General features: G+C 69.3%; 217 protein-coding genes, 1 tRNA gene and 1 pseudogene (1 of these 219 only partly in view). 125 read left to right on the plus strand and 94 right to left on the minus strand.

From position 1 onward, the window contains the following. The first annotated feature begins 60 nt into the window (after nt 1-60). Nucleotides 61-873: a DUF72 domain-containing protein gene (locus OCS65_RS03205; RefSeq protein WP_231772325.1), complete on the plus strand. Its 813-nt coding sequence runs from the start codon at nt 61-63 to the stop codon at nt 871-873. 62 nt (nt 874-935) lie between these two features. Beyond that, nucleotides 936-1,409, plus strand: coding sequence for a hypothetical protein (locus tag OCS65_RS03210; protein ID WP_043803162.1), 474 nt, complete (start codon nt 936-938; stop codon nt 1,407-1,409). A 9-nt stretch (nt 1,410-1,418) separates the two neighbouring features. Here OCS65_RS03210 and OCS65_RS03215 read toward each other — a convergent pair whose 3' ends face one another. After that, nucleotides 1,419-1,931 carry a MarR family winged helix-turn-helix transcriptional regulator gene (locus tag OCS65_RS03215; RefSeq protein WP_006941674.1) on the minus strand — a complete coding sequence of 171 codons (513 nt, stop codon included), beginning with the start codon at nt 1,929-1,931 and terminating at the stop codon, nt 1,419-1,421. A gap of 72 nt (nt 1,932-2,003) precedes the next feature. Here OCS65_RS03215 and OCS65_RS03220 point away from each other — a divergent pair, with 72 nt between their 5' ends. Together OCS65_RS03220 and OCS65_RS03225 are read left to right on the plus strand one after the other, a co-directional pair. After that, nucleotides 2,004-3,428, plus strand: a complete 1,425-nt coding sequence (locus OCS65_RS03220; protein WP_029546572.1) for an FUSC family protein — start codon at nt 2,004-2,006, stop codon at nt 3,426-3,428. A gap of 64 nt (nt 3,429-3,492) precedes the next feature. Then, the gene (locus OCS65_RS03225) at nt 3,493-4,155 is read left to right on the plus strand and encodes a cyclase family protein (protein ID WP_231772326.1); all 663 of its coding nucleotides are present in this window, start codon (nt 3,493-3,495) and stop codon (nt 4,153-4,155) included. Here OCS65_RS03225 and OCS65_RS03230 read toward each other — a convergent pair whose 3' ends face one another. Then, nucleotides 4,156-4,914, minus strand: coding sequence for a M50 family metallopeptidase (locus OCS65_RS03230; protein WP_006941671.1), 759 nt, complete (start codon nt 4,912-4,914; stop codon nt 4,156-4,158). 117 nt (nt 4,915-5,031) lie between these two features. Here OCS65_RS03230 and OCS65_RS03235 point away from each other — a divergent pair, with 117 nt between their 5' ends. From OCS65_RS03235 to OCS65_RS03280, 10 genes are all read left to right on the plus strand, one after another. Then, nucleotides 5,032-6,240 (plus strand): MFS transporter, encoded by a 1,209-nt coding sequence (locus OCS65_RS03235; protein WP_006941669.1) that lies wholly within the window; start codon nt 5,032-5,034, stop codon nt 6,238-6,240. A gap of 66 nt (nt 6,241-6,306) precedes the next feature. Further along, nucleotides 6,307-6,624 carry a ferredoxin gene (gene fdxA / locus OCS65_RS03240; RefSeq protein ID WP_029546568.1) on the plus strand — a complete coding sequence of 106 codons (318 nt, stop codon included), beginning with the start codon at nt 6,307-6,309 and terminating at the stop codon, nt 6,622-6,624. Further along, the gene (locus OCS65_RS03245; RefSeq protein WP_231772327.1) at nt 6,621-7,871 is read left to right on the plus strand and encodes an MFS transporter; all 1,251 of its coding nucleotides are present in this window, start codon (nt 6,621-6,623) and stop codon (nt 7,869-7,871) included. Before fdxA ends, OCS65_RS03245 begins: the two co-directional genes overlap by 4 nt. 105 nt (nt 7,872-7,976) lie before the next feature. Next, nucleotides 7,977-9,161 carry an ABC transporter substrate-binding protein gene (locus OCS65_RS03250; RefSeq protein WP_029546566.1) on the plus strand — a complete coding sequence of 395 codons (1,185 nt, stop codon included), beginning with the start codon at nt 7,977-7,979 and terminating at the stop codon, nt 9,159-9,161. Between the two features lie 99 nt (nt 9,162-9,260). After that, entirely contained in the window at nt 9,261-10,151 is an 891-nt protein-coding gene (locus OCS65_RS03255) for a branched-chain amino acid ABC transporter permease (protein ID WP_006941660.1), read from the plus strand. Then, a complete protein-coding gene (locus OCS65_RS03260) occupies nt 10,148-11,134 on the plus strand; it encodes a branched-chain amino acid ABC transporter permease (RefSeq protein WP_006941659.1) in 987 nt (328 codons plus the stop codon). The genes OCS65_RS03255 and OCS65_RS03260 overlap by 4 nt, the downstream gene beginning before the upstream one ends. After that, the gene (locus OCS65_RS03265) at nt 11,131-11,946 is read left to right on the plus strand and encodes an ABC transporter ATP-binding protein (RefSeq protein ID WP_029546564.1); all 816 of its coding nucleotides are present in this window, start codon (nt 11,131-11,133) and stop codon (nt 11,944-11,946) included. Before OCS65_RS03260 ends, OCS65_RS03265 begins: the two co-directional genes overlap by 4 nt. Next, a complete protein-coding gene (locus tag OCS65_RS03270) occupies nt 11,930-12,655 on the plus strand; it encodes an ABC transporter ATP-binding protein (RefSeq protein WP_006941656.1) in 726 nt (241 codons plus the stop codon). The genes OCS65_RS03265 and OCS65_RS03270 overlap by 17 nt, the downstream gene beginning before the upstream one ends. 17 nt (nt 12,656-12,672) lie before the next feature. Then, complete coding sequence (locus tag OCS65_RS03275) at nt 12,673-13,836, plus strand: ABC transporter substrate-binding protein (protein WP_029546563.1); 1,164 nt, start codon at nt 12,673-12,675, stop codon at nt 13,834-13,836. 82 nt (nt 13,837-13,918) lie between these two features. Then, complete coding sequence (locus tag OCS65_RS03280) at nt 13,919-15,082, plus strand: IS30 family transposase (protein ID WP_029546562.1); 1,164 nt, start codon at nt 13,919-13,921, stop codon at nt 15,080-15,082. Between the two features lie 100 nt (nt 15,083-15,182). Here the strand turns inward: OCS65_RS03280 and OCS65_RS03285 are convergent, their stop codons facing one another. The 4 genes from OCS65_RS03285 to OCS65_RS03300 form a co-directional block, all read right to left on the minus strand. Beyond that, nucleotides 15,183-15,947, minus strand: coding sequence for a crotonase/enoyl-CoA hydratase family protein (locus OCS65_RS03285; RefSeq protein WP_006941653.1), 765 nt, complete (start codon nt 15,945-15,947; stop codon nt 15,183-15,185). A gap of 9 nt (nt 15,948-15,956) precedes the next feature. After that, nucleotides 15,957-16,721 carry an SDR family NAD(P)-dependent oxidoreductase gene (locus OCS65_RS03290; protein WP_043802011.1) on the minus strand — a complete coding sequence of 255 codons (765 nt, stop codon included), beginning with the start codon at nt 16,719-16,721 and terminating at the stop codon, nt 15,957-15,959. Between the two features lie 27 nt (nt 16,722-16,748). Continuing rightward, a complete protein-coding gene (locus OCS65_RS03295) occupies nt 16,749-17,924 on the minus strand; it encodes a thiolase family protein (RefSeq protein ID WP_050036072.1) in 1,176 nt (391 codons plus the stop codon). Between the two features lie 95 nt (nt 17,925-18,019). Then, on the minus strand, nt 18,020-18,574 hold the full coding sequence (locus OCS65_RS03300) for a nuclear transport factor 2 family protein (RefSeq protein ID WP_006941648.1): 555 nt from the start codon (nt 18,572-18,574) through the stop codon (nt 18,020-18,022). 258 nt (nt 18,575-18,832) lie between these two features. Between OCS65_RS03300 and OCS65_RS03305 the strand changes: the two genes are divergently transcribed. The 20 genes from OCS65_RS03305 to OCS65_RS03400 all read left to right on the plus strand — a co-directional run bounded on the left by OCS65_RS03305 (nt 18,833) and on the right by OCS65_RS03400 (nt 41,839). Continuing rightward, nucleotides 18,833-19,996 carry an acyl-CoA dehydrogenase family protein gene (locus OCS65_RS03305; RefSeq protein WP_029546558.1) on the plus strand — a complete coding sequence of 388 codons (1,164 nt, stop codon included), beginning with the start codon at nt 18,833-18,835 and terminating at the stop codon, nt 19,994-19,996. Nucleotides 19,997-20,040: 44 nt separating this feature from the next. Beyond that, nucleotides 20,041-20,814 carry an SDR family NAD(P)-dependent oxidoreductase gene (locus OCS65_RS03310; RefSeq protein WP_196813340.1) on the plus strand — a complete coding sequence of 258 codons (774 nt, stop codon included), beginning with the start codon at nt 20,041-20,043 and terminating at the stop codon, nt 20,812-20,814. A 28-nt stretch (nt 20,815-20,842) separates the two neighbouring features. After that, a complete protein-coding gene (locus OCS65_RS03315) occupies nt 20,843-21,868 on the plus strand; it encodes an LLM class flavin-dependent oxidoreductase (RefSeq protein WP_006941639.1) in 1,026 nt (341 codons plus the stop codon). After that, complete coding sequence (locus OCS65_RS03320; RefSeq protein ID WP_231772328.1) at nt 21,868-23,538, plus strand: AMP-binding protein; 1,671 nt, start codon at nt 21,868-21,870, stop codon at nt 23,536-23,538. Before OCS65_RS03315 ends, OCS65_RS03320 begins: the two co-directional genes overlap by 1 nt. Nucleotides 23,539-23,559: 21 nt before the next feature. Further along, nucleotides 23,560-24,726: an acyl-CoA dehydrogenase family protein gene (locus tag OCS65_RS03325; protein WP_006941637.1), complete on the plus strand. Its 1,167-nt coding sequence runs from the start codon at nt 23,560-23,562 to the stop codon at nt 24,724-24,726. A gap of 9 nt (nt 24,727-24,735) precedes the next feature. Beyond that, nucleotides 24,736-25,626 carry an HpcH/HpaI aldolase/citrate lyase family protein gene (locus OCS65_RS03330; RefSeq protein WP_006941636.1) on the plus strand — a complete coding sequence of 297 codons (891 nt, stop codon included), beginning with the start codon at nt 24,736-24,738 and terminating at the stop codon, nt 25,624-25,626. Then, entirely contained in the window at nt 25,626-26,093 is a 468-nt protein-coding gene (locus OCS65_RS03335) for a MaoC family dehydratase (protein WP_029546556.1), read from the plus strand. Before OCS65_RS03330 ends, OCS65_RS03335 begins: the two co-directional genes overlap by 1 nt. A 1-nt stretch (nt 26,094) precedes the next feature. Then, the gene (locus OCS65_RS03340; protein ID WP_006941634.1) at nt 26,095-27,576 is read left to right on the plus strand and encodes an aldehyde dehydrogenase family protein; all 1,482 of its coding nucleotides are present in this window, start codon (nt 26,095-26,097) and stop codon (nt 27,574-27,576) included. Between the two features lie 73 nt (nt 27,577-27,649). Next, on the plus strand, nt 27,650-28,861 hold the full coding sequence (locus OCS65_RS03345) for a CaiB/BaiF CoA transferase family protein (RefSeq protein WP_029546554.1): 1,212 nt from the start codon (nt 27,650-27,652) through the stop codon (nt 28,859-28,861). A 131-nt stretch (nt 28,862-28,992) separates the two neighbouring features. Beyond that, nucleotides 28,993-30,315 (plus strand): acyclic terpene utilization AtuA family protein, encoded by a 1,323-nt coding sequence (locus OCS65_RS03350; RefSeq protein ID WP_006941631.1) that lies wholly within the window; start codon nt 28,993-28,995, stop codon nt 30,313-30,315. Further along, nucleotides 30,312-30,632: an AtuA-related protein gene (locus tag OCS65_RS03355; protein ID WP_006941630.1), complete on the plus strand. Its 321-nt coding sequence runs from the start codon at nt 30,312-30,314 to the stop codon at nt 30,630-30,632. The genes OCS65_RS03350 and OCS65_RS03355 overlap by 4 nt, the downstream gene beginning before the upstream one ends. After that, nucleotides 30,629-32,110 carry an aldehyde dehydrogenase family protein gene (locus tag OCS65_RS03360; protein WP_231772329.1) on the plus strand — a complete coding sequence of 494 codons (1,482 nt, stop codon included), beginning with the start codon at nt 30,629-30,631 and terminating at the stop codon, nt 32,108-32,110. Before OCS65_RS03355 ends, OCS65_RS03360 begins: the two co-directional genes overlap by 4 nt. A 14-nt stretch (nt 32,111-32,124) precedes the next feature. Next, nucleotides 32,125-33,777: an AMP-binding protein gene (locus tag OCS65_RS03365; RefSeq protein WP_420833243.1), complete on the plus strand. Its 1,653-nt coding sequence runs from the start codon at nt 32,125-32,127 to the stop codon at nt 33,775-33,777. Then, on the plus strand, nt 33,762-34,838 hold the full coding sequence (locus OCS65_RS03370; RefSeq protein ID WP_102800552.1) for an LLM class flavin-dependent oxidoreductase: 1,077 nt from the start codon (nt 33,762-33,764) through the stop codon (nt 34,836-34,838). Before OCS65_RS03365 ends, OCS65_RS03370 begins: the two co-directional genes overlap by 16 nt. After that, on the plus strand, nt 34,835-36,109 hold the full coding sequence (locus tag OCS65_RS03375) for a cytochrome P450 (protein ID WP_006941618.1): 1,275 nt from the start codon (nt 34,835-34,837) through the stop codon (nt 36,107-36,109). Before OCS65_RS03370 ends, OCS65_RS03375 begins: the two co-directional genes overlap by 4 nt. 256 nt (nt 36,110-36,365) lie before the next feature. After that, nucleotides 36,366-37,193: a mycofactocin-coupled SDR family oxidoreductase gene (locus tag OCS65_RS03380; RefSeq protein ID WP_006941616.1), complete on the plus strand. Its 828-nt coding sequence runs from the start codon at nt 36,366-36,368 to the stop codon at nt 37,191-37,193. Nucleotides 37,194-37,219: 26 nt separating this feature from the next. Further along, the gene (locus tag OCS65_RS03385; RefSeq protein ID WP_263508788.1) at nt 37,220-37,762 is read left to right on the plus strand and encodes a nuclear transport factor 2 family protein; all 543 of its coding nucleotides are present in this window, start codon (nt 37,220-37,222) and stop codon (nt 37,760-37,762) included. Nucleotides 37,763-37,786: 24 nt separating this feature from the next. Next, entirely contained in the window at nt 37,787-39,478 is a 1,692-nt protein-coding gene (locus OCS65_RS03390; protein WP_231772332.1) for an FAD-binding protein, read from the plus strand. 237 nt (nt 39,479-39,715) lie between these two features. Further along, nucleotides 39,716-40,549 (plus strand): mycofactocin-coupled SDR family oxidoreductase, encoded by an 834-nt coding sequence (locus OCS65_RS03395; RefSeq protein ID WP_006941613.1) that lies wholly within the window; start codon nt 39,716-39,718, stop codon nt 40,547-40,549. 45 nt (nt 40,550-40,594) lie between these two features. After that, nucleotides 40,595-41,839, plus strand: coding sequence for a cytochrome P450 (locus OCS65_RS03400; protein ID WP_006941607.1), 1,245 nt, complete (start codon nt 40,595-40,597; stop codon nt 41,837-41,839). 195 nt (nt 41,840-42,034) lie between these two features. Here the strand turns inward: OCS65_RS03400 and OCS65_RS03405 are convergent, their stop codons facing one another. From OCS65_RS03405 to OCS65_RS03420, 4 genes are all read right to left on the minus strand, one after another. Next, entirely contained in the window at nt 42,035-43,303 is a 1,269-nt protein-coding gene (locus tag OCS65_RS03405; protein ID WP_263508790.1) for a cytochrome P450, read from the minus strand. Between the two features lie 154 nt (nt 43,304-43,457). Continuing rightward, nucleotides 43,458-44,033 carry a nuclear transport factor 2 family protein gene (locus OCS65_RS03410; protein WP_263508792.1) on the minus strand — a complete coding sequence of 192 codons (576 nt, stop codon included), beginning with the start codon at nt 44,031-44,033 and terminating at the stop codon, nt 43,458-43,460. Between the two features lie 359 nt (nt 44,034-44,392). Next, nucleotides 44,393-44,830: an acyl-CoA thioesterase gene (locus OCS65_RS03415; RefSeq protein WP_006934119.1), complete on the minus strand. Its 438-nt coding sequence runs from the start codon at nt 44,828-44,830 to the stop codon at nt 44,393-44,395. A 20-nt stretch (nt 44,831-44,850) separates the two neighbouring features. Then, nucleotides 44,851-45,645 carry an SDR family NAD(P)-dependent oxidoreductase gene (locus OCS65_RS03420; RefSeq protein WP_029546546.1) on the minus strand — a complete coding sequence of 265 codons (795 nt, stop codon included), beginning with the start codon at nt 45,643-45,645 and terminating at the stop codon, nt 44,851-44,853. A gap of 163 nt (nt 45,646-45,808) precedes the next feature. Here OCS65_RS03420 and OCS65_RS03425 point away from each other — a divergent pair, with 163 nt between their 5' ends. From OCS65_RS03425 to OCS65_RS03470, 10 genes are all read left to right on the plus strand, one after another. Further along, nucleotides 45,809-46,957, plus strand: coding sequence for an acyl-CoA dehydrogenase family protein (locus OCS65_RS03425; RefSeq protein ID WP_185713248.1), 1,149 nt, complete (start codon nt 45,809-45,811; stop codon nt 46,955-46,957). A gap of 30 nt (nt 46,958-46,987) precedes the next feature. Beyond that, nucleotides 46,988-48,925: a 2-oxoacid:acceptor oxidoreductase subunit alpha gene (locus tag OCS65_RS03430; protein ID WP_029546545.1), complete on the plus strand. Its 1,938-nt coding sequence runs from the start codon at nt 46,988-46,990 to the stop codon at nt 48,923-48,925. Further along, nucleotides 48,922-50,001, plus strand: coding sequence for a 2-oxoacid:ferredoxin oxidoreductase subunit beta (locus tag OCS65_RS03435; RefSeq protein ID WP_043802038.1), 1,080 nt, complete (start codon nt 48,922-48,924; stop codon nt 49,999-50,001). Before OCS65_RS03430 ends, OCS65_RS03435 begins: the two co-directional genes overlap by 4 nt. Before the next feature lie 141 nt (nt 50,002-50,142). Continuing rightward, complete coding sequence (locus OCS65_RS03440) at nt 50,143-50,550, plus strand: nuclear transport factor 2 family protein (RefSeq protein WP_006934104.1); 408 nt, start codon at nt 50,143-50,145, stop codon at nt 50,548-50,550. Between the two features lie 24 nt (nt 50,551-50,574). Next, on the plus strand, nt 50,575-52,131 hold the full coding sequence (locus OCS65_RS03445) for an AMP-binding protein (RefSeq protein WP_029546543.1): 1,557 nt from the start codon (nt 50,575-50,577) through the stop codon (nt 52,129-52,131). Further along, nucleotides 52,128-52,595: a hypothetical protein gene (locus OCS65_RS03450; protein ID WP_043802042.1), complete on the plus strand. Its 468-nt coding sequence runs from the start codon at nt 52,128-52,130 to the stop codon at nt 52,593-52,595. The genes OCS65_RS03445 and OCS65_RS03450 overlap by 4 nt, the downstream gene beginning before the upstream one ends. Beyond that, complete coding sequence (locus OCS65_RS03455) at nt 52,592-53,008, plus strand: MaoC family dehydratase (protein ID WP_006934099.1); 417 nt, start codon at nt 52,592-52,594, stop codon at nt 53,006-53,008. Before OCS65_RS03450 ends, OCS65_RS03455 begins: the two co-directional genes overlap by 4 nt. A 30-nt stretch (nt 53,009-53,038) precedes the next feature. Then, nucleotides 53,039-53,878, plus strand: a complete 840-nt coding sequence (locus OCS65_RS03460) for a mycofactocin-coupled SDR family oxidoreductase (RefSeq protein WP_006934097.1) — start codon at nt 53,039-53,041, stop codon at nt 53,876-53,878. Nucleotides 53,879-53,885: 7 nt separating this feature from the next. Then, nucleotides 53,886-54,401 (plus strand): pyridoxamine 5'-phosphate oxidase family protein, encoded by a 516-nt coding sequence (locus tag OCS65_RS03465; protein WP_006934096.1) that lies wholly within the window; start codon nt 53,886-53,888, stop codon nt 54,399-54,401. Nucleotides 54,402-54,406: 5 nt separating this feature from the next. Then, nucleotides 54,407-56,389 (plus strand): oxidoreductase, encoded by a 1,983-nt coding sequence (locus OCS65_RS03470; protein WP_185713244.1) that lies wholly within the window; start codon nt 54,407-54,409, stop codon nt 56,387-56,389. 228 nt (nt 56,390-56,617) lie between these two features. On the opposite strand, the gene OCS65_RS03475 is transcribed toward OCS65_RS03470, so the two are convergent. Continuing rightward, complete coding sequence (locus OCS65_RS03475) at nt 56,618-58,246, minus strand: flavin-containing monooxygenase (RefSeq protein ID WP_263508799.1); 1,629 nt, start codon at nt 58,244-58,246, stop codon at nt 56,618-56,620. Between the two features lie 289 nt (nt 58,247-58,535). Between OCS65_RS03475 and OCS65_RS03480 the strand changes: the two genes are divergently transcribed. Then, nucleotides 58,536-58,844: an EthD family reductase gene (locus OCS65_RS03480; protein ID WP_006934089.1), complete on the plus strand. Its 309-nt coding sequence runs from the start codon at nt 58,536-58,538 to the stop codon at nt 58,842-58,844. A gap of 70 nt (nt 58,845-58,914) precedes the next feature. Here OCS65_RS03480 and OCS65_RS03485 read toward each other — a convergent pair whose 3' ends face one another. The 7 genes from OCS65_RS03485 to OCS65_RS03515 all read right to left on the minus strand — a co-directional run bounded on the left by OCS65_RS03485 (nt 58,915) and on the right by OCS65_RS03515 (nt 65,846). After that, nucleotides 58,915-59,337 carry a nuclear transport factor 2 family protein gene (locus tag OCS65_RS03485; protein WP_006934087.1) on the minus strand — a complete coding sequence of 141 codons (423 nt, stop codon included), beginning with the start codon at nt 59,335-59,337 and terminating at the stop codon, nt 58,915-58,917. A 32-nt stretch (nt 59,338-59,369) separates the two neighbouring features. Next, nucleotides 59,370-61,166, minus strand: a complete 1,797-nt coding sequence (locus tag OCS65_RS03490; protein ID WP_043801205.1) for a flavin-containing monooxygenase — start codon at nt 61,164-61,166, stop codon at nt 59,370-59,372. Nucleotides 61,167-61,191: 25 nt separating this feature from the next. Next, a complete protein-coding gene (locus OCS65_RS03495) occupies nt 61,192-62,034 on the minus strand; it encodes a mycofactocin-coupled SDR family oxidoreductase (RefSeq protein ID WP_029546539.1) in 843 nt (280 codons plus the stop codon). Between the two features lie 40 nt (nt 62,035-62,074). After that, nucleotides 62,075-62,620, minus strand: a complete 546-nt coding sequence (locus OCS65_RS03500; RefSeq protein WP_006934081.1) for an SgcJ/EcaC family oxidoreductase — start codon at nt 62,618-62,620, stop codon at nt 62,075-62,077. A 109-nt stretch (nt 62,621-62,729) separates the two neighbouring features. Then, nucleotides 62,730-63,851, minus strand: a complete 1,122-nt coding sequence (locus tag OCS65_RS03505; RefSeq protein ID WP_006934078.1) for an NDMA-dependent alcohol dehydrogenase — start codon at nt 63,849-63,851, stop codon at nt 62,730-62,732. A 280-nt stretch (nt 63,852-64,131) separates the two neighbouring features. Then, the gene (locus OCS65_RS03510; RefSeq protein ID WP_029546538.1) at nt 64,132-64,872 is read right to left on the minus strand and encodes a FadR/GntR family transcriptional regulator; all 741 of its coding nucleotides are present in this window, start codon (nt 64,870-64,872) and stop codon (nt 64,132-64,134) included. Between the two features lie 188 nt (nt 64,873-65,060). Then, nucleotides 65,061-65,846 (minus strand): enoyl-CoA hydratase/isomerase family protein, encoded by a 786-nt coding sequence (locus OCS65_RS03515; protein WP_006934075.1) that lies wholly within the window; start codon nt 65,844-65,846, stop codon nt 65,061-65,063. 225 nt (nt 65,847-66,071) lie between these two features. Between OCS65_RS03515 and OCS65_RS03520 the strand changes: the two genes are divergently transcribed. Next, nucleotides 66,072-66,809 carry a FadR/GntR family transcriptional regulator gene (locus tag OCS65_RS03520; protein ID WP_029546537.1) on the plus strand — a complete coding sequence of 246 codons (738 nt, stop codon included), beginning with the start codon at nt 66,072-66,074 and terminating at the stop codon, nt 66,807-66,809. Nucleotides 66,810-66,896: 87 nt separating this feature from the next. On the opposite strand, the gene OCS65_RS03525 is transcribed toward OCS65_RS03520, so the two are convergent. Then, nucleotides 66,897-67,094, minus strand: a complete 198-nt coding sequence (locus tag OCS65_RS03525) for a ferredoxin (protein WP_003938422.1) — start codon at nt 67,092-67,094, stop codon at nt 66,897-66,899. Nucleotides 67,095-67,245: 151 nt separating this feature from the next. Here OCS65_RS03525 and OCS65_RS03530 point away from each other — a divergent pair, with 151 nt between their 5' ends. The 4 genes from OCS65_RS03530 (at nt 67,246) to OCS65_RS03545 (ending at nt 71,720) form a co-directional block, all read left to right on the plus strand. Beyond that, nucleotides 67,246-68,490 carry a cytochrome P450 gene (locus tag OCS65_RS03530; RefSeq protein WP_263508804.1) on the plus strand — a complete coding sequence of 415 codons (1,245 nt, stop codon included), beginning with the start codon at nt 67,246-67,248 and terminating at the stop codon, nt 68,488-68,490. A gap of 57 nt (nt 68,491-68,547) precedes the next feature. Next, complete coding sequence (locus tag OCS65_RS03535) at nt 68,548-69,738, plus strand: NAD(P)/FAD-dependent oxidoreductase (RefSeq protein ID WP_050036061.1); 1,191 nt, start codon at nt 68,548-68,550, stop codon at nt 69,736-69,738. Nucleotides 69,739-69,801: 63 nt separating this feature from the next. Further along, on the plus strand, nt 69,802-71,256 hold the full coding sequence (locus OCS65_RS03540; protein ID WP_029546536.1) for an aldehyde dehydrogenase: 1,455 nt from the start codon (nt 69,802-69,804) through the stop codon (nt 71,254-71,256). A 26-nt stretch (nt 71,257-71,282) separates the two neighbouring features. Beyond that, on the plus strand, nt 71,283-71,720 hold the full coding sequence (locus OCS65_RS03545) for a nuclear transport factor 2 family protein (protein ID WP_043801211.1): 438 nt from the start codon (nt 71,283-71,285) through the stop codon (nt 71,718-71,720). Between the two features lie 70 nt (nt 71,721-71,790). On the opposite strand, the gene OCS65_RS03550 is transcribed toward OCS65_RS03545, so the two are convergent. Beyond that, complete coding sequence (locus OCS65_RS03550) at nt 71,791-72,711, minus strand: SMP-30/gluconolactonase/LRE family protein (RefSeq protein ID WP_029546534.1); 921 nt, start codon at nt 72,709-72,711, stop codon at nt 71,791-71,793. Nucleotides 72,712-72,934: 223 nt separating this feature from the next. Between OCS65_RS03550 and OCS65_RS03555 the strand changes: the two genes are divergently transcribed. The 7 genes from OCS65_RS03555 (at nt 72,935) to OCS65_RS03585 (ending at nt 79,725) form a co-directional block, all read left to right on the plus strand. Beyond that, a complete protein-coding gene (locus OCS65_RS03555; RefSeq protein ID WP_029546533.1) occupies nt 72,935-73,882 on the plus strand; it encodes an alpha/beta hydrolase in 948 nt (315 codons plus the stop codon). 77 nt (nt 73,883-73,959) lie between these two features. Next, nucleotides 73,960-75,570: a flavin-containing monooxygenase gene (locus tag OCS65_RS03560; RefSeq protein ID WP_263510358.1), complete on the plus strand. Its 1,611-nt coding sequence runs from the start codon at nt 73,960-73,962 to the stop codon at nt 75,568-75,570. 94 nt (nt 75,571-75,664) lie between these two features. Then, entirely contained in the window at nt 75,665-76,678 is a 1,014-nt protein-coding gene (fgd, locus tag OCS65_RS03565) for a glucose-6-phosphate dehydrogenase (coenzyme-F420) (RefSeq protein ID WP_263508809.1), read from the plus strand. 15 nt (nt 76,679-76,693) lie between these two features. Beyond that, nucleotides 76,694-78,340 (plus strand): glucose-6-phosphate isomerase, encoded by a 1,647-nt coding sequence (gene pgi, locus OCS65_RS03570; RefSeq protein WP_263508811.1) that lies wholly within the window; start codon nt 76,694-76,696, stop codon nt 78,338-78,340. 65 nt (nt 78,341-78,405) lie between these two features. Continuing rightward, nucleotides 78,406-78,780: a WhiB family transcriptional regulator gene (locus tag OCS65_RS03575; RefSeq protein WP_037201217.1), complete on the plus strand. Its 375-nt coding sequence runs from the start codon at nt 78,406-78,408 to the stop codon at nt 78,778-78,780. Continuing rightward, on the plus strand, nt 78,711-79,403 hold the full coding sequence (locus tag OCS65_RS03580) for an AzlC family ABC transporter permease (RefSeq protein ID WP_185713237.1): 693 nt from the start codon (nt 78,711-78,713) through the stop codon (nt 79,401-79,403). Before OCS65_RS03575 ends, OCS65_RS03580 begins: the two co-directional genes overlap by 70 nt. Beyond that, a complete protein-coding gene (locus tag OCS65_RS03585; RefSeq protein WP_102800027.1) occupies nt 79,396-79,725 on the plus strand; it encodes a branched-chain amino acid transporter permease in 330 nt (109 codons plus the stop codon). The genes OCS65_RS03580 and OCS65_RS03585 overlap by 8 nt, the downstream gene beginning before the upstream one ends. On the opposite strand, the gene OCS65_RS03590 is transcribed toward OCS65_RS03585, so the two are convergent. Next, nucleotides 79,695-80,921, minus strand: a complete 1,227-nt coding sequence (locus OCS65_RS03590) for a glycosyltransferase 87 family protein (protein WP_050036060.1) — start codon at nt 80,919-80,921, stop codon at nt 79,695-79,697. The genes OCS65_RS03585 and OCS65_RS03590 overlap by 31 nt on opposite strands. A gap of 239 nt (nt 80,922-81,160) precedes the next feature. On the opposite strand from OCS65_RS03590, the gene OCS65_RS03595 reads away from it, so the two are divergent. The 3 genes from OCS65_RS03595 (at nt 81,161) to OCS65_RS03605 (ending at nt 83,665) form a co-directional block, all read left to right on the plus strand. Next, entirely contained in the window at nt 81,161-81,655 is a 495-nt protein-coding gene (locus OCS65_RS03595) for a helix-turn-helix transcriptional regulator (protein WP_050036059.1), read from the plus strand. Next, nucleotides 81,652-82,080: a VOC family protein gene (locus OCS65_RS03600; RefSeq protein ID WP_006940919.1), complete on the plus strand. Its 429-nt coding sequence runs from the start codon at nt 81,652-81,654 to the stop codon at nt 82,078-82,080. The genes OCS65_RS03595 and OCS65_RS03600 overlap by 4 nt, the downstream gene beginning before the upstream one ends. A gap of 145 nt (nt 82,081-82,225) precedes the next feature. Then, nucleotides 82,226-83,665 (plus strand): DUF4185 domain-containing protein, encoded by a 1,440-nt coding sequence (locus OCS65_RS03605; protein ID WP_050036058.1) that lies wholly within the window; start codon nt 82,226-82,228, stop codon nt 83,663-83,665. Nucleotides 83,666-83,779: 114 nt separating this feature from the next. Here OCS65_RS03605 and OCS65_RS03610 read toward each other — a convergent pair whose 3' ends face one another. The 3 genes from OCS65_RS03610 to OCS65_RS03620 form a co-directional block, all read right to left on the minus strand. Continuing rightward, nucleotides 83,780-85,378, minus strand: coding sequence for a long-chain fatty acid--CoA ligase (locus OCS65_RS03610; protein WP_263508815.1), 1,599 nt, complete (start codon nt 85,376-85,378; stop codon nt 83,780-83,782). A gap of 228 nt (nt 85,379-85,606) precedes the next feature. Further along, nucleotides 85,607-87,028: an MFS transporter gene (locus tag OCS65_RS03615; RefSeq protein ID WP_251549860.1), complete on the minus strand. Its 1,422-nt coding sequence runs from the start codon at nt 87,026-87,028 to the stop codon at nt 85,607-85,609. A gap of 383 nt (nt 87,029-87,411) precedes the next feature. Next, nucleotides 87,412-88,464 (minus strand): AraC family transcriptional regulator, encoded by a 1,053-nt coding sequence (locus tag OCS65_RS03620; protein WP_029546525.1) that lies wholly within the window; start codon nt 88,462-88,464, stop codon nt 87,412-87,414. Nucleotides 88,465-88,763: 299 nt separating this feature from the next. On the opposite strand from OCS65_RS03620, the gene OCS65_RS03625 reads away from it, so the two are divergent. The 4 genes from OCS65_RS03625 to OCS65_RS03640 all read left to right on the plus strand — a co-directional run bounded on the left by OCS65_RS03625 (nt 88,764) and on the right by OCS65_RS03640 (nt 92,351). Then, nucleotides 88,764-89,669: a TauD/TfdA dioxygenase family protein gene (locus OCS65_RS03625; RefSeq protein ID WP_006940943.1), complete on the plus strand. Its 906-nt coding sequence runs from the start codon at nt 88,764-88,766 to the stop codon at nt 89,667-89,669. A 46-nt stretch (nt 89,670-89,715) separates the two neighbouring features. Next, complete coding sequence (locus tag OCS65_RS03630) at nt 89,716-90,183, plus strand: 2,4'-dihydroxyacetophenone dioxygenase family protein (RefSeq protein ID WP_251549858.1); 468 nt, start codon at nt 89,716-89,718, stop codon at nt 90,181-90,183. Between the two features lie 412 nt (nt 90,184-90,595). Further along, nucleotides 90,596-91,126, plus strand: a complete 531-nt coding sequence (locus tag OCS65_RS03635; protein WP_263508818.1) for an RBBP9/YdeN family alpha/beta hydrolase — start codon at nt 90,596-90,598, stop codon at nt 91,124-91,126. Nucleotides 91,127-91,376: 250 nt separating this feature from the next. Next, complete coding sequence (locus tag OCS65_RS03640; RefSeq protein WP_231385965.1) at nt 91,377-92,351, plus strand: alpha/beta fold hydrolase; 975 nt, start codon at nt 91,377-91,379, stop codon at nt 92,349-92,351. A gap of 155 nt (nt 92,352-92,506) precedes the next feature. Here OCS65_RS03640 and aztD read toward each other — a convergent pair whose 3' ends face one another. After that, nucleotides 92,507-93,718: a zinc metallochaperone AztD gene (gene aztD / locus OCS65_RS03645; RefSeq protein WP_263508820.1), complete on the minus strand. Its 1,212-nt coding sequence runs from the start codon at nt 93,716-93,718 to the stop codon at nt 92,507-92,509. Nucleotides 93,719-93,846: 128 nt separating this feature from the next. Here aztD and OCS65_RS03650 point away from each other — a divergent pair, with 128 nt between their 5' ends. Next, nucleotides 93,847-95,034, plus strand: a complete 1,188-nt coding sequence (locus tag OCS65_RS03650; RefSeq protein ID WP_029546523.1) for an AAA family ATPase — start codon at nt 93,847-93,849, stop codon at nt 95,032-95,034. Here OCS65_RS03650 and OCS65_RS03655 read toward each other — a convergent pair. From OCS65_RS03655 to OCS65_RS03670, 4 genes are all read right to left on the minus strand, one after another. After that, entirely contained in the window at nt 94,988-95,572 is a 585-nt protein-coding gene (locus tag OCS65_RS03655; RefSeq protein WP_263508823.1) for a sigma-70 family RNA polymerase sigma factor, read from the minus strand. The genes OCS65_RS03650 and OCS65_RS03655 overlap by 47 nt on opposite strands. Before the next feature lie 81 nt (nt 95,573-95,653). After that, entirely contained in the window at nt 95,654-96,334 is a 681-nt protein-coding gene (locus OCS65_RS03660; protein WP_263508825.1) for a nitroreductase, read from the minus strand. 37 nt (nt 96,335-96,371) lie between these two features. Continuing rightward, the gene (locus OCS65_RS03665) at nt 96,372-97,802 is read right to left on the minus strand and encodes a flavin-containing monooxygenase (protein WP_263508827.1); all 1,431 of its coding nucleotides are present in this window, start codon (nt 97,800-97,802) and stop codon (nt 96,372-96,374) included. Between the two features lie 90 nt (nt 97,803-97,892). Beyond that, on the minus strand, nt 97,893-98,900 hold the full coding sequence (locus tag OCS65_RS03670) for an NAD(P)H-dependent glycerol-3-phosphate dehydrogenase (protein ID WP_263508829.1): 1,008 nt from the start codon (nt 98,898-98,900) through the stop codon (nt 97,893-97,895). Nucleotides 98,901-99,098: 198 nt separating this feature from the next. Here OCS65_RS03670 and OCS65_RS03675 point away from each other — a divergent pair, with 198 nt between their 5' ends. Continuing rightward, nucleotides 99,099-99,269 carry a hypothetical protein gene (locus tag OCS65_RS03675; RefSeq protein WP_167666173.1) on the plus strand — a complete coding sequence of 57 codons (171 nt, stop codon included), beginning with the start codon at nt 99,099-99,101 and terminating at the stop codon, nt 99,267-99,269. A gap of 55 nt (nt 99,270-99,324) precedes the next feature. Here OCS65_RS03675 and OCS65_RS03680 read toward each other — a convergent pair whose 3' ends face one another. The 9 genes from OCS65_RS03680 to OCS65_RS03720 all read right to left on the minus strand — a co-directional run bounded on the left by OCS65_RS03680 (nt 99,325) and on the right by OCS65_RS03720 (nt 111,533). Next, nucleotides 99,325-100,587 (minus strand): benzoate/H(+) symporter BenE family transporter, encoded by a 1,263-nt coding sequence (locus OCS65_RS03680; protein WP_006946220.1) that lies wholly within the window; start codon nt 100,585-100,587, stop codon nt 99,325-99,327. A 7-nt stretch (nt 100,588-100,594) separates the two neighbouring features. Beyond that, on the minus strand, nt 100,595-103,279 hold the full coding sequence (locus OCS65_RS03685; RefSeq protein WP_102800021.1) for a helix-turn-helix transcriptional regulator: 2,685 nt from the start codon (nt 103,277-103,279) through the stop codon (nt 100,595-100,597). 11 nt (nt 103,280-103,290) lie between these two features. After that, entirely contained in the window at nt 103,291-104,637 is a 1,347-nt protein-coding gene (locus OCS65_RS03690) for an MFS transporter (RefSeq protein ID WP_006946218.1), read from the minus strand. 108 nt (nt 104,638-104,745) lie between these two features. Continuing rightward, nucleotides 104,746-105,555: a 1,6-dihydroxycyclohexa-2,4-diene-1-carboxylate dehydrogenase gene (locus OCS65_RS03695; RefSeq protein WP_263508832.1), complete on the minus strand. Its 810-nt coding sequence runs from the start codon at nt 105,553-105,555 to the stop codon at nt 104,746-104,748. Beyond that, complete coding sequence (gene benC, locus OCS65_RS03700) at nt 105,552-107,162, minus strand: benzoate 1,2-dioxygenase electron transfer component BenC (protein WP_006946215.1); 1,611 nt, start codon at nt 107,160-107,162, stop codon at nt 105,552-105,554. Before benC ends, OCS65_RS03695 begins: the two co-directional genes overlap by 4 nt. A 33-nt stretch (nt 107,163-107,195) precedes the next feature. Further along, the gene (gene benB / locus OCS65_RS03705; RefSeq protein WP_043801243.1) at nt 107,196-107,699 is read right to left on the minus strand and encodes a benzoate 1,2-dioxygenase small subunit; all 504 of its coding nucleotides are present in this window, start codon (nt 107,697-107,699) and stop codon (nt 107,196-107,198) included. Between the two features lie 13 nt (nt 107,700-107,712). Further along, nucleotides 107,713-109,104 carry a benzoate 1,2-dioxygenase large subunit gene (gene benA / locus OCS65_RS03710; RefSeq protein WP_263508835.1) on the minus strand — a complete coding sequence of 464 codons (1,392 nt, stop codon included), beginning with the start codon at nt 109,102-109,104 and terminating at the stop codon, nt 107,713-107,715. A 209-nt stretch (nt 109,105-109,313) separates the two neighbouring features. Then, a complete protein-coding gene (locus OCS65_RS03715) occupies nt 109,314-110,318 on the minus strand; it encodes a 2Fe-2S iron-sulfur cluster-binding protein (protein WP_006946208.1) in 1,005 nt (334 codons plus the stop codon). A 3-nt stretch (nt 110,319-110,321) separates the two neighbouring features. Next, complete coding sequence (locus OCS65_RS03720) at nt 110,322-111,533, minus strand: cytochrome P450 (RefSeq protein ID WP_006946207.1); 1,212 nt, start codon at nt 111,531-111,533, stop codon at nt 110,322-110,324. Nucleotides 111,534-111,705: 172 nt separating this feature from the next. On the opposite strand from OCS65_RS03720, the gene OCS65_RS03725 reads away from it, so the two are divergent. Further along, nucleotides 111,706-112,638, plus strand: coding sequence for an AraC family transcriptional regulator (locus OCS65_RS03725; RefSeq protein ID WP_029546516.1), 933 nt, complete (start codon nt 111,706-111,708; stop codon nt 112,636-112,638). Between the two features lie 75 nt (nt 112,639-112,713). Here OCS65_RS03725 and OCS65_RS03730 read toward each other — a convergent pair whose 3' ends face one another. The 3 genes from OCS65_RS03730 to OCS65_RS03740 all read right to left on the minus strand — a co-directional run bounded on the left by OCS65_RS03730 (nt 112,714) and on the right by OCS65_RS03740 (nt 115,511). Continuing rightward, nucleotides 112,714-113,205 (minus strand): hypothetical protein, encoded by a 492-nt coding sequence (locus tag OCS65_RS03730; protein ID WP_072636498.1) that lies wholly within the window; start codon nt 113,203-113,205, stop codon nt 112,714-112,716. A gap of 72 nt (nt 113,206-113,277) precedes the next feature. After that, nucleotides 113,278-114,897 carry a 4-hydroxyphenylacetate 3-hydroxylase family protein gene (locus OCS65_RS03735; protein WP_263508839.1) on the minus strand — a complete coding sequence of 540 codons (1,620 nt, stop codon included), beginning with the start codon at nt 114,895-114,897 and terminating at the stop codon, nt 113,278-113,280. Between the two features lie 50 nt (nt 114,898-114,947). After that, on the minus strand, nt 114,948-115,511 hold the full coding sequence (locus OCS65_RS03740; RefSeq protein WP_043802490.1) for a flavin reductase family protein: 564 nt from the start codon (nt 115,509-115,511) through the stop codon (nt 114,948-114,950). 243 nt (nt 115,512-115,754) lie between these two features. Here OCS65_RS03740 and OCS65_RS03745 point away from each other — a divergent pair, with 243 nt between their 5' ends. Continuing rightward, complete coding sequence (locus OCS65_RS03745) at nt 115,755-116,684, plus strand: AraC family transcriptional regulator (protein WP_043802485.1); 930 nt, start codon at nt 115,755-115,757, stop codon at nt 116,682-116,684. Between the two features lie 6 nt (nt 116,685-116,690). On the opposite strand, the gene OCS65_RS03750 is transcribed toward OCS65_RS03745, so the two are convergent. Then, nucleotides 116,691-117,461, minus strand: coding sequence for an IclR family transcriptional regulator domain-containing protein (locus OCS65_RS03750; RefSeq protein WP_050036050.1), 771 nt, complete (start codon nt 117,459-117,461; stop codon nt 116,691-116,693). A 196-nt stretch (nt 117,462-117,657) separates the two neighbouring features. Between OCS65_RS03750 and catA the strand changes: the two genes are divergently transcribed. From catA to OCS65_RS03775, 5 genes are all read left to right on the plus strand, one after another. Beyond that, nucleotides 117,658-118,509, plus strand: coding sequence for a catechol 1,2-dioxygenase (gene catA, locus OCS65_RS03755; RefSeq protein ID WP_065921951.1), 852 nt, complete (start codon nt 117,658-117,660; stop codon nt 118,507-118,509). A 129-nt stretch (nt 118,510-118,638) separates the two neighbouring features. Beyond that, on the plus strand, nt 118,639-119,766 hold the full coding sequence (locus OCS65_RS03760) for a muconate/chloromuconate family cycloisomerase (RefSeq protein ID WP_029546510.1): 1,128 nt from the start codon (nt 118,639-118,641) through the stop codon (nt 119,764-119,766). 69 nt (nt 119,767-119,835) lie between these two features. Next, nucleotides 119,836-120,120, plus strand: coding sequence for a muconolactone Delta-isomerase (gene catC / locus OCS65_RS03765; protein WP_029546509.1), 285 nt, complete (start codon nt 119,836-119,838; stop codon nt 120,118-120,120). Between the two features lie 27 nt (nt 120,121-120,147). After that, nucleotides 120,148-121,281, plus strand: coding sequence for an alkaline phosphatase family protein (locus OCS65_RS03770; protein WP_029546508.1), 1,134 nt, complete (start codon nt 120,148-120,150; stop codon nt 121,279-121,281). Between the two features lie 75 nt (nt 121,282-121,356). Next, nucleotides 121,357-122,334, plus strand: coding sequence for an alpha/beta hydrolase (locus tag OCS65_RS03775; protein ID WP_029546507.1), 978 nt, complete (start codon nt 121,357-121,359; stop codon nt 122,332-122,334). 46 nt (nt 122,335-122,380) lie between these two features. Here the strand turns inward: OCS65_RS03775 and OCS65_RS03780 are convergent, their stop codons facing one another. The 4 genes from OCS65_RS03780 to OCS65_RS03795 form a co-directional block, all read right to left on the minus strand. Continuing rightward, nucleotides 122,381-123,544 carry an IS30 family transposase gene (locus tag OCS65_RS03780; RefSeq protein ID WP_029546562.1) on the minus strand — a complete coding sequence of 388 codons (1,164 nt, stop codon included), beginning with the start codon at nt 123,542-123,544 and terminating at the stop codon, nt 122,381-122,383. A gap of 86 nt (nt 123,545-123,630) precedes the next feature. Next, the gene (gene ygiD, locus OCS65_RS03785; RefSeq protein WP_029546506.1) at nt 123,631-124,473 is read right to left on the minus strand and encodes a 4,5-DOPA-extradiol-dioxygenase; all 843 of its coding nucleotides are present in this window, start codon (nt 124,471-124,473) and stop codon (nt 123,631-123,633) included. A 25-nt stretch (nt 124,474-124,498) separates the two neighbouring features. Next, on the minus strand, nt 124,499-125,335 hold the full coding sequence (locus tag OCS65_RS03790; protein WP_072636487.1) for an alpha/beta hydrolase: 837 nt from the start codon (nt 125,333-125,335) through the stop codon (nt 124,499-124,501). Between the two features lie 99 nt (nt 125,336-125,434). Then, nucleotides 125,435-126,337, minus strand: a complete 903-nt coding sequence (locus OCS65_RS03795) for a LysR family transcriptional regulator (RefSeq protein WP_029546504.1) — start codon at nt 126,335-126,337, stop codon at nt 125,435-125,437. A gap of 143 nt (nt 126,338-126,480) precedes the next feature. On the opposite strand from OCS65_RS03795, the gene OCS65_RS03800 reads away from it, so the two are divergent. Beyond that, nucleotides 126,481-127,848 (plus strand): NAD(P)/FAD-dependent oxidoreductase, encoded by a 1,368-nt coding sequence (locus tag OCS65_RS03800; protein WP_263510359.1) that lies wholly within the window; start codon nt 126,481-126,483, stop codon nt 127,846-127,848. A gap of 162 nt (nt 127,849-128,010) precedes the next feature. Next, nucleotides 128,011-128,763, plus strand: a complete 753-nt coding sequence (locus OCS65_RS03805; RefSeq protein ID WP_006938316.1) for an isocitrate lyase/PEP mutase family protein — start codon at nt 128,011-128,013, stop codon at nt 128,761-128,763. Between the two features lie 85 nt (nt 128,764-128,848). On the opposite strand, the gene OCS65_RS03810 is transcribed toward OCS65_RS03805, so the two are convergent. Next, entirely contained in the window at nt 128,849-129,265 is a 417-nt protein-coding gene (locus OCS65_RS03810) for a VOC family protein (protein ID WP_006938318.1), read from the minus strand. 90 nt (nt 129,266-129,355) lie between these two features. Here OCS65_RS03810 and OCS65_RS03815 point away from each other — a divergent pair, with 90 nt between their 5' ends. The 17 genes from OCS65_RS03815 (at nt 129,356) to OCS65_RS03895 (ending at nt 143,827) form a co-directional block, all read left to right on the plus strand. Further along, the gene (locus OCS65_RS03815; protein ID WP_263508845.1) at nt 129,356-130,339 is read left to right on the plus strand and encodes a helix-turn-helix transcriptional regulator; all 984 of its coding nucleotides are present in this window, start codon (nt 129,356-129,358) and stop codon (nt 130,337-130,339) included. 262 nt (nt 130,340-130,601) lie between these two features. After that, a complete protein-coding gene (locus OCS65_RS03820; protein WP_029546502.1) occupies nt 130,602-131,138 on the plus strand; it encodes a MarR family winged helix-turn-helix transcriptional regulator in 537 nt (178 codons plus the stop codon). 256 nt (nt 131,139-131,394) lie between these two features. Next, nucleotides 131,395-132,957, plus strand: coding sequence for an aldehyde dehydrogenase (locus tag OCS65_RS03825; protein ID WP_044476066.1), 1,563 nt, complete (start codon nt 131,395-131,397; stop codon nt 132,955-132,957). Next, nucleotides 132,954-133,325 carry a RidA family protein gene (locus tag OCS65_RS03830; RefSeq protein WP_006938326.1) on the plus strand — a complete coding sequence of 124 codons (372 nt, stop codon included), beginning with the start codon at nt 132,954-132,956 and terminating at the stop codon, nt 133,323-133,325. Before OCS65_RS03825 ends, OCS65_RS03830 begins: the two co-directional genes overlap by 4 nt. Nucleotides 133,326-133,354: 29 nt before the next feature. After that, complete coding sequence (locus OCS65_RS03835) at nt 133,355-133,873, plus strand: cupin domain-containing protein (protein WP_006938328.1); 519 nt, start codon at nt 133,355-133,357, stop codon at nt 133,871-133,873. Between the two features lie 108 nt (nt 133,874-133,981). Continuing rightward, a complete protein-coding gene (locus OCS65_RS03840; protein ID WP_044476068.1) occupies nt 133,982-134,869 on the plus strand; it encodes a PDR/VanB family oxidoreductase in 888 nt (295 codons plus the stop codon). Between the two features lie 17 nt (nt 134,870-134,886). Beyond that, on the plus strand, nt 134,887-135,888 hold the full coding sequence (locus OCS65_RS03845) for a VOC family protein (RefSeq protein WP_263508848.1): 1,002 nt from the start codon (nt 134,887-134,889) through the stop codon (nt 135,886-135,888). Continuing rightward, the gene (locus OCS65_RS03850; RefSeq protein WP_235431130.1) at nt 135,885-136,670 is read left to right on the plus strand and encodes an alpha/beta fold hydrolase; all 786 of its coding nucleotides are present in this window, start codon (nt 135,885-135,887) and stop codon (nt 136,668-136,670) included. Before OCS65_RS03845 ends, OCS65_RS03850 begins: the two co-directional genes overlap by 4 nt. Further along, a complete protein-coding gene (locus OCS65_RS03855) occupies nt 136,670-137,407 on the plus strand; it encodes an SDR family oxidoreductase (protein ID WP_029546497.1) in 738 nt (245 codons plus the stop codon). The genes OCS65_RS03850 and OCS65_RS03855 overlap by 1 nt, the downstream gene beginning before the upstream one ends. A gap of 40 nt (nt 137,408-137,447) precedes the next feature. Beyond that, entirely contained in the window at nt 137,448-138,233 is a 786-nt protein-coding gene (locus OCS65_RS03860; RefSeq protein WP_029546496.1) for an SDR family oxidoreductase, read from the plus strand. A 31-nt stretch (nt 138,234-138,264) separates the two neighbouring features. After that, nucleotides 138,265-139,950, plus strand: a complete 1,686-nt coding sequence (locus OCS65_RS03865) for a thiamine pyrophosphate-binding protein (protein ID WP_251549841.1) — start codon at nt 138,265-138,267, stop codon at nt 139,948-139,950. Then, nucleotides 139,947-140,417 carry an alpha/beta fold hydrolase gene (locus tag OCS65_RS03870; protein ID WP_050036047.1) on the plus strand — a complete coding sequence of 157 codons (471 nt, stop codon included), beginning with the start codon at nt 139,947-139,949 and terminating at the stop codon, nt 140,415-140,417. Before OCS65_RS03865 ends, OCS65_RS03870 begins: the two co-directional genes overlap by 4 nt. After that, nucleotides 140,414-140,656, plus strand: a complete 243-nt coding sequence (locus OCS65_RS03875; protein WP_029546493.1) for a recombinase-like helix-turn-helix domain-containing protein — start codon at nt 140,414-140,416, stop codon at nt 140,654-140,656. The genes OCS65_RS03870 and OCS65_RS03875 overlap by 4 nt, the downstream gene beginning before the upstream one ends. 1 nt (nt 140,657) lies before the next feature. After that, entirely contained in the window at nt 140,658-141,755 is a 1,098-nt protein-coding gene (locus tag OCS65_RS03880; protein WP_029546492.1) for a Rieske 2Fe-2S domain-containing protein, read from the plus strand. Between the two features lie 11 nt (nt 141,756-141,766). Further along, nucleotides 141,767-142,084 carry a hypothetical protein gene (locus OCS65_RS03885; RefSeq protein ID WP_043802519.1) on the plus strand — a complete coding sequence of 106 codons (318 nt, stop codon included), beginning with the start codon at nt 141,767-141,769 and terminating at the stop codon, nt 142,082-142,084. Next, nucleotides 142,081-142,485 carry a RidA family protein gene (locus OCS65_RS03890; protein WP_029546490.1) on the plus strand — a complete coding sequence of 135 codons (405 nt, stop codon included), beginning with the start codon at nt 142,081-142,083 and terminating at the stop codon, nt 142,483-142,485. Before OCS65_RS03885 ends, OCS65_RS03890 begins: the two co-directional genes overlap by 4 nt. Nucleotides 142,486-142,537: 52 nt before the next feature. Then, on the plus strand, nt 142,538-143,827 hold the full coding sequence (locus OCS65_RS03895; RefSeq protein ID WP_043802454.1) for an MFS transporter: 1,290 nt from the start codon (nt 142,538-142,540) through the stop codon (nt 143,825-143,827). A gap of 54 nt (nt 143,828-143,881) precedes the next feature. Here OCS65_RS03895 and OCS65_RS03900 read toward each other — a convergent pair whose 3' ends face one another. Genes OCS65_RS03900 through pcaH form a run of 6 tightly spaced genes read right to left on the minus strand, consistent with a single transcriptional unit; the run spans nt 143,882 to nt 149,757 of the window. After that, nucleotides 143,882-145,090, minus strand: a complete 1,209-nt coding sequence (locus OCS65_RS03900; RefSeq protein ID WP_050036045.1) for an acetyl-CoA C-acetyltransferase — start codon at nt 145,088-145,090, stop codon at nt 143,882-143,884. Between the two features lie 26 nt (nt 145,091-145,116). Continuing rightward, nucleotides 145,117-145,923: an IclR family transcriptional regulator gene (locus OCS65_RS03905; RefSeq protein WP_050036044.1), complete on the minus strand. Its 807-nt coding sequence runs from the start codon at nt 145,921-145,923 to the stop codon at nt 145,117-145,119. Continuing rightward, nucleotides 145,920-147,089: a bifunctional 3-oxoadipate enol-lactonase/4-carboxymuconolactone decarboxylase PcaDC gene (pcaDC, locus tag OCS65_RS03910; RefSeq protein WP_263508854.1), complete on the minus strand. Its 1,170-nt coding sequence runs from the start codon at nt 147,087-147,089 to the stop codon at nt 145,920-145,922. The genes OCS65_RS03905 and pcaDC overlap by 4 nt, the downstream gene beginning before the upstream one ends. Then, the gene (locus OCS65_RS03915) at nt 147,086-148,438 is read right to left on the minus strand and encodes a lyase family protein (RefSeq protein ID WP_168580233.1); all 1,353 of its coding nucleotides are present in this window, start codon (nt 148,436-148,438) and stop codon (nt 147,086-147,088) included. The genes pcaDC and OCS65_RS03915 overlap by 4 nt, the downstream gene beginning before the upstream one ends. Before the next feature lie 13 nt (nt 148,439-148,451). After that, on the minus strand, nt 148,452-149,045 hold the full coding sequence (gene pcaG / locus OCS65_RS03920) for a protocatechuate 3,4-dioxygenase subunit alpha (RefSeq protein WP_029546484.1): 594 nt from the start codon (nt 149,043-149,045) through the stop codon (nt 148,452-148,454). Further along, nucleotides 149,038-149,757 carry a protocatechuate 3,4-dioxygenase subunit beta gene (gene pcaH / locus OCS65_RS03925; protein WP_029546483.1) on the minus strand — a complete coding sequence of 240 codons (720 nt, stop codon included), beginning with the start codon at nt 149,755-149,757 and terminating at the stop codon, nt 149,038-149,040. The genes pcaG and pcaH overlap by 8 nt, the downstream gene beginning before the upstream one ends. 169 nt (nt 149,758-149,926) lie before the next feature. Between pcaH and OCS65_RS03930 the strand changes: the two genes are divergently transcribed. Further along, nucleotides 149,927-150,673: a CoA transferase subunit A gene (locus OCS65_RS03930; protein WP_029546482.1), complete on the plus strand. Its 747-nt coding sequence runs from the start codon at nt 149,927-149,929 to the stop codon at nt 150,671-150,673. After that, the gene (locus OCS65_RS03935; RefSeq protein WP_263508858.1) at nt 150,670-151,323 is read left to right on the plus strand and encodes a CoA transferase subunit B; all 654 of its coding nucleotides are present in this window, start codon (nt 150,670-150,672) and stop codon (nt 151,321-151,323) included. The genes OCS65_RS03930 and OCS65_RS03935 overlap by 4 nt, the downstream gene beginning before the upstream one ends. A gap of 77 nt (nt 151,324-151,400) precedes the next feature. Here the strand turns inward: OCS65_RS03935 and OCS65_RS03940 are convergent, their stop codons facing one another. Then, nucleotides 151,401-151,967 carry a carboxymuconolactone decarboxylase family protein gene (locus OCS65_RS03940; protein ID WP_239010538.1) on the minus strand — a complete coding sequence of 189 codons (567 nt, stop codon included), beginning with the start codon at nt 151,965-151,967 and terminating at the stop codon, nt 151,401-151,403. A gap of 28 nt (nt 151,968-151,995) precedes the next feature. Between OCS65_RS03940 and OCS65_RS03945 the strand changes: the two genes are divergently transcribed. Next, nucleotides 151,996-152,493: a MarR family winged helix-turn-helix transcriptional regulator gene (locus OCS65_RS03945; RefSeq protein WP_051446174.1), complete on the plus strand. Its 498-nt coding sequence runs from the start codon at nt 151,996-151,998 to the stop codon at nt 152,491-152,493. 104 nt (nt 152,494-152,597) lie between these two features. Beyond that, the gene (locus OCS65_RS03950) at nt 152,598-153,149 is read left to right on the plus strand and encodes a peroxidase-related enzyme (protein WP_037201207.1); all 552 of its coding nucleotides are present in this window, start codon (nt 152,598-152,600) and stop codon (nt 153,147-153,149) included. Nucleotides 153,150-153,152: 3 nt separating this feature from the next. On the opposite strand, the gene OCS65_RS03955 is transcribed toward OCS65_RS03950, so the two are convergent. The 3 genes from OCS65_RS03955 to OCS65_RS03965 form a co-directional block, all read right to left on the minus strand. Then, a complete protein-coding gene (locus tag OCS65_RS03955) occupies nt 153,153-154,292 on the minus strand; it encodes an AI-2E family transporter (RefSeq protein ID WP_029546477.1) in 1,140 nt (379 codons plus the stop codon). 183 nt (nt 154,293-154,475) lie between these two features. Continuing rightward, nucleotides 154,476-154,552: transfer RNA gene (locus tag OCS65_RS03960), tRNA-Met, on the minus strand. 12 nt (nt 154,553-154,564) lie between these two features. Further along, the gene (locus OCS65_RS03965) at nt 154,565-155,305 is read right to left on the minus strand and encodes a FadR/GntR family transcriptional regulator (RefSeq protein WP_029546476.1); all 741 of its coding nucleotides are present in this window, start codon (nt 155,303-155,305) and stop codon (nt 154,565-154,567) included. A 77-nt stretch (nt 155,306-155,382) separates the two neighbouring features. On the opposite strand from OCS65_RS03965, the gene OCS65_RS03970 reads away from it, so the two are divergent. Beyond that, on the plus strand, nt 155,383-155,784 hold the full coding sequence (locus OCS65_RS03970) for a PPOX class F420-dependent oxidoreductase (RefSeq protein WP_263508861.1): 402 nt from the start codon (nt 155,383-155,385) through the stop codon (nt 155,782-155,784). 7 nt (nt 155,785-155,791) lie between these two features. Here OCS65_RS03970 and OCS65_RS03975 read toward each other — a convergent pair whose 3' ends face one another. Further along, nucleotides 155,792-157,459, minus strand: coding sequence for an L-lactate permease (locus OCS65_RS03975; RefSeq protein WP_263508863.1), 1,668 nt, complete (start codon nt 157,457-157,459; stop codon nt 155,792-155,794). A 187-nt stretch (nt 157,460-157,646) separates the two neighbouring features. Between OCS65_RS03975 and OCS65_RS03980 the strand changes: the two genes are divergently transcribed. From OCS65_RS03980 to OCS65_RS03995, 4 genes are read left to right on the plus strand one after another with little or no spacing between them, the layout of a single operon-like run. Beyond that, nucleotides 157,647-158,411: a (Fe-S)-binding protein gene (locus tag OCS65_RS03980; protein WP_231772351.1), complete on the plus strand. Its 765-nt coding sequence runs from the start codon at nt 157,647-157,649 to the stop codon at nt 158,409-158,411. Next, nucleotides 158,408-159,910, plus strand: coding sequence for a LutB/LldF family L-lactate oxidation iron-sulfur protein (locus tag OCS65_RS03985; RefSeq protein WP_006940641.1), 1,503 nt, complete (start codon nt 158,408-158,410; stop codon nt 159,908-159,910). Before OCS65_RS03980 ends, OCS65_RS03985 begins: the two co-directional genes overlap by 4 nt. Then, nucleotides 159,907-160,530 (plus strand): LutC/YkgG family protein, encoded by a 624-nt coding sequence (locus OCS65_RS03990; protein ID WP_006940643.1) that lies wholly within the window; start codon nt 159,907-159,909, stop codon nt 160,528-160,530. Before OCS65_RS03985 ends, OCS65_RS03990 begins: the two co-directional genes overlap by 4 nt. Beyond that, a complete protein-coding gene (locus OCS65_RS03995) occupies nt 160,527-160,784 on the plus strand; it encodes a WhiB family transcriptional regulator (RefSeq protein ID WP_152103802.1) in 258 nt (85 codons plus the stop codon). The genes OCS65_RS03990 and OCS65_RS03995 overlap by 4 nt, the downstream gene beginning before the upstream one ends. A gap of 52 nt (nt 160,785-160,836) precedes the next feature. Here the strand turns inward: OCS65_RS03995 and OCS65_RS04000 are convergent, their stop codons facing one another. Both OCS65_RS04000 and OCS65_RS04005 read right to left on the minus strand, forming a co-directional pair. After that, nucleotides 160,837-162,468, minus strand: a complete 1,632-nt coding sequence (locus OCS65_RS04000) for an FAD-dependent monooxygenase (protein WP_072636465.1) — start codon at nt 162,466-162,468, stop codon at nt 160,837-160,839. A 28-nt stretch (nt 162,469-162,496) separates the two neighbouring features. Then, nucleotides 162,497-163,459 (minus strand): MBL fold metallo-hydrolase, encoded by a 963-nt coding sequence (locus tag OCS65_RS04005; protein ID WP_029546472.1) that lies wholly within the window; start codon nt 163,457-163,459, stop codon nt 162,497-162,499. Between the two features lie 100 nt (nt 163,460-163,559). Here OCS65_RS04005 and OCS65_RS04010 point away from each other — a divergent pair, with 100 nt between their 5' ends. From OCS65_RS04010 to OCS65_RS04020, 3 genes are all read left to right on the plus strand, one after another. Beyond that, the gene (locus OCS65_RS04010; protein ID WP_037201204.1) at nt 163,560-164,126 is read left to right on the plus strand and encodes a MarR family winged helix-turn-helix transcriptional regulator; all 567 of its coding nucleotides are present in this window, start codon (nt 163,560-163,562) and stop codon (nt 164,124-164,126) included. 109 nt (nt 164,127-164,235) lie between these two features. Beyond that, complete coding sequence (locus OCS65_RS04015; RefSeq protein ID WP_006940653.1) at nt 164,236-164,562, plus strand: DUF485 domain-containing protein; 327 nt, start codon at nt 164,236-164,238, stop codon at nt 164,560-164,562. Between the two features lie 5 nt (nt 164,563-164,567). Beyond that, complete coding sequence (locus OCS65_RS04020; RefSeq protein ID WP_065923364.1) at nt 164,568-166,076, plus strand: solute symporter family protein; 1,509 nt, start codon at nt 164,568-164,570, stop codon at nt 166,074-166,076. Nucleotides 166,077-166,150: 74 nt separating this feature from the next. Here the strand turns inward: OCS65_RS04020 and OCS65_RS04025 are convergent, their stop codons facing one another. The 10 genes from OCS65_RS04025 to OCS65_RS04070 all read right to left on the minus strand — a co-directional run bounded on the left by OCS65_RS04025 (nt 166,151) and on the right by OCS65_RS04070 (nt 173,852). Further along, nucleotides 166,151-166,468 (minus strand): hypothetical protein, encoded by a 318-nt coding sequence (locus tag OCS65_RS04025; RefSeq protein WP_263508867.1) that lies wholly within the window; start codon nt 166,466-166,468, stop codon nt 166,151-166,153. A gap of 50 nt (nt 166,469-166,518) precedes the next feature. Then, nucleotides 166,519-167,739: a WXG100 family type VII secretion target gene (locus OCS65_RS04030; protein WP_263508869.1), complete on the minus strand. Its 1,221-nt coding sequence runs from the start codon at nt 167,737-167,739 to the stop codon at nt 166,519-166,521. Then, nucleotides 167,739-168,527, minus strand: a complete 789-nt coding sequence (locus OCS65_RS04035; RefSeq protein WP_263508871.1) for a DUF8017 domain-containing protein — start codon at nt 168,525-168,527, stop codon at nt 167,739-167,741. The genes OCS65_RS04030 and OCS65_RS04035 overlap by 1 nt, the downstream gene beginning before the upstream one ends. Before the next feature lie 246 nt (nt 168,528-168,773). Further along, entirely contained in the window at nt 168,774-169,394 is a 621-nt protein-coding gene (locus OCS65_RS04040) for an LON peptidase substrate-binding domain-containing protein (protein WP_029546465.1), read from the minus strand. Then, nucleotides 169,394-169,867: a DUF309 domain-containing protein gene (locus tag OCS65_RS04045; RefSeq protein WP_006940659.1), complete on the minus strand. Its 474-nt coding sequence runs from the start codon at nt 169,865-169,867 to the stop codon at nt 169,394-169,396. The genes OCS65_RS04040 and OCS65_RS04045 overlap by 1 nt, the downstream gene beginning before the upstream one ends. Next, entirely contained in the window at nt 169,860-170,618 is a 759-nt protein-coding gene (locus OCS65_RS04050; protein ID WP_065921965.1) for an ESX secretion-associated protein EspG, read from the minus strand. Before OCS65_RS04050 ends, OCS65_RS04045 begins: the two co-directional genes overlap by 8 nt. Next, on the minus strand, nt 170,615-171,895 hold the full coding sequence (locus OCS65_RS04055) for a WXG100 family type VII secretion target (RefSeq protein ID WP_263508874.1): 1,281 nt from the start codon (nt 171,893-171,895) through the stop codon (nt 170,615-170,617). The genes OCS65_RS04050 and OCS65_RS04055 overlap by 4 nt, the downstream gene beginning before the upstream one ends. A 297-nt stretch (nt 171,896-172,192) precedes the next feature. Then, nucleotides 172,193-172,519 carry a hypothetical protein gene (locus OCS65_RS04060; protein ID WP_263508876.1) on the minus strand — a complete coding sequence of 109 codons (327 nt, stop codon included), beginning with the start codon at nt 172,517-172,519 and terminating at the stop codon, nt 172,193-172,195. Between the two features lie 14 nt (nt 172,520-172,533). Beyond that, the gene (locus OCS65_RS04065; protein WP_263508878.1) at nt 172,534-173,217 is read right to left on the minus strand and encodes a DUF3558 domain-containing protein; all 684 of its coding nucleotides are present in this window, start codon (nt 173,215-173,217) and stop codon (nt 172,534-172,536) included. 32 nt (nt 173,218-173,249) lie between these two features. After that, entirely contained in the window at nt 173,250-173,852 is a 603-nt protein-coding gene (locus OCS65_RS04070) for a TetR/AcrR family transcriptional regulator (protein WP_029546461.1), read from the minus strand. A gap of 110 nt (nt 173,853-173,962) precedes the next feature. Here OCS65_RS04070 and OCS65_RS04075 point away from each other — a divergent pair, with 110 nt between their 5' ends. The 4 genes from OCS65_RS04075 (at nt 173,963) to fabG (ending at nt 178,071) form a co-directional block, all read left to right on the plus strand. Beyond that, nucleotides 173,963-175,108: an acyl-CoA dehydrogenase family protein gene (locus OCS65_RS04075; RefSeq protein WP_006940667.1), complete on the plus strand. Its 1,146-nt coding sequence runs from the start codon at nt 173,963-173,965 to the stop codon at nt 175,106-175,108. Between the two features lie 36 nt (nt 175,109-175,144). Continuing rightward, nucleotides 175,145-176,362, plus strand: a complete 1,218-nt coding sequence (locus OCS65_RS04080) for an acetyl-CoA C-acetyltransferase (RefSeq protein ID WP_263508880.1) — start codon at nt 175,145-175,147, stop codon at nt 176,360-176,362. Between the two features lie 153 nt (nt 176,363-176,515). Further along, a complete protein-coding gene (locus OCS65_RS04085; protein WP_251549812.1) occupies nt 176,516-177,277 on the plus strand; it encodes an SDR family NAD(P)-dependent oxidoreductase in 762 nt (253 codons plus the stop codon). 32 nt (nt 177,278-177,309) lie between these two features. Further along, nucleotides 177,310-178,071, plus strand: a complete 762-nt coding sequence (gene fabG, locus OCS65_RS04090; protein WP_251549810.1) for a 3-oxoacyl-ACP reductase FabG — start codon at nt 177,310-177,312, stop codon at nt 178,069-178,071. 81 nt (nt 178,072-178,152) lie between these two features. On the opposite strand, the gene OCS65_RS04095 is transcribed toward fabG, so the two are convergent. From OCS65_RS04095 to OCS65_RS04105, 3 genes are all read right to left on the minus strand, one after another. Continuing rightward, the gene (locus OCS65_RS04095) at nt 178,153-179,562 is read right to left on the minus strand and encodes an amino acid permease (protein WP_263508886.1); all 1,410 of its coding nucleotides are present in this window, start codon (nt 179,560-179,562) and stop codon (nt 178,153-178,155) included. Next, nucleotides 179,555-180,820, minus strand: coding sequence for a Glu/Leu/Phe/Val dehydrogenase dimerization domain-containing protein (locus tag OCS65_RS04100; RefSeq protein ID WP_006940679.1), 1,266 nt, complete (start codon nt 180,818-180,820; stop codon nt 179,555-179,557). Before OCS65_RS04100 ends, OCS65_RS04095 begins: the two co-directional genes overlap by 8 nt. A gap of 210 nt (nt 180,821-181,030) precedes the next feature. After that, nucleotides 181,031-181,540, minus strand: a complete 510-nt coding sequence (locus OCS65_RS04105) for an Lrp/AsnC family transcriptional regulator (RefSeq protein ID WP_006940680.1) — start codon at nt 181,538-181,540, stop codon at nt 181,031-181,033. Between the two features lie 185 nt (nt 181,541-181,725). Here OCS65_RS04105 and hppD point away from each other — a divergent pair, with 185 nt between their 5' ends. Continuing rightward, nucleotides 181,726-182,931, plus strand: a complete 1,206-nt coding sequence (gene hppD, locus OCS65_RS04110; protein WP_006940681.1) for a 4-hydroxyphenylpyruvate dioxygenase — start codon at nt 181,726-181,728, stop codon at nt 182,929-182,931. 16 nt (nt 182,932-182,947) lie between these two features. Here the strand turns inward: hppD and OCS65_RS04115 are convergent, their stop codons facing one another. Both OCS65_RS04115 and OCS65_RS04120 read right to left on the minus strand, forming a co-directional pair. Next, complete coding sequence (locus OCS65_RS04115; protein ID WP_263510360.1) at nt 182,948-183,391, minus strand: SRPBCC family protein; 444 nt, start codon at nt 183,389-183,391, stop codon at nt 182,948-182,950. Nucleotides 183,392-183,551: 160 nt separating this feature from the next. Further along, nucleotides 183,552-184,244 carry a TetR/AcrR family transcriptional regulator gene (locus OCS65_RS04120; RefSeq protein WP_231385959.1) on the minus strand — a complete coding sequence of 231 codons (693 nt, stop codon included), beginning with the start codon at nt 184,242-184,244 and terminating at the stop codon, nt 183,552-183,554. A gap of 94 nt (nt 184,245-184,338) precedes the next feature. Here OCS65_RS04120 and OCS65_RS04125 point away from each other — a divergent pair, with 94 nt between their 5' ends. Together OCS65_RS04125 and OCS65_RS04130 are read left to right on the plus strand one after the other, a co-directional pair. After that, nucleotides 184,339-185,298: an ATP-binding cassette domain-containing protein gene (locus OCS65_RS04125; protein ID WP_263508894.1), complete on the plus strand. Its 960-nt coding sequence runs from the start codon at nt 184,339-184,341 to the stop codon at nt 185,296-185,298. Continuing rightward, a complete protein-coding gene (locus OCS65_RS04130; RefSeq protein WP_050036026.1) occupies nt 185,295-186,107 on the plus strand; it encodes an ABC transporter permease in 813 nt (270 codons plus the stop codon). Before OCS65_RS04125 ends, OCS65_RS04130 begins: the two co-directional genes overlap by 4 nt. A 28-nt stretch (nt 186,108-186,135) precedes the next feature. Here OCS65_RS04130 and OCS65_RS04135 read toward each other — a convergent pair whose 3' ends face one another. Beyond that, a complete protein-coding gene (locus OCS65_RS04135; RefSeq protein ID WP_006940694.1) occupies nt 186,136-186,579 on the minus strand; it encodes an SRPBCC family protein in 444 nt (147 codons plus the stop codon). Nucleotides 186,580-186,722: 143 nt separating this feature from the next. On the opposite strand from OCS65_RS04135, the gene OCS65_RS04140 reads away from it, so the two are divergent. The 5 genes from OCS65_RS04140 to OCS65_RS04160 all read left to right on the plus strand — a co-directional run bounded on the left by OCS65_RS04140 (nt 186,723) and on the right by OCS65_RS04160 (nt 191,767). Then, nucleotides 186,723-187,850: an NDMA-dependent alcohol dehydrogenase gene (locus tag OCS65_RS04140; protein ID WP_161994812.1), complete on the plus strand. Its 1,128-nt coding sequence runs from the start codon at nt 186,723-186,725 to the stop codon at nt 187,848-187,850. 138 nt (nt 187,851-187,988) lie between these two features. Next, the gene (locus OCS65_RS04145) at nt 187,989-188,609 is read left to right on the plus strand and encodes a TetR/AcrR family transcriptional regulator (RefSeq protein WP_006939960.1); all 621 of its coding nucleotides are present in this window, start codon (nt 187,989-187,991) and stop codon (nt 188,607-188,609) included. Between the two features lie 163 nt (nt 188,610-188,772). Further along, nucleotides 188,773-189,990 (plus strand): acyl-CoA dehydrogenase family protein, encoded by a 1,218-nt coding sequence (locus OCS65_RS04150; RefSeq protein ID WP_043798040.1) that lies wholly within the window; start codon nt 188,773-188,775, stop codon nt 189,988-189,990. After that, nucleotides 189,987-191,018 carry a phosphotransferase family protein gene (locus OCS65_RS04155; RefSeq protein WP_263508911.1) on the plus strand — a complete coding sequence of 344 codons (1,032 nt, stop codon included), beginning with the start codon at nt 189,987-189,989 and terminating at the stop codon, nt 191,016-191,018. The genes OCS65_RS04150 and OCS65_RS04155 overlap by 4 nt, the downstream gene beginning before the upstream one ends. Next, a complete protein-coding gene (locus OCS65_RS04160; RefSeq protein WP_420833229.1) occupies nt 191,015-191,767 on the plus strand; it encodes an SDR family NAD(P)-dependent oxidoreductase in 753 nt (250 codons plus the stop codon). The genes OCS65_RS04155 and OCS65_RS04160 overlap by 4 nt, the downstream gene beginning before the upstream one ends. A gap of 4 nt (nt 191,768-191,771) precedes the next feature. Here OCS65_RS04160 and OCS65_RS04165 read toward each other — a convergent pair whose 3' ends face one another. Next, entirely contained in the window at nt 191,772-193,037 is a 1,266-nt protein-coding gene (locus tag OCS65_RS04165; RefSeq protein ID WP_263508915.1) for a GAF domain-containing protein, read from the minus strand. A 230-nt stretch (nt 193,038-193,267) separates the two neighbouring features. Between OCS65_RS04165 and OCS65_RS04170 the strand changes: the two genes are divergently transcribed. Next, on the plus strand, nt 193,268-194,323 hold the full coding sequence (locus tag OCS65_RS04170) for a 2,3-butanediol dehydrogenase (protein WP_029546450.1): 1,056 nt from the start codon (nt 193,268-193,270) through the stop codon (nt 194,321-194,323). Nucleotides 194,324-194,326: 3 nt separating this feature from the next. On the opposite strand, the gene OCS65_RS04175 is transcribed toward OCS65_RS04170, so the two are convergent. Further along, entirely contained in the window at nt 194,327-194,959 is a 633-nt protein-coding gene (locus tag OCS65_RS04175) for a hypothetical protein (protein WP_006939950.1), read from the minus strand. Nucleotides 194,960-195,117: 158 nt separating this feature from the next. Between OCS65_RS04175 and OCS65_RS04180 the strand changes: the two genes are divergently transcribed. The 6 genes from OCS65_RS04180 (at nt 195,118) to OCS65_RS04205 (ending at nt 202,807) form a co-directional block, all read left to right on the plus strand. Continuing rightward, entirely contained in the window at nt 195,118-196,995 is a 1,878-nt protein-coding gene (locus OCS65_RS04180) for a DUF2075 domain-containing protein (protein ID WP_065921970.1), read from the plus strand. Between the two features lie 327 nt (nt 196,996-197,322). Beyond that, nucleotides 197,323-198,942 (plus strand): alpha/beta fold hydrolase, encoded by a 1,620-nt coding sequence (locus tag OCS65_RS04185; RefSeq protein WP_065921972.1) that lies wholly within the window; start codon nt 197,323-197,325, stop codon nt 198,940-198,942. 777 nt (nt 198,943-199,719) lie between these two features. After that, nucleotides 199,720-200,973 carry a hypothetical protein gene (locus OCS65_RS04190; protein ID WP_263508925.1) on the plus strand — a complete coding sequence of 418 codons (1,254 nt, stop codon included), beginning with the start codon at nt 199,720-199,722 and terminating at the stop codon, nt 200,971-200,973. 43 nt (nt 200,974-201,016) lie between these two features. Further along, nucleotides 201,017-201,823: an acyl-CoA thioesterase domain-containing protein gene (locus tag OCS65_RS04195; RefSeq protein WP_029546446.1), complete on the plus strand. Its 807-nt coding sequence runs from the start codon at nt 201,017-201,019 to the stop codon at nt 201,821-201,823. Nucleotides 201,824-201,978: 155 nt separating this feature from the next. After that, nucleotides 201,979-202,437: an XRE family transcriptional regulator gene (locus OCS65_RS04200; protein WP_263508932.1), complete on the plus strand. Its 459-nt coding sequence runs from the start codon at nt 201,979-201,981 to the stop codon at nt 202,435-202,437. 13 nt (nt 202,438-202,450) lie between these two features. Next, nucleotides 202,451-202,807, plus strand: a complete 357-nt coding sequence (locus tag OCS65_RS04205) for a HepT-like ribonuclease domain-containing protein (protein ID WP_006939933.1) — start codon at nt 202,451-202,453, stop codon at nt 202,805-202,807. Between the two features lie 151 nt (nt 202,808-202,958). Here OCS65_RS04205 and OCS65_RS04210 read toward each other — a convergent pair whose 3' ends face one another. Further along, nucleotides 202,959-203,405 (minus strand): DUF2510 domain-containing protein, encoded by a 447-nt coding sequence (locus OCS65_RS04210; protein WP_263508936.1) that lies wholly within the window; start codon nt 203,403-203,405, stop codon nt 202,959-202,961. Nucleotides 203,406-203,572: 167 nt separating this feature from the next. Here OCS65_RS04210 and OCS65_RS04215 point away from each other — a divergent pair. Continuing rightward, a pseudogene (locus tag OCS65_RS04215) lies at nt 203,573-205,660 on the plus strand (type I restriction endonuclease subunit R); the annotation flags it as partial. A 115-nt stretch (nt 205,661-205,775) separates the two neighbouring features. Here the strand turns inward: OCS65_RS04215 and OCS65_RS04220 are convergent. Together OCS65_RS04220 and OCS65_RS04225 are read right to left on the minus strand one after the other, a co-directional pair. Beyond that, nucleotides 205,776-206,264: a hypothetical protein gene (locus tag OCS65_RS04220; RefSeq protein ID WP_006939926.1), complete on the minus strand. Its 489-nt coding sequence runs from the start codon at nt 206,262-206,264 to the stop codon at nt 205,776-205,778. Between the two features lie 138 nt (nt 206,265-206,402). Beyond that, nucleotides 206,403-207,926 carry a serine hydrolase domain-containing protein gene (locus tag OCS65_RS04225; protein WP_263508939.1) on the minus strand — a complete coding sequence of 508 codons (1,524 nt, stop codon included), beginning with the start codon at nt 207,924-207,926 and terminating at the stop codon, nt 206,403-206,405. A 200-nt stretch (nt 207,927-208,126) separates the two neighbouring features. Here OCS65_RS04225 and OCS65_RS04230 point away from each other — a divergent pair, with 200 nt between their 5' ends. Next, the gene (locus OCS65_RS04230) at nt 208,127-209,863 is read left to right on the plus strand and encodes a SulP family inorganic anion transporter (protein ID WP_263508940.1); all 1,737 of its coding nucleotides are present in this window, start codon (nt 208,127-208,129) and stop codon (nt 209,861-209,863) included. A gap of 73 nt (nt 209,864-209,936) precedes the next feature. Here the strand turns inward: OCS65_RS04230 and OCS65_RS04235 are convergent, their stop codons facing one another. The 13 genes from OCS65_RS04235 to OCS65_RS04295 all read right to left on the minus strand — a co-directional run. Then, the gene (locus tag OCS65_RS04235) at nt 209,937-210,767 is read right to left on the minus strand and encodes an alpha/beta fold hydrolase (RefSeq protein WP_029546443.1); all 831 of its coding nucleotides are present in this window, start codon (nt 210,765-210,767) and stop codon (nt 209,937-209,939) included. Between the two features lie 172 nt (nt 210,768-210,939). Beyond that, nucleotides 210,940-211,347 (minus strand): carboxymuconolactone decarboxylase family protein, encoded by a 408-nt coding sequence (locus OCS65_RS04240; protein WP_029546442.1) that lies wholly within the window; start codon nt 211,345-211,347, stop codon nt 210,940-210,942. After that, on the minus strand, nt 211,344-212,924 hold the full coding sequence (locus OCS65_RS04245) for a long-chain-fatty-acid--CoA ligase (protein ID WP_029546441.1): 1,581 nt from the start codon (nt 212,922-212,924) through the stop codon (nt 211,344-211,346). The genes OCS65_RS04240 and OCS65_RS04245 overlap by 4 nt, the downstream gene beginning before the upstream one ends. A 40-nt stretch (nt 212,925-212,964) precedes the next feature. After that, nucleotides 212,965-213,612 carry a CoA transferase subunit B gene (locus OCS65_RS04250; protein ID WP_006939917.1) on the minus strand — a complete coding sequence of 216 codons (648 nt, stop codon included), beginning with the start codon at nt 213,610-213,612 and terminating at the stop codon, nt 212,965-212,967. Then, nucleotides 213,609-214,373, minus strand: coding sequence for a CoA transferase subunit A (locus OCS65_RS04255; RefSeq protein WP_263508943.1), 765 nt, complete (start codon nt 214,371-214,373; stop codon nt 213,609-213,611). Before OCS65_RS04255 ends, OCS65_RS04250 begins: the two co-directional genes overlap by 4 nt. A gap of 97 nt (nt 214,374-214,470) precedes the next feature. Continuing rightward, the gene (locus OCS65_RS04260) at nt 214,471-215,064 is read right to left on the minus strand and encodes an RBBP9/YdeN family alpha/beta hydrolase (RefSeq protein ID WP_029546440.1); all 594 of its coding nucleotides are present in this window, start codon (nt 215,062-215,064) and stop codon (nt 214,471-214,473) included. A gap of 51 nt (nt 215,065-215,115) precedes the next feature. Next, entirely contained in the window at nt 215,116-216,447 is a 1,332-nt protein-coding gene (locus OCS65_RS04265; protein WP_006939914.1) for an MFS transporter, read from the minus strand. 175 nt (nt 216,448-216,622) lie between these two features. Beyond that, nucleotides 216,623-217,675 (minus strand): beta-keto acid cleavage family enzyme, encoded by a 1,053-nt coding sequence (locus OCS65_RS04270; protein WP_006939913.1) that lies wholly within the window; start codon nt 217,673-217,675, stop codon nt 216,623-216,625. A gap of 42 nt (nt 217,676-217,717) precedes the next feature. Continuing rightward, nucleotides 217,718-218,617, minus strand: coding sequence for a TauD/TfdA dioxygenase family protein (locus OCS65_RS04275; RefSeq protein ID WP_029546439.1), 900 nt, complete (start codon nt 218,615-218,617; stop codon nt 217,718-217,720). A 64-nt stretch (nt 218,618-218,681) separates the two neighbouring features. Then, a complete protein-coding gene (locus tag OCS65_RS04280; protein ID WP_029546438.1) occupies nt 218,682-219,656 on the minus strand; it encodes a quinone oxidoreductase family protein in 975 nt (324 codons plus the stop codon). A gap of 481 nt (nt 219,657-220,137) precedes the next feature. Further along, on the minus strand, nt 220,138-222,927 hold the full coding sequence (locus OCS65_RS04285; protein WP_029546437.1) for a cation-translocating P-type ATPase: 2,790 nt from the start codon (nt 222,925-222,927) through the stop codon (nt 220,138-220,140). Nucleotides 222,928-222,955: 28 nt separating this feature from the next. Beyond that, nucleotides 222,956-223,756, minus strand: coding sequence for a polyphosphate kinase 2 (ppk2, locus tag OCS65_RS04290; protein ID WP_081705109.1), 801 nt, complete (start codon nt 223,754-223,756; stop codon nt 222,956-222,958). Nucleotides 223,757-224,200: 444 nt separating this feature from the next. Further along, on the minus strand, nt 224,201-225,209 hold the 3' portion of the coding sequence (locus OCS65_RS04295; RefSeq protein WP_029546435.1) for a YeiH family protein. It continues 35 nt past the right edge of the window; 1,009 of the gene's 1,044 nt are visible here — the last part of the coding sequence; its start codon lies beyond the right edge, outside the window; its stop codon occupies nt 224,201-224,203.

Consider the following 225,209-nt stretch of genomic DNA (forward strand, 5'->3'; position numbering starts at 1 on the left):
GCCCGGCGCCTGCCGAACGACGATCCGATTCCCAGTCGTGACGAGCGTTACCGTGGACCGATGGCTCGGGTGCGGATCGGGATCTCCGGCTGGCGGTATGCCGAATGGCGCGGTGACTTCTACCCGGCGGGGCTGGTGCAGCGCCGCGAACTCGAGTACGCCGCGGAGCGGTTCGGATCGATCGAGATCAACGGCACCTTCTATGCGCTGCAGCGACCGTCGAGCTTCCTGCGGTGGCGGGACGAGACACCGGACGGGTTCGTCTTCGCCGTCAAGGGCGGCCGGTACGTCACCCACATGAAGCGCCTCGTCGACGTGGACGACGCCCTCGCCAACTTCTTCGCCTCCGGTGTGCTCGCCCTCGGTCCCAAGCTCGGACCGGTGCTGTGGCAACTGCCCCCCACTCTGGCATTCGAGCCGGACCGCCTCGGCGCATTTCTCACGAGCCTGCCCGCGTCGACGCGCGAGGCCGCGGCGCTCGCGGCGCGGCACACGGACAAGGTGCGCGAGGACCGGGTGTGGACCGAGATCGACGCGGACCGGCCGATCCGGTACGCGCTCGAGGTGCGCCACCCCAGCTTCGCCGACGAGGAGGCGGCCGCCCTGCTCCGCCGGCTCGACGTCGCCCTCGTCGTCGCGGACACCGCGGGCCGCTTCCCGTTCCTCACCGAGGCCACCACCGATTTCGTCTACCTGCGGTTGCACGGCGACACCGAGCTGTACGCCAGCGGCTACACCCCCGAGGCGCTGGACGAGTGGGCGGCCCGGATCCGCGGTTGGCGCTCCGAGGGGCGCGACGTGTACGTGTACTTCGACAACGACATCAAGGGCTACGCGCCGTCGGACGCGCTCGAGCTACAACGCCGGGTGTGACACGGATGTCGGTGCCGGCTGGCAGGCTGGCGCCGACACGTCGGCAACCCCAGGAGGACATCGTGTGGCCAACGCAGTGGCCGGAGATCGCACGCGACGTTGCGGATCACACCGCGACCGCGCTCGCCGCGGCCCGGGCGCAGTCGGTGCCGGCGTGGGAGGACGCGGTGGCCGAGCTCGCCGCGTTGCCGTACGAGCAGGTCGCCGGGGTACACGCGACGATGATGCGGGAACTGCTCGAGGAGTTGCATCCGGACGGGCTGACCGGTGAGGACGTGCAGGCGGTGCTGGAGCGCAGCGCGCGCACGGCGTCGACGTGGCTGCCGTCGCTGCAGCCGGACACGCTGGTCGCGGTGCTCACCGGCACGCTCGGGGTGTCCGATCCCGACGCGCCGAAGGCTCGCCCCGACGAGTACCTGCGGGCGGGGCTGGTCGTGCTCGCGGATCTGCTCGCGGCACGCCGGGCGGGTCCCGAGCTCTACCTGCGCCGCGCGCTGGGCGAGATCGAACGCGCAGAGACGATCGAGCTGCCCTGACGTCCCGGATCAGGGCCGGGTCTGCGCCTCGACCTCGCGGGTGAGGCGCCGCAGCAGAGCGGTGAGGGTGTCGAGTTCGCCGTCGGTGAATCCGTCGAGCAGGTGGCGTTCCCGGGTGAGGCGGCGCGGGAACTCGGTGTCGACCACGGCTCGCCCCGCATCGGTGAGTGCGAGCAGGACCACGCGACCGTCCCGCTCGAAGCGCTGACGTTCGACGAGGCCGAGTCCGACGAGGCGGTCCGCGTGCTTGGTGGTGGAAGCGCCACTCAGTCCGGTGACGGAGGTGACTTCGCTGGCGCGCAGCGGTGATTCGCTGCGGGCGAGGGCGCACAGCACCTCGAATTCGGGGCGCGTGACGCCGCTGGGGACGAGTTCGCGGTCCAGTTGGGCGAGCACCAGGGAGCTGATCCGCGTGATGCGGCCGACGACGTCGATGGGTCGCGTGTCGATGTCGGGGTACGTCTCGGCCCAGCCGACCCGCACGCGGTCGACGAAGTCCTCGGGCTGGGTGGCGTCCGTCATGGGCCCATTCTAGCGATGAGTCTCACAATCGATTTATATTTAATTTATACGTGAAGTATCTACACTGGGGGAGTGCCCCTCGCTACCTCTGTCCCGGACCGCAGCCGCCTCCGTCACTCGCGGATCGCCCTCGCGCACTCCCTCTCGCCGACGGCGTGGCGCGAGTCGCTCGAGTTCCGCAGTGCGGACGCCACGCGCGCTCCGGCGCTGCGCGTCGGGGCGGCAGTTCTCGTAGTCCTCGTCGCGGGAGGGCTGCTGGATCTGCCGCATCCGGCCGGCTTCGCCGCCCTCGGTGCACTCGCCTCGGCGTTCGGCCGGCACGAGCCCTACTCGCAGCAGGCCGGCAAGATCGCGGTGGTCGGCCTCGGGGTGGTCGGGTACGCCGCACTCGGTGCCGCCGTGGGGACCACCGGTGCGGCCATGTGGACGCAGATCGCGGTGCTCTCCGTCGCGGCCGCGATCGCCTTCTGGATCCTCGGCGCCTTCCGGCTGTCCGGCCCCGGCCCGGTGATCCTCATCTTCGCCGCGGCCGGTGCCGCCGGATTCGCCCGCACCGCCGTAGACGTGCGCGACGTGGTCGTCGCGACGGCCCTCGGCGCGCTCGTCGGCTGGGCCGTCGCGATGCTGCCCGCGCTGCATCACCCGCACGGTCCCGCCCGGCTCGCCGTGGCCCGGGCCCTGGCGGCGGTCGCGGCGATCGAACGCGACGGCGAACGGGCCGTGCCGGGCGCCCGGGCGGCGATCGCCCGCGCCCACGAGGTTCTCGCGCTCGGATTCAGCCGGACCGACCGGCACACCCACGAACTGCTCGCGCTGCTCGACGCGGCCGAGACGGTCGTCGACGGGGCCGCATCCGGCGTCGCGGCCGATCGCGTCGCCGAATTCGCCCTGTTCGAGGCCGAGCTGCGAAAGGTGCGGCGCGACATCGCGATTCCTCGCGTCGATGCGGCTGGGGCGCCGGTCCTCGCGCGGCCCGCCGGGTTCGCGCGAGAGGGATTCGCCCGGTTGCGCGATCGCGCGCTTCTCGTCGGCGCGGGCCGGGTGCTGCTCGCCGCGCTGATCGCGGGTTGGTTCGCCGAGGCCGCCGGTCTACAGCACCCGCTGTGGGCGACGATGGGCGCGATGGCCGCGTTGCAGGGGGCCAACTACCGGAACACCGTGCAGCGCGCGATCCAGCGGTTGCTCGGCAACGTCGCAGGCGCGGTGCTCGCCGCCGCGCTGCTCGCGCTGTCCCTCGACTACTGGCCGTACGCGCTGGCCATCGTCGTCCTGCAGACGGTGGCGGAACTGTACGTGATGAAGAACTACGCAGCGACCTCCGTCGCGGTGACCGCGATGGCACTGCTCCTCACCGGTCTCGGGGCGTCCGTCGGGCCGGAGATCGCGCTGAGCCGGATCGCCGACACCCTCGTCGGTGTGGTGGTCGGCGTGCTCGTCGCGGCCGCGACGATCGACCGCGCCGACCGGCATCACCTCACGGCAGCGCCGGCGCGCTGAGTGAGCCCCGCGCGGCGGCGCTGCGTGACCCCGCGGATCGCGGGTCACCCGTTAGCATCGGCGCATGCGCGTGCGCCGGATCGTCGACCTGAGCCGCACCGTCTCCGGCGACACCCAGGTCTACCCGGGCGATCCCGTGCCGGTGCTGACGCCGCACGCGACGCTCGAGCGCGACGGGTACAACCTGCTGCGGGTGGAGATCGGCTCGCAGACCGGAACGCACGTCGACGCCCCGCTGCACATGCGCGCCGGGGCCGCGCCGATCGACCGGGTGCCGCTCGAACATTTCGTGGGTCGCGGGATCGTCCTGGACGTGCGGGGCCTGCCGCCGCGCACCGCGGTGACGCGGCGGCACGTCGTCGACGGAGTGGCCGGCGGACCGGACCCGGGCCCCGGCGACATCGTCCTCCTGCATACCGGGTGGGCCGAGCACTACGGCACCGATGCTTACTTCGAGCACCCCTGTCTGTCGGAGGACGCGTGCCGGTGGCTGCTCGGGCGGGGCGTGCGCACCATCGGCCTCGACGCCCCGAGCATCGATTCCGCCCTCGGCAGTGACTATCCCGCGCATCGCCTCGTCGCCGAGGCCGGCGGCATCGTGTGCGAGAACCTGTGCAACCTCGAACTCGTCGACTTTCCCGATCCGCTGATCAGTCTTCTTCCGCTGCGGCTGCGGGACGCGGACGGCGCCCCGGTGCGGGCCGTGGCGATCGCGCTCGAGCCGTGATCAGGGCACCTGCGTCGCGACGATGCGTGCGGTGCCGTACGCCGCGGTACCGAGCGTGACGACCGCGAACGCCACGATCCATACCGCCGTCGGCACCCGGGTGAGCCACCGCAGCTGATCCGCGTCGGAGCCGTGCCCGCGGCCGCGCCGGTGGGTGCGCGCCAGTTCGAGCACCGGCCGGGTGGCGCCGAACAGCAGCACCCAGGTGGTCAGGTACGCGACGGTGTAGCGCACCAGCTCGTCGCCGTAGTAGGCGGCGGTCCCGATCACCGCGCCGGCCGCCAGCACCGAGACGAATCCGAAGAAGTTGCGGATCAACAGGATCAGCAGGGCGAGCGCGGCCAGCACGGACCACAGCACCGCCGCGGGCCGGTCGACGGTGAGCAGGGTCGCGGCCACGAACCCGAGCACGGCCGGGCCGGTGTACCCGGCGAACGCGGTGGCGATCATGCCCGGCCCGCGTGGGTTGCCGGAGGACACGGTCACGCCCGAGGTGTCGCTGTGCAGGCGGATGCCCGCCAGCTGCCGGCCCACGAGCCGTGCGACGAGCGCGTGCGAGCCCTCGTGTGCCTGGGTGATCACATGCCGCGTCACCAGCCACAGCGGGCGCACCGTCACCAGCACCAGCGCGACGGTGGCGGTGAGGGCGACGAGCAGGGGCGGCGCGGGCTCGCTCACCGCGGAGACGGCGTGCCATCCGGCGCGGACCGCCGACCCGAAGGACTCGAGTGGCGTGGACGGATCGGCCTCAGGGTCCACGGTCGGCACCTTTCTCTCGGGAGTCCGCCATCGTACGGTCCGGCAATTCGCTCCACGGGCGCCGGGAATGTGCCACTCTCTATAGGGGCTAATCATTCATATCAATAGGGAGGCCGGGTGTCGGTCGAGGTTCTGGAAAGGCGCCGGGTGGCTCGGCCGTCGTGGATCGCACTGTCGGTGTTCCTCGTGTTCGCGGCGAGCAATGCCCCGGCTCCGCTGTATGTGGTCTGGCAGCGCGAGATGGGTTTTCCACCCAGCACGGTCAGCCTGATCTTCGTCAGTTACATAGTCGGGTCGGTCGTGGCGCTGGTGTTCGGTGGCCGCGCTTCGGACCGATTCGGACGTCGGGCCGTCCTGCTGCCCGCCCTGGGTCTCGCGATCGTGGCCTGCCTCGTGTTCGCGACGGCCCGCACGCCCCTGTGGCTGGAGGCGGGGCGGTTCTTCATCGGCCTCGCATCCGGGGCGTTCGGCGCGGCGGGGTCGGCGGCGATCGCCGACGCGTTCGGCCCCGGCCGCGGAGCGCGTGCCGCGCTGTACGCGAGCGCGGCACCCGTCGCCGGGTCGGCCGTGGGGCCGCTGCTCTCCGGGGTGCTGGCCGACGTCGCGCCGGCGCCCACACGGCTGGTCTTCCTGGTGCTGATCGTTCCGCTGGCGGCGGCCGCGATACCGCTGACCGCCGTCGGCGGTCGTCCGGCCGGGGTGGGCGGTCGCTGGGTGCAGCTGCCGAGCATCCCGCGCGAGATCGCGGGAACCGTGCTGCTGTCCATGGCTGTGGCCGGCAGCCCCTTCGCGCTGGCGGGGCTGTTCATCTCGCTCGGCCCGGCGTTGATCGCCGACCTGCTCGGCAACGACACGCGAACCCTGGCCGGCGCGGTGTCGTTCGTGGTCTTCGGGGCCGGGGCCGGGGCGCAGTTCCTCGTCCGCCGGATGAGCATCTACCGGGTCGCGGTGGTCGGGCTCTCGGTTTCCGCGCTGGCCGCGGTGCTCATCGCCGTCGCCGTCGGCGCCGCCTCGGTGCCCGTCATCGTCGTGGCCGCGATCGCGGCAGGCCTGGGTCAGAGCCTGGCACAGCTCGCCGGGCTCACCCTCGCGCGTGGGTATGCGCCGGAGGGGCGGACCGCCGAAGTGGTGTCCATGGTGTGGCTCGCCGGATACGCCACCGTCGGGTCGGGGATCCTCGGGCTGGGATTCCTGGCGGACGGAATCGGCTTGCGCCCGGCGACTTACGCCTTCTGCGGGTTCTTCCTGGCCTGCGTCTGCGGTGCCGAGGTCGCGGTGGTGCGTCGCCGGCCGGTCGTCGAGGCACTCGGAGCGGACACCCATTGACACCCGACAATCAATGAATATGATTATGACCTAAATCACGCGGTCATCGAATCGGAGGAGTGTGCAGTGACCTACACCATCACCGAGCCCTGTGTCGACGTCCTCGACAAGGCCTGCATCGAGGAGTGTCCGGTGGACTGCATCTACGAGGGCGGCCGGATGATGTACATCAACCCGGAGGAATGCGTCGACTGCGGCGCCTGCGAACCCGTCTGCCCCGTGGAGGCGATCTTCTTCGAGGACGACGTCCCCGAGGATCGCGCCGGGTACACGCAGATCAACGCCGACTTCTTCGCCGAGATCGGCTCACCGGGCGGCGCTTCCAAGATCGGAAAGACCGACTACGACCCACCGCTCGTGAAGAGTCTGCCCGTACGGGCATGATCGCGGTCCGGGCTCCGCGACCCGGCCGGGGACCGGTGCTCCTGGGCGCCGCGGTGGCGGCCGCATTCACGTTCGCCGTCGTCGGGTCCAACATTCCGGGCCCGATCCTGCCGTTGTACGAGGACCATCTGGGCCTGTCCCCGTTCGTGCTGGCCGCCCTGTTCGTGACGTACTTCGTCGCCCTGGTGTCGATGTTCCTGGTCGTGAGCAGGACCGCGCTCGGACGGTTCGCGTGGGCCGTCCTGCCGGGTGCGCTCGTCGTCGGGGTCCTCGGCGACGTCGCCCTGTGGTCCGGTGCCGACACCGCCGGGCTGCTCTTCGTCGGCCGTGCCCTGACCGGAACGTGTGTCGGGCTCGCCACCGGATCCGCCGCCACGCTCGCCGTGGCGGCGCGCGGCGACGCGGGCCGCACCCTTGCGGCGACCGGCGCGATCGCCGGCTCGTTCCTCGGCCTGATCGCCGCGGCCACCGTCGCCCAATTGCTGCCGGAGCCCACCGTTCTCATCTATCGGCTGCACGCCGTCTCCCTCGTGCTCTCGGGACTGCTGCTCGCCGCCGCGCTGTGGGGGAACAGGCGCCGGCTCTCCGCGCTCCGGCATGCCGAGCCCCCGCGCCCGGCGGGGCCCGTTCCGGCCGGCGCGGGCGCCGCGTTCGACCGGAACAGGTTGCCCGCCTACGGATTGGGTGCGGCCGGGTGGACGGTCGGCGGCATCGCCGTCGGCGTGCTGCCGTCGGCGTTGCGCGACGGGATCGGGTCCGAGCTGCTGGTGGTCGGCGTCCTCGCCGCCATCATCCTGCTCGTCACGGCCTGGTTGGGCCCCTACCTCGCCCGGGCCGCAGGCCGTTCCCCGGGGCCCCAGCTGTGTCTGCTCCTGCTCGCCGGTGGTGGCGTGTTCGTCGCCGCCGGCCTCGTCGCCCGCACGCTGTGGCCGGTACTGGCCGGCAGCTTCCTGTGGGGCATCGGGCAGGGCTTCGCATACGCGCAGGGCCTCATCCTGCTCACCGTCGGCATGACGCCGGTGGAGCAGGGGAGGAGCACGTCGCTGTACGCGTGTTCGTCGTACGGCTTCGCGGCGGTGATGATCCTGGTGGCCGGCGCCTTCTCGTCGGCGTGGGGATACTCCTACGGATCCGCCGGTGCGGTAACGATTTTTGTCCTCTTCTGTGTGGCCGTCGCGGGGGCGGGACGGGGTCGGTGGACACCGGCCGTCGCCGTGGACCCCGTACGCGTCCCCGCCCGCAAATAATTCCTGCGCATATCCGGATCGACCTCTGGACATTTCGTCGGCGTGGCTCTACTGTGACGGGCATCACGACTAATGATGCATATCATTCGACCGGAAGGTGCACACATGTCTCGAGTCGACCGGAAAGTCCGGCGTCGTCTGCTCGGAGCCGCGAGCGCGTTCGGCGTCCTGTTCACGGCCGCCTGCGGCTCCGGCGGAAACGGCACCGTCGCCGACGGTGACCTGCCGGCCGAGATCAAGGTCGTCTCCGTGACCGACCAGACCGGCACCACGGCGTACGTCGGCAACAGCCAGCTCAAGGGCATCGAACTCGCGATCCAGGAGATCAACGAGCAGAATTACCTGGGTGACTCGAAGATCGTTCTGCAGAAGCGTGATTCGGCGAGCGATACGCAGACCGCGGTCAGCCAGGCCACCGAGACGCTGACCGACAAGAGTGTCAGCGCCCTACTCGGACCGGTGCTCAGCGCCCATGCCGTCGCGATCGCCCCGCTCGTGGAACGGGCCGGGCTGCCGACGATCTTCACCCAGTCCGGCAGCGAGGGCGTCGTCATCGGCGACTACACCTACCGCGCGACGGCTCCGATGGAGACCTACTTCGTCAAGGCGCTCGAGCGGCTGCAGCAGCAGGGTGTGAAGACCGTGAGCGTGCTCTACAACGCGGGCAACGTCACCCTCGCCGGACTCGGTGAGAAGACCATCCCCGAGGGCCAGGAGAAGTACGGCTACCGGATCCTGTCGAGCACCTCCGTCCAGGCCACCACGCAGGACTTCGGCACCACCGCAACGAAGATCGCCGGTGAGAAGCCCGACGCGGTCATCGTCCTGCTCGTCGGCGCCGGCAACTCCACGGCCATGTCGCAGCTGCGCCAGGCCGGCTACACCGGCACCGTGGTGGGCAACCCCGCCGCCGGCGCGGGCAACCTCGCACCCGCCGGTGCCGCGGGCGCGGGCATGTACTGGGCCACCGACTTCAGCTTCCACCAGAAGGACGAGTCCTCGCAGCAGTTCGTCGAGGCGTACCGCGCCGAGTACAACGGGGAGAATCCGCTCAACTACGCGGCCGAGGGCTACGACGCGACCTGGATGCTCGCCCACGCTGCCAAGAACGCCGGCGGTGCGTCCCGCGACGACCTGCAGCGCGGCCTCGAGCAGGTCGTGGCCGAGGGCTTCGACGGCGCGCTCGGCCCGGTGCGCTTCGAAGGCAACGACATGCGCGTCAACGGCGTGCTCGTGGAATGGAACGGCACGGAAGAAGTGCTGATCGACGACCAGGAATCGGCGAAGTAGTGCGGATCGCTCCGCACCTGTGCACCAAGGAGTTCGACGAATGACCGGAAGAACATCGCACCGCCGCCGGGGAATCCCGGCCGGAGGAAGGCAGGCGTCATGTCACAGCTGGTGATCGACGCGCTCGTGCTCGGCTCCATCTACCTGCTCTTCTGCCTGGGAATGAGCATCTCCTGGGGAACGATCGACATCCTCAACTTCGCCCACGGCGGGATCTTCATGTTCTCCGCGTTCGTGGCCTCCCAGATCGTGTCCAACGTCGGTCTCGGGCTCGTCACGGTCTGCCTGATCTCCGTCGTGGTCGGGGCGGCGCTCTCGGCGGCCATCGACGTCTTCGCGTTCCAGCCGATCCTGCGACGGGCCAAGAACCAGCGGACCGCCGAACTGCAGATCCTCATCGGCGGCATCGGAATCGGCACCATCCCGGTCGCCGTCGTGCAGTTCCGCACGCTGAGCGAGCCGTTCGGCTTCGTGGGCAGCTCGTACGAGACGTCGGTCTACACCGTCGGCGACCTGCGACTGACGAGCACGGGCCTGATCGTGCTCGGCTGCGCGCTGATCCTCACGCTGGCGATCTCCTTCTGGCTCAAGAACACCAGCCACGGGCTCGCCCTGCGGGCCATCGGCGTGGACTCGGAGACCGCCGAACTGATGGGCGTCAAGCGGCGCCAGCTGTCGCTGCTGACGATGGCGGTGTCGGGCGGCCTCGCCGGCCTCGCCGGTGCCCTGCTCACGTACAACCTCGGCGCCATCACCGCCGAGAGCGGTGAGACCCTCCTCATCAAGGCGTTCGCCATCATCATCCTCGGCGGCGTGGGCAGCACCGGCGGCGCCGCGCTCGGCGCGATGGTGCTCGCGTTCTCCGAGGTCCTGGTGCTCCGCTACACCGGCGGCGGCTGGGTCGACGCCGTCGGCTTCGGCCTCATCCTCGTGGTTCTGCTGCTGCGGCCGCAGGGCATCTTCGGAAGGAAGGAGGTGCGACGGGTATGAGCGACTTCTACTTCTCCAACATCGTCCTCATCCAGAGCACGTTCACGGTGCTGCTCCTCGCCCTGAGCATCCAGATCCAGTTCCGGATGGGAGTGTTCTCCTTCGCCGGCGCCGCCTTCTACGGCATGGGCAGCTACGGCGCCGCAATCTTCGTGCTGCACTACGGATTCGACGCAATCTCCGCGACCGCCGCCATCGTCGTGATCTGCGCGGTCATCGGATACCTGCTCTCGCTGATCCTGCAGCGCCTCGCCGGCCTGTACCTGGCCATGGCCACCGTCGCGTTCGTCATGATCGTCACCGTCGTCGCCCACAACGGCGGCGAGCTCACCGGCGGCTCGGTCGGCCTGTTCGGCGTTCTCACCACCCCGGAGATCTCCGTCCCGCACCTGGCCGTCGTCTGTGCCGCCGTCGTCGCGGCGATGATCCTCAGCGAGCGCGGCCGCATGGGCCGGCGCATCGAGGCGGTCCGCGAAGACCCGGAACTCGCCTCGGCCATGGGCATCAACGTCGCCCGCTACCGCCGGATGTCCTTCGTGATCAGCGGTGTGCTCGGCGCGCTCGGAGGCGCCCTGAACATCCTGATGATGACGGCCATCGCCCCGGAGAACATCGGCTTCCCGTTGATCGTGCTCGCGCTGACGATCATCATCGTCGGTGGCTCCCGGTCCTGGCTCGGTGTGCTCATCGGCGCCCTCATCTTCACGTGGCTTCCGGTGATGCTGGAGCAGGTGGGCACCTACCAGAGCATCGTCTACGGCATCATCGTCGCCATCGCCGCGATCTTCATGCCCGGCGGCATCACCGGCGTCGTCACCGACCTGTACCGTCGCCGCCTCGCCCGTCGCGACAGCGCGGCCCTCGAGGACGCGGCTGCCGCGGAACGTCTCGCCGACGCGGCCGACGACGAGGCCGCCGCAGAACTCGGCGCCGAACTCGCGGGCACCGGTGCCCACTCCGCCTCGACAGGAGAAACGCGATGACCACCGAAGTCGCTCCCCAGGAGGGCGTTCCCGGCCGGGTTCCGGATCAGGTGCTACGCATCGAGGATCTCGCGGTCCACTTCGGCGGCATCAAGGCCGTCGACGGCATCACCCTGGGCCTCGAGCGCGGCCTGATCTCCGGCATCCTCGGACCCAACGGGTCGGGCAAGAGCACCCTGCTCGGCGCCGTCACCCGGCTCACGCCCCTGACCCGCGGATCGATGCACTTCGAGGGGCGGGACTTCTCCGGCGTCCAACCCGAGCAGGTGGCGCGGCTCGGCATCGGGCGCACCTTCCAGACCGTCCGTCTCCTCGACGATCTCACCGTGCACGAGAACGTCGAACTCGGGCACGACCTGATCGCGGGACCGCGACGGTGGTGGCGACGGGTCGACAGCACCGAACGCGACGCCGCCGAGGCGGCCGTGCGCACCGCCCTCGAGCGCACCGGGCTCGACGGCAAGGAGAAGCTGCGCCCCGGCCAGCTCTCGTACGGCCTGCAGCGCCGGGTGGAGATCGCCCGCGCCATCGTGATGTCCCCGAAGCTGCTGCTGCTCGACGAACCCACCGCCGGCATGAACCGCTTCGAACGCGAGGAGATCGGCGGGCTGATGTCCGACCTGCGCTCGGAAGGACTCACCCAGCTGATCGTCGAACACGACGTGCAGATGATGGTGGACGTCTGCGATCACCTCTTCGCCATGAACTCCGGACAGCTCATCGCCTCCGGTTCCCCCGCCGACGTGGTGCGTGATCCGGCGGTGCGCGAGGCCTATCTCGGAAAGCAGGACAACGATGATCGAGATTCGTGATCTGCACGTCGATTACGGCAAGGTCAGTGCCGTGCGCGGGGTGTCCGTCACCGCGCGGCCGGGCCGGGTGACGCTCGTCCTCGGCGCCAACGGCGCCGGCAAGACCACCACCCTCCGCACCGTCGCGGGGCTGACCACGCCCAGTTCCGGGGACGTGCTTCTGGACGGCGAGTCGATCAAGGGATGGCCCGCCCACAAGATCCTCAAGCGGGGCATCTCGCTGGTTCCCGAGGGCCGCAAGGTGTTCGGCTCGCTCACCGTCCACGAGAACCTCAAGATCGGGGGCCTGGTGGCGTCGAAGAAGGCCCGCGAGGAATCGATGCGGACCGTGTTCGAGATGTTCCCCATCCTCGAGGAGCGGCAGTCCGGCCCCGCCGGCCTGCTCAGCGGCGGCGAGCAGCAGATGCTCGCCTTCGGCCGCAGCCTCATGTCGCAGCCCGGGTACATCCTCATGGACGAGCCGTCGATGGGTCTGGCCCCCGCCGTGGTCGACCGGGTCATGGCCAGCGTGCGCAGCATCGCCGACCGTGGCATCGGCGTCCTCATGGTCGAACAGAACGCCGAGGCCGGCATGAAGATCGCGGACGACGTCGTCGTCGTCAACCGCGGCGAATCCGTGTACTCCGGACCGGTCGACGAGGCGCGGAACCACTCGTCCGTGGTGCTGGCCTTCCTCGGTGAAGCCGCGCTCACCGGAACCGACAACTGAACCGAGAACGGAAGAGAATGAAGAACAAGCGCATTGCCGTCGCCGCATTGGCCGGTGTCGCCGGGCTCGCCCTGACCACCGCGTGCGGCTCGGGCGGCGGCGGAACCGTGGGGTCCGGCGAGATGCCCGGCGAGATCAAGATCGTGTCCGTGACCGACAAGACCGGTCTGACCGCCTTCGGTGGCCTGCCCCAGTTCCGGGGTATCGAACTCGCCGTCGAACAGGTCAACAGCAGTGGGTTCCTCGGTGAGTCGAAGCTCGTGCTCGAGAGCCGCGATGCGGCCAGCGACACGCAGACCGCTGTGAGCCAGGCGACCGAAGCGACCGCGGACCGGTCGGTCAGCGCCCTGCTCGGCGGCATCTCCAGTGCCCAGGCGATCGCGATCTCGCCGCTCGTCGACCGGGCGAAGCTGCCGACCGTCTACACGCAGTCCGCCAGCGACGGTGTGCTCGGCGGCGACTACACCTTCCGGGCGACCCCGCCGCAGACCACGCACATCGGCACCTCCCTGGCTCATCTCGAGGACCTCGGCGTCGAGCGGGTCAGCGTGTTGTTCAACGCGGCCAACCCGGCCCTCGCGGAGATGGCGGAGAAGAACCTTCCCGAGGGGCAGGCCGAGCACGGCTACCAGATCGTCTCGACCACGTCCGTGCAGAACACCACCCAGGACTTCGCGTCCTCGGCGACGAAGATCGCCGGGGAACGGCCCGACGCCGTGGCGATGCTCCTCACCGGCGCCCAGAACGCCACGGCCATGCGGCAGTTGCGCCAGGCCGGATACACGGGACCGGTGCTCGGCCAGACCGGTGCAGGCGCGAAGAACCTCGTCCCGGCGGGGGCTGACGGCGCCGGCATGTTCTGGACCGCCAACTTCACACTCGACCAGCCGGCGGCGTCGTCCCAGGAGTTCGTCGCGGCGTATCGGGCGAAGTACAACGAGGACCCGCTGAACTACGCGGCCGAGGGATACGACGCCGCGTGGCTGCTGGCGCGCGCGATCAAGGCCTCCGGCGGTGCGTCCCGCGAGGACATCCAGCGTGGTCTCGAGCAGGTCACCGCCGAAGGATTCGACGGTGCACAGGGCGAGATCACGTTCGAGGGTCACGACATGCGTACCCCGGGCGTGCTCGTCGAATGGGACGGCAGCCGTGAGGTGGTCGTCGCCAAGCCGTCGGCCTGATTCATCCTGTGGCCGAATGTCACACCGCTTCGATCAGGGCTGACTCAGGTGGTCCATGCGACACGCTCCCTGACCAGGGGAGATGTCAGTGGGTCGAGCAGCACGAGAGGCGAAGAAGGCTAGGTTCTTCGCCATGCGCATGACGAAGGTGTCGATCGCCAAGGCCGCAGCCGCGGTCGGTGTCAGCCGACAAACCGGCTACCGGTGGGAGGACGAGGCCAACGGCACCGTCCGCCGTGCCCCGCACTGGGAGCACGGCGGACGGTCGTTGTCCCTGGGCGAGCGGGAGCTTGTCGCCCTCGGACTCGCCCGCAACGAGTCGGTCCAGACGATCGCCGCGCACCTGGGCCGGCACCGGTCGGTGATCTACCGGGAGATCGAACGCAACAGCAACCGCGACGGTAGCTACCGCGCCGTGTCGGCCCACGCGCGGGCCTGGACCCGAGCACTGCGACCGAAAGTCGCCAAGCTGATGGCCGCACCCGAGTTGCGCGCGTATGTCGTCGCCAAGCTGAAGCTGCGCTGGTCCCCGCAGCAGATCTCGGCCAGGCTGGTGGTCGACTTCCCCGACCGAGCGGAGATGCGGGTGTCCCACGAAACCATCTACCAGGCCGTGTATGTGCAACTGAAAGGCGAACTGCGAAAAGAGCTTTCGGAGTATCTGCGGCGCCGGCACACCCGTCGGGTGCCGCAGGGGCGAGTGCCGAGCAGTGCCCGCCATATTCCCGACAAGATCCTCATCTCCCAGCGGCCCGCCGAGGTCGAGGACCGGGCGGTGCCCGGGCACTGGGAGGGAGATCTGATCATGGGGGCGCGCAACCGCTCGGCGATCGGCACCCTGGTCGAGCGCACCACCCGGTACGTGGTGTTGCTGCACCTGCCGAAGGTCCGCGACGTGTCCGGCGTCCGCGATGCGATGATCGCCGCGATGCGGTCGTTGCCGGAGGTGATGCAGCGGTCGGTGACCTGGGATCAGGGCCACGAGATGCGTGCTCATGCCCAGATCACCATGGCCACCGACGTCGCTGTCTACTTCTGCGATCCGCACTCGCCGTGGCAGCGCGGCACCAACGAGAACACCAACGGTCTGCTCCGGCAGTACTTCCCCAAGGGCACCGACCTGTCGGTGTACACGCCCGAGGACCTGCAGCAGGTCCAGGACGAGTTCAACGGCCGCCCCCGGCAGACGCTACGCTGGCGCACGCCAACCGAAGCGTTCACCGAGCTTGTCGCATCGGCCGCCTGAAACCGCCCAGATCGAAGCGGTGTGACATTCGGTCCTTCGGCACACGAATGCGAGCGGGGCCCGGGAATTGATCCCGGGCCCCGCTCGTCGTTCCGCTGGGTCAGCGTCCCTGCCAGACGGGTTCGCGCTTCTCCTTGAACGCCAGCGCGCCTTCCTTCGCGTCGGCGGAGGAACGCACCGGCTCGTAGATCTCGCGCATGCGCTCGAACTCCTCCTCGTTGGACCAGTCCCGGGCCTGCGCGATGATCTGCTTGGTGGCGCGCAGTGCGAGCGGGCCGTTCTTCGCGATGGTCTTCGCCAGGGCGATCGCCTCGGTCAGCGCCTGCCCCTCGGGCACGAGGCGGTTGAGCAGCTTCGCCTCGTACGCGGTCTGCGCCGAGAAGTACTCACCGGTGAGGCACCATTCGACGGCGAGCTGGTGCGGGACGCGGCGTGGCAGCCGCAGGAGTCCGCCGCCACCGGCCAGCAGGCCGCGCTTGACCTCGGGCAGGCCGAAGACGGCTGTCTCGGAGGCGACGATGAGGTCGCAGGCGAGCACGATCTCGAACCCGCCGGCCACGGCGTGTCCCTCGACCGCCGCGACGAGCGGCTTGGCCGGGGACTTCTCGGTGATGCCCGCGAAGCCGCGACCCTCGACGGAGGGGCGTTCGCCGGCGAGGAAGGCCTTCAGATCCATCCCGGTGCAGAAGGTCTTGCCGGCGCCGGTGATCACGCCGGCGACGAGATCGTCGCGGGCGTCGAGTTCGTCGAGGGCGGCGGCGACGGCGACGGCGGTCTCGGTGTTGATCGCGTTACGCACCTCGGGCCGGTTGATCGTGATGATCTGCACGCCGTCGGACTGTTCGACGTGTACGGGGGTGTCCATGGCTGTCTCCTAGCGGGGCTGCATGCGGATCGCGCCGTCGATACGGATCGTCTCGCCGTTGATCATCGCGTTGTCCACGATCGACAGGGCGAGCTTCGCGTACTCGTCGGGCTGCCCGAGGCGGGCGGGGTGCGGGGTCTGGGCGGCGAGTCCGTCGCGGATCTCCTGCGAGAACCGGGACAGGATCGGTGTGTCGAAGGTGCCCGGCGCGATGCTGTTGACGCGCACGAGCTTCCGGGCCAGATCACGGGCGGCGACGAGGGTCATGCCGACGACACCGGCCTTGGCGGAGGCGTAGGGGATCTGGCCGATCTGGCCCTCCCACGCCGCGACCGACGCGGTGAGGACGATGACGCCGCGTTCGCCGTCGACGGGCTCGTTGTTCACCATGCGCGCGGCCGACAGGCGCAGCACGTTGAACGATCCGATCAGGTTGATCCGGATCAGGTTCTCGTACATGTCCAGCGAACCGGGGGTGCCGTCCTTCTCGACGACGCGGACGGTGCCACCGCGGCCGGCGCAGTGCACGACGGCCCGGAGCGGAGCGCGTTCCTCGGCCGCGTCGAGCGCGCGGTTCACCGCGTCGGGATCGGTGACGTCGGCCGGGGCGAACACGGCGAGCTCGCCGAGTTCCTTGGCGACGACCTCCCCGTCGGAGGTGGGCAGGTCGAGGATCACCGTCGGCACGCCGAGGCCGACGAAGCGCTTGACGGTGGCCAGGCCGAGGCCGGAGGCCCCGCCGGTCACTACCGCCGATCCCTGGGTGATGTCCATGATTTCTCCTGAGTCGGAAGTGGGTTTCTACAGTCGTTCCACGACGGTCGCGTTGGCCATTCCGCCGGCTTCGCACATGGTCTGCAGGCCGTAGCGCCCGCCGGTGCGTTCGAGGTGGTGGAGCAGTGTGGTCATCAGCCGGGCACCGGACGCGCCCAGCGGGTGTCCGAGGGCGACGGCGCCGCCGAGCGGGTTCAGGACGTCGTCGGACGCGCCGATCTCGCGCTGCCAGGCGAGGGGGACGGCGGCGAATGCCTCGTTGACCTCGAAGGCGGCGATGTCCCGGACGGACAGGCCGGCCCGGGCGAGGACCTTTTCGGTGGCGGGGATGGGGCCGGTGAGCATGAGGGTGGGATCGTCGCCCACGACGGCCGAGGCCACGATCGCGGCGCGCGGGCGCAGGCCGAGCGCGGCCGCCTTCTCCTCGGACATGATCAGCAGGGCGGCCGCGCCGTCGGAGATCTGCGAGGAGTTGCCCGCGGTGACCTTCCAGTCCAGCTCGGGGAAACGCTCGCGCCACGTGTCGGTGTCGAAGGCCGCGGGCAGACCGGCGAGCCTGCCGGCGGTGGTGCCCTCGCGGATGGTCTCGTCGGAGGTCACCACGCCGTCGGGGGTGGTGACGGGAACGATCTCGCCGTCGAACCAGCCCGCGGCGCGCGCGTGTGCCGCGCGTTCGTGCGAGCGGGCCGAGTACTCGTCCAGCTCGGCCCGGCTCAGTGCCCACTTCTGCGCGACGAGCTCCGCGGCGATGCCCTGCGGGACGAGATCGGGGAAGCGCTCGCGCACGGCGGGCCCGTGCGGGTCCTTGCCCATGGCCGCCGATCCCATCGGGACCCGGCTCATCGACTCGACGCCGCCGGCGACGACGATGTCGTACGCGCCGGCGGTGATGCCCTGGACCGCGAAGTCGACGGCCTGCTGGCCGGAGCCGCACTTGCGTTCGATGGTCACGGAGGGCACGTGCGTGGGAAATCCGGCCGCGAGCAGGGCCTGCCGCCCGGGGGTGGCGGACTGTTCGCCGGACTGGTTGACGCAGCCGATGAGGACGTCGTCGATCAGGCCGGGATCGAGGTCGTTGCGGGCGACGAGCCCGGCCAGGACCTGGGCGAGCAGATCGCTGGGGTGCACCCCGGCCAGCGCTCCCTGCGCTCTGCCCCGTCCGGTGGGGGATCGGACGGCGTCGACGATGACAGCGCGGGTCATGGGCGTTCCTCCAGTCGGGAAATCAATTCATGATGATGGTTACTATAAACCATTCTCCGACCGATCGTATGGCCCGCGTCACACCGGTAGGGCCCTCATCGGTAGGTCGACCAGGTCGGCAGGGATTCGGGGAAGTCGGCGCGCCGGTGCGGCGTGCCCGGCCACTGGATGCGCTCCGTCGTGCACAGGCCCGCATTCATCCGCTCGAACGGCACGGCGTACATGAACCGCAGGTCCCGGCGCCGGAACAGCCAGCGGCCGTCCACGCGGGCGTACTCGTCGGAGTATCGGTACGCCGCCATCATCAACGTCCCGTCGAGCGCCAGTTCTGCTCGGCCCGTGAGCAATCCGCGTGCGCGGTCCCCGTCGACGGAGATCTGGTCGCTCTGCGGCGAGTGCAGGGTCAGGCTGTAGCGGTCCATGGCGGCGACGTAGAACTCGCGGATCTCCTCGCGCCCGCGGGCGATGGAGCCGGCGCGCTCGAACTCGCCGTCCTCGGTGAACAGCGAGAGCAGGGTCTCGAGGTCGTGGTCGTCGACAGCGATGGCGTAGGCCGCGACGAGGTCCTGGATGCGCGCACGGTCCTCGAGCCGGGTGAGGCGCCGGGCCAGCTCCTCCAGCGCCGTCGGGGACGAGTCGAGTGTCGTCATGTGACCTCCATAGAAACTGATAACGATTGTGATGTATTGCACAATAGGCGGTGGAGGCGCGGGAAGGACAGGGCGGCGCCGGCGAGGCCGCGAATTCCGCAGGTGACGACCCTTCCGGGCCTGGGTGGCGACCATCGATCAAAGAAGCGATTGCCTCTTAATCATTATCATGGTTAGTATGTGAGTCATCGAACTGAGTGACCTTGACCACATCCGGTGGGCACTTTAGGTTAATGATGAACACAGAAAGGTGGGGACATGGCGACATCGCACGTCGACGACGAGCTCCGGGACATCCGTGCGGCCGCGGCGACCGTAGCCCGGGAACGCTACGCACCGAAGGCTGCGCAGTGGGATCTCGAACGCACCGCGTTCCCGCACGACGAGCGTCGCTTCCTCGGCGAGCTGGGCTATCTCGGCATCTCGCTGCCGGAGGAGTACGGAGGGTCCGGCGCCCCGCTGTCCCACGCCCTGGCGGTGATCGAGGAGTTCGCGAAGGTGTGCCGGCCGGCGGCCTTCCAGATCTTCGAATCCAACACCGGCCCGGCCCAGGCCATCGCCCGCCTGGGCACGGAACACCAGAAGAAGACGTTCCTGCCGCAGATCGTCGCCGGCGAGAAGACCATGGCCGTCGCGATCTCCGAGCCCGACGCCGGCTCCGCCGCCACCGACATGACCACCAAGGCCGTGCGCACCGACAAGGGTGTCGTCGTCAACGGCATGAAGCGGTGGATTTCCAACGGCAGCGAGGCCGACGTCTACCTCACCTACTGCCGCATGGGCGATGCCCCCGGCGCCAAGGGCATCGGAGCCGTCCTCGTCGAGGCCGACCGGCCCGGCATCAGCTACGGCGCACGCGAGAAGCTCATGGGCTTCCGGGGCATTCCGTCGGCCGACATCTTCTACGACGACGTGGTCGTTCCGGAGGAGAACATCGTCGCCGAGGCCGGCGGCTTCAGGAAGCTGTTCGGCGCGTTCACCATCGAGCGCCTGGGCAACACGACCATGAGCCTGGCCATCGGGCAGGAGGCGCTCGACCGCACCGTCACCTACGTGCAGGAACGCCACCAGTTCGGCAAGCCGCTCGTCGAGTTCCAGTCCGTCCAGATGACCCTGGCCGACATGGTCCTGCAGGTCGAGGCCGCTCGGCTGCTCCGCGATCGCGCCGTCGCGAACATCACCGACGGCCTGCCCGATCCGCTCGAGGTCTCCCTCGCCAAGTGCACCGCCAACGAGATGGCCAAGCGCGTCACCGACATGGCGATCCAGCTGCACGGCGGCAACGGGTACACCGAGGAGTTCGGAATCGAACGGCTGCACCGCGATTCGCACGGATGGGCGCTGGCGGGCGGCACGCCGACCATGCAGCGCACCCGGATCGTCTCCGAGCTCCTGGGCCGCACGTTCGATCAGCGCGCCTGACATTGCACATCAACGAAGAACTTCTCGAGAACGAGGTGAACGAAATGCTGGGTCGTTACGAGGGACGTATTGCCGCGATCATCGGCGGTGGTTCGGGAATGGGCCGCGCGATCAGCCATCGCATCGCCCAGGAGGGCGGCCACGTGTACGTCGCCGACCTGTCCGAGGACGGTGCGGTCACCGTCGCCGAGGAGATCCGGGCCGAGGGCGGTCAGGCCACTCCGATGCGGGTGGACGCGACGAACAACGACGATCTTCGCTCGCTCTTCGGCAAGATCGACGCCGACCACGGCGTCCTCCATGCGCTGCACGCGCAGGTCGGCATGCCCGGCCCGGGCGGCCTCGAGGTCGGCGACGCCGACTGGGAGAAGAACATCGCGGTCAACGTCAAGAGCGCCTACTACTCCACCACCCTCGGCTTCGACCTGCTGAAGAAGGCGGAGGGCAAGGGCTCGGTCACCCTCACGTCGTCGACGTCCGCGCTGATCGGTTCGCCGTTCAGCCCGATCTACTCGATGACCAAGGGCTCGCTCGTCCCGTTCGCCCGCTCCCTCGCGCTCGTCGGCGCCAAGGACGGTATCCGGGTCAACGTCATCTGCCCCGGCCAGGTCGTCACGCCGATGCTCTCGCAGTTCTTCGGGCGCGAGCCCGGCGCCGACGTCTCGGCCCTGACCAAGGACTTCGTCGCCACCATCCCGCTCGGCCGGGGTGCTCAGCCCGAGGAGATCGCGTCGGTGATCGCCTTCCTCAACAGCGACGATGCCAGCTACATCACCGGCGTGACCATTCCGGTCGACGGCGGACTCACCGCTCAGTAACGACCACTTCGACCGGAGGGACAGGACCATGGTTCAGGTCGGATTGCTGCTCAGCGACGTTCCGAAGTCGGTGAGCCCCGCACAGCAGTTCAAGGACGTACTGCGCATCGTCGACGCGGCGCAGGAGAACGGCTTCACCTACATCGCGATCGGCCAGCACTTCCTCTACGGGGAACTGCGGTGGCTGCAGCCCGTGCCGCTGCTCGCGCGCCTCGCCGCGCACGTCGAGCCGCACATCAAGCTCGTCACCCAGATCATGATCGCGCCGCTGTATCACCCCGTGATGCTGGCCGAGGAGATCGCCACGCTCGACGTGGTCACCGAGGGGCGGCTGATCTTCGGTGCCGGCCTGGGCTATCGACCCGAGGAGTTCGACTACCTCGGTATTCCGTTCAAGCAGCGGGCCGGACGGTTCGACGAGTCTCTGCAGATCATGAAGAAGCTGTGGACGGAGGAAGAGGTCACCTTCCACGGCAAGTACTTCCAGCTCGAGGGCGTCAAGCCGCACCTGTTCCCGGTGCAGGATCCGCACCCGCCGATCTGGATCGGCGCGCACGCGATGGGCGGTGTCCGCCGCGCCGGCAAGTACGGTGACGCGTACGCGACGCCGCCGGAGACCCCGAAAGAGGAAGTGCTCGAACGCTTCCGGGTCGTGCGGGATCTCTTCGCCGAGCGGGGCAAGGAATTCGGCCCGCAGCCGCTGCGCCGCAACGTGCTGGTCGCCGACACCCGCGAGCAGGCGATGCAGGAGTACGCCCGCGTGGCGCAGGGCCGCTACCTCACCTACGCGAACAAGGGCCTGGACGTCATGAAGGGCACCGACCTCGAGAACGAGTTCGCCAAGGCGGTGTCGAGCCACGCCGTCGTCGGCGATCCCGAGCAGGTCGTCGCCCAGCTGACCGACCTGGTGACCACCATGCCGGTCGACCCGCTGCTGATGCGTCCGCAGTGGCCGACGATGGACGCGGACGAGACCATCGCCGCCATCTCCCGGCTCGGCAAGGAAATCGTTCCGTCGATCACCGCGATCCCCGCAAACCGGGAGTTGTCCTGATGCAGACCTACACCGATCTGAAACCGACCTTCACCGACCCGCAGGACTGGACGCTGGGCCACGTGCTGCGCACGTACGCTGCGTCCCAGCCGGATTCGGAGTTCCTCGTCACGCCGGAGGAGGGTCGGCGCTTCACCTACGCCGAGATGCTCTCCTCCGCCGAACGGATCGCGAGCTCCTGGTACCGGGCCGGCGCGCAGCAGGGTGATCGGGTGATCATCATGGCGCAGAACTCGTCCCAGCTCGTGCGCTCCTGGTTCGGCACGGCGGTCGGCGCACTCGTCGAGGTGCCGATCAACACCAACTACGAGGGCGAGTTCCTCCGCCACCAGGTGGTGACCGTCGAGCCGCGGTGGGCCGTGATCGACGACACCTACGCCGAGCGGTTCGTGACGATTGCCGAGCATGCGCGTGGCATCGAGAAGTTCTGGGTGGTCGACTCGGGCGCCGGAAACCGCGACCTGGCACTCGAACTGCTGCGCGCCAACGGCTGGGACGCCGAGGCGTGGGAGGCGCTGGAGGCGGGCGAGGTGCAGGAGCTGCCGCAGGCACGGCCCCAGGACCTCGGTGCGATCTTCTTCACCTCCGGGACCACCGGCCCGTCCAAGGGCGTGGCGATGCCGAACTCGCAGCTGTACTTCTTCGCGCAGGAGGTGGTGTGCTTCACCCGGCTCACCCGCGAGGACACCTACCTCACCACCACGCCGCTGTTCCACGGCAACGCCCAGTTCATGGCGGTCTACCCCGCCCTGGTGGCCGGGGCGCGGGCCGTGGTGCGCTCGAAGTTCAGCGCGAGCCGCTGGATCGACCACGTGCGCGACGACGACGTCACCGTCACCAACTTCGTCGGGGTCATGATGGACTTCGCGTGGAAGCAGCCGCCGCGCGAGAACGACCTCGACAACCGCCTGCGCTGCGTGTACGCGGCGCCGACGGCCAGCTCCATCGTCGAGGACTTCAAGAAGCGCTACGGCATCGAGGCCTTCGTCGATGCGTTCGGGCTGACGGAGACCTGCGCGCCGATCGTCGCGCCCTACGGGGTGCCCCGGCCGGCCGGGGCCGCGGGGCTCGCGGCCTCCGAGTGGTTCGACATCCGCCTGGTCGACCCGGAGACGGACCGCGAGGTCGAGGTCGGCGAGGTCGGCGAGCTGGTCGTGCGTCCGGTGCAACCGTGGACGTGCAGCATGGGGTACTACAACATGCCGGAGAAGACGCTCGAGGCGTGGCGCAACCTGTGGTTCCACACCGGCGACGCCCTCAAGAAGGACGAGGACGGCTGGTTCTACTTCGTGGACCGGTACAAGGACGCGCTGCGCCGTCGCGGCGAGAACATCAGCTCCTACGAGATCGAGCAGGCGGTGCTCGGGCACCCGGCCGTCGTCGAGTGCGCGGTGATCGGTGTTCCCGCCGACGTGGAGGGCGGCGAGGACGAGGTGCTCGCGACCGTGGTCGGCACCGGCGACGTCGGTCCGGAGGAGATCCTGGCCTGGTGCGACGGCCGGATTCCGGCCTTCGCGATCCCGCGCTACCTTCGATTCGTCGGCGCGCTGCCCAAGACCCCGTCGGAGAAGGTCCGCAAGGCGGTCCTGCGCGAGGAGGGCATCACCCCCGACACCTACGACCGCACCGCGGTCTCCGACGCAGACCGCACCGCGGTCCCCGCGGTCTGACGGCCGGGAAAGGCAACCGAGATGGACTACAGCAAGAACGAGACCCACGAGGAAATCCGGCGGGGGATCCACGATCTGTGCAAGCGGTTCCCCGACGAGTACTGGGCCGAGCACGACGAGTCCCACGAGTTCCCGTGGGAGTTCTACAACGCCATGGCCGAGGGCGGCTGGATGGGTCTCACCGTCCCCGAGGAGTACGGCGGCGGCGGCCTCGGCGTCACCGAGGCCGCGATCGTCGAGCGGGAGATCGCCGCGTCCGGCGCCGGCATGGGCGGGTGCAGCGCGGTACACATCGGCATCTTCGGATTCGAGCCGATCATCCACCACGGTTCCGAGGAGATGAAGCGCAAGTACCTGCCGCGCGTCGTCACCGGCGAGCTGCACACCTCGTTCGCCGTCACCGAGCCGGACGCGGGCACGGACACCACCAACATCCGCACCTTCGCCAAGAAGGTCGACGGCGGCTGGCTGGTGTCCGGCAAGAAGGTGTGGATCACCAAGGCGCAGGAGGCCGAGCGCATGCTCCTGCTGTGCCGCACCAGCCCCCGCGACGAGAACGCCAAGCGCACCGCCGGCATGACGCTGATGTTCGCGGAGATGGACCGCAGCAAGGTGCAGATCCGGCCGATCCCCAAGATGGGCCGCAACGCCGTCGACACCAACGAGCTGTTCATCGACGAGCTGTTCGTCGCGGACGAGGACGTCGTCGGTGAGGTCGGGCACGGCTTCCGCACCATCCTCGGCGGCCTCAACGCCGAACGCGTCATCTCGGCGAACGCCGCCCTCGGCATCGGTGAGGCGGCGTTGCGCCGCGGCGTCGACTACGCCAAGCAGCGCGAGGTCTTCGGCCGTCCCATCGGGAAGAACCAGGGCATCGCGTTCCAGCTCGCCGAGGCCCGCATCCGCCTCGACGCCGCCGAGGCGGTCCTGGACAAGGCGACGTGGATGGTCGACCAGGGCCTGCCGTGCGGACGGGAGGCGAACGCGGCGAAGTTCCTGTGCGCCGAGGCCGGCTTCTACGCCGCCGACGTCGCCCTGCAGACCCACGGCGGCTTCGGTTACGGCAAGGAGTTCCACGTCGAGCGGTACTTCCGGGAGGCGCGGCTCATGCGGATCGCGCCGATCAGCCAGGAGATGGTCCTCAACTACACGGCCGAGCACGTGCTGGGCCTGCCGCGAAGCTACTAGGAGGACGACGTGCAGCCGTATCGTTCGATCCTGTTCGTCCCGGGGCACCGCCCGAAGTGGGTGGACAAGGCCGTCGCGGCCGGCGCCGACTGCGTCGTGCTCGACCTCGAGGACTCCGTGCCGGCCGCGGAGAAGGCGGCCGCCCGCGCGACCGTCGCCGAGTCCATCGCGCGGGTGCGCGAGTCCAACCGGGACGTCGGGCTGTTCGTGCGCGTCAACCCCCTCGCCACCCGGCTGACCGGGGCCGATCTCGAGGCGGTCGTGGTGCCGGGCCTGACCGGCATCTTCGCCCCGAAGATCGAGCAGGCCACCGACGTCCTGCGCTACGACGCGCTGCTCGACCACTTCGAGCTGCGCAACGGGGTGGCGGGGCTCGAGTACATCGTGCCCGTCGAGACGGTGAAGGCCATCCACAACTGTCTCGAGGTGGCCACGGCGTCGCCGCGCGTCGGCGCCATGATCGGCCCGTCGGCCGAGCACGCCGACATCGCCCGCGAGGTCGGCTACGAGTGGACCCCCGAGGGACACGAAACCCTCTACCTGCGCAGCCGGGTGCTGCTGGCCTGCCGGGAGGCCGGCATCCACGCCCTGACCGGCCTGTGGGAGGATCTCGAGAACCTGGACGGGCTTCGCGACTTCGCGGTGCGAGGCCGGCAGCTCGGGTTCCGCGGGATGATTGCGATCCACCCCTCCCACGTGGCCACCGTCAACGACGTGTTCAGCCCGTCGGAGCAGGACCTGGAGTTCTACCGCGGACTCGCCGAGGCCTACGAGAAGGCGGAGGCGGAGGGCGTCGGCGCGCTGCGGTATCGCGGCCTGCACATCGACAAGGCCCACTACGACAAGGCAATTCAATGGCTCGAACGAGCCGAGGCGATCCTACGGAGAGGTGAACGGTGATGCGCGGTCTGTACTTCGAGGAGTTCGAGGTCGGGAAGCACTACAAGCACTCGATGACCCGCACCGTCACCGAGATGGACAACGTGCTGTTCACCTCGCTGACGATGAACATCCAGCCGCTGCACCTCGACGAGGAGTTCTGCAAGACGACGATCCACAAGCAGCGGGTGGTCAACAGCCTGTTCACCGTCGCGCTCATCGGTGCGTTCCACGTACCCGAGCTGACCATGGGGACCACGCTCGGGAACCTCGGCTACGACAAGGTCAAGTTCCCGAATCCGGTCTTCCACGGCGACACCCTGCGCGCGGAGACCACCATCCTGAAGAAGCGTGAATCCGAGAGCCGCACCGACAGCGGCATCGTGTGGTTCGAACACCGCGGCTTCAACCAGCGCGACGAACTCGTCTGCCTGCTCGAGCGCGTCGGCCTGATGGCCAAGCGCCCCACCACCGAGGAAGGTGCCTGAGATGACTGCAGCGCCCGAAACCGAATTCCCGTTGAAGGACTGGGTTCCCGAAACCCGGACCCTGCTGATCGGCGACCGGGAGGTCGAGCCCGCCGGTGAGACGTGGGACGTCTACAACCCGGCCACCGAGGAGGTCATCGCCACCGTCGGCGGCGCCTCCACCGACCAGGTCGACGCCGCCGTCGCCGCCGCCCGCGCCGCCTTCCCGGCGTGGTCCGCCCTGAGCGGCGAGGAGCGCTCCCGCCACATCCACCGCTTCGCCGACGTGCTCGAGAAGGCCGCCGACCGGCTGCTGCCCTCGATCGTCAACGAGGTCGGCACGCCGGTCTCGCTCGCCGAGTACCTGCAGGTCAAGATGGCCGTCGACGAGCACCTGCGGTGGGCCGCCGAGGCCGCGAAGACCGACCGCACCGTCCATCTCGGCGAGTACGACAAGCCGGTGCCGACGATGAGCGACGTCGTGTACGAGCCGGTGGGCGTCGTCGCGGCGATCACCGGGTACAACTACCCGCTGAACCTGGCGATCTTCAAGTTCGGCGCCGCGCTCGCGGCCGGCTGCACCGTGGTGCTGCTCCCGTCCCCGCGCACCCCGCTGACCACCCTGTTCCTGGGCGATCTCATCCGCGAGGCGGGTCTGCCGCCGGGCGTGATGAACGTCGTCATCGGCGGCGCGGACGTCGGGCAGCGGCTGTCCTCGCATCCCGGCGTGGACCGGGTGTCCTTCACCGGTTCCGACGGGGTGGGCGCGAAGATCATGGAGCAGGCCGCGGCGAACCTGGCCGGCGTGACCCTCGAGCTCGGCGGCAAGTCGCCGAACATCGTGCTGCCCGGCGTGGACGTGCAGAAGATCGCCGTCGAGATGCACCTGCGCTGGTCCCGCAACGGCGGTCAGGGCTGCGCCGCCCTCGCCCGGCTGCTGGTGCACGACTCGGTCTACGACGAGTTCCTCGAGGCCGGCGCGTCGGCGTTCGACCAGATGGTCGTCGGCGACCCGTGGGACCGTGCGACGAACATCGGCCCGATGATCCGGCCCGACCACCAGAACCGCGTGCAGGGCTTCATCGACGGCGCGGCGGCCGAGGGCGGCAAGAAGCTGCTCGAGGTGACCAAGCCGCTGCCCGAGAAGGGCTGGTTCGTCAATCCGGTTCTGCTCGGCAATCTTCCGCCCAACGCGCGCGCGGTGCAGGAAGAGATCTTCGGTCCCGTCGCGGTGATCCTGCCGTTCAAGGACACCGAGGAGGCCATCCGCCTCGCCAACGACACCCCCTTCGGTCTCGCCGCGAACGTGTGGTGCGACGACCCGGTCGAGGCGCGCCGCGTCGCGGAGAAGATCCGCGCCGGAACGGTATGGATCAACGGCGGCGGTGCCATGCGGCCGGACGCGCCGTTCGGCGGCTACGGGCGCTCGGGAGTCGGCCGCGAGCTCGGTGAGTGGGGGATGCGCGAGTACCTCGAGGTCAAGCACATCCAGTGGCGGATCTGATTCGCCGGCAAGGTATTCGGCAACATCGCATTCGGCAGGGCCGAACCGGACGACAAGGCTAGGAGAGACGACGATGAACGCATCCGCTGCGGGTCCGCTCGCGGGAGTCAAGGTGCTCGAGCTCGGCACCATGTATGCCGCCCCCACCGCGGGGCGCATGCTCCGCGACTTCGGCGCCGAGGTGGTCAAGGTCGAGGACCCGACGACCGGAGACTTCGCACGCCAGTGGGTTCCGCAGAAGGAGGGGTTGTCGCTGGGCTTCTCCCGTCTCAACGCCGGGAAGAAGTCCCTCGGCATCGACCTGCGTTCGCCGGAAGGCCGCGACCTGGTGCGCCGGCTCGCGGCCGAGGTCGACGTCGTCGTCGAGTCGTTCCGTCCCGGCCGGCTCGAGGAGTGGGGCCTGGGCTACGACGTGCTGAGCGCGGACAACCCGGGGCTCGTGCTGGCCCGGGTGTCCGGGTTCGGGCAGACCGGACCCAATCGCAGCCTGCCGGGATTCGGCACCGTCGCCGAGACGGCCAGCGGTTTCGCGCACGTCAACGGCTGGCCGGACTCGCCGCCGACCTCCCCGCCGTTCGGGTTCGCCGATTCCATCGCCGGGCTGTCCGCCGCGATGGGCGTCGCGATGTCGTTGTACAAGCGGGAGCGGACGGGGCAGGGCGACGTCGTCGACGTCGCACTGTACGAGCCGCTGATGTTCATCATCGGTGACATGTTCCTGCGCTACACCGCGCTCGGCGAGATCCAGCAGCGCATCGGCAACGCCACCGGCGCGGCGTCGCCGCGGGGCATCTACGAGGCCCAGGACGGGCGCTTCCTGTCCATCGCGGCGTCCAACCAGGGCATCGCCAAGCGGCTGTTCGCCGCGATGGGGCGGCCCGAGATCATCGAGGATCCCCGCTACGCCACCAACGCCGCACGCCTCGAGCACAACGACGAGGTGCAGGCGATGGTGAAGGAATGGGTCGGCTCGATGCCGCGGGCGAGCGTGCTCGAGACCCTGGAGAAGTTCGAGGTCGTCAGCGCACCGGTGAACGATGCCGCGGACGTCGTCGCCGACCCGCACTTCCAGGAGCGCACCCTCGTCGAGATCACGGGCAACGAGATCATGAAGGGTGTGCTGATGCCGGGGCCGGTGCTGCACCTCGGCAGCTACGACGGTCCCAGCTACGACGGTGTGCCCACCATCGGCGAGCACACCGCCGAGGTGCTCTCGGACCGGCTGGGGCTGAGCGCGGACCAGCTCGCGGCGCTCGCCGAGGCGGGCGTGATCGGCAAGTCCTGAGAGTCGCACGGACCGCAGTCCGAAAATCGATGCGGTGAACCGGAATCCGCCCACGAAACGGCGTGCGCGGATTCCGGTGTCACGCGCGAATTCAGCAGGTTCGCCGACGCACGCAACGAGACGAGGTACCAATGCAGCTGAGTATCGGCTCGGGCTCGGCCTACGCCAACGACCGGCTCGAGACAGCGGCCGCCATGGCCGACAGCGGCCGGGTCCGGTACATGGGCTTCGACTGCCTGGCCGAACGCACGATGGCGCTGGCCCAGATCCGCCGCCTGCGCGATCCGTCGGCCGGCCAGGACGAACGCATCTCCGCCCTGGTGCCGATCCTGCGCCGCTTCCTCGCGTCGGGAGGTCGCGTCGTCGGCAACTTCGGTGCCGCCAATCCCGACGCCGCGGCGGCCGAATTCGCCGTCAATCTGCGCGCTCTGGGGCTCGGGGGGACCCGGATCGGCATCATCCGCGGCGACGACGTGCGGGACGCCGTCACGGCCGCCGACGTCGCGCTCCCCGAACTCGGCACCACCACGCGTGCGCTCGCCGACCGGATCGTCTCCGCCAACGCCTACATCGGAGCCGATCCGATCGTCGACTGCCTGCGGCAGGACGCCCAGATCGTGCTCGGCGGCCGGATCGCCGACCCGTCCCTGTTCGTCGGGCCGATCTGCCACGAGCTGGGATGGTCGCTCGACGACTGGGACCGCGTCGGCACCGCGACCCTCGCCGGGCACCTGCTCGAGTGCGGCGTCCACAGCACCGGCGGCAACTTCGAGGACCCGCCGTACCGGGTCGTCCCCGACCCGCACAACCTGAGCTTCCCCCTGGCCGAGATCGACGACGACGAGCTGATCGTCACCAAGCTCGACGGCACCGGCGGGGCCGTCGACCTGCGCACCACCCGCACCCAGCTCTACTACGAGATCCACGATCCCGCCCGCTATCTCACCCCCGACGTGACCGCGGACTTCAGTGACGTGCGGATCGAACAGGCCGGGCCCGACCGGGTACGCCTGTCCGGCGCCCGCGGATCCGCCCGGCCCGACACCCTCAAGGTGCTCGTCGGCGTCGACCTCGGATACAAGGCCGTCGCCGAGATCTCCTACGGCGGACCGGGCTGCGTCGACCGCGCCCGTCGCGCCGAGGAGATCGTGCGCCGGCGCCTCGAACCGATCCGGGCGCAGATCGACGAACTGCGGATCGAACTGCACGGCGTCGACACCCTCTTCGGCGACCGGATCGCCGGCGGCGAGCCGGCGGAGGTGCGGCTGCGGCTCGCGGCCCGGGCCCTCGATCCCGACGTCGCCAAGGCCGCCGCCTACGAGGTCGAATACCTGTACTTCGGTCCCGCAGGTGGCGGTGGCGTGGTCACCTCGGTCGTCCCCGCCGTCGTCGTGACCCCCGCCCTGCTGCCCCGCAGCGAGGTACCCCTGTCCGTGGAGGTGACCACCGCATGAAACTTCGTGACGTCGCGTACAGCCGCTCCGGCGACAAGGGCGACACCAGCAACATCTGCGTGTTCCCGCACGACGACGCCGACTACGACTGGCTCCGGTCGGTGCTCACCGAGGACATCGTCGCCGAGGCGTTCGGGAACCTCGTCGAGGGCGAGGTGACCCGCTACGAGATCCCGGTGAACTGCTGCCTGAACTTCGTCCTCACCCGTGCCCTCGCGGGCGGGGTCTCCAAGTCCCTGCGGGTGGACCCGCACGGAAAGTCCTACCAGTCCCTGATTCTCGACATCGACGTTCCGGGACGCGAGGAGAGGCGATGATCCACGACCTGTTCGCCCGGGCGGCGCACGGCCCGTCCGTGCACGTCGGCGGCAGAGGGGAGACCGGGCGCGGCGAGACGTTCGACTCGATCGATCCCGCCACCGAGGAGGCGCTGGCACGGTGGACCGCCGCTGACCGGGAGCAGACCGAACGCGCGATCACGGCCGCCCGCCGCAGCTTCGACGCCGGGGAATGGCGCGCCGCCTCCCCGGACCAGCGCGCCAAGGTCCTGCGGCGGCTGGCGGACCTGATCGACGAGCACGCCGGGCAACTCACCGAACTGGTCGTGCGGGAGGTCGGATCACCCATCGGTCTGGCCCGCACCCTGCAGGTCGCGCAGCCGGCGATCAACTTCCGGTGGTTCGCCGACGCGGCGCTGCGTGGTCCCCGTGGGGGTTACCAGGAGCGGTTGCCCGGCATCCGCGGCGCGGTGTCGTCCGAGAGCCTCCTGCTGCGCGAGCCGATCGGCGTGGTCTCGGCGATCGTGCCGTACAACTACCCGCTGAACATGATCTCGTGGAAGGTGGCGCCCGCGCTCGCCGCCGGCTGCAGCGTGGTCCTGCTGCCCTCGCCGCGGGGCACGTTGTCCGCGCTGGCCTTCATGCACCTCGCAGACGAGGCCGGATTGCCGCCCGGCGTGCTGAATCTCGTGCCGGGTGGACCGGCCGTGGGCGAACTGCTCAGCTCCCACCCCGGGGTGGACATGGTGAGCTTCACCGGATCCTCCGCCGTCGGCGCGGCCGTGATGGCACAGGCCGCGGCCACCCACAAGAAGGTCATGCTCGAACTCGGCGGGAAGTCCCCCAACATCCTTCTCCCGTCGGCGGACCTGTCCACCGCCGTGGGACCGTCGATCCTGCGGTTCTGCCGCAACGCCGGACAGGGCTGCGGCGCCACCACCCGGATCCTCGTTCCACACGATCGCATCGACGAATTCCTCGATCTGGCAGCGGGCTTCATCGAGGAGAACGTGCCGACCGGCGACCCGTTCGACGAGCGCACCGAAGTGGGGCCGCTGATCTCCGCCGAGCACCTCGCGCGCGTGCGCGGCTACCTCGACCGCGCCGTCGCCGCCGGCGGCCGCATCTCGGTCGCCGGCGAGCGGCCGGTGGGCAAGGGCTGGTTCCTGCCGCCGACCCTGGTGACGGGTGTGGACAACTCCGCCGAGATCTGCCGGGAGGAACTGTTCGCTCCCGTCGCGGTGGTCCTTCCGTACCGGGGCGTCGACGAGGCGGTCGCCGTCGCGAACGACTCCCCGTACGGACTCAACGCGAGCGTCTTCGGCGACCACGCCGAGGCGGTGGCCGTGGCTCGGCGCCTCGACACCGGCACCGTCGCGATCAACGGTGGCGGCCCCATGCGGGCGGACGTGCCGTGGGGCGGATCGAAGCGCAGCGGCACCGGCGTCGAGATGGGCGAGGACGGGTTCGCCGAGTTCTTCCGGATCAGGCACCTGAACTGGCAGGTGCCGTCGTGACCACCGAAACCCGAATGCCCGCACACGCTCCCGCGTACCCGATCCTCGACGGACCGGCACCCGACCTCGCCGTCCGCGCGTCTACCGGAAGCCGTACCGTGCCGTGGCTGCTCGACCGGTGGCGCACCGACCGGCCGGAGACGACCTTCCTCATCTGGGAGCCGCACACCGGCGCCGAGGCGCAGCGCTGGAGCTATGCGGAATTCGCCGCCGCGGTGGATCGGCTCGCGGCCGGACTGCAGGCGCGCGGCATCGCACCCGGTGACCGTGTGGTGCTGCTGATGGACAACTGCCCCGACTTCCTCGTCGGATGGGCGGCGATCGTGTCGACCGGCGCGGTCGCGGTGTGCCTCAACACCCGCAGCAGCGCCGACGAACTCGCCTACTACGACCGGCACTCCGCCCCCCGGGCCGCGCTGATCGGAACCCGGTCGGCCGAGGCCGCGCGGGCCGCCATGCCCGGCCTGGAGTGGATCGCGACGACCGGCGGCACCGAGACCCTCGAGGCCGCGGCACCGGGGGGTACCGTGCCCGAAAGGGCGTCCGGCAGCCTCGGCGCGCTCGGACGGGCCGCCGGGGCACCCGCGCCGGTGTCCATCGATCCGCTCGCGCCCGCGAGCATCCAGTACACCTCCGGGACGACGGCGCGGCCCAAGGCCGTGGTCTGGACGCACGCCAACTGCCTCTGGGCCGCCCGGGTCAACGCCGCCCACGCCGGGCTGCGGGGCACCGACGTCGGACTGATCACTCTGCCGCTGTTCCATACCAACGCCCTGGGCTACTCGTTTCTGGGACTGCTGTGGGTGGGGGCCACCGTGGTGCTGACCCCGAAGTTCTCCGCGTCCCGCTTCTGGGACGTCTCGCTCCGGCACCGGTGCACGTGGGCATCGGTGGTGTCGTTCATGCTCCGGGCCCTCGACGGTGCTCCCGTTCCGGCCGGCCACACCTACCGGCACTGGTCGGGCAGCGCGACGCAGCACTCGGTGGCCGACGGGATCCGCATGACCGGATGGTTCGGCATGACGGAGACCGTGTCGCACCCCGTCGTCAGCGAACTGGCCCATCCCGACCCCGACGGGACCATGGGACGTCCGGCCCCCGAGTACGCCGTCGCCGTCGTCGGCGACGACGGCCGTCCCGTCGAGCCCGGCACGGTGGGTGACCTGTGGGTGCGCGGAACACCGGGTGTGTCCCTGTTCGCCGGGTACCTGCACAACGACGACGCGACGCGGGAGGCCTTCACCGCCGACGGCTGGTTCCGCACCGGAGACCGGGTGCGCCAGGACCGCTCCGGGCAGTTGTGGTTCGTCGAGCGGTCCAAGGACATGCTCAAGGTCGGCGGTGAGAACGTCGCCGCCGCCGAGATCGAACGCGTGCTCGCGGCGGTGCCCGGCGTCCGGGAGGCCGCCGTCGTGGCGAAACCGGACCCGATGCTCGGCGACGTCCCGGTCGCCTTCGTGATCCCGGACGGCGCCGCGCCCGACGGCCTGCCGGCCGACATCGAACGGGCCTGCGCAGAACTGCTGTCCGACTTCAAACGACCGCGCGAGGTCCACCTGGTACCGGAGTTCCCGCGCGCCACCTTGAACAAGGTCGCCAAGGCGAAGCTGCGGCACTGGCTGCTCGAGCCGTCGACGGAAGCGAGGAAGACATGGACCTGGGTGTGATCCTCGGCGACGTGCACTCCACGCTGTCGCCGCGCGAGCACCTCGACGGACTGCTGCGCCAGGTCGAGGCCGCGCAGCGCAACGGCGTGCGCTACATCGTGATGGGCCACCACTACATCTACGGCAACCTGCGCTGGCTGCAGCCGATCCCGACCCTGGCGCGGATCGCGGCCGAATTGGACCCCGGCGTGAAGATCGGCACGATGGTGGTGCAGGTGCCGCTGTTCCATCCGGTCGCGCTCGCCGAGGAACTCGCCACCCTCGACATCCTGACCCGGGGCAACCTCATCGTCGGCGCCGGCGCGGGATACCGGCGCGAGGAGTTCGCCGCGTTCGGCGTCGACTTCGGCCGGCGGTTCGCCATGATGGACGAGGCGCTGCAGATCATCCGGCTCATGTGGACGCAGGACGAGGTCGACTTCCACGGCAGGTTCTGGCGGCTCGACGGGGTCAAGACCCACATCCGTCCCTGGCAGGATCCCCACCCGCCGATCTGGATCGGCGCACTGAAGGATTCCGGCGTCCGGCGCTCCGCACGACTGGGCGACGCGTGGCCGGTGACGCCCGAAACCCGGACCGACGACATGCACCGCATGTTCGGCGTCTATGCCGCGGCGCGGCACAAGCACGGGCGGCCGCCGGTGGCGCGGCATCCGCTGCGCCGCGAGATCGTTCCCGGCGCCACCACCGAGGGTGCGTTCCGGCGCTTCGAATCCATGGCGCGGGACCGCCTCCTGGCCTACGCGCAGCGGGAACTGGACACCCGCGATGCCACCGCCCTCACCGAACGATTCCGGCAGGTCGCCGCCGCGGAGGCGATCGTCGGAACCCCCGACGACTGTCTCGGCCAGTTGCGCGCTCTCGCGGCGCAGGTGCCGGTCGATCCGGTGATCGTGCGCGCGCAGTGGCCCGACATGACGGCCGACGACGTCGTCGCGTACCTCGACGACCTCGGCCGCGACATCGTCCCCGGAATGCGCGAGATCGTGTCGATCGACGCCCGCACCATGGCGGCCCCCTCGGCGATGGCGTCCACGAGCCCGACAGGAGAAGTCCGATGACGCTCGACGACCGGAGCACCGAACCGCGTTGTCCTGTGGTCGACTTCGACCACAACTCCGCCGCGCACGCCGAGGACCCGGTCGGCTCCTACCGTCGGATGCGGGCGGCAGGGCCGGTGGTCCGGTCGACCCGTCACGGCGGCTTCTGGGTGCTCACCGACTACGACGGCGTGTTCGAGGCTGCCCGCGACGACCAGACCTTCTCGTCCGCGCGGTGCCCCTACGGCGGCGACGGCCTGGCCACCGTCATCCCCAAGACGCCGGTGAACCACCACATCCCCGTCGAACTCGATCCTCCGGAACATCGCAAGTACCGCAAGCTGATCAACCCGCTGACCTCCCCGGCGGCCGTCGAGCACCTGCGGCCGGCGATCGAGAAGTACACGACGTGGTTCATCGACCAGGTCATCGAGGCCGGCACGTGCGACTTCGCGACGGTCATCGGCGTGCCGGCCGTGGTGACGATCGACTGGCTCGGCCTGCCGCCGGCGGACTGGGAGCGGTACGCGCACGCCCATCACGCCGCGCTCTCCGACCTGCCGGGCACGCCGGAGTTCGAGCACGCCATCTCCGTCGAGTTCCCGTGGATGGAGAAGCAATTGCGGGCCGCGATCGCCGAGCGGCGCGTACGTCCGCGGGACGACGTGCTGAGTCACCTCGTCGGCTCGGAGGTGGACGGCCGGCCGGTGACGGACGACGAGGTATTCGCCATGGCGGAGCTGCTGATCTCCGGCGGCGTGGGCACCACCGCCTCCCTCGTCAGCCAGACGCTGATGTACCTCGACCGCAACCACGAGCTGCGTCGCACCCTCGCCGAGCACCCGGAGAAGCTGCCGCGGGCGATCGAGGAGTTCCTGCGCGTCTTCTCACCCACGCAGGCCCTGGCCCGCACGGTGACTCGTGATGTCGAGTTCCACGGGCACGACTTCCGCACGGGCGATCGCGTGCTCCTCGGCTGGGCGTCGGCGAACCGCGACCCGAAGGCGTTCGACGACCCGGACACCGTGGACATCGAGCGGTGGCCGAACCGGCACACGGCGTTCGGCATGGGTGTGCACCGGTGCGCCGGGGCGCACATCGCCCGTGCGCTGTCCGTCGAGATGCTCGGCCAGATCCTGTGCCGCATGCCGGATTACGAGATCCTGCACGACCGGGTGGTCCCGTTCGCGCACCAGGCGGTCAATCCCGGTTGGAAGCGAATTCCCGCGCGCTTCACGCCGGGACCGCGTATCGGCCCCACTGCCGGGAACGCGCGCCCCTTCTCGATCTGAAAGGTTCATCTTCAAGAGATTTCGCGCCGGTGGAACGGGACGGGCGGACCGTGAACCCGGGGGTGCTCGCCGAATCGACCATTGACCTCCCGGGTCCGATGTGAGCATAATCATATGCAGAGATTTCTTCCGTTTCCGTTCTTCTCGCGTCTCGCGATCCACCGCTCTGCACGCAAGCCCGGCCGGCCTCCTCGCGGGGACGGTCGCCCGGTCCGTGACGCGAACCGAAGAGCGAGTCGAGAGAGAGGTTCACGTCATGGGATTCGACGGAATGGTTGCCTTCGTCACCGGTGCGGCGAGGGGACAGGGGCGCAACCACGCGGTGCGCCTCGCCCGCGAGGGCGCCGACATCATCGCGATCGACCTGTGCGCTCCGGTGCAGGGCGCCCCGTACGACATGGCCACCCGGGCGGACCTCGACGAGACGGTCCGCCTGGTGCAGGCCGAGGGGCGGCAGATCGTCGCCACCGAAGCGGACGTGCGGGATTCGGCCGCGGTCGCCAAGGCCGTGGCGACGGGGGTCGAGCGGTTCGGCCGCCTCGACGTCGTCGTCGCCAACGCCGGGATCGCCGGCAGCTATCCGGTCGAGGATCTCACCGACGAGATCTGGCGCGACATGATCGACATCAACCTCACCGGCGTGTGGAACACGGTGAAGGCCTCCGTCCCGCACCTGCGTGCCGGCGGCCGCGGCGGCAGCATCGTGCTGATCAGCTCCATCGCCGGACTGAAGGGCCTGCCGAACAACGCCCACTACGCGGCGGCCAAGCACGGCGTGCTCGGCGTGATGCGCAGTCTCGCCAACGAACTCGGCCCCGAAGGTATCCGGGTCAACGCGGTCCTGCCGACCAACGTGGAGACCCGCATGCTGCTGAACGACGCGATCTACAAGTTGTTCCTCCCGGACGAGCCGCAGCCCACCCGGGAACAGGTCGAACCGCTGCTGCACGGCATGCACGCCCTCGACGTCCCGTTCGTGCAGCCCGACGACGTCAGCAACGCCGTTCTGTTCCTCGCCGGAGCCGAGTCCCGCTACGTCACCGGCATCACGATGCCGATCGACGCCGGCGCCCTGGTGAAGTAGTGACAGGCCCCGAAACGCGCTCTGCGATGGAAGGACACGACATGCTCGACGGCCGGGACCGCCACCCGCGACGGACGGAGGATGTCCTCGAGATCCGCGAACTGGCGACGCGGTACGCCCTGGCCGTCGACGACCACGACATGGAGACGCTGGCCGCGCTGTATACGCCGGACGCCGCGTTCCACGGTCTGTCGGAATCGCTGTGGGGGCGGGACGCGATCATCACCTACGTTCGTGCCGCGCTCGACGGATACGACGGGGTCAGCGTGCACACCCCGCACCCCGGCACGGTGGACTTCACCGATGAGGACACGGCGCAGGGGATCGTGCCCTGCCACGTCGAGTTCGCGCAGGCGGGGGTGCAGAGCATTCTCGCGTTGCGATACCACGACCGTTACATGAGACGGGCCGGGCGCTGGTACTTCGGCGAACGCCGGCTCGAGGTCCGGTACGCGACGCCGACCGCGACGTACGGGACGGTCCTCACGGCCGGGGCCGCACCCGACCCGCCGTCCCCCGCCCAGCAGGACGGACGACTCCGGCCGAGTCCGTCACCCACCTTCGACTGAACCATCCCGAGAGAGGGAATTACGATGCAAGACAACGACGGATCGGACGCCTACGAAGTCATCGTGCTCGGCAGCGGGGGTGCCGGACTGTGCGCCGCCCTGTCGGCCGCCCGGTGCGGTGCCCGAGTGGGCGTGTTCGAGAAGGGCGAACTGCTCGGCGGTACCACGTGCCTGTCGAGCGCCGTGGCGTGGCTGCCGAACAACCGGTACGCGCGGGAGGCGGGGATCGTCGACTCGCGCGAGCAGTCCCTCGCCTACCTCGAATCCCTGTCGCACGGGATGATCCTGCCCGAGCTCGCGGAGGCGTTCGTCGACACCGTTCCCGAACTGCTCGACTGGCTCGACACCACGCCGCTGAAGATGCGCCTCGTCGCCGGCTACCCCGACTACCACCCCGAGCGGCCCGGCGGGATGCCGCAGGGCGGACGCTCCCTCGAACCCGACCTGTTCAGCTTCATCGACCTCGGCCGATGGGAGGACAAGCTCGTCGGGGTCCCGCGCCGTATGACGGTCGCGGAGACCCCCATCGGCGGCGGCACCGGCCACCTTCCCCCCGACGTGCTCGAGCAGCGGGAGCGGGACCGCGTGGAGGGCCTGGGCCGCGGCATGATCGCGGCCCTGCTCCAGGGCTGCCTCGACGAGGGCGTCGCCGTGCACACCGGGGAGCGGGGCGTGCGGCTGATCCAGGACGAGTCCGGCCGCATCACCGGCGTGCGGTTCGAGGGGCGGAACGGGGCGCACGACGTGCGCGCGGAGCACGGCGTCGTGCTCGCCACCGGCGGCTTCGAATGGGACGAGCGGCTGCGGCGCGACTTTCTGCGCGGACCGATGGCGCACCCCGCCACCGTACCCACGTGCACGGGGGACGGATTGCGCATGGCGATGCGCGTCGGCGCGCAGCTCGGCAACATGCGCGAGGCCTGGTGGGCGCCGGTCGCGGTGCTGCCCGGGCAACGGGCGAACGGTGCCCAGGCCGTCCAGCTCGTGCACCGGGAGCGCACTGCGCCGCACTCGATCATGGTCAACCGGCTCGGCCGGCGGTTCACCAACGAGGCGACCAACTACAACGCGCTCGGTGGGGCGTTCCACCAGCTCGACGCGCACGACTTCGACTACCTGAACCAGCCGTGCTGGCTGATCTTCGACGCCGACCACGTCGAGAAGTACGGGGCGTTCGGGGCCGCGCCGGGCACCGAAGCCCCGGAGTGGGTCGTGCGGGCCGACACTCTCGCCGATCTGGCACGGCAGATCGACGTCCCCGCGGACACCCTCGAATCGACGGTCGCCCACTGGAACGAGGACGTGCGCCGGGGCCACGACAGCGAGTACCACCGCGGCGAGAGCGTGTACGACGGGTTCGTCGGTGACAAGAACAGGTACCCCGGCGTGGAATCCACCCTGGGACCCGTCGCGCGGGCCCCCTTCCATGCGGTGCAGATCCACAGCAGCACGCTCGGCACGAAGGGCGGTCCGCGCACCGACGCCGACGGCGCGGTCCTCGACGTCGACGATCGGGTCATCCCCGGCCTGTTCGCCGCCGGGAACGTCATGGCGGCCCCCACCGGCATGGTCTACGGCGGAGCCGGCGGAACCCTGGGCCCTGCCCTGGTATTCGGCTACCGGGCGGGCCGGGCCGCGGCGAGGGCGTCGCTCCGTGCGGCCGATCCGTCGGCGGATCCGGCCGCGGCGCCGTTGCGGCCGGTGTCGCTCGCCTGACGGATCAGGGGAGGGATCCCTGCCGAATATCCGCGCGGTCCCCAGTCAGCCGCGACAGCCGTTCGTTGCTGTCGCGGCTGACTGCCGTGCGCGCGGCTCCGGAACCTGTGCCGGCACGGGACGTAGGTGTCCGGCGATCGGGGACCTTCGGACCTTGCGGGCTCACTAGCTAATAATCATGATAAGCATTAGAGTGCGGTTCGTCACAGTACGCATACAATGAGAACGGGAGCACCCATGGGACGAGTAGCCGGAAAGGTCGCGCTGGTCACCGGCGCCGCCCGGGGTCAGGGACGATCGAACGCCGTCCGCCTCGCGGAGGAGGGTGCCGACGTCGTGATCCTCGACTCCTGCAAGGACGTCGACACGGTCGCGTATCCGCTCGCCACCACCGACGACCTCGCCGAGACCCACCGGCTCGTCGAGGCGACGGGCCGCCGCTGCCTGTCCCGGGTGGTCGACGTGCGTGACCAGGCGGCCCTCGACCTCCTCGTCTCCGACGCCGTCGACGAGTTCGGGCACCTCGACATCGTCAGCGCCAACGCCGGCATCGTCAGTTTCACGCCCACCTGGCATCTCAGCGACGAGGAATGGCAGAACGTCATCGACGTCAACCTCACCGGTGTCTTCCACACCGTGCGGGCCGTCGTGCCCCGGATGATCGAGCAGGGTACCGGCGGCGCGATCGTGCTCACCAGCTCGGTCGCGGCGATCCGGGCGAGCCGCAACCTCGGGCACTACGCGGCCAGCAAGGGCGGGGTCGTCAGCCTCATGCGCACCCTCTCCAACGAGCTGGGGGAACACGGCATCCGGGTCAACACCCTCAACCCCGGCACCGTCCGGACGGACATGATCGAGAACGACGCCATGTACCGCATCTACCGTCCGGACCTCGAGTCGCCCACGCAGGCCGACATCGTCGACCACTGCCGCCGGCGCAACGAACTCGACGTCCCCTGGGTCGAGGCCGTCGACATCAGCAATGCCCTGGTCTGGCTGGCCTCCGACGAGGCCCGGTACGTGACCGGCGTGGTCCTGCCCATCGACGCCGGATTACTCGCCAAGGCCTAGAACCCGATTCGCCGCCAACGAATCCCGTCTCGGAAGGAACGCACGATGGAAAGCCCCGCTCGCTGTCCGGTCGTCCACTTCGACCACAATTCGCCCGAGCACTCGGCCGACCCGGCCGAGTCGTACCGGAAGATCCGCGAAACCGTCAAGATCGGCTGGACTCCCGCTCACGGCGGATACTGGGTGCTCTCCGACTACAGTTCGGTCTTCGACGCCGCCCGCGACGACGAGACGTTCTCCTCGGCGCGCAGCGAGTACGGCGGCGACGGGCTGTCCGTGGTGATCCCGAAAACCCCGCATCACGACCATATTCCGATCGAGCTCGATCCCCCGGAGTTCCGCAAGTACCGCAGGATCGTCAACCCGGTCAGTGCGCCGGCCGCCGTCGAGAAGATGAAGCCCACCATCGACCGGCACGTCGCGGGCTTCATCGACAGCGTGATCGAGAGCGGTGAGTGCGACCTGACGTCGGTCATCGGAGTGCCCTCGATCGTCACGGTGGAGTGGCTCGGACTCGACGTCTCGGAGTGGCGCCGCTACTCCAACGCCCACTTCCAGGTGCTCGCGGGAATTCCGGGCACCCCCGAGCACACCCGCGCGGTCGAGGTCGACTTCCCGTACCTGGCCGGACGCATCGAGCAGACCATCACCGAACGGCGACGGGATCCGAAGGACGACATCATCAGCTACCTCGTCCAGCAGGAGGTCGACGGCAGCCCGATGAACGATCACGACGTGTTCGCGATCGTCGACCTGCTCATCTCCGGCGGCGTCGGCACCACCGCGTCCCTGGTGAGCAACTCGCTGGTCTGGCTCAGCCGCCACAAGGACGTGCGGCAGCGTCTCATCGACCACCCCGATCTCCTCGATCACGCCATCGAGGAGTTCCTGCGGTACTTCTCGCCGACCCAGGCGCTCGCCCGCACCGTGACGCACGACGTCGAGTTCCACGGCTGCCCCATGCAGAAGGGCGACCGGGTGCTGCTGTCGTGGGCCTCCGCCAATCGCGATTCGGAACTGTTCGACAAGCCCGACGAGATCGACATCGAACGGTGGCCCAACCGGCACACCGCCTTCGGCATCGGTGTGCACCGCTGCGCCGGTTCGCACCTCGGCCGGTACATGTCGCACGCTCTGATCAGCCAGGTGCTCGAACGGATGCCGGACTACGACGTCGACCTCGCGGCGCTGCAGCCGTACCCGCGACAGGGCGTGAACACCGGCTACCAGCGCATCCCGGCCACCTTCACGCCCGGTCGCCGGGTACTGACGGACTACACGCTGCAGTAACGTCTTTCGCCGACGCGGCAGTGACGTCTTTCGCCGACGCGGCAGTGCCGTCTTTCGCCGACGCGGCAGTGCCGTCTTTCGCCGACGCGGCAGTGCCGTCTTTCGTCGACGCGGCAGTGCCGTCTTTCGTCGACGCGGCAGTGCCGGCCGTCCGCGTACGCGATCGCATGCGCGGACGGCCGGCTGTCGCGGCTGTCAGCCGAGCTTCCCGGTCGGTTCGAACTTCACGCGCAGTTCGGGGATGCTGCGGGTGTAGAGGCCCTCCTCGCGCGGTACGAAGCCGTCCTGGTACTCGATCGAGTCCATCGTGTCGAGCACGAGGTTCAGCGCGATGGTCATCTCCGTCTTCGCGAGCATAGAGCCCACGCAGAAGTGGCGGCCGAGGATGAACTGCACGTGGTTGGCCGCACCACTGAATGCTCGGTCGACGTTGAGGTCGGTTCGGAAGATGTCGAACTCGTCCGGATTCGAGAAGTGGCGCTCGTCGCGGTTGGCGGCCGCGAGCATCATGATGCACGTCGCCCCTGCGGGGATGATCGAGTCCTCGATCTGCACCTCGTCCTCGGTCTGGCGCATGATCATGTGGACGGGTCCGGAATACCGCAGCGTCTCGGCGATGACGCGGTCGGCGAGGGTGCGGTCCTCGCGCACGGCCCGCATCTGCTCGGGATGGTCGATCAGATTGCGAATCATGCTGGCGATGGCCTTGTCCGTCGTCTCGCCACCGGCGACGAGGAGCAGACTGACGAAGGCCTTGATCTCCTCGTCGGACATCTGCTCGCCGTCGACCTCCGCGCGGCACAGGCGCGAGAGCAGATCGTCGCCGTCGCCCGAGCGTCGTTCGCGGATGATCGGCAGCATGTACTCGCGCAGCTCGACATGGGTGCGTTCGGCGGCGGCGTTGATCTCGGGGTCTCCGGCCAGGTTGTTGAGATAGGCCATGATCGAGAAGTACCAGCCGCGGAACCGCTCATGATCGCTCTTGGGCAGGCCCAGCATGTCGACCATCACGTTGATGGGGAATCGGCTGGTGAACTGGGAGACGAGTTCGGCCTCGCCCTGCCGGGCCACCGCGCCGAGCAGCTCGCCGGCGTTGCGCGCGACGATGTCGCCGATCAGCTGGGCGGCATTGTGGGTGATGGCCGGCATGAAGCGTTCGAGTCCGTTGCCGCGGAAGAACGGGTTGAGCAGCGCGCGGTGCGTGGAGTGCTCGCGCCCTTCCATCTGCAGGATCGTGCGGCCGTGGATGGGCTCGAGCTGCCATTCGTAGTTGCGGCTGGAGAACTTCGGGCTGCGGAAGGCCTCGGCGCAGTCGGCGAACCTGCTGATCAGGTAGCTGTCCGTGCCCTCGTGGTGCAGGGCCGGGTAGTGGTCGCGCAACACGCGGTGGAGCGGGTACGGGTTGTCGAGGAACTCGGGGGAGAGGATGTCGGGGGCGATGGGGCGGGGATCGACTGCGGTCACTCTGGGATCTCCTGATCGTCGAATCGAGGGTCGAGCAGGATCGGTGCCGGAGCACCGGTCGGGGTCGTGCCGCTCCGCCGAGGGTCTGGGGCCGGAGGTGGACAGTGATCTGGATCACTAGGTGCTGATAACTATAAATACGATGCGCATGAAGTCAACGGTTTTCGTGAAACAGGTTCTCTTCTTCGCGTTCCCCGCCGCGTCGGCGAGTGCTCCAAGATCGAGGGAAATGTGGCGGATCAGTGTTCGTAGACGGGGGTGGTGGTACCCGGGGGACGATCATCTTGTCGAACTGCGCCTGCTCGATCAGGGCGGTGTCGCAGAACTCGAGCATGGCCGCGATCTTGTCGTCGCGGACGGTGACGATCCAGCAGTACTGGTTCTTGTACGGAACCCCGTTGCGGCCCATGCCATCCGAGCGGCAGAATACGACGACGCGCCCGTCCTCCAGCGAGAGGACGTCCTCGACCTCGAGTGGCTTGATGCCGTACTCCTGGCTCAGGCCCTGCACGGACGGGCCTTCGCGCTCCTCGCCGCGGAAGTTCGCGCCGAGAAAGTCGTTCTGGATGGACTCGAGACCCTTGTAGGTGCCCGAGATGGGAGTGGATCCGATGAGGGTCCAGGTGGCATCGGGATGGAAGTAGCGGGTGAACGCGTCTCCCACCCCCTCCGAATCGCCGCGGACGGCGGCGAGCCAGTTCTGTACGACCTTCTTTTCGTTGGTTCCCATGTCCATTCGCTTTCGTGATTCCGGGGCGGGCTGCTCCCGCGCCGGTCGACAGGTCCGTCCCGAGGAAAGCCGCCGTCGATGCTCGCGCATCGGCTGGGATGGGACGGGGGCTCTCCTGCGGTCGCTCGGGCCTCTGCGGATCGTCGAATCGACGGTCGAGCGGGAGTTGCGTCGCTCAGGGGCGAGCGCCTCCGCGGACGGTTCGGGATCGGAGTCGAAGTGATCCAGATCACCGATGCTGACGACTGTATGCGGAATTTGGTAATTGTCAATGGATTTCGCGCACGCCGAAGATGCCGAAGGGGGCGTCCACTCGGTGGAGTGGACGCCCCCTTCGCGCGCGGGAACTCGCGCGGGAACTACGGTTGCGTCGTCTTCGGCGGCTCCAGCGTCCGGAGGGCGGCGAGCAGCCGCTCCGGGATCGGGGCCTTGTTTCCATCGGCGCCGCGCACGGCGAACGTGATCTTGCCGTGAGCGACGAGTTCGTCGCCGCGCTCGAAGTCGAATCCCAGCGCGTACGAGGTGGTGCCGAGGTGGTCGAGGACGACCGTGCAGGTCAGCTCGTCGAACACCTCGCAGCTGGTGATGTACTGGCACTCCGACTTCAGGCCCACGGTGTAGACGCCGACGGTGTCGAGCAACGTGTGGCTGTCGAGGCCGAACGAGTGCAGCCAGACGCTGTACGTGCGTTCCATCCACGGGTAGTTGATGGCGAAGTACGAGATCCCGACGGCGTCGCAGTCGCCGTAGGCGAGCTGGAAGCGCTGCTGCGTGACGGCGGTGGTGGCGGTGGTCATGTCGTGTCCTTCCGGGTGGATCAGGGGTGGCCGCCGTCGACGGTGACGATGGAGCCGGTCGTGAAACTCGAGGCGTCGCTCGCGAGGTAGAGGGCGGCGCCGACGATCTCGTCGGGCTGTCCGCCGCGCTTGGCGGCGAAGCGCTGCGCCCGCTGGGAGAACGCCTCCATGTCCCACGAGTTGCTCACGTCCGTGAGGAAGGTGCCGGCCATGATTGCGTTGCTGCGCACCGTGGGGCCGAACGCGTGCGCCATGCCGATCGTAACGGCGTTGAGTCCGGCCTTGGCGGCGGCGTAGGGCAGGATGTCCGGCCTGGGGTGCACGGACCCGGCGCTGGAAATGTTGATAATGGATCCGCCGTCGCCCTGCGCCATGCGGGTTCCGACGAGTGCCGCGAGCCGGAACGGGCCCTTGAGGTTCACCCCGATCACTTTGTCGAACAGCGTTTCGCTGACGGTGTCGAGACTGTCGTACAGCGGGGACATGCCCGCGTTGTTGATCAGCACGTCGATCTTCCCGAAGTGACCGTAGGCCGCCTCGACGAGTTCCTCGATCGATTCCCATCGTCCGACGTGGAACGAATGCGCAAGCGTCTTGCGTCCCGTCTCCTCGGTGATCTCGTCGGCGGTGGCCTGGCAGGAGGCCAGGTCACGGCTGGCGATGACGACGTCGCAGCCGGCGCGAGCCAGCCCGAACGCCATGGCGCGGCCGAGGCCCCGGCTGCCGCCGGTGACGATCGCCGTGCGGTCGGTCAGATCGAACGCGCGGACGGGGTCGAACCCCGGGCGGGTCCGGCCGGTTGTTGAATCGGTCATCGAGTTCCTCCACTGGTCCTGGTTGACGGTACCCAATTCCTTGCTATTGTGATCATAGATTAGCGGATAGTGATCCAGTTCACGACAATGGCCGAGACCGCGCCGAGTCACACCGCCGTGTCGCACCCGGTGGATCGGACGCATCGCCAGAACGGAGTACAAGGTGAGTGACGACCAGCAGGACCTGTTCGCCCTGCCGCAGCGGTACCTCGACCTCCAGCGGGAAGCCCGGGACCTCGCGGCCGAGTGCGCCGACATCGCCGCGCGCGCCGACGAGGCGGACAGCTTCGATCCGGACGTCCGCAAGCGGCTGACCGCGTCCCGGCTCACCGAGGTCGTCGTGCCGGCTGCCTACGGTGGTCGCTTCGAGAAGGTCGACTCGCTCGCGGTGACCATCGTGCGCGAGGCCCTCGCCGCCGAGTCGGCCCACCTCGACTCCATGTTCGGCATGCAGGGCATCGGCAGCTACTGCATCAGTGTCGGCGGCTCCGAGGAACTCAAGGCGGAGTGGCTGCCCAAGGTGGCCCGGCTCGAGGCCGTGGCCGCCCTCGGCCTGACGGAGCCGCACGTCGGCTCCGACCTCAAGGCACTCAGCACCACCGTCGTCGAGCGCGACGGCAAGCTGATCGTCGACGGGCACAAGTCCTTCATCACCAACGGCGGCGACGCGGACTTCTACAGCATCCTCGCCCGCGAGGGCGACGGATACTCCCTCGTGCTGGTCCCGGCCGACGCGCCCGGCCTGCGCATCGAGCGCCCGCACCAGATCATCGCGCCCCACGTGCTCAGCGACGTCATCCTCGAGAACGTCGAGATACCGGTCGGCAACCGCATCGGGGAACCGGGCAAGGGCTTCGGGCTCGTCCTCGCCACCCTCGCCACGTTCCGCGTGTCCGTGGCCGGCGCCGCCGTCGGCGTGGCCCAGGCCGCGCTGGACGAGGCGGTCGCCCACGCCAAGACCCGGGAGGGCTTCGGCGTCAGCCTCGCGCGTCTCGGATCGGTGCCCGAGCACCTCGCCTCCTGCTGGACCGACATCGAGATGGCGCGCTCGCTGACCTACCGCGCGGCCGCCGCGTCGGCCCGCGACGCACGCGCCAATCTGCACCTGTCGTCGATGGCAAAGGTCGGCGCCACCGAGGCGGCCGCCCGCGTCGTCGACCGCTCGGTGCAGATCATGGGCCGCTTCGGGCTCGTGCGCGGCGGGAAGCTCGAGCGCCTCTACCGGGAGGCCCGTCCCATGCGGATCTACGAGGGCTCGACCGAGGTGATCTTCGATTCCCTGGCCAAGCAACTCGTGAAGGAAGCCCATTAGGGGCAGAATGCGGACCAGAGGCAGGCACCCATGACAACGGACGCGAACACCACCAAGCTGGAGCGAGTCGTCATCCGCTTCGCGGGCGACTCGGGCGACGGCATGCAGCTGACCGGCGACCGGTTCACCTCCGAAGCGGCCGCGTTCGGCAACGACCTCGCGACGCAGCCGAACTTCCCCGCCGAGATCCGGGCACCGCAGGGCACGCTGCCCGGCGTGTCGTCGTTCCAGATCCAGATCGCGGACCACGACATCCTCACCGCGGGTGATCGCCCGGACGTCCTCGTCGCGATGAACCCGGCGGCGCTGAAGGCGAACATCGGCGACCTGCCGCGCGGCGGCACCGTCATCGTCAACACCGACGAGTTCACCAAGCGCAACCTGTCCAAGGTCGGCTACGCCGCCAGCCCGCTCGAGGACGGCAGCCTCGACGAGTTCGTGATCCACCAGGTGCCGATGTCGAGCCTGTCGGTCGGGGCGGTCGAGCCGGCCGGCCTGAGCCGCAAGGACGGGGAACGCGCGAAGAACATGTTCGCGCTCGGGCTGCTGTCGTGGATGTACAACCGGCCGGTGGGGCGGATCGAGGAGTTCCTGCGCACCAAGTTCGCCAAGAAGCCGCAGGTCGCCCAGGGCAACCTGCTCGCATTCCACGCCGGGTGGAACTACGGCGAGACCACGGAGACGTTCGCGACGACGTTCGAGGTGGCCAAGGCGGACCTGCCGCCCGGTACGTACCGGCAGATCACCGGCAACACCGCCCTGGCCTACGGCCTGGTGGCCGCCGGTGAGCTGTCCGGGCTCGAGGTGTTCCTCGGGACGTATCCGATCACTCCCGCCTCCGACATCCTGCACGAGCTGACCAAGCACCGCAGCCTCGGCGTGACCACCTTCCAGGCGGAGGACGAGATCGCCGCCATCGGCGCGGCAGTCGGGGCCTCCATCGGCGGCGCCCTGGGCGTCACCAGCACCTCCGGTCCGGGCCTGGCCCTCAAGAGCGAGGCCATCGGCCTGGCCGTGATGACCGAAATCCCCCTCGTGGTGATCGACGTGCAGCGCGGCGGACCGTCGACGGGCCTGCCGACCAAGACCGAGCAATCCGACCTGCTGCAGGCGCTGTACGGGCGCAACGGTGAGTCGCCGGTCGCGGTGCTCGCGCCGCGCTCGCCGGCCGACTGCTTCGCCACCGCGGTCGAGGCGGCCCACATCGCCCTGACCTACCGGACCCCGGTGCTGCTGCTGTCCGACGGCGCCATCGCCAACGGCTCCGAACCCTGGCAGATCCCGCGGGTAGACGAGCTCGCCCCGATCGAGCCGGGCTACGAGACGGGCCCGGACGCCGGTGGTGCGCCCCTGCGCCCCTACGCCCGGGACCGCGAAACCCTGGCCCGCACCGTGGCGATCCCCGGAACGCCCGGCCTCGAGCACCGGATCGGTGGCCTCGAGAAGGCGAACGGCAGCGGCAACATCTCCTACGACCCGGCCAACCACGATCTGATGGTGCGCCTGCGCCAGGCGAAGATCGACGGGATCTCGGTCCCGGACGCCGAGGTCGACGATCCGTCGGGGCAGGCGGAACTGCTGATCGTGGGATGGGGCAGTTCCTACGGGCCGATCGGCGAGGCGTGCCGCCGGGCCCGGCGTCGCGGCACCGCGGTCGCCCACCTGCACCTGCGGCACCTGAACCCGTTGCCGCGCAACCTCGGTGAGGTGCTCGGCCGGTACCGCACGGTGATCGCGCCCGAGATGAACCTGGGACAGCTGACGAGTGTGCTGCGGGCGCGCTACCTTGTCGACGTCCAGCCGGTGACCAAGGTTCAGGGCCTGGCCTTCCTCGCCGACGAGATCGTCGACGCGATCGATGCCGCGCTCGCCGGCACCCTGCGCGAGCTGGAACACGCCAAGACCACCGCCGCGCTGGCTGCGGCCGAGTACCGTCCGGAGCCGGACCGCGAGGAGGAATCGGCATGACCGAGTTGATCAGCCGCGTGGGCACCGATCTCGGACTGAGTGCCACCGCGCTCGTCCCGACGACCGACACCCCGCAGAAGGCCAAGGACTTCACGAGCGACCAGGAGGTGCGCTGGTGCCCGGGCTGCGGTGACTACGTCATTCTGGCCGCGATCCGTAACTTCCTGCCCGAACTCGGCCTGCGGCGCGAGAACCTGATGTTCGTCTCGGGCATCGGCTGTTCGAGCCGGTTCCCGTACTACCTCGAGACCTACGGCCTGCACTCCATCCACGGCCGTGCGCCGGCGATCGCGACCGGTCTGGCCGTCACCCGGCCCGACCTGTCGGTGTGGGTGGTCACCGGTGACGGCGATGCCCTCTCGATCGGCGGAAACCACCTGATCCATGCGCTGCGCCGCAACGTGAACCTCACGATCCTGTTGTTCAACAACCGGATCTACGGCCTGACGAAGGGGCAGTACTCGCCCACGTCCGAGGTCGGGAAGATCACCAAGTCCACGCCGATGGGTTCGGTGGACCACCCGTTCAACACGCTGTCCCTCGCTCTCGGTGCCGAGGCCACCTTCGCGGCCCGAGCGCTCGACTCCGACCGCAAGGGTCTGACCGACGTGCTGCGCCGCGCAGCCGAGCACCGGGGCACCTCGTTCGTCGAGATCTATCAGGACTGCCCGATCTTCAACGACGGCTCCTTCGACGTGCTGCGCAAGGAGGACGCCGAGCAGCGGGTGATCCCGCTGCGCCACGGTGAGCCGATCGTGTTCGGCGCCGAGGGCCAGAAGTGCGTCGTCCGTGACGGATTCGGACTGCGCGTGGTGGACACGGCGACGGCCGACCCGGGTGCGATCGTGGTGCACGATGCGCACGCCGACGATCCGGAGTACGCCTTCGCGCTGTCGCGGCTGTCCGACCAGGACCTCGAACACACCGTGTTCGGCGTGTTCCGCAGCGTTGCCCGTCCGACGTACGACGACCTGGTGCGGGAGCAGAACGAGAGCGCCCGCACCGGCGGTCTCGACCGCCGAGACTCCCTGCAGTCCTTGTTGACCGGGCACGACACCTGGACTGTGTCCGATTAGCCCGATGTTCGAATAGGGTCGATCGCCGTCCCTCGGCGCGGAAACTGGGGTCCTCGTACCCCTAGACAATGCGCATGATTAGTATAAAGTGACTGCCATCACACCTCCCTTTCTTCCCTCCCCTCGGCAGGAGTAGTCGTAATGTCGCTCAGGAACGAAATCGAAAACGCCCTCGCCCGCTACGCGCTCGCCTACGACGACGGCGACATGGACGGCGTCGAGCGCGTCTTCGGCGAAACCGCCGTGTTCACCATGAAGATCGGCGACGGCGACCTCATCGGGCCGCTGAACGGCCGCGAGGAGATCATGGGCCTGTTCCGCGGCGCGCACGAGTCGCAGACCGACCAGCGGCGGCACATCACCACCAATCTGCTGATCGACGAGATCGACGAGAAGAACGTCCGCACGGTGTCCTACCTGCTCATCACCTCCGCGGAGAACGGTGCGCTGAAGGTGTTGTCCACGGGCAAGTACGAGGACGAGTGGACCCGGAGCGGCGGCGACTGGGTGCTCACCAAGCGGCACATCGCCCTCGACCTCCCGTACTGAACCCTCCCGCATCCGGAGACACCCATGACGATGAACCAGGGCCTCATCCCCGCCAAGTGGGCCGCCCTCACCCCGAACCGCATGGCGTTGTACGACGTCCCCAACGATCGCCGCATCACGTTCGCCGACCTCGACGAGCGCGTCCGGCGCCTGGCGAACGGACTGCGCGGACTCGGCCTGGAGAAGGGCGACCGCGTCGCCGTGCTGACCAAGAACAGCATCGAGTTCCAGGAACTGTTCTTCGCCGTCGGCCGAGCGGGACTGATCCTGCAGCCGCTGAACTGGCGGCTGGCAACTCCGTCCCTGCTCGGGCTCGTCGCCGACGCCACCCCGAAGGTGCTCATCACCGCCTCCGAGTTCCGGTCCGTGGCAGAGGAACTGAGTCGATCCACCACGGTCGACCACTGGCTCGAGTTCGGCCCGGGCGGAAGCGGGACGTACGAGGAGCTGCTCGCGAGCTCCAGCCCGGCCGAACCGATCTGGACGCCGAGCGTCGGGGGAGACGACCCGTTCTTCATCCTCTACACCGGCGGCACCACCGGCGAGTCCAAGGGCGCGCTGCACTCGCACACCAGCGCGGCCGCCGGCATGCTCAACCAGACCGTCGCCGAGCGGGTCGTTCCGACCGACGTCTACATGCTCACCGGCCAGATGTACCACATCCCGGTGGTGCTCTCGATGAACTACATGAAGCACGGATGTCCGGTCGTGCTGGTCAATTTCGAGGCCAAGCAGGCGCTCGAGATCATCGAGTCGGAACGGGTCTCGGCGTTCCTCGGCATCACCACGATGCTGAACTGGATGATGGCCGTGGAGAACTTCGACTCCTACGACCTGTCGAGCCTGCGCAACATCCAGTACGGCGGCGGCCCCATGCCGTCCGCGATCGTGCGCAGCGCGCTCGAGGCGTTCCCGTGCACCCTCATCCAGGGATACGGCCAGACCGAGGGCACGACCATGTCGTTCCTGTCCCAGGAGGACCACCTCGACGCGGTCAACGGCATCAACGAGCACCGGCTGAAGTCCTGTGGCCGCGAAGGATTCGGCACCACGATCCGGGTCGTCGACTTCGACGGCAACGAGGTCCCCAAGGACGGCAGGACCCCCGGCGAGATCGTGGTCCGCTCCGAGGCCAACATGCTCGGCTACTGGAACAAGCCGGAGCTGACCGCGCAGACCCTGCGCGACGGCTGGATGTGGACCGGCGACGTCGCGGTCTGGGACGAGGACCACTACGTCTATATCGTCGACCGGGCCAAGGACATGATCATCTCCGGTGGCGAGAACATCTACAGCATCCAGGTCGAAGAGGCCATCGGCGCCCATCCCGCAGTCCTCGAATGCGCCGTCATCGGCATCCCCGACGACGAGTGGGGCGAGGTCGTCAAGGCCGTCGTCGTGCTCAAGCCCGGGCACACCGCCACCGAACAGGAGATCATCGACACCGCCAAGCGGAACCTGGCCTCCTACCAGAAGCCCCGTTCGGTCGACTTCGTCGACGCCCTGCCGAAGGCGCCGACCGGGAAGATCATGAAGCGGGACCTGCGGGCGCCGTACCTCGAAGCGACGGCGGCCCGATGACCGTGGACACCGGACGCCGGGTGCCGACCGAGACCGAACTCGCCGAACTGGTCGGCACCCGCTTCCCCGGCGGCCAGGCCACGCTCGAGCCGTGGTGGGTGCACCTCGTCCTCGACAGCATGCTCGCCGACCCCGCCGACGGCGGTGCGCACCCGGTGCTGGTGTTCCTCGTCGCCACCGGCGCGATGGGCTGGAGCTGGGACGAGTTGTTCGCGGTGTTCGGGGCCACCGAGGCCGACGGCCCGATGGCCGGGGAAACCGAGACGGTGGTGCACCGGCCGCTGCGCGTCGGCGCCACCTACCGCGTCTCGGGCGAGATCGTCTCCGCGACGCGCAAGGTGGGCCGGCGCACCGGCGTCTTCGACATCGTCGGCTACCGTCTCGACCTGCACGACGAGGACGGCGCGCACTGTGCCTCCACCACCAACTCGATCGTGTTCCCGCGGCGAGGAGAGAACGCATGAAACCGACCGTCGGACAGAAGATTCCCGAGCGCACCATCGACGCGGTGGATCCGGCCCGGATGAAGACCCTCTCGGCGCTCATGCGGGACCCGAACCCGATCCATTTCGATCGGAAGGCGGCGAGCGCGCTGGGCCTCGGCGACCGCACGGTCAATCAGGGCCCGAGCAACATCGCCTACGTCGTGTCCATGCTCGGCTCCTGGGCCGGTGGCGTGGACCGGGTCACCGGATACCGGTTCAGGTTCCTCGGCAACGTATTCGAGGGTGACAGGCTGCGGGCCGCGGGCGTGGTGACCGACGTGGAGGAGACAGCCGACGGCCTCCTGGTGCGCTGCGACCTCACGCTCGACGTCCTCGGCGGAGCGCGCGTTCTCGAAGGCACCGGGACCGTCCGGTTCCCCGCCGATCGCTAGACACCATTTCCCACGAGAGGGGCGACAATCATGGCAGGACGAGTAGAAGGCAAGGTCGCGTTCATCACCGGGGCCGCCCGCGGCCAGGGTCGCAGCCACGCGCTGCGGCTCGCCGAGGAGGGCGCCGACATCATCGCGGTCGACATCTGCGAGAACATCGACTCGGTGACCCCGTACTACCCGCTGGCCACCGAGGACGAGCTCAAGGAGACCGTCCGGCTCGTCGAGGCCCTCGACCGGCGGATCGTGGCGCACCGCGCCGACGTCCGGGACCGCGCGGCGCTGCAGCGCGCCTTCGACGACGGGGTGGCGCAGCTCGGCGGCGTCGACATCGTGGTCGCCAACGCCGGCATCGCCACCTACGGCCGCTCGTGGGAACTCACCGCCGAGCAGTGGCGCGACATGATCGACGTCAACCTCACCGGCGTCTTCAACACCGCGGTCGTCGCGATCCCCACGATGATCGAGCAGGGCCGCGGTGGGTCCATCATGTTCACCAGTTCGATCGGTGGCCTCAAGGGCATTCAGCAGGTCGCCCACTACGTCGCCGCCAAGCACGGCATCGTCGGGCTCATGCGGACCATGGCGAACGAGCTCGGTCCCCACAGCATCCGGGTCAACACCATCCACCCGACGAACGTCGACACCATCATGATCCAGAATCCCGGGACGTACGGCATGTTCTCCCCGGGGGATCCGGAGCCGTCGCAGGAGAAGGCGATGCCGGGGTTCATGTCGCTGAACACGCTGCCGGTGCCCTGGGTCGAATCGATCGACATCAGCAACGCGGTGCTGTTCCTCGGCAGCGACGAGGCACGGTACGTCACCGGAGTCACCTTCCCGGTGGACGCCGGCGCGTACGTGAAGTGATGTGACGATGGCCGTCGGAATCGACGACAACGAGGATCTGCGTACGCTGCGGGTCGACGAGGAGGGCATCGCCGAACTCGTTGCGGCGCAGACCGAATGTACCTTCGCCTTCAGTACGGCGGCCGGGTGGCCCGCCGGGGTGGTGATGAGCTACCTGCACCACGACGACCGGTTCTGGCTCACCGCCGCGAAGGACCGCGCGCACGTACGTGCGGCGATGCGCGAATCCCGCGTGACGCTCGTGATCTCGAATGCCGGCACCGGCCTGCCCGGCAGGCGGATGCTCGCCGTCCGCGGCCGCGTCACCGTCCACGCCGACGCGGAGACCAAGCGCTGGTTCTATGCGGCGTTCGCGCAGCGCCATGCTCCGACCGATCCCGCAGCCTTCCAGCGACTGCTGGACAGCCCCAACCGAGTCGTCCTGGAAGTCCGTCCCGTTCGCATCGCGGTCAGTCACGACTCGACCAGGATGCCGGGCGACGGACGCGGCGGCTCGCTCGGGCCTCGACCGAACAAGGAGTGAACAATATGACCGCGGATCCGGACTCCGCCTACGCCCACCTGCTCTCGCCGTTCCAGATCGGCCCGATGAAACTGCGCAACCGCGTGGTGCTGCCGCCGCACGCCTCGGCGATCGGCAACATCTTCGGGTCCGAGGCCGACGCCGAACGCAACCTCGCCTACTACGTGTCCCGGGCGAGGGGCGGAGCCGCGTGGTTCGACAGCCTCAGCGCCTGGGTTCCGAACACCGGGGTGATCCCGGGGTTCGAGCCCACCGGCGTCGGCGCCACGGTCGAGGGCCACTACAGCCTGCCGATCTTCGTCGAACGCGTACAGGCGTATTCCGATGCCCTGCACGCCGAGGGCGCGGTGGCGACGGGGCAGATGGTCCACCAGGGCGGCATGCCGCATGGTGCGTCGTCGGTCCTGAGCGCTCCGGTGATCAACAACGTTCCGCACAAGCTGAACCGGGAGGAGATCGCCTACTTCGTCGGCCAGTACAAGTTCTGTGCGGAGCAGGCCCAGAAGGCACGCCTCGACGGCGTCGAACTCCACATGAACCACGACGATCTGCTCGAGTACTTCCTCTCGCCGCTGACCAACAAGCGCGACGACGAGTACGGCGGCTCGATCGAGAACCGTTGCCGGTTCCCGGTCGAGGTGCTGCGGGCCATCCGCGACGTGATCGGATCGTCCATGGTCATCGGCATCCGGCTGAACCTGCGCGAGGAGGTCCCGGGCGGCTACGACATCACCGGGGCCATCGAGATCGCGCAGTACCTCGAGAGCACCGGCCTCGTCGACTACTTCCACGGCGTGGTGGGCAGCCCGTGGGGCAACCCGTCCTACATCCAGCCGCACTTCTACGAGGCCGGCCAGTGGAGCGATCTCGCCGGGCAGCTCAAGCGGGCGGTGTCGCTGCCCGTCGTGCACACGGGCCGCATCAACCACCCCGACGTCGCCGAACGGATCCTCGCGGCCGGCGACGCCGACGTCGTCGGCATGGCCCGCGCGCACATCGCCGAGCCGTCGATCATCGAGAAGGTCCGCGCCGGCCGCGTCGACGAGATCCGGCCCTGCGTCGGCGGCAACGAGTGCATCAGCCGCCGCTACGTCGAGGGCCTGCCGTTCGGCTGCGCGGTCAACCCCGTCACCAGCAACGAGGTCGACGGGCCGTGGCCCACCGTGACCGACCCCCGGCGCGTGCTCGTCGTCGGTGGCGGCCCGGCGGGCATGGAGTTCGCGGCCCTGGCCCGGGAGAAGGGCCACGACGTGGAGTTGTGGGAGGCGTCCGACGTGCTCGGCGGCCAGCTGCGCACCGCGATCAACGCGCCCACGTACGACATGTTCGAGAAGTACCTGGACTGGCAGCAGCGCCGGCTCGAGCGGGCGGGCGTGAAGATCGACTACCGGCACGCGGCGACGAAGGCGGAGATCGAGGCCGCCGGATTCGACGTGGTGGCGGTCGCCACCGGCTCCACCCGCCGGATCCCGGACATCCCGGGCGTGTACGGCGACAACGTCGCCGACATCCGCGACGTCCTGAACGGCGACGCCGCGGTCGGCAAGCGGGTCCTGATCGTCGCGCAGGACGATCACATGCCGCCGCTGTCGCTCGCCGACTTCCTCACCGATCGCGGTCACGACGTCACCATCGTCTACGCGACTCAGGTCGCGGGCCAGCTGCTCGGCCGCTACATCGTCGGTGCGATCCTCGGGCGCCTCGACGAGAAGGGCGTGCAGTACCGGTTCATGGAGGACGTCGTCGAGATCACCCCGACCGGGGTGGTCACCCGCAACGTCTACTCCGGCCGCACGCACCAGGTCGACGGCTTCGACTCGGTGGTGCTCGCCTGCGGTGGCATCGGGGACGCCGGCCTGTACGAGAGCATCAAGGACGGCCCGGCTGCAGAGGGCGAGCGGGAGGTGCACATCCTCGGTGACGCCTACGCACCGCGCCGACTGGTCTTCGCCACCCGGCAGGCATTCGCGCTCGCGAAGCTGATCTGACGGACACCACGACGGGGGTGCGGGCTTCGGGCCCGCACCCCCGTTTCGGTGTCCGTCGGCGATGAGCAGGAGGTTGCTGCGTCGAGCGGGAGGTTGTCGTCGTCGCTTCTCGCGTTTCGGCGCGAGATCCTCCCGCTCGGCGCGAGATCCACCCGCGCGACACGAACGACGCAGCGAAAAGCGCCGGGCGATCGCTGGTCGCGATCGCCCGGCGCGAGATCCGCCGCATCAGGCCAGGACGAATCCCTTGAAGTCGGCGTCCCGGACCTCATTCCACGTCTGCTCGTAGAGCACGATTCCGCCGGCGTACGGCATGAAGATCTGCGGCTTACCGGGCACATTCGCGCCGCGGTACCACGACCCGGACTCGCCCTGCGGCCACAGGGTCATGTTCGCGATCTCCTCGACCGTCTCGACCCACGCGTTCTGCGCTTCCTCGGTGGCCTCGATCGTGGTCAGTCCGTGCTCGCGCATGTGGTCCATGGTCTCGACCGTCCACTCGACGTGCTGCTCGATGGCGGTCACCATGTTCGACAGCACCGACGGGCTGCCGACGTTGGCGATGATGAACATGTTGGGGAATCCGGCGGTGCCCAGGCCGAGGTGCGTCTTCGGGCCCTCCTGCCACGCCTTCTGCAAGGGCAGGCCGCCCCGGCCGCGAATGTCGATCTGGGTGAACGCGCCGGTGAAGGCGTCGAACCCGGTGGCGAGTACGACGGCGTCGAACTCGTACTCGGTGCCGTCGGCGAGATGCATGCCGTGTTCGGTGAAGCTGTCGAGGGGCTTCTTGCGCAGGTCGACCAGTTCGACGTTGTCGCGGTTGAAGGTCTCGTACCAGTCGGTGCCGACGACGGGCCGCTTCGCACCCATCGGGTAGCCGAACGGCTTGAGGCTGTCCGCGACGTCCGGGTCGTCGACGATCTCGTCGATCTTGGCCCGGATGAAGTCACAGACCGAGTCGTTCGCCCGCTGGTCCACCATCAGGTCCGCGAATGCGCCGAGGAAGGCAATTCCGCCGCCCTGCCAACGCTTCTCGTACTCGGCCCACCGCTCTTCGTCGCTGACGTCGAACGCGGCCTTGGGGTTGTCGTCGCGGATGCAGCCCGCGGCGGCGGTCCGGCACGCACGGCGTCGCTCGCGGTAGTTCACCTTGACGTTCGCGACGAACTCCGGGTCGAGCTTGTGGTTGCGGGCGGGAATGACGAAGTTGGCGGTGCGCTGCAGCACGGTCAGCTTGCCGGCCTGCTTGGCGATCTCCGGGATGGCCTGCACGCCGGAGGATCCGGTGCCGACGGCGGCGACTCGGAGGCCGGTGAAGTCCACTCCCTCCTCCGGCCACTCGCTGGTGCGGTAGATCGGCCCCTGGAACTTGTCGAGGCCCGGGACGTCGACGTCCTTGGGGACCGACAGGCAGCCGACGGCCATGAGGCAGAACCGTGAAACGTACTCGTCGCCCTTGTCGGTGCGGACGTGCCACTTCTGCTCGCCCTCGTCGAAACGGGCTTCGGTGACGGTGGTTTCGAGACGGATGTCGCGGCGCAGGTCGAACCGGTCGGCGACGTGCGAGAGATACGCCTGCAGCTCGGGCTGCGACGGGTAGCGCTCGCTCCACTCCCACTCCTGCTCGAGTTCCTCGTCGAATCCGAACGAGTAGTCGTGGCTGTCCACGTCGCAGCGGGCGCCGGGGTAGCGGTTCCAATGCCAGGTGCCGCCGACCTCCTCGCCCTTGTCGAGCGCGACGGCGGTGTAACCGTGCCTGCGCAGCTTCCACAACAGGTACAGGCCTGCGAAGCCGGCGCCGACGACGACGGCGTCGACCTCGATTGCGGATGTTGAGGAGTTGGGGGTTGCAGTCATCGGATGACCTCTCTGACTGGGGGATTCGGTCGGATGTGCCGATGTCACCGCCAGGCTCGCGGTTTCGGTGTGCCAGGCGGGAGCGCGGTGCGGCCGGATGGTCGTCCGCTCGCGGAAAAGTCTGTGACGGGTATCACTCTATCAATGCGAATGGATATAATCAAAGGTGTAGAGCGGATATATTTGGCGGGCGTCGTCGCGCCACCCCGTGTGCGGGGCCGTTCCACACCCCCGTGTGCGGGGCTGTTCCACACGGAAATCTCCGAATCCACCATGGAAAGAGGTCGACATGTACCGACTCGTCGCCGCGTACAACCACCCCGAGGATCCCGAGAAGTTCCTCGAGCACTACCGCAACGTGCACTCCAAGCTCGCGCTGAAGCAGCAGGGGATCCGGAACTACGAATGGGGCGTGTGCTCCACCCCCGACGGCAGCACCCCGCCGCACTTCCTGGTCGCGGTGTGCGACTGGGACAGCAAGGAAGCCATGCTCGCCGACATGGCGTCTCCGGAAGGGCAGCAGGGCGCCGCCGACCTCGAGAACTTTGCGCAGGCCGGCGTCTCGTTCGACTTCTACGAGATCACCAAGGACATCTGAGCCGAGACATGCGACAGGGTGGGGACCGCGAAGTCCCCACCCTGCCGCATGTGCCGCTGCCGTGCTCCGGTCAGGCGTCGAAACCGTCCATCTGCGGCGTGGTGAGGCCGGTGATGATCCGCTCGGCGATCTTCCAGCCGTCGGCGGTGCGGACGTAGCGGTCCTCGTTGAGCGCGATTGCCTTGATGGCGGCGCCGTTCTTCATCTCCGCTTCGGAGAAGACGTAGTTCGTACCGGTGGCGTGGTCGTCGTCCTCGAAGTCGATGACGTGGTTGGTGATGATGTGGAACTGCTTGTCCACTGCCTGTGCGTCCCGCTCGAAGAAGTCGAGGATCTGCTCGTGCCCCTCGTACCGGGTCAGGCCGACGGCGCTGGCGTCCCACGCTCCGTCGGGTGCGAAGGCGGACAGTGCCTCCTTGGGGTCGAATCGATCGAGGCCACGGGCGTAGAGATGGGTGATGCGGATGATCTCGTTGATGTCGTCGGCGCGCATGTGTCGGTCTCCGATGTACTCGAGGTGCAGTGTCAGGGAACGGACGGCAGGTCGATGCCGTCCAGGTCGGCCTTGATCTGGAGAGCAAGGTACTTGTTGTAGATACGGGCGAGGGTGAGATTGCCGCCGCTGAACCAGAATCCGTCGTGACCCGAACGTCGCCACACCGACCGGATCTCGCCCTCGTCGTCGAGACCCCAGACCGGTCCGCATTGGTCGGCGACGGCGTCGCCCAGGATGCGGCGGGCAGTGTCGAGGATGCCCCGGAACCCGGTGGCGAACACGACGGTGTCGGCGGGTACGACGGTGCCGTCCGACATGACCACTCCCTCGGGAACGAACCGTTCCACGGTCTTCCCTGCGACCAGTCCGATCGACCCGTCGGCGACGAGCCGGGACGCTCCGACGTCGATGTAGTAGCCGCCGTTCCGGGTGAGGAAGAGGTCCATCGCTCCGGTCCCGCCGTCGCCCAGGTGATGCCGGAATCCCCGGGCGCTCAGGGCATCGAGCAGGTCGCGATCGATGTCGGCCATGGCCGCGACGGCGGTGCGCAGGCCGTCGACGAATCCCTGGTCCCGCCGCGCGAACGACGCACCGACGAGGTCGGCGATCTCGGTGGGCGCGGTGTTCTCGCCGTAGGCGGGTTTCAGCATGACGTCGACCACGGTGGTGCCGCCGACGACGTAGGTCGGACCCCGCTGGACGAGGGTCACGTGAGCGCCGGTGTTGTACAGGTCCTGGGCGATGTCGTGGCCGCTGTTCCCGGTGCCGATGACGACGACATCACGGCCGCTCCGTCGTGGGTCCGTCGTGTACCGGCCGGAATGCAGCAGCTCACCCGCGAATTCTCCGGTCCCGGGGATGTCCGGTACGAGCGGCTCGGTGCCGCTCAGGCCGGTGGCCAGGACCACGTGCTGCGGGCGCAGCACCCGCCGTTCACCTCCGCGGTCGAGCAGCACCTCCCACCGCTTCGTCGCGGGATCGTACGAGGCGCTCACGAGTTCCGTGCGGGTCCACACGTTCAGTTCCAGGGCTCGGGCGTAGATGTCGAGCCAGTCGCCCATCTTGTCCTTCGGTGTGAACACCGGCCAGGTGGGTGGGAACGGCATCATCGGCAGATGGTTCGACCACACGGGGTCGTGCAGCACCAGCGAGTCGTAGCGGTTGCGCCAGTTGTCACCCACGCGCTCGTTGCGCTCGACGACGAGCGCGTGGACGTTCATCGCCCCGAGGTAGGCGGCGAGCCCGAGACCGGAATGTCCGGCGCCGATGACGAGGACCTCCGGATCCCGTTCGGTGCACTCGCTCGCGAGGAGCCGACGATCACCCCAGTGGACGGTGACGCGTTCACCGGGTTCCGGGACACCGTTCGGACGACGCTCTCCCACAGCCGGTTCGGCGCCGGCGAGACTGTCGAGCGTCGTCAGGACAGCCGTCGCGCGCCAGCGGCCCGCATCGTCCGGGGTCAGTCGCGCGACGCCACGGACGTGTCCGAACCGGATGGTGAGGCGGAAGAGCAGCTGCACGACCGGCGGGCCCTCGCCTGTCGGCAGCAGCGCCGGTGGCACGGAGGAATCGAGCGCTTCGTCGCGGACCTCGAGATCCGCCGCGCCGGTGAGCAGCGGGCGGATCGCCGATTCGCCGTGCAGGCTGCGCAGATCGCCGGTGAAGGCGAGCAGGTCGCGCCACCACGCGTCGGTGGCGAGTGCGTCCGGGTAGTCGTCGGCGTTTCCCGATCGGAGCGCACCGGCGAAGTCCGCGAGCCAGCGTTCGGCGACCGCGTCGGGGTGGGCGGGATCGAGGCGCGGTGTGTCGAGTCGAGCAGTCATGTGGTCTCCCGTTCGTCCGGCCGGGTCAGCGGAGGGTGTAGCCGGCGTCGACCTTCAGTTCGGTGCCGGTGACGTACCGGGCCTCATCGGAGGCCAGGTACAACACCGCGTTGGAGATGTCGATCGGCTCGATCCACGGCACGGGCAGGACGTTGGTGGTGGCGAAGACCGGTGCGGCCTGTTCCTGGGTGGGATGTTCGACGTCCGGGAGGAACAGCCGGAAGCAGGCCTCGTTGAGGATCATGTCTGTGGCGACGCCGGTGGGATGCACGGTGTTGACGCGGATGCCGTGCGGACCCAGTTCCAGTGCGAGCGTGCGCATCAGGCCGACCACGGCATGCTTGCTCGCGGTGTAGGGCGCGACGTTCGGCGTGCCCTTCAGGCCGGCGGTGGAGCTGGTGATGACGATCGACCCCCCGGTGCCCTGTTCGATCAGGTGCGGGGTGACGGCCTTGCACGTGTGCCACACGCCCTTGAGATTGATGTCGAGGACATCGTCCCAGTCGCGTTCGCTCACCAGGTGTGTCTCGTCGCCGAAGAGGAAGATGCCGGCGTTGGCGGCGACGATGTCGATCCGGCCGAGCTCGGCGATGCCCTCGTCGACCACGGCCTTGACGGCGTCGAAGTTACGGACGTCGGCCTTGCGGGCGATGATCCGGCGATCGAGTGCCTCCACGGCGCGCACCGTCTCGGCCAGGTCGTCCTCGGTGGCGCCGGGGTAGAAGCGGGTGACGCTCTCGATGTCCTCGGCCACATCGAGAGCGACGATGTCGGCGCCCTCCTCGGCGAGGCGGATCGCATGGCTGCGTCCCTGGCCGCGGGCCGCGCCCGTGATGAAAGCGACCTTACCTGCTACCCGTCCTGTCATAGCTGCTCCTTCGGGGGCCGCCGACGGGCCCGATCCGCCGTCAGCGGTAGGTGTTCCAGGTGGGAGCCGACTCCGGATAGTCGGCCTCGGTGTATCGGGTCTGGGGCCACCGAATCCGTTTGGTGGTACGGAAACTGGAGCCCATCGACTCGAACGGTACCGCGTACATGAACGACACGGCGCGTCTTTCGAAAAGCCAGGTGCCGTCCCGGCGCACGTATCGGTCGCGGTACCGGAACGCGGTCATCATCAGGGTGTCGTGGACCGCGAGTTCGGCATGGCCGGTCATGATTCCGCTTGCGTGCGAGTCGTCTTCGATCGTGACGAGGTGGATCTCGGGTGTGTGCAGCATGGTGTGGTAACGGTCCATGCTGGAGACGTAGAAGGGGCGGATCTGCTCACGGCCGCGCAGCTCGGTGCCGGCGACCTCGAAGACACCGTCCTCGGTGAACATCGACAGCACGGTATCGATGTCGTGGTCGTCGACGGCCAGGGCGTAACGTCCGGCCAGGTCCCGGATCTCGTCCTTGGCGACGAGGCGGCTCAGGGCGGCGGAATCGAGGTCCGCGAGTTTCGAGGCAGTCATCGGCTCTGTTCCTGTCGGAGGTACACGGATCGGGCCGGGACGGAGTGTGGACCCCCGTCCCGGCCCGTGCGCCGGGCGCGAACACTCCCGGGGAATCGCGTGTGCCGATCTAGTCGTCGTACATGATGACGCCGCGAATGTTCTTGCCCTCGCGGAGATCCTTGAACGCGGTATTGATGTCCTCGAGCTTGTAGGTCTTGGTGACCAGCTCGTCCAGCTTGAACTCGCCACGGCGGTACATGTCGGCGATGAGCGGGATGTCGCGGCGCGCCGTCGTGGTGCCGTACAGGGTGCCCTGCAGGCGCTTGCCCGACATCGCGAAGGTGAACAGGTCGAACGGCACGTCGCGCTGAGTGACGGGAGCGGCGGCGGTGAGCACCAGGGTGCCGCCGCGGCGGGTCATCTCCTGCGCCGGGTTGAGCAGGTGCCCGTAGGCGATGTCGACGGTGATGATGACGACGTCGGCGCCCTGCCCCTCGGTGAGCTGGTCGACGACCTCTCGGCACTGTTCGAAGTTCTCGGTGGTGTGGGTGGCACCGAAGATCTTGGCCTGGTCGCGCTTGTACTCGACGGGGTCGATCGTGACGATGTTCTTGGCGCCCTTGTGCCGGGCGCCCTGGACCGCGTTCATGCCCACACCGCCGGTGCCGATGACGACGACGGTGTCCCCGAGCTGGATGTCGGCCGCATAGACGGACGAGCCCCAGCCGGTGGGGACGCCGCAGCCGATCAGTGCGGCCTTGTCGAGCGGGATGTCCTTGCCGATCTTGACGCACGAGTCGATGTTGACCACGACGTACGGGGAGAAGGTGCCGAGGTAGGAGAACGGGCCGACGCCCTGGCCCCGGGCGTGGACGCGGTGGGTGCCGTCGGGCGCGAAGCCGCCGAGCACGCCGGCGCCCATCTCGCACATGTTGGAACGGCCGATGGTGCACATCTTGCAGTGGCCACAGGACGGCAGGAAGGACAGGACGACGTGGTCGCCGACCTCGAAGCCGGTGACGTCGGGGCCGAGCTCCTCGATCACGCCCGCACCTTCGTGTCCGCCGATGATCGGCGCCCAGTCGAGGGGGATGTCGCCGGTGTCGACGTGGTCGTCGCTGTGGCAGATGCCGGAGGCGGCGAGCTTGACCCGCACCTCCCGGCTCTTCGGGGGATCGATCTCGATTTCCTCGACGCTCCAACCGGACCGGGTTCCCGGCTCCCACAGCAGCGCTCCGATGGTCTTCATGGCTTCTCCTCGTGACGAACGGGGGTGAAGGCGCGAGCGGCGGCCGGCGTAGGGCGCCGGCACGGGCTCGACGGTGTTGATCGCTATGCATGCATGTGATCGCTATCACCATAACCATATGCATGGATATAAGCAATAGCGGTGTCGTCGGAGTTCGCCGGACCTCGGGAACCGGGCCGCCGGTCGCGAATCGGCCCGGAAACACGGCGGGCCCGCGCCGAGACGATGCTCGGTGCGGGCCCGCGGGGTCCGTGTCGCCGGACGGCGGCGACAGCGGTGTTCAGCCGCCGAGCGCCTGGTTCCAGGGCAGGACCTGGCTCAGGAGTTCGGGGAACTTGCGCTCGGCGTACCGGACGTATTCGTTGATGTGGTCGCGCATCCGGTCCTCGGACAGGTCCGCGTCGTGCGAATGCAGCGCCTCGTAGATCTGGATGTGCGCCTTGAGGGTCGTCTCCCGCAGCGGGGCGGGGTGGTCGACGCCCATCACCGTGCCGCCGGTGATCCGCAGCAGCGCGTCCGTCAGGTAGCCGAAGAGCGCGTTGCCGGTGGACCAGGCGATGACGTCGTGGAACTGCTTGTTCGTCTCGAGGAACGTGTCGATGTCCGCCGTGTCGAACGACTGCTGCATGCGGTCGACGGACTGCTTGAGCTCGAGCAGGTTCTCGTCGCTGATCCGCTCGGCGGCCAGGCGGCAGATGACGGGCTCGAGGGCGGTGCGGGCCTCCACGATCGTGCTGAGCGAGGCGTTCTGGAGCTGCATCAGCAGGATGATGGTGCTCGCCAGATGGGACGCGTCCGGATCGAGGAGGACGGGACCGCCCTTGGGCCCCGGCTTGAGGGCGATCATCCCCTGGAACTCCAGCAGCCGCAGTCCCTCACGGAGGGTGCCGCGGCCGATCTGGTACTCCTCGAGCATCGCCTTCTCCGGGGGCAGCAGGTCCCCGGGCTGCAGACCTTTTCGCGCCGTATCCCGGACGATCTGCTGGGCGACCACCAGCGATGTCTTCGGGCCTCTCGACATTGCAGCCACGGAACCTCCTTAGCCTCGTGGCCTCCTGACTTCCGGGAAGCGGAGGCTGTCACGGCGCAGCGGGTGCTCGCCGTGTCGGCGGATCGGGCGGGCAACTTCCCCGGACGATCCGAATTGTGCACTGTACTCATTGTGCACGCGATTGTGCACATTGATGTGCACCATTATCGAACGTGTGCCTATTCGGCGGGCGGGAACTGCGGCTTACGCTTTTCCAGGAAGGCCTGCGCACCCTCGATCATGTCGGCGCTGCCGATCGCCTGGACGAGCATGCCGAGCCCGTTGCTGAACGAGTCCCGGGCGGAGTTCCACCAGATGTTCGAGCTGACCTTGGTGATCTCGAGGTAGCGCGGGCTCAGGGCCTCGAACTCGCGGCACAGCGAGCGGACGGATTCCTCGAGAAGCTCGTCGTCGACCACCTCGTTCACCAGTCCCATCTCGTAGGCGCGCTCCGCCGGGTAGCGCCGGCACAGCAGCGACAGTTCCTTGGCGCGCTTCTCGCCGATCTGGACTCCCATCACGTTCGTGGCGCCGCTGACCGGAGAGCTGCCGACGCGGGGACCCGTCTGACCGAATGTCGCCGAGCGGGCGGCGACGGCGAGATCGCAGGCCACCACCAGTTCGTTGCCGCCACCTGCCGCGGCACCGTTGACGGCCGCGACGACCGGGCGGGGGCAGGTGCGGATCGCGTCGAAGAGTTCGAGCGATGAACGGTAGAGACCCCGCAATTCCTTGACGGTGGGCTGGCTGAGCTGGCCGAGCGAGCCGCCGGCGCAGAAGCTTCCCCCCGATCCGGTGATGACCACCGAGCGGTACTCGGTGGCCTCGTGGAGCGCGTCGACCATGACAGCGCACATCTCGGCGTCGAAGGCGTTGCGGCGCTCGGGCCGGTTGAGCCGGATCCACAGGCTGGAGTCGACGGATTCGAGAACGACGCTCGTGGTGGTGGAGGTGGGGCTGCTCATGGGAACTCCTTCGGTCGAGGTTCACGGTTCGGCTCGGCGGGGTACGAGAGAGGCGGGGTATGGGAGGGGCGGGGCCGGCGGGAGTGTCTCTTCGCCGGTAAGGAGCCAAGACACGAACTGTACGTTATAATCGTTAGCATTATTTTGGCCCGTCGGGAAGTGGGGGAGTGTCCGATCCGGACAGAGTTCCCGAACCGGCAGGTGCTCTCGGGAGGAGAAGGCGCGATGATCACAGGACGGGCGCCGAAAGCTGCCATGGTGGTGGCGCAGCACATCATCAGGGACGCGACCAGGCAGAACCTGGCGGCGGGCGATCTGCTGCCGTCGGAGCGGGTCATGCTCGAGAAGTACGAGATCGGCCGCGGCACGCTGCGGGAAGCCCTGCGGCTGTTGGAGTTTCAGGGGGTGATCGCCCTCAAGCCCGGCCCCCGGGGCGGGCCGGTGATACTGGATCCCGATGCGTCCCACCTCGCGAGTTCGCTCATCCTTCTCATGCAGCTCAAGGACGCGCCGTTCAGTGTCATCATCGAGGCGCGCACCGCCCTCGAGCCGATGATCAGCCGCCTGGCTGCCCAGCGCATCAGCGGGGAGACACTGGTCGAGCTCAAGGAGACCATCGACCGGATGCACGGCTCGCTCGGCGATCAGCACGAGTTCCTCGAGGCGAACAAGAACTTCCACGATCTGATCGCCTGGTCCTCGGGTAATCCGCTGTTCGGGTACATGGTCGATTCGCTGCTCGGAATCATGGACGGCACTGCGATCGGGATCGACTACCCACCGCACCGGCGCGAGGCGATCATCGTCGCGCACACCCAGATCTACGAGTCGCTCTCGCAGGGGGACCCGATCGGATCCGAGGAGCGCATGCGCGACCACATCAACGCCTACCGGAGGTACGCGCAGCGCAAGTACCCCGACCTGCTCGAACAGGTCATCCAGTGGGACCGCGCCCTGGGCTGAGGCGCACGGCCGCACACGGAGGAAGGGGCCCCGGGTCGAACCCGGGGCCCCTTCCTCCGTCGTGTGCCGGCCGCTCGGAAGGCGTCGTCACTCGGTGACGACGGAGATCGCACGCTCGGGGCAGGACGCGGCGGCCTCGCGTGCGGCGTGCTCGTTGGCCGGGTCGTCGCCCCCGGGCAGGACGTACGCGTGGCCGTCCTCCTCGCGCAGCGCGAAGACCTGCGGGGAGGTCATGAAGCACAGCCCGTGGCCCTGGCAGTGGTTCTCGTCGACAACAACCTTCATCGGTCGCTCCTTCCGTCATCCGGATATCGAGGATGCCAGCTCGTTGAACATTTGATTTGATAGCCGGGCTGGCGGTGTGATCTACACTACTATATCATCTGTTATAACCATTAGCAGGAGATGCCCGATCCGACGCAGGAGGGTCCACGCGATGGACAGCCGCAATCGTTGCCCCGTCATCAACTTCGACCACAATTCGCAGGAGCACTCTGCCGATCCGGTCGCCTCGTACCGCAAGGTCCGCCAGAACGAGCGAGTCGCCTGGACGGAGGCGCACGGCGGGTACTGGGTGCTCAGCGACTACGACTCGGTCTTCGAGGCCGCCCGTGACGACGAGACGTTCTCGTCCGCGCGCAACGAATATGGGGGAGAGGGCCTTTCGGTCGTCATCCCGAAGACGCCGATGCACTTCCACATCCCCATCGAGCTCGATCCCCCGGAGTTCCGCAAGTACCGCAAGATCGTCAACCCGATCACCGCGCCCGCGGCCGTCGAGCGGATGAAGGCGCTCGTCGACCGCCACACCGCCGGGTTCATCGACAGCGTGATCGAGGACGGGCAGTGTGACCTCACCTCGGTCATCTCGGTTCCCTCCATCGTGACGGTGGACTGGCTCGGTCTCGACCTCGCCGACTGGAAGCGCTATTCCCACGCGCACCACCAGGCGCTCGCCGGCATTCCGGGAAGTGACGACTACCGCCACGCGATGGAGGTCGACTTCCCGTACCTGGGCGACCGCATGCGCGAGACCATCCGGGCCCGTCGCGAGAACCCCACCGACGACATCATCAGCTACCTCGTGCAGCAGGAGGTCGACGGTCGTCCGCTCAACGACTTCGAGATGTACTCGATCGTCGATCTGCTGCTCGCCGGCGGTGTCGGTACCACCGCGTCCCTGGTGAGCCAGGCGCTGGTGTGGCTCGCCGAGCACCCGGCCGTGCGGCAGCGGCTCATCGACGATCCGAGCCTGATGGACCACGCCGTCGAGGAGTTCCTGCGGTACTTCTCGCCCACTCAGGCGCTCGCCCGGACCGTCACCAAGGACACCGAGTTCCAGGGCTGCCCCATGAAGAAGGGCGATCGGGTGCTGCTGTCCTGGTCGTCGGCCAATCGCGACGAGACGCTCTTCGACAACCCGGACGAGATCGACATCGAACGGTGGCCGAACCGGCACACCGCATTCGGAATCGGCGTACACCGTTGCGCCGGATCGCATCTCGGCCGCTACATGTCCAAGACGCTCATCACCCAGATTCTCGAGCGGATGCCCGACTACGAGGTGGACTTCTCCGCGCTCGAGCGGTACCCGCATCAGGGCACCAACATGGGCTGGCAGCGGATCCCGGCCACCTACACGCCGGGCCCGCGCGTGCTGTCGGACTACACCTTGTACTGAGTGGTACCGAGCGCACCCACCGCACCATCCGATTCATCGACAGGACAGGGGAACACCGTGTTCAACGGCCGAAGAATCGTCGTCGTCGGCGGCGGCCTCGCCGGGCTCCGCACGTGTGAGGCGTTGCGCGCCGAAGGCTTCGACGGCGAGCTCGAGCTGATCTGTTCCGAGCCCACCCCGCCGTACGACCGCCCGCCGCTGAGCAAGTCCGCACTCCTCGAGGCGCAGGACACCACGTTCGATGTCGACTACGCGGCGCTCGGCGTCGAACTGCGCCTCGGTGTCCGGGCCCGGGCGCTCGACACCGCAGCCCGGGCGGTGCACACCGATGCCGGCGCACATTCCTACGACGCGCTGGTCGTCGCGACCGGGGCGGCCCCGGTCGCGCTGCCCGGGGCGGGCCGGCAACTCGTGCTCCGCACCGCCGCGGACGCCGAGCGTCTCCGCGCCGAGCTGCGCCCGGGAGCCCGCGTCGTTCTCGTCGGTGCCGGCTGGATCAACGCCGAGATCGCCACGACCGCACTGTCTCTCGGCTGCTCGGTCACCTGTGTGGAAGCCGGGTCCCGGCCGCTCGCGGGTCCGCTGGGCGCGCAGGTCGCCGAACGGCTGCGATCGTGGTGGGACGGAGTCGATCTGCGCTGCGGCACCGGCGTCGGCGAGGTCACGACAGACGGGCTGACACTGGACGACGGCACCGCACTGCCGGCGGACGTCGTCGTCACCGGTATCGGAGTGCGGCCCGACGTGGGCTGGCTGACCGGGTCGGGACTCGAGATCGATCGCGGGGTCGTCGTCGACGAGTCGCTGCGAACCGCCGACCCGGCGGTGTTCGCCGTCGGAGACGTCGCGATGCGCTGGTCGCCCCGGTTCGGGACGCGACTCGGGGGTGAACACTGGGACGAGGCGCGAACCGGGCCGGCGACGGTCGCCGGCGCGCTCCTGCGACCGCAGTCGCCGCCCGTCTTCGACCCGGTCCCGTACTTCTGGAGCGACCAGTTCGGACACAAAATCCAATTCGTCGGACACAGAAGCGAATCCGACGATATGGTGTTCCGCGAGGGTGCGGACGGCAAGTGGGGTGCGGCCTGGTTCGATGCCGCCGGGCAGCTCACCGCGCACCTGAGCGTCGATTCCCCCCGGCACATGGTGCAGGCCCGCATGGCGATCGACCGCCGTGTCGTCGTGGATCCGGACGAGATCCGGGATCTGTCGGCGCCCCTGCAGGCGCCGGCCCCGGCAGCGAAGTAGTACTCCCATCCCATCCAGCGAGTCGCCGTGGCGAGAGTCCGCGGTCGAGTGGAGGAACACAGCATGACCACAGCCACTCCCATCCAGCTGAAGAGCTACGACAAGCTGTTCATCGGCGGATCGTGGGTCGAGCCGTCCAGCGACGCGGTGATCGAGGTGATCTCCCCGATCAACGGCGAGGTCATCGCGACCGTGCCCGAGGCGCGCGAGGCGGACATGGACCGCGCCGTCGCGGCGGCGCGCAAGGCGTTCGACGAAGGTCCCTGGCCGCGGATGACGCCCGCCGAGCGGGCGGAGATCCTCGTGCGCGTCGGGAACGAGGTGAAGAAGCGCATCCCCGAGATGGCCGAGGCCTTCACCCTCGAACTGGGCGCCCCCGCAGCGGTTTCCACTCTGTTCCACCAGAACGCCGTCGACATGTGGGACGACGCGGCCACGTTCCACGAGCGCTTCGCGTTCGAGGAGGAGCGCACCTGGAAGGGCGGGCACGGCAAGATCGTGCGTGAGCCCATCGGTGTCGTCGCGGTCGTGGTCCCGTGGAACGGTCCGGTTGCGACCGGCTCGCTGAAGATCTCGCCCGCACTCGCCGCGGGCTGCACGGTGGTGCTCAAGCCGGCCCCGGAGGGCCCCGTCACGATGATGATGCTGGCCGAGGCGCTCGACGCCGCCGGTCTGCCCGAAGGCGTCATCAGCGTCGTGCCGGCAGGACGGGAGGTGGGTGACTACCTCGTCAGCCACCCGGACGTCGACAAGATCAGCTTCACCGGCAGCACGGCGGCCGGCCGCGTCGTCATGAGCCGGGCCGCCGAGCGGATCAAGCGGGTCACCCTCGAGCTGGGCGGCAAGTCTGCCGCGATCATCGCCGACGACATCGACCTGGACACCTTCCTGCCCGGCATGGTGTTCGGCGGCATCGGTCACTCGGGGCAGGTCTGCGCCGCCCTCACCCGCATCATCGTCCCGCGCGAGCGCCAGGAGGAGGTCGTCGAGGCGATCAAGGCGGTGATGGAGAGCGTGAAGGTCGGTGATCCCCGTGACGAGGACACTGTCCTCGGCCCCCTGGCCGCCGAGCGTCAGCAGACGCGGGTGCTCGACTACATCGAGATCGGCAAGAAGGAGGGTGCCCGTCTGGTGACCGGTGGCGGCAAGCCCGCCCACCTCGACCGCGGGTGGTACGTCGAACCGACCCTGTTCGCGGACGTCTCCAACGACATGCGCATCGCGCAGGAGGAGATCTTCGGGCCTGTGCTGGTGGTCATTCCGTTCGATTCGATCGACGAGGCCGTCGCCATCGCCAACGACTCGGACTACGGCCTCTCCGGCTCCGTCTACGCGAGGGACGAAGAGCTGGCCCAGAGCATCGCGCGACGGGTGCGCACCGGCCAGATCTCCGTCAACGGCTACGCGATGTGCGTCGTGCAGCCCTTCGGCGGCTACAAGCAGTCCGGTCTCGGCCGCGAGGGCGGCATCGAGGGCTTCGACGCGTTCTTCGAAACCAAGCTGATCCAGCTTCCCTGACCCACGACGAAAGCGAAGGACCCGATATGACTGCGGTTTCTCCCGATCTCGCACGCCGCGCGGAGGACGTGATGTACGCGTACGCGACCGCCGTGGACGAGGGCGACCTCGACGCCCTGCGCGCGCTGATCACCGAGGACGTCTCGATCACCCAGAACGGCAAGGAGGATGCGGGCCCGGAGGAGTTCCTCGGCGTCTACCGTGCCTTCGCCGAGTCCGGCGCGGAGTTCTCCCGCCACGCGATCACCAACGTCCGCGTGTCCGACGAGGGCGACGGCCGGGTGCGGGTCGACGCGTACTTCGAGGCCACGGTGGCCGGCCCCGAGGGCACGCAGCGGCTGTACGGGCGCTACGCCGACACGTTCGCCGAGCGTGAAGGGACACTGCTCATCGAACGCAAGCGCATCACCGTGGACCGCGTGCTGGACCAGCCGGCCTCCGCGGCGGCGTACGCGCCGTACTGATCGAGCCGAACAACAGGGAAGGGCGGCGATTCGACGAATCGCCGCCCTTTCCCATGTCCTGGGGGCCGTCCTACGGGCGACCGCCGTGGGTGGCGCCGACGCGGGTGGCGAGCAGGCTCGCGTCGCGCGTGTGACGACGGGCGGCCTCCGAGGAGTTCGGCGCGGCGCAGGCGTAGAGGGTGTTGCCCTCCGGGCCGCCGAGCATGCACGCGAACACCCCGGTCGGGAACACGACCTCGCCGGTGATCGCGCCACCCTCCTCGACGCGGATGACCCGCCGGTTGAGGGCGTCGGCGACCCACACCGCACCGTCGCTGTCGAGGCAGATGCCGTCCGGCGCGACCGCCGCGGCGCTCATCGCGGCCTTGACGGAGTCGGTGGGCAGGTCCGGACCGAACGCGGCCCAGGTGCGCTGCCCGCCGAGCCGGCCGTCGGAACCGATGTCGAACGCAGTCAGCTTGTTGCCCATGCTTTCCGCGACGATCAGCGTGCCGGTGGGGGTGATCACCATGCCGTTGGGGAAGCGGAGATCCGAGGCCTCGACGGTGAAGGACCCGTCGGGCGCGACACGGATCAGGTTGGCCGGCGCGATCGGGGTGTCGCGCTTGAACTCGAAGCCGAAACTGCCCACGTACGCGGTGCCGTCCTCGGCGACCACCATGTCGTTGAGTTTGCCGGTGGCGACCGACGAGAGGTCGGCGTGGACGACGATCTCGCCGTCGTGCTCGCGGCGCATGATCCGCCCGGACTCCATCGCGGTGATCAGCAGGCGGCCGTCGGGCAGCCAGCCGAGGCCGGACGGCTCGTCGCCGGGGAGGGTGGCCTCGACGGTCACCGCACCGTCGGCGCCGATCGAGATCACCTCGTGCCGATAGAGATCCGAGACCCACACCCGTCCGTCGTGCCAGCGGGGGCACTCGAGGAAGGCACGGTCGGAGACGACGGTGTCGATGGGGCTCTGCAGCGCGGTGTCCTGGTTTCCGGCAGTCATGGTCGGTGGCCTTCCGTAGTAGATGCGGGGAGATGCCCCCGGAACTCTCGCTTCCAAGCTAGACCAATCATGCGCATAGATAAAGGCCCTAGCGCGCCGGTATTGCAAATAATCATGCGTATGGTTATGGTGATGTGCATCACTCGCTGGGCGCCGACTCTGCGCACCCGATCGGGAGTCGTCGACGTCTGTCGAAACCCATGCCGCACACGAAGGAGATGCCATGGCCCTCGACCCGGCCACCACCGCGTTTCTTGCCGAGATGGCGAAGGCAGGCGGTCCGCCCCTGCACGAGATGGCCCCGCAGGAGGCCCGCGCGATGAGCGAAGGCTTCACGCCGCTCTACGGCGACGGCCCGGAGATGACCCGGGTGGAAAACCGCACCGTGCCGACGCCGGACGGTCACCAGCTGCCGATCCGGCTCCTGGTGCCGACCGACAACGCCCGCGGCGTCATCGCCTACCTGCACGGTGGGGGCTGGGTGGTCGGAAGCCTCGACGGGTACGACACGCTCGGCCGTCAGCTCGCCGAGCGCACCGGCTGCGTCGTCGCCCTCGTCGACTACCGGCTCGCTCCCGAGCACGTGTTCCCGTCCGCCGCCGACGACGCGTGGACCGCGGTGCAGTGGCTCGCGGCGAACCGCGCCACCTACGCGGCCGCGGACGCCCCGCTGATCGTGGGCGGTGACAGTGCCGGCGGCAACCTCGCCGCGGTGGTCGCGCAGCGCGCCGCCCGGGAGAACGGTCCCGAACTCGCCCTGCAGTTCCTCGCCTACCCCGTCATCGACTGCGACTTCGACACACCCAGTTACCTCGACCCCGCGAACGAGCTCATGCTCACCCGGGACGCAATGGTGTGGTTCTGGGACCTGTACGTGCCCGAGGCGAAGGACCGCACCCGCTGGGAGGTCGCCCCGATCAACGCGAAATCGTTCGATGGTGTCGCCCCGGCCGCGGTGCTGATCGCCGAGCACGACGTCCTGCACGACGAGGGCCGCAAGTACGCGCAGGCGCTCCGCTCGGCCGGAGTGCCACTGCGCGAGAAGGTGTTCACCGGGCAGATGCACGGATTCTTCCAGTTCGTGAACATCCTGCCGGGCGCGAAGGACGGCATGGACTACGTCGTCGAGGCGGTCGAGGACGTGCTCGCCGGCGCGGACATCGCCCGATGAGCCCCGATCGGACGGAGATCGGCATGAGCACCGATCGGACGGAGAACGGCATGGGTACCGATCGGACGGAGAACGGCATGGGTACCGAGAACACCGCCGAGGAGTTCGACGCGATCGTGGTCGGTGCCGGCTTCTCCGGCATCTACATGGTGCACCGGCTGCGGGAGATGGGGCTGACGGTCCGCGCCTTCGAGGCCGCCGACGGTGTGGGCGGCACCTGGTTCTGGAACCGCTATCCCGGCGCTCGATGCGACTGCATCAGCATGGAATACGCCTACACCTTCTCGCCCGAGCTGATCGAGGAGTGGGAGTGGACCGAGCGCTATCCCGCCCAGCCGGAGATCCTGCGCTACCTGAACTTCGCCGCCGACAGGCTCGACGTGAAGAAGCACTTCCGGTTCCGGACCCGGGTCGACTCGGCCCGGTTCGACGACCACACCGACCGATGGACGATCACCACCGACTCCGGTGACGTCGCCGTCGCCAAGTACTTCGTGACCGCGGTCGGCTGTCTGTCCACGTCGCAGACGCCGGACTTCCCGGGCCTGAACAACTTCCGCGGTGCGACGTACCACACGGCCGACTGGCCACGCGAGGGCGTCGACTTCACCGGCAAGCGGGTCGGGGTGATCGGCACCGGTTCGTCCGGCGTCCAGGTGATCCCGCTCGTCGCCGAGCAGGCCGAGAAACTGACCGTGTTCCAGCGGACTCCGGCGTTCAGCCTCGACTGCGGCAACCGCCCCCTCACCGAGGACGAGAAGCGGGAGTTCAAGGAGAACATCGAGACTTTCAAGGCGACCTCGAAGACCACACCGTCGGGCCAGTACACCGACACCCTCGAGGTCGGCGCGCTCGACCACTCCCCCGAGGAGCGGTGGGCGGTCTACGAGGAGCGGTGGAACCGGCACCGGGCGATCGACCTCATCGCCGCCTACCCCGACCTGTTCACCAACCGGGAGGCCAACGAGACCATCGCCGAGTTCTTCCGCAGCAAGATCCGCGCGGTGGTGCAGGACCCCGAGCTCGCCGAACACCTGTCACCGCGGACCTATCCGCTCGGTGCCAAGCGGATCACGCTCGACACCAACTACTTCCAGACCTTCAATCGGGAGAACGTCGAGCTCGTCTCCCTCCGCGAAGCGCCGCTCGAGGAGTTCACGGACAAGGGCATCCGGGCCGGGGGAACGGAGCACGAACTCGACGCGGTGATCCTCGCCACGGGGTTCGACGCGATCACCGGTCCGCTGCTGAAGATGGACATCTCCGGTGTCGGCGGCGAGACGCTGCGGGAGAAGTGGCAGGACGGACCCGTCACGTACCTCGGGATCGCGGTCGACGGGTTCCCGAACATGTTCATGCTCACCGGTCCCGGAAGCCCGAACGTGCTCACCAACGTGGTGTGCGCGATCGAGCAGCACGTGGAGTGGACCGCCGACTGCATCGAACGTCTCGAGCAGCGCGGCGCCCGCCGGTTCGAGGCGCTCGAGCCGTATACGCACGATTGGACCGAGCTCAACAACGAACTGGCGAAGGGCACGCTCTATCCCGAGGGCAACTCGTGGTACACGGGCGCCAATGTGCCGGGCAAGCCGCGGGTGATCATGTCCTACGTCGGTGGGCTCAACACCTACCGCGAGATCTGCGACGACGTCGCGGCCGAAGGCTATCGCGGTTTCGCCATCAAGTAACGGGAAACGGCAACGGCAGGACGCGCACTCGCGGCTGCGTGCCGCGGCGCGTCCTGCCGTCGTTTCCGAGGTTTCCGACGACGAGGAGTTCGTGGTGTCGCAGGGTCTGAAGTTGGGGTACAAGGCGTCGGCGGAGCAGTTCGGGCCGCGGGAGCTGGTGGAGCTGGCGGTGCTGGCGGAGGAACACGGGATGGATTCGGCGACGGTGTCGGATCATTTCCAGCCGTGGCGGCACAACGGGGGGCATGCGCCGTTCTCGTTGGCGTGGATGACCGCGGTGGGTGAGCGTACCTCGCGGTTGCAGTTGGGGACCTCGGTGCTGACCCCGACGTTCCGGTACAACCCGGCGGTGATCGCGCAGGCGTTCGCGACGATGGGGTGCCTGTATCCGGGGCGGGTGATGCTCGGGGTCGGCACCGGGGAGGCGCTCAACGAGATCGCCACCGGGTATGCGGGGGTGTGGCCGGAGTTCAAGGAGCGGTTCGCGCGGTTGCGGGAGTCGGTGGCCCTGATGCGCGAGTTGTGGACCGGGGAGCGGGTGGATTTCGAGGGCGAGTACTACACCACGAAGGGGGCGTCGATCTACGACGTGCCCGCCGGCGGGATCCCGGTGTACATCGCGGCGGGGGGTCCGGTGGTGGCGCGGTATGCGGGCCGGGCGGGGGACGGGTTCATCTGCACCTCGGGTAAGGGGATGGAGCTCTACACCGGGAAGTTGTTGCCGGCGGTGGCCGAGGGTGCGGGCAAGGCCGGGCGGGACGCCGGGGCGATCGACAAGATGATCGAGATCAAGATCTCCTACGACACCGATCCGGAGCGGGCGCTGGAGAACACCCGGTTCTGGGCGCCGTTGTCGCTGACGGCGGAGCAGAAGCACAGCATCGACGATCCGGTGCAGATGGAGGCGGCGGCCGATGCGCTGCCGATCGAACAGGTGGCCAGGCGGTGGATCGTGGCGTCGGATCCGGACGAGGCGGTGGAGAAGGTCGCGGCGTATGTCGACGCCGGGCTGAACCATCTGGTGTTCCACGCGCCGGGGCACGATCAGCGGCGCTTCCTCGACCTGTTCGAGAAGGATCTCGCTCCCCGCCTGCGGGCGCTGGCCTGAGGAAGGAAAGTCCGAATGAACACGGCCACAACTACACTCACCGGCACGGCGCCGTGGCGGGCGCTGGCCGCCCATCGTGGCGAGCTCGAGGCGGTGGATCTGCGGGGGTTGTTCGCGGCGGATCCGGGGCGGGCGCAGCGGTTCTCGCTGACCGTCGGGGAGTGGTACATCGACTACAGCAAGCATCGGATCACCGACACCACGGTGGGGTTGCTGCTCGAGCTGGCCCGGGCGTGTGGGCTCGAGGCCCGCCGCGATGCGATGTTCGCCGGGGACCGGATCAACACCACCGAGGACCGGGCGGTGCTGCACACCGCGCTGCGGCTGCCGCGGTCGGCGACGCTGACCGTGGACGGCACCGACGTGGTCGCCGAGGTGCACACGGTGCTCGACGCGATGGCCGGCTTCGCCGAGAAGGTCCGCTCGGGCACCTGGCGCGGCGCCACCGGCGAGCCGATCGCCACGGTGGTGAACATCGGGATCGGCGGCTCGGATCTGGGCCCGGCGATGGTGGCGCGGGCGTTGCGGCACTGCGCCGACGGCCCGGCGGTGCGGTTCGTCGCCAACATCGACCCGGCGGATCTGACCGCGCAGCTGACCGGCCTGGACCCGGCCACCACGCTGTTCGTGGTGGCGTCGAAGACGTTCACCACCGTCGAAACCCTCACCAACGCCACCGCCGCGCGGCGCTGGCTGGTCGCCGCGCTCGGTGAGGACGCCGTCGCGGCGCATTTCGTGGCGGTGTCCACCAACGCGAGCAAGGTCGCCGAGTTCGGCATCGACCCGGCGAACATGTTCGGGTTCTGGGACTGGGTGGGCGGGCGGTACTCGGTGGGCTCGGCGATCGGGCTGGCGGTGATGTGCGCGATCGGGCCGGTGCGCTTCGCCGAGTTCCTCGCCGGGATGCACACCGTGGACGAGCACTTCGCCACCGCCCCGCTGGAGGCGAACGCGCCGGTGCTGCTCGGGCTGCTGGGGGTGTGGTACGCGTCGGTGCTGGGGGCGCAGTCGCGGGCGGTGCTGCCCTACAGTCAGGACCTGGCCCGGCTGCCGGCGTATCTGCAGCAGCTGACCATGGAGTCGAACGGCAAGAGCGTGCGGCGGGACGGGACGGCGGTGGACCACGAGACCGGGGAGATCTTCTGGGGCGAGCCGGGCACCAACGGGCAGCACGCGTTCTACCAGTTGCTGCACCAGGGCACCCGGCTTATCCCGGCCGATTTCGTCGGGTTCGCCGCCGCGTGCGAGGACCTGCCCACCCGGGACGGGACCGGCAGCATGCACCAGATCCTGCTGGCGAACATGCTCGCCCAGGCCAAGGTGCTCGCGTTCGGGCGCACCGCGGCCGAGGTCGCCGCCGACGGCACCGACCCGGGGTTGGTGGCGCACAAGGTGATGCCCGGCAACCGGCCCTCGACCACCCTGCTCGCCCCGGCGTTGACCCCGGCGACGCTGGGCCAGTTGATCGCGTTGTACGAGCATCAGACCTTCGTCCAGGGCGTGATCTGGGGCATCGACTCGTTCGACCAGTGGGGCGTCGAACTCGGCAAGACCCAGGCCCTGGCCCTGGCACCGGCCCTGACCGGCGCGGCGGACCCCGACACCGGCGACACCTCCACCGACACCCTCGTCCGCACCATCCGGCGCCTCCGCCGCACGTGAGTCCCTCGGGCGGCCCCCACCGCCTCGAGGACGCACCGGCGAAGCCGCCCAGAGAAGGGAGAATCATGCCCGCGCCCAAGCTGTTGACCTTGCCCCCGGCGATCACGGAGTCCTGGGACTGGCAGCTGCACGCCGCCTGCCGGGACGCCGATGCCGCGACGTTCTTCCATCCGGACAACGAACGGGGTGAGGCGCGCACCGACAGAGTTCGTGCCGCGAAGCGGATCTGCCAATCCTGTCCTGTGCGGACGCAGTGTCTCCGGCACGCGCTCGAGGCCGGGGAACGGCACGGAATCTGGGGCGGGTTCTCGGAGGAAGAACGCAGAGTCCTGGTGCGGCCGTCGAACAGGGCACCCCATAGCCTGGAGCCGTGTCCGGTAGCCGTCTCCCCGAGATCCGCACGGGTGTCCGCGACTCCTGGGCGGTCGGTCTCGGCCTGATCCCGCTCGGCCTCGCGTTCGGGGTCGTGCTCACGCAGGCGGGCTTCGACTGGTGGTGGGCGCCCGTCTTCTCGACGGTGATCTACGCGGGCTCGATGGAGTTCCTCGCCGTCGGCCTGATCGGTGCGGTGACGCCGGTGGCGTCGATCGCCGCGGCGACCCTGCTCGTGAACTTCCGGCACGTGTTCTACGGGCTGTCGTTCCCCCTGGAGAAGATCCGCAGCCGGCTCGGCCGGGCGTACGGTGTCTACGCCCTCACGGACGAGACCTATGCCATCGTCGCCACCAAGCACCGCGACGAGCTGACCGGCCCGCGGATGCTGACGGTCGCGGCGACCTGCCAGCTGCTGTGGGTCGCCTCCGGGACCGTCGGCGCCCTGATCGGCGCGGCGCTGCCGACGGGGCTGTCGGGCCTGGAATTCGCCCTCACCGCGTTGTTCGCCGTGCTCGCGCTCGACGCCTTCCGCCTCGGGCGGGACCTGCCGGCCTCGGCTCTCGCGGTGGTGTGCGGCCTCGTCGGGGCGGCCGTGTCGAAGGACGGCATGCTGGTGATCTCGCTGGGACTGTTCGTCGCGTGCCTGCTGGTGCGGTTCGTCTACCGCAACAAGGTGGCCCGTGCCTGAGCCGGTACCGGGCGCCGGCTACGTCGTCGCTGCCCTGATCGTGATGTTCCTCGTCACCGTGGGCCTGCGGGCGGCGCCGTTCGCCGCGCTCGCCCGGCTGCGGGAGTCGGACGTGGTGGGGTACCTCGGCGCCGCGATGCCGGCCGGCGTGATGGTCATCCTGGTGATGTACACCCTGCGCGACGTCGGGCCGGCGACGTGGCTACCGGCGGTGCTGGGCCTGGCGGGAACCGTCGCGGTGCACCTGTGGCGGCGCAGCGCGGCGCTGAGCACCGTGGCCGGAACCGCGATCTACGTCCTGGCCGGGGCGTTCTGGAGCTGAGCGGTGCGAGCGCCGACCGGCGCCGGGACCACGTCGGGGCGGCGGGAACGTGCCGCGACGACCGCGGCGACGAGCACCGCGAGACCGGTGACGCACTGCGCGTTGCCGAGGGTCTGCTGGATGGCCGACTCGACCCAGCCGTGCGTGGAGGTGTCCTCGAGCAGGTAGTTGGGTCCGACGAGGAAGACCAGCGTGGCCGGCAGCAGCACGGGCCACCACGAGCGGTACCGGGGAGCCAGCGCGACCGCGACGAGCAGCACGCTGTATGCCCAGTGGTGCGTGACTGCGATGGGCGCCGCGAGCAGGGTCGCCAGCGCGATCACCCCGAGGGCGACGACGTGCTCGCCGGCCCGGGTGAAGCGGTGGGCGGCCCAGAGCGCCGCTCCGACGACGAGCGCGACGCCCGCGAGCCACGCCGCGGTGTACGCGTGGCCCTCGAGGCCGAGCCGGGCGAGCAGGCCGCTGAGCGCCTGATTGCGGAAGAAGTCCTGGTCGCCGGCCCGGTCGGTGGCCCAGGCTTCGGTGGTCCAGAAGTACACGGAGGATTCCGGGCGCAGCCAGTACGCGAAGCCTGCGACGGCGAGGAACGCACCGAAGGCGCGCACCGCGGACGGCATGTCCCGACGGAGCAGGAACAGCACACCGAACGCGGCGGGGGTCACCTTGATCGCGGCGGCGAGCGCGATCCCGACGCCGCGGAACCGCTGCGGGATCACACCGAGGACGTCGGCGACGACCAGGGCCATGAGGATGATGTTGATCTGCCCGAACAGGAAGTTGGACCGGATGGGTTCGAGCCAGAGTGCCACGCCCAGCGCGGCGGTCGCGACCACGTTCGCGCGACGGACGTCCATGCGGTCGAGCGAGACCTTCAGGACCCACCACACCAGGCCGATCAATCCCGCGGTCCACAGCACCTGCATCAACGTCGCGTTGAGCAGGGGGAGCGGGGCGAAGAGGAACGCCGCGAACGGCGGATAGATGAACCGGAATCCCGAGTTGGTGTGGAAGCCCTCGGTGTAGAGGGGGGTGTGGTGCAGGAATGCCCACCCCGCGTCGCGGAAGACGGACAGGTCCATGAGGTATCCGGTGACGGCGTTCTCGAGGTGGACACCGACCACGATCGCCGAGGCCATCAGCCCCACCCCCACGAGCAGGGAGTACCCGGGCCGGGCACGGACTTCGGACAGCAGCACGGACGATCACCTCCGCTTGTCGGGACAGGAACCTCCCGGATACGTTACACAATCGTTGCCTTCGGGGCCGGATGCGCGGGTTGCCCGGTCCCCCACCGCGTTTCCGGCCGGTTTGTCCGGTTCGGGCGATTCCGTGCGACGGCCTGCCTCGCACAGTCGAGACGAAATCGCGATCTCTACGACGTCTCCTAGATATGGACAGAAATTCCTGTCGAGCGGGGCCTTGCGATACTGGGCGCATGCCGCGCCGCGTGCCCGAGGAGCTTCTGCCGCACCTGCGCCGCGCCCGCGATCTCGCGGACCGGGAATACGCGCAACCTCTCGACCTCGCCGGGCTCGCCGCCGCCGCGGGGGTCTCGAAGTATTACTTCCTGCGCTGCTTCACCGCCGTGTACGGCAGGACGCCCGGGGTTCACCTCACCGAACGACGCATCGAGCGGGCGCAGGACCTGCTGCGCGCGACGAACCTGACCGTGACGGAGATCTGTCATCTCGTCGGGTACAGCAGCCTCGGGTCGTTCGGCACCCGGTTCCGTCAGCTGGTCGGCGTCACTCCCACCGAGTATCAGGCCACGTTCGCCGAGTCCGGTGCGCCCCGCATCCCGGGCTGCTGGGTGTTCATGCACGGTCTGAGCGACCGCCGTCGAACTGCGCAATTTGGGAGAAGCCCGCACCGTTCCCGTCGATCTACGGTCGAGGCGTGCCGCACCATCGACCCGGAGGGCACGCTGTGATCACCAACATCTCCCTGTTCACCCTCTATGTCACCGATCAGGACGAGGCGAAGAAGTTCTATGTCGACACGCTGGGGTTCGTGGAGACCGCGGACGTGGCGATGGGTGAGGGCTTCCGCTGGGTGACCGTCGCGCACCCGGACCACCCGGAACTCGAGGTGACGCTGATGGTGCCCGGCCCACCCCTGGGCCCGGACATGGCCGCGGCGGTGCGCCGCGCGCTGGCCGACGGCACCATGGGCGGTTTCGGGCTCCGCACCACGGACTGCCGCAAGACGTACGAGGAACTCACGGCCAAGGGGGTCGAGTTCACCCAGCCGCCGTCCGAGCGTCCCTACGGTGTCGAGGCCGTGTTCCGGGACAACTCGGGAAACTGGCTCGTGTTGGTGGAGCCCCGCGAGTACACGCCCGACGAGTTCCGTTGATTCGGAACTCTACGACTTTCTCGGACTTTTCCGAGAGAGGGATATAAAGGCGCAGATCCACGTCGGGAAGCCGCCCGGACGCGCCGGCGGTACCCTCCTGTGCGGCGCCGGGCCGTCCGGCACGGTGACGCACGGGAGGGAACCCATGACACGGCAGGCGCCGGTGATCGCGCTGCTCGCTGCGGTGCTGGCGGCGACGCCGGCGCATGCCGCACCCGCCGAGCCCGCGACGGACGGGGTGCCCGGCAGCGGCCCGTGTGCGAGCGACACGTGGCAGCACGAGTCGCTGATCCCGAAGGACCTCGACATCCCGGTGCCGTACCCGGTGATCACCACCGTGCCGTACCCGGCGCCGGAACCGGAGACCGTGCGGATCGATCCGCCTCCGCTGCCGGTCGACCCGTGCGCCGATCCGTGCCCGGACCTGACCGACGAGCCGGTCACCCCGGATCCGGTCTTTCCCCGGATCGCCCTGAAGCCCAGTCCCTTCCACCTCGGCATCCCGGTGCCCGGCGAGGGGGCCGAGCCGCTGCCGCCGCTTCCGGCGCCCGAGACCCCGCCGATCGAGCCCGCCCCGCAGGCGCCCGCGCTCCCGGCTCCGCGGGTCGTCGAGGTCTCCACCGTCGCCAAGCAGACGGGCGCCGGATCGGTCACCCGGACCGACAAGCGCTGGCAGGTGTACGGCACCGATCTGGGCATCATGTGGGAGTCGGAGCCCGGCCGGATCGCCGTCGCGTTCGGTGACACCGTCGGCAAGGGCTTCCATCCGCCGGGCGGGCAGGGTGACGACTGGCGCAGCAACGTGCTGGCCTTCTCCACCGACCGTGATCTCGCCGACGGGATGAGCTTCGACTCGATGGTGCAGGACTCGCGGTGCCATGCCGCCGAGATCCTCGGCAGCCGCAAGCTCGACAACGTCGAGATCACCACGATCCCGACGTCGGGATTCGCGGTCGGCGACCGCCAGTACCTGACGTACATGTCCATCCGGACCTGGAACAGCATTCCCGGCACGTGGTGGACCAACCACGGTGGCATCGCGTACTCGGACGACGGTGGTTCCACCTGGACCAAGGATCCGTACGCCAAGTGGGACAACATCTTCGGCGTCACCAACTTCCAGGTGGCCGCGGCGGTGCCGGCACACGGATACGTCTACCTGTTCGGCACCCCCAATACCCGGCTCGGCTCGGTGGCGCTGGCCCGGGTGCCCGAGGACCGGGTGCTCGAGCCGGGCGCCTACCAGTACTGGCGCGACGGGAACTGGACCCCTGCCGGCGGATACACTGCGGCGACGCCGGTCGTGCACGGCCCCGCTGGGGAGTTGTCCGTGCGCTACGACGCCGCCGCGGACCGCTGGCAGATGACGTACCTGGACACCGCCAAGGCCGCGATCGTCGTGCGGGAGGCCGAGTCGCCCCAGGGAGTGTGGTCGGAGAGCACGCGGCTGGTCGGCGTGGAACAACACCCGGAGCTGTACGGCGGGTTCGTCCATCCGTGGTCGACGGACGAGGACCTGTACTTCATGCTCTCGACGTGGTCGGACTACAACACCTTCCTGCTGCGGGCGAGGATCGAGCGCTGAGCCGCGGCCGCCCGCCCACCGACCGGCCGCTGCCCGCCGGTCGGCTGCCCGGCCGCCCGCTGCCCGGCCGAATGTCACATGGGTACGGTTCGATCGAACCCATGTGACATTCGGTCACGAGAACTGCTCACGCAATGCCGTTTTCCGAAACTTTCCGGTCGCCGTTCGGGGGATGGCCGGAAGGATCTCGAAACGGTCCGGCATCTGCCATTTGGCGAACTCGGTGGACAGGTGCTCTCTGAGGGCGTCAGGATCGACGGACTTCCCCTCGCGCAGGGCCAGGACCGCCAGCGGTCGCTCGCCCCACCGCGCGTCGGGGACCGCCACCACGGCTGCCTCTGCGACGGCGGGGTGAGCCATCAGGTGGTTTTCGAGATCGACCGAGGAGATCCACTCTCCCCCGGACTTGACCAGGTCTTTGGCCCGGTCGCAGATGCGGATGCACCCGCGATGATCGATACGCACGATGTCTCCGGTGCGGAACCACCCGTCAGGGGTGAAGCTGTCTGCACCCGACCCGTTGTGATAGGCGGCGGCCACCCAGGGACCGCGGACTTCGAGTTCTCCCATGGACTTGTCGTCCCAGTCGATCAGGTCGCCCTCTTCCCGGCGGGCGCGGATCTCCACGAAGGGCACGGCGATGCCCTGCCGGGATCGGAACTCGTACTGCTCGTCCCGGCTGCCGTCGTCGAGATCGTCGGGCAGTCGGCAGATGCTGCCGAGCGGAGTGGTTTCCGTCATTCCCCATGCCTGGACGACAGTGAGACCATGGCGGTCGAAGCCTTCGAGCAGGCTGCGCGGGACGGCGGCACCGCCGACGATCAGCCGATCGAGCCGGGTGAGGTCCCACCGATGCGGATCCGCATCCAGCTCCGCGAGCATTCCCATCCACACCGTCGGTACCCCTGCCGTTATCGTGACCCGCTCGTCCGCGAGCAGGTCGAGCACGCTGGACGGGTCCAATTGCCGGCCGGGCAGTACAAGTCGTGCGCCGATCAGTGCCGCGGCATACGGCAGGCCCCAGGCGTTGGCGTGGAACATCGGGACGACCGGAAGCAGCGTGTCGCGTGCGGAGACCCCCAACGTGTCGGGAAGCGCTGCGGTCAGGGAGTGCAGGACCAACGCCCGATGGGAGTAGACCACTCCCTTCGGCCGCCCGGTGGTCCCAGACGTGTAACACATTGCGGCAGCTCGATGCTCGTCGACAGAGGGCCACGGCATCGGGGCCGCCGAGTCGACGAGGTCGTGGTAGTTCAGCGTTCCCTCGGGCGCCGGTCCGTCGTGGGCGACGACGATGACATGGTCGAAGGTGTGTCCTTCTCGGATGTTGTCGAATACGTCCAGCAGGGATTCGTCCACCACGAGCACCCGGTCCTGCGCGTCACCGACGATGAAGCTCAGTTCGTCGGGGTGCAGGCGCGGATTGAGGGTATGGACCACCGCGCCCATCGCGGGTACCGCGAGGTACATTTCCATGTGTTCGATCTGGTTCCACATCAGTGTGGCTACCCTGTCGCCGTCGGCAACGCCGAGTTGTGCGAGCGCTGATGCCAGCCGACGGGCACGTGCGCCACATGCTCCCAGGGTGGACCGTACGATGCTGCCGTCCGGACGTCGAGATACCACTTCCTTGTTGCGGTGGAAGTACTCGGCGCGCTCGGCCACCGCCGCGATCGTCAGTTGATAGTCATCCATCATGAGTCCGTTGAGCATGTGGTTCTCCTGGTTCGATGAGTCGAGAAGGGCGGGGCCGGACGCTCCGGGTCGATGGGCGACGATTCTCCTCACGGCGGAGGCGCCGGCCCGGCGTGCCGTCTGCGGCCCGTATCGGCGGAGTGCGCTGCGGTCGGCGGAGTGCGTGCACATCCGAGGGGCGGAACGGCTGCGCGCCCTGTGCGGTCGGCGCGCGATGGCCCGACGTGGAGCATAGGGGGCAGTTGGTCAGTTGTCGAGCCGATTCGATTCGTTGTCAACGCGATTCGACGACGATTCGGGCGAGCCGTGTGTTCGGGTGCGGTCTGCGAGGGACGTCGGCCGGACGGAGGTGTCCGGTCGAAGGGCCTCCACCCGCTGCACTCCCGCCGAATACGTCCGCCGTCCGATGATCAGGAGCGCTCCGGCGGCCACGTATGCCAGTGGTGCCCATTGGAGGGAGACGTCGAGGCCGATCCGGTCGGCGGCGAGGCCTACCACGAACGGTCCGAGGGCAAGTCCGAAGACACTGTTGGACATGGTGACGGTGCCGAAGGCGGACGCCCGCAGACTGGGGTGGGTAAGGCTGGCGACCACCGAAGTGATGCCTCCGGAGATGGACGCGGCACACAGTGCACCGCCGGCGAGCAGCGCCAGTTGCGGCGGTCCCGGCTCGAGGCCGAAGCCGACGATCAACAGCAGTGCTGCAACTGCACACAAGGCGAGTGCCACGCTCCACCGCCGGTCCGGGGTGTTGCGGCAGATCCGATCGGTGGCGATCCCGCCGACCAGCATTCCGAGGCCGATCGCCAGGAAATACACTGCGGCAACCGCTCCGGCCCGGTCGGGCGCGAGAGAGTAGTAGCGGTTGAAGAAGCTCGGCAACCATGCCGTCAGCGCGCCGACGGTGAACATCTGCAGACCCGCGGTGGCGTATGCGCACAACACCGAGACGCTTGAGAACAGGCTCGACAGCGGCGCACGGTATCCGTCCGTGCCGGACTCTGCGGGCGGGGCTTCTGCCTCCGGACTCTGCTGTTGCACTATTCGGCGGTCGGTGACCACGAGGCTGAACAATCCGGCCAGGACGAACCCGATGACGGCCATGACGCCGAACGACCACCGCCAGCCCAGAGAGGTGGCGACGGTGCCGCCGAGGGCGACACCGATCACCGAGCCCATTGCTCCTGCTGCATAGAAGGCGCCGCTGAGGGAGGCACGCAGGCGTGCAGCGAAGACACTGAAGATCACTGCGATCCCTGCGCTACCGAATGCCGCCTCTCCCACACCGACCAGGAATCGGGCCGCCAGCATCTGTTCGTAGCCGGCGGCGACCGCGCACAGCAGCGTGGCCACACTCCAGATGGTCGCCATCAGGACGATGCTCTTCACGCGACCCCACCGGTCGGCCAGGATCGACAAGGGTAATGCCAGCAGACCGACCATGAGCGCGACGACGCTGTGGAAGGAGGCCAGTTCGGCGTCGGACAGATCCCATTCCTGCTTCAGGAAGGGATAGATCGAACTGAGTACCTGCCGGGACATGTAGTCCGACAGCATCAGTCCGAGGATGAGCGCCAGCACGACCCAGGGGTAGATCCTGGATCGAGGCGTCGGTGGGGGCGATGTGGCAGACGCGCAGTCGATCTCCGGCGTGGCCTTTGTTTCCATGGACGCTCCTCAGACGGTCGGTTCAGCTCACCTCTCGGCGCCCGCGATCGGTGCGATCCGATGTGGCGCGTCCGAGCCGTATGCCGGCGCGGTCCTCCGCGGTCCTCCGCGGTCCTCCGCGGCACTCTCGCACTCGGGCGTTGTGGCGGCGGGGCGATCCGGGATCGAGGTGCGTGCGGGCGACCACTTCGAGGTGGCGGACATCACAGTAGCCCGGGTCGGTGCCCGAGTGCTTGACCTGACGTGGCACCCGAGTTGACATTCTGTCCCGAGTGGAGTGCGCAAAGATGCTCCATCGCCGCCGAGTCCGTGCGCCTGCCGACCCGTGGTCGATGTCTCCTCGGGTCCGGGTCGCAGTGTCGTCGACGGGGTCGCGTCCGACGTCAGTGCGTGGACTGTTCCGCGCCGGTCGACGGGTCGGGGCGGGAGACGTCCCCGGTTCTGTGGGTGGCGCGCCACGACGTGGGGCTGGCGCCGAATTCGCCGCGAAACCACCGTGAAAACGCGGAGGGTTCGGAGAACCCGAGCAGTTCCGCGACTTGGCCGAGCGGTCGGCGCTGGTGTCCGACGTACTGGCGCGCCAGATCCAGGCGGGTGGAGTTGAGGAGGGCGGAGAAGGTCGTGTCGGCACGCACCAGGCGGCGGTGCACCGTCTTGCGGTCCACGCCCAGTGTTCGGGCGACCTGCTGCAGCGAGCACCGGCCGGTAGGGAGCAGGGCCTCGACCAGTTCGCGGATCCGGTCGAGGTCGTCTCCGGGTCGGCCGGCGGCGATTCCTTCCACGTACTGTCTGGCCAGGGGACGCAGCAGCGGGTCGGCCAGGCTGTTGGGGGCCTCGAGGTCATCGGCGAACATCACGAGTCCGTCGAATTCTGCGCCGAAGCGGATCTCGGATTCGAGGACGCGATGGTGAACGGTGAGGTCGGCCGGGGGGTCGTGCCGGAAACACACGGTGACAGGCTTCCACGCACCCCCGACCAAGGCGCGGACGACGCGAACGGTGGTGCCGACGACCTGCTCGACGAGCTGGCGTGACTTGACGGTCGCCGCCAGGTCCAGCTCGATCTTGACGGTGGCCAGACCATCGGTTTCGGAGATCCGAATATGGAACGCCTCGCTGTGCAGATGCTCGTAACGGCTGATCAACTGCAGCGCGCTACGCACATCCGGCTCCTCCCGGGCTCCGAGTCCGATCGCGCCGAGGACGGACAAGCGCCGGGTCTGCGCGAGCTGAAGGCCGAAGGCTGCCGAGCCGGTCGCGTCTGCGGACACTTCGAGCAGTTCGGCGACCGCGTGCACGGCGATCCATTGACCGGGTACGGCCAGGTCGGCTGTGCTCAGGCCGACCGACCTCAGCAGTGGGAGCGGGTCCACGCCGACGGAGCGCATGAAGTCCAGGTAGGCGCTCAAGGTGGTGTTGCGGACCAGGGGGTTCATGCGACTCCTTACGTGCCCCGTAATGTCAATGATTCTGCCACGCAGAGTCAAGAAATATTGCGTGTGCGGGTCTACGCTCTGGTTACCGAAATCACACGGTGTCGGATCGGGAAGCGCGCGTCACGGACAGAGGTGGCGCCGTCGTCCGGACGGAGAAGCTCCGGCCGGGAGCACCTCGGGGCGACGGCCATCGGCCCCGACCCGACGTTCGCAGGTCCGGCATGTGCGGCTGCACCCGATGCCCGCCCCACCCTCATGTCCTGATCAACCAGGCCAGATCCCAACCAGGGAGGATTCAGATGAAGAACATGCTCCACGCCGAAGAACAGGCCCCCGTCGACGCGGATCACGCGCCGCCACTGATCAAGGCGAAGCCGCTCTCGAGGTATATCGGTACCGAACTGTTCGATGTGACTCTCGGTGAGATCGCCCGCGACGATGCGCTGTTCGCCGAAACGAAGGCTCTTCTGCTCGAGCGCAAGGTACTGTTCCTGCGGGATCAGGACATCACGCGCGCCGAGCACGTCGCCTTCGCCGAGCGATTCGGTCCCCTCGAGGAGCCCCACCCCAACGCGCCCAACGATTCCGGACTGGTGCTGCTGTACAAGGACGCGGACAGCACGCCCGAGCATTACGAGAACGTCTTCCACTCCGACACCATCTGGCGGGAGCGTCCAGCCATGGGCGCTGTCCTGCGGTGCGTGGAGACACCGGAGGTGGGCGGGGACACGATCTGGGTGAACATGGTGCAGGCGTACCGGGATCTCCCGGAGCACGTCAAGCAACAGATCGACGGACTTCGCGCTCGCAGTAGCTTCGAAACCCTTTTCGGCGCAGCCAAGCCCATGGAACTGCGCCACCAACTGAAAGAGCGTTTCCCCGATCCCGAGCACCCGGTGGTGCGTACGCATCCCGAGACCGGCGAGAAGATTCTCTACGTCAACGGCGTGACCACTCACTTCGTGAACTTCCATACCCCGCAGAACGTGCGCTTCGGGACGGATTTCGCGCCCGGCTCCGGCAACCTGCTCAACTACCTGATCAGCCGCGCCGCGATCCCGGAGTACCAGGTTCGCTGGCGATGGACCAAGAACAGCGTCGCGATCTGGGACAACCGCAGCACCCAGCACTACGCAGTGCAGGACTACTGGCCGGCCGTCCGGAAGATGGAACGCGCCACCATCATCGGAGACCAGCCCTTCTGACGGCGACGGCCCGGACCACCCACAGCACCCCCTGAAGGAGATTCTCATGCAGACCGCTCAACAACTCGACGTCAACTACATCAAGGGCGACGACAATCCGTGGATCCCGTTCACTCCACTCACCGACCAGGTGTTCCTCAAGTACTGGAAGGTCGACCCCGTACGGGCCGAGATCGTCGTCTCGATGAAGACCCCGGCCGGGCTCGAGCTGCCGCCCCATTACCACACCGGTATCGTGGTCGGGCACACCGTCAAGGGCGCCTGGCGCTACAAGGAGAACAACTGGATCTCCCGGAGCGGCGACACCGTCTACGAGGTCGCCGGCTCCTCTCACACCCCCGAAAGCCTCGAAGACACCGAGGTCTTCTTCTATCTCGTCGGTGAACTGCTGTTCCTCGACCAGGACAACAAGATCCTGTGGCAGGAGACTGCCATGACCCACATCGAACGCTACAACACCTACTGCGCTGAGCACGGCATCGCGGCGCGCGACCTGAGCAGCTGGCAGGACTGACCACCGCAGATCGACACCACTCGAATCCGGTTGCGGCCATCGGGCCGAGAAACGGCCGCAACCGGATTCGACTACCCGACTCCCTGGTTCCGGCGATGGTCATCGAAGTTGCACGGCGGGTCCTTTCCGGCGGGAAGAGCGCCGCAGTCGGGCGGAGGAGTCGTCGGAACGATTTCCCGTCAACGCGTATCCATGACGTTTCACGCGATGTCCACGCAGTCGACGTCATGACACCCCGCACAGCAACCGAACTCACGCCCGGCCGTCGGCGGTCACACCGCCGGGATCCGGCGCGGAGGAAGCGCGCGCGGAATTCCATGTAAGACGCACTCCGCGAGTGGGATTCGGAGCAGTATCGACGGATCACAAGAGATCTCCTGCACATCCCCGACGCGATCTACCGGAGCCGACCGTGAACACCACCAGCACCACCACCATCACCCCGCCTACCGTGGTACTCGTCCCCGGTTTCGTCCCCCTCACCGCCGACCACTGGCAGTGCCTGCTCGCCGAGAAATGGGAGAAGGCGCGCATTGTCGCGCCGCCCGGCTGTGCCCCGCTCAGCCGAACCGCGTGGGTTGAGGCGCTCGAGGCGGTCCTCGCCGGCATCGCGGGCCCGGTTGTCCTCGTCGCCCATGGTGCCGGCGTGCTCACCACTGTCCACTGGGCTCGGCAACCCAACCGCCCCGTCGACGGAGCGCTGCTGGTGGCTCCACCGGACTTCGAACTACCGCTGCCCGATGGATACCCCTCCACCGAGGATCTCGACCGCCACGGCTGGAATCCATTGCCCCGAAGGCGACTGCCGTTCCGCAGCATCGTTGCCGCCAGCAGAAACGACGCCCTGGCCTGCTTCCGCCGCGTGGCCGGCATGGCCGAACACTGGGGTAGCCGTCTGATCGATGCGGGAGATGCCGGGCATTTGGATCCTACTGCTGGATAAGGCAATTGGGATCAGGCGCACGAACTGGTCCGCGATCTCGGGCGAGTGCGCATACCGGAGGGCGTGCCCGGCGCACCCATCCTTGCAATGAGTGACCCATCCTGAATCGGATTGCCTTCTGCGGCGGCGCCACTCCGTTCCGGGAAACCCTGAATCTGATCCGCGGAACGTGTCCGTCGCGCTTCAACTGGGAGAACATTGAATGACTATGCACAGATCGGATTCTGCCGAGGAAACGGCAGCGCCTACCGTGGACGACCCTCACGGTTTCCTGCATCGATTCGCGGAAGTCAACGGAATGCGTATCCACTATGTCGAGGAGGGGGAAGGTCCGCTGGTGGTGCTGGTGCACGGCATCCCATACCTCTGGTACATGTGGCGACGGCAGATCCGTGCACTGGCCGCGGCCGGATATCGAGTGGTGGCACCGGACATTCGTGGGTTCGGGCGGAGCGGGTGTCCCGAGCAGGTGCAGGACTGCAACGTGTTCGATGCGGTCGGCGACCTCGTCGGGTTGATGGGCGGCCTCGGGGAAACCTCGGCCGTGGTCGTGGGCCACGATCTCGGATCGTTCGTGGCCCATGCGGCGGCCCAGCTGCGCCCCGATCTGTTCCATGCCCTGGCCATGCTGAACACCCCTGTCCCTCCCCGCGAGCCCTGCCGGCCGAGTGAGAATTGGAAGAAGCTGGAAGCGGAGACCGGTACGCGCTTCTATCAGCACTATTTCCAGACGCCGGGTGAAGCCGAGCGACACATGGATGCCGATGTCCGCACGACGCTGCGCAGCATCTACTACTCGGTCTCCGGCAGCGCGGTCGGTGAGGAACGCTGGCGCCAGTTCGTCGCGGAGGGCGAGAACTTTCTCGATACGGTTTTCGACCCCGAGTTCCTCCCGGGTTGGCTACCCGAGATCGCCCTGGACTACTACGTCAGCGAATACTCGCGCACCGGGTTCGGGCCTGCGTTGAACTTCTACCGGAACCGCGACCGCATCTGGGAGCAGAGCTCGTTCCTCGACGGCCTGAAGCTGCAGCAGCCCAGTCTGTTCATCGGTGGAGCGGCGGATCCCGCGTTGGACCGATTCGCTCCCCTCTACGACCGTCTGGAGAGCCATCTTCCCAACTTGCGCAGGAAAGCCCTGCTCGAGGGAGTCGGTCACAGCGCAGCGGAGGAACAGCCGGAACTCGTCACCGGAATGTTGCTCGCCTTCCTCGCCGATCTCTGAACGGAGGGACTCCGGCGAATCGCAACGAAAGTGTGTCCCGTAGGGGTCGGGGACTCCGTGCGTCGGCCTGCGCTGTCGCGGCCGCCCGTGCGCCGGTCGCCCGGCCGAATGTCACATGGGTTCGGTTGGATCGAACCCATGTGACATTCGGTCACCTAGGTGCCGGTGATCTCGTTGGGGGTCTGCGGCAGCGACGCGGTCGTCACGGCGGCCGAGTCGAGATCGACCGCGTGCAGCGCGTTGTTCGCCGGGTCGGTGACGTAGGCGGTGTGGCCCTGCACGTACAGCGCCGGGCGCGGTGACTGCCACTCGTCGGGCTCGGTCCACGGGGCGAGGACGTCGATGCGCCGGACCACCGCGCCGCTGTTCTGGTCGATCACGTGCAGCGCTCCGTCGGTGCCCAGGACGAGTGCCTCGCCGTGGGGTCCGCGTCCGAGCGAGCGGAACGTGTAGCTGGTGCCGAGGTCGACGAGGCGCAGCTCGCCGGTGCGGGTATCGGTGATCGAGACACGCTGTGGTCGTTCGAGTTCCGCGTCCGGATCGCTCTTGTAGTCGCCGAGAACGATGTCGGACTCCTCGGATCCGGCCTGGTTTCCGATCCGGCCGTACGGGTCGGGGGCGCTCACCTTCGTGATCGTGCCGTCGCGGTAGACGAGCAGGCCGTCCTCGCAGCCCAGCACGACGGCCTCGCCGGCGGCGACGGCCTCGCCGTGCACGCCGGGGCACTGCTCGTTGCGGGTGATCTCCCGGCGCTCGGCGTCGAGGACGGCGATGCCGTTGCGGGACTCGCTGTTGCCGAGGGTGACGAGCAGGCTGCCGTCGGCGAGCGCGACCGCGACGCCGTGGTGCGCTTCCGGAGTGGTGTAGGTGTCGGTCTGCGGCGTGCCGTCGGCAAGGTACGCGGGGTCGAGGATGTCGACGCGGCCGGTGCCGTCGTCGAAGAGCACGGTCCTGCCCGCGTGCCGGACGACGTGCCCGGGCTTGGCGGCGGCGAACTCGACGTCGGTGAGTGCCGCGCTGCCCGCGTAGTGGTGCGCGTGGTCGCCGTGGGGTTCGGACCAGCTGCCGGTGTCGAGGACGCGGAAGCGGCCGGCGGTGGAGACGAACACGTGCCGGCCGTCGCCGGCGGCATTGAGGCGGTTGAATCCGTCGAGCGGCAGGTCGGCGACGACGTCGAGGTCGTTCGCGTCGAGGACGAGAATGCCGCCGTCGTAGGTGACGGCGAGCCGGGGTTCGGCGGCGGCGACCTCGGCGGGGGCGGTCGGGGCGGGGGCCGCGGGGGCGTCCTCGGCGGTGGAGGTGGAGCAGCCGGCCACGAGCACGGTGGCCAGCCCGGCGGTGAGCGCGAGACTTCGGGAGGACTTCATGCCGGAACATCTACGCTTTATTGCAAACGAATGTCAAAGTCTATTATGCGAATGTCCGCATCCGGGATGTCCCGCGACACGCGGTGCAAGGAGGCGGTGTCCACGCGCGGCGCCGCTACCATCGACCGATGGACCCGGTCCGCAACCCGTACGCTCCCGGCGCGGGGCAGCGCCCGCCCGAGCTCGCCGGCCGGGCGAAGCAGCTCGACGCCTTCGACGTGGTGCTCGAACGGATCGCCCGCGGCCGCCCCGAACGCAGTGTCGTGCTCACCGGGTTGCGCGGCGTCGGCAAGACCGTCCTGCTCAATCAGCTTCGCTCCGCGGCGATCTCGCGGAGCTGGGGCACCGGCAAGATCGAGGCCCGGCCCGACCAGGACCTGCGCCGGCCGCTGTCGTCGGCGCTGCACATGGCGGTGCGCGAGATCGCCCCGGCCCATCCGCACCCCGAATCGGTCGAGTACTTCCTCGGCGTGCTCAAGTCGTTCGCGCTGCGGGCCACCGCGGACAAGGGCATGCGCGAGCGGTGGCAGCCCGGCATCGACGCCCCCGCGGTCAAGGGCCGCGCCGACACCGGCGACCTCGAGATCGACCTCGTCGAACTCCTGATCGACGCCTCCGGGCTCGCCCGCGACGTGGGCGTGGGCATCGCGCTGTTCGTCGACGAGATGCAGGACCTCGGCGCACCGGACATCTCCGCGATCTGCGGGGCGTGCCACGAGCTCAGCCAGGACGCCGCACCCCTCATCGTGGTCGGCGCCGGGCTGCCGCACCTGCCCGCGGTGCTCTCCGCGTCGAAGAGCTACTCGGAGCGGCTGTTCAGCTACCACCGGATCGACCGGCTCGACCGCGGCTCCGCCGACATCGCGCTCATCGCGCCGGCCGAGCGGGAGGGAGTGACCTTCACCGAGGAGGCGCTCGACGCGCTGTACGAGACGGCCGACGGATATCCCTACTTCGTCCAGGCCTACGGCAAGGCGACCTGGGACGTCGCGGCGACGAGCCCGATCACCGCCGACGACGTGCGCGTCGGCGCGCCCGCCGCCGAGGAGGAACTCGCCGTCGGGTTCTTCGGCTCCCGGTACGAGCGCGCCACCCCCGCGGAGCGGGAGTACATGCGCGCCATGGCCGACCTCTCCGGCGACGACGGTCCCGTCGCGACGTCGAAGATCGCGGCCGAACTCGGCCGCAAGCCTGCGTCGCTGTCGCCCGCGCGGGACGGGCTCATCAAGAAGGGGCTCATCTACTCCGCCGAACGGGGCTTCATCGGATTCACCGTGCCGCACTTCGGACGGTATCTGCGCGCTCAGCACGACTGAGCTGCAACCGGATTCGATGCAGGGCGCGGTGCTGGGCGATGCGGACAGCGCCGACCGAGGTGCCGAGCATCGCGGCGGTGCGTTCGGCGCTGTAGCCCTGCAGGATCCGCAGCTGCACCACGCGGCGCTGCTGCTCCGGCAGCAGCGCGAGTTGCCGGCGGACCGCGGAACGCAGCTCCTCGTCGAGCACGCCCTCCTCGGGCCCGGGGCCGGCGACGTCGTGCAGCGGCGTCACGGTACGCGCAGCCTTGCGCCGGACGTCCGCGACCTTGTGCGTGGCGATCCCGAACGCGAAGCGCAGCAGCGACGCACCGCGATCCTGGTAGCGCGGCAGTGCCCGCGTCAGTGCGAGGCACACCTCCTGGGTGACGTCCTCGGCCGGAGTGTGCGCGCGGGTGCCCTCGTCCATACGCGCGGCGCAGAAGCTCAGCACATGGGGGCGAACGGAACTCACCACCACGCCCACGGCGTGCGGCTCACCGGCGACGGCGCGCGGTACCCAACGGCGGAGCAGCTCCTCGGTTTCGATGCGGTGCACGGGGTGTCCTCTCGGGCGGGGAAGGTGGTGAGTTCCACCTTCCGTCGCCCGGGCGCCCCGGGCCAGGACCCCTGGGGGTGGTTACTCCTCCACCCACCGCACGGCGTCGTCCAGGCTCGCCCGGTCGGTGCGGCAGGTGTTGGCGGGGTGGCTCTCGTCGGCGTAGCCGAAGGAGATCGCGCACACGATGTCGCGCTCGTCGGAGATACCGAGTTCGCGGCGGACGGCACCGGCGGCCATCGCGACGGCGGCCTGCGGGACGGCGGCGATGCCGAGTGCCTGCGCGGCGAGGAGCAGGGTGGCGACGTACCCGCCGCAGTCGACCGCTCCGTACGTGCCGAGTGCCTTGTCGGTCGTGACGATCGCGACGTGCGGCGCCCCGAAGAAGCGGTAGTTCTCGAGCATCTGCTCGGTGCGGCGCGCGTAGTCGTCGCGGGCGATGCCGAGGCTGTTGTAGAGGGCGTAACCGGCGCCTCGGCGCCGGTCGGCGTACACCCCGCGGTACTCGGCGGGGCCGGGGATGTCCGGGTCGAGATGGCCGGACGCCGCCTGGTCGTACACCGCGGTCCGCAGCCGCTCGAGGGCGTCCCCGCCGGCCACGACGACCTCCCACGGCTGGGAGTTGCACCACGACGGGGTGCGCTGCGCCATCCGCAGCATGGTTTCGATGTCCTCGCGCGGCACCGGCTTGGACAGGAACGCCCGGCAGGAGTAGCGGGTGTCGAGCAGGGTCGAGAGCGAGGCACGGTGGTCGATCGTCATGTGACCAGGGTCGCACAGGCGCCTGTGTAGCGCTCGTTCAGGGCCGTCGTGCGGGACCGGCGGCCGTGTAGTTCTCCCGGTCGAACCGCCGGGTGCGCAGCCGGTATCGCCAGGACGAGCCCGGCCACAGCGACCGGTTCACCGCGTCGCGGTCCAGGTACCAGCTCCGGCACCCCGTGGTCCACACGGTGCCTGTCGAGCGCCGGCGCATCTCGTCGGCGAACTCCCGCTGGGCGGCCGCCCGCACCTCGAGTGCGGTGACGCCCTCCCGGTCGGTGGCGTCCATCGCGGCGGCGACGTAGCGGAGCTGGCTCTCGATCATGAACAGCAGCGAGGTGTGGCCGATGCCGGTGTTGGGCCCGCCGAGCAGGAAGGCGTTGGGGAACCCGGCGACGGTCGTGCCCAGGTGCGCCGACGCGCCGTCGCGCCCCCACCGCTCGAGCAGGGTGCGGCCGTCGCGGCCGACGACCGGCAGGCCGGCGAGCGCGGCGGACACCCGGAATCCGGTCGCGTACACCAGGACGTCGGCCGCGTGTGCCCGACCGTCGACGGTGCGCACACCGTGCGGGCCCAGTCCCGCGACCGGGGTGGTGACCACCGTGCTGGAGTCTCGGGCGAGCGCGGGATAGTAACTGTCGGAGAACAGGATCCGTTTGCACCCGATCCGGTGTCGCGGGGTCAGGGCGCGGCGCAGGTCCGGGTCGGGCACCTGCCGGTGCAGGTGCCGCAGCGCCCGGGCCTCGAGGCGGGCGAGCCGGCGGTCGGACCCGGTGAGGGCGGGGACGAGCGCCTCGCCGCGCCAGTACTCGACCGTCCGTCGCGCGCGGTGCGGCAGCGGTAGGTGCTGCCTGCGGGGCGGCAGCACCCAGGCGGGGCTGCGCTGGAACATCGTGACACGGCCGGCGGTGTCGGCGAGGTACGGGATCACCTGGGCGGCGCTCGCACCGGTGCCGATCACGGCGACGTGCCGCCCGGTGACGTCGACGGCGTGGTCCCAGCGCGCGGTGTGGAAGGCGGGGCCCGCGAAGGAGCCTTCGAGGCGGGGAATCTGCGGGACGTTCAGGGCGCCGGTGGCCAGGACGAGGAAGCGGGCCGCGTAGTCCGGACCGTGGTCGGTGCGCACGTGCCAGCGGCCCGTCGTCTCGTCCCACCGGCACCCGGTTGCGGTCGTGCCGTAGGCGATCCGGTCGTCGAGCCCGTTCCCTGCGGCGAACGTGTGCAGGTGCGCGAGGATCTCCGGCTGGGTAGCGCGGCCGCGGGCCCAGACGGCCTGGGGAGCGGACGAGTACGAGTACAGGGCCGGATGGATGTCGCACTCGCACCCCGGGTAGGTGTTGTCGCGCCACGTGCCGCCGAGAGCGGCGCTCCGTTCGAGAACGCGCACGTCGCGGCCGCGTTGCCGCAGGTGTGCGGCGGCACCGAGCCCGGCGAAGCCGGCGCCGACGACGAGTACTTCGGTTCCGATCACTTGAACAGTGTGCAAGTACCGGCTTCACCAGGCAAATTAGGGTCTATATCGCCATCTAGTACGCGGTCGAGAATCCTGAATACTTCCCGATCAGACCACGTCCTCTTCGTTGCCCGGCGTGACCCGGCGCAGCCCCCGGTACGCGTCGGCGGGGGAGCGGCGGCCGGCCACGACGGCCTCGACCTCGGCGGCGATGGGCATCTCCACCTCGTACTCGCGCGCCAGTTCGATCACCGTCGGGGCCGTCTTCACCCCCTCGGCCACCTGGCCCAGCCGGGCCACCGCCTCCTCGAGGGTGAGCCCGCTCGCCAGCGCCTCGCCGATCCGGCGGTTGCGGGACGCCGGGCTCGTGCACGTCGCGATCAGGTCGCCCATGCCGGTCAGGCCGGCGAACGTCCGCGGGTTGGCCCCCATCACCTCACCGAGCCGGGTCATCTCGGCGAGGCCCCGGGTGAGCACCATCGCCCGGGTGTTGTCGCCGACCCGCAGCCCCTCGGCCATGCCCGCCGCGATCGCGACGATGTTCTTCAGGACCCCGCCGAGTTCACAGCCGAGGACGTCGGTGTTGCGGTACACGCGGAAGACCTTCGAGGCGAACAGTGGCTGCAGGGCCGCCGCGACGCGTTCGTCCGCCGTGGCCACCACCGCGGCGGCCGCCATGCCGTCGGCGACCTCGCCGGCGATGTTCGGCCCGGCCAGCAGCCCCACGGGGTGCCCCGGCAGGCATTCGCCGATCACCTCGGTGGGCCGCAGGCGCGTGCCCGGTTCGAGTCCCTTCGCGAGCGAGAGGATCGGCACCCAGGCCCGCACCTCGTTCGAGATCTCGGCGAGGGTGGCGCGGACCGCGTGGGACGGCACTCCGACCACCAGCACGTCGGCCTCGTGCGCGGCCTCGAGGAGGTCCGAGGTGGCGCGCAGGTTGGCCGGCAGGGTCCGCTCGCCGAGGTACCGGGTGTTGCGGTGCTCCTCGTCGATCTCGCGGGCGGTGTCCGGATTGCGGGACCAGAGCAGGGTCGGGGTGTTCCGGGCCGACAGCCCTGCGACGGTGGTGCCCCACGAGCCGGAACCGAGGACGACGACGCGAACCGGACGTGCCATGGGTTGTTGATCCTGTCTGCGCGGCGGGACGGTACGGCCCTCAGGGTGTCAGTTCGCCCGTCCCGGCGCCGGATTTTCGCGGATGCCCGGTCCCCGATCTGCGTCGTACCGTATGTGCGGATGCGCACACTGGCATATCTGATACCCCAGGGGGTATATTGACGATAGACCCCGACCGCTTCCCCGAGGAGGACGCCCATGTGTTACCCCGTCACCTGCCCCAAGTGCGGAAAGACCGGCTGGGGCGGCTGCGGCCAGCACGTCGACAGCGTGATGAAGTCCGTGCCCGCCGCCGAGCGATGCGCCTGCGACCAGGACTCCGCTCCCAAGACGAGCTCCGGCATCTTCGGCTCGCTGTTCGGCCGCTGACACCCACCGGCTCGGGACACGGCGGGTGCGCGCACCCACACGCGCGCACCCGCCGTCACCGGCCGGTCGTCCAGTCCCCCCGCTCGAGCAACCGCGACACGATCACCCCGGCCACCAGACCCCAGAACGCCGCCCCGATGTTCCAGAACGTCACGTTCGCGGCGGTGACGACGAATGCCACCAGCGCCCCCATCGTGTACTTCGAGGCGAACGCCGTCACGAACGCGCCCTGCAGCGCCCGCAGCATCGCCAGGCCCCCGAGGGTCGCGACGAACGCCGCCGGCGCGGCGGTCATCCACCGCACGAACAGCGGCGCGAACAGTCCGAACACGATCGAATACAGCCCGAAACACACGGCCGCCGTGTACTGGCGGCTCCGCTCACCGGACGCGGTGAGCAGGGCGTTCGTCGGGCCGGTCAGGCACGTCGACACCGCGCCGACGCAGGCGGCACCGAGCGACCACACCCCGCACGCGATCGTGGTGACGTTGATCGGGGGCCGGTGCCCGGCCGCCGTGAGCACTGCGACGCCCTGCCCGTTCTGCACCACCAGCACGGTGATCGCCAGCGGGATCACCAACTCCAGCAACGCCGTCCACGTGAACACCGGGGCGGTGAAGACCGGCGACGCGAGGATGCCCGCTCCGCCCGGGGCCGGGGAGAAACGCCCCGACGCCGCCACCGCGACCGCACCGGCGATCAGCGCCCCGAGGATCGGCGGCAGCCACCGGCCGATCCGGCCGAACGCGCTCAACGCCAGGAACATCAGCACCATGGGCGCGGCGATCGCGACGTCCGCACCGAGCGCGAGCACCAGGTCCACACCGAACTTCAGGAAGACGCCGGCCACCATCGCCATGACGATCGGCATCGGCAGCGCCTCCATCACCCGCCGCACCAGCCCGGACGCCCCCAGCACCAGCACCAGCAGGCCGGTGACCAGGAACGCCCCGATCACCTCCGGCCAGGACAGGTGCCCCAGCGACCCGCCGACGAGGATCGTGCCCGGAATCGTCCAGGCGAAGCCGAGGGGCTGCCGGTAGGCGATGCTCATCGCGATCGTCAGCACGCCGTTGAGGACGAAGATCCCGAAGATCCACGACGCCAGTTCGGCGGCGCCGAGCCCGCCGGCCGCGCCGGCCGCGAGGACGACCGCGACCGGCCCCGTCGACGAGAACACCAGCCCGATCACGCCGTTCGCCGCGTACTCGACGCCGAGGTCCCGCAGCACCCGGCGCGGCCGGGTCACGGGCCGAGCGGGCCGCTCGAGCAGGTCGGTGTCGTTCGGGGGAGAGGTCTTCTCGTCGACTGCTGTCATCTCTTCCTCACTCCTCTTGCCGGAACTGGGCGGCCAGCTCGCTGCGCGAACGGATGCCGAGCTTCGCGTAGACCCGTGTCAGGTGGTACTGCACCGTCTTCACCGACAGGAACAGCTCGCCCGCCACGTCCTTGTTGGTATTGCCCGCAGCCACCAGCGCGGCGACCGCCTTCTCCTGCGGGGTCAACGCCGCCAGATCCATGTGTGTCCGGCGGGTATCGTCGCCGTTCGCCTTCATCCCCCCGGCCTTGAGTTCGCGGTCGCAGCGCTGCACGTACGACGTCGCGCCGAGCGTCACGTACAGCTCGCGGGCCGTGCGCATCACCGCGTCCGCCTCCCGCCGGCGTCCGGCGCGGCGCAGCGTCTGCCCGTACGCGAAGTTCACGCGGGCACGGTCGTACGGCAGCGACAGCGTCGCCAGGTTCGCCAGCGCGTCCTCGAATGTTCTGCGGGCGGCGTCGATGTCACCCCGTGCCCCGTGGATCCGTCCGCGCACGTATCCGAGCCGCGCCCGGGCGGACAGGTGCCCACGGGAGACGGCCAGTTCCTCGAACGGACGGAGGAACTCGTCGGCCTCGTCGACGCGTCCGGTCATCACGAGAGCATTCGCGTACAGGTCCGGCCACGGCCAGAAACCCGGTTCCACCAAGGCCTGCCGCCGACGGGTGGTGAGCGGTGCGAGGTGCCGCAGCACCCCGTCGTAGTCGGCGGCGACCTCTGCGCACTGGGCGGCCGCGATGCAGGACGGCACCACCATGACGGCATAGTCGGTGGCGCCCGCGCGTCCGCGACGCAGGTGCTCGCGGGCCAGCGACCAGTCCCCGCGCAGGGCGTGCACCTGCGCCCCCGTCCAATGCACCAGCGGCCGAAGCAGATCCAGGCCGGCCGTGTCGAGCTGTGCGGCCGCGCGGTCGACGGTGCGCACGGCGTCGTCCCATGCGCCGAGCGCGAACTCCGTGCGCGCCAGCCACGCCTGCGCCCACAACGAGATCCGGATCGAGCCGCCGCGGAAGACGGTCGGCTCGGCACTCTCGAGCTCCGCGCGGGCGCGATCCGGCTCGTCCAGCGCCAGGGCGAGCCAGCCCTCCGCCATGCGGATCCGCTGGCTCTGGGCGCCGAGCCGGAAGGTCTCCGACAGCTCTGCGTACGAGGCGCGTGCCTCGTCGACGCGGCCGGTCATGGCCAGGCCGAGGCCGCGGATCGCGGCCGACTCGACGGCAGCGGGCATGTCGGGAGCTACGAGGGACGACGCGCGGTCGGCCCACTCGACGAGGCCCGCGCCGTCGAGCTGGGCCAGCGAATGCAGCACCATGCGCTGGCAGATCATCGCACCCAGATCGGGGTCCCGGGCCGGGTCCGGGAGCAGTTGCCATGCGCGCGTGAGCAGCTGGGAGGCCTCGGCCGACCGGCCGCGCTGGATCGCCAGGTAGCCGAGCACCACGTCGCGCATGGAGCCCTCGGGCGCGGCCTCCATCGCCGGCACGAACGTCAGCGCCTGGGGCAGGTCCGCCGCGCCCGTGAGGGCGTCGACGCCGCGGATCAGCCGCTGCGCGCGCTGGTCGCGGTCGGGACTGATGCCACTCGCGATGATCAGTGCCTCGGCAGCATCCGACCACGCACCGACGGCGGCGCGGCGCCGGCCGTACCGATCGAGGCGGTCCGCGAGGTCCGCATCGGCGGTGGGGGTGGCGGAGACCAGGTGGGTGAGGGCGGCACCCTCGTCGTCGACCAGTTCGGCGGCGCGGGCGTGCAGGTCGCGCCAGCGGGCGGGACCGATGTCGTCCGCGACGGCGGCCCGCGTCATCGGGTCCGGGAAGATCAGGGTGACCGCGCCGCGCTGTTCGCGCCGCCGGAGCAATCCGGCGGTGTGCGCGGCGTCGAGCGCCGCGGTCGGGTCCGCCAGCCCGGCCAGCGCCGCGGCCTGGGTCAGGGTGCTTTCGCCACCGAGCACGGCCGCCGCTTCCACGAGTGCCCGGGTCTCGGCGGGGCAGTGGTCCAGCGTGCGGCGCACGGCGCCCGACCGTTCCTGGGGCGCCGGGAACCGGGCCTGCCAGTGCTGCCACTGGTTGCGGGGGATCTCGTCGAGCAACTGCAGGATCGGGCGGGGTGTGCCGAGAGTGTGCTCGAACAGCCGTCGCGCGGTCCACGGCGACAGGTCCACGCCGATGCGGGCGAGGGCCAGCTGGGCGATGTCCTGCGGCCCGAGGGGCCGCACGTGCACGGAGAGGGCGCGGTGATGGTCGAGCACCTGCCGGGTGCTGTCCGGGACCGCCTCCGGCAGCGGGTCCACGGTCACCAGCAGGACGAGCAACTGCTTGCCGTGGGCGCGGCGGACGGCGGACGACAGGGCCTGCAACGACTCGGAATCGGACCAGTGCGCGTCGTCGACGACGAGAACGGTGGGACCGTCCACGAGGGACAACAGTTCGTGCGCCACTTCCACCGGATCACGTCCGGTGACGGGGGCCTGCAGCAGTTGCTCGGCCGTGCTCCACGCGCGCGCCGCCTCCCACGGGACGCCCGCGGACACGCGGACCTGCCAGCCGTTCAAGACCTCGGTGAATCGTTGCACCAGGGCGGATTTGCCGATACCCGGCGGACCCTCGACGAGGGCGAGCACGGGTGAACCGGCTCGCGCCTCGCCGAGGTGACGGTCGAGCTCGGAGAGCTCTCGGGTACGTCCGACCAGCATGGCGGGGTGAGTCACACTTCCACGGTAGTGGGGCTCGCGGCCGCAGCTTCGGGGGTTCGGGCAACGTACTGCGCACCCCGTCGGATGGGAACGAACACCGTGACCAGGGCGCCGGCCACGGCGATGCCCGCGAAGATGTAGAAGCTCACGTCGTTGCTCAGCCCGGCACCGATGAGCAGGCCGCCGATGATGGGGCCGAAGATGCCGCCGAGCCGGCCGAATCCGGCGCACCAGGCGACACCGGCACCGCGCGCTGCCGTCTCGTAGTAGTTGGAGACGAACCCGTAGATGAGCACCTGGGTGCCGATCGTGCCGACCCCGGCGATCGCCACCGCGGTCAGCAGGACGGGCAGCGGGAACCCGAAGGTGAGGAGGATCAGTGCCAGGCCGGCGAGGCCGAACGTGGTGGCGATGACCGGCTGGGGGCCGCGGCCGTCGGCGATCCGGGAGGCCAGGAGGCCGCCGATGATCGCACCGCCGTTGAGCACCAACAGGAATGCGAGCGAGCCCTTCGCGTTGTAGCCGGCGTCGGCCATGATCTTCGGCAGCCACGTGTTCAGGCCGTAGGTCAGCAGGAGCCCGGCGAAGCTCATCAGGCCGAGCAGGGTGGTGCCCCACGCGTAGCGGCGGGTGGCCAGTGCGGCGAATCCGACCTTCTCGGCCGGGGCCGGGGCGATCGTGGGCAGGGGAAGACCGAACTTGTCACAGACCGCGGCCGCCTCGTCCGTCCGCCCGCGCGCCTGCAGCCACATCGGGGATTCGGGGAGCTTCACCAGGGCCAGGGGCAGCAGGATCACCAGCGGCAGCGCGCCGATCCAGAACAGTCCGCGCCAGCCGATGGTGTCGCGCAGCACGATGGCCAGCAGAGAGGCGAGGACGCCGCCGGCGGGGACGCCGCTGTAGACGATCGCGTTGAACAGGTTCCGTTTCCCGGGCGGAGCGAACTCGGCCACCACGGCACCCGCGGTGGCGACGAGACCACCGACGCCGATGCCGGTGAAGAAGCGCAGGATGCCGAAGGAGGTGATGCTGGTGGCCATCGCCGCGGCGCCCATGCCGACGGAGAACCAGACGATGTTGATCAGCATCATCTTCCGGCGCCCGAGCCGGTCGCCGAACGCGCCGGTGAACAGGGCGCCGACCATGACGCCGATGAGGGCGTACGAGCCCAGCGCGCCGCCCTGCTGCGCGGAGATCGCTCCGATCTGGCTGGGGTCGGCCATCAGTGTGGGCAGGATCGTCCCGTAGACGACGAGGTCGTAGCCGTCGAAGATGATCGCGAGCGTGGCGAGGGCGACGACCCAGATGACGGTGCGGCGGTGCCGGGGACTTGCCCAGGCGGTTGTGTTGTCGGCCATGTCGGCTCCGGTCTGTGAGTGCGGTCACAAATGAAACGGGGCAGAAAGAGGGCCTCACCGGCAGGGGATCCCTGGCCTGTCGGTGAGGCCTGTGGCGGTGCTGGGGTGTTACCCCAGGTCGCCGCCGGCGACGGGAAGAACCGTGCCGGTGATGTAGGAGGCCTCCTCCGAGGCCAGGAAGGTGATCGCGGCGGCCTGCTCGTCGAGCGTGCCGTACCGCTTGAGCAGCGAGGAGTCGACGGTCTGGTCCACGATCTGCTGGTACCAGCCCTTCTCCTGCTCGCTCTGCGCGGCGGGGCCGCGCGCTACCCGGCGGACGGGGGCGTCGGTGCCGCCGGGGGCGGTGGCGACGACCCGGATCCCGTACGGGGCGGCCTCGAGGGCGAGCGCGGCGGTGATCGCGTTGACCCCGCCCTTGGCGGCGGCGTAGGGGACGCGGTTGACACCGCGCGTCGCCACGGAGGACACGTTGACGATCGTGCCCGAGCGTTGCTCGATCAGGTACGGCAGCACCGCGCGGCATGTCCACAGCGTCGGGAACAGCGACCGCTGCACCTCCGCCTGGATCTGCTCGGGGGTGTAGTGCTCGTACGGCTTCGCCCAGATCGTCCCGCCGACGTTGTTGACGAGCACGTCGATGCGGCCGTGCTGCTGCCGGGCCTCGTCGATCGCGGACTGCGCTCCCGCGAAAGTCTCGAGGTCGGCGGTGACGGAGTGTGCCTGGAAACCCTTCTCGCGCAACTCCTTCGCCACCTCGTGCACGAGCTCGGAGCGGTCGACGAGGATCACGGATCCGCCCTCGGCTGCGATGCGGGACGCGACCACGAGGCCGATACCCTGCGCGGCGCCGGTGACGGTGACAACCCTGCCGTCGAAGCGGCCCGGGTACACGGTGCCGACCGGAAGAAGGGCACTCACGCGAGTTCCACCTTCGCGGACTCCTCGATGGCGCGGCGCATCGTCGCCTTGGCGTGCTCGGCATGGCTGACGATGAGGTCGCGGGCCGCCGCGCGGTCCTTGCGTTCGAACGCCCGCACGATCTGCAGGTGGTCGTGCGGAATCTGCTCGTCCACCCACTGCGCGGTGCGCAGCACTTTGCGCATCAGCTGGGTCACCTCGAGCCGGTTGTACGCCTCGAGCAGCACGGGATTGCCGCAGCAGCGGAACAGGAACTCGTGGAAGGCGGCGTTGGTGTCGGTGAACGCGCCCGCGTCGGTGAAGCGGTCGTGGTCGATCGACGCGGTCGACGCCTCGGCGAGAATCCGGAATTCCACGAGCTGCGCGTCGGTGAGCCGGCCGATGGTCAGCTCCAGCGCACCGAGTTCGAGCGCCATGCGCGCGTCGAACTGGGCGTCGGATTCGGTGACGGGCGGGTGCTCCTCGCCGATCTCGTAGTTGCCCACCGGCACCTGCTCGGCGGCGCCGAGGGACACCGGCAGGCCGGTCTCCTCGGCTGCCCTGGTGGCGGCTTCGAGTTCCCGCTCGGTGGGCCGGGGCGCCGGTTCGGCGGCGCCGGGGGTCGCGGAGTTGTTGAACTTCTCGAAGTAGAAGTTCGTCACCGAGATGCCCTCGTCCGACAGGTGCGTGCGCACCGCCTCGACCATCGGCGGCGGCCCGCACAGGTAGACGTCGACGTCGCCGTCGTTGAGGTGCTTCGGCTCGAACAGGCCGGTGACGTACCCCTTGTTGGGGGCGGTCGACTCCGGATCGGAAACGCAGTAGTCGAACGTGAAGTTCGGCAGCGACCGCGTGTAGGCCTCGAGCTTGTCCAGCTCGACCAGGTCCTGGTCGAAGCTGACGCCGTAGACCAGGTGCACCGGCAGGTCGCTGCCCTCCTCCTGCATCTTCGACAGGATGGCGAGCAGGGGCGCGAGGCCGGTACCGCCGGCGAGCAGGAGGGCGGGGCGCTTACGCTCACGCAGGAAGAAGCTGCCGAACGGGCCGGTGAACTGCAGGGTGTCTCCCACCTGGGCGCGATCACTCAGGTACTCGGACATCAGGCCGCCCTCGGTGATCTTCACCAGGAAGGACAACTGCGGGTCGTTCGGTCCCGTGCTGAACGAGTACGACCGGGTCTGTTCCGTTCCGGGCACGGTGATGTTCACGTACTGGCCCGGCAGGAACACCAGGTCGTCCCGATTGGGGATCTCGACGGTGAAGCCCACGGTGCTGGGAGAGAACCGCTGCAGGTCCGTGATCGTCGCCGTGTACGTCGCGGCCGCGGTCTTCGCGACGTCCGAGGTCGTCGCGATCTGCAGCACGAGATCGGATTCCGGGACCATCTGGCACGGCAGGCAGAATCCCTGCTCGGCCTCGTCGTCGGTCAGCGCCTCCTCGATGTAGTCGCCGCCGTCGTAGTTGCCGGACTCGCACAGTGCCTTGCAGGTACCGCACGCGCCGTCGCGGCAGTCGAGAGGAATGTTGATCCGCGCCTTGTACGACGCGTCGGCGACCGTCTCGTTCGGTCCGCACTTGATGAAGCGGGTCACCCCGTCCTCGAAGCTCAATGCCACCTGAAAGCTCACGGCATGTGCCTCCTTTCGTGAATCGGGGGTGGATCAGACGACGTAGACGTCCACGATGTGGTGGATGTAGTCGTTCTTGAGCACGATCTTCTTCTTCTTGATCACCGGGTGCGGGCCCGAGACGTCGAGGGTCACGAAGTTCGTGCCGAAGTAGGTGTCGGTGGTGTTGTACCGGTAGTACAGCGAGAACCAGTTGTGGCGCAGGTCGATCTCGGTGCCGCGGCGCTCGAGGATCTCGACGTTGGTGATGTTGTGGCCGGTGCGCGGTTCGGGCAGCGACGTCGCGGAGGAGCGGTCGGTGCGGATGCGGAACACCCGGTCCTCGAGGCCACCGCGGTTGGGGTAGTAGATGAGCGAGATCTCGCGCTGCGGGTCCTCGGTGAGCGCACCGTTGTCGTCCCATGCCGGCATCCAGTACTCGGCCTGCGGGTGGTAGCACTCGAGCCACTTCTCGAACTCGCGGTCGTCGAGGAGACGGGCTTCACGGTAGAGGAACTGCTCGATGTCGGTCTGCGTCAATTCCGTTGCGGCGGTCATGTCCTGGTCTTCCTCAGCGCTCGTTCGTGGTGGTGGGCTCGGCGGCGGCGTTCTCGGCGGTTTCCACCGCGACGGCCTTGCGCATGCTCTCGAGCCAGAAACCGTGCTGGATCGGGTACAGGCCCTCGTCCTCGGTCTTCACGCCGCTCGACAGCACGTTCTTCATGCCGAGGTCCAGCGCGACCTGGTCCGGTCCGTTGAGCTGGTGGGTGGCGCCGCGGCTGAGGTCGTTCCACGGGGCGGCCGACGCGAGATAGGTCTTCTGGCAGGACCGGAACTCCTCGAGGTCGTCCGGGGTGGCCATTCCGGTGGCGTTGAAGAAGTCCTCGTACTGGCGGATGCGGTTGGCGCGGGATTCGGCGCTCTCACCCTTGGGGGCGATGCAGTAGATGGTGACTTCGGTCTTGTCCACGGAGATCGGCCGGAAATGCCGGATCTGCGAGGAGAACTGGTCCATCAGGTACACGTTCGGGTAGAGGCAGAGGTTGCGGGACGCGCCGACCATGAACTCGGCCTTCTTCTCGCCGAATTCTGCGGCGAGCTCGTCCTTGCGGGGGAAGAGCGGGCGGTCCTGCGGGTTGCCCCACCACATCCACAGCAGCAGGTGGCCGTTCTCGAACGAGTGGTAGCCGCCGCCCTGCTTGCCCCAGGTGCCGGCGTCCATCGCCTTGGTCTCGTTGGTCGACTCGCCGGCGGTGCGGCGCGCGGTGGTGGCCGCGTAGTTCCAGTGCGTCGCCGACACGTGGTAGCCGTCGGCGCCGTTCTCCGCCTGCAGCTTCCAGTTGCCGTCGTAGGTGTAGGTGGACGAACCGCGCAGCACCTCGAGACCCTCGGGGGACTGGTCCACGATCATGTCGATGATCTTGGTGGCGTCGCCGAGGTGCTCTTCGAGGGGCTTGACGTCCTCGTTCAGGCTGCCGAACAGGAAGCCGCGGTAGCTCTCGAACCGGGCGACCTTGGTCAGGTCGTGGCTGCCGTCCTTGTTGAACCCCTCCGGGTAGCCGGCGTCGCGCGGGTCCTTGACCTTGAGCAGCTTGCCGTTGTTGCGGAACGTCCAGCCGTGGAACGGGCAGGTGAACGTGGTGCGGTTGTCGGTCTTGCGCCGGCACAGCATCGCGCCCCGGTGGCTGCACGCGTTGATCAGGCAGTGCAGCTCGCCCTCCTTGTCGCGGCTGATCACGACGGGCTGGCGACCGATGTAGGTGGTGAAGTAGTCCCCGTTGTTCGGAACCTGGCTCTCGTGCGCGAGGTAGACCCAGTTGCCTTCGAAGATGTGCTTCATCTCCAGCTCGAAGACTTCCTCGTCGGTGAAGATGTTGCGGCGCACTTGGTATCGGCCGCTGGCCGCATCTTCGACGAGAGCGCCGTCGAGGGCGGCGCGCACATGGTCCAGGGTCTCGGTCATGGGGATCCTCCAGAAAGGGTGTCGGGTCGGCCCCGGCGGAGAATGGGGCTGTTTCCGCGTTATCTCCACCATGCCACCATGTGGCCACAGTCACACCAGGCAAATGCCTAGGCCTACCTAGGACCCTCGGCAGGAGGGTAGGAAGTCCCCAAACGCCCGGTGCGTCCTTTGGGCTGCTGGAACAGCCCAAAGGACGCACCGGGGGTGGGTCACGTCGCCGAGGTGAACTTCTCCCGCCGGATCCGGCGCGGCGACATCCGGCGCCGCTTGCACGCCTTGACGGCGCTGTCGACGAAGGCCTCGGAGCCGCAGATGTAGCCCGTGTACTCCTTCGCCGACGCCACGTCCTCGACGAAGGCGTCGGGGGCGTAGCCCTCGCGGTCGCCGCCGGACTCACGGCTCAGGCACGCGACGAACCGGAAGCCGGGATGCTGCGCCTCCAGCTCGCGGAAGAAGCCGGAGTCGTAGAGGTCCTCGGCGGTGCGCACCCCGTGGTAGAGGACGATCTCGCGCCGCGGATCCAGCGACAGCGCCTGCCGGACGATGCTCTTCATCGGGGCCAGTCCGGTCCCGCCCGCGAGCAGCACCATGGGGCCGGTGGACTCCGCGTCGAACGTGAAGTCCCCGAGCGGTCCGGTGACGTCGACACGGTCGCCGACCGCGACGGTGCCGAACGCCCACCGGTCGCTCGCGACCCCACCCGGCCGGCGACGGACATGCAGCTCGAGCAGCTTCGCCTCACCCGGGGTGTTCGCCAGCGAGTACTGCCGCCGGACGCCGGTGCCCGGGACAGTCAGTTCGACGTACTGCCCGGCGGAGAATTCGAGCGGCGTGTCCAGGGTGAGCAGCATCCGCCGCGTGTCGTGGGCGATGTCGCGGACCTCGGTGACGGTGCCGACGAGGTCGCGCAGCGCGTGGGTGGCGTCCCGGTCCCGGCCGTCGTCGGTGCGTGGCCGCTCGACGACGGTGTCGCCGCACGGCGTGGCCTGGCACGCGAGGGCGAAGCCCGCGTCGCGTTCCGTCGCGGGCAGCGTCGCCTCGGGGGACGTGCGGTGGTCGACGGCGCCCGAGCGGACCCGGATCTTGCAGGTGCCGCACGTGCCCTGGTTGCACGAATTGGGCATCCACACCCCGCTGCGCAGCAGTGCGTCGAGCACGGTCTGCTCGGGTGCGCACGCGACGGTGGTGTCGCCGACGGTGACGGTGGCGCTCATGTCCTAGACCTCCCAGGTGACGTGCAGGGCGGTGGGTCCGCGGAAGCCCCAGCCCCAGAACTCGACGTCGGCGTTCGTGTCCCGCTCGAGGTTGGGGATGGTGTCGAGCAGTTCCTCGAGGCCGATGCGGCACACGTGGTTCGCGAAGTAGATGCCGGCGCACGCGTGGTTGCCGGCGCCGAACGCCAGGTGCGGCAGCGGCGGGCGGGTCATGTCGTATTCGGTGGGGGCGTCGTACTTGCCGGTGTCGTGATTGGCCGAGCCGTACGACAGGATCACCACGGTGCCTGCCGCGATGTCGACCCCGGACACCGTGGTGTCCCGCCTCGCGATGCGGGCGGTCGCCGACCAGATCGGCGACGTCCACCGCATGCCCTCGGCGATCGCGCGCGGAATCAGACCCGGCTCGTCGACGACGGCTTCGAACTGTTCGGGCCGGCTCAACAGCCCCGCCAGCGTCGAGGACATCGCGTGCCCCGGCTCCTGCATGGCCCCGAGCAGGAACACGTACAGCGTGGGATAGATGTACTCGCGGTCGCGGGTCTGTCCCTCGGGCATGCCGTCGTGCAGCCAGTGCGACATCGCACTGTCGTCCGGGTGTTCGATCCAGTGGTCGATCAGGGGATCGACGATCGAGCGGATCTCCGCCTTCGCGGCGTCGCCGGCCGCGAACCGCTCCTGGTCGGTGAATTCACCGTGGTCGTCGACCTCGGCGTTGGTGAAGGAGTCGGACAGCTTGTGGAACCACTCGCGCAGCGTGTCGGAGCCGACGTCCTTCAGCCCGAGCAGGTCGCCGAGGGCGCGGACGCTGACCGGTTCGCAGTACCGGGCGACGAGATCGGCGCGGCCGTCGTTCTCGAAACCCTCGAGGTAGCGGCGGGCGATGGGCCGGACCAGGTCCTCGATCCAGCGGTCGACCTCGCTCGGCTGCAGCGCGGGTTCGACCATCGAGCGCAGATCCTGGTGGATGTCGCCGTTGACACCGATGATCGCGGGATGTCCGAACGTGCGGCCGCCGGCCGGGGTGATGATGGCCTCGAAGTCGTCGCTCGTCGCGATGGCGTGGCACGCCTCGGCGGTCGAGGCGACGAACGCGCCGAGGACGGGGACGAAGGCGACCGGTGCCTCGGCCCGCAGCCGCTCGTAGACCGGGTACGGGTTGCGCTCGAGTTCGGTCATGGTGATCTCGTCGATCCATGAAAGGGTGCTCGTCATCGGTATTGCTCCTCGATGTGTCTTCGGCGGTTAGGCCCCTCGAGCGGGGCCGTTCGTCGGGTGAGGCAGAACATATGACGGCAGTCACACGATCGCCGAGACGATCCGCGCGGCCCCTGGACACATCGCGCGACTTTCTGTGACCGGCGTCTCCGCTACGTACGCTCGTGGTGTGAGTGCGACCGAGATCGGAGACTGGGATGCCGCATCCCGGGCGGTGGCGGACGCGTACTTTCCCCATGAGCTGACCGATTTGTCGGGCACCGACCGGCCGAAGCTGTCGCTGACGACGGTCGATCTCGGCGGGGTGACCCTCGGCCGCCTGCACTGGGGTGCCGACATCGCCATCGCGTGCGACTATCCGGGCGCCTACGAGGTGAACATCCCGGTCACCGGCCGGCTCGAGTCCCGTGGCAGCCACGGCGAGACCGTTTCGGTGCCCGGTCAGGCCACCGTCTTCCGGGCCGACACGCCGAGTGTGATCACCCATTGGGGCGCAACGTGTTCCGTGCTCGGGGTGAAGTTCGACCGGGAGCATCTCGAGCGGGAGGCCGACCGGATCCTCGGTTCGCCGGTGCGATCGAAGCTCGAGCTGCCCGACCAGCTCGACCTGACCGGTCCGGCGAGCGAGTGGCACGGGCTCGTCCGGGCCCTGTCCGAACAGCTCGACGGCGCCCTCGAGGTGGTGCGCAATCCGGTGGTCGGGGCACAGCTCGCCGGTGCCGTGACCGCGGCGTTCGTCCTGGCCGTCGCCCCGCAGGACGGGCCGGCCGGACCCCCGCGGCCGGGCATGATCCGTCGCGTCCTCGACGCCCTGCACGACGATCCCGGCCGGGCGTGGACCTCGGCCGACATGGCCGAACTGGCCGGCACCAGCGTCCGCCGCCTGCAGGAGGCGTTCGCCCACTTCGTCGGCCGCAGCCCGTCGGCGTGCCTGCTCGACATCCGGCTCGACCGCGCCCACGCCGACCTCGTCGCCGGAGCGGGCGCGGTCACCGTCGCCGACGTGGCCTACCGGTGGGGTTTCAGCCACCCCGGCCGGTTCGCCGCGGCGTTCAAGCGGCGCTACGGGACGACGCCCGCGGAGGTCCTGCGCGGCCGCTGACGCACACAGAAGTCCCGGACGTCGAGAACCGTCGAGACGCTTGTCGATGTCCGGGACCTGTGTCGTTGCGTGGGCCTACCCGACCCAGAACTGCGGGGTGGGCCGGTCGAACGACAGCTCCGGGAAGTCGTCGTCGCAGATCGGGACCCGGGCTCGGCGCTCGACGTAGTCGTGGCCGTAGGCGCGCATGTGCTCGATGCACGCGACGGTGTACCCGACGGGATCGGGGTGGACGGCGGTGGCCGGCCGGAAGAGGTTGGGAAAACCCTTCGCCGTCAACGTGTTCGCCGTGCACCGCGCACCGTCGCGGCCGCACAGCGGGAGGGTGCCGTCCCCGTCGACGAGGAACTTGGCCCGCGCGACGACGGTCGAGCCGTCGAGGATGTCCCAGCGGTGGTCGACGTCGTCGTAGCGGGCAGAGGTCGCGCCGGCCGTGTCGTGGACGGCCAATCGCAGTTCGTCGCGCAGGCGGCCGGCCGCCCGCAGGGCGGCGAAGGAGCGCCCGAGGACCACGGCGTCGAACTCCGGGACGGGGGCATGGGCGACGGACTTCGAGGCGGTGGTCATCTCGGGCGCTCCTTCGCGGGTGGAACGCCGCGCGCGGGCGGCAGGGGATCGCCCGCGCGCGGCAGCTGGGGGTTACTTGCGGTAGTAGGCGCTGACGTCGTCGTTGCCGATGAGGTCGGGCACGGTCCAGCCGTCGAGGTCGTACTCGCTCATGAACTGCTCGGCCAGGCCCTTCATGCCGGAGACGATGCCGCGGTTCTCGGCGGCGAAGAGCAGTTCGGCCTTGACGTTCTCGTGGTTGCCGGAGTAGTTGCGCTCGTAGAGTTCGTGGCGGCCGCCGAACTCGGAGCCGATCGAGTCCCACAGGGCCTTCATGACCTTGACCCGGTCCACGGCGGTGATGCCGTCGGAGCCGCGGACGTACTTGTCCAGGTAGGGGCGCACCTCGGGGCTCTTGAAGTCCGCCGCCGACGAGGGCAGGTAGATCAGGCCGGACGCGACGTCCTGCTCGATGATCTCCTTGATGCGCGGGTAGCCGGAGATCATGAACATCCGGTAGGTCAGGCCGTACTCGAGCTTCGGGATGACGGTGTCGCCGATCCACGGCTCGGGGTCGCGGGCCATCGACTCGGTGAGCGACCAGAACAGGTTGCGCCAGCCGATGACCTCCCCGACGCGGGTCTGCACGCCGCGGAAGCCGCCGGCGCCGGTGGCGTCGAGGGCCTTGAGCAGCAGGCCCGCGATGAAGTCGAGCTTGACGGCGAGGCGGGTGCAGCCCTGGAAGGTGAACCGCGGCAGGAATCCGGACTGCGGGAAGAACGCGTTGATCTTCTCCACATCGCCGTACATGAACACGTTCTCCCACGGCACGAGCACCTTGTCGAAGATGAAGATCGCGTCGTTCTCGTCCATGCGCGAGGACAGCGGGTAGTCGAACGGCGAGCCGACCACGGCGGCGTTCTGGCTGTAGGAGGCCCGCGAGATCAGCTTGATGCCGGGCGCGTCCATCGGCACCGTGCAGATCAGGGCGAATTCCTTCTTCTTGATCGGCAGGCCGTAGTGGGCGATGAAGTTGTAGTTGGTGATCGCCGAGCCGGTGGCGACGACCTTGGCGCCGGAGACGATCAGGCCCGCGTCGGTCTCCTTCTCGACCTTCATGAACACGTCGCCGACCTGGTCCGGGGGCAGTTGCCGGTCCACCGGGGGGTTGATGATGGCGTGGTTCCAGTACAGGACCTTCTCCTGCGATTCGCGGTACCAGCGCTTGGCGTTGTCCTGGAACGGGGCGTAGAGCTCGCTGTTGGCGTTGAGGGTGCCGAGGAAGGAGGCCTTGTAGTCGGGGGACCGGCCCATCCAGCCGTAGGTCATCCGCGCCCAGGTGGCGATGGCGTCGCGTTCGGCGAGCAGGTCGTCGGCGGAGGTGGGGGTGCGGAAGAACGGCATGGTCACCCCGCCGTTGCCGGTGTCGGTGGGACAGGTGAGGGTGCCGACGTGCTCGCCGGTGTGGAGCGAGTCGTAGAGGCGGGCGGTCATGCGGATGGAGTTGCGGAACGCCGGATGGTTGGTGAAGTCCTGGACCCGCTCGCCGTGCAGCCAGATCTCGCGGCCGTCCTTGATCGATTCGATGTACTCGTCGCCGGTCATCGGCCGCGTGGCGAAATTCTGCTGCCGGTTCGCCGGGGAATCGGCGGCGACGTTCACCGTGGAGCGGTCGATCGTGTTCTCGCCGGGACGGGACTCGAGAGTGGTCATGGATATCTCCTTGCGGGTGAAGGGAACTGGTAAGTGGTTCCGGGCGGTGGTCAGTTCACCGCGGCATCGAGGTGGAGCGGGGTGAACCGGGTCCGGGCGTCGAACCAGCCGCTGTGCGGATCGTCCATCGAGCCGTTCCATGCGGCGGAGGCGCTCGGTGCGCCGAGTTCGTGGAAGGTGCTCCGGTAGAACAGCAGCGGGGCGGTGTCGCGGCACTGGGCGTCGACGATCTCGCCGATGTAGATCACGTGGTCGCCGCCGTCGTACTCGCGCCACGGGACGCAGGACAGGGTCGCCGCGGCCCCGGCGAGCACCGGCGCCGTGGGTCCGTCCTCGAACACCGGGCCGGGGGTCTGCGGCCGGCCGGCGAAGTGCAGGGCGGTGTCGACCTGGTCCGCGGCGAGGATGTTCACCGCGAACGGTGCGCCGGAGAGGAAGCCGCACGCCTTCGACGTGCGGGTCAGGGTGACCTGGCACAGCCGGGGCTCGAGGGAGACGGCGGTGAACGCGGTGACCGTCGCGCCGTGGGGTGTGCCCTCGTGGTTGGCGCAGGTGATCACGGTGACGCCACTTGCGAACTGTCCGAAGATGTTCCGGAGCCGACGCTGTTCCATTTCGGCGCTCCTCCCGGGTCGATCCGTGCTGGTGTGATGTAGACCATAGGAGCGGGTGGGTGCCGGCTGCGATCCGCTGAACGCGGTCGCTATCCGGTTAGCGCGGTCGGCGTGACCGATGGCCTCGTTTGCCCGGAGACGTGTTGCCCATCACACTGGGCAGTGGGTCTCGGGTATACCGGGACGAAGGTCCCGAATGGCGAACGGCGCCGAAGGTCCCGGGGACGGAAACGGAGGTACGGGGTGAGGTCGACGCCTGATCCGGCCGATTGGGACGAAGCCGAGCATGTGGTGTCCGACGCATACTTCCCGCACACCCTGGCACCGTTGGCCGCCGGTACGGAACCGCACGTCGATGTCCGCGCGCTGCAGCTCGGTCCGCTGCGGCTGGCGCGAATCGGATGGGGCGCCGAGGTCACGGTGCAGTCGGATCATCCGGGTGCCTACGCGGTCAACATCCCCCTGTCCGGGCGCATCGAATCGGTGACGGCGGGCCGCGAGGTGGTCTCGGTGCAGGGACAGGCGTCGGTGTTCCGGCCGGACACCGCCGCCACCATCACCCGCTGGACCGACGACTGCGAGATCGTCGGCGTCAAGCTCGACCGCGACTACCTGGACCGTGAGCTGGCGCGGATCCTGGGACGTCCCGACCTGCAGTTGCCGGAGCAGGTGGACCTGACCGGGGAGGCCGGTCAGAGCTGGATGACCCTGCTGCGGTCGGTGGTCGACCAGCTGCGCGCGGACGAGGAGCTGTGGCGCAACCCATTGGTCGCCGAGCAGCTCTCCGGCGCCCTGACCTCGGCGTTCGTGCTCGCGGTGATGCCCGACGGCGGGACCGGCACCGCGGCGCGACCGCGGATCGTCAAGCGGGTCCTCGACCGCATCCACGAGGATCCGGCCCAGCCGTGGACGTCGGCGGACATGGCCGAGCTGGCGGGCGTGAGCGTGCGCCGCCTCCAGGAGGGATTCCGCGAGTACCTGGGGGTCTGTCCCCGCGACTACCTGCTCGACCTGCGCCTCGAGCGGATCCACGAGGAGCTCGCGGCCGGCGACCCGGCGGCGACGTCGGTCACGGAGGTGGCCATGCGCTGGGGGATGACGCACACCGGCCGCTTCGCCGCCGCCTACCGCCGCAAGTACGGCGTGACCCCGTCCGCGACCCTGCGCGGCTGACGAGACCTACCCGCGGTACCCGAGGTCGGCGCTGAGGTCGTTCGCGGACTTCACCAGGCAGTCCACGGCGAGCGCGCGGAATTCCTCGGGCGTGTGCCGGGCCGTCGACGTCGAGCAGGCGAGCACACCGACCACGGTGCCGGCGGCGTCGCGCACCGGCGCCGCCGCCGAGATGAGGCCCTCCTCGAGCTCGGCGGAGGTGAGCGCGTAGCCCTGGGCGCGCACCCGGGCCAGCTCTGCCCGCAGTTCGTCCGCGTTGCCGACGGTCGCGGTGGCGAGCTTCTCGAAACTCGTGTCGGCGACGACCTGCTCGACGGTGTCGGTGGGGGCCCACGCCAGCAGCGCCCGGCCCATCGACGTCGCGTATGCGGGGACCCGGGTGCCCACCGAGACGTTGATGCTCATGATGCGCCGCACCGGGACCCGGGCGGCGTACACCACCTCGGCGCCGTCGAGAACGCCGAGGGAGGCGGATTCGCCGGTGTACTCGGAGATCTCGACCAGCCGCGGCATGGCGGCCTCGACCAGGGCGTGCGAGGCGGAGTAGTGCTGACCGATGCTGAGCACGCGCGGGGTCAGCGACCATCGGCTGCCCGTGTTGCTCACGTAGCCGAGCTTCTGCAGGGTCAGCAGGATGCGGCGGACCGCGGGCCGGGACAGGTCGGTCTTCGCTGCCAGTTCGGCGAGGGACGGGTTGGGGTGCTGTTCGTCGAACGCGAGCAGCACGGCAAAGCCGCGCTCGATGCTTTGGACGAAATCCCGGTCCTGGCTAGGCATTGCTGGCTCCTACCTGCGGTTTCGGCGCCCAGGGCCACCCGGGTGTTGACAATCACCTGTGACTGGACGCACAGTGTGTGTACGCACTGCGATACGGAAGTACGCACAGCGTACAACCCGAGTGGCGAGAGCGCCAGCCCCGCGATCACCACGACAGCTTTCGTGACCATCGTTCGAGCCTCGCCGAGGAGGACACATGACCACCACCGAGAATCCCACCGCCCACGCGTCCGGCAATGCGGCCACCGACAAGTTCAAGAACGAGCGCGTCTCGTCGGACACGTCGGTCGAGCGTGCCGCCGCCATCTACAAGGATGTGCTCGGGGCGTTCGCCGAGATCATCCACAAGCACGAGGTCACCTACGACGAGTACCGCGTGCTCAAGCAGTGGATGATCGACGTGGGCGAGTACGGCGAGTGGCCGCTGTGGCTGGACGTCTTCGTCGAGCACGAGATCGAAGAGGTGCACTACAACCGCAAGCACTTCACCGGCACCAAGGGCAGCATCGAGGGCCCGTACTACGTGGCCGACTCCCCGAAGCTGCCGGCCACGTGCACCATGCCGATGCGTGCGCAGGACAAGGCGGCCGAGTCCCTGATCTTCAAGGGCCGGGTCACCGACCTCGAGGGCAACGGACTGCAGGGCGCCACCATCGAGTTGTGGCACGCCGACGCGGAGGGCCTCTACTCGCAGTTCGCCCCCGGCATCCCCGAGTGGAACCTGCGCGGCACCGTCGAGTGCGACGACGAGGGCAACTTCGAGATCACGACCCTCAAGCCCGCCCCCTACAAGATCCCCGCCGACGGCCCGACCGGCTGGTTCATCGAGTCCTACGGTGGACACCCGTGGCGCCCCGCCCACCTGCACCTGATGGTGAAGGCCCCCGGCAAGCGCTCGATCACCACCCAGCTGTACTTCCAGGGTGGCGAGTGGGTCGAGGACGACGTCGCGACCGCGACCAAGCCCGAGCTCATCCTCGACCCGCAGCCGAACGCCGAGGGCGTCGACGAGGTGACCTACAACTTCGTGCTCGACCCCGAGGCCTGATCGTCTCCATGGACCGGGTCCACGTGAGTTGACGAATGCCGGTGTCCACCAAGAGGACACCGGCATTCGTCGTCCCCGAGGGTCCACTGTTGCCCGCATCACCGCCGATATCCGATTGTGAGCTGTTCGATGTCCGACCCCGACCTGAAGATCGTCTCGATCGACACGACGATCATCGACGTGCCGCTGGTACGTCCGCACAAGTTCGCCACCACCACCGCCGAGAAGCAGCCCATCCTGCTCGTGGCGATCACCACCGCGGGCGGCGTCACCGGTTACGGCGAGGGCGTCGTGCCCGGCGGTCCGTGGTGGGGTGGTGAATCCGTCGAGACGATGAAGGCGATCGTCGACGGCTACATCGCCCCCTACATCGCCGGCCGCGGCGTCGACGAGATCAGCGGCATCATGGTCGACATCGAACGCGTCGTCTCCGGCGCCCGGTTCGCCAAGGCCGCCGTCGACGTCGCCCTGCACGACGCCTGGGCCCGCGCCCTCGGCGTCGGCGTGCACGCCCTGCTCGGCGGCGCCTTCCGCACCGGGGTCGACGTGCGCTGGGCGCTCGGCGCCGCGCCGGTCGAGGAGATCCTCGAGGAGGTCGAGGAGAAGATGGCGGCCCGCCTGAACTTCGCGTTCAAGCTCAAGATGGGCGCGCTCGACCCGAAGGTCGACACCGAACGTGTCGTCACGATCGCGCAGGCCCTCGAGGGCAAGGCCGGCGTCAGCATCGACGTCAACGCCCGCTGGGACCGGTTCACCGCGCTGCGGTACGTCCCGCAACTCGTCGACGGCGGCGTCGAACTCATCGAACAGCCGACCCCCGGCGAGCAGCGCGAGGTCCTCGCCGAGATCAACCATCTGGTGTCCGCCCCGGTCATGGCCGACGAGTCCGTGCAGACGCCGCACGACGCGCTCGAGATCGCCAAGCTCGGCGCCGCCGACGTCATCGCCCTCAAGACCACCAAGTGCGGTGGGTTGCAACGCAGCAAGGAGGTCGTGGCCGTCGCCAAGGCGGCCGGAATCCGCTGCCACGGCGCCACCTCGATCGAGGGGCCCATCGGCACTGCGGCGTCCATCCACTTCGCCTGCGCCGAGCCCGGGATCAACTACGGCACCGAGCTGTTCGGGCCGCAGCTGTTCGCCGTCGAGCTGCTGCAGACCCCGCTCGACTACTCCGACGGGCAGGTGCACCTCCCGCAGGGGCCCGGCCTCGGCGTCGAACTCGACATGGACGTCGTCAAGCACCTCGCCCGCGACTGACCACACCCGTGCGCGGTTTCGGTAGAAACAGCTACCGAAACCGCGCACGGCCCGAAAGGAGTACGCACCATGGCACTGTTCCACGTTCGCATGGACGTCGACATCCCCCGCGACCTCGATCCCGAGGTGCGGGCCGAGACCGTCGCGCGGGAGAAGGCCTACAGCCAGGAACTGCAGCGCGAGGGCAAGTGGCGGGAGATCTGGCGCATCGTCGGCAAGTACAGCAACATCAGCATCTTCGACGTCGACTCCGCCGACGAACTCCACGAGATCCTGTGGAACCTGCCGCTGTTCCCGTACATGAACATCGAGATCATGCCGCTGACCAAGCACGGATCCGACATCAAGGACTAGTGGCCGCCGGCAGGCCATACTCGGGTAATGGACCTGCCGCTGCACGACGTCTACGCCGAACCGACCCTCGCGGACCTGATGCCGTCCGTGCTCGCGTCCGCGGGGGTGCCCGGCGAGGCCAACCGTCTCGCGCTCGACGAGCAGTCCCGCACCGTCGTGTTGCTCGTCGACGGCATGGGGTGGAACCTGCTGCGGCGCAATGCCGCAGCCGCCCCGTTTCTCACCGGACTCGACGGCCGGCCGATCCGCGCCGGATTCCCCACCACCACCGCGGTGAGCATCGCGTCGCTGGGCACCGGCCTGGCCTCCGGCGCCCACGCCATCACCGGTTACCAGTCCTACGTCGAGGAGATCGACGCCCCGTTCAACTGGCTGCGCTGGACCCTCGCCGGGACCGCGGTCGACCAGCGTGAGCGACTCGTCCCCGAATGGGTGCAGCCCCACCCGACGGCGTTCGAACGCGCCGACGCCGCCGGGCTCACCGTGACCACCGTCGTGCCCCGTAGCTTCGACGGCAGCGGGCTCACCCGGGCCGTGCTGCGCGGCGGCAACTTCGTCGGTGTCTCCGCCTACGGCGACCTGCTCGCCCACGTCGTCGCTGCCGTCGCCGCCGGCGACCGCACCCTCGTCTACTGCTACCTCGGCGAGGTCGACACGATCGGCCACCTCTACGGACCCGAGTCCCCGTCCTGGACCGCGCAGCTCACCGTCGTCGACCGGTTCGTCGAGCAACTCGTCGCGGCCCTGCCCGCCGGGGCGCGGCTGCTGATCACCGCCGACCACGGCATGGTCGACGCCTCCCGGGGCCGTCGCGCCGACTTCGACCACATCTCCGGCCTCTCGGAGGACGTCGACGCGATCGCGGGCGAACCCCGTTGCCGGCACGTGCACACCCGGCGGCCCGACGCAGTGCTGGAGCGGTGGCGCAACGAACTCGGCGACGACATGTGGATCGGCACCCGCGACGACGTGATCGCCGGCGGCCTGTTCGGCCCGGACCCGTCGCCCGCCGCGTGCCGACGCATCGGTGACGTCGTCGCGATCGGCCTCGGCGAGTCCACGGTGATCCGCTCCGACGGCGAATTGGTCATGTCGCAGCTGCCCGGCCAGCACGGTGCGCTGACCGAGGAGGAGCTGCTGGTGCCGTTGCTGCAGGTCTGAGGGCTGAGGGTCCGGAAGATACGTGTGACGGAGAGTACCTCGACCGCGTACCGGCCTCGTCCTATCGTGGCGTACATGCGCACCCACGGATCGACGATCTGGCACTGGACGGTGAGCCTGCGGGCGATCCTCGTCTTCTGGTTCGTGCGGATCTTCGTGAAGCCGCTCTTCACCTGGTGGCCTGCCACCGACCGGGGCATCGAGACCCTCAGCCGGCTCGACCGTCGCGTCGACAAGCTGCTGCCCCGACCGCGTGGCGTCGACATCGACCCCCTGACCCTCGGCGGGGTGCCCAGCGAGCGCATCGAACCGCCGCGACCCGCCCGGGACTCGCTCGCCGGGGTCACCATCCTGTACTTCCACGGCGGCGCCTTCGTGTTCTGCGGCCTCGCCACCCACCGCACCGTCTGCTCACTGCTCGCCGCCGAGTCGGGGGTTCCGGTGTACTCCGTCGCCTACCGGCAGCTTCCCGTGGGCTCGATCGGTACCTCCGTCATCGACGCGATGGCTGCGTACACCGCGCTGCTCGAGACGGTCGAGGACCCCACCCGCATCGTCGTCGCCGGTGACTCGGCCGGCGGCTACCTGGCGATGAAGGTCGCCGAGATCGCCGCGCTGCGCGGCATGATCCGGCCGGCCGCGGTGATCGGCTACTCGCCGCTGCTCAACCTCGAACTCGAGGAGCACGACCCCGACTTCATGAAGCGCGACGCGTACCTGCCGATGCGGCAGGTCGAGAAGCTACGCGACCGCTGGCTCGCCGGTCCCGACTACATCGAGGGCGAGGAGTCGCCCGTCCGTGCCGATCCGGCGCTGTTCCCGCCCGTGTTCTTCTCCGTCGCCGAGTACGAGATCACCCGACCCGACGTCGAGATCATGACCGGCGCCTTCGACGAGGTGGGCGCGACGGTCGAGACCCACCTGTGGGCCGGTCAGGTGCACGCCTTCCCGGTGATAGGGCAGGTGCTGCCCGAGGCCCGCACGCTGCTGCACTACAGCATCGACTTCGTGCGGCGCACCGTCGTCGCGCAGGAGCGTCGCCACACGGCATGACCCCGCCGTGGCGGCCCGATGTCACATCCATTCGATCTGGGCGGTTTCAGGCGGCCGATGCGACAAGCTCGGTGAACGCTTCGGTTGGCGTGCGCCAGCGTAGCGTCTGCCGGGGGCGGCCGTTGAACTCGTCCTGGACCTGCTGCAGGTCCTCGGGCGTGTACACCGACAGGTCGGTGCCCTTGGGGAAGTACTGCCGGAGCAGACCGTTGGTGTTCTCGTTGGTGCCGCGCTGCCACGGCGAGTGCGGATCGCAGAAGTAGACAGCGACGTCGGTGGCCATGGTGATCTGGGCATGAGCACGCATCTCGTGGCCCTGATCCCAGGTCACCGACCGCTGCATCACCTCCGGCAACGACCGCATCGCGGCGATCATCGCATCGCGGACGCCGGACACGTCGCGGACCTTCGGCAGGTGCAGCAACACCACGTACCGGGTGGTGCGCTCGACCAGGGTGCCGATCGCCGAGCGGTTGCGCGCCCCCATGATCAGATCTCCCTCCCAGTGCCCGGGCACCGCCCGGTCCTCGACCTCGGCGGGCCGCTGGGAGATGAGGATCTTGTCGGGAATATGGCGGGCACTGCTCGGCACTCGCCCCTGCGGCACCCGACGGGTGTGCCGGCGCCGCAGATACTCCGAAAGCTCTTTTCGCAGTTCGCCTTTCAGTTGCACATACACGGCCTGGTAGATGGTTTCGTGGGACACCCGCATCTCCGCTCGGTCGGGGAAGTCGACCACCAGCCTGGCCGAGATCTGCTGCGGGGACCAGCGCAGCTTCAGCTTGGCGACGACATACGCGCGCAACTCGGGTGCGGCCATCAGCTTGGCGACTTTCGGTCGCAGTGCTCGGGTCCAGGCCCGCGCGTGGGCCGACACGGCGCGGTAGCTACCGTCGCGGTTGCTGTTGCGTTCGATCTCCCGGTAGATCACCGACCGGTGCCGGCCCAGGTGCGCGGCGATCGTCTGGACCGACTCGTTGCGGGCGAGTCCGAGGGCGACAAGCTCCCGCTCGCCCAGGGACAACGACCGTCCGCCGTGCTCCCAGTGCGGGGCACGGCGGACGGTGCCGTTGGCCTCGTCCTCCCACCGGTAGCCGGTTTGTCGGCTGACACCGACCGCGGCTGCGGCCTTGGCGATCGACACCTTCGTCATGCGCATGGCGAAGAACCTAGCCTTCTTCGCCTCTCGTGCTGCTCGACCCACTGACATCTCCCCTGGTCAGGGAGCGTGTCGCATGGACCACCTGAGTCAGCCCTGAGTGACGCGGTGTGACATTCGGCCGCGTGCCCGAGCGGTCAGGTGTTGGTGTCGGACGGGTTCGGGGTGTCGGGGAACCCGGCGGACGGGGGGCCGTCCTCGCCGGCCGTGCACGTGACCCCGAGGGTGTAGGCGCTCATCGACAGCGATCCGTACGCGAAGCCGTCGACCAGGGGTTCGACGAGATCGTCGCCCACACCAGCCAGGCCCGCGAGGTACAGCAGCGGGAGGAAGTGATCCGTGGTGGGGACCGCGTGCTCGAAGTCGGCGTGCCCGTCGAGACTCGCGACGCCGTCGGGGCGGTCCATGATCATGACCCGCGCCGCCGCGTCGAACCGGTGCGCCCAGTCGAACCCCTCGTCCGGGAGGCGCCGATCCATGCCGGCGAGGTTGTGCACGATGTTGCCGCTGGCCACGACGAGAACGCCCCGTTCGCGTAGCGGCGCGAGCTTCGCGCCGAGTTCGAGGTGGTAGTCGAAATCCTGGTAGGCGTTCAGGCTCAGCTGCACGACCGGCACGTCCGCGGCCGGGAAGGCGTGGGTGAGCACCGACCAGGTGCCGTGGTCGATGCCCCACGAGTCGACGTCCGCGCCGACCCAGGTCGGATGCACGACGTCGGCGATCTCCTCGGCCAGTTCGGGCAGCCCCGGCGCCGGGTACTGCACGTCGAACAGTTGCTGCTCGAAGCCGAAGAAGTCGTGGATCGTGCGCGGGCTGGGCATGGCGGTGACGGCGGTGGCGTTGATGAACCAGTGCGCCGAGATCGCGAGGATCGCACGCGGCGTGGGGACCGCGCGCCCGAACTCCCGCCACGCCCGGGTGTAGCGGTTCGCGTCGAGCGCGTTGCGGGGGCTGCCGTGCCCGAGGAACGCGGCCGGCATGCGCGCGGACGGTTCGGCGGCCACGTCAGATGAGCCTCGGCCGGAGCCATTCCACGAGGTCGTCGAGAACCTGCTTCTTCTCCGGTTCGTTGAACACCTCGTGGTAGAGGCCGTCGTACAACTTCAGGGTCACGTCCGGCGACCCGACCCGCTCGGCGACGAGCCGGCTGCCGGCCGGGGCGGTCAACCGGTCCTCGGCGCCGTGCTGCAGCAGGACCGGCAGGTTCAGCGCAGGCAGCCGGTCGGGGAGGCTCTCCCCGGTGACGACGAGGGCCCGCGCGATGCCGGCGGGCACGAGCCCGTGGTGCACCAGCGGATCGGCTTCGTACGCGGCGACGACGTCGGGGTCGCGGGAGACGCCCGCGGAGTCGAGCTTTTGCACCGGTAGCTGCGGCAGCACGCGCCCGATGAGCTTGCCGAGTTCGACGACGACGCGCGGCGTGCCGGAGGTGACGTCGACCGCGGGGCCGGAGAGGACGAGGGCGGTGAGCTCGTCGGGGTGTTCGAGCGCGTAGGCCAGGGCGACGGCCCCGCCCATGGAGTGGCCGAGCAGGAACCGCGGCAGGCCGGGATTGTCGAAGGAGGCGATGCCGAACAGCCGGTTCACGTCGCCGGTGTACTCGGCCATCTCCCGCAGATATACGCGCCTGCCGCCGGAGCGGCCGTGCCCGCGGTGGTCGAGCGCGTACACCGTGAGGCCGAGATCACCGAGGCGCTCGATCACGTGGTCGTATCTACGTGCGTGTTCGCCGAACCCGTGACACAGCACGAGCACGCCGGTCGGGTCCCCGCCGGGCGACCACACGTCGTAGACGATGCGGGTGCCGTCGGCACTGGTGAACGAAGTCTCGGTTCGCTGCATGATCGCTCCTCACCGCGTGGATCCGCCGCCGGATCGGGTCATCCTTCCACGAAACGCCACCGGATCGGTGCGCATTGCGGCGACCGCGCGGCTGTGTGTTCAGTCCTCGGGTCCCGGCGGTGCCTCGCTGGTCATCGACCGTCGCAGCGCGAGGATCAGGCTCGACATCGCCGACGAGCGGGGCGCGTCGCTGCGGACCACGCCGCACACCGGGACGCTGAGGCGATTGCGCGCCTCGCGCATGTAGGCCAGGCCCGTCCGTGGGGTCTCCGCGGCGGTGCTCGGGTACAGGACCGTCCACGCCCGCGGATTGGTGATGACGTCGAGGGTGGCGGTGTGGTCGCTCGCGATCGACGGCCCGAGCTGCACCCGGCGTCCCACCGCGCGGAAGGCGTCCTCGATCACCGTGTGGATGAGCACCTGGCTGGGCCGGGGCGGCAGCAGCAGCGGGTAGGGCGCCAGGTCGCCGAGGTCGACGGTGGAGAACGCGGAAAGCGGGTGCCGGCTCGACGTGACGATGACCAGGTCCTCGATCCCCAGTTCCACGGTCTCGAGACCCGGGCGGTCGACGCCGCCGCGGATCAGGGCGACGTCGGCGTCGCCGCCGGCGACGGCGTCGATCCGGTCGGCGAAGCTCTTGATGACGAACTCGATGTCGATCGCCGGGTACTGCTCGCGGACGTGGGCGATGGCATCGAGGCTCTGGGACGCGAAGGTCATGTTCGCGGCGATGCGGATGCGGTTGCGCGGTTCGCGCGCCACCGCATACGCCTGCGCTTCGAGGCTGAGCACCTGCTGCGCGATGGGGACCAGCCGCGAACCGGCGGGGGTCAACCGCACCACCCGGGTGGACCGCTCGAACAGCGACGTATCGAGTTCCTTCTCGAGCCGGGTGATCTGGTGACTGATGGCGGACTGGGAGATGAAGCACTTCTGCGCGGCCTTGCTGAAGCTCAGCTCCTCGCTCACGGCGAGGAAGTAACGCAGCTGCCGGAAGTCCATGCCCCCAATCCTACTTATGAGCGATCGAGATAAGACTTCCGCGAATACGGCAGGTTGGTGGCCATCGGTCTGCCGTCTCCATACGGTGGTTGTCATACATCGACTTCAAGGTGGAGGTAGAGGTAATCGTGGGCAGCACAGCAGTGACCGATCGGACCGAGGTCGTCGTCGTCGGTTCGGGCTTCGGCGCGCTGGCAACGGCGAAGAAGCTCGCCAAGGCCGGGACGCCGTTCGTCCTGATTTCGGAGACCACCGAACATCTCTTCCAGCCCCTGCTGTACCAGGTCGCCACCGGCGTGCTCTCGGCCGGCGAGATCGCCCCGTCGATCCGCTCCATCCTCGCCAAGTACCCCAGCGCGGACGTCCGCCTCGGCCGGGTCGTGGACGTGCGGCCGGACGTGCACGAGGTCGACTACGTTGCCGGCGGCGTCGTCCACACCGTCGGGTACCGCTCGCTCGTCGCGGCGACGGGTGCGCGCCAGGCCTACTTCGGCCGCGACGAGTTCGAGAAGGTCACCTACGCCCTCAAGACCGTCGAGGACGCCGAGCGGCTGCGCCGGCAGATCCTGCGGTGCTTCGAGGAGGCACACACCACCACCGACCCGGAGCGCCGCCGCAACCTGCTGAGCTTCGTGGTCATCGGTGCCGGCGCGACGGGCGTCGAGCTCGCCGGCCAGATCAAGGAACTCGCGGGCCGCTACTTCGAGCAGTCGTTCCACGACATCAGCGCCAACGACGTCTCCGTCACCCTCGTCGAGGGCGCGGGCGAGGCCCTCCCGGCCTTCGGTGGCAAGCTCAGCGAATACACCAAGCAGTCGCTGGAGAAGTCGGGTGTCGACGTCGTGCTCGGCACCTTCGTCACCGACATCGACGAGCACGGTGCCACGCTCAAGGCGGGCGACGAGGAACGCCGGATCACCGCCGAGACGATCATCTGGTCGGCCGGCGTGCGCGCCAACGACTTCGCCGGAGTCCTCGCCGAGCGCACCGGTTGCGCCACCGACCGTGCGGGCCGGCTGCTGGTCAACCCGGACCTCACCGTGGGCGGCTACGCCGACGTGTACGCCATCGGCGACATGACGTCGCTGAACAACCTGCCCGGGCAGTCGCCCGTCGCGATGCAGGGCGGCCGCCACGTCGCGCGGACCATCCTCGGCAAGCAGCCGGTGGGCACCCGATTCAAGTACCGGGACAAGGGCAGCATGGCCATCATCAACCGCTTCCGCGCGATCACCCGCGTCGGAAAGATCGAGCTGAGCGGCTTCATCGCCTGGGTGCTGTGGCTGGCCGTGCACCTGGTCTACATGGTGGGCTTCCGCAACCGCTACGTCGCGGTGATGTCGTGGTTCGGATCCTTCCTCGGTCACCGGCGCCCGCACTTCCACTATGCGCAGGAGCAGCACCGGCTCGACGCCGATGTCCCCGACGACGTGACCGTCACCGCTGTACCTGCCCGGGTCGACCGCGCTCCCGAGAAGAAGCCGGAACCCGAGAAGGTCAGCGTCCGATAGGACGACTCGACGAGAACCGGGCCCCGTGCCGTTCACTGCGAACGGCACGGGGCCCGGTCTTCTCGCTGCCCCTGCCCCCTGCCCCGGCCTCTGCCGCGCATCCGCACCCGGGTGCAGTGCGTTCGCCGGGAATGCCGGGAGACGTGTGTGGTTGGATGCGGCATGACGACTCTTGCCGAGAAGGCCGTAGCGCTGAAGTCTCTGCACGTTCCGGGTGACCCGGTGGTGCTGCCGACCGTGTGGGATGCCTGGTCGGCGAACCTGGCGGTGCAGGCCGGTTTCGCCGCGTTGACGATGGGCAGCCATCCGGTGGCCGACTCGGTCGGCAAGCCGGACAACGAGGGTATGACGTTCGAGGAGCTGCTGACCCGGGTCCGGCAGGTCACCGCAGCGGTCGACGTCCCGATCTCGGTGGATGTGGAGGCCGGTTACGGCGAGGCCCCCGCTCGGATCGTCGAGGGGCTGCTCGGGGCGGGCGCTGTCGGATTGAACGTCGAGGACACCGTGCACAGTGAGGGCGGCCGGCTGCGCGAGCCGGCCGAGCACGCCGAGTACGTGGCCGGGTTGCGTGCCGCCGCAGACGCCGCCGGTGTGCACCTGGTGGTCAACGCCCGCACCGACCTGTTCGTCAAGAAGATCGGTGCCGAGTCCGACCGGGTGGACCGGGCGATCGACCGCCTGAAGCTGGCCGCAGATGCCGGCGCCGATGTGCTCTATCCGGTGGGCTTCCACAGCGACGAGGTCCAGCGGCGCCTGACGTCGGAGCTGCCGTTGCCGGTCAATGCGATCGCCCACCCGGCGAAGAACGATCTCGCGTCGCTCGCTGCCCTCGGCGTCGCCCGGATCAGCTTCGGGCCGCTGCTGCAGGCCACCCTGGCCGAGCGGGCGGGTGAGCTGCTGGGGCGGTGGCGCTGAACGATCGCGCAGCGCGCGTTCGCCGGCCGGGTGACTCCGCCGACGTCCCACTCCGCACCGCTCGGCGACCGCCGACGATCGTCCGTCACGGCTCCGTCCGCGCCGCCAGCACGTCCAGGTAGTGCTGGTTGTACATCACGCCGAGCACGTTGCCGAACGGGTCGACCACCGAGGCGGTGACGAATCCGGGGCCGTGCTCGACCGGCTTGTCGTGCACCGTCGCACCCATCGATTCGAGCCGCTCGAGGGCGGCCGCGGGATCGTCGACGTGCCAGTAGGTCGTCGCGGGGCCGGGCTGCCCGGGGCGCTCGTGGGCGACGAACCGGCCGTCGACGATCCCGAGTTCGTGCCCGTAGTCGCCGGTGCGGAACTCGAGGTATGCAAGCCTGCCCTCGACGGAGCGTCGGAAGTACGGCTCGACGCCGAGCAGTTCGGTGTACCAGGCACCGGCGGCCGTCAGGTCGTCGGCGAAGAAGCTGACGGTGGAGAGTCCTCGCAACATGGCTCGTTCCTTTCCTCGGGGGGGTGTCGACATCCATCCTGCGGGCGAAAGCGCTCACCTTCCGAGCACTTTTCGTGAGACATTTCGGGGATGCGCGCCGACCGTCTCGTCGCCGTCCTGCTGCTCCTGCAGAGCCGTGGGCGGGTGACCGCCGCCGAGCTCGCCGCCGAACTCGAGGTGTCCGTGGCCACTGCTCGCCGCGACCTCGAGGCGCTGTCCGCGGCGGGGATCCCGGTGTATCCGCAGCCCGGACGCGGCGGTGGGTGGTCGCTCGTCGGCGGCGCCCGCACCGACCTCAGCGGGCTCTCGACCGCCGAGGCGCAGGCACTGTTCCTGCTCGTCGGCCCCGCGGCGGCCGTCTCCGGTGAGGTCAAGACCGCCCTGCGCAAGCTGGTGCGGGCGCTGCCGTCGACGTTCCGGGCCGACGCCGAGGCCGCTGCGGACGCCACGATGATCGATCCCACCCGGTGGGGCGCGCGAGACCGGCACCGGCCCGAGACGGTCGATGTTCTGCAGGCCGCCGTCGTGCGGCGACGGAGAGTGCGCCTCGTCTACACCGACAGCGCGCGCGAGCGTAGTGAGCGGCTGGTGGACCCGTGGGGTCTCGTCGACAAGGACGACATCTGGTACCTGATCGCGGGGACCGATCGCGGCCAGCGCACCTTTCGCGTCGATCGGATCGTCCGGGCCGAACCGACCGACGAACCGGCCGCGCGCCCGGACGGCTTCGCGCTCGACGCCGCGTGGCGGCAGGTCGTCGGCGAGGTCGAGCAGCGGCGGTCACGTACCTGGGCGACCGTCCTGCTCGCGGCCCGGTTCGTGCCGATCCTGCGCGACCACTTCGGCCGGCACTGCCACGCCGCCGGCGAACTCGGCGACGGGCGCGTCCGGGTCCGCGTCGCCGCACCGACGCCGCTGGACATCGCTCGCACTCTCGCCGGCTGGGGCGCGATGATCGAGGTGACCGAACCGCCTTCCGTCCGGGCGGAACTCGCGCGGATCGGCGCGGAGCTCACCGGCCGCTACCGCGATCCGGAAAGCACCGGTGCGGCACCGGAACGGGACTGCCGGTAGATCCGGCTCGCGGAAGAGGTGCAGGTCTCCCGTGGTGGCGAGGATCCGGCGTGCCGTGCGGGTATTCGGTGACATGGACGATCGGCGGGTCGAATCGGCTTGTGCGAGAAGAAGTGACGTGGCCGGCGAACGGCGGCGATTCGTACGGCGTCCCCTCCGTCGCGCCCGCACGGCGCGGCCCGCCGTGCGTGGCCGGACGGGATCCCGGTCGTGCCGGGGGTAGACTCCCGGCATTGTGGGAGAGCCTGGGGATCGCGACGCCGTGGACGCCATCGTCGCGCATTGGGCCGTGGCCCGTCCCGAACTCGACGTGTCGGGGCTGAAGGTGTTCGGTCGTCTCCACCGGAGCTTCCTCGTCTACAAGTCCCGCATCGCGCCCACGTTCGAGGAGCACGGGATCAACGATTCGGGGTTCGACGTTCTCGCCTGCCTGCGCCGCGCCGTGCCGCATCATCGGCTCACCGCGGGGGAGCTGGCCGACCAGACGCTGGTCACCACCGGCGGGCTGTCGCTGCGCGTCAATCGGCTCGAGCAGGCGGGCCTGGTGACCCGATCGAAGGACAGTCAGGACGCCCGGGTGGTGTATGTCGAGCTCACACCCGCCGGTGCCGCGCTCGTCGACTCGGTCGCCGACGCGCACTTCGCCAAGTTGCGCGCGATGCTCGGCGACCTCGACACCGGCGAGCGCGAGACGCTGGCGCGCCTGCTCGCCCGTCTGGAGCACTCCGCCCGAGCGGCCGAGTTCGAGGACTCGGGCACCGGTGTGGGCGTGGACTCGGACGCCGATCGGCCGGTCTGACGCCGCAGTCGGGCGTCCGCCGAGAAAAATTTCGGGATCTCTATGGCGCCCGCCACACCGCTGTGACCTGCGTCTCCTCCGTTTCGGCCCCGTAAATCCGGCGTAACGAGCGGCTGATCTGGGCATTCTGCTATTGACCTCTTTGCGCTAAGACGATACAAATCTCTTAGTGCAAAGATATCGACTCGGCGCGCACCACCCTCCGGCTCCGCGAGCAGCGTGGTCCGCGTCCGTCCCGACCGAACGGACCTCCCTCATGCCCATTGCTTACGCGTCCCCTCTCCAGGTGGGACCCGCCGAGCACGAGCCCGAGTCCGTCGACACGGTCGACGAGATCCTCGTCGCCGGCCGATGGCAGCGTGGACTCGGTGAGTGCATCGAGTCCGTCGACCCCGCCACCGGCCGGGTCTTCGCGAGCCTGCACACCGCGACCGTCGACGACGTCGACCGGGCCGTCACCGAAGGTCTGCGCGCCGCCCGCGGCGGGTGGTCGGCACTGCTCCCGCACGAGCGTGCACGGGTCCTGCACCGCGTCGGCAACGCCCTCGACGACGAGGCCGAACGGGTGGCACGGCTCCAGACCCTCGACACCGGCAAGACACTGACCGAGACCCGGGCCCTGGTTGCCAGCGCCGCCAACACGTTTCGTTACACCGCGGCCGCACTCGAGACGATGGACTCCGCACTGACCACGCCCCGGGGGCCGTGGTTGACCATGTCGACGTACCAGCCGATGGGCGTCGTCGCCGCGATCACGCCGTGGAACTCACCGATCGCGTCCGACGCCCAGAAGATCGCCCCGGCCCTCGCCGCCGGCAACGCCGTCGTGAGCAAGCCGCCGGTGTGGGCGCCGTGGGTGACGCTGCGTCTCGCCCGCATCTGCGAGGCGGCCGGGCTGCCCGCGGGGGTGCTCTCGGTCCTGCCGGGATCCGGGCGCACCGTCGGCGAGGCGCTGGTCCGGCACCCGGACGTCGCCAAGGTCACCTTCACCGGCGGCACCGAAACCGGCCGTCACCTCGCGCATCTCGCCGCCGACAAGCTCATGCCGATCACGCTCGAACTCGGCGGTAAGTCCCCGACGATCGTGTTCGAGGACGCCGATCTCGAACAGGCCCTCGCCGGCGTCCTCTACGGCGTCTTCTCCTCGTCCGGGCAGAGCTGCATCGCCGGATCCCGGATCTTCGTCCACCGCAGCATCGCCGAGACCTTCACCGGCGAACTCGTCCGGCGCGCAGCGGCCCTGCGTCTCGGCCCCGGCACGGACCCGCGCACCCGGGTGGCTCCGATGGTCACCTTCGCGCACCGGGACCGGGTGGCCGCGATGGTCGACGACGCCGTCGCCGCCGGGGCCCGGGCGTTGTGCGGGGGCGCGATCCCGGCCGACGAACGGCTCTCGTCCGGCGCGTACTACCCGCCCACGGTGCTCACCGGAGCCGACAACGCCGCGACGATCTGCCGCGAGGAGGTCTTCGGTCCGGTGGCCGTCGTGCTGCCCTTCGACGACGAGGAGGACCTGATCGCGCAGGCGAACGACTCGGTATACGGGTTGGCCTGCGGCATCTGGACCTCCGACTACCGGCGGGCGTGGCGCGTGGCCGGCGCGGTGAAGGCGGGCACCGTCTGGATCAACACCTACAAGCAGTTCAGCATCTCGACGCCCTTCACCGGTCTCGGCGACAGCGGTCTCGGCACCGAGAAGGGACGCGAGGGCATCCGCCAGTACTGCGATCAGAAGAGCATCTACCTCGACCTGTCCGGCGAACCGATCGCCTGGGCCACCCCCGACCCGACAGAAACCCGAAAGGACTTTTCCCGGTGACCGATTCGATTACCGCGACCCACGACCGCACCGCCCACCCGTACAGCCCCGCCTACGCCGTCGCCGGCTTCGGGTTCGTCTCCGGCGCCCTGTCGGTCGACGAGCACGGAATCGCCGTCGACGGTACGACCCCCGCCCTCGACGCCGCGATCGCCCGCCTCGGCGAGCGCCTCGCGACCATCGGCATGACCCTGGCCGACGTCGTCAAGACCACGTACTTCGTGACCGACGTGACGCTCCGCGACGAGGCGAACCGCCACTACGAGAAGGTCTTCGCCGAGCCCCGGCCCGCCCGCTCGTTCGTCGAGGTCGCCGCCCTGCCCTACGGCGCCACCGTCGAGATCGAAGCCGTCGCGCATCGCGCCTGAACCCCCACCGCACGAAAGGACCCACCGTCATGGCCGCACCCGAGAAGACCACCGTCGACCTCGAAGCCCTCATCGACTCCTGCATCGCAAGCCGCGACAGCCGCTACGAGGACTGGGACACCCTCGGCTTCCAGGCCGCCAAGGGCGGAGATCGCTTCAAGCGTGCCCAGATCCGCTACATCGGCTCCGGTGCCACCGGCAACCACGAGGGCGACGCCCGCACGCTGCCCGCCGAGCACTTCACCCTGTCCAACATGCGGCTGCCCGCCGGTGCGGTCGGCCCCGAGCACACCCACCACGACGTCGAAGAGGTGTTCTTCGTGCTCGAGGGTGAGCTCGAGGTCGCGGTCCACGACGTCGAGGACGGCACCCGGAAGGCCGTCCGCCGGCTCGGCTACCGCGACATGATCCGCGTTCCCGCCGGCGTGCCGCGCAGCCTCGCGAACGTGGGCGACACCGACGCCCTGTTCTGCGTGATCATCGGCGCCGCGAAGCCGCAGCTGCCCACCTACCCGCCGAGCTCGGAGATGTACGGCGTCACCCGCTGACGCCGCCGAGAAGACCCTCCACCGACAGGGAGATCACCGATGGAGCAGTCCGTCCGACGTCGCCTCCGCGTCCACCAGAAGACCTGGGAGGCAGACGGAGTCACCAGCGTGACGTTCGTCGATCCGACCGGTGCGCCGTTGCCGCAGTGGCAGCCGGGCGCGCATCTCGCCCTGCACCTGCCGAACGGTGTGGTGCGCGAGTACTCGCTGTGCTCGGATCCGCGGGACACCACGCGCTGGACGGTCGCCGTGCTGCGCGCCGAGCGCTCCCGCGGGGGCAGCGCCTACGTGCACGAGTCGCTGCAGATCGGCGCGGAGATCGACGTCGACGGACCGCGCAGCGCCTTCGCCCTCGACGCCGCCGCGACCGACCACGTCCTCGTGGCCGGCGGCATCGGCATCACCCCGATCGTCGCGATGATGCGGGAGCTGCGGGCGACGGGACGGCCGTGGCGCCTGCTCTACGCCGGACGCTCCCGGCGGGCCATGGCGTTCGTCGACGAGATCGCCGCCCATCCCGCCGAGCAGGTGACCGTCCACGCCGACGACGAGGCCGGGGGCCTGCCGGACCTCGCCGGGCTGCTGTCCGGCCTGCCGCCGACCGCCGTCGTCTACTGCTGTGGCCCCGCCCCCCTCATGGACGCGGTGGCCGCGACCGTCCCGGACCCCGGTCAGGTACGCACCGAACGGTTCGCGGCCCCGGAACCGGCGCCGCACCAGGGGGAGGACACCGCCTTCGACGTGATCGTCGAGAGCACCGGCCGCCGCATCCCGGTGCCGCCGACCGTGTCGGTGCTCGACGCCCTCGCCGCCGCCGGTGTGCCCGTACCCAGCTCGTGCACCGAAGGCATCTGCGGGACGTGCGAGGTCGGGGTGATCAAGGGCGACGTGGACCACCGCGACTTCCTGCTCACCGAGTCCGAACACGCCGCCGGATCGACGATGTTCCCGTGCGTGTCCCGTTGCCGCTCCGCCGAACTCGTACTGGATCTGTGAGAAGGGAACCGGAACGCATGTACCACCACCAACTTCCGCGCTACAGCGACTCGCCCGTCTGCCGGCTGCGCGCCCTGCGCTCGGTGACCCTCTCGGTGCCGGACCCCGCCGCGTCGCGGGACTTCTACCACGAGGCCTGGGGACTGACGACCGTCGATGCCGACGGCGACCGATTCTGGCTGCGCGCCACCGGACCCGAGCACCACGTGCTCGCGGTCGAACGGGCCGACGTCAACGCGCTGGGACGCATCAGCTTCGCCCTCGCCACCCCCCGCGAGGTCGACGACGCCGCACTGGCCCTCGACCGGCTCGGCATCCCGCTGCTGCGCACGCCGGGCCCGCTCGACGACGCCGGGGGCGGCTACGGCCTGCAACTGGTCGATCCGGAGGGGCGGTGCCTCGAGTTGTCGGCCGACACCCACGCGGTGACCGAGCAGGAACCGGCCGGCCGCCGGGCCATCCCCCGCAAGATCGCCCACGTCGTGCTCAACACGACCGACATCGAACGCACCACCGCCTTCTACACGCAGGTGCTCGGCATGCGGGTCTCCGACTGGTCGGAACGGCAGATGTCCTTCCTCCGCTGCAACTCCGACCACCACGTCATTGCGCTCAACCAGGCGTCGTGGCCCTCGCTCAACCATGTGGCGTACGAGATGCAGAGCCTCGATCACTTCATGCGCGGCATCGGCGGGCTCCGGGCGCACGGCATCGCGCCGCAGTGGGGCCCGGGCCGGCACGGCCCCGGCGACAACACCTTCTCCTACTTCACCGACCCCGCGGGCCTGGTGTGCGAGTACACCTCCGAGGTCGCCCAGATCGACGAGGACGCCTGGCTGTGCCGCACGTGGAAGCGCACACCGGAACTGTCCGACCAGTGGGGGACGGCCGGGCCACCCACCACGACCGTGCGCGCCGCCATGGCTGGCAGCCCCGACCCGGGTCACCGCGACCGCGTCGAGGCCCGCGACGCCGACTACTTCTACGGGGCCGGCGTCGCGGCCGGAGCGCCGTCGTGACCGCGGACGCCGCGGTGACCGGGCACCTGCACGTCGAGCGGTTCGGGACGGGGGAGCCGGTGCTCCTGCTGCACGGCATCGGCGGCAACGCGAACTCGTGTGCACCGCTCGCGGCGGAACTCGCCGCCCGCGGACACGCGACGTACCGGCTCGACGCCGCGGGGTACGGCCGCTCCGCCGACCCGGTCGACGTCCGGCACGACCACGCGACGGACGTCCTGGACGTCCTCGACGACATCGACCCGGTCCGGCCCGTGCACCTGGTGGGCACGTCGTGGGGCGGAGTCGTCGCACTCGAGGTCGCGCGGCGCCGGCCCGACCGGGTGCGCACGCTCGTCCTCGCCGACAGCACCCGGGGCTCGGGCACGTCGCCCGAACGCGCCGCCGCCATGCGCGACCGTGTCCGCGCCCTGCGCGAGGCCGGCGCCGACCGGTTCGCGGCGGAGCGGGCACCGAAACTCACGGCGCCCGGAGCGCCCGGCGCCGTCCGCTCACGCGTCGCCGCCGACATGGCCGCCGTGCGCCTCGCCGGATACGCGGCGGCCGCGGAAGCCATGGCGACCACCGACCACGGGCCCATCCTGCCCACCCTGACCGTCCCCACCCTGGTCCTCGTCGGCGACCACGACGTCGTCACCGGCGTCGCCGAATCGCAGCTCCTGGCGGACGCGATCCCCGGGGCACGGCTCGTCGTCGTCGCCGATGCGGGTCACGCGGCGATCCAGGAGCAGCCCCGCACGGTCGCCTGCGAACTCGTCCGATTCTGGGAAGGAGCCGCGTGATGAGCGGAACCGTCGTGGTGACCGGGGCCGGCCGCGGCCTCGGCTACTGCATCGCCGAGCGGTTGTGTGCCGACGGACGCCGGGTGGTGATCGCCGAGCGCAACGCGGACACCGCCGAGGGCGCCGCCCGTGCCCTGCGCGAACGCGGCGGCGACGCGATCGCGGTGGTCACGGACATCGCGGATGCCGGCTCCGTGCGTGCTCTCGCGTCGCGACTGGCGGACGAGGGGCCGCTGACGGGCCTGGTCAACAACGCGGCCATCGCCGACGGCGTCGGCGGGGACGCGTTCTGGGAACTGTCCGAGAGCGAATTCGACCGCATCACCTCGGTCAACGTGCGCGGCACCTGGATGGTGACCAAGCACCTGTGGCCGCTGCTCGCCGCCAACCGGGGCGCGATCGTGAACATGGCGTCCGACGTGGCCTTCTACGGATCGCCCCGGCTGATCCACTACGTCGCCTCCAAGGGCGCCGTCGTCGCGATGACCCGTTCGATGGCCCGGGACGCCGGCCCGCACGGGGTGCGGGTCAACGCCGTGGCCCCCGGGCTCGTCCGGGTCGAGGCCACCGAATCCGTTCCCGCCGCCCGCTATGCCACCTACGCGCAGGGCCGCGCCCTCCCGCGTGACCAGACCCCCGAGGACGTCGCCGGGGTCGTCCGGTTCCTCCTGTCGGAGGACGCCGCCTTCGTCACCGGCCAGACCGTCGTCGTCGACGGCGGATTCGTCCTGAACTGACCTGCTCGCCCGGCGAGCACCCGAACCCCACGGAGATCCCATGGACCTGCACCTCACCGGACGCACGGTGATCGTCACCGGCGCGAGTTCCGGTGTCGGCCTCGCCACCGCCCGGATGCTCGCCGCCGAAGGCGCCCGAGTGGCACTGTGCGCGCGGGACCTCGACCGCCTGCGCGCCGCCGCCGGCACGTTGGCGGCCGACCCGGCCGATGTCCTCACCGTCGCGTGCGACGTCACCGACCGGAACTCCGTGCAGGCCTTCGCCGATGCGGTCGTCGACCGGTTCGGGGGGATCGACGGGGTGGTGTGCAACGCCGGGCGCTCGCTGATGTCGACGCTCACCGACACCACCGACGAGCAGATCCGGGACGAGTTCGAACTCAAGATCTTCGGCGCGCTGCATCTGATCCGCGCGGCACGGCCGGCGCTCGCGAAGTCCGATGCGGCCTCCGTGGTGATCGTCAACGCGATCCTCGCGCGGCAACCCGAGTTGCGGCTCGCCGTCACCTCGGCGGCCCGTGCCGGACTGCTCAACCTGGCGCAGTCCCTGTCCGGGGAACTCGCACCCGACGGCATCCGCGTCAACTCCGTGCTGCTCGGCCTCGTCGACACCGGTCAGTGGCAGCGCCGCCACGCCGAATCCGGCGACGGCCGCGCCTTCGACGAGTGGAGCGCCGAGATCGCCGCCGACCGCGGGATCGGACTGGGCCGCTTCGGAATCGCGGACGAGGTCGCCTTCCCCGTCACCACCCTGCTCTCACCCCGCAACAGCTACGTGACCGGCGCGACCGTCGACGTCGGCGGCGGTGTCGGGCGCTACGTCTGACCCGCCAGTGGTCATCTGCATCGGAGGAAACATGGACACCCCCTCATCCGCGCCGGGTCGGCGCGCCACCGGCGGCGACGTCCTCGTGTCGGTCATGCGCCGGCACGGCATCGACACCGCGTTCGGCGTCGTCAGCATCCACAACCTTCCCCTCGTCGAGGCCGTCGCCCGCGACCTGAACTTCGTCGAGGTGCGGCACGAGGCCGCCGCGGTCAACGCCGCGGACGGGTACGCCCGCGCCTCGGGCCGCATCGGCGTGGCGCTGACGAGCACCGGCACCGGCGCCGGCAACGCCGCCGGATCGATGATCGAGGCCCTCACTGCCGGCAGCCGCGTCCTGCACGTGACCGGCCAGATCGAAAGCGAATACCTCACGCCCGAACCGGCCGCGTCGAGCCGCGGCGTGATCCACGAATTTCCCCGGCAACGGCAGATGCTCGACGCCGTCTCCCGGTACGCGGCGACGATCACCGACGCCAAGGACGCCGAGGCGGAACTCGAGGCCGCGATCGCCCGCATCCTGTCGGCACCGCAGGGACCCGCCAGCGTCGAATGGCCCACCGACCTGCAGTATCTGGCGTCGCCGGACGAACAGCGAGCGGCGGAGGCCCGGATCGCACAGCCACCGGCCCCCAATGCTGCTGCGCTGGAGCGCGCCGCCGCGGTGCTCGCCTCCGCCGAGCGGCCCCTGCTGTGGCTCGGTGGGGGCGCCGCCGGCGCCGGCGACGAACTGCGCGCCCTCGCCCACCGGCTCGGGGCGGGGATTCTCACCAGCAACTCCGGACGGGGCATCGTGTCCGAGGACGACGACCTCGTCGTCGGGAACTTCGCGGCGTCCCCCGAGGTCGCCGGGCTCCTCGCCGACGCCGACGTCCTGCTCGCCGTCGGAACCCACTTCCGGTCCAACGAGACCAAGAGCTACCACCTCACGCTGCCTGCGACGCAGGTGCAGATCGACATCGATCCCGCCGCGATCGGCCGGGTGTATCCGGCCACGGTCGGAATCGTCGCCGACGCCCGCACGGCACTGCGTGGCATCCTCGACGCGCTCGACGGCACCGTCCGGCGCGACGAGTGGGCGGCCCGGGTTCAGGCGGCGCGGAAGCGCAGCCGGGCCGCGCTCACCGCATACATCGGCGGCTACGCCGAGATCTGCGAGGGCATGCGCCGCGTGCTGCCCCGCCGGTCGGTGGTCGCCCGCGACGTGACGATCCCGTCCAGCCAGTGGGGCAACCGCCTGCTGCCGTTCTACGAGCGCGAGACCAACATCTTCCCGCTCGGCGGCGGCATCGGGCAGGGCCTCGCCATGGGGCTCGGCGCGGCCCATGCCCGCCGGGACGTTCCGACGGTCGTGATGGCCGGGGACGGGGGTCTGGCCGTGCACCTCGGCGAGCTCGCCTCGCTCGCCGGGTCCGACGCCTGGTGCGTCGTGCTGGTGTTCAACGACGGCGGCTACGGCGTTCTCCGGAACATGCAGGAGGCCAACGGTTTTAGTCGGTCCGGGGTGGACCTGCACACGCCGCGGTTCGATCTGCTCGCCGCCTCGATGGGCATGCCGTACACCCTCGTGCAGCGGCCCGGCGTCTTCGAGTCCGCGTTCGGGGAGGCGATCGCGACGCGCCGGCCCGCGCTGGTCGAGGTCGACGTGACCGCCCTCGACCCGCAGCCCGGACCGTTCGTGCCACCGGTGCACGTGCCGACGGGAGGTGCCCGATGACCCCGCGGATTCGCGCCGAGGCGGCCTGGTGGACCGACGGGCAGGCCGCCGCCGCGCTGCGCGACGGCCGCGCGGTGCACCTGTACGCCGCGGGCGCCGACGCCGAACCCGCCCTGCGCGCGGCCGATCGTCACGGCGACCTGCTGCGCAGCCTGATCCTGGCCGATCCCGCGTGCGACGTCGACGCCGTCGCCGGCCTCCTCGGCCGGATCACCGTCCCCACGCTGGTGGTGGCCTCCGCTCTCGGCGACGACACCGATCTGTCCGTACCGCAGCGGCTCGCGGGCGAGATCGACAACGGAGTCTTCGTCGTCGTCGACGGATGTCCGGCGCCCGTCCACCTCACCCGGCCCGAGTCCTTCACGGAATGGGCGAGCGCCTTCGCCGCCATCGCCGAGGGACTCGCCGCCCGCTACCGGTCCGGGCTCGCCGCCCCCACCCCCCACATCGAAGGAGTTCTCGCGTGAACCGCACTGCGACGGCACGATTCACAGAACCGTACCTGGAACCACGACAGACCCATCCCGATCCGCTGACCCCCTACGAGGACAAGCTCGCCGGGTCACTCATGGAGATCTTCGGGACCGGCACCCACGACCTGCCCGGTGTCGTCGAGGGACTCAACGGCCTGGGCCTGCACGGCCCCGACGGCCGGCCCTGGACCGAGGACACCTTCCGCGCCGAAATGCGACGACTGGGGAGATGACATGACCACCTTCGAGACTGCACAGACCACCACCAGCGGCGCCCCGCGCCCGGCCGGACCGCGGTTCGCCGTCGGCACCCGCCGGCCGATGGACGCCGACGAGATCGCGGCGACCGGCCTGCGCGACCGCTGGTACCCGATCCTTCCGTCGCGCATGGTCGAACCGGGCGCGATGGTCAAGGTCACCCGCCTCGGCGTGGACTGGCTGCTGTTCCGCGACGCCCGGGGCGCGGTCCACATGCTCGAGGACCGGTGCCCGCACCGCAGCGCCCCGCTGTCGGTGGGGCAGCATCTCGGTGACCGCGTCGCCTGCCTGTACCACGGCGTGCAGGTCGACGGAACCGGCACCGTCGTCTCCGTGCCCGGCATGCCCGGGTGCGCGCTCGAGGGCAAACGCGCGACCGCCTCGCTGTCGGTGGTCGAGGCCGCCGACACGATCTTCGCGTTCGTGCCCCTGACCCACGACTCCGTGCCGACGCCGTTCGTCCTGCCGGACCGGCTCGCGGACGAGGAGGTGTCGTGGTTCCCCAACTACGCGGAGTGGGCCGGGCCGTGGCGCTTCTACATGGACAACGTGCTCGACCCGATGCACGGGGCCTTCCTGCACCGCAACTCGCACTCGATGTTCGGCGGCGACACCTCGGCGCGGTTCCGGATCCGCGAGACCGACCGCGGGTTCTTCTTCGAGAAGACCGACCAGCGCGGCGTGAACTTCGACTGGGTCGAGTTCGTGCGCGGATCCATGGACTACGTGGACCTCGAGATCCCCTACGCCCCCAATGCCGGTCCCGGCGGCGTGTTCGGCATCGTGGGCATGTGCACCCCGATCGACCGGGACCACTCCGCCATCTTCCACTGGCGCACCCGGCGGGTGTCGGGCTGGGAACGGGAGGCGTGGCGCTTCCTGTACCGGACCCGGCTCGAGGAACGGCACTGGGAGGTGCTCGAACAGGACCGTGCCGTCCTGGAGGCGCTGGCCGCGGATGCCGACGTCGAGGAACACCTCTACCAGCACGACCTCGGTGTCTCCCGGATCCGCCGGATCTACCGGGCCGACGCGAAGCAGCAGGCGGCGGTGCTCGCGGGAGTGCCGGCGTGAGCGGCGGGACCATGATGCTCACCGTGGTCCTGCGGCACGATCAGAGCCGGAACCTCGAACAGTTGCAGGGCCGGCTCGACGACGCGGACTGGTGGCACGGGTTCCCGCCCGAGGGGTGCGAGGTCGTCTCGTGGGTGGTCGCGATGGGGATCGGGCAGATCGTGACCTTGCGGCTGCCCGCCGATCGGCTGGCCGCCGTCAACGTCGAACTCGAGCGCCGCGCGTGGGGCGTGTTCCGCACCGAGTGCTACCCGACTTACGACTTCGTGCCGGTGCGGGAGCGGCTGACCCGCGAATCCGACGAACGTCGCGGCGCGGTGCTCCGATGACCCGGGTGGGACACCCGGCCGTCCCGGAGCCGCCGCGGCCGGACATGTTCAGCAACGCCCGCGTCGTCGGCCGGCACTTCTTCGTCTCCGGCATGCACGCCGGCACCCCCGACGGTCCCGTCGGCGGTGCCGACGTCTACCGCCAGGCGCGGGAGGCGTTCCGACGCACCCGCGCGCTGGTGGAAGCCTGCGGCGCGCAGGTCGACGATATCCTCGCGCTGCGCATCTACGTCACGGACATCGGAGCCAAGGCCGCCGTCGGGCGGGCCCGCGCCGAGATGTTCCGCGGCGATTTCCCGTGCTCGACCCTGGTCGCGGTGTCGGCCCTGGTCGAGGACGGCCTCAGCGTCGAGGTCGAAGCACAGGGGATCATCTCGGCGGCCGCGACGGCGGACGCGTAACCTTCTGATTCGACGCCCCTGGCAGGGCATCGACCGACCCGAGGACGCCACCATGCGCGGACCCAACACCACATCGTCCACTTCCCGAACCGACGAGGCAGCGCCGAACTGGCCCGTCCTCGTCCTGACCTTCGTCGCCGTCGTCCTCGACGGTTACGACACGATCGCCCTGGGCCTGTCGGTCCCGGCGCTCGCGAAGGACTGGGACGTCGCCCCGTCCCACTTCACCCCCGCACTGTCCCTGACCAGCGTCGGCGTGGCACTCGGTTACCTCGCCTGCGGCCGGATCGTCGCACGGTTCGGCGCCCGGCGCGTCGTGCTGGCCGCGGTGGTGGTGTTCACCGTCGGCTCGCTGCTGACCGCGTTCGCGTCGACGATCACCGAACTCACCGCCCTGCGCGTGCTGACCGGCCTCGGCCTCGGTGCGGTCCTGCCGGCGGCCGTCTCCCACGCGACGGCCCTCAATCCCGCCCGGCTGCGGCAGTCGATCGCCGTGTTCGTCACCATGGGCATCTCCCTCGGTGCGCTGATCGCCGGGGTGCTGGGCACGCGCCTGATCGGCGCGTTCGGCTGGGAATCGGTGTTCCTCGTCGGCGCCGCGGCCTCGGCCGTCCTGTTGCCGCTGCTGTGGATCGGCCTCCCCGACGGACGCGCCGCCGTCGGCGAGCCCGCGCCGGCCGCCGCCGCGACCGCGTCGGCGGTGCGCGAGGCGTCCGTCGCGCGCCTGTTCGATCCGGGGCTGCGGAGCCGCACGCTGCTGCTGTGGGGCTTCTCGTTCCTGATGTTCACCGTGTACTACGTCTTCTCGTCGTGGTTGCCGACGCTGCTGACGAGCTACGGGTTCTCGGCTGGGCTGGCACCGTTGGGCTCGGCCGCGCTCGGGGTCGGCAGCATCGTCGGTGCGGCGGTCCTCATGATCGGTGCGCTGCGGTTCCGGATGTCGTCGGTGCTCCTGGTCACCACGTCGCTGGCGATCGTCTTCCTCGTCGTGTCCGCGTTCCTCGGTCCCGACAAGGTGCTCTTGCTGATCGTGTTCGGCGGCGTGGGTCTCGGCATCCAGGCCGGCATGATCGGTCAGACCGCGCTGTCGGTGTCGATGTACCCGCAGGGGACTGCGACGACCGCGGTCGGCTGGTCCGCGTCCATGGGACGGCTCGGCTCGGTCGTCGGCCCGGTGGTGGGCGGCGCGCTCATCGGCCTCGGCGTCCCGACCGGCACCATCGTGCTGGTGGCGTGCGTTCCGGTCCTGGCCGCCCTGGTCCTCATCGCGGTGCTCGGCTGGATCACCGCTCCGAAGACCCTCTCGAAGTCGGCACCGCCGGCCGTGCCCGCAGGCCGCTGACGCGGCCGGTGTGTCCTTCGGGCTGCTGGAACAGCCCGAAGGACACACGGGCGTTTACGCCCTCTCGAACACCGCGGCCAGGCCCTGGCCGCCGCCGATGCACATCGTCTCGAGGCCGTAGCGGCCCTCGCGGCGGTCGAGCTCGCGCAGCAGGGTGGCGAGGATGCGGCCGCCGGTCGCGCCGACGGGGTGGCCGAGCGAGATGCCCGACCCGTGGGGGTTCAGGCGCGCGTCGTCGGGCTCGAGGCCCCAGCTGCGGGTCACGGCGAGGGTCTGCGCGGCGAACGCCTCGTTGAGCTCGATCACGTCCATGTCCGCCAGGCTCAGGCCGAGGCGGCCGAGGGCCTTCTCCGTGGCCGGGACCGGGCCGATGCCCATGGTGCGCGGCGGCACCCCGGCCACCGCCCAGCTCGCCAGCCGGGCCAGCGGGCGCAGGCCCAGCTGCGCGGCCTTCTCGGCGGTGGTGACGATCGCCAGCGCGGCACCGTCGTTCTGACCGCTGGCGTTGCCGGCGGTGACGGTCGACTCCGGGTCGATCCTGCCGCGGATCGGGCGCAGCTTGGCGAGGGATTCGACGCTGGTGTCGGCGCGCGGATGCTCGTCGGTGTCGACGACGAGCGGATCACCCTTGCGCTGGGGCACGGCCACCGGGACGATCTCCTGCGCGAACACGCCGTCCTTCTGCGCGGCCACGGCGCGCTGGTGCGACTGGACCGCCAGGGCGTCCTGGTCGGCGCGGCTGATGGCGAACTCGGCGCGCAGGTTCTCGGCCGTTTCGATCATGCCGCCCGGCACGGGGAAGTCGCGGCCGCCGGCGGTGACCCGGGCGCGGGCCAGACGATCGGACAGGGCCACGGCCTCACCCTTGACACCCCAGCGCATGCCGGTGGCGTAGAACTCGGCCTGGCTCATGGACTCGGCACCACCCGCGAGGATCAGGTCGCTGCCGCCGGACTGGACCTGCATGACGGCCTGCAGGACGGCCTGCAGGCCCGAGCCGCAGCGCCGGTCGACCTGCTGGCCCGGAACCTCTACGCCGAGACCGGCGTTGAGGGCGGCGACGCGGCCGAGGGCGGGAGCTTCCCCGTTGGGCGAGGCCTGGCCGAGGATCACGTCGTCGACGTCGGAGCCGGAGATACCGGTGCGGGCGACGAGCTCGCGGATCACGGTGGCGGCGAGGTCTTCCGGTGCGACGTCCTTCAGGACGCCACCGAAGCGGCCGACGGGGGTACGGAGGGGTTCGCAGATCACTACGTCGCGCATGGCAGTTTCCTTGTCGATATTCGGGGTCAGTGCTTCTGGGTCCGGGCGAGATCGGCCGAGATCGCCGCTGCCGTCTCGATCACGGCGGGCACGAGTTCGCTCCGCACGGCGTCGAGGCTGTAGCGGGCGGCCTGGGTGGAGATGTTCACGGCGGCGACGACGCCGCCGGAGGCGTCGCGGATGGGCGCGGCCAGCGAGCGGAGCCCCTCCTCGAGTTCCTGGTCGACGATGCAGTAGCCGTCGCGCCGGATCCGGTCGAGCTCGGCGCGCAACCCGTCGGCCGTGATCAGGGTGCGGGAGGTGAGCGGCTCGAGCGTCGCGGTGGCGAGGTAGGCGTCGAGTTCGGCGGGGGAGAGCCCGGCGAGCAGGACGCGCCCCATCGAGGTGGCGTGCGCGGGAAAGCGCGTGCCGATGGTGATGGAGACGGTCATGATGCGGCTGACCGGAACCCGCGCGACGTAGACGACGTCGCCACCGTCGAGCACCGACACCGACGTCGACTCGTGGACGTTCTTCGCCAGCGCCTCGAGGTGCGGGCGTGCCACCTCCGGCAGCGTCAGGCTCGACAGGTAGCTGTAGCCGAGCTCGAGCACGCGCGGGGTCAGCCAGAACTGGGAGCCGTCCGTACGTACGTATCCGAGCTCGACCAGCGTGAGCAGGAACCGTCGCGCGGTGGCCCGGGTCAGGTCGGTGGCCCTGGCCACCTCGCTGAGGGTGCGCCGGGGGTGCTCGGCGTCGAACGCCTTGATGACGGACAGTCCGCGCGCGAGCGACTGCACGTAGTCCGGCGACGCTGCGGTCGCCGCGATCGGGTCGCCGTCGGTGATCGTCATGGTGTGGTGCTCCCCTCGCCGTCTGCGAGCGCCTGCCTGCCGAGCGCGAACGCCCGGTTGCTGTTCGGCACTCCCGCGTAGATCGCGGTGTGCAGGAATACTTCCACGAGCTCGTCGGGGTCGAGACCGGCGCGCAGGGCCGCCCGGATGTGCATGTCGAGTTCGTGCTCGTTGCCGACGGCGGTGAGGATCGCCAGCGTCAGCAGCCGGCGGGTGTGATGGTCCAGTCCGGGCCGGGACCAGACGTCGCCCCACGCGGTGCGGGTGATGAAGTCCTGGAACGGCTCGGTGAACTCGGTGGCCGCCGACATCGCCCGGTCGACGTGCGCGTCGCCGAGCACCGAGCGCCGCACCCGCATGCCCTGTTCGAAGGCGGCGGTGCGCTGCGCGCCGGCCGGGATGACGCGGGCGATGTGCTCGCGGATCAGGGCGGTGATCCGGCCCGCCTGTTCGACGTTGGCCAGGTGCGCGCCCGGGTCGACGACGTGGAAGGCGGCGCCGGCGATGCCGTCGGCGATCTGCTCCATGACGGCCGGCGGGGTGGCCGGATCCTGCTCGCCGGCGACGACGAGGGTCGGCGCGACGATGCGGGCGAGGTCGGGGCGCCCGTCCCACGTGGCCAGCGCCTCACAGCACGCGGCGTAGCCCTCGTCGCTGGTGCCCGCCACCATCTCGACGTGCCGCGCGACCAGGTCGGGGTCGCGTTCGGCGAGGCCCGGGGTGAACCAGCGGCCGACGATGGACTCGGCGATGGACGCCAGCCCGTCGGCGCGGACCGTGGCGGCGCGGTCGAGCCACGGCTGGGCCGGGGCGAAGGCGGCGGACGTGCACAGCAGGGTCAGGGTGCGGACGCGTTCGGGGTGATGCGCGGCGAGCCACTGGCCGACGGCGCCGCCGAGCGACAGGCCCACGAAGTGCACCGAGCCGAGGCCGAGCGAGTCGAGCAGCGCGACGACGTCACTGCCGAGATCGGCCATCGTGTAGGGACCGGCGACGACGGGGGACTTGCCGTGCCCGCGGTGGTCGACGGCGACGACGTTGGCGATCGGGGACAGCGCGGTGATCTGCGGCGCCCACATCGACAGGTCGGAGCCGAGCGACCCGAGCAGCACCACCGGGGGAGCGGTGGGGTCGCCGTGCTGTTCGTAGTTGAGCGTGACGGTCATGCCTGTCCTCCAAGGGGCCGGTCGGCGGTGGTGTCGTGGTGGGCCAGGGCACGGTCGACGAGGTCGCCGGCGTGGCCGAGGTAGCGGGTGGGGTCGAGCAGGGCGCGGACCCGGTCGGCGCCGAGGTGCTCGACGATGCCGGGATCGCGGTCGAGCGGAGTGCCGGCGCGGGCCGCCGCGGTGACGATCTCGCGCGCCGAGCCGGTGTGCTCGGACAGCGCCGCGGCGACCTTCTCCGCGAGGATCGCCCCGCCGGTGAGTTCGAGGTTGCGGGTCAACGCGTCGGCGTGGACGTGCAGCCCGGTCAGGCTGACCGAAAGCTGATGGGCCGCACCGCCGGTCAGCCGGAGCAGGTCGGTGAGCGTCTCCCACTCGGCATGCCAGGCGCCCGCGGCGCGGGCGAACTCGTGGTCCGTCGACGCGAGGGCGGTCGCGACGAGGCCGGGCACGCGCCGCGCGGCCGCCCGGGCGGTGATCGCCGCGACCGGATTGCGCTTGTGCGGCATCGCCGACGATCCGCCCGGCGCGTCCTCGCTGACCTCGCCGAGTTCGGTTGCGGCCATGAGGACGACGTCGGTGGCGGGCTTGGCGACCGCGCCGGCGGCGATCCCCAGGGCGGCCGCGAGCCCGGTCACGGGGGTACGCGCGGTGTGCCACGGCACGAGGGGCCTGGCCAGCCCGAGCAGGTCCGCCAGGGTGTCCGCGAACGCGAGGCCGTCCGGGTGCACTGCGGCGAGAGTGCCTGCTGCGCCGCCGTATTGGGCGGGCAGCGAGACGAGGGCGCGGTCGAGCGAGGCGGTGGCGTCGTCGAGCGCGACGAGCCACGTCGCGGCGAGGGCCCCGAACGTGGTGGGCAGCGCCTGCTGCCCGAGGGTGCGCGCGACCATCGGGGTGTCACGGTGCCGGCGGGCCAGGCGTGCCGTCGCCTCGGCGGCGCCGCGCAACTCGGCGACGACGAGCCGGCCGGCCTTGTGCGCCAGCAACATCAGCGCGGTGTCGAGGACGTCCTGGCTCGTGGCCCCGACGTGCACCGCGGCGGCAGGGGCCTGCGCGCGCTCCCGCAGGATCTTCACCAGGGGGATCACCGGATTGCCCCCGGCCGCGGAGAGCCGGCCCAGTTCGGCCGGGTCCAGTTCGCGGGTGAGTTCCCCGGCCGCCGCGGCGACGGCCGTGACGTCGGCGGCGGTGGCGCGACCGTGCTTCTCGGCGGCGCGCGTGATCGCCACCTCGACGTCGAGCAGGGCGGCGATCCACGCCCGGTCGGACAGCAGCGTTGCGAGGTCGCCGGCCCCGAACACAGGGTCGAAGAGGGCGCCGCGGGTGTTGTCGGACTGCGCCGGCACGGTCAAGGCACGCTCCCGTCTAGATCGCGAAGAACGGCGTCTCCACACCGTTCGGATCGAGGTCCTGAACGTACACGGTCCAGGCGTAGCCGTCGTCGGACTTGTCGGCGATCAGCTTGTGCCGCTGCGACTCCGGTAGTGCGGTGAGCACCGGGTCGGAGGCGTGCGCGGCGAGGTCCTCCGGGAAGTACATGCGGGTGCAGAGGCGGTCGAGCATGCCGCGCGCGAAGATCCCGACGTTCAGGTGCGGCGCCTCGTCGGCCTCGGTGTCGGACTCGTGGGCGCCGGGCTTGATCGTGTGGATCGCGGCGGTGCCGGTGCCGTCGGCGGCGCTGCGGGCGAAGCCGCGGAAGCCCTCGGCGCCGAACCGGCCCTCGGCGTCGGCCTGCCAGGTCTCGACCATGGCGTCGGCGATCGGCTCGCGGTTCCCGTCGATCACGGTGATGCGCACGGTGATCCGGCCGGGGGTGTCGGCGGGGACGACGTCCGCGCCGTCGGCCCACTCGAGGCCGATCTTCCAGTACGGACCGACGGTCTGCGACGGTGTGGGACCGAAGGCGGCGGTGCTCTGGTCGCCCGGGGTGACGGGGTAACGAGGAGCGAACTCACTCATCGTCGTCCTCCTCGTTCTCGAAGGGGGTGGCCTCGCGTCCGCGCAGGACGATGTCGAAGCGGAAGCCGAGGGCCCAGTTGTCGACGGTGGCGTCGTAGTCGAAGACGCTGACCATCCGGTGCCGCGCCTCGGCGGGCACCGCGTTGTAGATGGGGTCCTGGAAGAACATCGGGTCGTCGGGGAAGTACATCTGGGTGACGAGCCGCTGCGTGAACGCCGTGCCGAACAACGAGAAGTGGATGTGGGCGGGACGCCAGGCGTTGTGGTGGTTGCGCCAGGGGTAGGCCCCGGGCTTGACGGTGGTGAACCGGTATCGGCCCGCCGCGTCGGTGACGCAGCGGCCGACGCCGTTGAAGAACGGGTCCAGCGGGGCGGGCCAGTTGTCGTCGACGTGCCGGTAGCGGCCGGCGGCGTTGGCCTGCCACACCTCGAGCAGCGCGTGGGGGACGGGCTTGCCGTCGCCGTCGAGGACGCGGCCGTGCACGATGATGCGCTGGCCGGCGGCCTCGCCGCCGTTGGCGATGCTCAGGTCTGCGTCCCCCTCCTGCACGCGGTCCTCGCCGAAGACCGGCCCGGTGAGCTCGCCGAGCCGCTGTGGGACGAGCGTGAGCGGCTGCGCCGGGCGGCGCAGCGCTGTGGTCCGGTAGTCGGGGAAGTCGAGCGGCGGGTGCACGCCGTCGGGGCGGGCGAAGCGGGGCGGCAGGTGAAGCATGGGACCTCGGTGTTCGATGCGTGTTCGCGATATGGACGGAAGGACGCTATGCGTACGAGGCTAGTGGGTCGTCCTGGCCGAATCAATATTCCAAAATGAAACAGTCTCGAAATGGTTCGTATCACGGACGGGGGTTCACATTACGCACAACTGCCGCTATCGTAGAGGCATGGACAAAGTCGTTGCCACCGCCGCCGAGGCCGTAGCCGACATCCCGAACGGCGTCACCATCGCCGTGGGCGGATTCGGTCTGGTCGGCGTCCCGGAAATCCTGATCAACGCGCTGCTCGAGCAGGGCGCCACCGACCTCGAGACGGTCAGCAACAACTGCGGCACCGACGGCTTCGGCCTCGGGGTGCTGCTGGAGAAGGGCCGCATCCGCCGCACCATCTCCTCCTACGTCGGCTCCAACAAGGAGTTCGCGCGGCAGTACCTCTCCGGTGAGCTCGAGGTGGAGCTGACCCCGCAGGGCACCCTCGCGGAGCGGCTGCGCGCCGGCGGCGCCGGCATCCCCGCCTTCTTCACCCCCGCGGGTGTCGGCACCCAGGTCGAGGAGGGTGGCCTGCCGCTGCGCTACGACGGCAAGGGCGGTATCGCCGTCGCGTCCCCGCCGAAGGAGACCCGCGAGTTCGACGGCGAGACCTACGTCATGGAACGCGGAATCGTCGCCGACTACGCCCTGGTCCACGCCTGGAAGGGCGACCGGCACGGCAACCTCGTCTACCGCACGAGCGCCCGCAACTTCAACCCGCCCGCCGCCACGTCGGGCCGCATCACCATCGCGCAGGTCGAGCACCTCGTCGAACCCGGCGAGCTCGACCCCAACGAGATCCATACCGCCGGCATCCACGTCCAGCGCGTCGTGCACGTCGGCCCCGTCACTGTCGGCATCGAGAATCGGACGGTCCGTTCATGACCCAGGCAGCCACCACCATCCAGAAGCTCACCCGTGAGCAGATGGCCGCGCGCGTGGCCGCGGAACTCTCGGACGGCCAGTACGTCAACCTCGGCATCGGCATGCCGACCCTGGTGCCCAACTACCTCGACCCGGACGTCGAGGTGATCCTGCACTCGGAGAACGGCGTGCTCGGTGTCGGGCCGTATCCGACCGAGGACGAGCTCGACCCCGAGCTCATCAACGCCGGCAAGGAGACCATCACGGTCATCCCCGGGGCCTCGTTCTTCGACTCGGCGGAGTCCTTCGGCATGATCCGCGGCGGACAGATCGACGTCGCCGTCCTCGGCGCGATGCAGGTCTCCGCCAAGGGCGACATCGCCAACTGGATGATCCCCGGCGCGATGGTCAAGGGCATGGGCGGCGCGATGGACCTCGTCCACGGCGCCAAGCGCGTCATCGTGATGATGGAGCACGTCACCAAGAAGGGCGAGCCCAAGATCTTCGAGGAGTGCACCCTGCCGCTCACCGGCAAGCACTGCGTCCAGCGGATCATCACCGACATGGCGGTCATCGACGTCACCGACGAGGGCCTGAAGCTCGTCGAGACCGCGCTCGGCGTGAGTGTCGACGACGTTCTGGCCGCGACCGCCGCGACGCTCATCGTCTGACCCTTCCTCCCCTGACGGGCCGAATGTCACACGGGTTCGATCTGACTGAACCCGTGTGACATTCGGCCGTCTGCGTTTTACGGGGCGACCTCCTCGCGTCGCCACGCGAACGGCGCGAGCGGCGGGTCCAGCTCGGCGGCGGTGAGGCGGTTGGCGAGCGTCGAGAGGGTGAAGGTGCCGACGCCGAGGACCACCTCGAGGGCGTTGCGCGCCGTGAACCCCGCCGCGGTGAACTCGGCCCACCGGTCGTCGGGCACCGCACCGGCCGAATCGAGTACCGCCAGGGTGAACCTCCGCAGGACCTCGAGTCGTTCGTCGGCGAGGGCCCGGCCGGTGCGCAGTGCGTCGACGAGGTCCCCGGGTGCGCCCATCCTGGTGAGCTTCGCGCTGTGCAGGGCGACACACACGTGGCATTCGTTGCGGGTGGCGATCGTCAGCACCAGCACCTCCCGTTCGATCTCGCCGAGGATGCTGCGCTCGAACAGTGCGTTGGCGCGGGTGAAGGCCGACAGCAGTTCGGGGGATTCGGCCATGAGCGCGACGGGGTCGGGCACGAATCCGAACTCTCGTCCGATCGCCGACATGATCGGCCGGGCTGCGGGCGGCGCGGTCTCGGGGCTGTGGCGGGTGAAGGTGGTGGGCATCGAACCGTCCTCCGTTAAGATAGACAACATGGTTGACGGAACGGTAAACCAAGTTGTCGAATCCGCGCAAGGCCCCGGCTACGAGCTGCCACTCCTGCTGTTCGCGGGATTCCGTGCCCTGGTCGACGCTCTGCATCGGCAGCTCGCCGAGGAGGGGCATCCGGACGTGCGCCCCGCGCACGGCTTCGCGATGCAGGCCATCGGAACCGCCGGCGCCTCGGCCAGCGAGATCGGCCGCCGTCTCGGCGTGTCCAAACAGGCGGCGGGCAAGACGGTGGATCGGCTCGAGCAACTCGGGTACGTGCGGCGGGAGGCGGATCCGTCCGATGCGCGCGCGAAGACCGTCGTCCTCACCGACCGAGGCCTCGACTGCCTCCGGCGCTCCGCGGCGATCTTCGACGAACTCCGTGGCCGGTGGGGCCGGACGTTGGGCTCCGAGCGCCTGCGGCAGCTCGAAGCCGATCTGCGCACGGTCGCCGGCGCCGAGGGCTTCCGTCTCGATGCGCAGGCGTGGTTCGACCGGTGACCGCCGTGGCGCGGCGATCTGGACAACTCGGTTAATTCCGGTTAACTTCAGGGTCCGTTGTCCCGACCGGCCCAGGAGACCTTGTGAGCACGCGCTTTCCCGCCATGGAACTGAAGGATCTGCCCGGGGACATCGCAGAGCGCGTCCTCGAAGTGCAGGAGAAGTCGGGGTTCGTGCCCAACGTGTTCCTCACCTTCGCGCGACGTCCCGCCGAGTGGCGGGCCTTCTTCGCGTACCACGACGCGATCATGTTGCGGGAGGACTCCGGCCTGACCAAGGGCGACCGGGAGATGATCGTCACCACGATCTCCGCCGCCAACAACTGCCTGTACTGCGTCGTGGCGCACGGCGCGATCCTGCGGATCTACGAGAAGAAGCCGACGGTGGCCGACCAGGTGGCGGTCAACTACCGCACCGCCGACATCGAACCGCGGCAGCGCGCGATGCTCGACTTCGCCACCAAGGTCAACGAGCGTGCCTACGACGTCGACGACGCCGACTTCGCGGCCCTGCACGCCCACGGCTTCACCGACGAGGACGCCTGGGACATCGCCGCGATCACCGCGTTCTTCGGCCTGAGCAACAAGATGGCCAGCGTGACCGGGATGATGCCCAATCCCGAGTTCTATCTCATGGGCCGGGTGCCGCGGCAGTAACGTTCAGCCGTCCTCGTCGTCGCGGGGTTCCGGCTCGGGCTTCGTCCTGCCGGTGGGGTCGACGACGAGTTCGTAGCGGCGTCCGTATGTTTCGACCAACGCCTGCAGCACGGCGACGACGGGGACCGACACCAGCGCCCCGATCGCACCGAACAGCGACGCGCCGACGATCACCGAACCGAATGCGACGGCCGGGTGGATCGACACGGTCTTCGACGTGATCCGCGGGTGCAGCACGTAGTTCTCGACCTGCTGATAGGCAGTGCCGAACAACACCACCCACAGCCCGTCGATCGGCTGGTTGGCCGCGGCGATGATCGCCGGCAGCGCGATCGCGAGATACGTCCCGAGGGTGGGCACGAACTGCGACACGACCCCGGTCCACAGCGCGAGCGGCAGCCAGTACGGCACACCGATCGCCATCAGGAAGATGCCGGTGCCCACGGCGCTGACCGCACCCAGGATGAGCCGCGAGACGACGTATCCGCCGGCCTTCTCGACGGAGGTCTCCCACACCGTCGAGATCACCTGCTGCTGCCGGGCCGGGAACCAGCTCGAGATCGTGCGGCGCATCGCCGGTCCCTCGGCCGACATGTAGAACACGAACAGCAGCATCGTCATGGCCTGGAAGACCACTCCCACCACAGACGACACCACCCCCACGACCCCGGGGGTGAACCGCTGGACCAGTTCCCGGACGGTCTCCGGGGTCAGGCGGAGGAGCTCCGGACCGGTGGCGAAATTCGTGTCGAAGACGCGGTTGGCCCATTCGGTGACCGCGGTGAGGGCGTCCGGCAGGGCCTTCAACAGCTGGCCCAGCTGCTCGACGAGCAGGGTGCCGAACAGCGCGACGAACCCGATCGCGAAGGCCAGCAGAGAGAAGAGCACCAGGCCGGTGGCGGCGCCGCGCCGCATGCCGACGCGTTCGAGCCAGTCGACGACCGGCTCGAGGGTGATGCTCAGCAACCACGCCAGGAACAGCAGGCCCAGGAACCCGCGCAGGTTGTGGAACAGCCAACCCGAGAGCTGGTAGGCGGCGACGGCGAACAGCACGTACAAGATCGCCGGCCGCAGCCAGCGGGGAGCACGCCGGCCGGCGTTCTCACGCTGCGCCGGTCGCCCGCCCGGGTCGTCCTCGCTCATCGCACACTCCGCGGTCGCCCGACTGTTCCGTACACAGCGGGAATGTACTCGCCTGCCCGCCGTGGCTCGGAGCGAATGTATCGGTCGCTACCGCTGTCGAGATGAGCGATACATTCGCTCGGCCCACAGGGTTCGCACGGGACAACGAAACCGGCCCGGACTCGTGAGAGTCCGGGCCGGTGGTGGTAGCGGGGACAGGATTTGAACCTGCGACCTCTGGGTTATGAGCCCAGCGAGCTACCGAGCTGCTCCACCCCGCGTTGCATCGCCAACTATACACGAGGTCGGGGGTGCTCGCGTTCAGGGGCGTCCGGGCGCCCCAGGCTCTCCGCGTAGTAGCCGCGAATGTGCTCGACGATACGGGCGCGGGCCAGCTCGGGATCGCCCGCCCGAACGGCTTCGAGCAGCCCGCGGTGCTCGCAGCGCAGCCGGGTGCACGTCGTGGGCCAGGTGGTCAGAGGGGCGCCGGCGAGCACGTAGCTTTCGATCGAGTCGCGCAGGCCCGTCATCATCGCCGCGATCACCTGGTTTCCGGCCGCGTCCGCCATCGCGATGTGGAACCGGGCGTCGAGCACCAGGAATTCGTGTGCGGCGAGCGTCGCGTCGTCCATCGCGTCGAGCAGCTGCTCGGCGTGCGACAGGTCCGGGGTGGGGTCGCTCGCGGCCAGCGCGCGCATCACCTCGGTCTCGAGGACGAGACGGGTCTGCACCACGTCCGACACCGGGAAATTCTGCGCTGCCACCTGCAGGCGCATGAGCATGGACATGCCGCCGGTGGGCCGCGAGACGATCATCGCGCCCGCGGTGGGCCCGGAGCCGGTCTGCGCGGTGAGCAACCCGAGCGCTTCCATCACGCGCAGTGCCTCCCGCACCGACGAACGGCCCACCCCGAGCTCGGCGGCCAGGACGCGTTCCCCGGGCAACCGCTGGCCGGGGGCGAGGTGTCCCGAGACCAGTTGCTGCTCGAGGTGGTTCAACACGGTCTCCCATGCGCGGGGCTCGGACTGCGACATGGTGCGAGCCTATGCCGTTTGCCGGTCGCACCGAACGCGCGGATCCTGGGAGACAGTGATCCTCGTGAGGAGCAGTCATGACCGAACCGATTCCTCCCGAGCTCGAACCGTTCGTCGCCGAGAAGGTGGTGCTGCTGCAGACCCGGAAACGGGACGGCAGCTGGGTCGACACCCCCGTCAACATCGCGGTGCGGGGCGATCGCGCCTATTTCCGTACGCCCGGGCGAGCATCGAAGAACAAGCGGTTGAAGAACTTTCCCGAGGTACGCATCAGCCCGTGCACGTGGCGGGGGCGGGTCACCGGATCCGCGGTCGAGGCCACCGTCCGGCTGCTGTCGGGCGCCGAGTCGGTGGCCGCGGCACGCGCGATCGACCGCAAGTATCCGGTGCTGCAGCGCTACCTGGTGCGTGCCGCCCACAAGGTCATGCGCACGCCCACACTGCACTACGAGCTGACCGGGCTGCACCCGCCCCGGTAGTGCCGGCTCACGGCAGCATCCACGACAGCACCGGAGTCGACTGGAGATACACCAGCACACACAACAGCGCGAGCATCCCGACGCTGTAGCCGACGACCTTGCGCAGCAGCAGCGGCTCGCTGCCCGGCCGGGCGACTGCGGTCGCCGCGATGGTGAGGTTCTGCGGGCTGATCAGCTTGCCGACGACACCGCCGGAGGTGTTCGCCGCGACCAGCAGTGTCGGATCGATACCCGCGGCCTGGCCCGCTGTCTGCTGCAGCCGCGCGAACAGCGCGTTCGCCGAGGTGTCCGAGCCGGTGACGGCGGTACCCAGCCAGCCGAGGATCGGCGACAGCAACGCGAAGATCGCGCCGGTGCCGGCGAGCCACGTACCGATCGCGACGGTCTGCCCGGAGTGGTTCATCACGTACGCCAGTCCGAGCACCGTCGCCACTGTGGCGATGGAAAGCCGCATCTTCCACAGTGTTTCGCCGAAGGTGCGGAAGGTGAGCCGGACGGTCATCGGGAACCGCCCGTCGCCGCTGCGCACCGTGTACACGACGCCGACGATGATCCCCGAGAGCAGCAGGAGTGTGCCGGGATTCGACAGCCACGGCAGCGTGTAGATCGCCCCGGTCGACGGATCCCCGCTCGCGGTGAGCAGATTCCCGTACAGCCCGGGCCACTCGATCTTGATGTCGTTGCCCGACAGCCACTTCGGCACGTCGAGGCCGAGGGTCCACAGCTTGGCGATGCCGAACACCACGATGACGAGCAGGTACGGGAACAGGGCCATTGCCGTGCGCACGGCGCCGATCGGTTCGGCCGTGACGTGCGAATGCTGGTCCTCGGGCGTGGTGGGCCGCCAGAACCGCAGCATGAGGACGGCGGCGGCGAGCCCGACGAGGGACGCGACGACGTCGGTGAGTTCGTACGAGAAGTTGCTCGAGCACCAGTACTGGGCGACCGCGAAGGCGAAACCGGTGACCAGCGCGATCGGCCACACCTGCCGGACGCCGCGCCGGCCGTCGACCAGCAGCAGCAACAGCAACGGCACGAACCACGCCAGGACCGGCGTCTGCCGGCCGACGACGGCCGCGATCTCGGTCGACGGGATGCCGGTGAGGTTGCCGGCGGTGGTGATCGGAATTGCCATGGCGCCGAACGCAACCGGTGCGGTGTTCGCGACGAGCACGGTGACGGCGGCGCGGATCGGGGGCATTCCGATCGCGATGAGCATCGCGCCGGTGATGGCGACCGGTGCGCCGAATCCGGCGAGGGCCTCGAGCATGCCGCCGAAGCAGAATGCGATGAGCATCGCCTGGATGCGCATGTCGCCGTGACCGACCGAGTTGAACACGTGCCGCAAGTCCTCGAAACGTCCACTGACAACGGTGAGTTCGTAGAACCAGATTGCGGTCACCACGATCCACATGACCGGGAACAGGCCGAACGTGATGCCCTGCAGCGCGGACAGTCCGGCCAGCGGCGCCGGCATGCCGAAGCCGACGACGGCGACGACGAGTGCGACGGCGAGCGCGCCGAGCCCGGAGTACCAGGCCTTGAGCTTGAGGCCGGCGAGCAGCACGAAGAACGTCAGCAGGGGGACCAGGCCCAGCAGGGCCGTCGCGGTGAGGTTGCCGGCGACGGCGGTGGTCGACGGCGTGTACGTCACCGCCAGCAGTTCGGTTTCCACATGAAACTCCCGGTTTGCGCCGCGGACCGCGGCGGGTTCTGTGGTCAGACCACAGGACCGTACACCATGACCCCGGTCACAATCGAGTGCCGGAGGGAGCCGGGAGAATTTCGGCCGAGGGGGTGACGCACCGCACCGACCATGCGTTACTGTGGTCTGACCACACAGACCCGATGCGGAGATCCACATGCGAATCGCCCTGTTCGCGACGTGCCTCGGGGACACGATGTTCCCCGGTGCCGTCTCGGCCACCGCCCTGCTCCTCACCCGGCTCGGCCACGACGTCGTCTTCCCCGAAGGCCAGACCTGCTGCGGCCAGATGCACGTCAACACCGGCTACCAACCCGACGCGCTGCCCCTCGTCGAGAACTACGCCGACACCTTCGGCGACACCCACATCGACGCGATCGTCGCGCCGTCCGGGTCCTGCGTCGGTTCCGTGCGGCACCAGCACGAGATCGTCGCCGCCCGCTACGGCTCGCCGGCGCTGTGCGGCCGCGTCGACACGGTGAAGGCGAAGACGTACGAGCTGTCCGAGTTCCTCGTCGACGTCCTCGGCGTCACCGACGTCGGCGCCTACTTCCCGCACCGGGTCACCTACCACCCCACCTGCCATTCGCTGCGCATGCTGCGCGTCGGCGACAGACCGCTGCAACTGCTGCGGGCGGTCCGCGAGATCGACCTCGTCGAACTGCCCGAGGCCGACTCCTGCTGCGGATTCGGCGGCACGTTCGCGATCAAGAACGCCGAGACCTCCACCGCGATGCTCGCGGACAAGCTGTGCAACATCACCGCGACCGGCGCCGAATACTGCAGCGCCGGCGACTCGTCGTGCCTGATGCACATCGGCGGTGGGCTCTCGCGCCTGCGCACCGGGGCCCGCACCATCCACCTCGCGGAGATCCTCGCCTCCGTCGAACCGGCCGTCACGCCGAAGGGAGTGCCCGCATGACCGTCCTCGGCATGCCCGCCGTCCCCCCGCGCGGCTCCGGCAATCTGCGCGGCACCGAGAAATTCCCCGCCGCAGCGCATCACGAACTCGCGAACACCCAGCTGCGCCGCAACATCGGCAAGGCCACCCACACCATCCGGGCCAAGCGGCTGAACGTGACCGACGAACTGCCCGACTGGCAGCAGCTCCGCGACGCCGGCGCCGCCGTCAAGCGCGACGTGCTCGGCCGGCTGCCGGAACTGCTCATCGAGCTCGAGGCGGCGGTCGTCGCCCGCGGTGGCGTCGTGCACTGGGCGGCCGACGCCACCGAGGCCAACGCCATCGTCACCGACCTGGTCCGCAAGACCGGCTCGGACGAGGTCATCAAGGTCAAGTCGATGGCCACGCAGGAAATCGGGCTCAACGAGCATCTCGAGGACCAGGGGATCACGGCCTACGAGACCGATCTCGCCGAACTCATCGTCCAGCTGGGTCACGACAAGCCGTCGCACATCCTCGTCCCCGCCATCCACCGCAACCGTGCCGAGATCCGCGAGATCTTCCTGCGCGAGATGCCCGATGTCGACCCCGATCTCGACGACAACCCGGCACATCTCGCGGCTGCGGCCCGCAAGTTCCTGCGCCGGAAGTTCATGACCGTGCCGGTCGCGGTGTCGGGCGCGAACTTCGGGATCGCCGAGACCGGCACCCTCGCCGTCGTCGAATCCGAGGGCAACGGTCGCATGTGCCTGACCCTGCCGCAGACCCTCATCACGGTGATGGGCATCGAGAAGCTGCTGCCCACCTTCCGGGACCTCGAGGTGTTCCTGCAACTGCTGCCGCGGTCGTCGACGGGGGAGCGGATGAACCCGTACACGTCGATGTGGACCGGCGTCACCCCCGGCGACGGACCGCAGGAGTTCCACCTCGTGCTGCTCGACAACGGCCGCACCGCCGCGCTCGCCGACGGGGTGGGACGCGAAGCGCTGCATTGCATCCGGTGCTCGGCCTGCCTGAACGTGTGCCCGGTGTACGAGCGCACCGGCGGGCACGCCTACGGCTCGACGTATCCCGGGCCGATCGGCGCCGTGCTCAGCCCGCAACTCGCCGGCATGGACACACCGGGTGACCCCAACGCGACCCTGCCGTTCGCGTCGAGCCTGTGCGGAGCATGTTTCGACGCGTGCCCGGTCAAGATCGACATCCCGTCGCTGCTGGTCGAACTGCGGCACCAGAAGGTCGAGCACGCGCCGTTCGGGGTCGAGGCCGCGGCGATGAAGGCGGCCTCGCTGGCGATGTCGTCGTCGCGCCGGTGGACGGCCGCGCAGAAGGCCGCCGGACTCGGCCGGCTCCTCGCCGGGAGGAAGGGGAAGATCACGACGCTGCCCGGGCCGCTGGGAGGCTGGACCGAGGCGCGTGATATTCCGGCACCACCGAAACAGACGTTCCGGCAATGGTGGAACTCGGACGAGGGGCGGGCCGCGCTGGCGCAGGCTCGCGAGAAGGGACGACAGCAGTGAGCACCCGGGATGTCATCCTCGGCCGGATCCGTGACGCCCTGACCCTGGCTCCGCCGGAGCCCGTGCAGGTTCCGCGCGACTATCGCACCGGACGCACCCTGCCCGACGCGCAGCGCCGGGAACTGCTCGTGGACCGGCTCGTCGACTACAAGGCACACGTCCACGAGTGCACGCCCGGCGACCTGCCCGACGTGCTCGCACGGGTCCTCGCGGAGAGGGGTGTGCGGCGCGTGGGGATTCCCGCCGGACTGGATCCCTCGTGGCTGGCGCGGTTCGACGGTGACGTGGTGGTGGACTCGGCCGAGATCCCCGCGCCGGACCTCGGCGCACTCGACGGCGTCGTTACCGCCTCCGCCGTCACGTGCGCCGAGACCGGCACGATCTTCCTCGACGGAAGCCCGGGCCAGGGGCGGCGTGCGCTGACCCTGGTGCCGGACCTGCACGTGTGCGTGGTGCCGCTCGCCGACGTCGAGGTCGGGGTCCCGGAGGCACTGGCCCGGCTGGTGCCGGAGCGGCCCACCACCATGATCAGCGGCCCGTCCGCAACCTCCGACATCGAACTCGAACGAGTCGAGGGTGTGCACGGTCCGCGGACCCTGGACGTGGTGATCGTTGGGTGAGCCTGCTGAGCGAGCACACCCGGCCGGCCCTCGGCTGGCGGTTCCGCGGTAGCTGCCGATCCGCCGGTGAATTCTACTTCTTCGCCCCGGACGACGAACCATCGCACGTCCGGCGCCGGCGCGAGGCCGCCGCGAAGCGGATCTGCGCGAGCTGCCCGGTGCTGACGGAGTGCCGAACCCACGCGATGCTCAGCAGGGAGCGGCACGGTGTGTGGGGCGGTCTGTCGGAGCGGGAACGCCGCACCCGGCGCTGACCGCGGACGCGCTCCCCGGTTCCGTGACCGGGGAGCGCGTACCACCTCTGTGTCACACCGCGGCCACCAGCGGGGCCACGACCCGCCGTCCGGTGGCGGTGCGGATCGCATCGGTCAGCACGGCCGGGTCCGCGGTGTCGACGACCGCGGCGATGTGCGCGTCGGGCCGGACAACCCACACCTCGTGCGCTGCCGCGGAAAGGCTTTCGGCGAGCGCGCCCGTCGCGTCGATGTCGTCGATGGCGTGGATCCGAACCGGCGCGCTCGTGGCGTCCAGCGCGAGCGTGCGCAGCGTGGTCGCGTCGACGTCGCGGCCGTGCAGGAGCAGGATTCCCGCCCGGGCCAGCGCACGCAGGCGCGTGGCCCGACCGCACACCGCGACCGGCATGTCCGGCAGCAGAACGCCCGGAACGGGCTGTGGAGCAACACCCCTGGCGGGCCGACCAGCGAAGGGACGGGCCGGGTCCGCGGTGGTCAGTGGCGAGTCGGCATACCAGAACGGTTCCGCGAGGCGGCCCGAGTCGACCTGGGCGCGGGCGTCGGCGTCGTCGGCCGCCGCCTCGAGGATACGCAGGCGGTGTGCGCGCTGCTCGTCGGTCTGCGGCACCAGGAAATCCATTGTCGCGGAAGTGACCTCGATGTTCTCGCGCGCCGCGGCCCGCCGCTCCAGGTCGTAGGTGTCCAGGAGCGACTCGTCGGCCCAGCCGCGCAGCACGAACGCGAGCTTCCACGCGGCGTTCTCGGCGTCGCCGACCCCGGAGTTCAGTCCGCGCGCACCGAACGGCGACACGAGATGAGCGCAGTCGCCGGCGACGAGGACGCGGCCCACGCGCATCCGGTCGACGAGACGAGCATGGAAGCGGTACACGGACTTCCACACGATCTCGTAGGGCAGCTCGGCGCCGATGATCCGGCGGATCCGGCGGTCGAGGGCGCCGCTCTCCGTTTCGGCCTCGAGGTCGTAGTCGCCGGGGACCTGCCAGTCGATGCGGAACGTCGAATCCGGGCACGGGTGGATGAGCACCTGGCGTCCGGGATTCCACTCGGGATCGAAGTAGAACCTGCGCTCGTGTGCCCAGTCGGGGATGTCGGCCTTGATGTCGCAGATGAGGAACTTGTCGTCGAACGTGCGACCCGCGAAGTCCAGCCCGAGGTGCGTGCGGAACCCGTCGGCCCGCGCCCCCATCGTCGCGACCGCGTAGGCGACGGGCACGACGGCGGGACCGTCCGGGGTCGTGCACAGCACGCGTACGCCGGCGTCGTCCTGGTCGATACCGTCGACATGGTGACCCCACCGGACCTCGATGAGCGGTTCCTCGGCGATGCGCTCGTCGAGCAGCTGCTCCGTGCGGGCCTGGGAGATGTTGACGAACGGCGGGAACGCGGAGCGGCCGTTGTCGACGAACGGTTGGGTGAACAGCTTCTCGTCGCGGTAGAAGGTGCTCGCGGTGTCCCACGTGACGCCCTCCGCGGCGACCTGCTCGCCGACACCGACGGCGGCCCACACTTCGAGCACGTCGCGTTGCTGGCAGATCGCCTTCGAGCCGATCGGGTCGCGTTCGGGGCGAGCGTCCAGGACGATCACGCGAATGCCCCACCGGGCGAGCAGCAGGGCGGTGGTCTGCCCGACAGGTCCGTTCCCGAGCACCGCGACGGTGCCGTTGTGAATGTTCCGCACTGTCATCACATTTCCTTCTCGTACCGTGGTGGGGTCAGCTCTGGAGCTGGGCCCAGACCTCGTGGTCGCGCTCGGCGGTCCAGATCACGGGCCGTTCGATGCCGGACAGTTCGTCCCACACCCGGGAGACGTCGAACGGCAGGCAGTGCTCGAAGATCGGCCAGTGCCCATAGCGGTCGAACAGTGCCGCGTGCGTCGCCTCGAACGCCTCCTTCAATGTGCCGCCACGCCGCTGCACGGTCCCTACCTCGGTGAGCATCACGTTCAGGAAGTGCCGGGTCTGCTCGATGGCGGCGTCGACCTCCTCGCGGCCGCGGCTGACCGCGCCGCGCCCGCCGACGAGCGCCTCGGCGCCGAGCGCCTTGATCCGGTCGAGTGTGCCGGTGGACCAGTCGCGGTGGAACGCATCGCCCGTGTACAGCGCGGCCTGCGCCTCGACGAGATCGCCGGCGAACAGGATCTTCTGCTGCGGCAGCCACGCGACGATGTCGCCCTCGGTGTGGCCGCGGCCGAGGTGCTGGAGTACCAGGTTGCCGCGGTCGCCACCGAGGTCGATGGTGAGCCGGTCGCTGAACGTCAGTGTCGGCCAGGTCAGGCCGGGCACGGAGTCGGCACCCTTGGCCAGGCGCGGCATGCGGCCGAACTCGGACTCCCAGTCCTCCCGGCCGCGCTCGGCGATGAGGTTGTAGGTGTTCTCGTGCGCGACGATGGTGTCGGCGTCGAAGGCGGACGCTCCCAGCACCCGCACCGCGTGGTAGTGCGAGAGCACGAGGTAGCGCACGGGCTTGTCGGTGTGCTCACGCAGCTTGGCCAGCCAGTCGCGCGCCGCGACCGGGGTGGCGAGCGCCTCGAAGCACACGAGGAAGTCCTCGCCCTCGACAGCCCCGAGGTTGGGATCGCCCTCGGCGGTCAGCGCGTACACCCCGTCGGCGAGAATCTCGAGGGTCTGCTCCTTCTCGCCCAGATCGGCGGAGGAAGCGAAGGACAGTGCGGTCATATGGAACCACCCCAGTTAGTAAAAGGTTTGAACGAATCTGTGACCAATGTAAGTGGCGTCACACCGGATGCGCAAGCCTTTGACCACTTCGGCACGGTGCATGCGGCGCCACCTCTACGCTGGCGGGGTGAGCGAGCCTGCGGACGACGTGGACAACCTGGACTTTCTGAGCTTTGTCGACTTCGCCGTGCGCAAGACGACGCGCGTCATGCCCGAGGTCGATCCCCAGTCGATGCGGCTCGTGCTCGAACTGACCCGGGTCGCGAGTGCACTCGTCTACGACCTCGAGTCCACCGTGCACCGCCCGCAGGGCTGGAGCTGGCCCGGCTTCCGGGTGCTGTTCATGCTGTGGTTGTCCGGGCCGAGCGATGCCAAGCGGGTCGCCCAGCTCTCCGGTATGAGCCGCGCCGCCGTGTCCGCGCTGGTCAACACGCTGGAACGGGACGGCCTCGTGACCCGGCGGCGCTCTGAGCGCGACCGGCGCTCGGTCGAGCTGAGTCTGACCCAGGCCGGCGTCGACGCGATCACCAGCACCTACGCGGCGCACAACAAGCGCGAACGGACCTGGACGAGCGTGCTGACCAAGCCCGAGCAGACCATCCTGATCGGCCTGCTGGAGAAGCTCGCCACCGCGGCCGACGACCTCGATATCCACACCCGCGACTGAGTCGCGGCGCCGGAGTACTTGCGCTTTGTGATGGCCCTCACTTACGGTAGGGCGTCCAATCAATCAAAGCATTGATTGATTGATCCCTTCACACCCCATTGAGGTGATCATGTCGCTCGACATCTCCACGGCCGCCGGCGGCGGCACGACCCGGCCGGACGACGCCGGTCTCGACGCCGTCCTCGCCCTTGCTCGGCAACGCCGACGCCTGTCGCTCGGCTCCGCAGCCGTCCTGCTCGCGGTGTTCATGGGCTACATCGTCCTGACAACCTCCACCACGGTCTTGTCCGGCCGCCTCGGCGGACTCGGCATCGCGTACTGGGTCGGGTTCGCCGTCTTCGCCGCGATCCTCGTCGTCGCGCAGATCTACACCCGCTGGGCGCGCCGCATGGATGCAGTCGTCGATGCGCACCTTGCCGCGCTGGAAGGGCGGTGACCGGCATGGGACTCAGCGTCGCGATCGTCGTCGCCATCATCGGTGTCACCCTCGGCATCACCTACCTGGCCGCCAAGCGCAACACCTCCACGGACTCGCACTACGTCGCCGAGGGGCAGGTCGGGCCCGTCGGCAACGGACTAGCCATCTCCGGTGACTACGTCTCGGCCGCTTCGTTTCTCGGAATCACCGGCATGATCGGGATCGCCGGGTTCAGTGGCTTCTACTACGCCACCGCGGTGCCTCTGGCGTACCTGCTGGTGCTGCTCATCATCGCCGAACCGCTGCGCAACCTCGGCCGCTTCACCCTCGCCGACGCCGTCGCCGCCCGGTTCGACGGCCGCGGACTGCGCGCCGCTCTCGCCGTCACCACGATCGTCATCTCCGCGATGTACATGGTGATCCAGTTCGTCGGCGCGGGACTGCTCGTGCAGGCCCTGCTGGGCATCAAGTTCTGGGTCGCCGTCATCGTCCTCGGGCTGCTCATGGTCGTCTACACCATGTTCGGCGGCATGCTCGCCACCACCTGGGTGCAGGTGCTCAAGACCGGGCTGCTGCTGACCGGCACCGCTCTCATCCTGTTCCTGGTGCTCGCGAAGTACGGGCCGAGCCCGCTGCACGTCGTCGAGCCGCTGCCGGACTCGGTCACGTCGTCGCACCCGCAGAACACCACCAAGACCTTCGACATCATCTCCCAGCAGCTCGCCCTTGCCCTCGGCGTGATGGGTCTGCCGCACGTGATGGTCCGGTTCCTCACCGTCAAGGACGCCCGCGCCGCCCGCAAATCCGGTGTGGTCGCACTGTGGATCTTCAGCGCCTTCTACGTGGTGCTGCCGTTCGTCGGATACGGCGCGATCCGCGCCCTCGGATCCGACGCCATCGCCGCCGCGCATCCACAGGGTAACCTCGCCGTGGTTCAGCTCGCCGGCGCCCTCGGTGGTCCTGCCCTCGAGGCCGTGATCATCGGCATCACCCTCGCCACGATCCTCGCGGTCCTCGCCGGCGTCGCCATCGCCACCTCCGGAGCGTTCGCGCACGACCTCTACACTCACGTCGTCAAGGGCGGAAAGGCCACCGGTGAACAGCAATTGAAGGTGGCCCGGCTGTCACTGCTCGGCATCGCCGTCGTCGCCATGTTCCTCGCGCTCGGGGCCAAGGGCTTCAACCTCGGCTTCCTCGCCAACGTCGCGTTCGCCGTCGCCGCGAGCACCAGCCTGCCTGTGCTGCTGCTGAGCATCTACTGGCGCGGATTCAACCGCGTCGGCGCGACCTGGGCCCTGGTCGGCGGCCTCGCAGTGAGCCTCGGGTTGGTGGCGATCAGTCCCAACATCCTGGGACCCACCGGGCTGATCCACGGGATCGACCCGATCTTCCCGCTCACGATCCCGGCCCTCGTGTCCGTGCCGGCGGGATTCCTGCTGGCCTATGTGGGCTCGCTGGTCGGCCGCTCCCGGCCGGAGGCCGCCGGCACCGACTTCGCCGAGATCGAACGCCTCGCACTCATCGGCCGCTGACACGGCCGGTGTGTCCTTCGGGCTGCCAGGACAGCCCGAAGGACACACCGCCGCGGCCACCACGGGTAGGGGAGCTACTGCCAGGGGATCCGGTAGGACTCCCATTCCTGCCCTTCCGCAGTCGAGGTATGCGGCGGTTCCGGGAACCACCGGAGCCGCCGATTCGTCTTGAGTTCGGCCACCTCCGGCGGAACCGGACGCGCCGTCACCTCGATCTCGGACCACCGGCACTGTCCGGCAGCGACTCTCGACGCATACAGCCGCAACTCGGGGGACGCTTCCGCGGTCGCTGCGAGTTGTTCCATCAACGCATCGTCGACCTCGATGCGTCGGTCCCGGTCGGCGCCGGCGAACCCTCGTGCGCGGATCACGGCGGCTTCGAGGTCGGTCACGGCCTGGTGGATTCGCCGCAGTGGACTGTCGAGGTGCGGCGGTACTTCCCTCATATCGCATCCGCCCACGGGTCCTCACCGACCGAATACGCGCTGGAGGGCTTGTTCACGGGGCCGCTCGCGTCTGCGACGCCGGCGAGGTCGATGGCCACCTCCGCCCTGTGCTCGGTGCGCTCGTGCGCCTCGGTCAGCGGCGCCAGCTTCTGCTCGACCCGATCCTTCAGGACGTCCGCCGGCGACGACAGTGCGTCGAGGAATTCCTTCAGTGCATCGGCGAGCTCGCGGATCCGGTCCACTACATCGTCGACGAATTCCATCGTGTTCTGAACGATTTTGGTGATCGTGACGATCTGTGCGGCCGTACCGACGAACGGAGTCTTCTTCAGCAGGAACTTCAACTTCTGCAACGCGTCGTCGAATGCCACTTCTTCTTCGAGCATCTCCTTCAGTGACCGAACCGCCGTGACGATCCCCTCCCGGATCTTCTCCGCAACCAGGTAGCACGTCTTCTTGATGACGCGTCCGACCGGTCCCTCCCATCGGAGGGCATCGACGATGCGGTCGGCGTAGTCCGTGAACGCCCGGGCGGCCTGCCCGCCCCAGTGGGGATCCAGGGTCCGGACGACGGCGGCGAGGTTCCCGCCGCTGGTCTCTACCGCCTCTCCGGCGATGCGATAGGCGTCGCCGAGGCGCTCGAGTTCGTTCCAGTTTCCGCCCAGCGGTTCGACGACCTGCGCGATCGGGCTCCACCCGGTCAGCATGTCGATCGCCTCGTCGACATCGCCGAGCCAACCGGCTGCATCCGCGACGACCTGGCGGACGTCCTCGGGGAGGGTTTCGGGGTGACCGAGTTCGATCCGGTCCGGACCGCCATACGGGAAGGTGCCGGGATACGGCCGCGCCGGACCGGGCGCCGGTGTGTCGGGATCGAATGCGTCGACCGACTTCGGGAAGAGCATGTTGGCATTGAGCCGTTCGTAATTCCGTGCCTCGGTGTCGTCGTACATCCACGCGCACCGGTTCAGTTCGATGCTGGTCTTCAGGCAGAGATCGGCAACCTGGAAGTATCGAGACTGTGCCGACGGGAGAACCGCCTGGAACCCGGCCCGGATCGTCTGCAACAGCACACCGTCGAAATTGCCGTTCGGCTCACCGTGGACGGCGAGATACCGGTTCGCCCGCACAACATCGTGTCCGATCTCCTGCACGGCGACGGCAGCGCCGGCTATCCGGCGTGTGGTGGCGGAGAATTCCTCGTGCGTCCCGGACATCACGATCTCCTCAGCGACGCGACGAGATCATCGATAGAGCTGTCGTCGAGCTGTCCGGCCACACCGCGATCCGCCCGGACGACGAAGACCGCGACCTCCGCTGTTGCAAGGCCGGTGGTGGCCACGACGTCCAACCGCGCTGCCGGCGGGTCACATTCGTCGGTGGGCGGGATGTCGGACACCAGAGCCGTGAGCCGGACTGCCGGGTTTCCGGCAATCTCGAAATGGACGGGGTCCGAATAGTTGATCGTCGGAAGTCGTCCGTCGTCGGAGTACATCCATTCGACCGCCCGGACTTCGTGAGCAGCGACGGTCAGGAGGTCGCCCGCTGGGCGCCCCGTGATCCCCACTGCGGCCAGCATCGACGTGTCGTCCGCCTCGCAGTACTCCTTCCCGAAAGCGGATGCCGAACCGATCACCATCGCTGCACCGTCCCGGCTTCTCCAGCCCATGACCGATTGGCCCTGCCCGAACCAGCCGGCTGGAGTGGTGTACGTGAGCCCGAACCGTGTCGGTACCGGTTGCGGTTGCCCTTCGGGAACCTCGGGCGGGAGCGGAGCGCGCTCCATCGACGGGAAACCCGGGGGGAGTTCGCGCGGTGATGTTGCGGCAGTGGGCGACTCGGTGCGTGTCGTCGTGATCGGTGGTGGTGGCGCCCAGCCGGAATCCGGAAGGTCCGGCCTCAGCAGGCTCGCTGCTGCGGATATTCCACCGATGGCCAGCAAGCCCCCCACATACCACAACGCCACCTTGGCCAGCTGAAGGACAACGACGCCCCATTTCGACATTGTTCGATCCCCCCTATCGACGGCAGAACCATACCAGTTGATGTGTTCCGCATGGGGATTGAGCTTTTCTGGGCCGCGCAGATACCCGGATCGTCGTGTGTTCGTTCCCGGCTGTCGGGATGCAACCGTCGGCGACGTGCGCGGTCGTCCTGGCGACCGACGGGGTGCGGCAGCGGTTGACCGGCAGACGCGCGGGTGCGGTCGAGGGAGGTCATGCGCTGTCCGCGAGGCGGTTCGCCCTCGCCCTTACGTACTGTCGAGGCGCCACTGCGCGAGTTGGACAGCGTTCGAGATGCATTCGGTCAGCACGGCCAATCGTTCGGTGGGTCCGTGCGCCGTGAGTACCTGCAGCCGGTCGGCCTCACCCATAGGGACGAAGCGTGCCAGCGCGAACAGCCGGGCACCCGGCTCGTCGGGCAGTTCGGTGATGCTCGGGGGTTCGATCCGGCCGCCCGACAGGCGGTCGAGCAGACCGTACAGCCGGCCGAGCCCCACGCTCAGGCCGGAGAAGTCCACCGGACCGGACTCCATGTCCGGCCACGGCTCGACCTCCGCCCGCGGATACGGGTCGTCCGGTAGCCAGTCGATCACCCGGATGCGTTCCTCGCCGATGCATTCCAGGAAGTAGCGACCGTCGTCGAGTTCGGTGTCCATCACGATCCGCGCGACCGTGCCGACGTCGTGGCGGGTCTCGCCCCCACCCACCTCGTGGCCTCGCTCGATGAGCACCACGCCGAACCGCGGCCCGTCCGGATCTGCGAGGCAGTCCCGGACCAGCTCTCGATACCTCGGTTCGAACACGTGGAGTGGAAGGGCGTCACCCGGAAGCAGCGCGGTTCCCAGCGGGAACATCGGGAGCACGGGCATCAGGGCAGCCGCAGCCGCGGTATCGGCGGCGCCGGGATCGGCTCGCCGCGCGCGATCTCCGTCAACAGGTGTTCCGCCCATGCCGCGAGGCCGTCTATGTCCAGCCCGTGCGGCGGCTCGTCCTCGTAATGGCGGATCCGAGCCTCCCCCTGCCGTAGCAGCGACGCGGCCCCGGCCGGATTGTCCCGCAGCAGATGCGTCAGCCCCACGGTGAGCTGCGCCAAGCCCTGCCACAGCGTCCGCTCGTCGGCCGGCGCCGACTTCCACGTGCCTTCCAGCACCTCGTGCGCATGGAACGGATACCCGTGGTCGAGCAGCCGCTGCGCCTCGGTGATAGCCTCGTCGGGCTCGAGCTGCAGGTCCTCCGGGACCCGTTCGACTCCCTCCTCGCCGTAGGGCAACGGGCGCCCCAGGGCGTCGCGCGGGCGGGCGTTCTGCGGTTTGCCGTCGACCGTTCGATCCCGTTCAGCCATGCACCCAGCGTAAACCGGCAGCGCCGACGCGACCCCGCTTCTCGCGCGCCTCGTCGACCGCGTAGGCCAGCTCGTCGCGCAGCAGCTCCGGGGTGGCCGGGCAGACGTGGGTGTGGTGGCCGGTCCGGAACAGGTACCGCCCGTCGCCTGCGACGTCGAACCAGCCGAGATCGGTGACCGGCGTGAAGTTCAGACCGTCCGGTGAGCACAGCACCCGCACGCTGCCCGTCCCGGACCGCGGATCGGTCAGCAGCCGCCGCAACCGGACGGCCGGGGGCGCCTGCGCGGTCCGGAGCACCTGCGTCGGGCGCGCGAACTCCGCCACTTCCGCGGTGGGTGCCGACAGCGCCGGCGCCGTACCCGGGGGCGCGCCGGGTAGGCACTGCACGACCGCCTCCGCCAGTGTGTGCGCCGCGGTCGCCGTCACGACGAGATCGCCGGCACGTCCCGGATCCTGCCGCGCCAGAACGGCGGAGTCGTGCCTGATGCATCCCCGCAGCCGCAACTCGGAGCCCTCCGAGAACTGCCCGTACACCTCGACGGCGACCTCCGCGTATCGCATCGTCGCTATCGCCGCGGTGAGCCGCTCGTCGGGATTCGTGCGCCGCCACCGGTGGGCCGCCTCGAGGTTCGCGGCGTGCTCGTCCTCCCACAGCGCGGTGGAGCGGTAGCGCAGAGGAAACGGAATCTCGTCGAGTCCCGTCGCGGTCCACAGGGCCAGGAACCGGTCGGGGGTGAGCCGCCACCTCATGCCGGATCGACCCCCAGCACCGGCGGCGCGGTGAGCGGCATCGGACCGACGAGCTCGTTCCCGTTGTCGGCGCCCACCAGATAACTGGGCACCGTGCGGGCGGCCTCGTCGTCGCGCGCAGGACGCGCCGGGGCGCCCAGCATGCCCGGGTACATGCCGCCCGGACGGGCCGACCCGGCGCGGGCGCCGGCGCCCGACGTCGCCGGGTTCGTCGTACCGTTCGCGACCGGTAGGCCACCCACGGGTCCGAGCCCGCCGGGACCGGCAGCGCCGGAGCCGCCGCTTCCACCGCCGGCGCCTCCGGACGTTGGACCACCGGGTCCGCCCGGAGGTCCACCCGAACCCGGGTACCGCTCCGGGCCCGACGTCGCGCCGGCCGTCGTGGTCGCGGCCGGGGTGGTGGCTGCAGGCTCGCCGGCGCCCGGCGCCGGGCCGCCCGGGTCTGCTTCCCCGTCTGTCGCGGAGGTGCCGCGGGACGGAGCGTCCGTGACCTGCCCGTCGTCGGCGCCGGCCGCCGAGGCCGAGGGCCCGGTGCCGGCCGCCGAGGCCGAGGGGCCGGTGCCGCCGCCCCGGCCCTCCGCGCTGCCCGAGGGGTGGCGCGACAGGTCTGCCCCGACCGGACCGGATCCTGCCGTCGCCTCGTGCGGCGACGGCAGGACCGGAACCGCCGTGCCGGATTCACGGTAGTGCGGGACGTAGAGCGATTCCATGACGCGTACCGCCTCGGCGTGCGCCGCCTCCGCCGCCCGCGCGAACTCGGCCGTGTCCTGGGGCACCACCACGCCCAACGGCATCGGAATCTGCGCCGGCGGTGGTGGCACGTTGTTCCGCACAGCCGAAGCGACCTCCGATGCCGCAGCGAGTTTGGTCGACACCGCAAGCAGCGCGGTCACGAGTTGTTCGGTCGACCTCGCGAAGGAGCGGGTCGCCGCCACGGCGCGGCGCGCCGCGTCACCATCCCACCCCTCGGCAATCTTGTTGCAGATCATCTGGGTTCCGAAGATGAAACCGACGCTCATGTCGGTCGCGATCTTGCGCCAGCTCTCCGCCAGGCTTCGCATCGCGCCCGGGTCCATTCTCTGGACGTCTCGATAGATGGCGTCGTGCTCCATACTGTGGAAGTTCTCGAATGCGGTGGCGTAGTCGGGATCGAAGCTGCCTTCGAGCCGTGCCACCAGTCTGGTGTGCCAGTCCGCCAGCGCGCCGACCCGCTCCGGTACCCGATGCTCGAGCAGCGGTTCGAGCATCGCTGCGACGGGATTCTCGTTCTCCGGCACCCTATTCGGTGCTTTCGCTCACGGTCGCGACGTGCTGCGCCGTGCGTCTTCCGGTGCCGTGCGAAACATCAAGTGACGTGTCCATGGAGTCCCCCCGATTCCGTGGTAGTGCGCAGCATCGTAGCGGACCGTGCGGTCTCGTGGCGAGTCGTGCCGAGGAACGAACGGCGTCAGCCATCCGCGACTTTTCCAGTCATGCGCTCCCCCAATGGTGGTCGCGGACGACTGGCGCCCGCGCGGATACAGCACGACTCGTGGAATTCTCCGGGCTCCGGAGTGATGCGCAGTGGCGGCGGTTCACCCGGAGTCGGGGGTGCCGAGTTGCCGGGCCCAGTCGTAGTCGGCGTCGAGGAAGCCCTGTCCACCGGCGGCGAACGTGTCGCGCATGCGGGAGAGCACCTCGTGGAACTGGGTGAGACGCTCGTAGGCGGACGTGGGGGTGCCTCTGGCCTTGGTGAGGAAACCTTGCCGAAGCTGTTCCGCGGACTCGAATCCACCGAAGCTTCCGACTTTGGCCAGGTCTTCCGAATTGTCGATCGCATCGGAGAGTGTCGCGAACATGGTGTCGCAGATGGCGACGATCTCGTCGATGGTATGTGGGTCGAGTCGCAGCGCTTCGCTCACCTCGGGCCTTTCGATCAGTCGTCGATGACGGCGGCCATGCGCGAGGCTGTGTCCTCGAGCCCGGCGCACCATTCGTTGTTCGGGACTCCATTGCCGTGGTCGGGGTGATAGATGCGCGAGATGATGAGAACCCCGTACGACGTCTCCACAGTGACGGCACACGACTGACGCAAGCTCGGGTCGACCTCGAGGAGGGCGCGTCGTCCGTTGATCTCGATGGGAGTGGCGTACTCGGCGACCTTCTCCTGCACCTCGGCGAAGGTGATGTTGCCGGAGTTGAGATTGAGTCCGTAGCGACGGAGAACGCCGGGGGTGCGCAGCGTGCCGTGATAGCTGCACCCGAGGAAGGTGTAGTGCGTCGCGGCGAAGTCGCTGATCTCCTCCGACCTCGGGTCGTAGCCCGCCTCGACGAGCACTCGGTCGGGGATGTCGAGGCAGGGGTCGAACGTGACTGGGGGGCGGTCGGATTCGTCGACGATGCGGGGTGTGCGTGTCGTCGTGGTGGTGGCGGGTGGTTCCGTGGGTGCCGCGGGCGTGACGGCGGTGCACGCGCTGACCGCCGCCGCGACGAGGGCGACGATCCATCCGCGAGTGCGCAGGTGTCGTCGTCGCTCTCGTTCGCTCGCTTCCCGGTCGCACGCGACGTCGATTGCGGGCGCGGACGACCGACGGCCGCGCGAACATTGCCCCCCACCCATGGACCCCCCGATCCGTCGTGTGGGGACAGATGCTAGCGGACGGCGCCCACGAGCCGGAGGGCGAGATCGGAGTAGAGGTGCGCGAGGGCGTGGGGCTCGTGGTAGCGGCCGGAGGGGTACCAGCGGCAGATGTCGACGCACAGCGACATCAGGGCAAGGGTGACGCCCTCGGTGTCGGGGACGGTGAACTCACCCGAGGCGACGCCGGCGTCGACGATGGTGCGGACGACCTGGGTGGTGCGCCGCCGCAGGCCGGTGATGACGCGGTAGTGCTCGGGCGTCAGGGCGGTGAGCTCGTACTGGACGACGCGGGCGCGGCGATGGTGCTCGGCCTGCCACTCGGCGAACCGGCCGATGACGTTGGCCAGCCGAGTGGTGGCGTCCTCGCCGGGGAGGTCGGCGTCGCGCACGACCTCGAGGGCCAGGTCGTGGCCCTCATAGCTGATCGCGTAGAGCAGCTCTTCCTTGGACTTGTAGTGGGGATACATCGCGGCCGGGCTCATGTCGAGGCGGGCGGCGATCAGCCTGGTGGTGGTGCCGCCGTAGCCGTTCTCGGCGAACACCTCGACGGCCGCCTCGCGTAGGCGGGCCGCGGCCTTCGATCCGCTGATCACCGCGTCCCTCGATGTGCTCACGTCCTGCTCCCGTTCCTGCTACGGCCCTGGTTGACAAGATAGCGGCCGCGGTTCACTATAAGCGCACGCTTAGAAAATAAGCAGATGCTTACAGATTTGAGGAGCGGTTGATGCAACGCACCCTGTACGGCCCCGATCACGAGGCGTTCCGCGAGTCGGCGCGCGAGTTCGTGAACCGGTTCGTCATGCCCCGTGCGGAGGAGCTCATCGAACGTCACGAGATTCCCCGTGACATCTGGATCGAGGCCGGTAAGGCCGGCTTCCTGGGACTCGAGATCCCGGAGCGCTTCGGTGGCATGGAGGCGAACGACTACCGCTTCAACGCCATCCTCGGCGAGGAGTTCGCCCGCGCGAACATGGCGCTGTCGTCGTCGATGGGCATCCACTCGGACATCACCGTTCCCTACATCGTCCACCTGGGCAACGAGGAGCAGCGTGAGCGCTGGCTGCCGCGCTGCGCCACCGGTGAGCTCATCTGCGCCATCGGTATGACCGAGCCTTCCGGCGGTTCCGACCTCGCCAACCTGAAGACCACCGCCGTGCGCGACGGTGACGACTGGATCCTCAACGGCGCCAAGACCTTCATCACCAACGGTTACAACTGCGACCTCGTCGTCGTCGCGGCCCGCACCGACCCGTCGAAGGGCGCGAAGGGCATCTCCCTGTTCGCCGTCGAGCGCGGCATGGAGGGCTTCGAGAACGGTCGCAAGCTCGACAAGGTCGGCCAGCCCGAGGCCGACACCGCGGAGCTGTTCTTCAAGGACGTCCGCGTCCCGCACGCCAACCTCATCGGCGAGGAGGGCATGGGCTTCATCTCGATGATGAAGATGCTGCCGCAGGAGCGGCTCGGCTCCGCGGTCAACAACGTGCACCACGCCAAGCACATCCTGCTCGAGACCATCGAGTACGCGAAGGAGCGCAAGGCGTTCGGCCAGGCCATCGGCGCCATGCAGTACAACAAGTTCCTGCTCGCCGAGCTGATCACCAAGATCGAGGTGGCCGAGGCCTACGTCGACCAGGCCGTCGAGGCCCACGCCGACGGCAAGCTCACCGCCGTGGACGCGGCCAAGGCCAAGTGGTGGACCGCGCAGACGCAGTCCGAGGTCCTGGACGCGTGCGTGCAGATCCACGGTGGCTACGGCTTCATGAACGAGTACCGTGTGGCTCGTGCATGGAAGGACGCCCGCGTCACCAAGATCTGGGCCGGCACCAACGAGATCATGAAGGAACTCATCGGCCGCGATCTGGGCCTGTAGAGACTCGAAGCGTCAACACAAAACAAGGAGCACGTGATGCCCGAAGCTGTGATTGTGTCCGCCGCCCGTTCTCCCATCGGGCGGGCGATGAAGGGGTCGCTCAAGACGGTGCGTCCGGACGACCTGGCCACCCAGATGGTCGCGGCCGCCCTGGCGAAGGTGCCGGAGCTGGACCCGGCCCAGATCGACGACCTGATGCTCGGCTGCGGCCAGCCCGCCGGCCAGTCCGGGTTCAACATCGCCCGCGTCGTCGCCGTGCAGCTGGGTTACGACTTCCTGCCCGGCGTGACCGTCAACCGCTACTGCTCGTCGTCGCTGCAGACCACCCGCATGGCGCTGCACGCGATCAAGGCCGGCGAGGGGGACGTGTTCATCTCCGCCGGTGTCGAGTCCGTCTCCAGCTTCGTCACCGGCAACGCCGACGGCCTGCCGAACACCAAGAACCCGCTCTTCGCCGACGCCGAGGCCCGCACCGCCACGCTCGCCGAGGGCGGCACCGCGTGGACCGACCCGCGCAGCGAGGCCCTGCTGCCCGACGTCTACATCGCGATGGGCCAGACCGCGGAGAACGTCGCCTCGCTCACCGGCATCTCCCGCGAGGACCAGGACCGGTGGGGTGTGCGGTCGCAGAACCGGGCCGAGGAAGCCATCAAGTCCGGCTTCTTCGAGCGTGAGATCAGCCCCGTCACCCTGCCCGACGGCACCGTCGTGACCACCGACGACGGGCCGCGGCCCGGCACCACCTACGAGGCCGTGAGCCAGCTGGGGCCGGTGTTCCGCCCCGACGGCACCATCACCGCCGGCAACGCCTGCCCGCTCAACGACGGCGCCGCGGCCCTGGTGATCATGTCCGACACCAAGGCCAAGGAGCTCGGGCTGACCCCGCTGGCGCGGATCGTCTCGACCGGCGTGTCCGGCCTGTCGCCGGAGATCATGGGTCTGGGCCCGATCGAGGCCGTGAAGAAGGCTCTCGCCCACGCCGGCAAGACCATCTCCGACATCGACCTGTTCGAGATCAACGAGGCGTTCGCCGTGCAGGTGCTCGGCTCCGCCCGCGAGCTCGGCATCGACGAGGACAAGCTGAACGTCTCCGGTGGTGCGATCGCCCTCGGTCACCCGTTCGGCATGACCGGCGCGCGGATCACCGCCACCCTGCTCAACAACCTGCAGACCCACGACAAGCAGTTCGGCGTGGAGACCATGTGCGTCGGCGGCGGTCAGGGCATGGCGATGGTGCTCGAGCGCCTGAGCTGATCGTCCCCCTCGGACCGGGAAGTCGGATGAGGCGCGGTCGCGGGCCCGAAAGGGCTTGTGGCCGCGCCTTTTTCGAATATCAAGTCTTGAACTCGAGCGCGAATTCAACTATACAATTCGCATAGGTATCGACTATCGGAGGAGACTACACACATGTCCGTGCTCGACAAGTTCCGCCTCGACGACCGCGTCGCGATCGTCACCGGCGCCTCCTCGGGCCTCGGCGTCGCCTTCGCCCAGGCTCTCGCGGAGGCCGGGGCCGACGTCGTGCTCGCGGCCCGTCGCGCCGACCGGCTCGAGCGGACCGCCGAACTCGTCCGTGCCGCCGGCCGCCGCGCGCTGAGCGTCGAGACCGACATCGCCGAGCCTGAGCAGGCGCAACGGATGGTCGATGCCGCGATCGAACACTTCGGCAAGGTCGACATCCTCATCAACAATGCCGGCATCGGCACTGCCGTCCCGGCCACCAAGGAGACCCCGGAACAGTTCCGGCGCGTCATCGACATCAACCTGAACGGCTCCTATTGGGCCGCGCAGGCCGCCGGGCGCGTCATGCAGCCCGGCAGCTCCATCGTCAACATCTCCTCCGTCCTCGGCCTCACCACCGCGGGACTGCCGCAGGCCGCCTACGCCGCCAGCAAGGCCGGCGTGATCGGCCTGACCCGGGACCTGGCCCAGCAGTGGGGGGCACGCAAGGGCATCCGCGTCAATGCCATCGCGCCGGGATTCTTCGAGACCGAGATGACCGACGAGTACCAGCCCGGCTACCTCGACAGCATGAAGCCGCGAATCATCCTGGGCCGCAACGGTGATCCCGCGGAGATCGCCGCCACCGCCGTGTGGCTCACCTCGGAGGCCGCCGGCTACGTCACCGGCCAGACGATTGCGGTCGACGGCGGCCTGACCATCAACTGAAGTTTCCAACCACAACAGCACGGAGGTAAGCAGTGAGCGAAACAGTCACCCGCACCGCCATCGTCACCGGAGCCGCGCGCGGCATCGGCGCCGCAGTCGCCAAGCGGCTGGCGCAGGACGGATTCCAGGTCGCGGTCCTGGACCTCGACGAGTCCGCATGCGGCGACACCGTCTCGGCCATCGAGGCGGCCGGCGGCAAGGCCCTCGCGGTGGGCGCGAACGTCGCCGACGAGCAGTCCGTCGCCGCGGCTGTGGAGAGGGTCGCGAACGAGCTGGGCGATCCCACGGTGCTGATCAACAACGCCGGCATCACCCGCGACAACCTGCTGTTCAAGATGACCGTCGACGACTGGGACGCCGTGATGAACGTGCACCTGCGGGGCGCGTTCCTCATGTCCCGGGCGACGCAGAAGTACATGGTGGAGGCCAAGTTCGGCCGCATCGTCAACCTGTCGAGCACCTCCGCGCTGGGCAACCGCGGTCAGGTCAACTACTCCGCCGCCAAGGCCGGCATGCAGGGCTTCACCAAGACCCTCGCGATCGAGCTCGGCAAGTACGGCGTCACCGCCAACGCGATCGCCCCCGGCTTCATCGAGACCGAGATGACCGCTGCGACGGCCGAGCGGGTGGGCATGTCGTTCGAGGACTTCAAGGCCGCCGCGGCCTCGCAGATCCCCGTCGCCCGCACCGGAAAGCCCGACGACATCGCGCACACCGCCTCGTTCCTCGCGAGCGAGGGTGCGGGATTCGTGTCGGGTCAGGTCATCTACGTCGCCGGTGGTCCGAAGGACTGACGGCGGGGACCGATCCACGACGACGCCGTGCGTCCCTCCCCCCTGCGGGAGGACGCACGGCGTCGTCGTCTGTGCGGTCGGCTACGGCTGCCGGACCGTCTGCCGGCGGTGCAGAAGCCAGCACGCTCCCGCGATCGTGGCGGTGAGTGCGCCCGTCGCGATGAGCTGGGTGCGGGCGGCCGTGTCGAACAGCGCGAGCACGGCGATGCCGGCGAGCAGGCCGAGGGTCGCGTACGACAGGTACGGGAAGCCCCACATCTTCAGCGGCAGGGCGTCTTCGGTGCCGTCGCGCCGGGCCCGCCGGCGCAGCACGAGGTGCGAGACCGCCACGAACGTCCACAGTACGAGGATGGTCGAGCCCACGGCGTTGAGCAGCAGCGGCAACACCTTGTCGGGACGTACGTAGTTGAGTGCGACGGTGACGAATCCGAACGCGACCGAGGCGAGGACCGCGTTGCGGGGCACCCCGTTGGCGGCCACCCGGCCGAACGCGGGGTAGGCCGAACTGCGTTGCGAGAGGGAGTAGATCATCCGTGAGGCGCTGAAGAGCATCGCGTTGAGCGAGGACAGCAGCGCCACCACCACGATCACGGTCATCACGGCGGCCGCCCCCGGCACGGCGCCGGCGTTCAGCACCGCGACGAACGGGCCCGTGACGAGATCCTCGGACGTCCACGGCAGCACCGTCACCATGATCAGCACCGAGCCGATGTAGAAGACCAGGATGCGCCAGATCAGCGTGCGCACCGCGCGGCCGACGTTGCGGCGCGGATCGGAGGTCTCGGCGGCCGCGATGGCGATGATCTCGGTGCCGCCGAACGCGAACACCACGATGAGCAGGCCCGCGGCGATACCGGCGATACCGGTCGGCGCGAAGCCGCCGTGCGCGGTGAGGTTCGCGAACCCGGTGCTGTCGAAGGCGGGCACCCATCCCGCGATCATCGCGACGCCGATCGCGAGGAAGGCGACGATGGCGACGATCTTCAGTGCCGCGAACCAGAATTCGACCTCGCCGAACCGGCGTACGCCGACGAGGTTCACGCCGGTGAGCACCACCATGAAGAACAGTGCCGCGGCCCACTGCGGGATCCCGGGAATCGAGGCGGCGGTGATGGCGGCGGCGCCGGTCGCCTCCGCCGCGATCACGATGACCACCTGGATCCAGTACAGCCAGCCGATGGTGCGGCCGGCGACGGAGCCGAGGGCGTTCTCCGCGTGCACGGAGAAGGCGCCGCTGGCGGGGTTCGCGGCCGCCATCTCGCCCATCATCCGCATGATGAGGACGACGAGAGCCGCGGCGGCGAGGAACGAGACGAGGATGGCCGGGCCCGCGACGGCGATGCCGGCGCCGGAGCCGACGAACAGTCCCGCGCCGATCGCGCCGCCGAGACTCATCATCACCAGCTGTCGCGGCCGCATCGCCTGGTGCAGCATCGCCCGCGGCGCCGGCTCGGTGGTGGTGGCCGGCGTGGTGGCCAAGGTGTCAGTCATCGATGCGCTCCCCGGCCGGCACCAGCTGGTCGAGGGCGATCTCGAACGCGGTGGCCGCGACGCCCGTATGGTCGGCGCAGCGGTCGTGGCAGCGCTGCAGCGCACCCGCGACGGTGTCCGAGACGTCGCCGAAGATCGCCGCGTCCGAGACCTCCACGTCACCCTCCATGAGCTGGGCGAAGGCGCGGGCCATGCCGCTGTTGGCGATGAAGTCGGGGATCACGGAGACGGACTTGTCCGCGTGCTCGTAGGTGGGGCCGTAGAAGATCTCGTCGTCGGCGAAGGGCACGTTCGCTCCGCTGGCGATCACCTCGAGGCCGGCCGCGACCATACGGTCGACCTGTTCGCGGGTGACCAGGCGGGAGGCCGCGCAGGGGAGGAAGATCTCGGCGCCGAGGTCCCAGATCGCGTCGTGCACCTCGGTGAAGGGACGCATCCGGTCGCTGCGGAGCGCGTTGCCGTCCTTGTTCAGCAGCAGCGTGCGCACCTCGTCGAAGTCGAGACCGGCCGTGTCGAGGATGCCGCCGTCGCGGTCGATGATGCCGACCACGCGAGCCCCGGCCTGGGCCAGGTAGTAGGCCGCGGCCGCGCCGACGTTGCCCCAGCCCTGGACGATCACCCGCTTGCCCCCGAGCCCGTGATTGCCCGCGGGGTCGCCGTAGATGCGGTAGTGGTGGCGCACCGACTCGGCGACGCCCCAGCCCGTGATCAGATCGGCCACCGTGTACTTCGCATCCGGTGCCGGGGTGAACCGGGTGTCCTCGACGACCTTCGCGACACCGAGCCGCAGCTGCCCGACCCGCTGGACGCGTTCGCGGTCGTCCGCCGCGAAGTGCCCGTTGACGACGCCCTCCTGCGGATGCCACAGCCCGTTGCTCTCGGTGAGCGGCACCACCTCGGTCATCTCGTCGACGTTCAGGTCGCCGCCGGTGCCGTAGTAGGCGCGCAGCAGCGGCGCGACCGCCCGGAACCAGCGCCGCAGCACGCCGTCCTTGCGGGGATCGGAGGGGTCGAAGTCGATGCCGGACTTGGCGCCGCCGATGGCCGGACCGGAGACGGTGAACTTGACCTCCATCGTCTTCGCCAGCGACTCGACCTCGCGGCGGTCGAGGCCGCGGCGCATCCGCGTGCCGCCACCGGCCGCGCCGCCGCGCAGGGAGTTGATGACGACCCAGCCGCGGGCGGTGGTCTCGGTGTCGTGCCACTCGAAGACGATCTCGGGGGCCTTGTCCTCGAAACGGGTCAGCAGGTTCTTCATGTCTTCTCTCGGGAGTCGGGACGGTGCGATGCCCGGGGAGCGGGCGAATGAAGAAGACTGTGACCGTGGTTACAGAGGGGGCGCAAGTGCGGCCTGCACTACTGGTCAGGCTGAAGAGCTGTAGCGCAGCCGCCCGTCGTTTTTCTGTGCAGTGTGCAGAGCTGTTTCGACGTTTTCGGCGGGCGGGGGCGAGCGCGCCGACCTTCAGCTCTACCGACGGTAGGCGGGCGCTTTGGCGGTTTTGCCCGGCTGCAGCGTGCGGAGCAGCGGCATGGCCCGGTACCGCACCACCTCCGACAGCACCATGACGCTGGTCGACCGGGCGACGATCGACGACCGGTTCAGTTCGATCAGCGTCTGCTGCAGACCGAGGTGGGAGTCCGCGGCGATCCGGCACAGAATGTCGCCGGCGCCGGTCGTCGCGAACGCCTCGAGCACCCCCGGAATCGCTTCGAGGACATCGGTGATCGCTTCGAGCGCGCCCTGGACGATCTCCATCGTCACGAAGGCCTGGACCTCGAATCCGGCGGCCGCCAGGTCCAGCCGCGGTTCGTAGCCGGCGATGATCCCGGACTCCTCGAGCCGGCGCAGCCGTGCCGAGACCGTCGCGCGCGCCACCCGCAACCTCCGGGACAGCTCCAGGGCGCCGATCTTCGGATCCGTGTGCAGCGTGTCCAGGAGCGCGAAATCCAACTCGTCCAGCTGCACGGCGTCACGCATGGCCGTTCCTTCCGAAGAGGCGGCGGAAACTGTGCCGATTGTATAGCGGCTCGCCCGGCATCCCGCCTTTTCCAGTCAGGTCGATCAGCTGGGAGAGGCGAGATTGCACCGTCGCCGCGACGGGGTTTTTCCTGGTGACACACGACACACCGATGGCGCCGCGTCCGGCGGCAGGAGGAATTGCCATGACTCTCGAGTTCACCCTCACCGACAGCGAGAAGCTCGCCCAGCTGAACCCCGAGGAACTGCGGCAGCTCGTCGGCCTCGTCGAGTACGACGCCGAGCGGGACCCGTTCCCCGTCAGCGGCTGGGACGCGGTGGTGTGGGTGGTGGGCAACGCCACCCAGGCCGCGCACTACTACCAGTCCGCGTTCGGGATGGAACTGATCGCCTACTCCGGTCCCACCACCGGCAACCGCGACCACCACGCCTACGTCCTGCGCAGCGGGGCGGTGCGGTTCGTGGTCAAGGGTGCGGTCGATCCGGACAGCCCGCTCGTCGAGCATCATCGCCGGCACGGCGACGGCGTCGTGGACATCGCGCTGCAGGTGCCCGACGTCGACAAGTGCATCGCGCACGCCCGGGCCCAGGGCGCGACGGTCCTCGAGGAGCCGTACGAGATCAGCGACGAGTACGGCACGGTGCGGCTCGCCGCGATCGCCACCTACGGCGAGACGCGCCACACGCTCGTCGACCGGTCCCGCTACACGGGCCCGTATCTGCCCGGCTACGTGGAGAAGTCGTCGACCTACCGCAAGCGCGACGGCGCGCCCAAGCGGATCTTCCAGGCCCTCGACCACGTGGTCGGCAACGTCGAGCTCGGCCACATGGACGAGTGGGTCGGCTTCTACAACCGCGTCATGGGCTTCACCAACATGGCCGAGTTCATCGGTGACGACATCGCCACCGACTACTCGGCCCTGATGAGCAAGGTGGTCTGCAACGGCAACCACCGCGTCAAGTTCCCGCTCAACGAGCCGGCCGTCGCGAAGAAGCGCTCGCAGATCGACGAGTACCTCGATTTCTACCGTGGTCCCGGCGCGCAGCACCTGGCGCTGGCCACCAACGACATCCTCACCGCCGTCGACCGGCTCCGCGAGGAGGGCGTGGAGTTCCTCGCCACGCCCGACGCCTACTACGAGGACCCCGAACTGCGCGCGCGGATCGGGAACGTGCGGGTGCCGATCGAGGAACTGCAGAAGCGTGGCATTCTCGTCGACCGGGACGAGGACGGTTACCTCCTGCAGATCTTCACCAAGCCGATCACCGATCGCCCGACGGTGTTCTTCGAGCTGATCGAGCGGCACGGTTCGCTCGGCTTCGGCAAGGGCAACTTCAAGGCCCTGTTCGAGGCGATCGAGCGCGAGCAGGCGGCGCGCGGCAACTTCTGACCGGACGCGCGGCGGGTCAGGAGATCCGGCTGACCTGCTCCCGCAGCGCGTGCTCGGTCCGGCGGACGATCGTGCCCACCAGCGGCTCGATGAGCAGCCCCGCCGCGCGACCGGCCGCGCCGCCGGGCAGCCGGTAGCCGAAGTCGACGGCGAGGCGCATGCGACCGTCGCCCAGATCGTCGAACTGCCACGACGACAGGGTGCGGAAGCCGGAGATCGAGCTCAGCACGATCCGGTGGTTGTCTTCCCACTCGACGATCTCGAGCCGGGAGTCGAAGGTGGCCGGCCCGATCCGCATGCTCGCGTCGAAGGGCGCGCCCACGCCGCGGACCCGATCACCCACGGGCTCGAAGCGGGTGACTCCGAACATCCACTCCGGGACCGTGCGGTGATCGGCGACGTAGGCGAAGGCGGCCTGGCGGTCCACGTGCGCCACGCCGTCGTGGCACACATGGATCATGCGGCGATCGTCAGTCATCCGGCGGCACCTCCGCCGGTGAACCTAGCGGAGTTGCTCGCGTCTCCGGGATCCGCCCGCGCAACTGTGTGGGCGGATTCCGGAAGGGCGCGTGAATTCCCTTGTTCTCCAAGAATTTGTCGCCCGAAGCGAGCGGGCTCGCTCACGGGTGCGGCGCGATGCCGAACAGCAGTGCCTCGATCCCGGCCCGGAACGCGGCATCGTTGTCGACGGGTGTGGCGCCGGCGTTCCCGCCCGCGGAAGCGAGCAGGCCGGCCAGGTGGGGGTAGTCGCCGTGGGCCAGCATGGCGGTGATGTGCTCGGCGCCGCCACCGGCGGTGGGGGCGGACAACCCCGCCGCCTCCTGCGCGGCGAAGGTGGTGACCCAGCCTGAGAGCAGGGCGATTCCCATCATGGTCGCGGTGGCGTCGAGGCCGGTCGGTGCGAGGGCGCCGACCATGTGGTCGAGGTATCGCATCGAGTGCGGACCCAGTGTCGTCGTGCCCGCGACGCTCAACCACGGATGCCGACGGTGCAGCTGCCGGGCCTGTTCCGCGAGGGCGAGGACGTCGGTCCGCACGTCCCCGGTCAGGGGCGGGTACCGGTACTCCGCGGCGACGCGGTCGACCATGAGAGCGACGAGATCGTCCTTGCCTGCGACGTAGCGGTAGAGCGAGGCGGCCGCCGTCCCGAGTTCCTGCGCGACGCGCCGCATCGAAACGGCACGCAGCCCGTCTGCGTCGGCGAGGCCGACGCACGCCTCGGCGAGCTGTTCGAGCGTATGGGCAGGGCGCGGCCCGGGCCTGGGGTCGTCGGCACGCAACCACAGCGAGGTCGGGGGTTCGGCATGCGGCATGGGTGCCAGCATGCACTACCCGGACAGTTGCGAACGACGTTCGCAGACGCGTACGGTGTAATTGCGAACGATGTTCCCAATCGTGGAGGTCGGAATGACGGTTCTGGAAACCGAGGCGCTCACCAGGCGGTACGGCAGCCACCTCGTGCTCGACGGGCTGAACCTGGAGGTGCCCGCCGGTCGGGTGCACGCGCTGCTCGGCCCCAACGGGTCCGGCAAGACCACGACCGTGCGGATGCTGGCGACCCTGCTGCGACCGACCTCCGGCAGCGCCCGGATCCTCGGTCACGACACCGTCCGCGAGGCTGCTCAGGTCAAGCGCAACATCGGCTTCGTCGGCCAGTACCACGCGGTCGACCCCCGCCTCACCGGCACCCAGAACCTGACGATGGTTGCCCGCCTGAACGGGTACAGCGCCCGGGGCGCCCGCCGGCACGCAGACGACCTGCTCGAGCGCTTCGACCTGACCGACGCCGCGGCCCGGCAGGTGCACACGTACTCCGGCGGCATGCGAAGGCGGCTCGACATCGTCGCGGGCATGGTCGTCCGTCCCGCGGTGCTCTTCCTCGACGAGCCCACCACCGGCCTCGATCCCCACAGCCGCAACGAGATCTACCGGTATGTACGGTCTTTCGTGGAGGAAGGCACCACCGTCGTGCTCACGACCCAGTACCTCGACGAGGCCGAGCGGCTGGCGGACACGGTCACCATCCTCGACGCCGGTCGGGTCGTCGCCACCGGGACGCCGGACGCGATAGCCCGCACCGTGGGCAGCGGCCTCGACGTCGTCGTGCTCGATCCGCACCGGCGGGGCGACGTCGCCGCGATCGTCGAGCGATTCGGCGGAAGACCCGTCGACGCGCCGGCCCGGGACGAGAATGCGCCGCTGCGGCTGACGTTCGGATTCGACGGTGAGCCGGCCGCCCTGCTGCCGATCCTGCGCGCCCTCGACGCGGAGGGCATCGCGGTGCAGGACATCGGCCGCCGGCGCGCCACCTTGGACGACGCTTTCCTCGCACTTACCGGTCGCCCGACCGAAGGGATTCCCGCATGACTGCCCCCACCGCCACCCGCACCGTCTCGCCGGCGGCGGGTGCCTGGATTCTGTTCCTGCGGGTGGCCGCGACGTACCGGAACGCGCCCGGCCTGCTCGCGGTGACCCTCGCGGCACCGCTGGGAATGATGCTGCTGTTCGGCTTCGTATTCGGCGGCGCGCTCGCCGGCGGATCCGACGCTGCCGCCTACCGGTCGTACCTGACGCCCGGAGTCCTCGTCCTCGTCGCGGCCATGGGGATCGTCGTCACCGCGTCGACCGTGAACGCCGACCTCCGCAGCGGCCTGACGGACCGGCTGCGGGCTCTGCCCGTCCCGCCGGTTGCGGTGCCGGCGGGCCTCGCACTCGCGGAGACGGTGACCGGCGCCTCGGCGTTGGCGACGATGGCCGCCGTGGGATTTCTCGCGGGATGGCGGGTCGAGGCCACCCCCGCCGACGTGGCGCTTGCCGTGCTGCTGCTGCTCGCGTTCCGGTTCGCGCTCGCGTGGCTCGGGATTGTGCTCGGCGCCTCGATCCGCGACGAGCAGATGCTGCAGCAGGTGGCGCCGCTGATCTTCGGGGCGGTCATGTTCTCCAACGTCTTCGTCCCCACCGAGACGATGCCGGCCGTGGTCGCGACGATCGCCGAATGGAACCCCGTCAGCGCCGTGGTCGCGGCCCTGCGGCAGTTGTTCGGATCCGGGACGACGGTCGCCGCCGACGCGGCCTGGCCCATGCAGCATCCGGTCGTCGCGGCCTTCGCCTGGACGGCGGTGATCCTTGCCGTGTCCGTGCCGATCGCCGTGCGAGGGTACGCATCCTCCCGCTGATCGGATCCTTGCGCAGGTGGCGCGTCGCTCAGGCGACGCGGCCGAGGTTCGAGCGCAGCGCCTGCTCGGTCTGGCGGATCGCGGTGCCCACCACCGGTTCGATGAGCTTGCCGAGCGCCCGTCCGGCCAGGCCGCCGGGAAGTTGGTATCCGAAGTCGACGTCGAGGCGGATCCGCCCGTCGCCGAGGTCGGCGAGTTCCCACGACGAGGCGGTGCGGAACCCCGCGATGGAGTCGAGAACGATCCTGCGGTCGAGTTCCCAGTCGACGATCGCGAGGCGGGAGTCGAGGCCCCTCGGTCCGATCTGCATGGTCGCGTCGAAGACCGCGCCGAGGCCGTTGACCTGCGGTCCCACCGGCACGAAGCGGTTGACGCCGTACATCCATTCGGGGACCGTGCGGTGATCGTCGAGGTAGGCGAACGCCACCTCGAGGGGAACCTCCGCAACGGCGGTGTGGCGGATGTGGATCATCGTGTACCTCCATGAGGACATTTCCGTTACCCACGGTATCAGGTAACTCGCGTCCCGGGGAGATCCTCAAAGTCGTCCATGCGGACGCTCGTCCTGCTCTACTCATGGTGACACAGTTCACAGTGGATCCGGTGGGAGGGTTCGTGAAGACCAAGGCTGCGGTGATCAAAGGGCTCAATCAGCCATGGGAGATCGAGGAGATCGACCTCGGAGACCCGGTCGCCGGTGAAGTGCAGGTGCGTCTGGCCGCGTCCGGACTGTGCCACTCCGACGAACATCTACGCTCCGGCGCGACGCCGATGGCGTCCTTCCCCGTCCTCGGCGGGCACGAGGGCGCCGGCGTGGTCACCAAGGTCGGGCCGGGAGTGGCCAACATCCGGGAGGGCGACCACGTCGTGCTCGCCTTCATCCCCGCGTGCGGGCGATGCCGTTCGTGCGCGAAGGGCCTGCAGAACATCTGCGACGAGGGGGCGAACCTCCTCACCGGGCAGGCCATCGCCGACAAGACGCACCGGGTGACCCTCAATGGTGATCCGGTCATCCAGATGTGCCTGCTCGGCACGTTCGCGCCCTACGTCACCGTGCACGAGGCCTCGGTCATCAAGATCGAGGACGACATCCCGCTCGACAAGGCCGCCCTGCTCGGCTGTGGCGTTGCCACGGGCTGGGGCTCCGCGACGGCGATCGGCGGCACCAAGGTGGGCGACTCCGTCGTCGTGATCGGCATCGGCGGCGTGGGCATCAACGCGGTGCAGGGGGCCGCGCACGCGGGTGCCCGGCACGTCGTCGCCATCGACCCGGTGGAGTTCAAGCGGGATCAGGCCAAGAAATTCGGGGCGACCCACACGTTCGCCTCGATCGAGGAGGCGCTGCCGGTGATCGGCGAGATCACCTGGGGTGCGATGGCCGACGTCACGATCATCACCGTCGGTGAGATCCACGGGGACATCATCGCCCCGTCGATGGCGCTGACCGGCAAGGGCGGCCAGGTGGTCGTGGTGGGCATGGGCAGCGCCGCCGACACCCAGGTGACGCTGAGCCTGTTCGAGCTGACCCTGCTGCAGAAGCGCCTGCAGGGCGCGATCTTCGGTGGTGTCGGCCCGCGCTCGCAGATCCCGAAGCTGCTCGACCTCTACCGCAGTGGACAGCTCGAGCTCGACAAGCTGGTCACCAAGACATACCGGCTCGAGGACATCAACGACGGCTATGCCGACATGCACGAGGGCCGAAACCTGCGCGGCATGGTGCTCTACGGCGACGACGACTACTGACGGGAGCCGGCACCGGCACCGCGATCCGGTGACGGGCCGGCCGGCGGTGACGTTCGGCCGGCCCGCCGGCGGTGACGTTCGGCCGGCCCGCCGGCGGTGACGTTCGGCCGGCCCCTCGGGGTCGCCTACGGTGAAGCCATGGAAACGCGTGAGGAAGCCGTCGAATCGGGATCGTGGCGGCAGTACGGGCCGTCGACCCTGCCCAAGCCGCTCGAGGCCGCACTCGAGGCGTTTGCCGAGCGCGGTTACGACGGCACCTCGATCCGGGAGATCGCCGCCCGGGCCGGGCTGTCGGTGCCGGGCCTGTACCACCACTACCCGTCGAAGCAGGCGCTGCTGGTCTCGCTGACGACGGCGGTGATGGGCGATCTGCTCGACCGCAGCCGGCGGGCTCTGGCGGAGGCCGGCCCCACGGCCTCCGAGCGGTTCGACGCGGTCGTCGAGTCCCTTTTGCGGTTCCACATGTTCCGGCGCAATCAGGCTTTCGTCGCCTCCACCGAGATGCGCAGCATGGAACCGGACAGCCGGAAGGCCTACATCGCGTTGCGCGACGAGCAGCAGCGGATGCTCGACGAGATCGTCCGGGACGGGGTGACGAGCGGGGAGTTCGGTACCGAGTTCCCGGAGGACGCGAGCCGGGCGGTGACCACCATGTGCGTCGCCGTCGCCGGGTGGTACCGACCGGACGGGCCGCTTGCTCCCGACGAGGTCGTCCACCGCTACCTCGCCATCGCGCGCTGCGCCGTGGGCGCACGGTAGGGACTGCGCCGTGGGCGCACGGTAGGGACTGCGCCGTGGGCGCACGGTAGGGACTGCGCCGTGGGCGCCCGGTAGATCGTCCGGGTTGACCGCGCGGGGTGGGGTGTGTCACGGTTGTCGTAACCGAGCGATCGATCGGTCGGGGTGAGGAGGAGGAATCGCGATGGCTGTCGATCTGTCGTACCCGGAACACGTCCAGGCACTGGTGGCGAGGACCGAGGAGTTCGTCCGGGAGCACGTGCTGCCCGTCGAGGACGCCCACAACGGTGACATCACCGCCGCCGGGGGCGACGACCTGCGGGTGAAGCTGCAGCAGGCGGCCAAGGACGCCGGCGTCTTCGCGCCGCACGCGCCCGTCGAGTACGGCGGCCACGGACTCGGCATGGTCGACCGCGCCCCGGTGTTCGAGGCGGCGGGCTACTCGCTGTTCGGGCCCATCGCACTCAACATCGCCGCCCCCGACGAGGGCAACGTGCACATGCTCGCGCACATCGCCAGCCCGGAACAGAAGGAGCAGTTCCTCGCGCCGCTCGCCCACGGCGACGTGCGGTCCGGATTCGCGATGACCGAACCGGCACCCGGCGCCGGGTCCGATCCCAACGCGCTCACCACCCGCGCCGAGAAGGTCCCCGGTGGCTGGAAGATCAACGGCCGCAAGTACTTCATCACCGGGGCCGACGGTGCCGGATTCTTCATCATCATGGCCCGCACCTCCGGCGAACCCGGACAGCGCGGCGGCGCCACGATGTTCCTCGCCCCCGCCGACACCCCGGGCCTGACCGTCGGCCGGCACATCGACACCATCGACCGCGCCATGATCGGCGGTCACTGCGAGGTGTTCTTCGAGGACCTGTTCGTGCCGGATTCCGCCGTCCTCGGTGAGGTCGACCAGGGCTTCGCCTACGCGCAGGTGCGGCTCGGGCCCGCCCGCATGACGCACGTGATGCGCTGGCTCGGCGCGGCGCGCCGCGGCCACGACATCGCCGTCGCCCGCGTCGCCGAGCGGGAAGGCTTCGGCGGCAAGCTCGGCGACCTCGGCATGATCCAGAAGATGGTCGCCGACAACGAGATCGACATCGCCGCCACCCGTGCCCTGCTGACGCAGGCGTGCTGGGAACTCGACCAGGGCTCGCACGCGTCCAACTCCACGTCCATCGCCAAGACCTTCGCGGCCGAGGCGGTGTTCCGCATCGTCGACCGGTCGATGCAGATGTGCGGCGGCCTCGGCGTCTCCGCCGACCTGCCCGTCGCGCGGCTCGCCCGCGAGGTCCGCCCGTTCCGCATCTACGACGGGCCTTCCGAGGTGCACCGCTGGGCCATCGCCAAGCGCGCCGTCGGCGCCGCGAAGAAGGCCGCCGCCGCGAAGGAGAGCCGGGCATGAAGACCGCACAGCACGAGGGACTCGACCTGAGTGCCCTGCACCGCTACCTGGAGGACTCGGGCATCGCCCTCGACGGCGAACTGCGCGCCGAACTCATCTCCGGCGGCAAGTCGAATCTGACGTACGCGATCTTCGACGACACGTCGCGGTGGGTGCTGCGCCGGCCGCCGACGGCAGGGCTCACCCCGTCCGCACACGACGTCGCCCGCGAGTTCCGCATCACGTCGGCGCTGCAGGGTTGCGGCGTGCCCGTCGCGCAGACCGTCGTCCTGTGCGAGGACGACTCCGTGATGGGCGCTCCGTTCACCGTCGTCGAGCACGTCACCGGGCGGGTGATCCGCACGACCGAGGACCTCGCCACCCTGAGCGACGACGAGATCGAATCGTGCACCGGCGAGCTCGTCCGCGTGCTCGCCGCCCTGCACTCGGTGGACTACGAGGCCGTCGGCCTCGGAAACCTCGGCCGCCCCGACGGGTACGTCACCCGGCAGGTGAAGTTGTGGGCCGGCCAGTGGGACCGGGTCAAGACCCGCGACATCGACGACCTCGATCGGCTCCACGCCGCCCTCGCCGACGCGATCCCCGCGTCGTCGGCGGCGTCGATCGTGCACGGCGACTACCGGATCGACAACACCATTCTCGATCCTGCCGATGCCGGAAAGATTGCGGCGGTGGTGGATTGGGAACTGTCCACGCTCGGTGACCCGCTCACCGACGTCGCCCTGATGTGCGTGTACCGCAACCCCGCGCTCGATCAGGTGCTCGGCGAATCCGCCGCGTGGACGAGCCCGCGCCTGCCGTCGGCCGACGACCTCGCACAGCGCTACGCGGTGGCGACGGGCCGCGAACTCGCCCACTGGAACTTCTACATGGGCCTGGCGAACTTCAAGCTCGCCGTCATCGCCGAGGGCATCAACCACCGCTGGCGCGTGGGGGCGACCGTCGGCGACGGCTTCGACCGGGCAGGGGAGGCCGTACCGGTCTTCGCGGCCGCCGGCCTGGAGGCACTGCGGGGAGGCGCAGCGTGACAACCGATCTCGTGAACCCCAGCGCCCTGGTCACCGGCGCATCCCGCGGCATCGGGCTCGGTGTCGCCACCCGCCTCGCGGAGCAGGGCTACGGTCTGACCCTCACCGCGCGCGACGAGGCGCGGCTCGACGCGGTGGCCGCCGGCCTGCGCGACGCCGGTGCGCCCGAGGTCCGGGTCGTCGCCGCCGACCTCGGCGACCCGGACACCGCGGCACGCGTCGTCGCGGCGCACGAGGAGACGTTCGGCAGCATGCGGGCGCTCGTGCTCAACGCCGGCGTCGGCACCGCCGGCACCATCGCCGAGTTCCCGATGCGGCGCTTCGGCAAGACGGTGTCCGTCAACTTCGAGACCCCCTTCGCCCTGATCCAGGCATCGTTGCCGCTGCTGCGCAAGGCCGCGACCGCCGCCCCAGGCCGCGGTGCGAAAGTGGTTGCGCTGTCGTCGATCACCGGCGTCTACGCCGAGGTCGGCCTGGCCGTGTACGGTGCGACGAAGGCGGCGCTGATCTCTCTGGTCGAGACGCTCAACGCCGAGGAGTCCGGCAACGGTGTCAGCGCGTCCGCGATCGCACCCGCCTACGTCGACACCGACATGTCCGACTGGATCAAGGACCGCATCCCCGCCGAGGAGATGCTCGAGGTGAACGACGTCGTCGAACTCGTCGACGCGGTGCTGCGGCTGTCCTCCCGTGCGGTGCTGCCGCGCCTGGTGCTCAGCCGGGCCGGGACGGACGCCTACCGGGCGTGAGCTCTCACCGGCCGTCCGCGAGCGCGCGGACGGCCGGGCTGGTCGCGTGCCGGACGAACGCGCAGTCCGCGAGGCGTTCGGCCGCACCGAGGGTGAGCGTCATGTCGACCGAGTCGGCGAGCCGGTAGGGCCGGCTCTCGACGACGGAGCCGAGGACGCGGCGCAGCCGGGACACCTCCGCCCGCACCGCGACGGCGTGGTCCGGGTCGCCGTAGATGCCGTTGCTCACCTCGGTCACCGTCATTCCCTGCGGCCCCCGCAGGTGCAGCAGGAGCAGGATCTCGGCGTGCCGGGCGGACAGCGGGCTGCGCCACGCCGAGTCGGCGCCGCTGACGACGACCGTCGGCGTGCCGGACAGGTCCAGTTCGATCGCCATCCGCGCCGGGCCACCCGCTGGCCGGATCAGCCAGCCGTGCGCGAGCTGCTCCGGCACGCACAGGCCCAGGCCGGGCACGCTCAAGGTCCGCTCGGACGTCGGCGCCGCCACGCGCTTGGTGGCCGCAACGCCCGACGCGTGCGCCACCCACCCGTGCTCGTCGACGAGCAGCAGCGGCCCGCTCATCGAGGCGAGCACCGGCGCCGCGGCCGTGCGCAGCCGTTCGAGCCGGTTCTCGTGCAACCGCCACAGCTGCGCCTCGGCGAGCCGCACCGCCGTCTCGACGAGCGCGCTGATGGTGGGATGGATGGTCAGGGCGGGGCCGCTCACGTCGACCACGCCGAGCAGTTCCCCGGTGCGCGGATCGTGGATCGGTGCCGCGGTGCAGTACCAAGGGTGCTGGGACTGCTCGAAGTGCTCGGCGGAGAACAGCTGTACCGGGGCGGCCTCGGCGAGGGCCGTCCCGATCGCATTGGTCCCCACGGTCGCCTCCGTCCACCGGGCGCCCTCGCTGAATCCGAGGCTGTCGGCGCGGCTGCGCACCTTGGCCGACCCGGCCCGCCACAGCACGATCCCGTCCGCGTCGGTCACGACCATCAACATGTGCGACGCCTCGGCCACGGAGCACACCACCTGCTCGAGGTCGCCGATCACCCCCGACAGCGGGGAGTTCCGCCGGCGCCGTTCGACCTCGGCGAGCGGCAGCAGGGCGCGGGCGTTGCTGCCGTCCGGAGCCAGCCCCGCGACGAGCACCCGGGACCAGGACCGGGCCACCACCGACCGCGGCCGCAGCGGCGACCGGCCGCCGCCGATGACCGCATCGTGCATGCGCGCCAGCTCACGCGCGTATCGATGCAGGTCGGTGCCGGGTTCGATGGCGCTGAAGTTGCCCACTGTCTCCGTCTCTCGTCGGTCGGGTTGCGGTGAGCATATGCCGAATTGTGTGGCCGGCACCACACCCGTCGCGCGGCGGCGCCGCGGCGCAACGCACTGCAACACTTGTTGCGGCGACGCCGGCGCTGTGTTCTGGATCACGCGCCGGCCTCGGTAGCGGCGCACCCGGATGGTCCCGCGTCGGACATGGCCGAACAGGTCCGACGCCCGTACAGCGAGGAGATCGACCCATGAAGGCAGCCCGCTTCCACGGCCCCGGGGACATCCGGGTCGAGGATGTCCCCGAACCGGCGACCCGGCCCGGAACCGTCAAGGTCGAGGTCGAGTGGTGCGGTATCTGCGGCACCGACCTGCACGAGTACCTCGAGGGCCCGATCTTCGCCCCGCCCGCCGACGCACCGCACCCCATCACCGGCGAGACCGTGCCGATCACCCTCGGTCACGAGTTCGCCGGTGTCGTCGCGGAAGTGGGCGACGGCGTGGACGACGTGCGGGTGGGCGACCGGGTGGTCGTCGAGCCGTACATCATCTGCGGCCGCTGCGACGCCTGCCGCAACGGCCGCTACAACGTGTGCAGCACACTGGGATTCGTGGGCCTGTCCGGATACGGCGGCGGCTTCTCGCAGTACGTCGTCGCCGAGCGGCGCTGGATTCATCCGCTCGGCGAACTCGGCACCGACGTCGGCGCCCTCGTCGAACCGCTCGCCGTCGCGTACCACGCCGTGCGGCTCTCGGGTGCGCGGCCGAGCCACTCGGCGCTCGTGTTCGGGGCCGGGCCGATCGGGCTCGTCACCACCTCGGCGCTGCGCGCGGCGGGCGTCGAGCAGATCATCGTCGTCGAACCGGCCGAGGTGCGGAAGAAGAAGGCCGAGCCGGCCGGGGCGGACCACATCATCGACCCGCGCGACGGCGACGTCACCGAGCAGGTGCTGGAGCTGACCGGCGGCCGTGGCGCCGACGTCTCCTTCGAATGCGCCGGCATCGACGCGGTCCTGAAGACCGCTATCCAGTCCACCCGGGCGGGCGGCACGTGCGTGAACGTCGCGATCTGGGGCCACGAGGCGAGCGTTGCCATGAACGACCTCGTCTTCCGCGAGGTCAACCTGCTCGGCAGCCTCGCCTACGCGAACGATCATCCCGCCACGATCGAGATGATCGCCTCCGGCAAGGTCGACCCCTACCAGTTCATCACCGGCCGGATCGGGCTCGACGACATCGTCAAGGACGGCTTCGAGGAACTGATCACCAACAAGGAGGAGAACGTCAAGATCCTCGTCCAGCCGTGATCGTCAGTCGTCGTCGCCGTTCTCCTTGTCCTCGCCGCGACGGCGCAGGAAGTTGAATCCCGGGACGCCGACGATCGCTTGCCGCACGTCCTTCGCGACGCCCAGCAGCTCGTGGATCTCCGGGGCGACGCTCTCGAGCGTGCCCAGGATCGGCATCAGGGCCGTCATCCGGTCCGCGAGCTCCGGCAGCTGATCGAGCAGGACGACGGCCGCGTGGACCTCCTCGGCGCTGAGTTCCTCGATGAACTGGCCCGCGAGCGGCGCGGCCCGCGTCGCCATCGGCGCGTAGGTGTCGAGCAGTTCGCCGGCCGCGTCGGACGTGCGGCCGGCGGACGACACCACATCCTGCGCCCGGTGGGCCACGGCCGCGGCGTCGCCGACCACCGTCGAGCTGCTGTCGATGACCTCGTCGACCCGGCCGACGGCGGCGCGGGCGTCGGTGACGACCTCATCGATGCGCGCGACGATCGCGCGGGCGTCGGTGACCACGTCGTCGACGCGGGCGACGAGCGCCTCGGTGGCCTCGAACAGGCTCGTGACCCGCCCGGGAACTGACACCGCGAACTCGGCGACCTCCACGGTCCGGTCCAGGGCGATGCGGGCGGCTCCGAGGGGCGCGGCGAGAAGCGACATCATGTGCTCATCCTGCCGGACGGGTGACCCTGCCGGTGTCATCGGGGAGCAGCCCTCCGCTAGCCTCTCCACTGCGGCCCGACGGACTTCCGCTGCGATGAGCGGTCCCGGACATGTCCCCACCCGCACGACTGAATTCGTGCTGCCCAGGGGACCTGACCGTGACGCTGCTTCGTACATCTGCCCGCCGGATCGCCGAGTTGGATCGGCCCGATTCGCTGGCGGAGCAGTTGTTGGAGCAGATGCTGTTTCGCACCGGTCATCGTCCCAGTCAGGCCGAACAGAAGTCGTGGAGCCGAAGCCTGCCGGTGCTTGCGCAGGATCTCGTCGATGCCGGCCTCGGCGATGTCGAGATGCTGCTCGAGTACCATCTGCCGCTCACCTCGCAGCGTGCCGACGTGGTGCTCGCCGGCACTCATCCGGCCACCGGGGCCGTGTCGTATGTCGTGGTGGAGCTGAAGCAGTGGTCGGCCGCGCGGCGCTTCGAAGACAATCCCGAACTCGTCGAGGTGGCGGGAATGCCGGGCGGGCCGAGGCTGCATCCCGTCGCGCAGGTCAAGGGGTACTGCGACTACCTGAGCGATTTCGCGCACGCTGTCGCGGATCAGCCCGATGCCCTCGCGGGACTCGCGTATCTGCACAACGCCACCGATCCGTCCGCGGTGGCGGAGCTGCGCGCCTATCCGGGCGGGATCACCGGCCGGTTGTTCACCGCCGCCGACCGCGGCGACATGATCGACTTTCTCCGCACCCGGCTCGCCCCGGTGTCCGGGCACACCGCAGGCGACACACTCTTGAAGTCCGCGGTCGCACCGTCCCAGCAGCTGCTGAAGGTCGCCGCCGCCGAGGTGCGCGACCGGCCGCAGTTCCATCTGCTCGGCAATCAGCAGTTGGCCGTGGACCTGGTGCTGCACGAGGTCGAGATGTCCCGCGCCGCGGACCGCAAGCGCGTCGTCATCGTCACCGGGGGACCCGGCAGTGGCAAGAGCGTGATCGCGCTGTCCCTGCTCGGCGAGCTGGCCCGCCGTGGCCGCACCGTCCTGCATGCCACCGGGTCGCGTTCGTTCACCCAGACCCTGCGCAAGGTCGCCGGGGCGCGCGCCCCGCGGGTGCAGAAGATGTTCAAGTACTTCAACCAGTTCATGTCGGCCGAACGCAACGGCCTCGACGTGCTGATCCTCGACGAGGCGCACCGAATCCGTGAGACCTCCGTCGATCGGTACACCCGCGCCGAGCTGCGCACCGATCGACCGCAGATCGACGAACTCATCTCGGCGGCGCGCGTCCCGGTGTTCCTGCTCGACGAGCACCAGGTGGTGCGGCCGGGTGAACTCGGCTCGCTCGAACAGATCGAGCGCTACGCCGCGACGCTCGGACTCGAAACCCATCACGTGCACCTCGGGGAGCAGTTCCGCTGCGGAGGCAGCGAGGAGTACGTGCTGTGGGTCAAGCGTCTGCTCGGTCTCGTCGAGGGTGGCCCGGTGCGGTGGTCGGGGGATCCGCAGTTCGCGGTGCGCGTGGCCGATTCCCCGGAGGAGCTCGAGTTCCTGCTCGAGCAGCAGCGCGACCGCGGATACTCGGCACGCATGACGGCGGGGTACTGCTGGCCGTGGAGCAACCCCGACAAGGACGGCCGTCTCGTCCCGGATGTGCAGATCGGCGCGTGGGCACGGCCGTGGAACAGCAAGAGCGAACGCCGCACCGGCGACGCGCCGCCGGCCGCACTGTGGGCCACCGAGGACGGGGGTTTCGGGCAGGTCGGCTGTGTCTACACCGCGCAGGGTTTCGAATACGACTGGAACGGCGTCATCCTCGGACCGGACCTGGTGTGGCGGGACGGAGGATTCGTTTCGGTCCGTACGGCCAACAAGGATCCCGACTTCAGAAATGCGAAGAAGATCAGCGATATTCGATTCGATCGTCTGGTGCGAAACGTGTACAAGGTTCTCCTGACGCGGGGCATGATCGGCACCGTCATCTATTCCACCGACGAGCCGACTCGCGAGGCGCTGAGAAGGCTGATTCCCGAGGGAAATTGACACTACGCCGGGAGAGGCCGCGATCCGATCGCGTGTGGTTCGGCGACGGGACGCCGCATCACCGCCTACCGAGAGGAAATCGTGATCACCGCTTGGGCGATGAGCCGGTGGCGATCGTCTCCCGGGGTGTTCGAGTCGCTCCGCGAGACCGTTTACCTGATGCGCTCACCAGCGAACGCCCGGCGTACGCTCGATGCGATGGAACGGCGGGATTCAGGCGAGAGGCAGCCGCACGAGCTGCTCGATGGTGACGACTGACCGTGTCGCGGTAGATGTGAGGGTCGCCGGCCTCTTGTGAAGCACCGGAACCCGGCGCACGCTGGACGTATGGCAGTCGCACCGAAGATTGCGGTGGCGGGCGCGGCGACGGCCGTGGTCTACGGGAGCCTCGTGCGCCCCCGGCTCGTGCGGTGGGGCGCCACCGACGAGGAGATCAGCGGGCCGTTCCCCGGCGCCGACCTGGTTCCCGACGGGGAGCGATCGGGGGCGATGGCCGTCACCATCGACGCGCCGCCCGAGCAGGTCTGGCCGTGGCTGGTGCAGATGGGCTGGGACCGCGGTGGGTGGTACTCCTGGGATCACCTGGACAATGCCGGTCGCCCGAGCGCCCGGGAAGTGCATCCGGAATGGCAGGACATCCGGCCCGGCGACCAGCTGAAGTACTGGGCGCCCGGCGCGGGACCGATGGACGCGTACAAGGTCGCGCGGATCGAGCCGAACCGTTTCCTCGGGCTGTACGGGCTGATCGATCTGCGGGGCCGCACCCTCGACCCCGGGCAGCCGCGACCGTCCGGCTATCTGGAAGGACTGTGGGGCTTCCAGCTGAAGGAGCTGCCCCGCGGGCGCACCCGCCTCGTCATCAGCGGATATCAGGCGGGCCGACCGCGATGGATTACGCGCCTCGTCTACTCCGGAATCTTCCCCCCGGTCGTGTGGATCATGCAGGCGCGCATGCTGGTGGTCCTCAAAAGAAGAATCGAAAATAACTCGCGGGCAACAGATTCGAACACGGCGACAGGAGAGGCGCGAGGACGCGACTCGCGTGGTCCTTCGTCGGCGGTGGTGAAATGGCGCGGCAGCCTGCACCGCGTCCGGCCCGGCCGGGTCCCGATCCGGGACACCTCCCTCTACGTCGACGTGGTCGGGCAGGGACCTCCGTTGGTGGTCATGCACGGCGGACCGTCGGCGGACATGTGGACGATGCAAGCCTTCCGGCAGTGCGCGGACCGGTTCACGTTGGTGTTCTACGACCACCGCTGCAACGGGCGCTCAATCGGTGCACCCGTCGAAACGATGACGTGGGAGAACCTCACCGCGGATGCCGACGCCCTGCGCGAGAGTCTCGGTTTCGAGCGGTGGGCGGTGCTCGGGCATTCGTTCGGCGGGCAGGTCGCGCTCGAGTACGCTCTGCGCTACCCCGAGCGGGTCTCGCATCTCGTGCTGCTCGACACCGGCGCCGACAGTCACTGGGAGCGCCAGAACGTTCCGAAGGTGCTCCTCGAACGCGGCTACAGCCGGGAGAAGGCGGAGCTGGCGCGGCGGTGGTTCACCGGCGAGTTCACTCCCCGCGAGTACTTCCCGATCTTCGCGCAGATCGGGGACGCATACTTCTACCGTTCCGGCCTCGACATACTGGCTCGCGAGCTGAGCAGCGGAGCGTGGCGTTCGAGGCTGCGGCCGGCGCCGCTCATCTTCGCCGGCCGGCATCTGCTGAAGGACTGGACGGTCACCGATCGTCTCGGTGGGATCACCGCGCCCACGCTCGTCGTGGCCGGGCGCGAGGACTTCGTGTTCCCGCCGGAGTGCCAGCGGGAGCTGGCCGCCGGCATTCCCGGTGCGCGCCTTCGGATCATCGACCGGGCCGGGCACAACCCGCACGACGAGCAGACGGCCGAGGTCGTGCGGGCACTCGAAGACTTCCTGGGTGCCGACATTTCCGCCGGATAGATCGCGCGCCTCGGTTGTGGCGTAGGTGAACGTGCCGCGGCGCAGGACGCTTCGAGGAGACGGACGCCCTGCGGGCGACTGTCCTCGACCGAGCGGAGACCCTACGGGTCCCTGAGTCTTTCGGCCCCTTCCCCAACGCTGCCCGGTCGCCATACCCCGATAGACCTTCTCGGCCAGCACTTTCGGCCCCACGTCGCGGGCGACGTGCGGCTGTGCTGGACCCGAACGAACGTGTCGACCCGCGCGATCAGGTGCCCCGCCACCAGCTACGGGGACAAAGGTACTGGTGCCCAGTCGGTTTCGAGCACGACGAAGTCGCGCTCGCAGCGTCCGTGCGCTGACGTCGGACCACGGGAGAGTAGCGACGTGGACCGGTGTGTCTCGGTTACCGTTGCGCACACCGGGAACAGCGATGCACGACGAGCCCCTCGAAGCCGAGGGGCTCGTGCGTCAGGACGTCGACCGGGCGCGGCGGTGTGAGATCGGCGCGACGGAACGTGCGCGCGGTTGCGGATACACGCCCCTGCCGGGCGTGTGGATAGACTCCACCCTACGGTGCATGACAGCTCTTTTCTGTCGTGTGCCCAGACCCCGGTGCGGTGCTGCAACACCTGCCGGGGTCGACCTGTTCTCAGGCCAGTGGGAGGGATGGTGGCACGGCCGACGCGTGCCGTCAACTCGAACGCGCGTTCGGATTCTGGGGCGCGCGTGGCGAAATCCGAAGAGAGTCCGGCGCGTCGAGCACGCCCGAGGTGGGACGCCCGGCGATGGTAGGGCGTGGCGTCAATTTTCCGATATGTCCTTCTTGTCGTCGGCGGGTTCACTGCGGGGCTGGTGCTGGCTGCCCCGAGCGTCGACACCTATCCCTTGGCCGACGGGTTGCTGCCCGGCCCGGTGTTCACATCAGACGTTGCTGCCGCCGCAGCCGGGGGGCTCGCGGCGCTGGCCGTGGCGACAGCGATTCGCCGGCGCGTGCTCGCGACCGCCCTGGTCGGCGCGATGGTCGTGGCCGTCGTCGCGCTGCCGGGAGGGTGGCGGTTCGACATGTACGTCGCGACGATCGGTGCGGGCCTGCTGCTCGGCGCGCTCGTCGTGCTGGGCGCCGGGAAGCTGCACGCCGCCCTGGCCGGAGCGGTGGTGGCCGGGCTGCTGACGGCCGAGCCGCTCGGGCAGTTCCGAGAGCTGGACTCGGCGCCTCAGCGGTACGCGTCCTACCTGGCAGCGAGCGTTCAGCCGGTCAATGCCGTGTGGCTGTCGCTGGCGATCGTCACCGCCGTCGCGGCGGGGGTGGTCGCGCTGACCGCCGGAAACGACGAGGCGCCGGTCGCCGCACCCCGGGCGCGTGGGCGGGAGGTGGCCGTCGGCATCGGTGTGCCGATCCTCGGGGTGGGGCTGTACTGGTCGTTCCACCACGCGCTGTTCTCCCTGCACGACCTCGGGGAGGGTCGGTGGCTGTGGGGTCTGGTGGCGGTGCCGGTGCTCATCGCCGCGGCGCTGTGGCTGCGGAGACGGACAGGGGCGGTGCTCCTGGCGGCGACGGCCGTGGTCGTCGCCGCGGGCGGCACCGTCTCGTGGTCGCCGGCGGTGTGGCCGGCGCTGCTGATCGCGCCTGCCCTCGTGGCCGTCGGCGCGTGGCTGGGTCGCCGCCGGCCGATGCCCGTGGTGGGCGTCGGCCTGCTCGCGCTCGCCGCGGCTGCCGGGATCTTCGATCGTCCCCCTTGGGACAACGCGAATTTTGTGGCGACCATCCTCGTGGTGCCGTTCGCCGCCGCGTACACGATCGTCGCGTCACTGCCGTCGACGGCGCCCGTGACCGCCACCTCGCTGGCTCTGCCGTCGGTGCTGGCGCTGCCGCTGGTCGCCCAGTTCGGGTGGACGGCCTACACTCCGCTCACAGACGACGCAGCCGGGTGGAGTCCGGGTGCGTGGACGTGGACGTCGGTGGGCGCGTCGACCGCCGCCATCCTGGCCTGCGGTGCGGCGATGGTGTGGCTACGGCATCGCGGGACGAGCGAGGACATCGGAACCTGACCGGGACGTTCGCTGAGGAAACGAGTGCTGCGAGAATCCGAGCATGCCTGACTCCATGCGCGGATACTTCACCGAATCGGACGGCACGTACCTTCCCACGAAGTACGCCGTCAGCCCCTGGTCGTCGACGATGCTGGCCGGACCGTGCGTGACCGGCCTGCTCGCCCGGGAACTCGACAAGGACCACGGTCCCGACGGGTTCGTCCCCGCCCGGCTCACCGTCGACCTGTTCAGGCCGGTGCAGAACGCGCCCGTCCGGTTCGAGACGACCCGCGTGCGAGACGGCAACCGCATCCGCGTCGCCGACGCCTACCTGATCCAGGGCGACGACGTCACCGCCCGCGGGACCGTCGTCTACCTGCGTCCATCCGAGCAGCCGCCGGGCACCGTCTGGACCCGTGACGAGCACCCGACGCCGCCCGCCGAAGCACTCGACGGCCCGGAGGCGGGATTCGCACCCACCTGGTTCGGCAGCGACGCGCACCCTGAGGGCTGGTCGCAGGTGCGGTCCGAGCATCAGAACGCGAGCCGGAAACGCATGTGGTCCCGGCAGATTCCGGTGATCGTGGGGGAGGAGATGTCGCCGTTCGTGCGGACCGCGGTCGTCGGCGAGGGCACCAGTTTCATGGCCAACTGGAGCGACGAGGGCGTCGGCTTCATCAACGGCGACCTCACGCTGACCCTCTCGCGGCTGCCCGTCGGCACCGAGGTCGGCGTCGAAGCCGATCACCACCTCAGCGCCGCCGGCGTCGCGGTGGGCACGTCGGTGCTGTTCGACCGGTTCGGTCCGTTCGGGACGGGCGCCGTCACGTGCCTGGCGAACGCTCGTCGTCAGGTGAACTTCGGTTGAGCGGCACTGTGCCGAGCGCGCAGTTCTCGTGGACGTTGCCCGGCGTGTCGTCACGAGAACTGCACATCCGAGCGAACCCGTGACTCCCCGCGGGGCATGGGCCGCGTCCGGCCCACATCGCTTCAAGCGATAACAAAATCTGTTATCGTGATGTCGTGGCCGTCGGCTTCGGTGACTTCGTTCGCATCCGGCGGGGGATTCTGGGTCTCTCGCAGCGGGAGCTCGCCGAGCGCTCCGGCATCAAGCAGCCTCTGATCGCCGCAATCGAGACCGGACGACGGCAGCCGTCCGAGCCGGCCCGTTCGGCGCTGACGGCAGCCCTGCCCGTTCGCCCCTCCGAGGCTCTGGCAGCCCGACGTGAAGTAGTGCGCGAACTCTTCGCCGAGGCGGGACTGCCGAACCCGAGGGTGTTCGGATCTGTGGCGCGCGGCGACGACGACTTCGCCTCGGATATCGACCTCATCGTGGATTTCAGCGATCGCCACGACATCGTCGACCTCCTCGGGTTGCAGCAAGCATTGGAAGACCTGCTCACCGTGCGGGTCGAGATCGTCGACGGGCGAGCCGGGGGGCGCGTGGGGGACCGGGCCCGGGAGGAAGCCGTGGCGCTGTGACATCGGAGAAGCTGTGACGTCGGAGGAGAATGCGGACGAGCGTGTTCGCCGTCGTTTACAGGACCTTGCCGACTTCGCGGCGGATGCCGCCTACACGGTGGGACTCGGTCTGGATGCCTACCTGGAGGACAGTCCCTACGGGCGCGTGCTGCGGAACAACGGTCGGCACATCCTGATCCAGGTGGCCACGGTCGTCGAGAAGCTGCCGGAGACGTTCAAGTCCGAGTTCCCCGGCGTCGACTGGGTGGCGATCGGACGGATGCGAAACCTGATCGCGCACCACTACGACAAGGTGAACGACCGTCTCGTCTACTCCGCCTTGGCGACCCGGATCCCCGAACTGAGCGCCACGCTGGGGCTGGGGCGCTGAGCTCGGTTCTCCTCCGCTCACCTCGCAGGCTGGACAACGCCGGACATCGACAACCGTCGCTTTCGTTGTCGATGTCCGGAGCAGGTGTGGAGGGACGGGCGTAACGCCCTGAGGCGCGACAGGACGCCGAAGCGTGCGGTTGTCGTCGTCGCTACGGCGCCCCGAACCCGTAGGTGAAACTGCCCGTCGTCCAGTTCATCGTCGCGTGGTACTTGTACCCGCTCATCGTGCCGTCGCCGTTGTCCTCGGTCGCGACGAAGCACTCGAACACCGTCGTCGTCTCGGTGAGGTTGTCGGTGGACCCGCCGTTGACGGGTGAGCAGGTCACCTCGATCACCGGCCCGTCGAACATTCCGTTGTCGATGTGCTTGCTCGCCATCTGCTCCACACTCGACTCGATCTCAGAGACGGATCGCGCGCGGGAGGCGCGCTCGGCGTTGTCGCGCTGCTGCTGCGCCGCCTTCTCGGCGGCCAGGCGTTCCGCTTCGCGCTGTGCAGCTTCCTCTGCCGCCGCGACCTGTGCCGCAACCTGGGCGTCGTGATTGAGCTTCCAGGTGAGCGCCCCACCCCCCACGGCGAGCAGCAGGACTGCCAGCACGATCAGGAGCGGCTTCTTCCTGATTCGGCGCTTCTTGCCGTCGACGGCGCCGGAACCAGGGAAGTCCAGCCACCGGGTGCCGTCCAGTAACGCTGGCCCCCGTTCGGACCGGGGTACCAGCCGGCGGGTGCGGGCGTCTTGTCGTCCGACATCGTCATGCCCTTCTTGAACTGTCCGGCCGGACAACCGGCGGGATCTACTTCACGACCCTGCAGAAATTCGGGCGCAGCCGTGACGAACGCGAATCCGGCCACAGCCACCCCCTCCTCTCGGCCCGGCGCAACATCATCGTCATCGTCGACGAGGCGCACCGCAGCCACTACGACAACCTCGACGGCTACGCGCGTCACCTGCGCGACGCGCTGCCGCACGCGACCCTCATCGCCTTCACCGGCACGCCCGTCTCGTTCGAGGACCGGGACACCCGGGCGGTGTTCGGCGACTACATCGACGTCTACGACCTCACCCGTGCGGTCGAGGACGGCGCCACCGTCCCGGTCCACTTCGAAAGCCGGCTGGTCAAGGTTGCGTTCGCCGGCGACGTGACCGAGGAGCAGATCGACGCGTCCGCCGACGAACTCACCGTCGGACTCGACGACACCGACCGCGACCGCATCGAGAAGTCCGTCGCGGTCGTCAACGCCGTCTACGGCGCGCCGGCCCGGCTGCACAAGCTCGCCGCCGACCTCGTCGAACACTGGGAGAGTCGCCGCGAGCAGATGGCCAAATTCGTCGGGTCCGACGACAACCCCACCGCGCCCGGCAAGGCCCTGATCGTGTGCGCGACCCGCGAGATCTGCGCCAATCTCTACGACGAGATCGTCGCACTGCGCCCGGATTGGCACTCGGGCGAGATCTCCAGCGGGCGAATCAAAGTCGTCTACTCGGGAACCGCGGCCGATCAGCCGCCGATCGACAGGCATGTGCGCCGCGACTCGGCGAACGCCGCGATCAAGAAGCGGCTCAAGGACATCGACGACGAGCTCGAAATCGTCATCGTCAAGGACATGCTCCTCACCGGCTTCGATGCGCCGCCGCTGCACACTCTCTATCTCGACCGGCCGTTGAAGGGTGCGCTGCTCATGCAGGCCCTCGCCCGGGTCAACCGCACCTTCCGCGGCAAACGCGACGGGCTGCTCGTGGCCTACGCGCCCGTCGCCGACAACCTCGCTGAGGCGCTGGCCGAGTACACGGCGACGGATCAGGAGACCAAACCGCTGGGCCGGCCGATCGAGGAGTCCGTCGACGCCGTCAAGAACCTGCTCACGGTGCTCGTGAACATGCTGCACGGTTTCGACTGGCGGTCGCGCCTCCGGTCCGCCACCGGACCGCGTGGCTATATCGAAGCCGTGCTCGCCACCGTGAACTACCTGCGCGACCCGAAGCTTCCCGAGAACCGGGTGCCGGAAGGGGACGAGACCCTGGCGGCCCGCTTCCGGAAATTCTCCTCCCAACTGTCCCGCGCCTGGGCGATCTGCGGCACTCATCCCGATCTGGGAGGGCTGGCCGCCGACGCGAAGTTCTTCGAGGAAGTCCGCGTCTACATGGCGAAGTTCGACGCCGAGGATCGGCAGGCGCGGGGGCTCGCTGTTCCGGAGGACGTGCGGCGTGCCTTGCGTCAGCTCATGGCCGCCTCGGTCGAATCCGGCGAGGTACTCGACATCTACGACGCCGCCGGCATTCCGCGACCGTCGCTCACCGAACTCAATGCGGAATTCCTGGCACGGGCCGAACATGCGAAGAACCCGAACCTCGCGATCGAGGCGCTCCGCAAGCTCATCAACGAGGAAGCGCGAAAGGTTGCACGGCACAATCTGGTACGTCAGCGAGCGTTCTCACAACGTCTGCAGGAACTGATGAACAAGTACACCAACTCGCAGCTCACCTCCGCGGAGGTGATCGCCGCGCTGGTCGAGGTCGCGCAGGAGGTGCAGGCCGAGGGCGACCGCGGCCGCCGCTTCGATCCGCCGCTGGACTGGCACGAACTCGCCTTCTACGACGCCGTGGCCCAGAACGAATCCGCCGTCACCGAGCAGGGCGACGACGTGCTCGCCCAGATCGCCCGGGAACTCGTCGCTGTCATGCGTCGCGACGTCAGGACCGACTGGCGCGTGCGGGCGGACGCCAAGGCCAAGTTGCGCTCGCAGATCAAGCGGTTGCTCACGCGGTACAAGTACCCGCCGGACCGGCAGGCAGGCGCGATCAAGCTGGTGCTCGAACAGATGGAGGCGATCGCGCCGACGATGGCTGCGTGAGTGTGCACGCGTCTCGCGTGAGGCAGATGCGGGCACGAACCCCCACGTCCCTGCCAATACCGCAGTGGCGAAGTGGCCGCTCGGGGCGAGGCCGTCGGATCACCGCGTCGACCCGTCAGGGTCGTGTGTTCCCCGGATCGATGGGCTGCCCGAGACCGGTGGCACGCCCGGTTCGGTCGCGTTGCAGTTGCCATGTCACCTGGTAGGCCATCCGTCCCACACCGCCTTCGCGCACATAGGCTTTCGCGCGCATCACCAGTACGAACGGGCTGCCCTGGATGCCCGTGAACTGGCGTTGTTCCAGGCCGACGACGGCGGAGTCGACCGCGAGGATCGCGCCCGTATCTCGAACGTGCAGGCTCGTCATCGAGGCGCTCACCATCGGCACGGCCACATCCTGGCGGGCGAACGTCTGGATGGTGTCGTCGGCGTAGGGGACGAACGAGAGGATGTCGACATGCTGGCCGCTGTCCTCGGCCGACAGATCGAACATGAGCCATCCGGAATGGATCATCAGCAGACCATTCGTGCCGGCATCGATCATGTAGGGCACTCGGAGGTGTTGGACAGCATCGATGTCGCGCACCCGAAGTCGGACGGTCATGTGTACTCCTGAGGAAGGGGCTGGGGCATTACCACCATCCCGCCGGGGCTTCCGGACGGTAACCCACCCCAGGGCTTCGGTTCGTCCCCCCTGCCCGCCGCCGGGCACTCCGGTCGGTGCGGGCGGACGCCGTGCCGGTCAGGGTGCGGGGGAGTGGCCCCGCCCCCGGGCAACCCGGCGGACGAGCAGCGTCGCGGCGGCGACGGCGCCCGCTCCCTCGGTCCACAACCTCGGGTTCGTCGCCGGCGGCCGCTTCCGGGCGGACAGCGGCATCAGCTCGAAGTGCACGGACATGTCGTCCGTTCCGGGCTCGCGCCCGAACACGACCCGGCTGGAGCCCAGCCCGTCGCCGAGGTCGAACCGGAACGCGTACGGATCGGCCGGGTCGTCGGGGTGCAGCGGCAGGCCCCGGTAGAGCGGAGGCAGCGGGGTCAGGAACCGGAGCAGGAGTTCGCCGCGACGGACGAAGACCTCGACGCCGGCGCCGATCATGGCCCGGACGCGGGTGTCCGTGAGCCGGCCGGGTAGGTAGTACCACCCGCAGATCTCGGACCAGACCTCGGGGCGCTGCGGAACGTCGGTGCGGATCTTCTCGCCCGGAACGCCGAGCACGGACCCGAGCAGCGTCCCGGTTTCCACCGGCAGCCACATCACGGCCCGGTGCGCTCCGTTGGTGAAGGCGAGGATCCCGACGCCGTCGCCCGGGGCGACGGTGATCTGCGAGTTGAAGCCGGGCAGAATGCCCTGGTGCTCGGCCACGTGGTGGCCGCCCACGTCGCCGCGGAAGAAGGTCAGGCCGACGCCGGGCAGCCGCGAATCGGCCTGGTACTGGGGCGCGAACATGGTGGCGAGCGTCGCGGGTTCGAGCACCGATCCGTGCTCATTGGCGCCGCCGCCCAGCAGCGCCGCGACGTAGCGGGCCATGTCCGTGGGTGTCGAGTACGCCGCGCCGGCTCCCGCCGTCACCGGTTCCCGTTCGGGGACCGCCCTGGGGCCGCTCGAGCGCAGGGTGTAGCCGGTCGCGATCCGTGCGGCGTCCAGGTCGGCCCGGACGAGGCTGGTGCTCGTCATGCCGAGGGGTTCGAAGACGTGCTCGCGCAGGTAGCGGTGCAGCGGCTGCCCGGTCATGTCCTCGACCATCTGGCCGAGCGTCGCGTGCGAGTGGTTCCCGTACCGGAACCTGGTGCCGGGCTCCGCGTCGATGCGCAGTCTTCCTCGGTAGTGCTCGGCCAGGGATCGTGGCCGTCCGGGCTCGATGTTCTCCCCGAAATTCGGTCGGAGCGCGCCGGACGCCGGCGCCACCTCGCCGAGTCCCGCGGTGTGGGTCAGCAGGTGGCGCACCGTCGCGGGCCGCCAGCCGGACCGCGCGGGGACCAGCCGGAAGGCGCGCAGATAGTCGGCGGCGGGCGCATCGAGGTCGACGAGTCCCCGTTCCCACAGCTGCATGACCGCGATCGCCGTGAACGTCTTGGTGATCGATGCGATCCGGAAGATCGTGTCCTCGGTGACGGGTCTGTTCGACGGGATGTCCGCGACGCCGTGCCCGTGGAAGAACTCCAGCGTTCCGTCGCGGACCACGCCGACCGCCAGGCCGACGGCGGGCCGGCGGTTGAGGATCTCGTCGACGGCGGCCCGCAGCTCGGGCCTCTCGATCTCGGACATGGCTCCCCCCTCGGGCGTCCCGGCTCGAATCGATCGTAGGTGGGTTGCTCGCGTCGCGCCCGAAAGTGCGGTCCGCGCGGGTAAGAACACGCGCGAGAGAACACCGATGGGCGCGGGTGTTCCGGGCCGACGCAGCAACCGGTGCGTGTCTTGCCCACAATCGGCGTTTCCGACTGGGCCTGCGGTGCCATACTCTCTGAATGTCCTTCAGCCGAGCCCTGGCTGGGCTGCCCGGTGTCGTGACGGTACGCCGTTACCGCCGCGAATGGTTGCGCTCGGATGTGACGGCCGGGCTCGTTCTGACCGCACTGCTCATTCCTGCCGGCATGGGCTACGCCGAAGCCGCCGGGCTGCCCGCGTACGCGGGCCTGTACGCGACCATCGTGCCGTTGCTCGCGTACGCCGTCGTGGGACCGTCCAAGATTCTCGTTCTGGGACCGGACTCGTCGCTGGCGCCGCTGATCGCTGCGGCGGTGTTGCCGCTGACCGTGGCCGCGGACCCGGAAAGCGCACTGGTCCTGGCGGGCGTCCTGGCGGTGCTGGTCGGCGTGATCATGATCCTCGGAGGGTTGCTGCGGCTCGGGTTCGTCACCGAGTTGTTGTCCAAGCCGTTGCGCCTGGGCTATCTCAACGCGATCGCGCTCATCGTGATCGTCGGGCAGCTGCCGAAGCTGCTGGGCTTCTCGGTCGACGCCTCGGGCCTTCTCGACGAGCTCGCCGGGATCGTCGGGGCGGTGCTGGACGGCGACGTCGACCCGACGACGGCGCTCGTGGGCGGTGTGTCGCTGGCGGTGATCATCGGGCTCAAGGTGCTGCATTCCAAGGTTCCGGGTGTTCTGGTCGCGGTCGGGGGAGCCATGGTCGTCGCCTTCGCGGTCGACCTCACCGACGACATCGACATGGTCGGTGCCCTGCCACGCGGTATGCCCCTCCCGTCGTTCGGCGGGGTGAGCTGGGATGAGGTGGCCGCGCTCGTGGGACCGGCGGCGGGTATCGCGTTGATCGCCTTCGCCGACTCCGGCGTGCTGTCGCGCACCTTCGCAGCCCGGCGGGGCGAGAACGTCGACGGCAGTACGGAGATGAAGGCGATCGGAGTCGCGAACGTGGCCAGCGGGGTGTTCGGTGGGTTCCCGATCTCGGCCAGCGGTTCCCGTACCCCGGTGGCAGAGGAGAGCGGAGCCCGCACCCAGCTGGCCGGAGTCGTCGGAGCCATAGCGGTGCTGTTGTTCGTTCTGCTCGCACCCGGAGTGACCGCGTATCTCCCCCAGGCCACGCTGGGGGCGGTGGTGATCGTCGCGGCGTGGGCGCTGGTCGACGTACCCGGTGTGGTGCGGATGTGGCGGATGAGCCGCGTCGAGGCGGGTCTGGCCGCGGCAGCGTTCGTCGGCGTCGCCTTGGTGGGGGTCTTGCAGGGCATCCTGGTGGCGATCGGATTGTCCTTCGTGGCAGTGGTCGTGCGGGTATGGCAGCCCTATCGGACGGAGCTGGTCGCCCTTCCGGATCGGGACGGGTTCCACGACATCACCCGGCACCCCGAGGGCCGGCGCATCCCGGGTCTGGTCCTCGTTCGATTCGATGCTCCGTTGTTCTTCGCCAACGGGGAGATGTTCGACAGCTACGTCCGTTCCTTGGTGAACGACTCGGCGTCGCCCGTCGAATGGGTCGTCGTCGCCGCCGAGCCGATCATCGGATTGGACACCACAGCCGTCGACGAAGTGGTCGACCTCGACCGGTATCTGGAGAGCCAGCACGTCAGGCTCGTCTTCGCAGAGATGAAAGGCCCCGTCAAGGATCGGCTCGTGCGCTTCGGTGTGGGTGACCGATTCGATACGTCGCGGTTCTATCCGACGATCGAAGCTGCGGTGAGCGCCTTCGAGCAACGGCGTCGGCGCCACGGCGACGACCGGCCCGAGGGCGACGGCCCGGAAACCTCGTGACGTACCGCGGATCGGTCCGACGAGCGAAGTGCGGCACGTGCCTCCTCGTCGGACCGTCGCGGCGCAGAAGCCGTCATCCGGTCGCGAGAAACGCATCGATGACCGGCACGACCTCGCCGGCTCCGGTGAGCACGTCGATGTGCCCCCCGGAGTGCATATGCAGGGTGGCATGGGGAAGCAGCCGGTGCATGATGCGGGCATTGACGGCGGGAACGATCGGGTCGTCGGTGCCGGCGACCACGAGGACCGGTTGCCGGATCAGCGGCAGCATCGGCAGGCTCGTCCACAGGGCCCCGGCGAGCAGTTGCTGCAGATATCCGGTTCGCGACGTCGTGCGGGGCTGCCTGCCGAGCAGGCCGGCGACCGCGCCGGCGTTCGGGCGGGCGGTACCGCCGTACAGTTCCGCGACGTTCGCCGCGGCCCAGGCGGCGTCGTCGAATCGCCGGCGGGTGAGCATCTTCGCCAAGGTGCGCGGACTGCCCGGGACGGACACTGCCCCGGTGCTGGTGGCGACGAGCACGAGACGCCGGCAGCGCCGCGGATTCTGCAGGGCGAACTGCTGAGCCAGCGCGCCGCCCCACGAGTATCCGACGACGTCGACGACCCGGAAACCGAGGGCGTCGAGGACCCGGCCCACGACCCATGCCAGATACGGGAAGCCGTACGGCACCAGCGACGACGGCGACCCACCGGCGCCGGGTACGTCGAAGCGCACGATCGTCGCCCCCGCGTTCCAGGACTCCACGATCGGACCGAGGATTTCCAATCCGGCGCCGAGACCGTTGCACAACACCACAGGAACTCCGCTCCCGTGGCGCACGCTGACCCGGATCCGGTGGCAGCCGACGCGGACGATCCGCTCCTCGAACCGGGTGTGGTGATCGAGCACGTTTCCGGCGGTCACGTGGAGAGCACAACCATCTCGGCGATACACACCGGTCGTGTCCCACCGTCGATCTCGCAGTTGATCTCGAAGACCACCTCGAGACCTGCCGGCTTGTGCTGAAGTCGAAGCGTCATGATTGTTCCTCGAGATGTGGGGCGTTCTGCCCGGGGAGTGCGGGAGCGGCGTTGTGTCAGGCGTGCCCGGCACAGTCCGATTCGGGCACCCGACCCTGGGAGGACAGTTCCTCGAGGAGGAGTGGCACGCCGATGTTCAGCGAGTGGATGCCGATGGTGGTCGCGAGCTTCAGGACTTCGACGATCTCGCGGGCGGTGACGCCCAGATCGAGTGCGGCTCGTATGTGTCGCCGCAGCCCGGGAGCGTACATGTGGGTGCAGGAGGCATCGACGGCGATGCACAGCAACTGGACGACCTGCGGTGAGAGCACGCCGCTCTGGTACGGCTGCATCGTCGCCGTCAGGTAATGCTCGGTCCATTCGGGATCGAGTTCCTCGATCCCGTCCCACAGCGGGTTCCAGGTGCCCTCCGCCTTCATGCGGTCGACGATGGAAGGAGCCGCACCGGGCGTGTGGGCGGTCATCGGCCGCGAACCTGGTCGACGACGGCCGAGACCAGCTCGCGCTTGAGGATCTTTCCGGTGGCGGTCATGGGCAGGGCCGCGGTGAATTCGACGGACCGGGGGTACTTGTAGCCGGCCATCTGGTCCTTGCACCAGTCGATCAGCTCCGTCTCGGTGATCCGTGCACCCGGTTCGAGGATGACGAATGCCTTGACTTCTTCGCCGTGCCGTTCGTCCGGGACGCCCACGACGGCTGCGAGCGAGACCGCGGCGTGCGTCATCAGTACTTCCTCGATCTCTCGGGGGTAGACGTTGAATCCGCCGCGGACGATGAGATCCTTGGCCCGGTCGACGATGTAGTAGAAGCCGTCCTCGTCGCGCCGTGCGAGATCGCCTGTGCGGAACCAGCCGTCGCGCATCACCTCGGCGGTGGCGTCGGGCCGGCCGAGGTAGCCCTTCATCACGTTGTGGCCGCGGAGTGCGAGCTCCCCGACCTGGTCGTCGCCGAGAACGGGGTTCCAGTGCTCGTCGACGAGCTTGGCCTCGATGCCCCAGACCGGAACACCGATCGAGCCGGGGCGGGGGTCGCGTTCGGGGTCGCTGAAGACCGCCAGCGGCGAGGTTTCGGACAGACCGTAGCCCTCGAGAATCCGCACGCCGAAGCGGCGTTCGAACTGGGCGTGGATCTCCACGGGCAGCGCGGCGCCACCGGAGATCGCGCGCCGCAGGGAGCGGGAGATGCGGTCGACGTCGACGGTGTCGTCGACCGCGCCGAGCAGAGCCCAGTACATGGTCGGCACCCCGGCGAAGACGGTGATGTCCTCGCCGACCATGAGCTCGAGCGCCGCCTTCGCGTCGAACCGCGGCAGGAGCACGAGGGTGGCGCCGACCGACAGGCCGGCATTCATCGTCACGGTCTGGCCGAAGGAATGGAACAGTGGCAGGGTGAGCAGGTAGGTGTCCGGGCGCAGCGGGGTGCTGTCGAACAACCGGTTGGCGGTCAGGGCATTGAGCAGCATGTTCGCGTGCGTCAGTTCCGCGCCCTTCGGCCGGCCGGTGGTGCCGCTGGTGTAGAGGATCACCGCGGTATCGCCGGGCTCGCGAACGACGGTGTCGAATGTGTCCGGACGGGTCTCGACGGCCCGGGCGAGGGTGCCGACGCCGGGGATCGGCGACGACGTGTCCGGGTCCGCGGTGAGGAGAATCATCTCGCGGCATCCGGCGGCGTTGTCGAATCCGGCACGGCCGTATTCGCCCATGGGCAGGTCGTCGGTGCCCTCGAAGCAGAAGTAGAGGGCGGCACCGGAATCGTCGAGATGGTAGGTGATCTCGCGCGGCTTGAGCAGGATGTTCAACGGCACGACGATCGCGCCGGCCTTGAGGATCCCGTAGTAGACGGCGGGGAACTGCGGGATGTTCGGGCACGAGAGCGCGACCTTGTCGCCGGGGCCGATGCCCCGGGCGGCGAGCAGGTTCGCCACCTGGTTGGCCAGGGCGTCGAGGTGGGCGTAGGTGAGGCGTTCCGTGCCGAAGACCAGTGCGACGCGATCGGGGTAGCGACGGACGGAGTCTTCCAGTAGTACGGAGAGATTGAGCACGAGAGTGTGTCCTGTCGTTGTGACGAGGGAGACGGTGGGGTCAGCCCAGGGGTGCGTCGGTGGCGGCGCGGACCTGCTCGGCGGTGACGCCGGGTGCGCACTCGACCAGCACCAGTCCGGTGTCGGTGACGTCGAGGACGGCGAGGTCGGTGATGATCCGCTGCACCACGGCCTCCCCGGTGAGCGGCAGGGTGCACCGCTCGACAATCTTCGATGCGCCGGTCTTGTCGGTGTGCTCCATCAGCACGATGACCGTGCGGGCGCCGTGGACGAGGTCCATCGCCCCGCCCATGCCCTTGACCATCTTGCCCGGCACCATCCAGTTCGCCAGATCCCCGGTGGCGGAGACCTGCATCCCACCGAGCACCGCGGTGTCGATGTGCCCGCCGCGGATCATCCCGAACGAGATGGCCGAGTCGAAGAACGCCGCACCGGGGTGGACGGTGACCGTTTCCTTGCCGGCGTTGATCAGGTCCGGATCGACGGCGTCCTCGGTCGGGTAGGGGCCCGTCCCCAGGATCCCGTTCTCCGAATGCAGCGTGACCCGCACGCCCTCGGGTAGGAAGTTCGGAATCAGCGTCGGCAGCCCGATGCCGAGATTGACGTACTGCCCCGGCGTGAGTTCCTGCGCGGCGCGGGCCGCCATCTCGGTACGTGACCAGCCGAGGGTGTCGATCACTGCGGTCATGCTCGGGCCTCCTTGGCGGCGCGCACGGTGCGCTTCTCGATCTGCTTGTCCTGCATTCCGGTGTGCACGATGCGGTCGACGAAGATTCCCGGAAGGTGCACCTGGTCCGGGTCGATCTCGCCGGGTTCGACGAGCTGTTCGACCTGGGCGATGCAGATCTTCCCGGCCATCGCGGCCAGCGGGTTGAAGTTCATCGCGGCCTTGTTGAACACCAGGTTGCCCTCGGTGTCGCCGCGCAGCGCATGTACCAGGGCGAAGTCCGCGGTGATCGATTCTTCGAGCACGTACCGCCTGCCGCGGAACTCGCGGATCTCCTTCGGCGGCGACGCGAGTGCGACGGATCCGTCCGCGTGGTAGCGCCACGGCAGCCCGCCCTGCGAGACGGGGGTGCCGACCCCGGCGGGAGTGAAGAACGCCGGGATGCCGGCGCCGCCGGCACGCATCTTCTCCGCCAGGGTGCCCTGCGGGGTCAGCTCCACCTCGAGTTCACCGGAGAGGTACTGACGGGCGAACTCCTTGTTCTCCCCCACATAGGAGGCGGTGACGCGGCGGATCCGCTTGTCGCCGAGCAGGATTCCCAGTCCGTGCCCGTCGACGCCGCAGTTGTTGGAGAACACCTCGAAATCGGTGCCCTTCCCCTCCGCGAGCGCCGCGATCAGCTCGTCTGGGATGCCTGACAGGCCGAAACCTCCGACCGCGAGCGAGGCACCGGACGGGATGTCGGCGACGGCCTCGGCCGCAGTTGTGTAGACCTTGCTCAATTTCTTTCTCCGTACTGGCGCAGGACGCGCGATGCAGGGGGCGTGTGGCTGGCGTGAGGGGCGGGCCGGCGACCTCGAGTCGTGGCCCGCCCCGGAATCAGCACCGCGCTGCGGCGGATGCTGCGGTGTGCTCGATCAGTTCCTGCAGCAGCTCCTCGGCGCGCGGCCAATATCCGTAGCCGGCGGCGGGATTCAGGTGCCCGACGTTGCCGAGGTCGACCAGCCGGCTGCCCCACAGCTCGGCCATGCCGGTCACACGGCGGTAGCAGGCGAGTGGATCGTTGCGGCTTGCTGCGACGACACTCGGGAACGGCAGCCTCCGGCGAGGGATGGGGTTCCAGCCGCCACGGTCGAGGTCTTCGCCGGAGGGGTAGCCGGCGGGCAGCGGCAACTCCAGGTCCGCCGGGGTCGCCAGGAGGGCGCCCTGGATCGGCCGGGTGGGGTTCTGGGCCCAGTGGACTGTGGTCATGACTCCGGCGCTGTGGGCGACGAGCACGACCGGGCCGGAGATGTCGTTCAGGACGGTGTCGAGAGCGGCGACGCGGGCGGCACGGTCGAGCTTGTCGTGCTCGAGCGGGGGCACGGTGCGCGCGTCGTCGAGGCGTTCGGCGAGCAGGGTCTGCCAGTGGTCCGCGACGTGGTCTCGCAGACCCGGCACTATCACCACGGTCGGAGAGGTGGGGCTGTTCAAGATCGGCTCCAGGAGCTTGTTCGAAGTGACGGGGAAGCAGGAGTGTCTGCCTCAGCGGGCGACGGGAGTGCTCAGTGCGAGGAGTTTGCGCAGTCCCGCAGGATGGAGGCGCTTGCCGGCCAGCAGCGCGGCGATGGCGGCGAGGTAGACCAGGGGCGACAGCTGCAGCGCCTCTCGCAAGCCGAGCCGATCGGCGAGGATGCCGACGACGAACGGGCCGAGGGCGAGACCGAGCAGGTTGTTGGCGACGGTGAGCGTGCCCATCGCGGACGCGCGCACCGACGTGTGGGTCAGGTTCGCGACCATCGCTGCGGTTGGACCCGAGGAGCCGGCGGAGAAGAAGGCACCGATTCCGATGAGCACAAGCTGGGCGGGGCCGGCCTCGAGCCGGAAGGCGGTAAGCAGGCACACCAGCGCGATGATGCAGAAGACGACGGCAGCGGTCCACTTGCGGGTGATGTCGTGGCGGCCGAGGCGGTCGGTGATGATGCCGCAGACGACCATGCCACTGCCGACGAGAAGTACGACGATCGAGGCGGCGGCTCCGGCCTTGTCCGGGGCGAGGCCGTAGTACCGGTTGAAGTAGCTCGGAGTCCACGACAGCAGCACTGCGGCGGTGAATATCTGCAGTCCGCCACCGATGTAGGCGAACAGCACTGCCGGATTGGTGAACAGGCTCGACACCGGGGCGCGAAAGCCGTCGGGTGGGGTTGCGGTCTGCCTCGGGTGTTCGTCGGCGGCGTTCTCGGCGAGCCTGCGTTCGGTGACGAGCGTCCGGAACAGCGCAACCAGGATCAGGCCGAAGACCGCCATGGCCGCGAACGACCATCGCCAGCTCAGGTGCACGGCGATCACTCCGCCGAGGGCGACGCCGATCACCGACCCGAACGATCCGCCGGCCATGAAGGCGCCGCTGAGTGAGGCGTGCACCCGCGGGGCGAATACACTCAGCACCACCGCGATGCCCACGCTGCCGTAGGCGGCTTCGCCGACGCCGACGAGGAATCTGGCACCGAGCATCTGCTCGAAGTTGGAGGCGACCGCACAGAGCAGGGTGGCCGCGCTCCACAACACGGCCATGAGCACGAGGCTCTTGACCCGGCCCCACCGGTCCGCGAGCAGCGACAACGGCAGGGTGAGCAGGCCGACCATGAGGGCGACGATGCTGGTGAGGGAGGCGAGCTGTGAATCAGACAGGGCCCATTCGCTTTTCAGGAACGGGAAGACGGCGCTGAGGACCTGTCGGGACATGTAGTCCGAGAGCAGCAGCCCGAAGGTCAGGGCGAAGACGATCCACGGGTACGTCCGTGAGCGCGTGTGGGGGCGGGGACCGGCGGCCGGTGTACCGGTCGGATTCTCCACGGGGGAGGTGGGCAGTCCCATGGGAACTCCTGTGGGCGAGGGTGGCGGTGAATGCGGAGGAACGACCGCGAGGAGGACAGAACGAGACGTCGTGGGCCTCTCCCGTGGCACCGCCACGGGAGAGGTGGCACCCACGGCCGGGGCACGCACGGTGCTGTGTGCGTGCCCCTCCGGGGAGGTGTCCGGTGTGCCTGGCTCAGGCGTGCTGGGTGAAGCCGCGCTGGCCGGGCTTGCGGTTGGGTGCGAAGCCGACCTTGGCGAGGGTCTCGTCGGCGTCGGCGTAGCGCTCGTCGAGCTTGTAGATCTCGCGGGCCTCCTTGCCGGTGGCCACCTGCCGGCCGAGTTCACCGGCGATGCGCACGAGCTGTTCGATCTGCTGGACCGAGGTCATCTTCTCCTTGGTCGGCGTCCACAGGGTGTCCTCGTTGCCGACCCGGCAGTGCAGGCCCATCGCGATTGCCATGGTGTTGATCGGCAGTACCGACCGCATCAGGGTCTCGAGGGTCAGCACCGCGCCGTCGGGGGTGCGGCGGATGAACTCCATCATGTTGTAGGGGTTGGGGCCGTCGAACCCACCGCCGATACCGACCCAGGTCACCATCAGCGGGCCGGTGTAGACGCCGCGGCGGATCAGCCGTTCGACGGTTTCGAGCTGCGGGATACTCGAGAGCTGGAAGTGCGGCTGGATACCCTTGGCCTGCAAGCGCTTCAGGTGCTCTTCGACCCATTCCGGGCCGGCCGGGACGACCATCTCACGGTACGCCTCCCACACCTCGGGACGCTCGAAGGAGGTACCGCGGATGTCGTCGGGGGTCATCAACTCCACGATGTTCATCTGGCTGGTGTTGATGGCGATGGTGACCTGATCCGGGGCTGGATCGAGCTCGGCCAGCATGTGGCGGGCGTCGTCCGAGAGCCACTTGGCGTCGGCGCCCTCCCCCTCGGGGGCGAACGAGATCGACCCACCGACCTGCAGGATCATGTCGGGCACGGCCTCACGCAACCGGCCGAGCAGCTCGTTGAACTTCGACAGCCGCTTGGAGCCCTTGCCGTCGAGTTCACGCACGTGGATGTGCAGGACGGTCGCGCCGGCGTCGTAGCAGTCCACCGCCTGCTGGACGTGCTCGTCCATGGTCAACGGCAGGTCCTCGCGGAAGTCGTCGAGTTCCCATTCCGGGCCGTACGGCGCGGCGGTGATGACCAGTTTCTCCTGGTTCTCGGGGAACAGGGAATCGTCGAGGAAGTGCATCTGTGGTCTCCGTTTCAGAGTCGATGAGGAAGGAAGAGGAAGTCAGAAGGGGCGGTCGCCGATGATCCCGGCGCGCTCCATCTTGCGTACGGCGGGCCAATAGTCCTGCACCGCATAGTGTTGGGTGGAACGGTTGTCCCAGATGGCGATGCTGTTCTTCGTCCACCGCCAGCGCACCTGGTACTCGGGGATCGCGGCCTGGCTGATCAGGTACTGCAGCAGATTGCCGGCGCCGGGGGCGTAGTCGATCCCGAACCGGACATTGTCGGGGGTGTGGTAGTTGACCAGGTGCGTGGCAAAGGCGTTGACGAACAGGATCTTCTCGCCGGTCTCGGGGTGGGTGCGCACCACCGGGTGCTCCGCGTCCGGGTACCGCGCATGCAGCTGATGGCGCTGTTCCATCGGCAGGGCGGCACCGAAGCTCGCCTCGATGCTGTGCCGGGCCCGCAGTCCGGCGACCTGTTCCTTCACCGGCGCGGGCAGCCGCCGGTACGCCTCGGCCATGTTCACCCAGACGGTATCGCCACCGACCGGCGGCGTCTCCACGCACCGCAGCACGCACCCCATGGGCGGGTTCTGCCGCCATGTGGCGTCGCAGTGGTAGGCGTTCTCGTAGTGCTCGGGCGGGCTGTCGACGTCCTTGTAGATCCGCACCAGGCCAGGGTTGTCGGGGTCGCTGCCGACCATCGGGTGATCCTCGAGCGGACCGAACCGTTCGGCCAGCGCCACATGCTCGGCGCGAGTGATGTCCTGGTCGCGGAAGAAGAGCACCTTGTGTTCGAGCAGGAGCGCGTGCAGCTGCTCGAACAGCGCATGGTCACGCGAAACCTCCCCGAGGTCGACGTCGAACAGCTCGGCGCCGATGGTGCAGGTGAGCGGTTCGACGCGGAACTCCCGCGTGGTGGCCGTGGTCGTCTCCGACGGCCGGGTGGTGGTAGTCATGACAGATCCTTCGTGGGTGGTGGGATGGCGGTGGCGTCCGGAGCAACATCCCGCCCGGCCGGGGTCAGAGGGTGAAGACCGACGAGCCGATGCTGCGACCGGCTTCGAGATCGTGGTGGGCGCGGACCGCGTCTTCGAGTGCATACCGCTGGTTGATCTCGATCGCGATCTTCCCGGTGGCGACGTGGGAGAACAGCTCTCCGGCGAGTTCGGCGCGCTCGGCCGGGTCGGCGATGTAGTCCGCGAGCGCCGGACGGGTCACGAACAACGATCCCTTGACCGCGAGCTGCATTGCGTCGATCGGGGGGATGGGCCCGGAGGCGGTACCGAAGCAGACCAGCAGACCGCGGCGCGCCAGCGAATCGAGGGAGGTCGGGTACGTCGTCTTGCCGATGCTGTCGTACACCACGGGAACGCCGGCGCCGTCCGTCAGTTCCCGCACTCGCTGCGCGACGTCCTCCTGCGTGTAGATCACGACGTGATCGCACCCGTGGGCGCGCGCTGTCTCGGCCTTCTCCTCGCTCGAGACCGTCCCGATCACGTTGATTCCCAACAACTTCGCCCACTGGGTGAAGATCAGGCCCACGCCTCCCGCCGCGGCGTGCAGCAGTACGGTGTCCCCGGCCTTCAGCGGGTGGATGCGGCGCAGCAGGTAGGCGGTGGTCAAGCCGCGCATGGTCATCGCCGCGGCGGTGTCGAACCCGATGGCATCGGGCAGGGGGATCAGGTGTTCGGCGGGCATCACGCGCTCGGTGCTGTAGGCGCCGAGCGGGCTGCCGGTGTAGGTCACCCGATCGCCTTCCCGCACGTGCGCCACGTCCGGTCCGACGGCCTCGACCACGCCGGCGGCTTCGACACCCATGCCGGCCGGCAGGGGGGCGGGGTACAGGCCGGTGCGGAAGTACGTGTCGGCGAAGTTGAGACCCACGGCCTCGTGCCGGATCCGGACCTCGCCCGGGCCGGGGTCTCCGACCTCGACGGCTTCCCACCGCATGACCTCGGGGCCACCGGTTTCGTAGAAGCGGACGGCTTTTGCCACAGTCTTCTCCTTGTCGCGCCTGCCGGCCCGTTCCACGGGGCAGGCTTCGGCGTCTTGATGTTTCCTCGGGATGTAATTGCTTCCCGCTGTACGGGATCCGGTCTGTCGAGGGCACGTTGCCGTACCCGACGGCGGTCGGTGTTCCGGCGGGAGGAGGTGGGCGATGTCGCGGCCGTGGCCGACGTTCCCTCTCCCCAACCGGCTCTGTGTGATGGACCTAACAGTAGTGGAGTGTCTGCCCGAATGCTTATCCCTGAGGGACGTAATTCTGTTCATTTGGGGACATGCCCTGTGCACTGGGGAAGGCTCCCGGTCCGGGCGGATCACCACATCCGGACTCGTCGATCGGATCAGGTCGACGTGGGCCGCGAATCCGGTGAGGAATCAGCGCGTCCCGGGCCGGTTCCAGGGGACGGCGCAGCAGGCCGACAACCCCACCGGTGTCGACTACCGAACCGGCTCGTGCCCGCCGGAGTCGACGTCAGTGCGTACCGGCTCGTTGCGGGCCGACTGCGGCCTCGGGCGGAAGCAGTGCCGGCGGTCCCGATCGGCGGCGGCGGCGCAGCGCCTTCTCCGCTTCGACGACGATCGGGACGATCAGCGCCCAGCCGAGGCAGGCGAGCCACTGGCCTCCGGTCAGCGACGTGGTCATCAGAAGTTCTTGGAGGAAGCCGATTTCGACGGCGAATACGGTAACCACGACGGGAATCGACAGGATCTTCAGCGCCCCGAGTATCGGGGCCTCCAGGCCGGATTCCGGATCGCGGCGCATGACGAGTCCGGCGAGAACGGATCCGAACGACAGCACCACGAATGCCGTCGTCATGGGGACGTTCGCTTCGGTGGTGCTCATCTCGCCCGGGGCGAGGAGCATCGCGGCGAGGGTGACGGCGAACTGCAGGATGCCGTAGGCCAGCCACTGCGTGAACGCCCTCCGGTTGGCGATGGGCAGCTTCGGGTCGCGGGGCGCTTTGTTCATCAGGTCGGGCGCCGGCGGGTCGAGCATGATGACGGCGACCGGGAACAGAGTGATGAAGAAGTGCTGGAACAGCACCATCAGCGGGGTGAGTGCGACGCCGTCGTTGATGTCGAAGATGCTCGCGACGAGGAACAGCAGAACCAGTGAGAACAGTTTCGACATCTGGTAACGGATGTAGGAGACGATCTTGTCGTAGATGTTGCGGCCAAGGCGGATCGCGCTGATCAGGGTCCCGAAGTTGTCGTCGGTGAGGACCATCTTGCCGGCCTGTTTGGTGACTTCGCTGCCCGATCCCATGGCGACACCGATGTCGGCCTTCTTCAGCGCGGCGGCGTCGTTGACGGCGTCGCCGGTCATCGCCACGACCGCGCCGGTCTTCTGCATGACGTCGGCGAGGCGGAGTTTGTCCTGCGGGGTGACGCGGCCGAACACGTGCAGGTCGGGCAGGGCAGCCGACAGTTCCTCGTCGGTCATGGCCTGCAGTTCGGTGCCACCGATCGCGCCCGGTCCGAGGCCGAGTTCGGCGGCGATGGCGGATGCGGTGATCGCGTGGTCTCCGGTGATCATTCGGACTTCGATGCCGGCCTCGTGGGCGGTGCGCACGGCATCGATTGCCTCCGGCCGGAGTGGGTCGATGATGCCGACCATGCCGACGAACGTGAGGTCCTCGACGAACGACATGGGGTCGGCTTGCACGGCCTGCTCCTGCCCGTCGAGCACGCGTGCTGCGAACGCCAGGACGCGCAGGCCCTTCTCGGACATGGCCTGGTTCGCCGCGATCAGTTCCTGCCGGACGTCGCCGATCGGTACCGCCTGCCGGCCGGGACGGAAGGCGTTCGTGCACCGCGCGAGAACGACGTCGGGTCCGCCCTTGACCAGTTCCACGAATCGGGTGGTGCCGTCGACCGGTAGGTGGTGGAACGTCGCCATGAACTTGTACGCGGAGTCGAACGGCACGGCGGCGACGCGGGGATACGTCCGCCGGGTCTGGGGAGCGTCGACGCCGACCTTCGCTGCGAGCACCACCAGGGCGGCCTCGGTGGGATCGCCGACCACCTGTCCGGAGTCGGAGACGGTGGCGTCGCTGTCGAGGCACAGCCCGTAGGCGAGCAGGGTGAAGTCGGGGGCCGCCTCGCCCGCGACGTGGGTGACGCGCCCCGACTTGCTGTATCCCTCACCGTCGACGGTGTACCACCGGCAGTGGAAGTACAGTGACCGCACGGTCATCTGGTTCATGGTCAGCGTGCCGGTCTTGTCGGAGTTGATCGCGCTGGTGGCGCCGAGGGTCTCGACGTCGGTGAGGTTCTTCACGACGGCCTTCGCCTCGGCCAGCTGGCGGGCGCCGTAGGCGAGCATGGCCTGGACGAACGTCGGCAGGCCGGTCGGGATCGCGGAGACCCCCATGGAGATGCCCAGCAGCAGGACCGTGGTCACGCTCTGTCCGCGGATCACTCCGAGGACGACGATGAGGGCGACCGCGGTCCACGCGATGATGCCGAGCACCTTGGTGAGCGAATTCAGTTCGCGTTGCAGCGGCGACTTGCTCGGCGTGACGGCCGAGAGCATCGAGGCGATGCGGCCCATCTGGGTGTGCATACCGGTTTCGGTGACCACCATGGTGGCGGTGCCGCGCGTGACCGAGGTGTTCTGGAAGACCATGTTGCTGCGATCGCCGAGGGGGACGTCGGCGGCGCCGAGGGTCTGGGGATCCTTCGGGACGGGGGCGCTTTCGCCCGTCAGTGCCGCCTCCTGCGTCTCGAGGGTGGCCGAGGTGAGCAGTCGGCCGTCCGCGGGGACGATGTCGCCCGCCTCGAGCTGCACGACATCGCCCGGCACCAGGTCGGTGGCGGCGAGCTGAACCAGTGTCCCGTCACGGGTCACCCGCGCCTGCGGGGTCTGCATCTTCGCCAGTGCGTCGACGCTGGCGCGGGCCTTCAACTCCTGCCGGGTGCCCAGGACCACGTTGAGTCCGACGAGTACGGCGACGACGATCGCCGTGGGGATCTCCCCGATGACGACGCTGACGACCGCCACCGCGACCAGCATCAGGTTCATCAGGTCCTTCAGCTGGAGCAGCGCGAGCGCCCGTGCCGACGGTGCGGGTTCGGAGACGATGCTGTTGGACCCGTAGCGTCGTCGACGCTCGCCCGCCTCGTCGCTCGTCAGTCCGGTCTGCGTGTCGGTGGCCAGTGCGGACACCACGACGTCGGCTCTCTGGGCGTGCCACGTCGTGTGTGTTTGCCCCGTAGCGGGGATGTCCGACCGTTTCGGCGTGCGTTCTGTCGAGGCCATGGCTGACAGGTCCTTCCCGGCGCGGATGTCAGTAGGGAGTGGGTATCCAGTGCAGCGGTGGTGTCGTCACCCGGTAACCGTCGGGGCTTTGCCGCGCCGGCAGGGTGATGTCGTGTCCTTCCAGGGGCTCGTAGGGGATCTTGCTCAGCAGATGGCTGATGATGTTGAGCCGTCCGCGCTTCTTGTCGTCGTTGTCGGCGACATACCACGGTGCCCAGCCGGTGTCGGTGAACCGGAACATCTCGTCCCGCGCCCGTGAGTAGTCGTACCACCGGCTGTACGACTGCAGATCGAGGTCCGACAGCTTCCAGATCTTGCGCGGATCGTCGATCCGGCTCTGCAAACGTGCGGTCTGTTGCTCCTCGCTCACCTCGAGCCAGTACTTCAGCAGGATTACACCCGACTCCACGATTGCGCGTTCGACCGCCGGAACGAGCTGGAGGAAGTGGCCCGCCTCCTCCTCGGTGCAAAAGCCCATCACCCGTTCGACGCCGGCGCGGTTGTACCAGCTGCGGTCGAAGATCACGACCTCTCCACCGGCGGGCAGATGCGGCAGATACCGCTGCACATACATCTGCGTCTTCTCCCGCTCGGTCGGTGCGGGCAACGCGACCACGCGGAACACCCGCGGGCTCACCCGCTCGGTGATCGCCTTGATGACCCCACCCTTCCCGGCGGTGTCACGCCCCTCGAACACGATGCAGATCTTCGCGCCCGACGCTTTCACCCATTCCTGCACCGCGACGAGTTCGGCGTGCAGCGGTCTGAGCAGGCGCCGGTACTCCTTGTTCTTCATCGGTGGGGTGAACTCGACGGTCGGCGCGTGCAATTCGCCGGTATCGGCACGAGGCTGCGGCCCGTGCTTCGCGTCCCTGTGCGCCGTGCCCTTCTTCTTCTTCTTCTTCTTCGATTTCGAGGGTGCGGATTTCGATCCCACAGCTGTATCTCCTGCCACCAGGAATCCGATGCGGTCAAACCCGGGACCGGCCCGGGGCCTTTCCGGTCCGACGTCGAGTTCTCGAGTCCTGCACCGGAGGTGCGGACGATGCGGATGAATCGAGGGGGAATCGCCGGACGTCGCGCTCGCGTGTTCCGTCGATGGCGTGCATGGGTGGGATTCTCCTCCCCACCCCGCCCGATTGGCCGCGTTTCGCGGCAGGACGGTCGGCGCTGTGCCGATTTCGAGGAGCTGTGCCGATTTCGCGGAGCGGCGGGGTGCCCCCTGCCCTCGTTCCTGCGACCCTGCTCGGTGCCGGTCACCGGACGGGTTCGCTCATCCGAACAGCAGGATTCCCGTGAGTGCGAGGGCCGAGACCCATGCCGTGGATGCGGCGGCGAGGGCGAAGGGCCGCCAGCCCACGCCTCGGAGGACGTCGATGCGTACGCCGGTCCCGAGCGCGAACATGGCGGCGGTGAGCAGCGCGGTCTGCGCAAGTCGAGCCGACCCGAGGACCTGATCAGGGAGCAGACCGGTGGCGCGCAGGGCCACGCAGCCGAGGAAGCCGAGCAGGAACAGCGGCACCAGCGGTGGGCGCCGCGTGTCGGCCTGCGTGGCGGTGACGCGGCGCGAGGCCACGCCGATCCAGGCGATCACGGGCGCGAGCAGCGCGACCCGGGCGAGTTTCACCGTCACCGCCACCGTGAGAGCGGTCGCTCCGGCCGCGCCGGCACCGTGGGCGTCGATGGCCCCGCCGGCGGCCACGACCTGCGCCACCTCGTGGATCGCGGCACCGGCCCACACGCCTGCCCGAGTGTGGTCGAGCCCGAGCACGGACGCCGCGAGCGGGAGGCCGGGGATCATCGCAGTGCCGAAGACGACCACCAGTGCGACGGCGGTGACCACCTCCTGCTTCCGGGCCTCGACGACCCCGTCCGCGGCTGCGACGGCGGCCGCTCCACAGATCGAGAATCCGCACGCGATGAGCAGTCGCTGCGTCCAGCCGAGACCGAGGATCCGGCCCAGTGCCATGGTTCCGGCGATGCCGCAGGACACGACGGCGACGACGATGCCGAGCACGCCCCAGCCGAGGTCCAGGACGTCGGTGACCAGGAGCTGAAGTCCCAGGAGCGCGACTCCGACGCGGAGCAACCGCCGGGAAGCCATGGTGATGCCCGGTTCGGTGACGGTCGGCAACCTCGTGGTGTTGGCCAGCAGTGCACCGGCGAGAATCGCGATCAGCAGGGGGCTGAGGCCGTCGACGAGTGCCGACGCAGCGAGCGCAGCCGCGGCACCCGCGCCGCAGAGAACGAGTCCGGGGACGGGCGTGCGCAGGCGAACCGAG

Origin of the sequence: Rhodococcus aetherivorans, from assembly GCF_025722975.1 — a bacterium.
Classification (GTDB): domain Bacteria; phylum Actinomycetota; class Actinomycetes; order Mycobacteriales; family Mycobacteriaceae; genus Rhodococcus; species Rhodococcus aetherivorans.

Bases quoted from the DNA above. Each gene is read 5' to 3' on its own strand.
- OCS65_RS03260 (WP_006941659.1), top strand. From the start codon at position 10,148: ATGAGCGACTTCTACTTCTCCAACATCGTCCTCATCCAGAGCACGTTC.
- OCS65_RS04065 (WP_263508878.1), bottom strand. From the start codon at position 173,217: ATGGGTGGGGGGCAATGTTCGCGCGGCCGTCGGTCGTCCGCGCCCGCA.
- OCS65_RS03505 (WP_006934078.1), bottom strand. From the start codon at position 63,851: ATGAAGACCATCGGAGCGCTGCTGTGGGAGCCGGGAACCCGGTCCGGT.
- OCS65_RS03350 (WP_006941631.1), top strand. From the start codon at position 28,993: ATGCAGCTGAGTATCGGCTCGGGCTCGGCCTACGCCAACGACCGGCTC.
- OCS65_RS03445 (WP_029546543.1), top strand. From the start codon at position 50,575: ATGACGATGAACCAGGGCCTCATCCCCGCCAAGTGGGCCGCCCTCACC.
- OCS65_RS04275 (WP_029546439.1), bottom strand. From the start codon at position 218,617: ATGACTACCACCACCCGGCCGTCGGAGACGACCACGGCCACCACGCGG.
- OCS65_RS03285 (WP_006941653.1), bottom strand. From the start codon at position 15,947: ATGGACACCCCCGTACACGTCGAACAGTCCGACGGCGTGCAGATCATC.
- OCS65_RS04145 (WP_006939960.1), top strand. From the start codon at position 187,989: ATGGAAACGCGTGAGGAAGCCGTCGAATCGGGATCGTGGCGGCAGTAC.
- OCS65_RS03945 (WP_051446174.1), top strand. From the start codon at position 151,996: ATGGTTGACGGAACGGTAAACCAAGTTGTCGAATCCGCGCAAGGCCCC.
- OCS65_RS03730 (WP_072636498.1), bottom strand. From the start codon at position 113,205: ATGACCACCGCCTCGAAGTCCGTCGCCCATGCCCCCGTCCCGGAGTTC.
- OCS65_RS03415 (WP_006934119.1), bottom strand. From the start codon at position 44,830: ATGACCACCGCCACCACCGCCGTCACGCAGCAGCGCTTCCAGCTCGCC.
- OCS65_RS03255 (WP_006941660.1), top strand. From the start codon at position 9,261: ATGTCACAGCTGGTGATCGACGCGCTCGTGCTCGGCTCCATCTACCTG.
- OCS65_RS04230 (WP_263508940.1), top strand. From the start codon at position 208,127: ATGTCCTTCAGCCGAGCCCTGGCTGGGCTGCCCGGTGTCGTGACGGTA.
- OCS65_RS04040 (WP_029546465.1), bottom strand. From the start codon at position 169,394: ATGCCCGTGCTCCCGATGTTCCCGCTGGGAACCGCGCTGCTTCCGGGT.
- OCS65_RS03760 (WP_029546510.1), top strand. From the start codon at position 118,639: ATGTCCGACCCCGACCTGAAGATCGTCTCGATCGACACGACGATCATC.
- OCS65_RS04240 (WP_029546442.1), bottom strand. From the start codon at position 211,347: ATGACCGCCCACACGCCCGGTGCGGCTCCTTCCATCGTCGACCGCATG.
- OCS65_RS04035 (WP_263508871.1), bottom strand. From the start codon at position 168,527: ATGTCGAAATGGGGCGTCGTTGTCCTTCAGCTGGCCAAGGTGGCGTTG.
- OCS65_RS03595 (WP_050036059.1), top strand. From the start codon at position 81,161: ATGCCGCGCCGCGTGCCCGAGGAGCTTCTGCCGCACCTGCGCCGCGCC.
- OCS65_RS04010 (WP_037201204.1), top strand. From the start codon at position 163,560: ATGCGGCGCCACCTCTACGCTGGCGGGGTGAGCGAGCCTGCGGACGAC.
- OCS65_RS03390 (WP_231772332.1), top strand. From the start codon at position 37,787: ATGCAAGACAACGACGGATCGGACGCCTACGAAGTCATCGTGCTCGGC.
- OCS65_RS03660 (WP_263508825.1), bottom strand. From the start codon at position 96,334: ATGACGATCGACCACCGTGCCTCGCTCTCGACCCTGCTCGACACCCGC.
- OCS65_RS04285 (WP_029546437.1), bottom strand. From the start codon at position 222,927: ATGGCCTCGACAGAACGCACGCCGAAACGGTCGGACATCCCCGCTACG.
- OCS65_RS03940 (WP_239010538.1), bottom strand. From the start codon at position 151,967: ATGCCCACCACCTTCACCCGCCACAGCCCCGAGACCGCGCCGCCCGCA.
- OCS65_RS03935 (WP_263508858.1), top strand. From the start codon at position 150,670: ATGACCCAGGCAGCCACCACCATCCAGAAGCTCACCCGTGAGCAGATG.
- OCS65_RS03690 (WP_006946218.1), bottom strand. From the start codon at position 104,637: ATGGCCGACAACACAACCGCCTGGGCAAGTCCCCGGCACCGCCGCACC.
- OCS65_RS03270 (WP_006941656.1), top strand. From the start codon at position 11,930: ATGATCGAGATTCGTGATCTGCACGTCGATTACGGCAAGGTCAGTGCC.
- OCS65_RS03485 (WP_006934087.1), bottom strand. From the start codon at position 59,337: ATGCGCGCCGACGACATCAACGAGATCATCCGCATCACCCATCTCTAC.
- OCS65_RS03740 (WP_043802490.1), bottom strand. From the start codon at position 115,511: ATGGAACAGCGTCGGCTCCGGAACATCTTCGGACAGTTCGCAAGTGGC.
- OCS65_RS04105 (WP_006940680.1), bottom strand. From the start codon at position 181,540: ATGCGTGACGCCGTGCAGCTGGACGAGTTGGATTTCGCGCTCCTGGAC.
- OCS65_RS03480 (WP_006934089.1), top strand. From the start codon at position 58,536: ATGTACCGACTCGTCGCCGCGTACAACCACCCCGAGGATCCCGAGAAG.
- catC (WP_029546509.1), top strand. From the start codon at position 119,836: ATGGCACTGTTCCACGTTCGCATGGACGTCGACATCCCCCGCGACCTC.
- OCS65_RS03630 (WP_251549858.1), top strand. From the start codon at position 89,716: ATGCAGACCGCTCAACAACTCGACGTCAACTACATCAAGGGCGACGAC.
- OCS65_RS03615 (WP_251549860.1), bottom strand. From the start codon at position 87,028: ATGGAAACAAAGGCCACGCCGGAGATCGACTGCGCGTCTGCCACATCG.
- OCS65_RS03955 (WP_029546477.1), bottom strand. From the start codon at position 154,292: ATGAGCGAGGACGACCCGGGCGGGCGACCGGCGCAGCGTGAGAACGCC.
- OCS65_RS03245 (WP_231772327.1), top strand. From the start codon at position 6,621: ATGATCGCGGTCCGGGCTCCGCGACCCGGCCGGGGACCGGTGCTCCTG.
- OCS65_RS03625 (WP_006940943.1), top strand. From the start codon at position 88,764: ATGAAGAACATGCTCCACGCCGAAGAACAGGCCCCCGTCGACGCGGAT.
- OCS65_RS04045 (WP_006940659.1), bottom strand. From the start codon at position 169,867: ATGGCTGAACGGGATCGAACGGTCGACGGCAAACCGCAGAACGCCCGC.
- OCS65_RS03515 (WP_006934075.1), bottom strand. From the start codon at position 65,846: ATGAGCAGCCCCACCTCCACCACCACGAGCGTCGTTCTCGAATCCGTC.
- OCS65_RS03215 (WP_006941674.1), bottom strand. From the start codon at position 1,931: ATGACGGACGCCACCCAGCCCGAGGACTTCGTCGACCGCGTGCGGGTC.
- OCS65_RS03795 (WP_029546504.1), bottom strand. From the start codon at position 126,337: ATGGACTTCCGGCAGCTGCGTTACTTCCTCGCCGTGAGCGAGGAGCTG.
- OCS65_RS03810 (WP_006938318.1), bottom strand. From the start codon at position 129,265: ATGTTGCGAGGACTCTCCACCGTCAGCTTCTTCGCCGACGACCTGACG.
- OCS65_RS03890 (WP_029546490.1), top strand. From the start codon at position 142,081: ATGACCCGGGTGGGACACCCGGCCGTCCCGGAGCCGCCGCGGCCGGAC.
- OCS65_RS03805 (WP_006938316.1), top strand. From the start codon at position 128,011: ATGACGACTCTTGCCGAGAAGGCCGTAGCGCTGAAGTCTCTGCACGTT.
- aztD (WP_263508820.1), bottom strand. From the start codon at position 93,718: ATGAAGTCCTCCCGAAGTCTCGCGCTCACCGCCGGGCTGGCCACCGTG.
- hppD (WP_006940681.1), top strand. From the start codon at position 181,726: ATGACTCTCGAGTTCACCCTCACCGACAGCGAGAAGCTCGCCCAGCTG.
- OCS65_RS03905 (WP_050036044.1), bottom strand. From the start codon at position 145,923: ATGACGATCACCGACGGCGACCCGATCGCGGCGACCGCAGCGTCGCCG.
- OCS65_RS04075 (WP_006940667.1), top strand. From the start codon at position 173,963: ATGCAACGCACCCTGTACGGCCCCGATCACGAGGCGTTCCGCGAGTCG.
- OCS65_RS04115 (WP_263510360.1), bottom strand. From the start codon at position 183,391: ATGATCCATGTGTGCCACGACGGCGTGGCGCACGTGGACCGCCAGGCC.
- OCS65_RS03530 (WP_263508804.1), top strand. From the start codon at position 67,246: ATGGACAGCCGCAATCGTTGCCCCGTCATCAACTTCGACCACAATTCG.
- OCS65_RS03895 (WP_043802454.1), top strand. From the start codon at position 142,538: ATGCGCGGACCCAACACCACATCGTCCACTTCCCGAACCGACGAGGCA.
- OCS65_RS04225 (WP_263508939.1), bottom strand. From the start codon at position 207,926: ATGTCCGAGATCGAGAGGCCCGAGCTGCGGGCCGCCGTCGACGAGATC.
- OCS65_RS03670 (WP_263508829.1), bottom strand. From the start codon at position 98,900: ATGGCACGTCCGGTTCGCGTCGTCGTCCTCGGTTCCGGCTCGTGGGGC.
- OCS65_RS03620 (WP_029546525.1), bottom strand. From the start codon at position 88,464: ATGAACCCCCTGGTCCGCAACACCACCTTGAGCGCCTACCTGGACTTC.
- pgi (WP_263508811.1), top strand. From the start codon at position 76,694: ATGAACACGGCCACAACTACACTCACCGGCACGGCGCCGTGGCGGGCG.
- OCS65_RS03870 (WP_050036047.1), top strand. From the start codon at position 139,947: ATGACCCCGCGGATTCGCGCCGAGGCGGCCTGGTGGACCGACGGGCAG.
- OCS65_RS03250 (WP_029546566.1), top strand. From the start codon at position 7,977: ATGTCTCGAGTCGACCGGAAAGTCCGGCGTCGTCTGCTCGGAGCCGCG.
- OCS65_RS03300 (WP_006941648.1), bottom strand. From the start codon at position 18,574: ATGACGACACTCGACTCGTCCCCGACGGCGCTGGAGGAGCTGGCCCGG.
- OCS65_RS03410 (WP_263508792.1), bottom strand. From the start codon at position 44,033: ATGGGAACCAACGAAAAGAAGGTCGTACAGAACTGGCTCGCCGCCGTC.
- OCS65_RS03265 (WP_029546564.1), top strand. From the start codon at position 11,131: ATGACCACCGAAGTCGCTCCCCAGGAGGGCGTTCCCGGCCGGGTTCCG.
- OCS65_RS03525 (WP_003938422.1), bottom strand. From the start codon at position 67,094: ATGAAGGTTGTTGTCGACGAGAACCACTGCCAGGGCCACGGGCTGTGC.
- OCS65_RS03930 (WP_029546482.1), top strand. From the start codon at position 149,927: ATGGACAAAGTCGTTGCCACCGCCGCCGAGGCCGTAGCCGACATCCCG.
- OCS65_RS03815 (WP_263508845.1), top strand. From the start codon at position 129,356: ATGCGCGCCGACCGTCTCGTCGCCGTCCTGCTGCTCCTGCAGAGCCGT.
- OCS65_RS03965 (WP_029546476.1), bottom strand. From the start codon at position 155,305: ATGTCGCAGTCCGAGCCCCGCGCATGGGAGACCGTGTTGAACCACCTC.
- OCS65_RS03290 (WP_043802011.1), bottom strand. From the start codon at position 16,721: ATGGACATCACCCAGGGATCGGCGGTAGTGACCGGCGGGGCCTCCGGC.
- OCS65_RS03440 (WP_006934104.1), top strand. From the start codon at position 50,143: ATGTCGCTCAGGAACGAAATCGAAAACGCCCTCGCCCGCTACGCGCTC.
- benB (WP_043801243.1), bottom strand. From the start codon at position 107,699: ATGACCGCCGCAACGGAATTGACGCAGACCGACATCGAGCAGTTCCTC.
- OCS65_RS03370 (WP_102800552.1), top strand. From the start codon at position 33,762: ATGGACCTGGGTGTGATCCTCGGCGACGTGCACTCCACGCTGTCGCCG.
- pcaG (WP_029546484.1), bottom strand. From the start codon at position 149,045: ATGAGTGAGTTCGCTCCTCGTTACCCCGTCACCCCGGGCGACCAGAGC.
- OCS65_RS03335 (WP_029546556.1), top strand. From the start codon at position 25,626: ATGCGCGGTCTGTACTTCGAGGAGTTCGAGGTCGGGAAGCACTACAAG.
- OCS65_RS03825 (WP_044476066.1), top strand. From the start codon at position 131,395: ATGCCCATTGCTTACGCGTCCCCTCTCCAGGTGGGACCCGCCGAGCAC.
- OCS65_RS04220 (WP_006939926.1), bottom strand. From the start codon at position 206,264: ATGACCGTCCGACTTCGGGTGCGCGACATCGATGCTGTCCAACACCTC.
- OCS65_RS04050 (WP_065921965.1), bottom strand. From the start codon at position 170,618: ATGAGGTGGCGGCTCACCCCCGACCGGTTCCTGGCCCTGTGGACCGCG.
- OCS65_RS04155 (WP_263508911.1), top strand. From the start codon at position 189,987: ATGAAGACCGCACAGCACGAGGGACTCGACCTGAGTGCCCTGCACCGC.
- OCS65_RS03950 (WP_037201207.1), top strand. From the start codon at position 152,598: ATGGAACTGAAGGATCTGCCCGGGGACATCGCAGAGCGCGTCCTCGAA.
- OCS65_RS03340 (WP_006941634.1), top strand. From the start codon at position 26,095: ATGACTGCAGCGCCCGAAACCGAATTCCCGTTGAAGGACTGGGTTCCC.
- OCS65_RS03885 (WP_043802519.1), top strand. From the start codon at position 141,767: ATGATGCTCACCGTGGTCCTGCGGCACGATCAGAGCCGGAACCTCGAA.
- OCS65_RS04080 (WP_263508880.1), top strand. From the start codon at position 175,145: ATGCCCGAAGCTGTGATTGTGTCCGCCGCCCGTTCTCCCATCGGGCGG.
- OCS65_RS04195 (WP_029546446.1), top strand. From the start codon at position 201,017: ATGCCTGACTCCATGCGCGGATACTTCACCGAATCGGACGGCACGTAC.
- OCS65_RS03575 (WP_037201217.1), top strand. From the start codon at position 78,406: ATGCCCGCGCCCAAGCTGTTGACCTTGCCCCCGGCGATCACGGAGTCC.
- OCS65_RS03845 (WP_263508848.1), top strand. From the start codon at position 134,887: ATGTACCACCACCAACTTCCGCGCTACAGCGACTCGCCCGTCTGCCGG.
- OCS65_RS04085 (WP_251549812.1), top strand. From the start codon at position 176,516: ATGTCCGTGCTCGACAAGTTCCGCCTCGACGACCGCGTCGCGATCGTC.
- OCS65_RS03460 (WP_006934097.1), top strand. From the start codon at position 53,039: ATGGCAGGACGAGTAGAAGGCAAGGTCGCGTTCATCACCGGGGCCGCC.
- OCS65_RS03510 (WP_029546538.1), bottom strand. From the start codon at position 64,872: ATGTCGAGAGGCCCGAAGACATCGCTGGTGGTCGCCCAGCAGATCGTC.
- OCS65_RS03275 (WP_029546563.1), top strand. From the start codon at position 12,673: ATGAAGAACAAGCGCATTGCCGTCGCCGCATTGGCCGGTGTCGCCGGG.
- OCS65_RS03550 (WP_029546534.1), bottom strand. From the start codon at position 72,711: ATGACTGCCGGAAACCAGGACACCGCGCTGCAGAGCCCCATCGACACC.
- OCS65_RS03980 (WP_231772351.1), top strand. From the start codon at position 157,647: ATGCGAATCGCCCTGTTCGCGACGTGCCTCGGGGACACGATGTTCCCC.
- OCS65_RS04005 (WP_029546472.1), bottom strand. From the start codon at position 163,459: ATGACCGCACTGTCCTTCGCTTCCTCCGCCGATCTGGGCGAGAAGGAG.
- OCS65_RS03555 (WP_029546533.1), top strand. From the start codon at position 72,935: ATGGCCCTCGACCCGGCCACCACCGCGTTTCTTGCCGAGATGGCGAAG.
- pcaDC (WP_263508854.1), bottom strand. From the start codon at position 147,089: ATGACCGTCACGCTCAACTACGAACAGCACGGCGACCCCACCGCTCCC.
- OCS65_RS03395 (WP_006941613.1), top strand. From the start codon at position 39,716: ATGGGACGAGTAGCCGGAAAGGTCGCGCTGGTCACCGGCGCCGCCCGG.
- OCS65_RS03345 (WP_029546554.1), top strand. From the start codon at position 27,650: ATGAACGCATCCGCTGCGGGTCCGCTCGCGGGAGTCAAGGTGCTCGAG.
- OCS65_RS03835 (WP_006938328.1), top strand. From the start codon at position 133,355: ATGGCCGCACCCGAGAAGACCACCGTCGACCTCGAAGCCCTCATCGAC.
- OCS65_RS03295 (WP_050036072.1), bottom strand. From the start codon at position 17,924: ATGACCCGCGCTGTCATCGTCGACGCCGTCCGATCCCCCACCGGACGG.
- OCS65_RS03360 (WP_231772329.1), top strand. From the start codon at position 30,629: ATGATCCACGACCTGTTCGCCCGGGCGGCGCACGGCCCGTCCGTGCAC.
- OCS65_RS04130 (WP_050036026.1), top strand. From the start codon at position 185,295: ATGACTGCCCCCACCGCCACCCGCACCGTCTCGCCGGCGGCGGGTGCC.
- OCS65_RS03450 (WP_043802042.1), top strand. From the start codon at position 52,128: ATGACCGTGGACACCGGACGCCGGGTGCCGACCGAGACCGAACTCGCC.
- OCS65_RS03455 (WP_006934099.1), top strand. From the start codon at position 52,592: ATGAAACCGACCGTCGGACAGAAGATTCCCGAGCGCACCATCGACGCG.
- OCS65_RS03770 (WP_029546508.1), top strand. From the start codon at position 120,148: ATGGACCTGCCGCTGCACGACGTCTACGCCGAACCGACCCTCGCGGAC.
- OCS65_RS04150 (WP_043798040.1), top strand. From the start codon at position 188,773: ATGGCTGTCGATCTGTCGTACCCGGAACACGTCCAGGCACTGGTGGCG.
- OCS65_RS04125 (WP_263508894.1), top strand. From the start codon at position 184,339: ATGACGGTTCTGGAAACCGAGGCGCTCACCAGGCGGTACGGCAGCCAC.
- OCS65_RS04015 (WP_006940653.1), top strand. From the start codon at position 164,236: ATGTCGCTCGACATCTCCACGGCCGCCGGCGGCGGCACGACCCGGCCG.
- OCS65_RS03685 (WP_102800021.1), bottom strand. From the start codon at position 103,279: ATGCTGGTCGGACGTACCCGAGAGCTCTCCGAGCTCGACCGTCACCTC.
- OCS65_RS03775 (WP_029546507.1), top strand. From the start codon at position 121,357: ATGCGCACCCACGGATCGACGATCTGGCACTGGACGGTGAGCCTGCGG.
- OCS65_RS04135 (WP_006940694.1), bottom strand. From the start codon at position 186,579: ATGATCCACATCCGCCACACCGCCGTTGCGGAGGTTCCCCTCGAGGTG.
- OCS65_RS03720 (WP_006946207.1), bottom strand. From the start codon at position 111,533: ATGACGAGCACCCTTTCATGGATCGACGAGATCACCATGACCGAACTC.
- OCS65_RS03610 (WP_263508815.1), bottom strand. From the start codon at position 85,378: ATGCTCAACGGACTCATGATGGATGACTATCAACTGACGATCGCGGCG.
- OCS65_RS03310 (WP_196813340.1), top strand. From the start codon at position 20,041: ATGCTGGGTCGTTACGAGGGACGTATTGCCGCGATCATCGGCGGTGGT.
- OCS65_RS03490 (WP_043801205.1), bottom strand. From the start codon at position 61,166: ATGACTGCTCGACTCGACACACCGCGCCTCGATCCCGCCCACCCCGAC.
- OCS65_RS03400 (WP_006941607.1), top strand. From the start codon at position 40,595: ATGGAAAGCCCCGCTCGCTGTCCGGTCGTCCACTTCGACCACAATTCG.
- benA (WP_263508835.1), bottom strand. From the start codon at position 109,104: ATGACCGAGACCCTGGACCATGTGCGCGCCGCCCTCGACGGCGCTCTC.
- OCS65_RS03365 (WP_420833243.1), top strand. From the start codon at position 32,125: ATGCCCGCACACGCTCCCGCGTACCCGATCCTCGACGGACCGGCACCC.
- OCS65_RS03315 (WP_006941639.1), top strand. From the start codon at position 20,843: ATGGTTCAGGTCGGATTGCTGCTCAGCGACGTTCCGAAGTCGGTGAGC.
- catA (WP_065921951.1), top strand. From the start codon at position 117,658: ATGACCACCACCGAGAATCCCACCGCCCACGCGTCCGGCAATGCGGCC.
- OCS65_RS03855 (WP_029546497.1), top strand. From the start codon at position 136,670: ATGAGCGGAACCGTCGTGGTGACCGGGGCCGGCCGCGGCCTCGGCTAC.
- OCS65_RS03750 (WP_050036050.1), bottom strand. From the start codon at position 117,461: ATGCCTAGCCAGGACCGGGATTTCGTCCAAAGCATCGAGCGCGGCTTT.
- OCS65_RS03970 (WP_263508861.1), top strand. From the start codon at position 155,383: ATGACCGAACCGATTCCTCCCGAGCTCGAACCGTTCGTCGCCGAGAAG.
- pcaH (WP_029546483.1), bottom strand. From the start codon at position 149,757: ATGCTTCACCTGCCGCCCCGCTTCGCCCGCCCCGACGGCGTGCACCCG.
- OCS65_RS03225 (WP_231772326.1), top strand. From the start codon at position 3,493: ATGCGCGTGCGCCGGATCGTCGACCTGAGCCGCACCGTCTCCGGCGAC.
- OCS65_RS03420 (WP_029546546.1), bottom strand. From the start codon at position 45,645: ATGACCGATTCAACAACCGGCCGGACCCGCCCGGGGTTCGACCCCGTC.
- OCS65_RS03540 (WP_029546536.1), top strand. From the start codon at position 69,802: ATGACCACAGCCACTCCCATCCAGCTGAAGAGCTACGACAAGCTGTTC.
- OCS65_RS03735 (WP_263508839.1), bottom strand. From the start codon at position 114,897: ATGACCACTCTCGAGTCCCGTCCCGGCGAGAACACGATCGACCGCTCC.
- OCS65_RS03650 (WP_029546523.1), top strand. From the start codon at position 93,847: ATGGACCCGGTCCGCAACCCGTACGCTCCCGGCGCGGGGCAGCGCCCG.
- OCS65_RS03470 (WP_185713244.1), top strand. From the start codon at position 54,407: ATGACCGCGGATCCGGACTCCGCCTACGCCCACCTGCTCTCGCCGTTC.
- OCS65_RS04185 (WP_065921972.1), top strand. From the start codon at position 197,323: ATGGCAGTCGCACCGAAGATTGCGGTGGCGGGCGCGGCGACGGCCGTG.
- ygiD (WP_029546506.1), bottom strand. From the start codon at position 124,473: ATGCCGGCCGCGTTCCTCGGGCACGGCAGCCCCCGCAACGCGCTCGAC.
- OCS65_RS03325 (WP_006941637.1), top strand. From the start codon at position 23,560: ATGGACTACAGCAAGAACGAGACCCACGAGGAAATCCGGCGGGGGATC.
- OCS65_RS03280 (WP_029546562.1), top strand. From the start codon at position 13,919: ATGTCAGTGGGTCGAGCAGCACGAGAGGCGAAGAAGGCTAGGTTCTTC.
- OCS65_RS03465 (WP_006934096.1), top strand. From the start codon at position 53,886: ATGGCCGTCGGAATCGACGACAACGAGGATCTGCGTACGCTGCGGGTC.
- OCS65_RS03435 (WP_043802038.1), top strand. From the start codon at position 48,922: ATGACCGAGTTGATCAGCCGCGTGGGCACCGATCTCGGACTGAGTGCC.
- OCS65_RS03715 (WP_006946208.1), bottom strand. From the start codon at position 110,318: ATGAGCGCCACCGTCACCGTCGGCGACACCACCGTCGCGTGCGCACCC.
- OCS65_RS03430 (WP_029546545.1), top strand. From the start codon at position 46,988: ATGACAACGGACGCGAACACCACCAAGCTGGAGCGAGTCGTCATCCGC.
- OCS65_RS04170 (WP_029546450.1), top strand. From the start codon at position 193,268: ATGAAGGCAGCCCGCTTCCACGGCCCCGGGGACATCCGGGTCGAGGAT.
- OCS65_RS03305 (WP_029546558.1), top strand. From the start codon at position 18,833: ATGGCGACATCGCACGTCGACGACGAGCTCCGGGACATCCGTGCGGCC.
- OCS65_RS04120 (WP_231385959.1), bottom strand. From the start codon at position 184,244: ATGCCGCATGCCGAACCCCCGACCTCGCTGTGGTTGCGTGCCGACGAC.
- OCS65_RS03205 (WP_231772325.1), top strand. From the start codon at position 61: ATGGCTCGGGTGCGGATCGGGATCTCCGGCTGGCGGTATGCCGAATGG.
- OCS65_RS03605 (WP_050036058.1), top strand. From the start codon at position 82,226: ATGACACGGCAGGCGCCGGTGATCGCGCTGCTCGCTGCGGTGCTGGCG.
- OCS65_RS03545 (WP_043801211.1), top strand. From the start codon at position 71,283: ATGACTGCGGTTTCTCCCGATCTCGCACGCCGCGCGGAGGACGTGATG.
- OCS65_RS04250 (WP_006939917.1), bottom strand. From the start codon at position 213,612: ATGACCGCAGTGATCGACACCCTCGGCTGGTCACGTACCGAGATGGCG.
- OCS65_RS03355 (WP_006941630.1), top strand. From the start codon at position 30,312: ATGAAACTTCGTGACGTCGCGTACAGCCGCTCCGGCGACAAGGGCGAC.
- OCS65_RS03380 (WP_006941616.1), top strand. From the start codon at position 36,366: ATGGGATTCGACGGAATGGTTGCCTTCGTCACCGGTGCGGCGAGGGGA.
- OCS65_RS03675 (WP_167666173.1), top strand. From the start codon at position 99,099: ATGTGTTACCCCGTCACCTGCCCCAAGTGCGGAAAGACCGGCTGGGGC.
- OCS65_RS03495 (WP_029546539.1), bottom strand. From the start codon at position 62,034: ATGACAGGACGGGTAGCAGGTAAGGTCGCTTTCATCACGGGCGCGGCC.
- OCS65_RS03865 (WP_251549841.1), top strand. From the start codon at position 138,265: ATGGACACCCCCTCATCCGCGCCGGGTCGGCGCGCCACCGGCGGCGAC.
- OCS65_RS04100 (WP_006940679.1), bottom strand. From the start codon at position 180,820: ATGAAGAACCTGCTGACCCGTTTCGAGGACAAGGCCCCCGAGATCGTC.
- OCS65_RS04000 (WP_072636465.1), bottom strand. From the start codon at position 162,468: ATGACAGTGCGGAACATTCACAACGGCACCGTCGCGGTGCTCGGGAAC.
- OCS65_RS03520 (WP_029546537.1), top strand. From the start codon at position 66,072: ATGATCACAGGACGGGCGCCGAAAGCTGCCATGGTGGTGGCGCAGCAC.
- OCS65_RS04020 (WP_065923364.1), top strand. From the start codon at position 164,568: ATGGGACTCAGCGTCGCGATCGTCGTCGCCATCATCGGTGTCACCCTC.
- OCS65_RS03880 (WP_029546492.1), top strand. From the start codon at position 140,658: ATGACCACCTTCGAGACTGCACAGACCACCACCAGCGGCGCCCCGCGC.
- OCS65_RS04175 (WP_006939950.1), bottom strand. From the start codon at position 194,959: ATGATGTCGCTTCTCGCCGCGCCCCTCGGAGCCGCCCGCATCGCCCTG.
- OCS65_RS03900 (WP_050036045.1), bottom strand. From the start codon at position 145,090: ATGCGCGACGTAGTGATCTGCGAACCCCTCCGTACCCCCGTCGGCCGC.
- OCS65_RS03985 (WP_006940641.1), top strand. From the start codon at position 158,408: ATGACCGTCCTCGGCATGCCCGCCGTCCCCCCGCGCGGCTCCGGCAAT.
- OCS65_RS04265 (WP_006939914.1), bottom strand. From the start codon at position 216,447: ATGGGACTGCCCACCTCCCCCGTGGAGAATCCGACCGGTACACCGGCC.
- OCS65_RS03790 (WP_072636487.1), bottom strand. From the start codon at position 125,335: ATGCAGCGAACCGAGACTTCGTTCACCAGTGCCGACGGCACCCGCATC.
- OCS65_RS03385 (WP_263508788.1), top strand. From the start codon at position 37,220: ATGGAAGGACACGACATGCTCGACGGCCGGGACCGCCACCCGCGACGG.
- OCS65_RS03860 (WP_029546496.1), top strand. From the start codon at position 137,448: ATGGACCTGCACCTCACCGGACGCACGGTGATCGTCACCGGCGCGAGT.
- OCS65_RS04030 (WP_263508869.1), bottom strand. From the start codon at position 167,739: ATGTCCGGGACGCACGAGGAATTCTCCGCCACCACACGCCGGATAGCC.
- OCS65_RS03375 (WP_006941618.1), top strand. From the start codon at position 34,835: ATGACGCTCGACGACCGGAGCACCGAACCGCGTTGTCCTGTGGTCGAC.
- OCS65_RS03680 (WP_006946220.1), bottom strand. From the start codon at position 100,587: ATGACAGCAGTCGACGAGAAGACCTCTCCCCCGAACGACACCGACCTG.
- OCS65_RS04095 (WP_263508886.1), bottom strand. From the start codon at position 179,562: ATGACTGACACCTTGGCCACCACGCCGGCCACCACCACCGAGCCGGCG.
- OCS65_RS03560 (WP_263510358.1), top strand. From the start codon at position 73,960: ATGGGTACCGAGAACACCGCCGAGGAGTTCGACGCGATCGTGGTCGGT.
- OCS65_RS04270 (WP_006939913.1), bottom strand. From the start codon at position 217,675: ATGCACTTCCTCGACGATTCCCTGTTCCCCGAGAACCAGGAGAAACTG.
- OCS65_RS03475 (WP_263508799.1), bottom strand. From the start codon at position 58,246: ATGACTGCAACCCCCAACTCCTCAACATCCGCAATCGAGGTCGACGCC.
- OCS65_RS03780 (WP_029546562.1), bottom strand. From the start codon at position 123,544: ATGTCAGTGGGTCGAGCAGCACGAGAGGCGAAGAAGGCTAGGTTCTTC.
- OCS65_RS03500 (WP_006934081.1), bottom strand. From the start codon at position 62,620: ATGACTGCCTCGAAACTCGCGGACCTCGATTCCGCCGCCCTGAGCCGC.
- OCS65_RS03320 (WP_231772328.1), top strand. From the start codon at position 21,868: ATGCAGACCTACACCGATCTGAAACCGACCTTCACCGACCCGCAGGAC.